The sequence below is a fragment of the Yoonia sp. 2307UL14-13 genome (genome assembly GCF_037572755.1).
GTDB lineage: Bacteria > Pseudomonadota > Alphaproteobacteria > Rhodobacterales > Rhodobacteraceae > Yoonia.
The window spans coordinates 169,004-367,167 of the sequence record NZ_JBBIFZ010000003.1; the positions used below are offsets into that span (position 1 = coordinate 169,004).

186 protein-coding genes and 1 pseudogene (1 of these 187 cut by a window edge) are annotated in these 198,164 nt (G+C 58.8%); 73 read left to right on the forward strand and 114 right to left on the reverse strand.

Annotated elements, in window-relative coordinates; translation table 11 throughout:
• The 4 genes in view from V8J85_RS10360 to hslO are tightly spaced (each overlapping or abutting the next) and all read right to left on the reverse strand, a layout consistent with a single transcriptional unit that may run on beyond the window.
• Positions 1-329, reverse strand: the 5' portion of a protein-coding gene (locus V8J85_RS10360; RefSeq protein ID WP_339953658.1) for a LysE family translocator. Its footprint begins 253 nt before the window's first position; 329 of the gene's 582 nt are visible here — the first part of the coding sequence; the start codon lies at positions 327-329; the stop codon falls past the left edge of the window.
• On the reverse strand, positions 322-1,449 hold the full coding sequence (locus tag V8J85_RS10365; protein WP_339953659.1) for a CCA tRNA nucleotidyltransferase: 1,128 nt from the start codon (positions 1,447-1,449) through the stop codon (positions 322-324). Before V8J85_RS10365 ends, V8J85_RS10360 begins: the two co-directional genes overlap by 8 nt.
• On the reverse strand, positions 1,446-2,030 hold the full coding sequence (locus tag V8J85_RS10370; protein ID WP_339953660.1) for a CoA pyrophosphatase: 585 nt from the start codon (positions 2,028-2,030) through the stop codon (positions 1,446-1,448). The genes V8J85_RS10365 and V8J85_RS10370 overlap by 4 nt, the downstream gene beginning before the upstream one ends.
• Positions 2,023-3,009 carry an Hsp33 family molecular chaperone HslO gene (gene hslO, locus V8J85_RS10375; RefSeq protein ID WP_339953661.1) on the reverse strand — a complete coding sequence of 329 codons (987 nt, stop codon included), beginning with the start codon at positions 3,007-3,009 and terminating at the stop codon, positions 2,023-2,025. Before hslO ends, V8J85_RS10370 begins: the two co-directional genes overlap by 8 nt.
• Positions 3,010-3,086: 77 nt before the next feature.
• Between hslO and V8J85_RS10380 the strand changes: the two genes are divergently transcribed.
• Complete coding sequence (locus V8J85_RS10380; RefSeq protein ID WP_339953662.1) at positions 3,087-3,524, forward strand: NUDIX hydrolase; 438 nt, start codon at positions 3,087-3,089, stop codon at positions 3,522-3,524.
• Here V8J85_RS10380 and V8J85_RS10385 read toward each other — a convergent pair.
• Positions 3,521-3,910: a hypothetical protein gene (locus tag V8J85_RS10385; RefSeq protein ID WP_339953663.1), complete on the reverse strand. Its 390-nt coding sequence runs from the start codon at positions 3,908-3,910 to the stop codon at positions 3,521-3,523. The genes V8J85_RS10380 and V8J85_RS10385 overlap by 4 nt on opposite strands.
• Before the next feature lie 122 nt (positions 3,911-4,032).
• Here V8J85_RS10385 and V8J85_RS10390 point away from each other — a divergent pair, with 122 nt between their 5' ends.
• The 3 genes from V8J85_RS10390 to V8J85_RS10400 all read left to right on the forward strand — a co-directional run bounded on the left by V8J85_RS10390 (position 4,033) and on the right by V8J85_RS10400 (position 6,080).
• Positions 4,033-5,253, forward strand: coding sequence for an argininosuccinate synthase (locus V8J85_RS10390; RefSeq protein ID WP_339953664.1), 1,221 nt, complete (start codon positions 4,033-4,035; stop codon positions 5,251-5,253).
• A gap of 2 nt (positions 5,254-5,255) precedes the next feature.
• The gene (locus tag V8J85_RS10395; RefSeq protein WP_339953665.1) at positions 5,256-5,717 is read left to right on the forward strand and encodes a GNAT family N-acetyltransferase; all 462 of its coding nucleotides are present in this window, start codon (positions 5,256-5,258) and stop codon (positions 5,715-5,717) included.
• Positions 5,718-5,819: 102 nt separating this feature from the next.
• Entirely contained in the window at positions 5,820-6,080 is a 261-nt protein-coding gene (locus tag V8J85_RS10400; RefSeq protein ID WP_445285896.1) for an SCP2 sterol-binding domain-containing protein, read from the forward strand.
• Here V8J85_RS10400 and V8J85_RS10405 read toward each other — a convergent pair.
• Together V8J85_RS10405 and V8J85_RS10410 are read right to left on the reverse strand one after the other, a co-directional pair.
• Positions 6,077-6,775, reverse strand: coding sequence for a sulfotransferase-like domain-containing protein (locus V8J85_RS10405; protein WP_339953667.1), 699 nt, complete (start codon positions 6,773-6,775; stop codon positions 6,077-6,079). The genes V8J85_RS10400 and V8J85_RS10405 overlap by 4 nt on opposite strands.
• A gap of 51 nt (positions 6,776-6,826) precedes the next feature.
• Positions 6,827-7,726, reverse strand: a complete 900-nt coding sequence (locus tag V8J85_RS10410) for a D-amino acid aminotransferase (RefSeq protein ID WP_339953668.1) — start codon at positions 7,724-7,726, stop codon at positions 6,827-6,829.
• Positions 7,727-7,885: 159 nt separating this feature from the next.
• Here V8J85_RS10410 and V8J85_RS10415 point away from each other — a divergent pair, with 159 nt between their 5' ends.
• The gene (locus V8J85_RS10415; protein ID WP_339953669.1) at positions 7,886-8,569 is read left to right on the forward strand and encodes a DUF6683 family protein; all 684 of its coding nucleotides are present in this window, start codon (positions 7,886-7,888) and stop codon (positions 8,567-8,569) included.
• 43 nt (positions 8,570-8,612) lie between these two features.
• Positions 8,613-9,245, forward strand: coding sequence for a peptide-methionine (S)-S-oxide reductase MsrA (msrA, locus tag V8J85_RS10420; RefSeq protein WP_339953670.1), 633 nt, complete (start codon positions 8,613-8,615; stop codon positions 9,243-9,245).
• On the opposite strand, the gene V8J85_RS10425 is transcribed toward msrA, so the two are convergent.
• Together V8J85_RS10425 and V8J85_RS10430 are read right to left on the reverse strand one after the other, a co-directional pair.
• Complete coding sequence (locus V8J85_RS10425; protein WP_339953671.1) at positions 9,236-10,102, reverse strand: ribokinase; 867 nt, start codon at positions 10,100-10,102, stop codon at positions 9,236-9,238. The genes msrA and V8J85_RS10425 overlap by 10 nt on opposite strands.
• Positions 10,102-12,357 (reverse strand): NADP-dependent malic enzyme, encoded by a 2,256-nt coding sequence (locus V8J85_RS10430; RefSeq protein WP_339953672.1) that lies wholly within the window; start codon positions 12,355-12,357, stop codon positions 10,102-10,104. The genes V8J85_RS10425 and V8J85_RS10430 overlap by 1 nt, the downstream gene beginning before the upstream one ends.
• Before the next feature lie 123 nt (positions 12,358-12,480).
• On the opposite strand from V8J85_RS10430, the gene mutS reads away from it, so the two are divergent.
• Positions 12,481-15,093: a DNA mismatch repair protein MutS gene (gene mutS, locus V8J85_RS10435; RefSeq protein WP_339953673.1), complete on the forward strand. Its 2,613-nt coding sequence runs from the start codon at positions 12,481-12,483 to the stop codon at positions 15,091-15,093.
• Between the two features lie 39 nt (positions 15,094-15,132).
• Here mutS and V8J85_RS10440 read toward each other — a convergent pair whose 3' ends face one another.
• From V8J85_RS10440 to hrcA, 4 genes are read right to left on the reverse strand one after another with little or no spacing between them, the layout of a single operon-like run.
• On the reverse strand, positions 15,133-15,639 hold the full coding sequence (locus tag V8J85_RS10440) for an endonuclease V (protein WP_339953674.1): 507 nt from the start codon (positions 15,637-15,639) through the stop codon (positions 15,133-15,135).
• Positions 15,614-16,195 (reverse strand): hypothetical protein, encoded by a 582-nt coding sequence (locus V8J85_RS10445; RefSeq protein WP_339953675.1) that lies wholly within the window; start codon positions 16,193-16,195, stop codon positions 15,614-15,616. The genes V8J85_RS10440 and V8J85_RS10445 overlap by 26 nt, the downstream gene beginning before the upstream one ends.
• A gap of 36 nt (positions 16,196-16,231) precedes the next feature.
• Positions 16,232-16,789: a nucleotide exchange factor GrpE gene (locus tag V8J85_RS10450; RefSeq protein WP_339953676.1), complete on the reverse strand. Its 558-nt coding sequence runs from the start codon at positions 16,787-16,789 to the stop codon at positions 16,232-16,234.
• Between the two features lie 12 nt (positions 16,790-16,801).
• Positions 16,802-17,866, reverse strand: a complete 1,065-nt coding sequence (gene hrcA / locus V8J85_RS10455; protein ID WP_339953677.1) for a heat-inducible transcriptional repressor HrcA — start codon at positions 17,864-17,866, stop codon at positions 16,802-16,804.
• A 117-nt stretch (positions 17,867-17,983) separates the two neighbouring features.
• On the opposite strand from hrcA, the gene rph reads away from it, so the two are divergent.
• From rph to hemW, 3 genes are read left to right on the forward strand one after another with little or no spacing between them, the layout of a single operon-like run.
• Positions 17,984-18,691 carry a ribonuclease PH gene (rph, locus tag V8J85_RS10460; RefSeq protein ID WP_339953678.1) on the forward strand — a complete coding sequence of 236 codons (708 nt, stop codon included), beginning with the start codon at positions 17,984-17,986 and terminating at the stop codon, positions 18,689-18,691.
• The gene (gene rdgB / locus V8J85_RS10465) at positions 18,691-19,296 is read left to right on the forward strand and encodes an RdgB/HAM1 family non-canonical purine NTP pyrophosphatase (RefSeq protein WP_339953679.1); all 606 of its coding nucleotides are present in this window, start codon (positions 18,691-18,693) and stop codon (positions 19,294-19,296) included. Before rph ends, rdgB begins: the two co-directional genes overlap by 1 nt.
• Positions 19,289-20,449: a radical SAM family heme chaperone HemW gene (gene hemW / locus V8J85_RS10470; protein WP_339953680.1), complete on the forward strand. Its 1,161-nt coding sequence runs from the start codon at positions 19,289-19,291 to the stop codon at positions 20,447-20,449. Before rdgB ends, hemW begins: the two co-directional genes overlap by 8 nt.
• Here hemW and V8J85_RS10475 read toward each other — a convergent pair.
• The 7 genes from V8J85_RS10475 to hemJ form a co-directional block, all read right to left on the reverse strand.
• Entirely contained in the window at positions 20,443-21,330 is an 888-nt protein-coding gene (locus V8J85_RS10475; protein ID WP_339953681.1) for a ParB/RepB/Spo0J family partition protein, read from the reverse strand. The genes hemW and V8J85_RS10475 overlap by 7 nt on opposite strands.
• Positions 21,320-22,156, reverse strand: a complete 837-nt coding sequence (locus V8J85_RS10480) for a ParA family protein (protein ID WP_339953682.1) — start codon at positions 22,154-22,156, stop codon at positions 21,320-21,322. Before V8J85_RS10480 ends, V8J85_RS10475 begins: the two co-directional genes overlap by 11 nt.
• Positions 22,134-22,751: a 16S rRNA (guanine(527)-N(7))-methyltransferase RsmG gene (gene rsmG, locus V8J85_RS10485; RefSeq protein WP_339953683.1), complete on the reverse strand. Its 618-nt coding sequence runs from the start codon at positions 22,749-22,751 to the stop codon at positions 22,134-22,136. The genes V8J85_RS10480 and rsmG overlap by 23 nt, the downstream gene beginning before the upstream one ends.
• A 1-nt stretch (position 22,752) precedes the next feature.
• A complete protein-coding gene (gene mnmG, locus V8J85_RS10490; RefSeq protein ID WP_339953684.1) occupies positions 22,753-24,624 on the reverse strand; it encodes a tRNA uridine-5-carboxymethylaminomethyl(34) synthesis enzyme MnmG in 1,872 nt (623 codons plus the stop codon).
• A gap of 11 nt (positions 24,625-24,635) precedes the next feature.
• Positions 24,636-25,913, reverse strand: a complete 1,278-nt coding sequence (mnmE, locus tag V8J85_RS10495) for a tRNA uridine-5-carboxymethylaminomethyl(34) synthesis GTPase MnmE (protein WP_339953685.1) — start codon at positions 25,911-25,913, stop codon at positions 24,636-24,638.
• Between the two features lie 30 nt (positions 25,914-25,943).
• On the reverse strand, positions 25,944-27,215 hold the full coding sequence (gene rho / locus V8J85_RS10500) for a transcription termination factor Rho (protein ID WP_339953686.1): 1,272 nt from the start codon (positions 27,213-27,215) through the stop codon (positions 25,944-25,946).
• A gap of 116 nt (positions 27,216-27,331) precedes the next feature.
• Entirely contained in the window at positions 27,332-27,781 is a 450-nt protein-coding gene (gene hemJ, locus V8J85_RS10505; RefSeq protein ID WP_339953687.1) for a protoporphyrinogen oxidase HemJ, read from the reverse strand.
• Between the two features lie 399 nt (positions 27,782-28,180).
• Between hemJ and V8J85_RS10510 the strand changes: the two genes are divergently transcribed.
• Genes V8J85_RS10510 through dnaQ form a run of 4 tightly spaced genes read left to right on the forward strand, consistent with a single transcriptional unit; the run spans position 28,181 to position 30,915 of the window.
• Complete coding sequence (locus V8J85_RS10510) at positions 28,181-28,780, forward strand: Maf family protein (protein WP_339953688.1); 600 nt, start codon at positions 28,181-28,183, stop codon at positions 28,778-28,780.
• The gene (locus tag V8J85_RS10515; RefSeq protein WP_339953689.1) at positions 28,777-29,604 is read left to right on the forward strand and encodes a shikimate dehydrogenase; all 828 of its coding nucleotides are present in this window, start codon (positions 28,777-28,779) and stop codon (positions 29,602-29,604) included. The genes V8J85_RS10510 and V8J85_RS10515 overlap by 4 nt, the downstream gene beginning before the upstream one ends.
• Positions 29,601-30,191 (forward strand): dephospho-CoA kinase, encoded by a 591-nt coding sequence (gene coaE / locus V8J85_RS10520; protein ID WP_339953690.1) that lies wholly within the window; start codon positions 29,601-29,603, stop codon positions 30,189-30,191. Before V8J85_RS10515 ends, coaE begins: the two co-directional genes overlap by 4 nt.
• Positions 30,184-30,915: a DNA polymerase III subunit epsilon gene (dnaQ, locus tag V8J85_RS10525; protein WP_339953691.1), complete on the forward strand. Its 732-nt coding sequence runs from the start codon at positions 30,184-30,186 to the stop codon at positions 30,913-30,915. Before coaE ends, dnaQ begins: the two co-directional genes overlap by 8 nt.
• Before the next feature lie 3 nt (positions 30,916-30,918).
• Here dnaQ and secB read toward each other — a convergent pair whose 3' ends face one another.
• Both secB and V8J85_RS10535 read right to left on the reverse strand, forming a co-directional pair.
• Positions 30,919-31,428 carry a protein-export chaperone SecB gene (gene secB, locus V8J85_RS10530; protein WP_339953692.1) on the reverse strand — a complete coding sequence of 170 codons (510 nt, stop codon included), beginning with the start codon at positions 31,426-31,428 and terminating at the stop codon, positions 30,919-30,921.
• A gap of 58 nt (positions 31,429-31,486) precedes the next feature.
• On the reverse strand, positions 31,487-31,969 hold the full coding sequence (locus tag V8J85_RS10535) for an FxsA family protein (RefSeq protein ID WP_339953693.1): 483 nt from the start codon (positions 31,967-31,969) through the stop codon (positions 31,487-31,489).
• Between the two features lie 110 nt (positions 31,970-32,079).
• Between V8J85_RS10535 and V8J85_RS10540 the strand changes: the two genes are divergently transcribed.
• Genes V8J85_RS10540 through V8J85_RS10550 form a run of 3 tightly spaced genes read left to right on the forward strand, consistent with a single transcriptional unit; the run spans position 32,080 to position 34,348 of the window.
• Positions 32,080-32,739: a Tim44/TimA family putative adaptor protein gene (locus V8J85_RS10540; protein ID WP_339953694.1), complete on the forward strand. Its 660-nt coding sequence runs from the start codon at positions 32,080-32,082 to the stop codon at positions 32,737-32,739.
• Positions 32,736-33,773, forward strand: a complete 1,038-nt coding sequence (gene mltA, locus V8J85_RS10545) for a murein transglycosylase A (RefSeq protein WP_445285893.1) — start codon at positions 32,736-32,738, stop codon at positions 33,771-33,773. Before V8J85_RS10540 ends, mltA begins: the two co-directional genes overlap by 4 nt.
• Positions 33,773-34,348, forward strand: a complete 576-nt coding sequence (locus tag V8J85_RS10550) for a Smr/MutS family protein (protein WP_339953695.1) — start codon at positions 33,773-33,775, stop codon at positions 34,346-34,348. The genes mltA and V8J85_RS10550 overlap by 1 nt, the downstream gene beginning before the upstream one ends.
• Here the strand turns inward: V8J85_RS10550 and V8J85_RS10555 are convergent.
• From V8J85_RS10555 to V8J85_RS10565, 3 genes are read right to left on the reverse strand one after another with little or no spacing between them, the layout of a single operon-like run.
• Positions 34,331-35,557, reverse strand: coding sequence for an MFS transporter (locus tag V8J85_RS10555; RefSeq protein ID WP_339953696.1), 1,227 nt, complete (start codon positions 35,555-35,557; stop codon positions 34,331-34,333). The two genes, V8J85_RS10550 and V8J85_RS10555, sit on opposite strands and share 18 nt — an antisense overlap.
• A 38-nt stretch (positions 35,558-35,595) precedes the next feature.
• Positions 35,596-36,903 (reverse strand): ATP-dependent protease ATPase subunit HslU, encoded by a 1,308-nt coding sequence (hslU, locus tag V8J85_RS10560; RefSeq protein ID WP_339953697.1) that lies wholly within the window; start codon positions 36,901-36,903, stop codon positions 35,596-35,598.
• An 8-nt stretch (positions 36,904-36,911) separates the two neighbouring features.
• Positions 36,912-37,970, reverse strand: coding sequence for a hypothetical protein (locus V8J85_RS10565; protein ID WP_339953698.1), 1,059 nt, complete (start codon positions 37,968-37,970; stop codon positions 36,912-36,914).
• A gap of 163 nt (positions 37,971-38,133) precedes the next feature.
• On the opposite strand from V8J85_RS10565, the gene V8J85_RS10570 reads away from it, so the two are divergent.
• On the forward strand, positions 38,134-38,499 hold the full coding sequence (locus tag V8J85_RS10570) for a DM13 domain-containing protein (protein WP_339953699.1): 366 nt from the start codon (positions 38,134-38,136) through the stop codon (positions 38,497-38,499).
• On the opposite strand, the gene hslV is transcribed toward V8J85_RS10570, so the two are convergent.
• Positions 38,496-39,050, reverse strand: coding sequence for an ATP-dependent protease subunit HslV (gene hslV, locus V8J85_RS10575; RefSeq protein ID WP_339953700.1), 555 nt, complete (start codon positions 39,048-39,050; stop codon positions 38,496-38,498). The genes V8J85_RS10570 and hslV overlap by 4 nt on opposite strands.
• Positions 39,051-39,133: 83 nt before the next feature.
• On the opposite strand from hslV, the gene V8J85_RS10580 reads away from it, so the two are divergent.
• Positions 39,134-40,066 carry a capsular polysaccharide export protein, LipB/KpsS family gene (locus V8J85_RS10580; RefSeq protein WP_339953701.1) on the forward strand — a complete coding sequence of 311 codons (933 nt, stop codon included), beginning with the start codon at positions 39,134-39,136 and terminating at the stop codon, positions 40,064-40,066.
• A 45-nt stretch (positions 40,067-40,111) separates the two neighbouring features.
• On the opposite strand, the gene trxA is transcribed toward V8J85_RS10580, so the two are convergent.
• The 8 genes from trxA to regB all read right to left on the reverse strand — a co-directional run bounded on the left by trxA (position 40,112) and on the right by regB (position 51,922).
• Positions 40,112-40,432, reverse strand: coding sequence for a thioredoxin (gene trxA / locus V8J85_RS10585; RefSeq protein WP_339953702.1), 321 nt, complete (start codon positions 40,430-40,432; stop codon positions 40,112-40,114).
• Between the two features lie 58 nt (positions 40,433-40,490).
• On the reverse strand, positions 40,491-43,826 hold the full coding sequence (gene addA / locus V8J85_RS10590; RefSeq protein WP_339953703.1) for a double-strand break repair helicase AddA: 3,336 nt from the start codon (positions 43,824-43,826) through the stop codon (positions 40,491-40,493).
• Positions 43,823-46,735, reverse strand: a complete 2,913-nt coding sequence (addB, locus tag V8J85_RS10595; RefSeq protein WP_339953704.1) for a double-strand break repair protein AddB — start codon at positions 46,733-46,735, stop codon at positions 43,823-43,825. The genes addA and addB overlap by 4 nt, the downstream gene beginning before the upstream one ends.
• On the reverse strand, positions 46,728-47,399 hold the full coding sequence (locus V8J85_RS10600; RefSeq protein ID WP_339953705.1) for a nucleotidyltransferase family protein: 672 nt from the start codon (positions 47,397-47,399) through the stop codon (positions 46,728-46,730). Before V8J85_RS10600 ends, addB begins: the two co-directional genes overlap by 8 nt.
• The gene (locus V8J85_RS10605; protein ID WP_339953706.1) at positions 47,396-48,361 is read right to left on the reverse strand and encodes an aminoglycoside phosphotransferase family protein; all 966 of its coding nucleotides are present in this window, start codon (positions 48,359-48,361) and stop codon (positions 47,396-47,398) included. Before V8J85_RS10605 ends, V8J85_RS10600 begins: the two co-directional genes overlap by 4 nt.
• The gene (tsaE, locus tag V8J85_RS10610; RefSeq protein WP_339953707.1) at positions 48,354-48,818 is read right to left on the reverse strand and encodes a tRNA (adenosine(37)-N6)-threonylcarbamoyltransferase complex ATPase subunit type 1 TsaE; all 465 of its coding nucleotides are present in this window, start codon (positions 48,816-48,818) and stop codon (positions 48,354-48,356) included. The genes V8J85_RS10605 and tsaE overlap by 8 nt, the downstream gene beginning before the upstream one ends.
• Positions 48,819-48,862: 44 nt before the next feature.
• On the reverse strand, positions 48,863-50,446 hold the full coding sequence (locus V8J85_RS10615) for a PAS-domain containing protein (protein ID WP_339953708.1): 1,584 nt from the start codon (positions 50,444-50,446) through the stop codon (positions 48,863-48,865).
• Between the two features lie 66 nt (positions 50,447-50,512).
• Positions 50,513-51,922: a sensor histidine kinase RegB gene (gene regB, locus V8J85_RS10620; protein WP_339953709.1), complete on the reverse strand. Its 1,410-nt coding sequence runs from the start codon at positions 51,920-51,922 to the stop codon at positions 50,513-50,515.
• Between the two features lie 158 nt (positions 51,923-52,080).
• Here regB and V8J85_RS10625 point away from each other — a divergent pair, with 158 nt between their 5' ends.
• The 6 genes from V8J85_RS10625 (at position 52,081) to V8J85_RS10650 (ending at position 55,938) form a co-directional block, all read left to right on the forward strand.
• A complete protein-coding gene (locus V8J85_RS10625; RefSeq protein ID WP_339953710.1) occupies positions 52,081-52,686 on the forward strand; it encodes an SCO family protein in 606 nt (201 codons plus the stop codon).
• A gap of 60 nt (positions 52,687-52,746) precedes the next feature.
• Complete coding sequence (locus V8J85_RS10630) at positions 52,747-53,298, forward strand: ActR/PrrA/RegA family redox response regulator transcription factor (RefSeq protein ID WP_339953711.1); 552 nt, start codon at positions 52,747-52,749, stop codon at positions 53,296-53,298.
• Positions 53,299-53,437: 139 nt separating this feature from the next.
• Positions 53,438-53,809, forward strand: coding sequence for a hypothetical protein (locus V8J85_RS10635; RefSeq protein WP_339953712.1), 372 nt, complete (start codon positions 53,438-53,440; stop codon positions 53,807-53,809).
• Positions 53,806-54,084: a hypothetical protein gene (locus V8J85_RS10640; RefSeq protein WP_339953713.1), complete on the forward strand. Its 279-nt coding sequence runs from the start codon at positions 53,806-53,808 to the stop codon at positions 54,082-54,084. Before V8J85_RS10635 ends, V8J85_RS10640 begins: the two co-directional genes overlap by 4 nt.
• On the forward strand, positions 54,081-55,166 hold the full coding sequence (locus V8J85_RS10645) for a hypothetical protein (RefSeq protein ID WP_339953714.1): 1,086 nt from the start codon (positions 54,081-54,083) through the stop codon (positions 55,164-55,166). The genes V8J85_RS10640 and V8J85_RS10645 overlap by 4 nt, the downstream gene beginning before the upstream one ends.
• Before the next feature lie 154 nt (positions 55,167-55,320).
• A complete protein-coding gene (locus tag V8J85_RS10650) occupies positions 55,321-55,938 on the forward strand; it encodes a hypothetical protein (protein ID WP_339953715.1) in 618 nt (205 codons plus the stop codon).
• Positions 55,939-55,954: 16 nt separating this feature from the next.
• Here V8J85_RS10650 and V8J85_RS10655 read toward each other — a convergent pair whose 3' ends face one another.
• Positions 55,955-58,060, reverse strand: a complete 2,106-nt coding sequence (locus V8J85_RS10655; protein ID WP_339953716.1) for a hypothetical protein — start codon at positions 58,058-58,060, stop codon at positions 55,955-55,957.
• A 186-nt stretch (positions 58,061-58,246) separates the two neighbouring features.
• Here V8J85_RS10655 and V8J85_RS10660 point away from each other — a divergent pair, with 186 nt between their 5' ends.
• From V8J85_RS10660 to V8J85_RS10670, 3 genes are read left to right on the forward strand one after another with little or no spacing between them, the layout of a single operon-like run.
• The gene (locus V8J85_RS10660; protein ID WP_339953717.1) at positions 58,247-58,696 is read left to right on the forward strand and encodes an ATP-dependent zinc protease family protein; all 450 of its coding nucleotides are present in this window, start codon (positions 58,247-58,249) and stop codon (positions 58,694-58,696) included.
• Entirely contained in the window at positions 58,693-59,598 is a 906-nt protein-coding gene (gene rimK / locus V8J85_RS10665) for a 30S ribosomal protein S6--L-glutamate ligase (RefSeq protein ID WP_339953718.1), read from the forward strand. Before V8J85_RS10660 ends, rimK begins: the two co-directional genes overlap by 4 nt.
• The gene (locus V8J85_RS10670) at positions 59,598-60,641 is read left to right on the forward strand and encodes a succinylglutamate desuccinylase/aspartoacylase family protein (protein WP_339953719.1); all 1,044 of its coding nucleotides are present in this window, start codon (positions 59,598-59,600) and stop codon (positions 60,639-60,641) included. Before rimK ends, V8J85_RS10670 begins: the two co-directional genes overlap by 1 nt.
• Positions 60,642-60,760: 119 nt before the next feature.
• On the opposite strand, the gene iolG is transcribed toward V8J85_RS10670, so the two are convergent.
• Genes iolG through iolD form a run of 6 tightly spaced genes read right to left on the reverse strand, consistent with a single transcriptional unit; the run spans position 60,761 to position 67,119 of the window.
• Complete coding sequence (gene iolG, locus V8J85_RS10675) at positions 60,761-61,750, reverse strand: inositol 2-dehydrogenase (protein WP_339953720.1); 990 nt, start codon at positions 61,748-61,750, stop codon at positions 60,761-60,763.
• Positions 61,751-61,754: 4 nt separating this feature from the next.
• Entirely contained in the window at positions 61,755-62,582 is an 828-nt protein-coding gene (locus tag V8J85_RS10680) for a class II fructose-bisphosphate aldolase (RefSeq protein WP_339953721.1), read from the reverse strand.
• Entirely contained in the window at positions 62,579-63,418 is an 840-nt protein-coding gene (locus V8J85_RS10685; RefSeq protein WP_339953722.1) for a 5-deoxy-glucuronate isomerase, read from the reverse strand. Before V8J85_RS10685 ends, V8J85_RS10680 begins: the two co-directional genes overlap by 4 nt.
• Positions 63,419-63,430: 12 nt before the next feature.
• Complete coding sequence (iolC, locus tag V8J85_RS10690) at positions 63,431-64,408, reverse strand: 5-dehydro-2-deoxygluconokinase (RefSeq protein WP_339953723.1); 978 nt, start codon at positions 64,406-64,408, stop codon at positions 63,431-63,433.
• Positions 64,405-65,250 (reverse strand): phytanoyl-CoA dioxygenase family protein, encoded by an 846-nt coding sequence (locus V8J85_RS10695; protein ID WP_339953724.1) that lies wholly within the window; start codon positions 65,248-65,250, stop codon positions 64,405-64,407. Before V8J85_RS10695 ends, iolC begins: the two co-directional genes overlap by 4 nt.
• Before the next feature lie 3 nt (positions 65,251-65,253).
• Positions 65,254-67,119, reverse strand: a complete 1,866-nt coding sequence (gene iolD, locus V8J85_RS10700) for a 3D-(3,5/4)-trihydroxycyclohexane-1,2-dione acylhydrolase (decyclizing) (protein WP_339953725.1) — start codon at positions 67,117-67,119, stop codon at positions 65,254-65,256.
• A gap of 118 nt (positions 67,120-67,237) precedes the next feature.
• Between iolD and V8J85_RS10705 the strand changes: the two genes are divergently transcribed.
• From V8J85_RS10705 to V8J85_RS10715, 3 genes are read left to right on the forward strand one after another with little or no spacing between them, the layout of a single operon-like run.
• Entirely contained in the window at positions 67,238-68,329 is a 1,092-nt protein-coding gene (locus tag V8J85_RS10705) for a Gfo/Idh/MocA family protein (protein WP_339953726.1), read from the forward strand.
• Between the two features lie 16 nt (positions 68,330-68,345).
• Entirely contained in the window at positions 68,346-69,233 is an 888-nt protein-coding gene (locus tag V8J85_RS10710; protein ID WP_339953727.1) for a TIM barrel protein, read from the forward strand.
• Between the two features lie 11 nt (positions 69,234-69,244).
• Positions 69,245-70,378, forward strand: coding sequence for a Gfo/Idh/MocA family protein (locus V8J85_RS10715; RefSeq protein WP_339953728.1), 1,134 nt, complete (start codon positions 69,245-69,247; stop codon positions 70,376-70,378).
• Here V8J85_RS10715 and V8J85_RS10720 read toward each other — a convergent pair.
• The 6 genes from V8J85_RS10720 to V8J85_RS10745 all read right to left on the reverse strand — a co-directional run bounded on the left by V8J85_RS10720 (position 70,375) and on the right by V8J85_RS10745 (position 76,797).
• Positions 70,375-71,364 (reverse strand): LacI family DNA-binding transcriptional regulator, encoded by a 990-nt coding sequence (locus V8J85_RS10720; protein WP_339953729.1) that lies wholly within the window; start codon positions 71,362-71,364, stop codon positions 70,375-70,377. The two genes, V8J85_RS10715 and V8J85_RS10720, sit on opposite strands and share 4 nt — an antisense overlap.
• A gap of 65 nt (positions 71,365-71,429) precedes the next feature.
• Positions 71,430-72,209, reverse strand: a complete 780-nt coding sequence (locus tag V8J85_RS10725; protein WP_339953730.1) for an ATP-binding cassette domain-containing protein — start codon at positions 72,207-72,209, stop codon at positions 71,430-71,432.
• Between the two features lie 9 nt (positions 72,210-72,218).
• Positions 72,219-73,304: an ABC transporter permease gene (locus V8J85_RS10730; RefSeq protein ID WP_339953731.1), complete on the reverse strand. Its 1,086-nt coding sequence runs from the start codon at positions 73,302-73,304 to the stop codon at positions 72,219-72,221.
• Positions 73,305-73,377: 73 nt separating this feature from the next.
• Positions 73,378-74,322, reverse strand: coding sequence for a sugar ABC transporter substrate-binding protein (locus tag V8J85_RS10735; RefSeq protein WP_339953732.1), 945 nt, complete (start codon positions 74,320-74,322; stop codon positions 73,378-73,380).
• Between the two features lie 316 nt (positions 74,323-74,638).
• Positions 74,639-75,151: a DUF3726 domain-containing protein gene (locus tag V8J85_RS10740; RefSeq protein WP_339953733.1), complete on the reverse strand. Its 513-nt coding sequence runs from the start codon at positions 75,149-75,151 to the stop codon at positions 74,639-74,641.
• Complete coding sequence (locus tag V8J85_RS10745) at positions 75,148-76,797, reverse strand: hypothetical protein (RefSeq protein ID WP_339953734.1); 1,650 nt, start codon at positions 76,795-76,797, stop codon at positions 75,148-75,150. The genes V8J85_RS10740 and V8J85_RS10745 overlap by 4 nt, the downstream gene beginning before the upstream one ends.
• Before the next feature lie 137 nt (positions 76,798-76,934).
• On the opposite strand from V8J85_RS10745, the gene V8J85_RS10750 reads away from it, so the two are divergent.
• The 3 genes from V8J85_RS10750 (at position 76,935) to V8J85_RS10760 (ending at position 86,445) form a co-directional block, all read left to right on the forward strand.
• Positions 76,935-78,701, forward strand: coding sequence for an autotransporter assembly complex protein TamA (locus V8J85_RS10750; RefSeq protein WP_339953735.1), 1,767 nt, complete (start codon positions 76,935-76,937; stop codon positions 78,699-78,701).
• Positions 78,698-83,470, forward strand: a complete 4,773-nt coding sequence (locus tag V8J85_RS10755; protein WP_339953736.1) for a translocation/assembly module TamB domain-containing protein — start codon at positions 78,698-78,700, stop codon at positions 83,468-83,470. The genes V8J85_RS10750 and V8J85_RS10755 overlap by 4 nt, the downstream gene beginning before the upstream one ends.
• Positions 83,471-83,643: 173 nt before the next feature.
• Positions 83,644-86,445 carry a Hint domain-containing protein gene (locus V8J85_RS10760; protein WP_339953737.1) on the forward strand — a complete coding sequence of 934 codons (2,802 nt, stop codon included), beginning with the start codon at positions 83,644-83,646 and terminating at the stop codon, positions 86,443-86,445.
• 12 nt (positions 86,446-86,457) lie between these two features.
• Here the strand turns inward: V8J85_RS10760 and V8J85_RS10765 are convergent, their stop codons facing one another.
• From V8J85_RS10765 to V8J85_RS10780, 4 genes are all read right to left on the reverse strand, one after another.
• The gene (locus tag V8J85_RS10765; protein ID WP_339953738.1) at positions 86,458-88,281 is read right to left on the reverse strand and encodes an ABC transporter ATP-binding protein; all 1,824 of its coding nucleotides are present in this window, start codon (positions 88,279-88,281) and stop codon (positions 86,458-86,460) included.
• Positions 88,282-88,283: 2 nt separating this feature from the next.
• Positions 88,284-89,210: an ABC transporter permease subunit gene (locus tag V8J85_RS10770; protein WP_339953739.1), complete on the reverse strand. Its 927-nt coding sequence runs from the start codon at positions 89,208-89,210 to the stop codon at positions 88,284-88,286.
• Between the two features lie 12 nt (positions 89,211-89,222).
• The gene (gene oppB / locus V8J85_RS10775; RefSeq protein WP_339953740.1) at positions 89,223-90,146 is read right to left on the reverse strand and encodes an oligopeptide ABC transporter permease OppB; all 924 of its coding nucleotides are present in this window, start codon (positions 90,144-90,146) and stop codon (positions 89,223-89,225) included.
• A 79-nt stretch (positions 90,147-90,225) separates the two neighbouring features.
• The gene (locus tag V8J85_RS10780) at positions 90,226-91,863 is read right to left on the reverse strand and encodes a peptide ABC transporter substrate-binding protein (RefSeq protein ID WP_339953741.1); all 1,638 of its coding nucleotides are present in this window, start codon (positions 91,861-91,863) and stop codon (positions 90,226-90,228) included.
• A 259-nt stretch (positions 91,864-92,122) separates the two neighbouring features.
• Between V8J85_RS10780 and V8J85_RS10785 the strand changes: the two genes are divergently transcribed.
• On the forward strand, positions 92,123-92,734 hold the full coding sequence (locus V8J85_RS10785; RefSeq protein WP_339953742.1) for a hemerythrin domain-containing protein: 612 nt from the start codon (positions 92,123-92,125) through the stop codon (positions 92,732-92,734).
• Here the strand turns inward: V8J85_RS10785 and V8J85_RS10790 are convergent.
• Positions 92,731-93,594, reverse strand: a complete 864-nt coding sequence (locus V8J85_RS10790; protein WP_339953743.1) for a DMT family transporter — start codon at positions 93,592-93,594, stop codon at positions 92,731-92,733. The genes V8J85_RS10785 and V8J85_RS10790 overlap by 4 nt on opposite strands.
• Positions 93,595-93,727: 133 nt before the next feature.
• Here V8J85_RS10790 and V8J85_RS10795 point away from each other — a divergent pair, with 133 nt between their 5' ends.
• A complete protein-coding gene (locus V8J85_RS10795) occupies positions 93,728-94,507 on the forward strand; it encodes a capsular polysaccharide synthesis protein (protein WP_339953744.1) in 780 nt (259 codons plus the stop codon).
• Positions 94,508-94,558: 51 nt separating this feature from the next.
• Here the strand turns inward: V8J85_RS10795 and V8J85_RS10800 are convergent, their stop codons facing one another.
• The 3 genes from V8J85_RS10800 to ade all read right to left on the reverse strand — a co-directional run bounded on the left by V8J85_RS10800 (position 94,559) and on the right by ade (position 98,255).
• Complete coding sequence (locus V8J85_RS10800; RefSeq protein ID WP_247228465.1) at positions 94,559-94,849, reverse strand: HU family DNA-binding protein; 291 nt, start codon at positions 94,847-94,849, stop codon at positions 94,559-94,561.
• A gap of 134 nt (positions 94,850-94,983) precedes the next feature.
• Positions 94,984-96,465: an AMP nucleosidase gene (locus tag V8J85_RS10805; protein ID WP_339953745.1), complete on the reverse strand. Its 1,482-nt coding sequence runs from the start codon at positions 96,463-96,465 to the stop codon at positions 94,984-94,986.
• Complete coding sequence (gene ade / locus V8J85_RS10810) at positions 96,462-98,255, reverse strand: adenine deaminase (RefSeq protein ID WP_339953746.1); 1,794 nt, start codon at positions 98,253-98,255, stop codon at positions 96,462-96,464. Before ade ends, V8J85_RS10805 begins: the two co-directional genes overlap by 4 nt.
• A 354-nt stretch (positions 98,256-98,609) precedes the next feature.
• Here ade and V8J85_RS10815 point away from each other — a divergent pair, with 354 nt between their 5' ends.
• Entirely contained in the window at positions 98,610-98,939 is a 330-nt protein-coding gene (locus V8J85_RS10815) for a hypothetical protein (RefSeq protein ID WP_339953747.1), read from the forward strand.
• Between the two features lie 10 nt (positions 98,940-98,949).
• Here V8J85_RS10815 and tspO read toward each other — a convergent pair whose 3' ends face one another.
• The 3 genes from tspO to V8J85_RS10830 are packed head-to-tail and all read right to left on the reverse strand — an operon-like array spanning position 98,950 to position 102,003.
• A complete protein-coding gene (tspO, locus tag V8J85_RS10820) occupies positions 98,950-99,429 on the reverse strand; it encodes a tryptophan-rich sensory protein TspO (protein ID WP_339953748.1) in 480 nt (159 codons plus the stop codon).
• Positions 99,430-99,454: 25 nt separating this feature from the next.
• Positions 99,455-100,477, reverse strand: a complete 1,023-nt coding sequence (gene crtB, locus V8J85_RS10825) for a 15-cis-phytoene synthase (protein WP_339953749.1) — start codon at positions 100,475-100,477, stop codon at positions 99,455-99,457.
• A complete protein-coding gene (locus tag V8J85_RS10830; RefSeq protein ID WP_339953750.1) occupies positions 100,474-102,003 on the reverse strand; it encodes a phytoene desaturase in 1,530 nt (509 codons plus the stop codon). The genes crtB and V8J85_RS10830 overlap by 4 nt, the downstream gene beginning before the upstream one ends.
• 110 nt (positions 102,004-102,113) lie before the next feature.
• Here V8J85_RS10830 and crtA point away from each other — a divergent pair, with 110 nt between their 5' ends.
• From crtA to bchO, 4 genes are read left to right on the forward strand one after another with little or no spacing between them, the layout of a single operon-like run.
• On the forward strand, positions 102,114-102,818 hold the full coding sequence (gene crtA / locus V8J85_RS10835) for a spheroidene monooxygenase (RefSeq protein ID WP_339953751.1): 705 nt from the start codon (positions 102,114-102,116) through the stop codon (positions 102,816-102,818).
• Positions 102,815-103,816 (forward strand): magnesium chelatase ATPase subunit I, encoded by a 1,002-nt coding sequence (gene bchI / locus V8J85_RS10840; protein WP_339953752.1) that lies wholly within the window; start codon positions 102,815-102,817, stop codon positions 103,814-103,816. Before crtA ends, bchI begins: the two co-directional genes overlap by 4 nt.
• A complete protein-coding gene (locus tag V8J85_RS10845) occupies positions 103,761-105,467 on the forward strand; it encodes a magnesium chelatase subunit D (protein WP_445285894.1) in 1,707 nt (568 codons plus the stop codon). The genes bchI and V8J85_RS10845 overlap by 56 nt, the downstream gene beginning before the upstream one ends.
• Positions 105,468-106,310: an alpha/beta fold hydrolase BchO gene (gene bchO, locus V8J85_RS10850; RefSeq protein ID WP_339953754.1), complete on the forward strand. Its 843-nt coding sequence runs from the start codon at positions 105,468-105,470 to the stop codon at positions 106,308-106,310.
• A 52-nt stretch (positions 106,311-106,362) separates the two neighbouring features.
• Here the strand turns inward: bchO and V8J85_RS10855 are convergent, their stop codons facing one another.
• The 15 genes from V8J85_RS10855 to bchF form a co-directional block, all read right to left on the reverse strand.
• Positions 106,363-106,806 carry a c-type cytochrome gene (locus V8J85_RS10855; RefSeq protein WP_339953755.1) on the reverse strand — a complete coding sequence of 148 codons (444 nt, stop codon included), beginning with the start codon at positions 106,804-106,806 and terminating at the stop codon, positions 106,363-106,365.
• A gap of 112 nt (positions 106,807-106,918) precedes the next feature.
• Positions 106,919-108,133 carry a 5-aminolevulinate synthase gene (hemA, locus tag V8J85_RS10860; protein WP_339953756.1) on the reverse strand — a complete coding sequence of 405 codons (1,215 nt, stop codon included), beginning with the start codon at positions 108,131-108,133 and terminating at the stop codon, positions 106,919-106,921.
• The gene (gene puhE / locus V8J85_RS10865; protein WP_339953757.1) at positions 108,123-108,920 is read right to left on the reverse strand and encodes a putative photosynthetic complex assembly protein PuhE; all 798 of its coding nucleotides are present in this window, start codon (positions 108,918-108,920) and stop codon (positions 108,123-108,125) included. The genes hemA and puhE overlap by 11 nt, the downstream gene beginning before the upstream one ends.
• 82 nt (positions 108,921-109,002) lie before the next feature.
• On the reverse strand, positions 109,003-110,133 hold the full coding sequence (gene acsF, locus V8J85_RS10870; protein ID WP_339953758.1) for a magnesium-protoporphyrin IX monomethyl ester (oxidative) cyclase: 1,131 nt from the start codon (positions 110,131-110,133) through the stop codon (positions 109,003-109,005).
• Positions 110,130-110,426 (reverse strand): hypothetical protein, encoded by a 297-nt coding sequence (locus V8J85_RS10875; RefSeq protein WP_339953759.1) that lies wholly within the window; start codon positions 110,424-110,426, stop codon positions 110,130-110,132. Before V8J85_RS10875 ends, acsF begins: the two co-directional genes overlap by 4 nt.
• Positions 110,427-110,476: 50 nt before the next feature.
• Positions 110,477-110,932 (reverse strand): photosynthetic complex assembly protein PuhC, encoded by a 456-nt coding sequence (gene puhC, locus V8J85_RS10880; protein WP_339953760.1) that lies wholly within the window; start codon positions 110,930-110,932, stop codon positions 110,477-110,479.
• A 4-nt stretch (positions 110,933-110,936) separates the two neighbouring features.
• A complete protein-coding gene (puhB, locus tag V8J85_RS10885; protein WP_339953761.1) occupies positions 110,937-111,575 on the reverse strand; it encodes a photosynthetic complex putative assembly protein PuhB in 639 nt (212 codons plus the stop codon).
• Positions 111,576-111,632: 57 nt separating this feature from the next.
• Positions 111,633-112,415 (reverse strand): photosynthetic reaction center subunit H, encoded by a 783-nt coding sequence (gene puhA, locus V8J85_RS10890; RefSeq protein WP_339953762.1) that lies wholly within the window; start codon positions 112,413-112,415, stop codon positions 111,633-111,635.
• Positions 112,416-112,434: 19 nt separating this feature from the next.
• The gene (locus V8J85_RS10895) at positions 112,435-113,865 is read right to left on the reverse strand and encodes a PucC family protein (RefSeq protein WP_339953763.1); all 1,431 of its coding nucleotides are present in this window, start codon (positions 113,863-113,865) and stop codon (positions 112,435-112,437) included.
• Positions 113,862-114,554, reverse strand: coding sequence for a magnesium protoporphyrin IX methyltransferase (gene bchM, locus V8J85_RS10900; RefSeq protein WP_339953764.1), 693 nt, complete (start codon positions 114,552-114,554; stop codon positions 113,862-113,864). Before bchM ends, V8J85_RS10895 begins: the two co-directional genes overlap by 4 nt.
• An 88-nt stretch (positions 114,555-114,642) precedes the next feature.
• On the reverse strand, positions 114,643-115,539 hold the full coding sequence (bchL, locus tag V8J85_RS10905; RefSeq protein ID WP_339953765.1) for a ferredoxin:protochlorophyllide reductase (ATP-dependent) iron-sulfur ATP-binding protein: 897 nt from the start codon (positions 115,537-115,539) through the stop codon (positions 114,643-114,645).
• Positions 115,540-115,648: 109 nt separating this feature from the next.
• Positions 115,649-119,167, reverse strand: a complete 3,519-nt coding sequence (locus tag V8J85_RS10910) for a magnesium chelatase subunit H (protein ID WP_339953846.1) — start codon at positions 119,165-119,167, stop codon at positions 115,649-115,651.
• Entirely contained in the window at positions 119,157-120,695 is a 1,539-nt protein-coding gene (bchB, locus tag V8J85_RS10915; RefSeq protein ID WP_339953766.1) for a ferredoxin:protochlorophyllide reductase (ATP-dependent) subunit B, read from the reverse strand. Before bchB ends, V8J85_RS10910 begins: the two co-directional genes overlap by 11 nt.
• Complete coding sequence (locus V8J85_RS10920) at positions 120,692-121,975, reverse strand: ferredoxin:protochlorophyllide reductase (ATP-dependent) subunit N (RefSeq protein WP_339953767.1); 1,284 nt, start codon at positions 121,973-121,975, stop codon at positions 120,692-120,694. Before V8J85_RS10920 ends, bchB begins: the two co-directional genes overlap by 4 nt.
• On the reverse strand, positions 121,972-122,478 hold the full coding sequence (gene bchF, locus V8J85_RS10925) for a 2-vinyl bacteriochlorophyllide hydratase (RefSeq protein ID WP_339953847.1): 507 nt from the start codon (positions 122,476-122,478) through the stop codon (positions 121,972-121,974). Before bchF ends, V8J85_RS10920 begins: the two co-directional genes overlap by 4 nt.
• 182 nt (positions 122,479-122,660) lie before the next feature.
• Between bchF and V8J85_RS10930 the strand changes: the two genes are divergently transcribed.
• Both V8J85_RS10930 and ppsR read left to right on the forward strand, forming a co-directional pair.
• Positions 122,661-123,548 carry a cobalamin B12-binding domain-containing protein gene (locus tag V8J85_RS10930; RefSeq protein ID WP_339953768.1) on the forward strand — a complete coding sequence of 296 codons (888 nt, stop codon included), beginning with the start codon at positions 122,661-122,663 and terminating at the stop codon, positions 123,546-123,548.
• Between the two features lie 35 nt (positions 123,549-123,583).
• The gene (gene ppsR, locus V8J85_RS10935; protein WP_339953848.1) at positions 123,584-125,020 is read left to right on the forward strand and encodes a transcriptional regulator PpsR; all 1,437 of its coding nucleotides are present in this window, start codon (positions 123,584-123,586) and stop codon (positions 125,018-125,020) included.
• Here the strand turns inward: ppsR and V8J85_RS10940 are convergent.
• The 3 genes from V8J85_RS10940 to V8J85_RS10950 form a co-directional block, all read right to left on the reverse strand.
• Positions 125,017-125,475: a copper chaperone PCu(A)C gene (locus V8J85_RS10940; RefSeq protein ID WP_339953769.1), complete on the reverse strand. Its 459-nt coding sequence runs from the start codon at positions 125,473-125,475 to the stop codon at positions 125,017-125,019. The genes ppsR and V8J85_RS10940 overlap by 4 nt on opposite strands.
• A 100-nt stretch (positions 125,476-125,575) precedes the next feature.
• A complete protein-coding gene (gene pbpC, locus V8J85_RS10945) occupies positions 125,576-127,597 on the reverse strand; it encodes a penicillin-binding protein 1C (RefSeq protein ID WP_339953770.1) in 2,022 nt (673 codons plus the stop codon).
• Entirely contained in the window at positions 127,594-132,930 is a 5,337-nt protein-coding gene (locus tag V8J85_RS10950; RefSeq protein ID WP_339953771.1) for an alpha-2-macroglobulin family protein, read from the reverse strand. The genes pbpC and V8J85_RS10950 overlap by 4 nt, the downstream gene beginning before the upstream one ends.
• Before the next feature lie 114 nt (positions 132,931-133,044).
• Between V8J85_RS10950 and pncB the strand changes: the two genes are divergently transcribed.
• Positions 133,045-134,337, forward strand: a complete 1,293-nt coding sequence (pncB, locus tag V8J85_RS10955) for a nicotinate phosphoribosyltransferase (RefSeq protein ID WP_339953772.1) — start codon at positions 133,045-133,047, stop codon at positions 134,335-134,337.
• Here the strand turns inward: pncB and V8J85_RS10960 are convergent.
• The 4 genes from V8J85_RS10960 to V8J85_RS10975 form a co-directional block, all read right to left on the reverse strand.
• Entirely contained in the window at positions 134,334-135,980 is a 1,647-nt protein-coding gene (locus tag V8J85_RS10960; RefSeq protein WP_339953773.1) for a TIGR04141 family sporadically distributed protein, read from the reverse strand. The two genes, pncB and V8J85_RS10960, sit on opposite strands and share 4 nt — an antisense overlap.
• 153 nt (positions 135,981-136,133) lie before the next feature.
• A complete protein-coding gene (locus tag V8J85_RS10965; RefSeq protein WP_339953774.1) occupies positions 136,134-136,397 on the reverse strand; it encodes a type II toxin-antitoxin system ParD family antitoxin in 264 nt (87 codons plus the stop codon).
• 176 nt (positions 136,398-136,573) lie between these two features.
• A complete protein-coding gene (gene dld, locus V8J85_RS10970; RefSeq protein WP_339953775.1) occupies positions 136,574-138,292 on the reverse strand; it encodes a D-lactate dehydrogenase in 1,719 nt (572 codons plus the stop codon).
• Between the two features lie 160 nt (positions 138,293-138,452).
• A complete protein-coding gene (locus tag V8J85_RS10975; RefSeq protein WP_339953776.1) occupies positions 138,453-140,249 on the reverse strand; it encodes an L-lactate permease in 1,797 nt (598 codons plus the stop codon).
• A 277-nt stretch (positions 140,250-140,526) separates the two neighbouring features.
• Between V8J85_RS10975 and V8J85_RS10980 the strand changes: the two genes are divergently transcribed.
• Positions 140,527-141,303, forward strand: coding sequence for an FCD domain-containing protein (locus V8J85_RS10980; RefSeq protein ID WP_339953777.1), 777 nt, complete (start codon positions 140,527-140,529; stop codon positions 141,301-141,303).
• Positions 141,304-141,530: 227 nt separating this feature from the next.
• Here V8J85_RS10980 and V8J85_RS10985 read toward each other — a convergent pair.
• From V8J85_RS10985 to sucC, 10 genes and pseudogenes are all read right to left on the reverse strand, one after another.
• A pseudogene (locus V8J85_RS10985) lies at positions 141,531-141,794 on the reverse strand (2-oxo acid dehydrogenase subunit E2); the annotation flags it as partial.
• Between the two features lie 318 nt (positions 141,795-142,112).
• Positions 142,113-142,697: a GIY-YIG nuclease family protein gene (locus V8J85_RS10990; protein WP_339953778.1), complete on the reverse strand. Its 585-nt coding sequence runs from the start codon at positions 142,695-142,697 to the stop codon at positions 142,113-142,115.
• A 43-nt stretch (positions 142,698-142,740) separates the two neighbouring features.
• On the reverse strand, positions 142,741-143,967 hold the full coding sequence (gene odhB / locus V8J85_RS10995) for a 2-oxoglutarate dehydrogenase complex dihydrolipoyllysine-residue succinyltransferase (RefSeq protein ID WP_339953779.1): 1,227 nt from the start codon (positions 143,965-143,967) through the stop codon (positions 142,741-142,743).
• Entirely contained in the window at positions 143,967-146,924 is a 2,958-nt protein-coding gene (locus V8J85_RS11000; RefSeq protein ID WP_339953780.1) for a 2-oxoglutarate dehydrogenase E1 component, read from the reverse strand. Before V8J85_RS11000 ends, odhB begins: the two co-directional genes overlap by 1 nt.
• Positions 146,921-147,556, reverse strand: a complete 636-nt coding sequence (locus tag V8J85_RS11005) for a DUF805 domain-containing protein (RefSeq protein WP_339953781.1) — start codon at positions 147,554-147,556, stop codon at positions 146,921-146,923. The genes V8J85_RS11000 and V8J85_RS11005 overlap by 4 nt, the downstream gene beginning before the upstream one ends.
• Complete coding sequence (locus V8J85_RS11010; RefSeq protein ID WP_339953782.1) at positions 147,553-148,806, reverse strand: glycosyltransferase; 1,254 nt, start codon at positions 148,804-148,806, stop codon at positions 147,553-147,555. Before V8J85_RS11010 ends, V8J85_RS11005 begins: the two co-directional genes overlap by 4 nt.
• Before the next feature lie 143 nt (positions 148,807-148,949).
• On the reverse strand, positions 148,950-149,831 hold the full coding sequence (gene sucD / locus V8J85_RS11015; protein ID WP_339953783.1) for a succinate--CoA ligase subunit alpha: 882 nt from the start codon (positions 149,829-149,831) through the stop codon (positions 148,950-148,952).
• Positions 149,832-149,844: 13 nt separating this feature from the next.
• The gene (locus tag V8J85_RS11020) at positions 149,845-150,438 is read right to left on the reverse strand and encodes a hypothetical protein (RefSeq protein WP_339953784.1); all 594 of its coding nucleotides are present in this window, start codon (positions 150,436-150,438) and stop codon (positions 149,845-149,847) included.
• Positions 150,439-150,519: 81 nt separating this feature from the next.
• Positions 150,520-150,936: a hypothetical protein gene (locus V8J85_RS11025; protein WP_339953785.1), complete on the reverse strand. Its 417-nt coding sequence runs from the start codon at positions 150,934-150,936 to the stop codon at positions 150,520-150,522.
• 209 nt (positions 150,937-151,145) lie between these two features.
• Positions 151,146-152,339 (reverse strand): ADP-forming succinate--CoA ligase subunit beta, encoded by a 1,194-nt coding sequence (gene sucC / locus V8J85_RS11030; RefSeq protein WP_339953786.1) that lies wholly within the window; start codon positions 152,337-152,339, stop codon positions 151,146-151,148.
• A gap of 186 nt (positions 152,340-152,525) precedes the next feature.
• Between sucC and V8J85_RS11035 the strand changes: the two genes are divergently transcribed.
• Complete coding sequence (locus V8J85_RS11035; RefSeq protein WP_339953787.1) at positions 152,526-153,548, forward strand: glycosyltransferase family 2 protein; 1,023 nt, start codon at positions 152,526-152,528, stop codon at positions 153,546-153,548.
• On the opposite strand, the gene V8J85_RS11040 is transcribed toward V8J85_RS11035, so the two are convergent.
• Both V8J85_RS11040 and mdh read right to left on the reverse strand, forming a co-directional pair.
• The gene (locus V8J85_RS11040; protein ID WP_339953788.1) at positions 153,525-154,751 is read right to left on the reverse strand and encodes a hypothetical protein; all 1,227 of its coding nucleotides are present in this window, start codon (positions 154,749-154,751) and stop codon (positions 153,525-153,527) included. The two genes, V8J85_RS11035 and V8J85_RS11040, sit on opposite strands and share 24 nt — an antisense overlap.
• A 123-nt stretch (positions 154,752-154,874) precedes the next feature.
• Positions 154,875-155,834, reverse strand: coding sequence for a malate dehydrogenase (gene mdh / locus V8J85_RS11045; protein ID WP_339953789.1), 960 nt, complete (start codon positions 155,832-155,834; stop codon positions 154,875-154,877).
• Positions 155,835-155,997: 163 nt separating this feature from the next.
• On the opposite strand from mdh, the gene V8J85_RS11050 reads away from it, so the two are divergent.
• A complete protein-coding gene (locus tag V8J85_RS11050; protein ID WP_339953790.1) occupies positions 155,998-156,753 on the forward strand; it encodes a sulfite exporter TauE/SafE family protein in 756 nt (251 codons plus the stop codon).
• Here the strand turns inward: V8J85_RS11050 and V8J85_RS11055 are convergent.
• Positions 156,750-157,064, reverse strand: a complete 315-nt coding sequence (locus tag V8J85_RS11055) for a hypothetical protein (protein ID WP_339953791.1) — start codon at positions 157,062-157,064, stop codon at positions 156,750-156,752. The two genes, V8J85_RS11050 and V8J85_RS11055, sit on opposite strands and share 4 nt — an antisense overlap.
• A 199-nt stretch (positions 157,065-157,263) precedes the next feature.
• Here V8J85_RS11055 and V8J85_RS11060 point away from each other — a divergent pair, with 199 nt between their 5' ends.
• From V8J85_RS11060 to V8J85_RS11080, 5 genes are all read left to right on the forward strand, one after another.
• Entirely contained in the window at positions 157,264-158,106 is an 843-nt protein-coding gene (locus tag V8J85_RS11060) for an HpcH/HpaI aldolase/citrate lyase family protein (RefSeq protein WP_339953849.1), read from the forward strand.
• Complete coding sequence (locus V8J85_RS11065) at positions 158,103-158,648, forward strand: NnrU family protein (protein ID WP_339953792.1); 546 nt, start codon at positions 158,103-158,105, stop codon at positions 158,646-158,648. The genes V8J85_RS11060 and V8J85_RS11065 overlap by 4 nt, the downstream gene beginning before the upstream one ends.
• 3 nt (positions 158,649-158,651) lie before the next feature.
• A complete protein-coding gene (locus V8J85_RS11070; protein WP_339953793.1) occupies positions 158,652-158,855 on the forward strand; it encodes a DUF1737 domain-containing protein in 204 nt (67 codons plus the stop codon).
• Complete coding sequence (locus tag V8J85_RS11075) at positions 158,852-159,877, forward strand: MaoC family dehydratase (protein WP_339953794.1); 1,026 nt, start codon at positions 158,852-158,854, stop codon at positions 159,875-159,877. Before V8J85_RS11070 ends, V8J85_RS11075 begins: the two co-directional genes overlap by 4 nt.
• Before the next feature lie 74 nt (positions 159,878-159,951).
• Positions 159,952-160,296 carry a hypothetical protein gene (locus V8J85_RS11080; RefSeq protein WP_339953795.1) on the forward strand — a complete coding sequence of 115 codons (345 nt, stop codon included), beginning with the start codon at positions 159,952-159,954 and terminating at the stop codon, positions 160,294-160,296.
• A 180-nt stretch (positions 160,297-160,476) separates the two neighbouring features.
• Here V8J85_RS11080 and V8J85_RS11085 read toward each other — a convergent pair whose 3' ends face one another.
• The 5 genes from V8J85_RS11085 to V8J85_RS11105 form a co-directional block, all read right to left on the reverse strand.
• Complete coding sequence (locus V8J85_RS11085; RefSeq protein ID WP_339953796.1) at positions 160,477-161,196, reverse strand: transporter substrate-binding domain-containing protein; 720 nt, start codon at positions 161,194-161,196, stop codon at positions 160,477-160,479.
• Positions 161,197-161,206: 10 nt separating this feature from the next.
• On the reverse strand, positions 161,207-161,806 hold the full coding sequence (locus V8J85_RS11090; RefSeq protein ID WP_339953797.1) for a short chain dehydrogenase: 600 nt from the start codon (positions 161,804-161,806) through the stop codon (positions 161,207-161,209).
• Positions 161,803-162,156, reverse strand: coding sequence for a MerR family transcriptional regulator (locus V8J85_RS11095; protein WP_339953798.1), 354 nt, complete (start codon positions 162,154-162,156; stop codon positions 161,803-161,805). The genes V8J85_RS11090 and V8J85_RS11095 overlap by 4 nt, the downstream gene beginning before the upstream one ends.
• Positions 162,157-162,512: 356 nt before the next feature.
• Complete coding sequence (locus V8J85_RS11100) at positions 162,513-163,442, reverse strand: jacalin-like lectin (RefSeq protein ID WP_339953799.1); 930 nt, start codon at positions 163,440-163,442, stop codon at positions 162,513-162,515.
• Positions 163,443-163,659: 217 nt separating this feature from the next.
• Positions 163,660-164,307 carry a glutathione S-transferase family protein gene (locus V8J85_RS11105; RefSeq protein ID WP_339953800.1) on the reverse strand — a complete coding sequence of 216 codons (648 nt, stop codon included), beginning with the start codon at positions 164,305-164,307 and terminating at the stop codon, positions 163,660-163,662.
• Between the two features lie 85 nt (positions 164,308-164,392).
• On the opposite strand from V8J85_RS11105, the gene V8J85_RS11110 reads away from it, so the two are divergent.
• From V8J85_RS11110 to V8J85_RS11180, 15 genes are all read left to right on the forward strand, one after another.
• Positions 164,393-165,109, forward strand: a complete 717-nt coding sequence (locus V8J85_RS11110) for a helix-turn-helix transcriptional regulator (protein ID WP_339953801.1) — start codon at positions 164,393-164,395, stop codon at positions 165,107-165,109.
• Between the two features lie 196 nt (positions 165,110-165,305).
• Positions 165,306-165,515, forward strand: coding sequence for a DUF6732 family protein (locus V8J85_RS11115; RefSeq protein WP_339953802.1), 210 nt, complete (start codon positions 165,306-165,308; stop codon positions 165,513-165,515).
• On the forward strand, positions 165,512-166,705 hold the full coding sequence (locus tag V8J85_RS11120) for a sirohydrochlorin chelatase (protein ID WP_339953803.1): 1,194 nt from the start codon (positions 165,512-165,514) through the stop codon (positions 166,703-166,705). The genes V8J85_RS11115 and V8J85_RS11120 overlap by 4 nt, the downstream gene beginning before the upstream one ends.
• On the forward strand, positions 166,702-167,337 hold the full coding sequence (locus tag V8J85_RS11125) for a precorrin-8X methylmutase (protein WP_339953804.1): 636 nt from the start codon (positions 166,702-166,704) through the stop codon (positions 167,335-167,337). Before V8J85_RS11120 ends, V8J85_RS11125 begins: the two co-directional genes overlap by 4 nt.
• Complete coding sequence (gene cbiE, locus V8J85_RS11130) at positions 167,330-168,532, forward strand: precorrin-6y C5,15-methyltransferase (decarboxylating) subunit CbiE (RefSeq protein ID WP_339953805.1); 1,203 nt, start codon at positions 167,330-167,332, stop codon at positions 168,530-168,532. The genes V8J85_RS11125 and cbiE overlap by 8 nt, the downstream gene beginning before the upstream one ends.
• Before the next feature lie 49 nt (positions 168,533-168,581).
• On the forward strand, positions 168,582-169,283 hold the full coding sequence (gene cobI / locus V8J85_RS11135; RefSeq protein WP_339953850.1) for a precorrin-2 C(20)-methyltransferase: 702 nt from the start codon (positions 168,582-168,584) through the stop codon (positions 169,281-169,283).
• Entirely contained in the window at positions 169,274-171,121 is a 1,848-nt protein-coding gene (gene cobJ / locus V8J85_RS11140; RefSeq protein ID WP_339953806.1) for a precorrin-3B C(17)-methyltransferase, read from the forward strand. Before cobI ends, cobJ begins: the two co-directional genes overlap by 10 nt.
• Positions 171,122-171,209: 88 nt before the next feature.
• Positions 171,210-171,977: a precorrin-4 C(11)-methyltransferase gene (gene cobM / locus V8J85_RS11145; RefSeq protein WP_339953807.1), complete on the forward strand. Its 768-nt coding sequence runs from the start codon at positions 171,210-171,212 to the stop codon at positions 171,975-171,977.
• Positions 171,978-172,055: 78 nt separating this feature from the next.
• Positions 172,056-172,403: a hypothetical protein gene (locus tag V8J85_RS11150; protein WP_339953808.1), complete on the forward strand. Its 348-nt coding sequence runs from the start codon at positions 172,056-172,058 to the stop codon at positions 172,401-172,403.
• 179 nt (positions 172,404-172,582) lie between these two features.
• Positions 172,583-172,966: a succinate dehydrogenase, cytochrome b556 subunit gene (gene sdhC / locus V8J85_RS11155; protein ID WP_339953809.1), complete on the forward strand. Its 384-nt coding sequence runs from the start codon at positions 172,583-172,585 to the stop codon at positions 172,964-172,966.
• A gap of 10 nt (positions 172,967-172,976) precedes the next feature.
• Positions 172,977-173,348, forward strand: coding sequence for a succinate dehydrogenase, hydrophobic membrane anchor protein (sdhD, locus tag V8J85_RS11160; protein ID WP_339953810.1), 372 nt, complete (start codon positions 172,977-172,979; stop codon positions 173,346-173,348).
• A 20-nt stretch (positions 173,349-173,368) separates the two neighbouring features.
• A complete protein-coding gene (gene sdhA / locus V8J85_RS11165) occupies positions 173,369-175,174 on the forward strand; it encodes a succinate dehydrogenase flavoprotein subunit (RefSeq protein ID WP_339953811.1) in 1,806 nt (601 codons plus the stop codon).
• Positions 175,174-175,497, forward strand: a complete 324-nt coding sequence (locus V8J85_RS11170) for a succinate dehydrogenase (protein WP_339953812.1) — start codon at positions 175,174-175,176, stop codon at positions 175,495-175,497. The genes sdhA and V8J85_RS11170 overlap by 1 nt, the downstream gene beginning before the upstream one ends.
• On the forward strand, positions 175,497-175,781 hold the full coding sequence (locus tag V8J85_RS11175) for a hypothetical protein (protein ID WP_339953813.1): 285 nt from the start codon (positions 175,497-175,499) through the stop codon (positions 175,779-175,781). Before V8J85_RS11170 ends, V8J85_RS11175 begins: the two co-directional genes overlap by 1 nt.
• 14 nt (positions 175,782-175,795) lie before the next feature.
• Complete coding sequence (locus tag V8J85_RS11180; RefSeq protein WP_339953814.1) at positions 175,796-176,575, forward strand: succinate dehydrogenase iron-sulfur subunit; 780 nt, start codon at positions 175,796-175,798, stop codon at positions 176,573-176,575.
• Here V8J85_RS11180 and V8J85_RS11185 read toward each other — a convergent pair.
• From V8J85_RS11185 to V8J85_RS11205, 5 genes are all read right to left on the reverse strand, one after another.
• On the reverse strand, positions 176,572-177,300 hold the full coding sequence (locus V8J85_RS11185) for a class I SAM-dependent DNA methyltransferase (protein WP_339953815.1): 729 nt from the start codon (positions 177,298-177,300) through the stop codon (positions 176,572-176,574). The genes V8J85_RS11180 and V8J85_RS11185 overlap by 4 nt on opposite strands.
• On the reverse strand, positions 177,301-178,284 hold the full coding sequence (locus tag V8J85_RS11190; RefSeq protein ID WP_339953816.1) for an aldo/keto reductase: 984 nt from the start codon (positions 178,282-178,284) through the stop codon (positions 177,301-177,303).
• Entirely contained in the window at positions 178,281-178,985 is a 705-nt protein-coding gene (deoD, locus tag V8J85_RS11195; RefSeq protein WP_339953817.1) for a purine-nucleoside phosphorylase, read from the reverse strand. The genes V8J85_RS11190 and deoD overlap by 4 nt, the downstream gene beginning before the upstream one ends.
• Before the next feature lie 64 nt (positions 178,986-179,049).
• Positions 179,050-179,397, reverse strand: a complete 348-nt coding sequence (locus V8J85_RS11200) for an H-NS histone family protein (protein WP_339953818.1) — start codon at positions 179,395-179,397, stop codon at positions 179,050-179,052.
• Between the two features lie 109 nt (positions 179,398-179,506).
• The gene (locus tag V8J85_RS11205; protein ID WP_339953819.1) at positions 179,507-181,474 is read right to left on the reverse strand and encodes a protein meaA; all 1,968 of its coding nucleotides are present in this window, start codon (positions 181,472-181,474) and stop codon (positions 179,507-179,509) included.
• Positions 181,475-181,610: 136 nt separating this feature from the next.
• On the opposite strand from V8J85_RS11205, the gene V8J85_RS11210 reads away from it, so the two are divergent.
• The 6 genes from V8J85_RS11210 (at position 181,611) to V8J85_RS11235 (ending at position 188,544) form a co-directional block, all read left to right on the forward strand.
• A complete protein-coding gene (locus V8J85_RS11210) occupies positions 181,611-182,981 on the forward strand; it encodes a 1-acyl-sn-glycerol-3-phosphate acyltransferase (RefSeq protein WP_339953820.1) in 1,371 nt (456 codons plus the stop codon).
• A 139-nt stretch (positions 182,982-183,120) separates the two neighbouring features.
• A complete protein-coding gene (gene ccrA, locus V8J85_RS11215) occupies positions 183,121-184,413 on the forward strand; it encodes a crotonyl-CoA carboxylase/reductase (protein ID WP_339953821.1) in 1,293 nt (430 codons plus the stop codon).
• A gap of 327 nt (positions 184,414-184,740) precedes the next feature.
• The gene (locus V8J85_RS11220; protein WP_339953822.1) at positions 184,741-185,529 is read left to right on the forward strand and encodes a helix-turn-helix transcriptional regulator; all 789 of its coding nucleotides are present in this window, start codon (positions 184,741-184,743) and stop codon (positions 185,527-185,529) included.
• Between the two features lie 104 nt (positions 185,530-185,633).
• Positions 185,634-186,269, forward strand: a complete 636-nt coding sequence (locus tag V8J85_RS11225; protein WP_339953823.1) for an acyl-homoserine-lactone synthase — start codon at positions 185,634-185,636, stop codon at positions 186,267-186,269.
• A 41-nt stretch (positions 186,270-186,310) separates the two neighbouring features.
• Complete coding sequence (locus tag V8J85_RS11230) at positions 186,311-187,837, forward strand: ATP-dependent DNA helicase (RefSeq protein WP_339953824.1); 1,527 nt, start codon at positions 186,311-186,313, stop codon at positions 187,835-187,837.
• Entirely contained in the window at positions 187,834-188,544 is a 711-nt protein-coding gene (locus V8J85_RS11235; RefSeq protein WP_339953825.1) for an SDR family oxidoreductase, read from the forward strand. The genes V8J85_RS11230 and V8J85_RS11235 overlap by 4 nt, the downstream gene beginning before the upstream one ends.
• On the opposite strand, the gene V8J85_RS11240 is transcribed toward V8J85_RS11235, so the two are convergent.
• The 11 genes from V8J85_RS11240 to V8J85_RS11290 form a co-directional block, all read right to left on the reverse strand.
• Positions 188,541-189,290: a TIGR02186 family protein gene (locus V8J85_RS11240; RefSeq protein WP_339953826.1), complete on the reverse strand. Its 750-nt coding sequence runs from the start codon at positions 189,288-189,290 to the stop codon at positions 188,541-188,543. The genes V8J85_RS11235 and V8J85_RS11240 overlap by 4 nt on opposite strands.
• Entirely contained in the window at positions 189,287-190,207 is a 921-nt protein-coding gene (locus V8J85_RS11245; protein WP_339953827.1) for a sulfite exporter TauE/SafE family protein, read from the reverse strand. The genes V8J85_RS11240 and V8J85_RS11245 overlap by 4 nt, the downstream gene beginning before the upstream one ends.
• Before the next feature lie 135 nt (positions 190,208-190,342).
• Positions 190,343-191,149 (reverse strand): purine-nucleoside phosphorylase, encoded by an 807-nt coding sequence (locus V8J85_RS11250; protein ID WP_339953828.1) that lies wholly within the window; start codon positions 191,147-191,149, stop codon positions 190,343-190,345.
• A complete protein-coding gene (locus tag V8J85_RS11255) occupies positions 191,133-192,101 on the reverse strand; it encodes an ABC transporter permease (RefSeq protein ID WP_339953829.1) in 969 nt (322 codons plus the stop codon). The genes V8J85_RS11250 and V8J85_RS11255 overlap by 17 nt, the downstream gene beginning before the upstream one ends.
• Positions 192,102-192,527 carry a hypothetical protein gene (locus V8J85_RS11260; protein WP_339953830.1) on the reverse strand — a complete coding sequence of 142 codons (426 nt, stop codon included), beginning with the start codon at positions 192,525-192,527 and terminating at the stop codon, positions 192,102-192,104.
• A 2-nt stretch (positions 192,528-192,529) separates the two neighbouring features.
• Positions 192,530-193,684 (reverse strand): ABC transporter permease, encoded by a 1,155-nt coding sequence (locus tag V8J85_RS11265; protein WP_339953831.1) that lies wholly within the window; start codon positions 193,682-193,684, stop codon positions 192,530-192,532.
• A 3-nt stretch (positions 193,685-193,687) separates the two neighbouring features.
• Positions 193,688-195,292, reverse strand: a complete 1,605-nt coding sequence (locus V8J85_RS11270; protein WP_339953832.1) for an ABC transporter ATP-binding protein — start codon at positions 195,290-195,292, stop codon at positions 193,688-193,690.
• Positions 195,293-195,371: 79 nt separating this feature from the next.
• Positions 195,372-196,367, reverse strand: a complete 996-nt coding sequence (locus V8J85_RS11275) for a BMP family lipoprotein (protein WP_339953833.1) — start codon at positions 196,365-196,367, stop codon at positions 195,372-195,374.
• A gap of 165 nt (positions 196,368-196,532) precedes the next feature.
• Complete coding sequence (locus V8J85_RS11280) at positions 196,533-196,955, reverse strand: GNAT family N-acetyltransferase (RefSeq protein WP_339953834.1); 423 nt, start codon at positions 196,953-196,955, stop codon at positions 196,533-196,535.
• Positions 196,952-197,533 (reverse strand): tRNA (adenosine(37)-N6)-threonylcarbamoyltransferase complex dimerization subunit type 1 TsaB, encoded by a 582-nt coding sequence (tsaB, locus tag V8J85_RS11285; protein ID WP_339953835.1) that lies wholly within the window; start codon positions 197,531-197,533, stop codon positions 196,952-196,954. Before tsaB ends, V8J85_RS11280 begins: the two co-directional genes overlap by 4 nt.
• Positions 197,523-198,086 carry a NifU family protein gene (locus tag V8J85_RS11290; RefSeq protein WP_339953836.1) on the reverse strand — a complete coding sequence of 188 codons (564 nt, stop codon included), beginning with the start codon at positions 198,084-198,086 and terminating at the stop codon, positions 197,523-197,525. Before V8J85_RS11290 ends, tsaB begins: the two co-directional genes overlap by 11 nt.
• Between the last annotated feature and the right edge of the window lie 78 nt (positions 198,087-198,164).

A 198,164-nucleotide genomic window follows, 5' to 3' on the forward strand; every position in this document is an offset into this window, starting at 1 on the left:
AGCACCGCCTCGATAAATGTGAAGGGTCGGTCCTTGGTGGATTGCTTGGCCGGGTTCGCCTGCCAGAGCATGTAGGCCATGTAGAGGATCCAGAGGCTGGCGATGATTTTCAGGACCAGCGTAAGGGCCGGTTGCGCGTTCAGGATCGCGCCGATGCCAAACCCAGTGATCCCCGCGGTGATCCCGACCCCGACGGCGACGCCTAGGATGTGGGGGATCGTAGGACTGAACCCGAAACGGGCACCGGACGTGGTGAGAAGGATCACGTTGGGGCCGGGTGAGAACAGCCCGAAAAAGACGAAACCAAAGAGCGGAAGCAGTTCAGCCAAGCAGGTCGTCCTTGGTGAGGGTGAAGGCTGAAGCGATCCATTTGGCCTCGGCCTCTTTCAGTGCTTGGCCCAGCGCTGGGCCCCTGAGTGCTGGCATCAGATCAGCGGCTTTGAGGGGAAAGACCTGTTGGGCGGCGTGTTGGATTTGTTTGAGCAACGTTTGGTCGATGTCTTGCGATAGTGCTGCGCTTCGGACGGCGAGCGCGTCGGTGCCAATGGCGGCGCCTTCGCGGTAAGCAAGTTCGGGGAGGGGTGTTTCGGACTGGATCAGCGCGAGCCTTTTGGCTTCTTCTTTCGACAGCCGTAGGTTTTCCACTGGCGTACCGCCCAAAGCTGCGAGGCGCCGGATCGGGTCCGGCGCGAGGTTGGCTTGGGATTCGAGGTGGATCAGGACAGGGAGCGTTTTGGCCGTGCTGCCCGGTAGGATTTGGCCGAGCGCACCGGTGGCGGCCATGGACGCGACTGCCGGGGCAGGATTGGGCGCGCTCAGCAGTTTGAGCAACTCGCTTGTGACCCGCTCCACCGATAGGGTTTGCAGCCCTTCCACATGGGCGGCGCAGGCGGCAAGCCCGTCGGGGTCGGGGCCGTCTTGGCCATACCATGCATGGAAGCGGAAGAAGCGGAGGATGCGCAGGTAGTCTTCCTTGATCCGCTGTTCCGGGTCTTCGATGAACCTGATCCGCCGGGCTTGGAGGTCGGGCAGACCGCCGAGCGGGTCGGCGATGTTGCCGTCTGCATCCGCATAGAGCGCGTTCATCGTGAAATCGCGCCTGCGGGCGTCGTCGGTCATGTTGTCCGCGAAAGCGACGGTGGCCCGTCTGCCGTCGGTGGCGACGTCGCGGCGGAAGGTCGTGATCTCGAACGGGATATCGTCTGCAACGACGGTGACAGTTCCATGTTCGATGCCGGTGGGGATGACTTTGAGGCCTGCCGCTTTGGCGAGCTCCATCACCGTTTCGGGATGTGCGTCTGTCGAAAGGTCGAGATCGGCGACGAGTTCACCGAGCAGCGCGTTGCGGACGCAGCCGCCGACGAACCACGCCTGATGCCCCGTATCGGTCAGCATCGCGCAGACTTGCTGGGACGGCTTTTGCGTCAGCCATGCATCCGTGATCTTCATGACATGCGTGCCGCGAGCGCGCGCAGGATACGCGCAGTCGCGCCCCAGATGTAATACGGGCCGTAGGGGACGGTGTAGTAGTAGCGTTTGCGGCCTTGCCAGCGGCGCCCTTCGATCAGGAAGTTGTCAGGGTTCATGACATGGGCGAGCGGGACCTCGAAAACCTCGCTGACTTCGCCCGCCTCGGGAACAAACTGCAGGTCGCCGCGCAGGATGGCGAGGACAGGTGTGACGCTGTAACCGGTCACTGTCTGGTGAGCCGGTAAGGTACCGAGGATTTGGGCACGGTCACGCGAAAGGCCAATCTCCTCTTCCGCCTCACGCAATGCCGCGGCCTCGGGTGTTGGATCACCCGGGTCCTGTTTCCCGCCTGGAAAGGCGATCTGGCCCGGGTGGTGTTTCAACCGGGCTGACCGTTTGGTGAGGATCAGCTTTTCCGTCTCTTCCCGCACAGCGACCAGCACCGACGCCTTGGTCAGCGGGATATCGGGCGCTTTCACGTCCTTGTTCAGGTCGAAATCGGATGAGGCGCTGCCCTCTGCAGACAGTGCCGCCATCAATCGCGTCTGAAGATCAGGCATCCTTGGCTTCGAAACCGAGCACGGACGGGTCAAAGCTATAATGTGCCCCGCAGAACTGACAATCGGCAGTGACGGTGCCTTCGGGCGTTGTCATCGTCGCGATGTCCTTGGCCGAATAGATCGACAGACTTTGCTTGACCTTGTCCGCAGAACAGCTGCAGCCGAATTTCACCGGTTGCGGATCAAAGACGCGCGGTTGCTCGTCATGGAACAGACGCACGAGCAGATCGGTCGGCGCGATACTTGGGCCGATCAGTTCGATATCCTCGACCGTATCCAGCAACGTATTGGCACGGGTCCAGTTTTCGCCTTCGTCGTCGTTCAGGATATCTTCGGCTTCGAGCAGGCCATCCTCGCCCGAGCCGCCTTCGCCGGTCACATGCGGCGAGGCTTCGGGCATGTGCTGCAACATCACGCCACCGGCGCGCCAATGCGTGTCCTGCCCCGGCAGCTGTGACTGGCCGTAGGTTAGCGCGAACCGGGTTGGCAACTGTTCGGACTGCGCGAAATAGGTCTGCGCACAGGCCGCGAGCGAGCCCCCGGCGATGGGCGTGATCCCCTGATAAGGGGTCATGCCCTTGCCTTGGTCGATCAGGATCGCGAAATACCCTTGGCCGATCTGGCTGAACGGGTCGGCGGTTTCATCCAGTTTCTCGGCATCATAAGACGCATAGGCGCGAATGCGCGCCGGCTGACCGTCTTTCGTCGGGCCATAGTAGTCGGTCGCAATCAGGCGCACGGCGCCAGAGCCACGCACTTGCAATGACAGCTTCCAGCGTAGTTTCACCGTTTGCCCGATGAGCGCGGTCAGCAAGGCCATCTCGGCCACGAGCCCCTCGATCAGGGGCGGATAATCGTGCTGCGACAACACCTGTTCCAGCACGCCATCCAAACGGGCCACCCGTCCGCGGATGTCGGAGGCGTCAAGTTGAAACGGCAGGACGGTATCGTCCCAGGCAATCTGCTGGCCGAGGCTCATAGGCTTTCCTAACATGTCAGGGGCTGGCATACCGCGCCGATATAGGCGGGGCAACCATCGCTGCAAGGGGTTAAGCTATGATCAGACGGTATGGAGATGCGCCGCAAAACGGGCACCGTTATGTGTTGCGACCCGGCGCCTATGCGATCCTGCCGCGGGATGGGCGGCTGTTGTTGACCTATCAAGCCGAACCGCATTGCGAGGTGCAACTGCCCGGCGGCGGGATTGATCCGGGCGAAAGCCCGGTGCAGGCGCTGCATCGAGAAGTGTTCGAGGAAACGGGCTGGCGGATAGCTGCGCCGCGCCGCGTGGGTGTGTTTCGGCGGTTTGTCTATATGCCGGAATACGGGATCAATGCGGAAAAGGTCTGCCACATCTATGCGGCGCACCCGGTGCGCGCGCATGGCGCGCCGACGGAAGAAGGGCATATGGCAATATGGCTGACCCCGCAGGATGCGATGGGGGAATTGTATAATGCGGGGGATGTGGATTTTGTGCGGCGGCTGTTTGGCTAGCCCGGTATTTCCATTCGGATGGACGTCAGGCGTTCGCCATTTGAATAGGTGTAAACCACAAGTAACGCCGCGCCATTCGCATTAATTACATCGGCGATATATTGCGGCACGCCACCACCATTCGCGATAAGTTGCGGGATTTGAGCACGATTGGCTGGATCGCCGTACAACGCATCAACATCATCCAACTCGTCGCGGCGATTGAAACGATGAAAATTTGCCCGGTCTTGTTGGATCATGGTCGACGGATTCGTCAGAATGGCGCCGCTTGAGGTTGCCATGTCCTTGGCGCTGATCAGGGTCAAATATGTGTCCGTCAGCTGTTGCTCCGCCAGAGCACCAACAGGAGTACAAAGCAGTCCGAGACAAAACACCTGTTTCAGCATGATAAGCGCACTCCCTTAAATTCTGACACTAGCCTGGCTTTCTGAATTTCGCCAATCCTTGCCCCTCACCCCGAAACCCTTTATCGCGCCGCGTTAGACATATCTGACGCAAAGGCACGCGCATGACGGCTCCGAAGAAAGTGGTTCTCGCCTATTCTGGCGGGCTGGATACCTCAATTATCCTCAAGTGGTTGCAGACCCAATATGGCTGTGAGGTGGTCACATTTACCGCCGATCTGGGTCAGGGCGAGGAGCTGGAACCAGCGCGCAAAAAGGCCGAGATGATGGGCGCCACGGGCATCTATATCGAGGACCTGCGCGAAGAATTCGTCCGCGATTTCGTGTTCCCGATGTTCCGGGCGAATGCGCTTTATGAGGGGCTGTACCTGCTGGGTACGTCCATTGCACGGCCCCTGATTTCGAAGCGTCTGGTTGAGATTGCCGCCGCTGAAGGCGCTGATGCCGTGTCCCACGGGGCCACCGGCAAAGGCAACGATCAGATCCGCTTTGAACTGGCCGCTTATGCGCTGAACCCTGAAATCAAGGTCGTCGCCCCGTGGCGTGAATGGGATCTGGGGAGCCGGACCAAGCTGATCGACTTTGCCGAGAAGCATCAGATCCCGATTGCCAAGGACAAGCGGGGCGAGGCACCATTTAGCGTCGATGCGAACCTGCTGCATACATCATCCGAGGGGAAGGTGCTGGAAGACCCCGCCAAGGAAGCACCGGACTATGTTTATCAGCGAACCGTGGCGCCAGAAGATGCCCCGGATACGCCCGAGATGGTCGAGATCACGTTTGAAAAAGGTGATGCGGTCGCGATCAACGGCGAGACGATGTCGCCTGCGACGATCCTGACCAAGCTGAACGAATTGGGTGGCAAGCATGGCGTGGGCCGCCTTGATCTGGTGGAAAACCGATTCATCGGGATGAAGTCGCGGGGGATTTATGAGACGCCGGGCGGGACCGTGTTACTCGAGGCGCATCGCGGGATCGAGCAGATCACGCTGGATGCGGGCGCGGGTCATCTGAAAGACAGCATCATGCCCCGCTACGCGGAATTGATCTATAACGGCTTCTGGTTCTCGCCCGAGCGGGAGATGCTGCAGGCGCTGATCGACAAGTCGCAAGAACATGTTTCCGGGACTGTGCGCGTGAAGCTCTACAAAGGGTCCTGCAACACGGTGGCCCGCTGGTCGGATCAGACGCTCTATTCCGAAGAACATGTGACGTTCGAGGATGATATGGGTGCCTATGATCAGTCAGACGCGCAGGGGTTCATCCAGTTGAATGCCTTGCGGCTGAAGCTGCTGGCGGCGCGCAACAGGCGTTCGAAAGGATAGAAATGGCATTCGAGGCGCGTCCGATCACTGGCGACGATGTTGTTCCTTTGGAAAACGTCACCGTGCGCCCGGATCAGGACCGCTTTATCGCTGCCAACATCGTGACCATCGCACAAGCGCGGTTCGAGACCGGGGCTTATGACTTCTGCCTATGGGACGGCGATACCCGCGTCGGCCTGATGGCGCTGATCGACATGGCCGAACACGACGACCGGAGCGAGATCGACGCGCCGGATGCAGTTTATGTCTGGCGTCTGCTGATTGGGACAGATTTTCAGCGGCAGGGTTATGGCAAGGCGGCGATGGCGTTCGCGGAGGATTGGGGCCGACAGCGCGGGCGCCGCTGTATACAGATTCAGGCCGTTGAGGAAAACACGCCCGCCATCGGGATGTATCAGTCGCTGGGATATGTGCTGACGGGCAAGAGAGCGGGTAGCGAGATGCAGTTGGAAAAGCTGCTTTAGGTCGTCACCCAGCGTCACTGTTGCCGGATATGCCTTGCCTCACTAACCATGGCGTTAGTCACGAGGGAGGTTGTTTTGGACATTTCAGAGATCGCAGGTCGCATGCAGCAGGGTCTGTCGAAACGTCAGTTTGACGGCAGCCTGAAGTTTGATTGCGGGCCGGATGGTGTGATCGTTCTGGCCGACAATGCGGTCAGCCGGGACGATCAGGAAACCGATTGCACGATCAAGATCACGGAATCCAATCTGGCCAAGCTGATCACCGGCAAGCTGAACCCGATGACGGGCGTAATGATGGGTAAGCTGAAAGTATCCGGTGATGCCAAGGTCGCCATGAAATTGGGTGAGTTGCTGAAAGCCTAGATCTTTCGCGCGACCATGGCCTCGTAGTGTGGCAGGGCGTGGTTCAAAAGGTCTTGGTCCGCTGAGCCGACTTCCGGCAACGGCCCCTCGACGCCGGCGAAGCCTGTGCTTTTGTGTACCTCATTATACCAGTGTTTAGCCCAGATACCGTCCTCTTTCCGTGGACCGGCGGGCCATGACAGCATCGCATTGTCGAATGGTAAGTCGATGACATCGCAGAGTTTTTGCAGTATGCCTTTTGGGTCCGCCCGAATATCCGCGCTGTCGACAACGATCCCGCCAAGTTGGTCGTAAATCCGCGTCTGAGCGGCAAAGCCGATATCGTCGGCGGTCATGGTGTTTCGTTTCGCACCATAACTGGCGATGACCCGGGCTGGATGTCGGATGAGATGGATGTTCACGCACTCTGTTGCCCAATCAAGGGGGAAGCCGTCGATCATGTGGTGCGGCATGTGCTTCATGTAGAAATGCGCTTTGCTGTCGGGGATCGGTCCGACACAGCGCTGGGCGACCGCGGCGGGATCGGTTTCGTGAGCCTCCAGAACCTGATCCCGCATCGGGTGATCAGCGCCAGTGGCGGCGAGGTAGGAGGCGTAAAATGGCTCATCCCAGATCGCGAAATCGGGGCGATTGCCGAAAGCGTACATCATCGCGGTGGACAGGTTCCGGGGGCCGGACCACATGGCGATTTTCATTGTGCACCGCCCGTACACACGGTGTACACACAGCGTGCGCACGGTGTGCAGCTACGCATTGGCGATAAGCTCTTTGTAGAGGCCACGTAGCCGCTCTGTCATTGGCCCGAGTTCGCCGGTTCCGATCACCCGCCCATCGATGTTGCCCACAGGTGTCTGTGCCCCGAACGTACCGGTCAGGAACGCCTCATCCGCCGAGTACGTATCGACGAGGCTGAAATTGCGTTCATGGATCGGGATGTCATTTGCCCGGCAAAGGTCGATGACCTTTTGCCGCGTGATACCATTCATGCAGTAGTCACCGGTACTGGTCCAAACCGCCCCTTTCTTCACGATGAAGAAGTTGCAAGCGTTCGTCGTGTTCACGAAGCCATGCACATCAAGCATCAGCGCCTCGTCCGCCCCAGCCTTTTGCGCCGCGATGCAAGCTAGGATGCAATTCAGCTTGGAATGGCTGTTCAGTTTCGGATCCTGCGTCATGGGCAGGCCCCGTTGATGCGGGACAGTGGCGAGGGTGATCGGGCGAGCAATGGACGGCGTGGAATGCTCCACGATGATCACGAATGTCGGCCCTTGTTGGGACAGGCTGGGGTGCTGGAAGGGGCGGGTTTTGACCCCGCGTGTGATCATGAGACGGGCATGAGCGTCGGTCGACATGCCGTTGGCGCGTTGGGTGTCGTGCAGCGCGGTGATCACCCCGGCCTGCTCCATTCCGATATCCAGGTCAATCGCCTTTGCTGCCTCGAACAAGCGGTCGAGATGTTCGTCGAGAAACGCCCATCTGCCATCGTAAAGCCGCAACCCCTCCCACACACCGTCGCCCAGCAGGAAGCCGCTGTCATAGACGCTCACCATTGCTTGCGCCTTGGGGACGATACGGCCATCGACATAGATCAGGATGTCTTCGTTACGGGCGTCCTCCTCGGCTTGATGGGTGGTGACCTTGGTCATGCGGGTCTTTCTGACTGATGCAGGTGACGGCGATATATCCGGATTTCTGCAATCCTATCCTCGATGTTGCCGGTCGCAAGACATTCCGCCCGCTATGGTCGCGAAAGCGGTTTCGGTGTTAAGCTGATGTAGTTGGTCATGTCCGGTAGGAGACGAAAGATGAAGAAGGCCCTTATCGCGGTTTGTGCATTCTGCATGTCGACCCTTGCATCGGCGCAGGATTTTTACATGCCTCCGTTGATGGGCGGTGATGTCGCGGTGGGTCTGGCAGCGCAAAGCCATATTCAACGATCCGAAGAAAACCGCGCGCAGGCCGACACCGCTGCGGTTGATTTGACCTTTTCGTCCAGCGCAGCGCGCACGCAACAGAACCTGCAGGACTTTATCGCGCGCACGCCAGACCCGGCGGCCAAGGCCGATTTGCAGCAGTTGGTCGCGGCACAACCCGACATCATCGATCTGATCGGCAATGCCATTCGGTCCTATGGGTTGGATCCGCATAACGTGGCGGACGCCTATTCGGTATGGTGGATCAATAGCTGGCTGGTTTCACAAATGCGTGGTGATGATGTAGGCCGGGCGACGGTGCAGGCTGTCCGCGACCAAGCCCGCGCAGCGTTGGCTGACATCCCGGGCTTTTCACAGACCAGCGATTCAGAGCGTCAAGCATTCGCCGAGGCGTTGTTGTTGAACGCCGCGATCCTTGACGGTGCATTCGAACAATCGAAGAATGATCCGGCCGCCCTACAACAGCTTGCGCAAGCAGCCAGTCGCGGCGCAATGAACACCGGCATCGATCTGTCGCTGATGACGCTGACGCAAGACGGATTTGTGATGCGGTGATGTATATTCAATGGGCCGCGTCCACGTATCTAAGGAGGTTGCCATGTTTCGGTTGATCAGGATCGCGCTTTTTGCTGCATTGCCCGGCGCCGGGATGGCCGAAGATGTTCAGACCGCCGTCGTCGCCGGTGGGTGTTTCTGGTGCGTCGAGAGCGATTTCGAATCTGTCGAAGGCGTGCAAGAAGTCATTTCTGGCTATACCGGCGGGACGACCGATGACCCGACCTATCGCACGCTGAAGGGATCAGGACACTACGAGGCTGCGCAGATCATCTATGACGCGGATGTGATCAGCTATGACCAGTTGCTCCATGCCTTTTTCCGGTCGATTGATCCCACCGACGATGGTGGGCAATTCTGTGATCGGGGTGATGTGTATCGCACGGCTGTGTTCGTAGCGAATGACGCGGAGCGTATTGCTGCAGAGGCGGCGAAAACGGAGGCTCGGGCGGAATTGGGTCAACCGATTGTTACGCCGGTCCTGGACGCTGCCGCGTTCTATGAAGCCGAAGCGTATCATCAGGATTACTATCTGGGCGACAGCATCATCCTGACCCGTGGCGGGCCAAAACGGCAGAGCGAAGCCTACAAGTTCTATCGCACAGGCTGCGGACGCGATGCGCGGGTACGGGAATTATGGGGCGATGCCGCGCCTTTTGTCGGTAGTCACGGCTGAAACGCCTGCACCTCTGATAGGTCGGGGATCACATCTGCGGTGCCGTGTCGCGTGACCATGAGCGCCGCTGCCTTCATCGCCTGCCCAACCGCTTGCGCCATGGGCATCCCGCGGTCCAAACCGGCCAGTACATAGCCCGTGAATGTATCCCCCGCGCCTGTGGTATCGACGGGATCGACCTTGATCGCCTCGAAATGTTGCTTGCCATCGCGGCTATGCCAGTCGGCACCATCGCCGCCAAGCGTGACGATCACGTCTTTGACGGGCAGGCCAGCGGCGGATTGGCCGGTGGCCTTTTCCAGTTGCTCAGCCTCCACCGCATTGAGGATCAGGACATCAAGATGGGGCAGGACGGCCTGCACCCGATCCGGATCGAACGGGGCGGCGGCGTAAGCGACCTTCAGCCCCATCTTCTTTCCCAAAGCCGCCGCTGTCCGCTGCAGATTGGTTTCGTTCTGGATGACCAGCCAATCGCCTGTTTCGGCCTCGGCCATGGCCGTCTGAAGCGTCGTTTGCGGGATTTCGCCGTTCGCACCGGGATGCAGGATGATGGCGTTTTCACCTTGAGGGTCGACCATGATGATCGCCTGCGCTGTCTCTGTGTCTATTTCGGTGATGTTGCGTGTATCGACGCCGTATTCCAGCAGACGCTCGACCGCCCAGCGCCCATCAGGCCCGACCGCCCCGATATGTTTGACTTGTGCGGCGGCGCGCGCCGCGGCGACGGACATATTGGTGCCCTTGCCGCCAAGGAAAGTTTGACGATTTGTCGATGACAACGTCTCACCAGGTGCCGGAATATGCGGGACGGCATAGACAACATCCGCATTGATCGAGCCGAGGTTCCAGATGGTCATCAGTCCACCCGGCAGGCTGCGATCACGGCCATGTTGAGGATATCGTTTACTGTGGACACGGTCGAGCAGATCTGGATCGGCTTGCCGATGCCGGACAGGATCGGGCCGATGACAGTGGCTCCGGCCATTTCCTGCATCAGTTTGACCGAGATCGAGGCAGAGTGGCGCGCCGGTACGACCAGCACATTGGCGGGGCCGGTGAGCCGTTGGAAGGGATAGTTTTCCTGTGCCTGCGGGTTGAGGGCCACGTCGACGGTCATTTCGCCCTCGTATTCAAAATCAACCTTGCGCTGATCAAGCACCAATGGGGCGCGGTGCATCTTTTCCGCTCGCTCTGACACTGGATAGCCGAAGGTTGAGAAAGACAGGAACGCGACCCGCGGGTCGAGTCCCAGTTCGCGCGCGACGGCAGCGCCCCGTTCCGCAATATCGGCGAGATCATTCTCGTCGGGCCATTCGTGGACCAGTGTGTCGGCGATCAGGACGATCCGGCCCTTGTTGAGCACCGCCGTCACGCCAACCGCCCCGTCGTGCGGCTGTGCATCGAAGACATAGTTGATCAATTCGAGGATATGCGCGGATTTACGGGTCGCCCCGGTGACCATTCCGTCGGCATGTCCATGGGCGAGCATCAGCGTTGCAAAGACGTGCCTATCGCGGGCGGCGAGCCGATGGACATCTTGCGCGTCGAAGCCTTTGCGCTGGAGCCGCTGGTAAAGGAAGTCTTTGTAGGTTTCCAAATGGTCAGTGTTGGCCGCATTGACGATTTCAAGTTCATCGACCGCTTCGGACAGGCCTTCGGCTGTCAGCTTTTCACCGACGTCATCTTCGCGCCCCACCACAAGTGCCTTACCCATGCCAGACCGCTGGTATTGCACGGCTGCGCGAAGGACGCGGGGATCGTCGCCCTCGGCGAAGACGACGGTCGATTGGTTCGCGCGCGCCCGCGTGTTGAGGTTACGCAGGATGGATTGGGTCGGGTCCATGCGGGATTGGAGCACCTGTTCGTAGGTGTCCATATCCACGATCGGTCGGCGGGCGACACCGGTTTTCATCCCCGCCTGCGCGACGGCCGTAGGTATGCGATGGATCAGGCGCGGGTCGAACGGCGTGGGAATGATGTAATCGCGCCCAAAGGTCAGTTTCTTGCCGTAGGCCATCGCGACCTCATCCGGGACGTCTTCGCGGGCGAGCGCGGCGAGCGCTTCGGCGCAAGCGATCTTCATCTCGTCGTTGATCGCGCGGGCGTGAATATCGAGCGCACCGCGGAAGAGGTAAGGAAATCCAAGGACGTTGTTCACCTGGTTGGGGTAGTCGCTGCGCCCGGTGGCGACGATCGCATCGGGTCGGACGGCGTGGGCGTCTTCGGGCGTAATCTCGGGGTCGGGGTTGGCCATGGCGAAGATGACCGGGTTATCAGCCATGCTTTCGACCATGGCTTGGGTCACCGCCCCTTTGACCGACACGCCAAGGAAAACGTCGCAGCCCTTCATCGCCTCTTCCAGACTGCGCAGATCGGTTTTGACGGCATGCGCCGACTTCCATTGGTTCATGCCCTCGGTGCGGCCTTGGTAAATGACGCCCTTCGTGTCGCAGACGATGCAGTTATCGTGCCGCGCGCCCATGAATTTCAGAAGTTCGATGCAAGCGATGCCCGCAGCCCCGGCCCCGTTCAGGACGATCTTTACATCTTCGATCTTCTTCCCCGACAGGTGCAGTGCATTAAGCAAGCCAGCGGCGCAGATCACCGCCGTCCCGTGCTGGTCGTCGTGGAACACGGGGATGTCCATCTGCTCTTTCAGCGTCTGTTCGATGATAAAGCATTCGGGCGCTTTGATATCTTCGAGGTTGATGCCGCCGAAGGTAGGCCCCAGCAGTTTGCAAGCCTCGATGAATTTGTCAGGGTCTTCGGTGTCGAGTTCGAGGTCGATGGAATTCACGTCCGCGAAACGTTTGAACAGGACAGATTTCCCCTCCATCACCGGTTTACTGCCCAGCGCACCAAGATTGCCCAAACCAAGAACCGCCGTCCCGTTCGAAATCACGGCGACAAGGTTCCCCTTGTTCGTATAATCATAAGCGGTGGCCGGATCGGCGGCGATTTCCTCGCAAGGGATCGCCACACCGGGGGAATAGGCGAGCGACAGATCCTGCTGCGTGGTCATCGGCACGGTCGCCTGAATTTCCCACTTGCCCGGTGTGGGCTGCATGTGGAATTGCAGCGCATCCTCGCGGGTCACTTTCGTCTTGGCCATGCTGTCCCCCCATTATCGTCCGCCAGACATAGCGGGTTCGGGATTGCCCCTGCAATGGGCTGATTTCGGGGTTTCGTCGCTAACATGCCGCCGATATTGTGCCCCGAACGATCCGGGGGACGCATGAGCAAAGCCACGACGACGCCGATGATGGCGCAGTATCTTGAGATCAAGGCCCAGCATCCCGACGCGCTGCTTTTCTACCGGATGGGCGATTTCTACGAGATGTTCTTTGACGATGCTGTCGCTGCGGCAGAGGCTTTGGACATCGCATTGACCAAGCGGGGGAAGCACGGCGACGAGGACATCCCGATGTGTGGCGTGCCGCACCATGCGGCGGAGGGGTATTTTCTGACGCTGATCCGCAAGGGTTTTCGCGTGGCGGTCTGCGAACAGATGGAAAGCCCGGCGGAGGCGAAAAAACGTGGCTACAAGGCGGTTGTGAAGCGTGAAGTGGTCCGGCTCGTCACACCCGGGACGCTGACCGAGGATTCACTGCTAGACGCGCGGCGCCATAACTTTCTGGCCGCCTATCATGTCGTGCGGGATGAGGGCGCGCTTGCCTGGGTCGATATCTCGACAGGGGCGTTTCATGTGATGCCTTGTGCGGGAGTAGCTTTGGGGCCGGAATTGGCGCGACTGACTCCCCGCGAAGTGATCGTTGTTGATGGGTCAGAGGCGGATTGGTCCGGCGTTGTGTCCGAGGCTAGCGCGACATTGACGACTCTGGGTGCGGCGGCTTTTGACTCGACCGCGGGTGAGAAGCGGCTGTGCGATCTTTACAAGGTCGGATCGCTCGATGCGTTTGGCGCGTTTTCACGGGCCGAGATTGCGGTGATGTCCGCAGTGGCGGAGTATCTGAACATCACCCAGCGTGGGAATTTGCCTCTCCTGCGCCCGCCATCGAAAGAGGTGCAAGCGGCGGCGATGCAGATCGATGCGGCGACGCGCCGATCGCTGGAATTGACCCATGCGATGGCGGGCGGGCGGCAGGGGTCGTTGCTGCATTGCATTGATCGGACCGTTACGGCTGGCGGGGCGCGGTTGCTGGAACGACGGTTGGCATCGCCCTCGTGCGACTTGACGACGATCAATGCACGGCTAGAGGCGGTGGCGTTTTTTGTGGAACAGTCGCGGCTCGCGGCGGATGTGCGCGAGGCCTTGCGCGGCGTGCATGATCTGGACCGGGCCTTGTCGCGGCTGGCGCTGGATCGTGGTGGCCCGCGAGATATGGCGGCGGTGCGGAATACGTTGGGGCAGGCTTTGGCGCTGGCTGAACTGTTGCCGCATGACATACCACTCGCGGACGCAACGCGGGACCTAACCGGGCATGATGAACTGCTGGCGATACTGCATGAAGCGCTGATTGCCGAGCCGCCTTTGTTGTCGCGCGACGGTGGCTTTATCGCACCAGACTATGATGCCGAACTGGACGAAGTGCGGACCCTACGGGATGAGGGCCGGTCGGTCATTGCTGGAATGCAGGCGCAGTATGTGGAACAGACCGGCGTTGGGTCGCTGAAGATCAAGCATAACAACGTGCTGGGGTACTTTATCGAGACGACCGCGACTCATGCCGACAAGATGATGGCCGATGACCGGTTCATCCATCGCCAGACGACCGCCAATCAGGTGCGATTTACGACGGTGGAGTTGTCTGAGACCGAAACCAAGATTTTGAACGCGGGTGGTCGCGCGCTGGAGATTGAGAAGCGGCTGTATCAGTCGCTCCGGCAGGCGATCATCGATCAGGCGGGGCCTTTGGGAGCATTGGCGCGCGCATTGGCCGAGATTGATCTGGCGGCGGGGCTTGCAAATCTCGCCGCGGATGGCTGGGTGCGGCCCAAGGTGGATGACAGCCGCGCGTTTGAGATCACGGGCGGGCGGCATCCGGTGGTCGAAGCCGCTTTGCAGAAGGACGGCGCGCCGTTTGTCGCCAATGATTGCACGCTAAGCGACGCGCATATCTGGCTGCTGACCGGGCCGAACATGGCGGGTAAGTCGACGTTCCTGCGGCAGAATGCACTTCTCGCGATCCTCGCACAGATGGGGAGTTTTGTGCCTGCGGCGGAGGCGCATATCGGGGTCGTCAGTCAGATTTTCAGCAGGGTTGGTGCATCGGACGACCTCGCCCGAGGGCGGTCGACCTTCATGGTCGAGATGGTTGAGACAGCGGCAATCCTCAACCAGGCGGATGACCGGGCGCTGGTGATCCTCGACGAAATCGGGCGCGGGACGGCGACCTATGATGGCCTCTCAATCGCCTGGGCGACGTTGGAGCATCTGCACGACGTGAACCGCTGCCGAGCCCTCTTCGCCACGCATTACCACGAGATGGCGGCGCTCGCGGGCAAGCTGGACGGGGTCGAAAACGCGACCGTCGCGGTGAAGGAGTGGGAAGGCGACGTGATCTTCCTACACGAGGTGCGGCGGGGTACGGCGGACCGGTCCTATGGCGTTCAGGTCGCGCGACTGGCCGGGCTGCCGCCGGTCGTGGTGGAGCGGGCGAAAGTGGTGCTGGAGGCGCTGGAAAAAGGCGAACGCGAGGGCGGCGGAGCGCAGAAGGCGATCATCGATGATCTGCCGTTGTTTTCGGCGGTGGCAGCGCCCGTGGTGGCCCCGCCAAAGGAGTCGGCGGTTGAGGGTCGGTTGAAGGATGTGTTGCCGGATGAGCTGACGCCGCGGGAGGCGCTGGAGTTGGTTTATGAGCTGCGGGGGTTGGTGGGGGATGGGTGAGACAAAACGACGACAAATAAGACAGGCGTCATTGTAGCATCACTCACGGCTTATACGGTCTATTTCTTGTAATAATTTCGGCATGCGATAATTACCACTCATCGAGGCAATAGCATTCATTGCAGTCGTTTGGCCAATTCCTTTAGCCGTGATGAATAATGGTCTTGAACTGTTGCCACGATATAGCTCGCGATCAGTTGGCGTATCTTTGTATTTTGTCTTTGCCACGCCAACAACGGGGATCAATCCATCAAGCGCGTCGAAGAGATGGCCGCCCATACCATTCGCGGCGTTTCTACCGAGAGTACAGTATCCATCTATCACGATAGCCCTAAGTTTTTCATCTAGCATTGAGACAAGACCCAATATCAACGGCATTTCGCGTTTATAGAAAGCGCCAGGTTCATATGGAAGGACTGCGCTAACTTTGTGGATCAGGCTCTTTTCAAAGGACAAAGATGACCAGTCTTTGAACAAACCACCCGCAACAATCGCCCCACCGGCCGACGGATAGGAAACATCAGTTGCGAGGATGAGCGAGGACATCAGGATACTTTTCGATCCATTCGGTAGCCAATGCTACTCGTCTTTCAGCAATTTCACCCTCGTCCAAGCTGTCAAAGTATTCAATTTCCGGTCTTTTCAAGAGGACCTTGGTGACAAGATACCACGGCATATAGTAATTATCATAGAGACGATCAAAGCGCTTATCGAGCTCTTCCATTCCTGATCTAAGAAATGCAGTTCTATCAAGACCATTATTCTCGTTTAAAATACGTTGGAAATCATGGACGAGCTGGGCGTATTCTTCGAGCCCAGCCACTTCAAAAAGATAAATCGCATCACAAAGAACCGCTCGAACATGCAGAGACTTCAGTTCTATTAATTCGAGAACATGATTGTGACCTGAGTCCACCATCCCGCGAGCGTAAACCGCGAAGTTCTTTGTCGCCATCAAGGCTGGCGGTATCACCCTGTCGTGTACCCCTCTTTCTTCAGTTAGGTAGGATACATTCTCCGCGATCTCCGCAAACAGATTTTGCTCGCTTTCGTGTTGGGTCGAAAACTCCAATGTGTAGCGAGACCTGACGATGTATTTCATCTCGGATACTTCGTGCGTGACGGCCTTATCAATCCCTCAACTTGCTGGCGTCGACGAAACCCCGACCTGCGCGGGCCGTAGTAGCCGGTCGTGCAGCATGAACCCGCTTGCCGACACCTGAATGATCTCGCCAGCCTTTGTTCCCGGCAACGGTGCCTCGAACATCGCTTCGTGCTGTTTGGGGTCGAATTTGTCGCCCACTTGCGGCTCAATCGGTTCGATCCCGTGTTTCTTGAACACGTTCAAGAGTTCCCGCATCGTCAGTTCAACACCTTCCAAGAGCGCCTCGGGCACCTTTTCCTCGCCTTCATTCGCCGCGTTCAAGGCGCGGCTCATGTTGTCGTAGACGGGCAGCAGGTCGCGGGCGAGTTTGGAGCCGCCATAGTTTTCCGCCTCGCGCCGGTCGCGGTCGGCCCGTTTGCGCGTGTTTTCCGCGTCGGCCAGCGCCCGCATGAACTTGTCCCGGAAATCATCGCGTTCGGCCCGCAGCGCCTCGATCTCGTCGAAACTCGCAGCGGCGGCTTCGAAATCGGCCTCGTTGCCTTCAGCGGCGAGTTCATCCAGGCTTTGCAGTTCTTCTTCTTTCTCGGACATGCGGTCTTCCTATCAAGAGCGGTCGGCGATCAGTTTGCCGACCAGCTGTGCAGTGTAATTCACGATGGGCACGATGCGCCCGTAATTGAGCCGCGTGGGCCCGATGACGCCAACGGCGCCGATGATCTTTCGGTCGGCGTTCATATAAGGGGAAACGACGAGAGAGGAACCCGAAAGTGAGAACAATTTGTTCTCGGACCCGATAAAAATGCGCACGCCGTCCGCGTCGTCGGTCAGATCAAGGAAACGGGCGATGTCGCGCTTGCGTTCGAGGTCATCGAAGAGGGTGCGGATCAGGTCGAGGTCGACCTCGGATTCGCTGTCTGAGAGGAGGTTGCCCCTGCCCCGCACGATCAGCCGTTCGGTCGGTTCACCTTCGTTTTCCCAAAGCGCCTGACCGCTTTCGACCAGTTCTGCGGCGAGTGCGTCGATTTCCTGCCGCCGTTGCGTGATTTCGCGGGTGATGACGTTGCTGAGGTCAGACAGCGTGTGACCCGCAGCAATAGCGTTAAGGAAATTGGCGGCCTCGCGCATGGAGGATGGCGTTTGACCCGGCGGCGGCGTGAATATGCGGTTTTCGACCTGCCCGTCGGCGAAGACCAGCACGACAAGCGCACGGTCCTGCGAGAGTGAGACGAATTCGATGTGTTTCACGGGCGCTTCGTGTTTCGGGGTCAGCACCAGGCTCGCGCCATGGGTCACACCGGAGAGGGCCTGGCCAACTTCGTTGAGCACCGTCGCGACATCCTGGTCATTGGTGCCAAGCGTGCGGTCGATCTTTTCACGGTCGTCGCCGTCGAGGTCGCCGACTTCGAGCAGGCCGTCAACGAACATGCGCAGGCCGAGTTGCGTGGGTACCCTGCCCGCACTGACATGGGGGCTGTCGAGGAGGCCGAGGTATTCGAGATCTTGCATCACGTTACGAATCGTGGCTGCGCTGACCTTTTCCGAGAAATCACGGGTGAGCGTCCGGGAACCGACAGGCAGCCCGGATTCAAGGTAGCCTTCGACCACGCGCCGGAAAACCTCGCGCGAGCGGTCGTTCATATCCTGCAGGTTGGGCGTCTGATCGTTCATTGCGGTTCCCTTGGGAGGCTGGGCAATTAAAACGAAGATGGTCGGGCCGTCAATCGGGGTTGGATTTCATTTGCGTGCGGCGTATGCCCGGGACGTCATCAACAAGGAGGTTTTCCCATGCGCCCATCTGGACGGCAGACGAATGAAATGCGCTCGATTGAGATCGAGACAGGGGTGACGATGCATGCGGAAGGGTCCTGCCTGATCAAGTGCGGGAACACGCATGTGCTATGTACGGCGACGGTTGATGAAAAGGTGCCGCCGTTTCTGAAAAACTCCGGCCTTGGATGGGTGACGGCCGAGTACGGCATGCTGCCGCGCGCGACGAATACGCGGATGCGGCGGGAGGCGAAGAATGGACAATCCGGGCGGACGCAGGAGATTCAGCGGCTGATTGGCCGGTCGCTGCGCGCAGGTGTGGATCGGGTTGCCTTGGGTGAGCGGCAGATTGTTGTGGATTGCGATGTAATCCAGGCGGATGGCGGGACGCGCTGCGCATCGATCACCGGCGGATGGGTGGCGTTGAAGCTGGCGGTGCAGAAGTTGATGAAGGCCGGGGATGTGATTTCTGATCCGTTGATGGAGCCAGTCGCCGCTGTGTCGTGTGGTATCTATGCGGGGCAGGAAGTGTTGGATCTTGATTATCCAGAGGATAGTGAGGCCGGAGTCGATGGTAATTTTGTCATGACGGGCGGTAAGCTGATCGAGGTGCAGATGTCCGCCGAGGGGTCAACCTATAGCCGTGCGCAGATGGATGGGCTGCTGGATCTGGCCGAGAAAGGGATTTCAGAGCTGACAGCGGCTCAGATGGCTGCGGTGGGCTAATGCGGAAATTTGACGGTGATCGGCTGGTCATTGCGACCCACAATCAGGGGAAGCTGGAGGAGATGCGGCATTTGTTGGAGCCGTATGGCATTACGCTGACCTCGAATGCTGATCATGATCTGCCGGAACCGGAAGAGACCGAGACGACCTTTGCCGGGAATGCCCGCATTAAAGCCCATGCTGCAGCCAAGGCGACGGGGTTGCCGGCCTTAGCGGATGATAGCGGGATTACGATTGATGCGTTGGATGGTGCGCCGGGGGTCTATACCGCTGATTGGGCGGAGACACCGAATGGCCGTGACTTTGTGATGGCGATGGAGCGGACACATCGGGAATTGGACGCTGTCGGTGCCCCCGCCCCGCGCAGAGCACAGTTTAACTGTACCTTGGTGCTTGCTTGGCCGGATGGGCATGATGAGGTGTTTCCCGGTGTCATGGAAGGTCAAGTCGTTTGGCCGATGCGAGGGGATCAAGGACATGGTTATGATCCGATTTTTCAACCGGATGGCTATGATCAGACCTTTGGTGAGATGGATCGTTGGGAAAAGAACAAGATCAGCCATCGCGCCGATGCTATCGCGAAGTTGAAGGCGTGCTTTGACTGAAGACTGGGAGCATGGCGGCTTTGGTCTGTATATCCATTGGCCGTTTTGTCAGGCGAAATGTCCTTACTGTGATTTCAACTCTCATGTTGTCGCCCAAATCGATCAAAAGGCGTGGGAGAAGGCTTATCTGAGTGAGATTGCGCGTATCGGTGAAGAGACCCGAGGCCGTGTATTGCGGTCGGTTTTTTTTGGAGGTGGCACGCCAAGCCTGATGGACCCGGATGTGGTTGCGTCCGTTTTGGAAGCCGTGCGGCGCACGTGGCCGATTGCAAATAATCTGGAAGTGACACTGGAGGCCAATCCGACATCGGTAGAGGCGGGCCGCTTTGCTGGGTATCGGGATGCGGGGGTGAACCGGGTATCGATGGGTATTCAGGCGTTGAACGACGCTGATTTGAAACGATTGGGCCGATTGCATTCCGTCGCCGAAGCGATGACCGCCTTTGATGTCGCGCGAGGCATTTTTGATCGGGTCAGTTTTGATCTGATCTATGCACGGCAGGGGCAGTCATTGGAGGATTGGCGGTCGGAGCTGCAACAGGCGTTGGACTTCGCCGTCGATCACCTGTCGCTTTATCAGCTCACGATCGAGGATGGGACAGCCTTTGGTGATCTATACGCGCGGGGGAGATTGCGGGATTTGCCGGAGGACGACCTGACCGCCGATATGTACCTGTTGACCCAGGACATGTGCACGGCGGCGGGAATGGCAGGATATGAAATTTCGAACCATGCCCGATGTGGTGCCGAGAGCGTACATAACATGATCTATTGGCGTTACGGCGATTATGCAGGAATCGGACCGGGAGCGCATGGACGGTTGACGCTGGCTGGACAGCGTTATGCGATCGAGACGCCTTTGGCACCAATGGAATGGCTCAGCCAGGTCCGTCGGACGGGACGTGGCGAGGGTGTGCGGGAAGCGCTGGATTTGGCAACGCAACGCAGCGAATTGTTGTTAATGGGGTTGCGGCTGTTTCGGGGTGTGGATTTGTCGCGGTTAGAATTGAAAGGAGATGAATCTTTATTCAATAAAATCAGTTATTTGACAGAAATCGATATGGTTTCTTTTGACCATGACAGGTTGACATTAACGCAGGCTGGTCGACCGATCTTGAACGCGATCTTACGTGAACTTTTGCCGGATCATTGACCAGACAAAACGCGCATCAGATCGTCGAGTTGTTCAAGCGTGCGGTAGCCGATGGTCAACTTACCGCCTTCCGCCTTTGGTTTGTGATCGATCGTGACTTTCATGCCAAGTGCCGCCGCCAGTTCATTTTCCAACTGCACGGTATCGGCATCTTTCGGCACAGGTGCCCCCGGTACGGCGCGTTTCTTGATAGCCGGACCCTTTTTCGCGAGCTTTTCAGTCTCGCGCACCGACAATTTCCGCTGAATGACTTCGCGGGCCAGTTCTGTCGCCAGATCGTGCCCAACCAGCGCCCGTGCATGACCGGCGGTCAGGGCGCCGCTGACGAGGTAACCGTGTAGTTCTTTTGGCAATGTCAAAAGACGGAGAAGATTGGCGATGTGGCTACGGCTTTTGCCAAGTGCGGTCGCCATCTGTTCCTGGGTGTGGCCGAAACGGTCCATCAGTTGGCGGTATCCCATAGCCTCATCAATCGGATTCAGATCAGCCCGCTGAATGTTCTCGATGATCGCGATTTCAAGGACTTCGGTATCATCATATTCGCGCAAAATGATGGGAACTTCATGAAGTTTGGCCATTTGCGCTGCACGCCAACGGCGTTCGCCCGCCACGATCTCGTAGTGGCCATCGTGATGCGGTGCCGGTCGAACGATCAAAGGCTGAATGATGCCTTTTTCAGCGATGGATGCCGACAATTCTTCCAATGCGTCGGGCGCGAAGGTGCGACGCGGCTGATCGGGGTTTGGGTGGACCCGTTCGACCGGCACATGCAGATCGGCGCGGGCTGACGTCGCTGTCGTTGTGTCATCCTGCGCGACATCCGACATCAAAGCAGACAAACCGCGGCCAAGACCGCGGGTTTTTTTCGTGTTACGCGCCATGAGCGATATTTCCTTTTGCTTTGGTGCGATTCAGGATTTCCTTTGCCAGCGATCGGTATGCTTCGCTACCCTTTGAATGAGTGTCGTAGGCCAGGACGGGAATCGCGAATGACGGTGCCTCGCTTAAACGGACGTTGCGGGGGATCACTGTTTTGAACACCATGTCACCCATATTTTCGCGGGCATCGTCTTCGACCTGAAGCGATAGATTGTTTCGTCGGTCATACATCGTCAAAGCAATACCTTCGATACGCAAATCCGGATTCGCACTACGCCGAATATCACGCACAGACAGGATGAGCTGCGACAATCCTTCCAGCGCGAAAAATTCACTTTGCAAGGGAACGACAAGTGAATGCGCAGCCACCATCGCATTCACTGTCAATATATTGAGAGATGGCGGGCAATCAATCAATATGTAGTCATAAACTGCAATGTCATTACTGCCATCCAGCAATGCCTTGCGTAATAGCGAGCTGCGCTCGGCTTTGTCGGTAAGCAGAATATCGGCCGACGCCAGATCAGTTGTCGCTGGAATGATCGACAGATTTTTGACGGATGTGGGCTGTATGGCCGATGCAAGATCGTTGTCGCCCAGAAGAATATCGAACGACGTAACTTTGCGCTGATCCTGGTTTACGCCAAGACCGGTCGATGCATTGCCCTGCGGGTCAAGATCAATCAGCAAGACTTTCTTACGCTTTTCAGCAAAAGCGGCACCCAGATTGATGGTTGTCGTCGTCTTACCAACGCCGCCTTTCTGGTTCGCGATCGCGATAATTTTCGGAGTTTTTTGCACGCCGTCACCCGATTGGAGATATGCCATGAATGGCCAGAAGTCGGGCGTCAGGATCGGTCAAACTGGGGTGGTCTTCAAGGTCAAAGGACCAGCTTTTTGATGCGACGGCGATTTCATCGCGGTAGCGCTTACCTTTGTGAAGAAGAGCGGTACCATCCGGCTCAAGATGTCGATGAAGCAGCGGCATGATCGTCAATAGTGATGTCAGCGCGCGGGCCGATACTATGTCTGCGTTAATGGCCGGAACCTTTTCGATGCGTTGCGCAATGACACTGCAAGGCAAGTCAAGATCGCGGGCGACAGATCGTAGGAAAACGGTCTTGCGCTGATCGCTCTCGATCAATGTGATCTTCATGCTTGGCATGTGTTGCTTGGCCAGAATGGCGATAACGAGTCCGGGGAAACCACCACCACTGCCAATGTCGAGCCACTGGCGTGGTTTATTGGGAATAATTGCAAATATCTGTGCAGAATCAATGACATGACGCTCCCAAAGCGTATGGATCGTACCCGGAGCAATTAGATTGATCTTTTTTGTCCACTTTTCGACAGCGTTTGAGAAATGTATCAACCGGTCAAGTGTTTCACGTGAAACATCGACACCACCGACCTCCTGCGGCATATCAGGTACCAGTCAACGGCGCCTGTTGCCGCTTCAACGCCGCTAAGATTAAAATCATTGCGGACGGTGTCATACCATCGATTTTATTCGCTTGCGCGACATTTGAGGGTCTGATTGCCTCTAATTTCGCCCGAAGCTCTGCCGAAAGTCCGTTGATTTCAGCGTAATTCAAGTATTCGGGTATCAGCGCTTTCTCATCTTTGGCCAGGTTTTCGATTTCCCGTTCCTGCCGCGCCACATAATGTGAATATAGCGCATCGCGCTTTAGCTGCTCCCGGATGTCATTTGGGATCGTGAATGCGCGATCCGTCAACTGATCCAGCTGATCAAAACCAAAATCAGCCAAAGACAAGGCGTCAAGTGCGGAGCGGCGAGCACCATCAGGATTCAGTTTGGTCCCCAGTGCAGCAATTTCGCGTGCTGAAAAGCTGACTGAGGATAATGATGTGGTCGCTTTTTCAAGCGCTTCCCGCTTTTCCAAGAACACACGCCATCGTTCATCGCCCACGACACCCACAGCGTGCCCCATTGCCGTGAGCCTTTGATCGGCATTGTCGGCACGCAGAGACAATCGAAACTCCGCCCGGGATGTAAACATCCGATATGGTTCGGAAACACCGCGTGTAATGAGATCATCAATCATGACCCCGATATAGGAATCTCGCCGACTGAAATGGATGGGATCACGATCAAGTGCTTTCGCCGCCGCATTCACACCGGCGACCAGACCCTGCGCCGCCGCTTCTTCGTATCCAGTTGTTCCGTTGATCTGCCCCGCAAGGAAAAGCCCCTGCACATCACGCAATTCTAGCGTCTGTCCAAGCGATCGCGGGTCAACATAGTCATATTCAATCGCATAACCCGGCTGCAAAATCTCTGCATTTTCAAGACCGTAGATGGATCTGACATAATCCTCTTGAACCTCGGCGGGTAAAGACGTCGAAATGCCGTTCGGGTAAATGGTATCATCGCTCAGGCTTTCGGGTTCCAAGAATATCTGATGCGATGTCTTCTCTGCAAACCTGACGATCTTATCTTCGATCGATGGGCAGTAACGGGGCCCGACGCCGGAAATGTGGCCACCATACATCGCCGAACGATCAAGGTTTGCCCGGATGATATCGTGGGTCCGCGCATTAGTATGTGTAATTCCACATTCGATCTGTGCTGCGGACGGGCTTTTCGACAAAAAGGAAAACATGGTCGGCGCGTCGTCGCTTGGCTGCATTTCCAGTGCGTCCCAGCGAATGGTTCGCCCATTTAACCGCGGCGGCGTTCCAGTCTTCAATCGGCCCAAAGGTAAACCAAAGCCATCCAACCTTTCCGCCATAGCGACAGATGGTGCATCTCCCATTCGTCCACCAGGGCGCGAGACGTCGCCGATATGTATGACGCCACGTAGAAAAGTACCTGTCGTCAAAACGACCTGTGATCCAGAAATCGCGCTTCCGTCCGCCAGAATGACACCAGCGACGGTTTCGTCGCTCATCATCAAATCAACAGCCTCACCTTCGATCACCTGTAGGTTCTGACACGCCGCCAGCTCCGTCTGCATTGCCGTGCGATAAATTTGCCGATCTGCCTGCGCACGGGGTCCTTGGACAGCCGGGCCCTTCTTGCGATTCAACAGTCGAAATTGAATACCGGCCCGATCTGCGACACGGCCCATCACACCATCCAGCGCATCGATTTCCCGGACCAGATGCCCCTTTCCCAACCCACCTATTGCCGGATTGCAGGACATGACCCCGATTGACCCCTTGGTCAGTGTGATTAAGGCCGTCCGCGCCCCAATTCGCGCTGCGGCATGAGCGGCCTCAGCCCCCGCATGGCCGCCACCGATAACCAAAACGTCAAAGTCCTGATGTTTCACGTGAAACACTCCTACTTGCCGATACAGAAGCTGGCGAAAATCTCTCCGAGAATATCTTCTACATCAACACGCCCCACAAGGCTATCCACCGCCCGAACCGCCGACCATAAGTGTTCGGCAGCAAACTCTGTTCCTTCACCGTCATCAAGCAAACGTCGCGCCATCTCTATCTCTTCAACAGCACGTGTCATCGCGTGCCTGTGCCGCGCCCGCATCGCGACCCCGACAGAGGCGACGCGGTCCTGCAAGCGAGTCGCAATCTCGCTCAATAACCAGTCCACACCCTTCCCGGTCAAACCGGAAACAGCACTTCCGGTCTCTGATCCAAGATCGGCTTTAGCCCACACAATAATGTCAAACTTTCCGATATCTGGTGTATCATCATCGCTTGATAACAACATATGTACTCTAATGTCTGCTTCACTGGCGCGGTGACGCGCCCGATCAACACCCAACCCTTCCACGATATCATCCGTCTCACGAATTCCGGCGGTATCCAACATGGTGACCGGAAAGCCCGCAATGTCCATCCGTACCTCGATGACATCACGGGTCGTGCCGGCGACCTCGGACGTAATCGCCACATCCCGTCCGGCCAAACGATTGAGCAAGGTCGACTTTCCGACATTCGGCGCCCCCACGATCGCCACCTCGAACCCGTCACGAATCCGTTCGGCCGCGACGACGCCCGCAGACTCACGCGCCATCGCGGCCATGACACCATCCATCAGTTCAATGACCTCCGGGTTGACATCAACCGGTACGTCTTCGTCAGCGAAATCGATGGTCGCTTCCAACAAGGCCACGGCACGTACGAGGTCAGCGCGCCACCCATCAACCAAATCCCCCAGCGCCCCGGAAAAAACCCTGATGGCTTGCTGACGCTGACGATCGGTTTCCGCGTCGATCAAATCGGCAAGGCCCTCGACCTGCGCCAAATCCAAGCGACCGTTTTCCAACGCTCGCCGCGTAAACGCACCAGGTTCTGCCGGTGACAGCTCCGGCTGTTTTCCCAGCTCATGCAAGACGGCCGATACGATCGCCGGACCGCCATGCAAATGCAGCTCGACAACCTCCTCTCCGGTAAAACTCCGACCTTCCGCAAACCGCAGAACCAGCGCCTCATCCAAAAGATCCCCATTGGTGTCCGTCAACCGACGGACACCGCGCATCGCAGGCACGTCCGTCATTAGCCTTCCGGCAGCTCGTGCAGCATCCGGGCCAGACAGTCGCACGATAGCGACGCCCGCACACCCTTGGGCCGTCGCGAGGGCAAAGATCGTTTTCATTTCACTAGCTTATTGTTTTAAAACAATAATTCAGGTATTCATTGAATCGAAGAAATCGGAATTGGTCTTCGTTTGCTTCAACTTCCCAAGCAGGAATTCGATCGCATCGGTTGTCCCCATCGGGTTCAGGATACGCCGCAAAACAAACGTCTTGGCCAGATCGGTCTTGTCCACCAAAAGGTCTTCCTTCCGCGTCCCGGATTTCAGAATATCCATCGCGGGGAAGACTCGCTTGTCCGCCACTTTCCGATCCAGCACGATCTCGCTGTTACCTGTCCCTTTGAATTCCTCAAAGATCACTTCATCCATCTTCGATCCGGTATCGATCAGTGCCGTCGCGATGATCGTCAGCGACCCGCCCTCCTCGATATTCCGGGCCGCACCAAAGAACCGCTTGGGCCTTTGCAACGCATTCGCGTCAACACCACCCGTCAACACTTTCCCAGACGACGGGACGGTCGTATTGAACGCACGTCCCAACCTGGTGATCGAATCCAGCAGGATCACGACATCCCGCTTATGCTCCACCAACCGCTTCGCCTTCTCGATGACCATTTCCGATACGGCCACGTGCCGTGCTGCAGGTTCGTCAAAGGTCGAGGACACAACCTCACCCTTAACGGACCGCTGCATATCCGTCACCTCTTCCGGCCGCTCATCGATCAGCAAAACGATCAGATAGCACTCGGGATGATTCTTCTCGATCGAATTGGCGATGTTCTGCAGCAGCACTGTCTTGCCGGTCCGCGGCGGCGCCACGATCAGTGATCGCTGCCCCTTCCCGATCGGTGCGACCAGATCGATCACCCGGGCCGAGCGATCCTTGATCGTCGGATCCTCGACTTCCATCGTCAGCCGTTCGTCCGGGTAAAGCGGCGTAAGGTTATCGAAAGCGACCTTGTGCTTCGCCTTGTGCGGTTCTTCGAAATTGATCGTTTCGACAGATGTCAGCGCAAAGTAACGCTCGTTGTCATTCGGCTCCTTGATCACGCCTTCAACTGTGTCACCTGTGCGAAGTGAATGGATCCGGATCATATCCGGCGACACATAGATATCATCGGGACCCGGCAGATAGTTCGCCTCGGGCGACCGCAGGAACCCAAACCCATCCTGCAAGACTTCCAGCACGCCATCACCACCGATGATCCATTCCTCATCGGCCCGTTCTTTTAGAATGGCGAACATCATATCGCCCTTCCGCATGGTCGAGGCGTTTTCGATCTCCAATTCTTCGGCCATCGACAAAAGGTCGGTGGGGCTTTGCGCCTTTAGATCGGCCAAATTCAAACGGTGTTGTGACATCACATATCCCTGATGCGGCATCGTGGCCGACATATCATCTATTCAAGGTGGAAGTGCTGGACCGGACGGTCCGCTGCGAAACAAATAAGGATCACGCCACGACGAGTCAATGGACCCTAAAACGGACGGACCACGACAGCGACGACGATGAACACCATCAACACGGTCGGCATCTCGTTGAACAGCCGGTAGGTACGACCAGACCGCGTGTTCGTTCCAGCCGCAAACTCCTTGCGGCGTGCCGCCATCCAACCATGCGCCCCCGACATCAAAAGTACCGATATGATCTTGATCCAGGCCCAACCGGCACCCCAATCGAAAGCACCCAACCCGATCATCATGAGCCCGGTAATCCACACGACGATCATTGCCGGGTTCATGATGATCTTCAGAAGCTTCATTTCCATGATCTGAAACGTCCGATCAAGCTCGGATCCGATACTGGCCCGCTCTGCATGATAGACGAACAATCTCGGAAGATAGAACATCCCGGCCATCCATGCGATCACTGCCATGACATGCAAGGCTTTGATCCAGGGATAAATGCCATTCAAGAGATCGATCATTGTTCTACGCTCCTGACGATCTTCCTGAATTAAATATAAAAGAAAGAAAAGATGATGTTGTTGTTTGTAAGCCTGAAATCTGTGGTTTCTTCGTTCATCCGCAGACTTATCCCCCGCACACGGGGATGATCCTACATCCCAAATCTACCCAAAGAAAGAATTAACATATTGATTTAATTTAATTATCTTGAGCATGTTTCTTTCCACGTTGCTCCTTCGACCTCTTGACATTTGACCGCATGGCGATTCCTCCACAACGTCACTTTATCCTTTTACCGTGTGGAAAACGATTTGATGCCTTCGGGACAAAACATGACTTGAATACTGAACGGTGGACAGGCAGGAAAAGCCCACGTTTTTCCTCCGTCCGACACATCGGTTCTCCCGCTCGTTATCCACATGTCTATCCAGATCATTCTTGCCTCCGGTTCTGAAATCCGCGCCACATTGCTGCGCAATGCGGGCCTGACATTTGATGTGCGGGCCGCGAAGATCGATGAGAATGCCGTCAAACGATCTCTGGTAGCTGAGGATGCGTCACCCCGCGACATTGCCGACACACTTGCCGAGCTCAAGGCACAAAAGGTCGCTGCGAACAATCCCGGTGCACTCGTCATCGGGTGTGACCAGGTCCTTGCGCATGGTGGTGACCTTTTTACGAAACCGACCACGCCAGATGATGCATTGGCACAACTGAAATCGCTTCGTGGCGGCAAGCATCAATTACTTTCTGCGGCGGTCATCTACGAAAATGACCGACCAGTCTGGCGGCATGTCGGCACGGTGCGTTTGCATATGCGTGACGCCACCGACACGTACCTCGCCGATTATGTCGCCCGAAATTGGCACAGCATCCAACACGCTGTCGGCGCCTATAAGCTGGAGGAAGAAGGTGTGCGTCTTTTCAGTCGCATCGACGGAGATTACTTCAACGTTCTGGGTCTTCCGCTTCTGGAGCTCTTGTCTTACCTGACGCTTCGCGGAACACTTCCCGCATGACCCAGATACCGCGCGCCGGCGTCATCGGACATCCTATCGATCATTCTCTATCTCCCAGGCTGCATGGGCACTGGCTGCAGCGCTATGGTCTTACAGGCAGTTATGACGCAATCGACGTCCCGGAAAGCGGGATCGAAGCCATTCTGAAAAACCTGCCAGCCAAAGGTTATGTCGGGGTCAACGTTACCTTGCCGCACAAAGTCGCCGTGTTGAAATTCGCGGATCATATCAGCGATCGCGCAACCCTGATCGGCGCAGCCAATACGCTGACATTCAAAGACGACGGCCGAATCCTGGCCGACAATACAGACGGCTATGGTTTCATGGCCAATCTGCGACAGGGTGCGCCGGACTGGGATGCGAAATCGGGGCCAGCGGCGATATTCGGTGCTGGCGGCGCGTCCCGCGCGATCATTGTCGCGCTTGCCGATGCGGGCGTCCCCGAAATCCTGTTATCCAATCGCACCCGCCCCAAGGCAGAGGCGTTGCGTGATGAATTCGGTACGCGTATCCGCGTCGTCGACTGGGTGCAGGCCGATACGATGCTGGACGATGCGACGACAGTGATCAACACGACATCTCTTGGCATGAAGGGCGCACAACCGTTCAAGGTTCCCCTCGACAACCTCAATCCTGCAGCCGTCGTGACGGACATCGTTTACACGCCCCTAGATACGGCCTTCCTCGAATCAGCTCGGACGATAGGATGCACGGTCGTCGACGGCCTTGGCATGCTGCTTCATCAGGGCGTTCCCGGATTCGAACGATGGTTCGGCGTCCGCCCTGCCGTCGATGATGACACCCGGAAAGCAGTCCTTGGATGAGCTTTTTTCTGGGTCTCACCGGGTCGATCGGCATGGGCAAGTCGACGACGGCGCAGATGTTTCGCGACGAAGGGATCCCGGTTTGGGATGCTGACGCCGCCGTACACCAGCTTTACCGCGCGGGTGGTGATGCGGTAGAACCGATTCAGAATCTTTTTCCGGCGGTGATTCAGGATGGGCAGGTTAGTCGTGCGGCTGTGAAAGGCATTATCGCCGAAGATTCCGAAGCACTGAATAAAATTGAAAGCGTCGTACATCCTCTTGTTGCGGAGCATCGACAAAATTTCATCGATTCTCATGACGACCAGTTACTGGTTTTCGATATTCCACTTTTGTTCGAAACCGATGCCAACCATTGGCTGGATGCGATCCTTGTGGTCACTGCGCCGCCGGACGTGCAAAGGGACCGCGTGATGCAACGTCCCGGCATGACCAAAGCGCAGTTCAACGCGCTTCTCGAACGGCAGGTTCCGGATGTCGAAAAACGCGCTCGGGCGGACTATATCATCGAGACGCTGACGCTGGACGATACCCACGCGGCCGTGCGAAAATTGATCAGTGAACTTAAGGGTGTATCCGATGCGTGAAATCGTCCTCGATACCGAAACCACCGGCTTTGAACCGGATGAAGGTGATCGCATCGTTGAAATCGGCGCCGTCGAACTGATCGGTCATGTCCCGACGGGCCGCACATATCATCAATACATCAATCCCCAACGGTCGATGCCTGCCGATGCTTTCGCAGTGCATGGGATCGGCCCGGACTTGCTCGACCCGCCGGAAAATCCAAAGCCCGGCCAGGAAACGCTGCGCGACAAGCCTGTTTTCAAAGACATCGCACAGGATTTCGTCGATTTCGTGGGTGACGCTAAACTGGTCATCCATAACGCGGCATTCGATATGAAGTTTCTGAATGCCGAACTAGGCTGGGTCAACCGTCCGCTTTTGCCTATGGATCAGGCGATCGACACGCTCGCCATCGCGCGGCGAAAATTTCCCGGCTCTCCGGCATCGCTCGACGCGCTGTGCCGTCGGTTCGGGATCGACAATTCGTCACGAACACTGCACGGCGCTTTGCTCGACAGCGAGATACTCGCTGATGTCTATCTGGAACTGATTGGCGGGCGGCAGCCGGATTTTGCGCTTTCCGCAGATGCGCGCCAAACAGGCGATTCCAAAGGTCAGGAAGATTGGCGTCCGATGCCTCGCCCGACAGCACTGAACCCGCGGCTCACAAACGAAGAAGCCGCCGCCCATGCCGCCTTTGTCGACGGTCTAGGCGATGGCGCTGTCTGGAAAAAACTTGGCTAACGTCTATTGCTCGGGCGCTTTGGCTTTTTCGGACTCGGCCCGGCGGGCCAGTTCAGTGCGATAAAGCGCAAGGAAATCAATCGTTTCCAGATTCAGTGGTGGGAAACCACCGTCACGTGTCACGTCGCTGACGATTCGACGCAGGAATGGGAACGTGATGCGCGGGCATTCGATCAACAGATAAGGATGCATCTGCTCATCCGGTACGCCCTCGACCTGAAACACGCCCGCATATTCGATCTCCAGCACGAATAGAGGTTCGCCCTTCTCCTTGGTCTTGCTGGTGATGTTCAGCTTGGTGATGATCTCAAACTGGTTTTCCGCTGTCCGCTTGCGTGCGTCCAGGTTCACCTGCACCTGGATTTCCGGCTGTGCATCGCCCTGCACGCCCTTCTGAGCCAGGATATTCTCGAAAGACATATCTCGGATATATTGCGCAAGAACGCGGCTTTTGACTTGTTGTGCTTGTGCGGCTTGCGCCGGTGCGGCCCCGTTTTCGGGTGTATCGGACATTGGAATTCGCTCCAGTTGAAATTGGTTCGCGCGTTCCTAACAGCCCGTGTCTAAAGGCTCAATGCCGTGTCCATCCGGATGTCGGATGGGTCGGCTTTTTCCCCGGCGTTACATCCTCGAATTCCGCATCGATCACGCGGTCGCGGGGGCCGCCCGGATCATGCGTCGGCTGCGGCCCCATCTGGAACCGCTTCACCTTGATCTTCGAACGTGCCCATACAAATGCGGCACGCCGGACAGAAGGCACAAGAAGCGAGAGGCCGACGATATCGGTGAAAAAGCCCGGCGTCAGCAAAAGCGCACCCGCGAACAGGATCATTGCCCCATTGGCCAATGGTTCGGTTGGATCTTTCAGATCCGAAAACGATTTCTGCAGATTGCCGAGTTCGCGCAACCCTTGGGCACGCACCAGATATGATCCGGCGACGGCGGTCACCAAAACGATGAGCAACGTCCACCACACGCCGATCAGTCCGCCGACCTGAATGAACAGCGCGATTTCGATCATTGGAACGGCGATAAACGCCAGTAACAACCACATGATTGGCACCTTTCGTCTCAATAGCAGTGGCAAGGTGGACTCGCCCCACCCCCTGACCTACATAAGGTGCGACTGGTGAAATACCATGCCACCCCCTTGATGAGGTCCTGATGAACTCTCCGATTATCCAGCTTTTGGTTCTTGCTGGCATCGCCGTCTTCCTGATTTTGCGCCTTCGCGGCGTATTGGGAACGCGCGAAGGATATGAAAAACCCGCCGTCACGCGGCCCGATCCCGCACGGCGGGCCAAGCCGGAATTCGATGTGATCGAAGGTGGGCCGGATCTCGACATCACCGATCACGTGGCCGAAGACTCACCGGCTGCCAAGGCCTTTGCAGAGATGAAGCGCATTGATCCGTCGTTCAGCGTCGGCGAATTTCTTGGTGGTGCACGGGGCGCGTATGAGATGATCCTGATGGCCTTTGAAAAAGGCGAGCTGGACGAAATCGTGCCTTTTATCTCGGAAGATGTGTACGAAGCCTTTGCAACCGTCGTTGATGAACGCCAGCGCAATGGCCTGACGATCGAGGCGAACTTTATCGGCATCAGCGACATCAATATCGTCACGGCCGAATTTGACGATCAGACCAAAGACGCCGACATCACCGTCCGTTTTAAAAGCGAGATGACATCGATTGTTCGCGACAATGCGGGTGATGTGATTGAAGGCAGCGATACCGAGATCAAGCGCCAGAAAGATGTATGGACTTTCTCGCGCAAGATGGACTCGGACGATCCGAACTGGCGGCTTGTTGCCACGGGCGAATGATCCAGGCGTGGGTTGCGGGCTTTGGCCTGTCTTTGATGATTGCAGGCAGTGTGATGGCCGAAGAGAACCCTACGACCTACACCAGATTGTCTTTCGATGATCTACAGGGTTGGGCGGCTGATGATCATCAGACCGCCCTCGAGGTTTTTCAGAACACATGCCGAGACTTGCGAGATATTCGGTGGGAAGTTACGTGCGACTACCTGCGAACTGACCCGGACCCACGCGATTTCTTTGAAAAGTTCTTCACTCCGGTTTTGATCGAAGACGGCGAACCGATGCTGTTCACCGGTTATTTCGAACCGGAATTGCCGGGATCCCGTGTGCGTGGCGATGACTACCAGCATCCCATCTATGCGGTGCCTGACGATCTGGTGCGCGGCGAACCCTACTTTACCCGCCGCGAGATCGACGAGGATCGACCGCTTGCCAACCGCGACCTCGAACTGGCGTGGCTGACCGATCCGGTCGATCTGTTTTTCCTGCAGGTCCAGGGGTCTGGCCGCATCCGTCTGCCTGATGGTTCCATGATGCGGGTCGGATACGGTGGGAAAAACGGTCGCGAATATTCGTCCATTGGCATGGCACTGGTCGATCGGGGTGAGTTTGAACCACATCAGGTCTCTGCCCCCGTCATCCGCAACTGGGTGCGTCAAAACCGAAAGGAAGGCCGCGCCCTGCTTTGGGAAAATGAAAGCTATGTTTTCTTTCGCGAAGTCAGCGAGGTACCCGCCGACCGCGGCCCGCTTGGGGCAATGAACCGGTCGATCACCGAAGGCCGCACAATCGCTGTCGACCCCGCATTCGTGACGCTTGGCGCTCCTGTCTGGATTGAGAAAGAGGGGGCTGAACCGATGAACCGCCTGATGATCGCGCAGGATACCGGATCGGCGATCAAGGGTGCGCAGCGGGCCGACATCTTCTTTGGCACCGGTGCCGAAGCAGGGCGCGAGGCCGGGAAAATAAAAGATTCCGGTCGCATGGTCGTGCTGCTGCCCAAGACGATCGCGCATACCTTGGTGACGGGCAGGTAATGCGGAAACCGCGTCATTTATCGGCGGAAGAACGGGCGTTGTGGGACAAAGTGGCGGAACGCACCATACCCATGGAGCCGGCGAAGGTGAACACACCACTACCGCAACCGCAGCAAAAGAGACCGTCCAAGGAGCCGATACCAACCTTCAAGGTTGGCCAGACGGTCGATCATCGCAAACCCCATGACATCCTGCCCGGTATCTCGGACCGCTTATCGCGCGCACCGGTGAATATGGATCGCAAATTCTATGGCAAGATGACCCGCGGCAAACTGAAGCCCGAGGCACGTCTGGATCTGCACGGCATGACACTGGCCGAGGCGCACCCGGAATTGGTGGCGTTTATCCTTGGGTCACAATCGGTGGGGCGGCGGCTGGTCTTGGTGATTACCGGTAAAGGAAAAGACCGCGATGACGGCGGTCCGATCCCCACGCGGCACGGCGTTCTAAGGCATCAGGTGCCGCAATGGCTCGCCCTGCCGCCGTTATCTCAGGCCATTTTGCAGGTCACACCCGCCCATCTGAAACACGGCGGGCATGGGGCTTACTACGTCTATCTACGCCGTAGCCGCTAACCGGGCGTCAGCACGGCGCAGGGGAACGATCATCCCAGCCGTCGCGATCACAAAGGTCGCCGCATAGATCAACATCTGCGTTTCCCAGCCCACGCCCACATCGATCAGCCAGCCGGACAAACCCGGCCCGATGGCAGAGCCTAAAACCATCACCGCTGTCGCGACCGCTTTGATCGACCCGATATGCGCCGTCCCGAAATAAGTGGACCACGTCGTGACCGGCAAGGTCGATTGCCCACCACCAGCAAGCCCCATCAGGATCACGCCCAAAGCCGCCCACGCAATCGTCGGCGCATAAGCGTGGATGATGAACGCGATGCTGTAGGGCAGCAGGTAAATCAGCAACAACCGACTGACCCCAAACCGGTCAATCGCCCAGCCAAAGACAAACGTCGAAGCCATGAAGGTGAAAGTCCCCAGCGGGAAGACAGCGACCAAAGCCACATGGCTCCACCCCTTGATCTCTGCAAAGTGGACCTGATGAAACCAAAACGCCGTCGCGAACATCGGGAAGAGGGTCATCGCAGGCAGAACCGTCCAGAACAGCGGATGTCGGATCGCTTGTGACCTTGTCCAATGCCGCCCATCCATCCCCGGACTGCTATCGGTTTTCGCGACCGATTGGGGCGTGCGTTCAAGGCGGAGGAGCCGCCACAACAAGGGCAGCATCAGCAGGATAAAGCAGGCAAACCCGACCCAAACATGCCGCCACGGAACAAAGGTCTTGATCCAGGCACTCAATATCGGCAGCCCAGCCTCGGCAATCACAAACCCGACGGTCACGATCGCCAGCGCCCGCCCGCGTGTGGCGATGAACCATCGGGCGATGGCGGTCGCGGCGGTGTGGCTGGTCATTCCCTGCCCGAAAAGGCGCAGGCAAAAGATGATGATGACAAGACCAACGACACTGTGATTGAATGCCATCCCCAGACAAGACAGGGCGAGCAGCAACAGAACGACGATCCCCAACGACCGGACGCGAAACCTGTCCGTCAGCCCGCCCGCAAAGACCATCACAGCGGCAGAGGCCATCGTGGCCACCATGTAAAGCAGCCCCCAATCGCCATTGCTGAGGTTGAACTCTGCGCGAATTTCACCCGCGAAGACGGCGATCAGGAAGGTTTGGCCGAAACTGGACAGAAAAAGCAGCAGACCACCGACGGCGAGGAAGGGGGCGTTGTCCCGGATGAATGATAGGTAGGCGTTCATCCGCCCTTGATGATCTGGGCGGAAGAAATGGAAAACCCCTAAAGCACGTACCGGCTCACATCCGTTGACCGCGCCAGCTCACCCAGATGTTCCTCGACGAAATCCGCGTTGATGGTGATTTCGTCACCAACCCGATCCGGTGCGTTGAAAGACAGATCCTCGAACACCCGTTCGATCACGGTGTAAAGCCGCCTTGCGCCGATATTCTCGACACTTTCGTTGACCTCCGCCGCGATCTTGGCGAGCGACTTGATCCCGTCCTCGGCGAAGGTCACCGTCACCTCTTCGGTCTTCATCAGCGCGGAATATTGCAAGGTCAGCGCATTATCCGTCTCGGTCAGGATGCGTACGAAATCGTCCTCGGTCAGTGCCCGCAATTCGACGCGGATCGGCAAACGCCCCTGCAATTCGGGCAGCAGATCCGACGGTTTCGCCACATGAAACGCGCCCGACGCAATGAACAGGATATGGTCCGTCTTGATCGGCCCATGCTTCGTGGACACGGTCGTGCCCTCGATCAATGGCAGCAAATCGCGCTGTACCCCCTCGCGTGATACATCCGCACCGCGCCGGTCGGCGCTGGCGCAGACCTTGTCGATCTCATCCAGAAAGACGATGCCGTTCTGTTCGACCGCTTCCATTGCCGCCTTCGTCACCGTCTCATCATCCAGCAGCTTGTCCGCCTCATCCGCGATCAGCGCATCATAACTGTCGGCAACAGTCATTTTCTTCTTGGTCTTCCTGCCGCCCATCGCTTTCCCAAACAGATCGCCCAGGTTCATCATCCCGCCCATACCGCCGGGCTGACCGGGGATTTCAAAGGCGCTCATCGGATTGGAATGGTCGGCAAGTTCCAGTTCGATCACCGTGTCATCCAGCTCCCCCGCTTTCAGTTTCTTGCGAAACATCTCGCGGGTGGCATCGCGGGCATCGGTCCCCGCAACGGCGGTGATCACGCGGTCCTCAGCGGCCTCGCGCGCCTTGGCCTTTACGTCTTCGCGCATGTGTTCGCGTGTATCGATAATCGCGGTATCGACCAGATCGCGGATGATCTGTTCCACGTCACGTCCGACATAACCGACCTCTGTAAACTTCGTCGCCTCGACCTTGATGAAAGGTGCGCGCGCCAGCTTGGCCAGGCGCCGCGAAATCTCGGTCTTGCCCACACCGGTGGGCCCGATCATCAGGATGTTCTTCGGATACACCTCGTCCCGCAGATCATCACCCAGTTGCTTGCGCCGCCAGCGGTTGCGGAGGGCGACGGCGACAGCGCGTTTCGCATCCTTCTGGCCAATGATGAACCGATCGAGTTCCGAGACGATTTCACGAGGGGTGAGGTCAGTCATATTCTTCCCTAAGCATGAGACGGTGGCAGACGGTTCAGCGGAAGAACACCACCGAACAGCCGCAGGATAAAGGCGCGGATGCGTTCCCAGAACGCACCAAGCAAAAGCAGGACGATTCCAAGGATCAGCACGGTCATCGCAGTGCTGTCATTGTCGAACACCGTATTCGTCAGCGCGACAAGATAACCGATGGCGGTGATCAGGAAAGACCGGCGGTCGATGATGATCGCCACAATGGCGAATACGGTAAGAACAGCGAGCAACAGCGCATTCGCCTCGGATTCCATCAGCGAAAGCGCAATCGTATTCATCAGCGCAGGCGCCGCTACGATATGCAGCCAAAACCCGTTGGCCGACCTACGGGTCACGCGATGCGGGTCGCTCATGTCAAACGCCATCGCCACGGCGAAGACCAGCACGCCCAGCGCGAGGGTGATCCACGCAAAGGGGCCATCGGCTGACAACAGAAAGAATTCGCTGATACTTTCTATCCGTCCGCCGCGTGTGGCGGTAAAGACCGTGGCCGTCACGAATAGCCCGATCGCGATCATCGCCATGGCGAACGGCACCCGGAAGCGCCACCAATAAACCAGCAATGCGATCGTGGCGAGCATAAGCGGCAACGGGATGCTGCTGTAATCGTCCTGCGCAATCATGAACGGTTCCAACATGTAGGCGATGAACCCGAACCCGGCATTGGCCGCGAACATGATCGACAAAGCGATCGCAGGGGCGACCATGCGACGGTGGCGGATGAAATATTCGGACAACAACCAAAGCACGACGGCGCTGATCACGGACACGGTCGTCGCATATTGCTGGATGTTGATGATCTCGGTCCCGACGGCCAGACCGGTGACGCCATACCAACCCGATGCCAAGATTATCAGGCCAACGACAATGAAAATTTCGTTGAAGCCTTTGAACAACTCAAACGGCTCATCCCCGGCGGCCAGATTTTCGCGCGCACCCCGGCGGCTATCGGCAAAGCTGATCAGCGTCGCTGCCTGCTTTTCCGTCAAAAGGCCGCTGCTGACGGCGGCGCGCAGATCGTCACGTTCGATCATGATGTTCCTCTGGTTTCGCCAGTACCTATGGTCGGCGTGTCGGCGCGCCAAGGGGCGCATCCGCCTTTTGCCCCAAATCGCACAGGTTCACAAATGCGTGCAGCCGATTGCCAGAATGTCGCACCGGCGTAGTGTATCGCCAGCAACCATAGGAGGTCCGATCATGGACAGACGCACATTCCTGGCCGCTGCCGCCGCTATCACCGCAACTCCGGTTTTCGCGGGTGGCCATGGCCGTCTAGGGACGTTCACCGGGGTGAATAACCACGTGGTCACCGGCACAGCGGAAATCGCGGGCAACCAGATCAACCTGCTGGACGATTTCACCTTCGACGGTGCACCTGACCCCAAGGTCGCGCTGGGCAAAGATGGTACTTATGATCCAGCGACATTGTCCGGCCTGTTGGAAAACTACAACGGCGCGTCCAGTTTTACCGTGCCCGATGGCATCGACACCGACGACTACAACGAAGTCTGGATCTGGTGCGAACGGTTCAACGTCGGTCTTGGGGTCGCCCCGATCGGTTAACCCAAAGATTCAACCGTCAGATTGCCGTTGGTGTACACACAGATATCGGCGGCGATCGCCATGGCCTCGCGGGCAACAGCCTCGGCATCACGGTCGCTGTCCATCATTGCGCGCCCGGCAGCCAGTGCATAATTCCCGCCCGAACCGATCGCCGTCACATCATGCTCGGGCTCCAGCACATCCCCCGCACCGGTGATAACCAGCAGGTCTTTCCCGTCACTGACGATCAACATCGCCTCCAGCTTTTGCAGGTACTTATCCGTGCGCCAGTCTTTCGCCAGTTCGACCGATGCACGTGCCAGCTGGCCGGGCGTTGCCTCCAGCTTTTTCTCCAGCCGCTCCAACAGCGTAAACGCATCGGCGGTCGAGCCGGCAAACCCGGCGATCACGTCTTGCCCACCCGGTGACAAACGCCGCACCTTGCGCGCGGTCCCCTTGATCACGGTCTGGCCCAGGCTTACCTGTCCATCCCCGGCGATGACGACCTTGCCACCCTTGCGCACACCGATGATCGTCGTGCCGTGCCAACCGGGAAAGTCTTCGTTTGCCATGATCCGCTCCTGCTTTGTTCCCGCCTATATGGCGGGGGCCGCAACGGCAAACAACCCCACTCGGCTTGCTGCATCGCGGTGCCATGGCTAGCGTCGCCCGTATGCGCGACGACCAAACCGTCACATTCTATCTTCATTCCAAACTGCGCAAGCAGGCCGAAGCGGGAAACCACAATTTCATCAGCAAGATCAGCGACGTCGTGCATAACGCCGATCTGCACATCGCCTTCGACGATGATGACACGGCGGCCCGGCTGCGGGCCATGGCACGCCCAGGATACGGCCTGTTCCTGATGCAAGAACCGGTCAACGACCGCTGCCTGACTTTTCGCAAGACCTATATCTATCCGTTCTGGCGGATCGAAAAACAAGGCAAGCGCTGGGAATGGCCAGTTGCGAAAGCGACCTTTGACCCGACCGAACAAAACCTGCGTAAATCGGCGAATTTTCAGCGATTCTGGCGGAATCGATTGTTCAGAGGACCGGTCAACACCCACGAAGGCGGATTTATCCATGTGCCGTTACAGGGGCGATTGCTGACGCATCGGTCCTTCCAAATCTGTAGCCCGATCAAGATGATCGAAACTGTCCTGCGCTGTGATCCGACCCGCCGGGTGATTGCCACCCTGCACCCGTCCGAAACTTACAGCGCGACCGAACAGCAGGCGCTGCAGGACCTGCTTGATCAACATCCGCGCCTGCGGCTGGAAAGCAGCGGGTCGGAATACTTGCTTGCCCATTGCGACTACATCGTGACGCAGAATTCCAGCGTCGGGTTCATGGGGTTTTTTCTGGATAAACCGCTGATCCTGTTTGGGAAAACGGACTTTCACCACATCGCGTTGAGCGTGGAAACGGTCGGCGCGCAACGGGCCTTCGACATGATTGCGGATCACCAGCCGGACTACGCGGCCTACCTGTTCTGGTTCCTGCAGATGCAGGCCATCAATGCGGGGCGTCCCGAAGCAACGGACAGGATCGCCACGACGTTGCGCAGCCACGGCTGGCCCATATGAAAAGGGCGTCCGTCTGGACGCCCTTGTTCGGAAGTTTCGCCTTGATCAGACGGCTTCTTCGATCCAACCCTGCAATGCAGCCTTGGGTGCAGCACCGGTCTTGTTCGACACGACCTGACCGTCCTTGAACATGAACAGCGCCGGAATGCCGCGCACACCCATCTGCGCGGGTGAATTCGGGTTCTCGTCAACGTTGACTTTGACGATCTTCACCTTGCCCGCCATTTCTTCCGACAGTTCTTCCAATGCCGGGCCGATCTGTTTGCAGGGGCCACACCACTCGGCCCAGAAGTCAACGACGACGGGGATGTCGGATTGGCGCACTTCGGCGTCAAAGGTTTCATCGGTAACGGCGACGGTGGCCATATGGCAGCTCCTTGGCAAATCGGTTGGATGCCGAAAGTATGTGCGGCAAGCGCCCGGGTCAAGGATGCGTAACAGAGTTCAGTGCTTCGTGAAGCACCTCCCGCGGGATCGGCATCAGCGTCCCGTCATGGGTCCACAAGATCGCGATCTCGACTTCACGATCGGGGTAAATATCGGCCAACGCAGCCTGATAGACGGCCATCTGGCGTAAAACGCCAAGAGGGGTCGCATTGGCGTTGGGGGGCACAAGACGGTTTGATTTGTAGTCGATGGCCAGAACCCGATCATCGGTAATGATCAGACGATCGATCGCACCATGAATGCGACCCAAACCCATGATATCCGCTGTAATATCCACCTCGGTCAAGGCGGCGTTGTCCCATAGCGCTGCCAATGCCCGTGTATCGATCAGAGCCATAACCTCGGCCACCAATTCTTCATCCGCCTCCAGCCGGCGCCCCAGTTCGGCGCGACGGTCAAAGGGCACGCCGGGCAAATGCTCTAACAGCCGATGGATCAACGCCCCCCGCGTCAGCGCGGCCTCTAAATCCTCGCCCGCCGGATCGCCCGGCAGAACCTTGGGCCCGGGTAACTCTGATGGCGCGATGGTGCCGGTCCTGGTCACTGCGGGCAACGGGCCAAAGTCAGGGGAAGGCGCAACCGGCACAGACGTGTCCACCGTTTCCAGAACCGGCAAATCATCCCATCCCAGATGTGCCACACGCCGCATTGGCAGATCACCCACCTTTGCATCGAAATCCCCGCGCTGCCGCATCCCGTCAGCGATGATATTGTACCAACTATCGTTACCGTCCCCCACATCACCCGCTGCGCCCACGATAAGCCATTTCTCGGCGCGGGTCATGGCAACATATAACAAGCGCATCCGTTCACGCGCCTCAGCGGCGATCACCTGATCACGCAAGGCCGATACCGCCGGGGCCGACTCCTTCGCCGGGGTTTTCCAGATCACATGCTTCCCGGCAGGCAGCAATTCCTGCCGGACCCGGATATCGCGCTTGGCCGCGTCCGGTAGAATGACGATCGGCGCTTCCAGACCCTTGGCCCCGTGTACGGTCATCACCCGGATCCGGTCGCCCTGATTGTCCATCTGGCGCTTGATTTCCAGATCATCGGTTTCCATCCATGTCAGAAAGCCGGTCAGGCTGGGTACATCACTGCTTTCATACGCCAGCGCCTGCGTCAGCAATGCATCGATGCCATCCTCTGCCTCGGGTCCAAGTCGGGCCAATAACTTACGGCGTCCATCATGGCGGGTCAGGATACGCTCGATCAGGTCATAGGGGCGCAGAAAGTCCGCCTGGCGCCGCAGATCATCAAGGACAGCGCGGGTGTCGGGATAGTCGCCATCGCGCAAGGCGGGCCAGAGATAACCCTTCTCGGGCCGGTGATGGGCCAAAGTGAACAGGTCCTGCTGTGACCATCCGAACAACGGCGACCGCAACACGGCGGCAAGCGACAGATCATCTTCGGGCAAAGCCAGAAACCGCAGCAGCGCGGCGAGGTCTTTCACCGCCAGTTCCGCTCCGACGCGCAGCCGGTCGGCCCCAGCGATGTTCAGCCCTGCCGCCTTGCATGCGCGAATGATTTCAGCGAACAATTCCGACCGGCGCTGGACAAGAATCAGAATGTCACCTTCGGTAGTCGGACGCCCGACCCATGCACCGTCCTTTTCGACCGGTAGCTTTTCATGCGTGATGATATGTCCGATCTGCGCCGCGACCCGTTCCGCCATCAGCACGTTGTGATTGGTCGGGCTTGGGGTATCGACCGGCGCATACCACGGTGGTTTTTCCTCTGCCGCGGGTTTTTCGATCACAGGCCACAAATCGACTCGCCCGGGCATCGTGTCGTAAAAGGCGATATGGGTCAGGTCATCATCCATCCCTGCGCCGCGGTCGCCCACAAAGGTCGCATCGACGACCGACAGGATCGCCTGCGACGACCGAAAAGAGTAATCCAGCGATGTCGTCTCGAACGCCTTGCCAATGGCCTTGTGCGAATCTTTGAAGTGTTCATGCATGTCATCGAACGCAGCGGGGTCCGCGCCCTGAAACGAATAAATCGACTGCTTCTTGTCACCGACCACAAAAATCGTGCGGTCCTTATCGGCCCGCGCCCCTTCCCCAGCCGCGAATTCCGCCGCCAGCTGCCGGATTACTGCCCACTGCGTCGGACTGGTGTCCTGCGCCTCGTCCACCAGCATATGGTCGATCCCGCCATCGAGGCGGAACAGCACCCAAGCAGCAACCGCCCGATCGGTCAAAAGGGCCTTGGTCTTGAGGATCAGGTCATCGTAATCCAGCAATCCTCGCGCCAGCTTGGCCGCCTCATAGGCCCGGTTGAATGCTCGACCAAAATGGTAAATGGCCATCGTCCGATCAACCGCCTCCAACGCCAGCCTGTCATCGCGCGCCTCCTGCACCTTCATCATCAGCGGTGCGATGGCCTCTATCAGATCAGGGTGCTTTTCGCGGGTGGATTTGGTCGGGAACGTCCCGATTTTCGCCGTGAACGGTTCTTTCGCGCCCTCGCCCGTCAAAAAGACATTTTCCAGAATGATGAGGTCGTCGGCGCTGGGCGGTCGGTCTGAAATGATTTGCAGCAACGTTGCGGCGGCTTTGGCATCGTTTTTGCTACCCGCTGCACATGCGTGGCGCAGCGCGACGATCTGCGTCATCGCATCCGCATCAAAGACATCAGCCACCAACCCCGCCATTGTCAGCGCCGGGTCCACATCGACCAATGCACATACCGCAGCGCGGTCCACGTCCTGCGACAGCGCCGCCCGCTTCTGCGCCACCTCAGCCGTCAGAGTGCCAAAATCTGCCCCGGTAAACCGCGCCATGACCTCATGAACGGCCTCCGTATCTGCCCCCTCCACCAACGCATCCATCACGTCGGCCCGCAAGAATTCCGCTTCGCGATCTTCCATCTCGCGGAATTGCGGGCTGACCCCGGCCTCTAGCGGAAAGCGACGCAGGACCGCCGCGCAAAACGAATGGATGGTCTGGATCTTCAACCCACCCGGCGTCTCGATCGCGCGGGCAAACAACGTCCGGGCCTCGCGCAGTTGCACCGCATCAATCGCCCGATCAACGCCCAGCTTGCGCAGGTCCTCGCGCAGCGGCGCATCTTCCATCATCGCCCACGCACCCAACCGCTTGAACAAACGGTTCTGCATCTCTGCCGCCGCGGCCTTGGTATAGGTCAGGCACAGGATATTCTGCGGTGACACGCCTTCCAACAATAACCGCGCCACCCGATCGGTCAAAACCCGAGTCTTACCCGACCCGGCATTCGCCGACAGCCACGTGGACGTACCCGGATCAGCAGCATCGACCTGCCGCTGCGAGGCCGCATCGCGGATCACCGCAGCACCTGGGGCACCGCCCGATCGCTCGTCTCCCACTCACCATAGCGGGACAGATGGTCATACGGGCTGGCATAATCGGTCATGAATGGGGCCAACCGCGCCGTGTATCCCCGATCGACCCGTTGCCAGATCCGGAACAGTTCGATCAATCGTGCCCAAACCTCATCCGGCGGCTGCTTTTGCAGCGGCGCCTCTGACACCTTCATTTCCTTGTTGATCCCCAGAAACGCCGCCCCATCCACGGAACGCGGGCCCAGATCGGGAAAGCCGCCGCGTACGACCATCGCCGCCTCGAGCAGGAGCTGCTTATCGAAATTCTCCTGCTGTGGTCCGCTTGGTACGCCGCCCGACTTGTAATCATAGATCAGCGCCGTATCTCCGGGCGTCAGATCGATCCGGTCCGCCTTGCAGGTCAACGTCACCCCTGTCGGCACCACGTCGATCTCACCCTTCAGCTCCACGCGACGCACCGGGGCCTTCGCCTGCCGCGCTGCCTCTGCCGTCAGGAACGGATCGGCGATCGCCTCCATCCGCGCGATCCATTGCGCCCGGATCGCGGGCCATGGGCAATCCGCCGTGAACCGTTCCCGCACGATCCGCATGAACGCGGCGCGATCTGTCGGATCGTGACCTTCTTTGATGAACTGCTCCAACACGGCATGCACGATGATTCCGCGCAGCGGTGCATCGGCGTGGGGCACCAGCGGATCAAGCGGATCGAGACGCAGCACCTTTCGGGCATAGATCGCGAACGGATCGCGGATCAATGTCTTGATTTGCGTGACGGACAGCTGCGTTGGTCGGGCCCCAGTCGGCGGACAGGGTGACGGGCGCTGTGCCGACGATACCGGGGCTACGGGTCGCGCCAATCCTGCCGCCATCGCTTCCCACCGCGCGCCTCTTTCGCGCATCGCCGCCAAAGCCTCTGGCCCGCGCTGGGCAGGCAGCCCGCTCAGCAGATTGGTCAGCCGGTTCACCCAACGGGATGGTACCGTTTCCGCATCGGCCGAGCGTTTCGACCGTGTGATCCACACTTTCTGGCCAGCGATAGCCTGCTGATAATCATGCGCCGACAGTCCGATCCGTCGCTCGGGCAGGAGCAGCCCGGCCTCCGCCCGCATCTTACGGTTCAGCCAGGGATCAGGCGGGGCGGCCTCGGGCCAGACACCGTCATTCATACCGCCAAGAATGGTCAGGTCGGCACCCTGCACCCGCGCCTCGAGCGTCCCCCAGATCAGGACTTGTGGATGGCCCTTGTCGCGGTCGCGCACTGTCCCGTCCGCCAAAACGGCGCCGAACAAGGCTGCATAATCATGGGGCGACAGCACACCGCCAGCATCCGCGTGTTCGGTCAAGCCGTCGCAAATCCGGCGTGCCTCACGACCGGCAGCGGCGTCCCAAAGGCCGCCCGACTCGTGTCCACCAGGCCTTGCACCTATCCTTTCTGCAAGGGCCAGATGCGCTTGCAAATGTTCCGCCAAAGACCGATCACCGGATTGCTCATTCCCAAAAAAGGTCGCCACCACCCAATTAACCCAACGCTCACGGCCCTCCTCCTTCTCAGCCCATACCCGCAGCAGATCGGCATCCGGAAATGCAGCCCCCTTGCGGCGCAGATACAACTCCAATTCTCGCGTATGGCGCAGATGCGGCCCGCGATCCTCACCACCCGAATGACACAGCGGATGCTTCAACACGGTCAACAGCGCCTCACCCGTCAAAGGCGCATCTATCAGACTCGCCACATGGCGCAGCAAGCGACCCGGCGGAGACAAGGCCAGCGGCACGCCTGCGCTGTCATCCGGAGTGATCCCCCACCGGTCCAGCGCCGCCGTCACCTGCCGGGTTAGCATCCGATCGGGCGAAATCAGCGCCACCGTGATCCCGTCATCGACCGCTTGCCGCATGCGCAACGCGATCGTTTCCGCCTCGGCCCGGGGCGACGCCGCTTCGACCAGCGTCATATCCGCGGTCGCGTCCACCAGATCGCCCAGATCGGGCCCTTCATCCAGCCATTGGCTGGTCACCGGCGCGGGGCGCAGCGAAAGCGAGATCAAACGATTGCGGGCCGGGGCCACAGGCGCCGCATCGGCCCACGGCATCACGTCGCCACTGTCAAATCCCATCAATGCCATCAGCCGCCGGAACCGGAATTGCGGATGATCCTCATCCTCCATCGCATGCCAAACCGCGCTTGGCAGGTCGAAATCGAAACCCGGCAAAACCACGGCACCTTGCGGCAACCCTGCGACAGCCTGCATGAACAATGCCGTCGCGCCCCGTGATCCGGTGGAGCCCGCGACAATCACCGGATGTCTCGGGGGGTTCTCGGCCCATGCGTTAGCCTTAGCTAAGACAACGGCCCGTTGCCGCGCCTCCTGATCGGGTTCGACATCATCGCCGAAATAGCGCGCGATGATATTGAGGAACCTCAATGCCCGATCCCAATGCCCCGACTGATCGGTCACATCCAATCCGGCAATCACATCGGGCGATACGCCTTCGCCCTGCATCTCGTCCATCAGGGTTGCCAGACTGTCCGACAGATCATAAAGCGCTGCACGTGGGGCCAGATCGGGCTCTCGCTCAAGCAGCTTTGCCACGAATTGCGAGATCTCCAATCGGCGTCGCAAAGGGGAAACGGGCGGCGGAATATGCGTGGCGACCGGATCACGGGCCAGATCGGTGACAAGTCGCACACGTGGTAGCAACCGGGCCGGACCGGCATCGAACACCGCACGCACGCGGCGCTGCATCCGGGCTGTGTTCACGTAAATTTCAGTCCGCGCCAATATCTCGGGGGGCTGTCCGGCAATCCGTGTGATGATCCCATCGACCAGCGCCGGAGCATAGTCCGCCCCCGGCGGCAAGCCAAAGACGCGGGGCCCGTCCTTGGGCTCAAACATCCAACATCGCCTCGGCGAGCGGAATGCTCGATGGTTGCCCGACATCGCACCACTCGCCCGTGTAACGGACACCATAAAGGCGACCGCGGGCGGCGATTTGATCCCAGATCACATTCATTGAAAACTTTTCATCGGGCACAGCGACCAAAGCATCGGTCCGGATCATCTGCACACCGGAATAGATGTCACCCGGCGCGCGTTCCAGCCGCCCATCCGGTCCGACCTGAAAATCGCCCTTGCCCGGATGGCCGCGCACGCGGGTTTGCGGCACGACCAACAGCAGCGCCTCCATGTCGTCCCGCCAATGTGCGACCAGCATCGAAATGGGGTTCGGCCCACGCCAGACCGCATCGGTATTCATCGTGATCACCGGGCTGCCGCCCAGCAAAGGCATCGCTTTGCGCAGCCCACCGCCGGTTTCCAGCAACAAGTCGGTTTCGTCCGAGATCAGAGCATCGGTGCCCGCAAGATGATCCCGGATCATCTGCGCCTTGGCATGCACATTGACCACGCGCGGTCCAATATCAGGCAGATCGGTCAAAGCCAGCGCGTGATCGATCAATGGCTGTCCAGCGGCCTGTATCAGCGGCTTTGGTCGATCCGCAGTCAGCGCACCCATCCGCGTGCCCAGACCCGCGGCAAATAGCAGGATCGGGACGGTCATGCGCGCAGCGTGTCCAGAAACGAAGGTTCGGGTGCGGGTAAAACCCGGTCCACCTGCGCCTTGACACCCCCCAGCGCCGGATGGGCAAGATCGGCCAGCAGATTGCGCCAAACGCGCGGGATCAGTTCGATATAACGGCGTTTGCCATCCACGCGCGCCAGCCGGGCGAAAACACCGAGGATACGCAAATTACGTTGCACGCCCAGACAGGCCAGTTGCGGGCCGATCTCGTGTCCGATACCCGCGCGATCCGCAAAATATTGTGTCATCCTGTCAACCAAATCCACCGAAACATCCCGCCGCACATCGCGCAAAAGCGATACCAGATCATAACCCGGCGGCGTGATGAAAGCATCCTGAAAATCCAGCAGGCCCACACGATCCGTCCCCACGTGATCGGGCCGCCAGATCAGGTTCTCCGCGTGAAAATCGCGCAGGGCGATGGTGTCGGGCGGCGGTAGCAGGGCTACCATCGCCGCGGTGACCGCCGCAGCCAGATCGTCGATCGACCCATCCGCATAATGCGACAAAGGTGCCATCATCGCGCCGCCCTGTGCGGGCGTCAGGCACGGCAGATCCATATCCGGCACTTTGCCTGACAGGTGCAGCAACACATCGATTGCTGCCCGATAAAGCATTTCGGCGTCGTCGGGCGACCGCCGGAGCCAACGTGCGAAATCCCAATCGCCGAGGTCCGAAATCACCATCAGCCCGGCATCCGGATCATGCGCCAGAATATGTGGCGGGCAAAGGCCCTCACGCTGCAGATACCGGGCTACGTTAACAAAAGGCACAGTCGACTGCGGCGCCGACGGATCATCCATCAGGATGACGCTTTGGCCCGCGTGGCAAAGTCGCCCGTACCGGCGGGCCGAGGCATCGCCTGCAATCGGCACGTTCTCCCACTCTGCCCAGACAGTCGGGGCCAGAAACCGTCCGATCTCGGCTGCACGGTCAGACACGAACAGACTCCAGTCTCGCATCCCAGACGTCATCCATCACTATGGTCATTTCATGTGCAGTTTCGTCAGCCCGGAATTTCAGCATCAGCGCGCCGTCCGGTACGGCATCATCCAACCGGTCCGGCCACTCGATCAGGCAGATCGCAGTCTCGAATGCCTCATCCAACCCCAGTTCCAACGCCTCATCAGGATGCGTCAGACGATAAAGGTCACAATGCCAGATATCGCCATCCGGCGCCTCATAAGTCTGCACAATCGTGAACGTGGGCGACGGAACATCCTCCACCCGGCCCAAACGGGCACGGATCAATGCGCGGGCAAAGGCGGATTTCCCCGCCCCGATATCGCCCTCCAACAACAGTGTGTCGCCCGGTGCCAACAGGGGTGCAATCCGTGCGGCGAGTTCCTGGGTATCCGCTTCGGTCTGCAGGTGAAAATGATGCGTGCGGGTCGGCATGGTCAAAGACTATCACCCGGCCCTTGGCCCACTTGCAAGGGCAATCAGCGCTTGGCGATGGCCATGCTTTGATCGGGGCGCGTCAGTTTGCGGATGACTGGGCTGGACTGCGCCGCCAAGGTGAATTTCACCATCGTCATACCGCCCGTGATCGGATGAGCGGCACAATCGATCCGGCGACCGTTATCCATGATCGCGCTGTCCGACCAGGGCTTGCGCGGACCGACCATATGCACGAACGCCCGCAGATCGGCCCACATCGGCGTCGGCGTGCAACGATCCTGCCAAATGTGAATGGCGCTTTGCAATTCGTGCGGCGCAATGCTGTCCTCGGCCACTGGACCCCATGTATCGGCATAGGCCTTGTTCGACATCACCATGGTGCCGGCGCTTGAAAAGACGGCAATCGGTTCGGGCAGCGTGTCGAAGACCGCCTGCGCCGTTTCGATATCGGATCGAAAGCGGCGGGTCAGCGACATCTCGGCGCTGATATCCTCGAACAGGAACGCGATGGCACCGTCTGGATGGGGGCGACCGGTGACGCGATAGGTCTGTCCATCCGGTAAATTCCAGGTCTCGGAATAATTGCCGTTTTTCGCCGCGCGCTCCAGCGCCGTGAACTGTTCGCGCCAGGTCGTATAATTCTTGGGTTCGGGCAGCATCCGGGATTCGCGCAAGCGATCCAGAACCGCATCCACCGTCGGCCGCGCGCTTAGAAAGTCGATGGGCAGGTTCGTCATGTCCAGCAGGGCCGGATTGAACGTCGTCAGCTGCCGCCGCCTGTCAAAGATGGCCAGGCCGATCGATAGCTGCGCAAATGTCATCGTCATCGTCTGGACGAATTTGTGCCGTTCCTGATCCGCACGCACGATCGTATTGGCGTCGTTGGCGAAATGCAGCAGGTGATCACCCCGGCGCATGCTGGTCACGTCGAACCATTGTTCGGCCTGTTTGTCAGGCAGGGGGACCGAAACGCGCCGTGTCGTCGGTTTCGCCCCGAACGAGGCCTCGTGCAGGTCAGGCAAAATCGGCCGATTGGGCCAGGTCGCGGCCTGATCGGGCCTTTCCTCGCGCAGGGTGTCGCAAAACGCCAGATAGGCATGATTGGCCCAGATCAGACGCCCGCTCAGATCCTCTTGCCAGATCAGTTGTGGCGTATGCTGCGTCAGATCACGCAGCATCGTCAGTTCCGACAGGCGCAGATCGTGCGCGGCCAAATCGGCGGGATGGGTGACGTCTGGCGATTGCGCACCGTGGATCACGATGCGCAGTTGATCCTTGTCGCGGTTGATCTCCATCGACAGCCCGTCAGGACCCGTCAATCGCCGGGTACCATCGAATGGATGATCCAGAACATCGTGCAGGTCCACGAAGTAGCGGCCAAAGACATGTATCATCGCCTCATAGGCACCCATGTGATCTATATGCGGCGCGATCAGGGTCATGGCATCTTGCGTCGCATCACGCAGGGTCTTTCCAGCGAACAGGAAAACCGGGTCAGTATGTTCGCCATCCACGGAAACAGATGTGTCGACCCCAAAACGGCGGCGCGTTTTCATCGATATCAGACATGCAGCAAGGGCCGCGACCACGGCGAACAGCGCATAATCAATCCAATCGGTGCCCATCTTGTTGCCCCATACGACTCGGGGGTCACCATCGCCTAGCTAGGTTAATCTCGGGTTAAGCCGCGATCAGGCCCTCGGCCATGGATCGTGCGGGACATTGTCGCCCAGTGCGCCCGTCTGCGTTTCCCTTGGAATAGGAAAGGCCGATTTCGGCCACCGCACGGTGACGATGGCACCGCCCGTCGCCTGGCCGGACCAGCTGGCATGGCCATGGCGGCGGCTATTGCCAAAGGTCAATTTCGCCCCCGACCGCTCCAGCAATGTCTTGGCGATGAACAGGCCCAACCCCATCCCCTGATATCCCGGCCGCCTGACGCCGTCCTCGTTCAGCCGCCGCCTGCGCACATAAGGATCACCGATCCGGCCGATGACCGATGGGGGAAAGCCTGGTCCATCATCGGCGATGCGGACGGTGATGGCGTCCGACGACCAACGCACATCGATCTGCACCCGGCTGACCGAGAAATCGACGGCGTTTTGGATCAGGTTCCGCAAGCCATGAATGATCTCCGGACGCCTGGCGATGGTCGGCTGTGCCATATCGGTGCCCTCTTCAGGGGCGATGTCGAAAATAACAACCTTGCCACGATCCATATGTGGTTCGGCCGCTTCTTTCACCACGGTCTCGAACGGTGCGTGGCGCAGATGCACATCGTCCTTGCCGACCCGGCCCATCGAATGCAGGATATCGCGGCAGCGATCTGCCTGGTCGCGGATCAGGGCTGCATCTTCGCGCAGTTCAGGGTGGTTCTCCAATTCCTCCATCAATTCGCTGCCGACCAGCTTGATCGTGGCCAGGGGCGTGCCCAGCTCATGCGCGGTCGCCGCCACGACACCCCCCAGATCGGTCAGCTTCTGTTCGCGGGCCAGGGCCAACTGGGTAGCCAGCAACGCTTCACCCATCGCATGCATCTCGGTGGTGACCTGGCGGGCATAGATGGCCAGAAAGACGACGCCGATCAACAGGGCGACCCAGAACCCGAACTGAAACAGAAGAGGGAGCGACAACACAGCGCCCTGTGACGTTTCGATAGGCAGGCTATAGCGACTGATCGCCGTAATCAGGATAATTGCGGTCAGGCCCAGAAAAACGGTGCTGCGCAAATGCAGAACGGTCGCGGCGATGGTGACGGGCGCCAGCACCAGCATCGCGAAAGGGTTGTTCAGACCACCGGTCAGGAACAACAAAAGGCTCAACTGCACGATATCAAAAACCAGCCACAACGACGCGGCACGTTCGGACAGGCGCTTGTTTTCGGGATAGACGAAACTCGACACAACGTTGGCGACGATCGACGCGCCGATGACCATCGCGGCCAATCCGACCTGCAACTGCAAACCATAGACCTGCACGGCCACAAAAATCGCGACCGCCTGCCCGACCGCCGCAAACCAGCGCAGCGTGACAAGGGTCCGTAGACGCACCCAGTTGCTGCGCTGCTGGTCCCGGAACATATCGAATTCGGACACAGACATGTGATTTCGCCCGCCCTTTTTGGCCCTTTGTGCGTCAAAACCTATCGCATATGACCCGAAAGCAAAGCGGCATCGGCAAGGCTGCGAACATGCGGCAAGTTGGATGATTGCAGTTACCGGCTGAATCGCTGATGTAGAGGATCGAAAAGGGGACCGATATGTCGAAATACATCGCCATCGCCGCGACAGTCGCCGTTGTCGGCGGATTGGGCGCCACTTACGCCATGACGCAACTGGGCGGCGGGGATCACCCTTGCGGCGCGACGGCAATCGCCGGTGGCGATATCGGTGGACCGTTCGAGCTGGTCAGCGAAACCGGCGAAACCGTCACGGACCAAGATGTTATCACCGAACCTACGCTGGTCTATTTCGGCTACACCTTCTGCCCGGATGTGTGCCCGCTCGATTCCGCACGAAATGCCGCCGCTGTCGATATCCTTGCCGAACAGGGGATGAGCGTCACACCGGTCTTTATCTCGATCGACCCGGCGCGCGATACGGTCGATGTGGTGCGCGACTATGCGGACAACTTCCACCCTAAAATGATCGGGCTCACCGGGTCCGAAGAACAGGTCGCCGCAGCGTCCAAGGCATACAAGACATATTACAACAAGGCTGACGACGATCCTGAATTCTACCTCGTCGCGCACTCGACCTTTACCTATCTGGTAATGCCCGACCAGGGTTTCGTGGAATTCTTCAAACAGCCCACTTCTGCCGAGGAAATGGCCGAGAAAACGGCCTGCTACATCGCGGCATCCTGATCATATTGACCCCTCAACTGACAGACCTACCTGTCTTGGGACAATATCGAAGGACCGAAGATGAATATCGAATCGCTGGAGCTGGGCGAAGACAAAAGCCTTCTACTGGTTGACGACGACGAAGCGTTCTTGCGGCGCCTGGCCAAGGCGATGGAAAAACGGGGCTTTGCGGTCGAGACTGCGGGGTCGGTCGCGGCGGGCCAGGCGATCGCAACGGCGCGGCCTCCGGCCTATGCGGTGGTCGATCTGCGGCTCGAAGACGGTAACGGGCTCGACGTGGTTGAAACGCTGCGCACGCGCCGCCCGGAAAGCCGGATTGTGGTTCTGACCGGTTACGGTGCCATCGCAACCGCCGTCGCGGCCGTCAAGATCGGGGCGACCGATTACCTGTCCAAACCTGCTGACGCGACCGACGTGACAAACGCGCTGCTGGCGCGCAAAGACGAATTGCCCCCACCACCCGAAAATCCAATGAGCGCGGACCGCGTGCGCTGGGAACATATCCAGCGGGTCTATGAACTGTGCGACCGCAACGTGTCCGAGACAGCGCGGCGGCTGTCGATGCACCGGCGGACATTGCAGCGGATCTTGGCCAAACGCAGCCCGCGGTAGAATGAGCGAAGTGATTGCGCCACTGCTATAAACGTCAGGATTGATGTAGCGTCTTTATAAAGTCTTGTTAGCTGGTTTAACTGGGCACAGCTTGTTGCCAAAAAGGTTGAAATTGGTGGTCCGGTTTTCTCGAAAACAGATGCTCGATATGGAAAACGCATATCGAAACAACTGGTTTGAAGATCTTGCGCGCTACATAGAGGGAAGTCATTCTGGCCACATTGGGTTTCTTGGTACGACAAGCTCGGATGTCCGTGAGTTGATCAAACAAACTTGGCGATACTTCTCACAACGCGGAATAAAGCGTCGTTCTGATATGATGCAGCTTTGCGTGATAGGACTCGCAGTTGGTGGGCGGTTTTACGAGGACCCCAGGTTTCCGGTTTTGGTCGATTTTTCGACCCGGGAGATGCCGCCGGAGCGCGTATCGCATATCTTCGCTTTGAGGTTGGAAAAGTCTCGGAAAGCCTATGGCCTTCAGGCCGGATCGCCTCGCGCCTGGAAGAAATGATAGCCGCACTTCAGCAAGAAGATGAGACCCTCATCACTAATCTTGCCTTTCTTGGAAAGGAACCGTGGAATTATGATACGGAGAACCTGCCGGCGAATGGTTACAGCCGTGTAGTAGTGCTTCAGCCACTCATCAAGATGCTTGGCCCGACGGCCATGGCTGATCCGACACATGCCGAGTTCCAGCGAATTGTTCAAAACGCTGGTTCCACAGCGGACGTTCGAAAAGCAGCAATCAAGGAAATACGGCGCAGGATGGATGTTTTAAAAGGATGACCGAAGAAACCATTCTATCTGGTTCTGCGCTTGATGACGCCTTGGATCAAGCCGCCGATGGCGGTCAGGCTGGGCCAGACGACTACTGCGAACGCTGTCGCGGCCCATGTCCGCCCCGCTACCAAGAAATACTGGACTGGTCCGATTATCTTGAACGGCTTGCTGTTCAACTTGAGACAGACGATTTGGCATGGGCGGACGCCGTAGCCGATATCATTATGGAAGGATACAACTCTGAAATAGCAAGGGTTGGTATTCACGATTATCGCGATCCTGGTCGGCCTTCTGCAAATGCGGCAGCGATGCAGCAGCATCTCGAGGGAGAGCTGCCCGAAAACTTCTTCGCGGACGATCTGTCTCGTTATTTTCTCGATTTTGGGATTGCAGAGACACGGTCGGTTATTGTCGAAACTATTCGAAACAAGGCGCATAACTCCCGCTTGGTTGCGGCGCAAGCCATCGAATACGCCGAAGGTCGACCCGACTTTTATGGGACCGAAGGCGGATCAGGCTCCGTTCAGCTTTTTGCTTACTTGTGCAGTAAGGACCCCGAACTTATTACCCAAGGTGTTTGGAACGCCTTGTACCACATGGGCCTGATCGACTACGCCACATGGGAAGAAGCGTCTTTCGAAGCCCTTGCCGATTTTGAGTTTCGCGCAGCGTTGGCGATGGCGGTGGCCACCGGTGGTGTGTCACTGGTTCGTGGTGCAAGTTCGATTGCGCGGCGCCTTTTTCGCAGCGGTGTACCTGGTGCACTTCGCTTTGGTCGAAATCAGCTCAGGCGTCTGCAAATGTTGGCCCAGCGCCAACTGGCCCTTTTGCCTTTCCGCCGGACGATCCGGGTTTATCGGGTAGAAGGCGGCGGCAATGCGTTTTTTCGTGTGACCGCTGACGGGCGTGTGGCCGTAATGGAATACTGTTCCTCAACGGTGGTATGCGGGACCGGGCCCTCTCTTATCTTGCGCGCCGCCAAGGCGATGTGCGCTTTGCGGACAGCCGTCTTGTCAGCTTTGAAATTCCGCGCAGTTTCTTACGTGAATTGGATAGAACCGCTATCACCGAAGAAGCACTGGCATTGATTAGGCGGCAGGGAACGCCATCTCAAATCGCCGCCGCGATGAACCTGCCTTTGCGGGTTGATCGAACGCGGGCCGCGCTGCAATTCGGGTTACGTCCTGCACAAGTCGAAGCGCTGTGAAGGCTTATCGTTCAGGGCACAGGGCGCTTAGAGTAATGTCGTTCGACAGACATCAGCGTACCTTTCTTGATCGTGAAAACGAGAGGCTCCGCGAGGGTTGGATAGAGCCGTCCGCCGCGGCAGACATCGTTTCATTTTCACCCTCCAGCGGTGATGTTTCCCTTCTTGTGGCACGGTTTCTCGAGGTTATGTATGAGATTAACAAAGCCGTTGACCTAATTCCTCTCACGGAAAATAGATTTCCGGACGAAGCGCAAATCGCAAAAATTGACGAGCTTTTGCGAATACACTTACCGAAATGGTTCACCCAGCAGTTCGAGGTCGATAAACAGCCTCCCGGCCTGGGTTTCGAGCTTGAAGGTCTCTCCGGGAAAGAAATCGAACGGCGCCTGAAGCGTCTCGAAAAGGCGGGCGGGGTCGCTAAAGATACGCTGGCAATGTTCATGTCCGACTTCGCGCTGACCGAGCGCTGCTGGTTCTATGCGGGCCACCGGGTCGAAGACAATCGACTCGACATCGCTATCGAGCAAAGTGAATTTCCTTGCCGAATGTATTCCCTGACGGAGCTTGTAGGTTACTGTGGAGGCATGCCTTCCGAGCGGTTTAAGAAACGCGGCCTTTTTGGTCGGTTTTTGGGCGATCGCGGCAAATGATCATCTACTTGTAACCCTACTTTTTCTCACGCTCTGCGATATACTCCAAACCAAACTCGATGCTCCAGGTCACGTCCTCGCGGACATCTCCAAAGTGACCAGGAACACGCGCCGGAAAGGTATTTAGCCATTTCCTGTTGTTGTAATGGCGCTCTAACCAATCCTTGGCTTTCGGGTTTTCGATGGAAAACGTCCTGATCGCTTCATCGATGAACCCGTACTGATACAATTCCGGGCGGCGTACCAGATCGGTCACCGTCTCGAATAGGGTCTCAAGCTGCACCCGGCTCATCTGGTCCGTCGGATTGATTTCCGTATCGTATTCCCGTGACATGAGGGTCGCGAAGATATCGTATTTCAGGTCCTCGACATCGTTGAACTGGTCATCACGCAAAACGTCGATGAAGAACGCGAAATTCTCATCCCAATGGACGGATTTCAGGAAAAACATCATGGCCGCCTCACGACTGCTCTCGGCGGCATATGTGTTTCTGAAGGTCCTGTCGGGGTGCAAAATCATCTGGCGCGCCCATTCCACATTCGGATCATCCGGGCCGTCGAACATATCAGGAAATCGATCGGCGAAGATGTCCGGGATATCGTGCGGGCTTGGTTCCAGACGGGCGAACAAGGCAGTCAGCGTATCCGCTTTGCCCGGAATGTCCTGCGTGTAAAGAAAATACAGGGCGCGTTCCTGCAGGACCTGCTGATTCAGATTGGCCACGACGTTAAACAACAGATCAGGCGACACATCCCGCGCATCCGATAACGCATCATCGATGGTTTCAAACAGCGCCGCACGTTCATCATCCGTCGCTTCCCAGCGATCGTAATCTTTGATCGCCTCCGCCAATCGCTCAACGACCTCGCGCACGGCGTCTAAACCGGCATTGGCCTCGGGACCATTCAAAATCGCATTGATATCCTGAAATTTCTCGCCGATTGTGTCGTCCGCGAAATAGATATCGGTCACTTCCTGAAACAATGCTCTGTCGGTGATCTGGTCACGCAATGCATATATCATCGCCTGCCCGAACAGACGATCGGTCGGGTCTTTCCAAATCTGCTCGCCATTCACCAGCTCGGCGATGAATCGGTTGGCATGACGTTGACGGTCCCCATCGCCAAGTGTGGGGTTTTGCGCCTGAACGTATGACAGCAGACTCACTTCACCCGGTTTGTCGTAATCGTCAAGAATACCCGAAAACACCGACCACTGATCGAACTTTTCGAGGTTATTTCCCAGCCACCGCATCCGCCTAATCATATACGGCTCCGCATGCGGATAAATCGCGATCGAATGCCACCATGCCGCGACACCATCGGCGCCGGCCGCATAATCATAGCTGCGGGTCAACCAAACCAGATAAGCACGGCGCTTAAGAAAGATATCGGTGAACTCTTCCGGCGGATCATAGGAATTCTCGATCGGAACATTCGTGTCGATCGTTTGATGATCGAAAAACGCCATTGCATCATCAATGAATTCAAAGCGACCCGACAGCTGATTTTGCGCGATGATCTTCTTCACGTCATCGTACCGGACATCCATGGTAAAGCCGAAATGCATCAACCAGTACAGCGCCAGATAGGGGTCGTCGCTTAGCGCGGCGATTTCTTTTTCATAATCGGCATCGATATCGCCGGGCGTCTCCCAACCCTCGATACCAAGGGGGCTTGGCGTCAGCACATGTGACCAATTTATGAAAAGGCTGCTGAACCACTGGTAACGACGCATGAGCGTCAGGGTACTCACATCGGACATGATCGCGGGCTCAAGGCATGTCGTGTCGTACTTTGTCGGATTTACCAGTTCGATCGGCCAGATCTCTCCGCTTTCGTGGCTGACACCATACGCGCCGCTGCACATGCGCCGATCGAAAACTGCCCAATCACCCCCATAAACCAGCAGACCGCCACCGATGACCTCTTCATCACCTTCCAGCCAGAGATTCCCGGCACCTGCCATTTCCTCGTAATAGGTACCCCAGTCTTTCATCCGCCGTTCAAAGTTCTCAATTCGCTGCTGCGTTATGTCAGTTAACACCTCGACTTCCTGCGCCGTGGCGCCGACAGGCCATGCCAGCAGCCAGGATATGAGAAAACTGAGCAGGCGTTTCACGGCAATTCCTTTCGTATTCGGCGCATGACATGTGCCAAGTGCCCGCCTGACAGGTTATTGTATTTTGGAACACATGCCAGTGGCGGACGCGGTTTTGGCCCGCTTCGGCTTAACCCAAGAATGCGTTGAAGACCCCCCGACATAATGCGCATAGTCGTGGTAGACACACCACGGGGGACATCCACTATGCTCGTGATCGGCTGGCAGGAACGGGTCGATTTGCCACTTTTGGGCCTGACGAACCTGATGGCCAAGATCGATACTGGCGCACGCACATCCGCGCTTCATGCGACCGATATCGTCGAATTCGAACGGGACGGCATTCCGTGGGTGCGCTTCCATTCACGCTTTGACGACGATACGCATGACAAGGATGTCGAAACCCCGATCCATGATCGCCGAGACATCACAAATACCAGCGGGGTGCCCGAAAGCCGGATCATCATCCGAACGCGGTTCCGTATCGCTGCGCGGCAGTGGCAGATCGATCTGTCCCTGACCGAACGGACCGAAATGCAGTTTCGGATGATCGTCGGGCGCACCGCATTGCGCGGCCACAAGATCGTCGTCGATCCGGGTAAGCGGCATCTGACGTCGAACCAACGCCCGAAAGTTTCACAAAAGGAAGCACCATGAAAATCGCCCTGATGGCCCGGAATGCCAATCTTTATTCCCACAAGCGCCTTGTCGAAGCAGCCGAAGAACGCGGGCACGAGATCAGGGTGATCAATACGCTGCGCTGTTACATGAACATCGCCTCGCGACGGCCGGAAATCTACTATAATGGCGAAAAACTGGAAGGGTTCGACGCGGTGATCCCGCGCATCGGTGCCTCGGTCACGTTTTACGGCACTGCCGTGCTGCGCCAGTTTGAAATGATGGGTGTCTATCCCCTGAACGAAAGCGTGGCGATCGGACGGTCGCGGGACAAACTACGCTCGATGCAGCTCTTGGCGCGCGATGGGGTTGGGCTACCGGTGACGACATTTGCGCATGATCCGAAACAGACGGAAGAGGTGCTGCAGTTGGCAGGCAACGCGCCGCTGGTCATCAAGCTGCTCGAGGGCACGCAGGGCCTTGGCGTGGTGCTCGCCGATACCGACCGATCTGCCAAATCCGTGGTCGAGGCATTTCGCGCCACCGGCACCAACATCCTGATCCAGGAATTCATCAAAGAGGCCGGCGGCACCGATATCCGTGCCATCGTCGTCGGTGGCAAGGTCATCGCCGCGATGAAACGCAGCGGGGCCGAGGGCGAATTTCGGTCGAACCTGCACCGCGGCGGCTCGGCGAAGGTGATTAAATTGTCGCCCGAAGAACGCGCCACCGCCGTGCGTGCCGCCAAATCCATGGGCCTCAATGCCTGCGGCGTCGACATGCTGCGCGCCAATCACGGTGCGGTCGTGATGGAGGTCAATTCCTCCCCCGGGCTCGAAGGCGTCGAAAAGGCAACAGGTCTCGATATCGCGGGCAAGATGATCGAATTCATCGAAAAGAACGCTGAGAAAGGGTCGACACGGACCAAGGGCAAGGGCTGATGCTGGATCGCACGGGCTTTGCCATCGGTGAACAGGTCGTTCCGCCCGGCAAGCGGCAGACGATCGATATCCCGGTCAGCATCCTGTCCGACCATACGCCGGTAACCATGTCCGCGCATGTGATCCATGGTAAAGTCACCGGGCCGACGGTCTTTGTCAGCGCTGGCATTCATGGCGACGAAGTCATCGGGATCGAGATTATCCGCCGTCTTCTGAAATCGCATGCGCTGAACAAGATGAAGGGCACGCTGATTGTCGTTCCGATCGTGAATTCCTTCGGGTTCATCAACAAATCACGCTATCTGCCCGATCGGCGCGATCTCAACCGCTCTTTCCCGGGCAGCGAAGGCGGTTCATTGGCCGCGCGTCTGGCCAACATGTTCCTGACCGAAATCGTGGCGCGCGCAGATATCGGGATCGACCTGCACTCTGCGGCCATACACCGCGAGAACTATCCGCAAACCCGGGTGTCACCCGACGACCCGGAAACGCGACGCTTGGCCGAAACCTTTGGTGCGCCCATCATGATGCAATCGCCCATCCGCGAAGGATCGTTGCGTCAGGCGGCGGCTGATCTTGGAAAACGGGTCCTCCTCTACGAAGCCGGTGAAGGGCTGCGGTTTGACGAAGTCTCGGTGCGGGCGGGCCTGGCCGGAATCCTTAGGGTTCTGCATTCACTCGACATGGTGGCAGGTCGCGGCATTGCCGCCGCGAAGTCGCCGCCGCAATTCTGTTCCTCCAGCAAATGGCTGCGCGCCCCGATTGGTGGCCTGTTCCGCAGCTTCCGATCCGGCGGCGACGCCGTCCGCAAAGGCGAGGTTCTGGGCACGGTCTCTGACCCGTTCGGCGAAGACGAGGTCGAGGTCGCAGCCCCTTTCGACGGCATCATCGTCGGACGCGCCGTCATGCCCGTCGTCAACGAAGGGGATGCGGTTTTCCATCTTGGCCGGATTGGGTCGTTCAAAAAGGCAGAAGACGCGCTGGATGATCACTCAGCCCAACTGACCGACGATCCCATGTTTGACGAGGACGAGATTATCTGACGGTTAAAACACCCTCACCGCCCGTTGCGTTAACCAACCCACCGTGCGCAGGGGTCCGATGGAATTCCGATAAAATTCCGATGATTTTCTGACACCGATTTCGGCCATTCCCGCCGCCGTTAACCAATCTCCACCGGCCGTCCAGCGGCAAGGCTCTTCGCCGCCGCATCCGCGATCAGCTGGGCCCTGTAGCCATCTTCAATCCCCGGACTTGGCGGCGTGCCCGTCGTCACCGCCTCAACGAAATGCGCCATCTCCAGCGCATAGGCGCGTTCATATCGCTCAAGGAAAAAATTCATCGTCGGTGCCGTCTGAAATCCTGCATTTCCTGCAAATTCTACGTTATTTTCCAACATGTTATCAGCGAGTAACATCCCCTTTGACCCATGCACCTCAACCCGCTGATCATAGCCGTACGTGGCCCTGCGCGAATTCGAAATCTGGCAAATCGCGCCGCTTTTCGTCGTCAGGATGACAGCCGCCGTATCCACATCCCCCGCATCCCCGATCGCCGGATCGACCATGACCGAACCGGTCGCAAAGACCCGCACTGGCTCTTCCCCCAGCAAAAACCGGGCCATGTCAAAGTCATGGATCATCATATCCCGAAACAACCCACCCGACGTTTTCACATACCCAATCGGCGGCGGCGAAGGGTCGCGGGACAGGATGGTGATCAGCTCGACCTGCCCGATATCGCCACCCCTGATCCGCCTTTCGACGGTGGCAAAGTTCGGATCGAAACGACGGTTGAAGGCAACGAAAAAAGGCACTTGGTGCTGTTCAACCACATCTATGCAATCGCGGATGCGGGCCGAGGACAGATCGACGGGTTTCTCACAGAAGATCGCCTTGCCCGCCTTCGCGGTCTGATGAATCAGGTCGTAATGCGTCGTGGTCGGCGTGCCGATGACGACCGCATCGATGGCCGGATCAGCGATGATCGCATCCGTTTCGGCGGTACGCCCGCCCGTCTGTTCGGCCAGCGCCGCAGCCGCCTCAGGGATCGCATCTGCCACAGCGACAACGGTGGCATCTGACCGCCCATTGATCGCCTTTGCATGTACCTGTCCAATCCGGCCGCAGCCCAGTAATCCTATCCTCAGCAAAACCCTATCCCCTCATCGTGCGCAGCACATTGCGCGCGGCCTTAACCATTGGTTCATGTGTATCCTGCAGGATCTGCACCCGATCGAAACGCGCCGGGTCAGACGTGACTGCATCGCGTAATGCTTTACCAAACGCCATCCGCAATTCGGTGCCGATGTTGAATTTGCAGATGTTGGTCGTCCGGGCCAGCCGCTGCCGCTGCGCCGCTGGCACGCCAGAGCCACCATGGATCACAAGGGGAACATCCGTCACCGCCTGAATCGCCGCAATCCGGTCCTCATGCAGACCGCCGCTCTGATCCTGTTGCAGATGAACATTGCCGACTGAGACGGCCATCGCATCAACGCCGGTCTGGGTCGCGAACGCCGCCGCCTCAGCAGGGTCCGTCCCTGCAGAACGCTCACCATCGGCATAACCGACAAAGCCAATCTCACCTTCGCAAGAGATACCGGCCCCATGCGCCATCTCGGCGATTTTCGCGGTTTCATCAATGTTCTGCGCCAGCGGTTTGCGCGAACCGTCAAACATCAGCGAGGTGAAACCGGCATCCAGCGCCGCCTGACATTCCCCGAACGTATACGCATGATCCAGATGCGCGACGACAGGCACCGCTGCCCCTTCCGCCAGATGCCGAAGCATCTTGCCCAGCACCGGCAACGGCGTATGCGCCCGGCAACTTGGCCCTGCTTGCAGGATCACCGGGCATTCCTCAGCCTCGGCTGCGGCGACAAAGGCGCGCATATCTTCCCACCCCAGCGTCACCAGACCCGCCACCGCATACCCGCCCTTCAGCGCGGGTTGCAGCACATCTGACAGCGTGGCGAGGGTCATTTGAATTTGGCGATCATGTCCTTGATGCCGGGAATCGTTTCGATCTGGTAGGCATGCGTGGGTTGGAAATACTGGACCAGCGACCGCTGCGACAGGCCGCCAAGGATCGTGAAATAATACATCTCGTACCCCGGCAGCACGGCGCAGGGGTGATACCCGCGATCCAGGCAAATCGTCGAACCATCAACGATATGATAGGCATCGCCCGGTTTCCCATCCTCGCGCTGCAGCATCTGCACACCTGACCCATGATTGGGCCGGAAGCGGAAATTATAGGTCTCATCATGCCGGGTTTCATCCGGCAGGCGGTCGGTGTCGTGCTTGTGGCTGGGAAAGCCCGACCAGCCGCCCTGACCGACGGTGAACAGCTCCGACACCAGTAAACGCCCCACCTTTCCATGCTGCTTTTGGCCAAGGATGTGTTTGATTTTACGATGCGTTTTTGTGTCGTCCGATCCGTATTGCACAAGGTCCAGCTCATCGGACCGCACGGCGAAGGGTTCGAACTCCTGATCGAATTTCGCACCGGCGACAAAGACCTCGCAACTGTCCTTGGCGACCATCGTCGCCTTGGCGCCGACGGGGACGTAAACCCCTTCCGGCTCTCCATCCCAAACGTCTTCACCCCGACCGCCAAGGTCATCCGCCTTGAACCCTTCAACCTCAACATCCACCATGCCTGTCGCCGGAACGATGCAGGTCTCATATCCCGGCACCTGATAGTCGAACGCCTGCCCGGCCTTCAGCTTAACGATGTTGAAATAGTTCAGCGGCACGGTGGCGTCATCCGCATCCACGATCGGTTTGTTCTGGTTGTCATAAGGGGCAATATGCATCGCAGGCTCCTTCTACGCGGATGTCGGTCCGGGGTGGTGTTTCAGAAAATCGTCGAGTGTGGCGATGTTGGCCATGGCAGGCGCACAGCCGGGTTTGGACACAGTAATCGACGCGCAGGCAGAGCCGCGCAAAAGCGATTGTTTGAGGTCATACCCATTGGCGAGCGAGGTCATCAGACCGGCCATGAAACTGTCGCCCGCCCCCGTCGGTTTCAGGGCATCGACAGGGTAGATACCTGTTCTGATTTCGGTGTCATCGGCGAATGTGATCGCGCCTTTTTCACCCATTTTGTAAACAACAACAGCGGCTTGGCTGGCCAGTGCGCGGGCCTTATCAAGGCCCTTGTCGATGCCGCCCGCCATGAACCCGAACTCTTCGTCGTTGCCGACAATCACGTCACACATGTCAGCCGCCTTCGATAGAACCTCTTCGGCGACCTGTGGCGAAGGCCATGAATAGGGGCGGTAATCCACGTCGAAGATGATCGGTAGGCCCGCCGCCTTGGCCAACTCGAACGCCTTGAAAGTCGCGCTGCGCGAAGGCTCTGCCGCGAAGACCGTGCCTGCAGTGATCAGTGCGCCGAATTTGGCATAGTTCACAGCAGCGACATCCGCCTCATCCATCTGAAAATCCGCCGCGCCGTTGCGGTAAATGACATTGCGATGGCCTTCGACGCGGCTTTCGTAGAACGCCAAGGAATTGCGGTATTCTCCGCCAATGGGCGTGACATATTCCGTGTCGACGCCATATCGGCGCAACTGACCGATACAATAACTGCCCACGGAATCATCCGACACTCGCGTCACCAATGCCGCGCGCCCGCCCAGCTTGCAGATGCCTGCCGCAATATTGGCGGACGACCCGCCAAGCCCGACGGACACACGTTCGGCATCCTCAGCCGCGACGCCGGCGTCAGTGAAAAAATCGATGCCCGCCCGCCCGATCACCAGAAAATTGTTCTGCGCGATGCCTGCAAAAACGTTGGTCATTTGCGGCCCGCTGCGTTGACGGCCGCGGCCTGATCCAGCACCTCGGGGTACGGATAGTTCAGACCCAACAACTGTTTGATGTCGTCGCTTGCCGCATCGATGAAATCGGGGGGCATGGCACCCGGCATATCCTCAAGCGGTTTCACCCATTTCGGCAGATAGTTGATCAGCACCGCGTTCCGGTCGTGATCTGATTTATTGGGCATCGCGCAATGCCATGCGGCCCCGAAGAAAACGACAGTATCACCCGGATCGGCCAGCATGCGTGCACAGCCATCGTAGAACGCCTTTTGCTCGGCCTCATCGGGGTAGCGCAGTTCCTTTTGGGTACCGGGCATATAGGCCGTTGCGCCGGATTCCTCGGTGAAAGGATCCAGCACAATCGTGACCTGCGCGTTCATCGGAAAACTGGCATTCAGCCCCATTGGATGTGTATCCGCCGCGTGGAAATCCCAATAGGGATAATCGATATGCGGTTCCTGCCCCGGCCCGCCGGGTAGAAGGCGGTTGGCAGCGATTGAGCCCATGATGAATTCAGACCCCAGCCATTGTCGCATGATCCCCATGATGACGGGATGCGCCGCCATCTTGGAAAAGACGGCCCCTTTGGCGAGCAGGTTCCAGACGCGGCGCTGCAGGTTGGCGCGCCCCTCTTCCACGGCAGTGCCTTGGAAATGCGTGACCTTTTCAGCGGCGGCATCGCTTTCCGTCATGATGATATCGCGGGCTGTGGCGATCTGATCGGGGCTGAACAGGCCCGTCAGTTTCACGGCACCGCCGCCGGACATCATCTCATGACAGATGATTTCGGGATTGGCGTTTTCGGCGGCTAGTGTCAGCATCGCTTACACCCCACGCCGTTGTTTGGGCCGGGTGCTTTCCTGATCAACATGGGCCGCGCGCACTTTGTCGCTGTCGGTGATATGCGGCGTGCCGACCTCCCACCAGGCGTGACCCTCGGTTGTCCAGCCTTCATAGGCATCGACCTTCATCACGATGACATAGGTTTTGTCCGCCGCCTTGGCACGTTTGAAGGCCTCACCCAGTTCTGAAGGGTTGGCGACGGTTTCCGCGGTGGCCCCCATCGCGGCGGCATGCGCTTCGAAATCGACGGTGAATTGATGCGTTGCCGTAGGTGTATCGGCGATCAGGTTGTTGTAGCTTTCATTGCCGGTGTTGTTCTGCAGCTTGTTGATGACGGCGAAACCGCCGTTGTCGAGGACGAGGATGATCAGCTTTTTCGTTGTCAGGACAGAGGAGTAGATGTCCGAATTCAGCATCAGATAGGACCCATCCCCGCAAAAGCTGATCGTGTCCTGATCCGGTTCCCGCTCAGACTGGGCGATGCGCGCGCCCCATGCACCTGCGATTTCGTACCCCATGCAGGAAAAGCCGAATTCGACATCCACGGTGCTGGCATCAAGGGTTCGCCAATTTGCCGTGACCTCTGCCGGTAGACCCCCGGCGGCGGCGACCACCCGATCGCGTTTGTCGCATAGGTCATTCACAACGCCAATGGCCTGCGCGTAGGAATTAGGGCGGTTGCCGTGTGCGACGTTGTCGGCAACGTAGGCGTCCCACTTGGCCCGCTCTGCCTGTGCCTTGGCCGTCCAATCGGACGGCGCGCGATAGTCGCCCATCTCGGAGGCCAGCGCATTCAACCCCAGCTTGGCGTCACCGACGACCGGCAAAGATCGATGCTTGCCCGCGTCATGCCGCCCGGCATTCAGGCCGATGATCTGGGCATCCTTGGCGAAGGCGGTCCATGACCCCGTGGTGAAGTCTTGCAGGCGGCAGCCGACTGATAGGATCACATCAGCCTGTTCTGCAATGGCATTGGCGCTGTCCGAGCCAGTCACGCCGATGGGGCCGATATTCAGGTCGTGGGTTGCGACCATGTTGGCCCGGCCTGCGATGGTTTCGACGACGGGGATTTGGCGCTGTTCGGCGAAGTTGGTGAGTTCAGCGACAGCGCGAGAATACTGCACCCCACCGCCCGCAATGATCATCGGACGCTTGGCGGATTTCAGGGCTGCCGCTGCAGCCGAGACCTCATCCGCGTCGGGCGTAACGCGCCGGATGCGGTGCACTTTCTTCTCGAACATTTCGACCGGGTAATCATAGGTCCACCCCTGCACGTCTTGCGGCAGGCCGATAAAGGCAGGTCCGCAATCTGCCGGGTCCAGCATTGTCGCCAAGGCGGTCGGCAGCGATTGAATGATCTGCGCCGGATGCGTGATCCGATCCCAGTAGCTGGTGACGGCCTTGAAGGCATCGTTCACGCCGAATGTCGGATCGCCGAAATGCTCCAACTGTTGCAGCACCGGGTCTGGCAGCCGGGTGATGAACGTGTCGCCACATAGCATCAGCATCGGCAATCTGTTCGCATGGGCGAGGGCCGAGGCTGTCAGAAGGTTGGTCGTGCCCGGCCCGGCAGAGGCGGTGCAGAACATGAAGCGCTGCCGCAGCCATTGCTTCGCATAACCCGCAGCGGCGAAACCCATGCTTTGTTCATTCTGACCACGGTATAGCGGCAGCTCGGCCCGTGCCGGATACAGCGCCTCGCCCAGGCAGGTCACGTTGCCATGGCCGAAAATCCCGAAACCACCGCCGCACACCCGCCATTCCTGCCCGTCGATCAGGATAAACTGGTTGGTGAGATATCGAATGATGGCCTGCGCCGTCGTCAGGCGCACGGTCTTGTCGCTCATGTGATCCTCCCCGGACGCGCGATTTTGGGCCGCTGTCAGATTGCAGCTTGTGCGCCGTCGAATCTGACGGTACTAGTTTTGCAACCGGTTGCAAGTTTTTTCTTGGGAGGGGCGTCTGGTGACAGAAATCGGGATAGGGATCGTCGGTGGCGGCTATATGGGAAAGGCGCATTCGGTGGCCATGGCCGCCGTCGGTGCGGTGTTCGATACCGCCCTGCGTCCCCGGCTTGAGATGATCTGCGCGTCCTCTGATGCCTCCGCCGAACGCTATCGCCAGAGTTTCGGTTTCGCCCGCGCGACGTCGGATTGGCGGGCGTTGGTCGCGGATGATCGGGTCGGGGCCGTGATCATCGCCACCCCGCAAAAGCTGCACCGCGAGATTGCCGAGGCTGCGTTTGCGCTGGGCAAACCCGTCATGTGTGAAAAGCCGATGGGCGCGTCTCTCGCTGATGCAGAGGCGATGGTGAAGGCGGCGGAAGGCCACGTGAACATGGTCGGCTATAACTACGTCCGCACCCCTGCCACCCAATTCGCCCGTCAACTGCTGGCGGAAGGGGCCATTGGCGACATTACATGGTTTCGCGCCGAGAATACCGAGGATTTTCTGGCCGACCCCGATGCCCCCGCCACATGGCGGACGGAAGGTATGGCCAATGGCTGCATCGGAGATCTGGCCCCGCATATCTTTAACGCCGCGCTCGCCCTGATGGGCCCGATCAGCAAGGTCATGGCCGAGGTCGAAACGGTGCATCACGACCGCCCCGGCGGGAAGGTGACCAACGACGACCACGTCCAGATGATGTGTCGCTTTGAAAGCGGTGTGATGGGCCACATCTATTCGTCGCGCGTCTGCACCGGGCGCAAGATGGGCTATGCCTATGAAATCGCGGGGACCAAGGGCGCGATCCGGTTTGATCAGGAAGATCAGAATGCGATCTGGCTGTATCGGCGCGAGGGGCCGGAGGCGACGCAAGGCTTTACCAAAATCCTGACCGGCCCGGCCCACCCTGATTTTGAACCGTTCTGCCAGGGTCCTGGCCATGGCACGGGCTATCAGGACCAGATCATCATCGAGGCCAAGGATTTCCTGACCGCTATCGAAACCGGCCAACCTGTCTGGCCCACCTTTGCCGATGGTCTGGCCGTGGCGCGGGTGGTCGATGCCGCCCTGCGGTCGTCGCAATCCGGCACGTGGCAAGACGTGAATTGAACCAAAGGATCAGTCCATGAGTATTCAGATCGGCAATGCCCCCTGTTCCTGGGGTGTGGAATTCGCGGATGATGCGCGTAACCCGACATGGCGCGAGGTTTTGCGCCAATGCGCACAGGCCGGATACAAGGGGATCGAACTGGGGCCGGTGGGCTTTATGCCCGAGGATCCGGTGGTCTTGGCCGAGGCATTGTCGGAATTCGATCTGACACTGATCGGCGGCGTGGTTTTTCGGGCCTTCCATGACCCCGCGCAGTGGGATGACGTGCTGGACGGGACCAGGCGCACATGCGCCGCCCTGACGGCGCATGGGGCGAAGCATCTGGTGCTGATCGATTCAATCTCACCCCGCCGTGCGCCTTCAGCCGGGCGTGTGGACGAGGCCGCGCAGATGGATAAGGCCGAATGGACCGCCTTTCGCGACCGCATCGCCGAGGCTGCGCGGATCGGTGTTGATCACGGCCTGACAGTGGGCATTCACGCCCATGCAGCAGGGTTTATGGATTACGAGCCGGAGCTGGAGCGCCTGCTGGACGAGGTGGATGAGGATCTGTTGAAAATCTGTTTTGACACCGGCCATCATTCCTATGCCGGTTTTGATCCGGTCGCCTTTATGCAGCGGCATATCGGGCGGATCAGCTATATGCATTTCAAGGATATCGACCCGGCGGTAAAGGCGCAGGTCGTGGCGAACCGGACGGATTTTTACGACGCTTGCGGGCAGGGTATTTTCTGCAAATTGGGCGAGGGTGATGTGGATTTTCCAGCCGTGCGTCAGGTTCTGCTGGATGCCGGTTTCGACGGTTGGTGCACGGTCGAACAGGATTGTGACCCGACCTTGCCGGGGACGCCGATGGAAGATGCGCGCGCGAACCGTGCTTATCTGCAGTCTATCGGTTTTTGAGGGGACCCGGCATGAAAAGACTGAACTGGGGCATGATCGGTGGCGGCAAGGGCAGCCAGATCGGGCCAGCCCACCGGATGGGCGCGCAGGCGGACGGGAACTTTGCGCTGGCGGCTGGCGCCTTGGATCACGATGCGGAACGGGGGAAGGCCTATGCGGCTGAGCTGGGCGTCGCGCCCGACCGGGCCTATGGCGACTGGCGGGAAATGCTTGAGAAAGAGCAGGCGCGCGAGAATCGCGTCGATCTGGTGACTGTCGCCACACCCAATTCGACCCATTTCGAGATCACGAAGGCCTTTCTGCAAGCCGGGTTCAACGTCTTGTGCGAAAAGCCGATGACCATGCAGGTTGATGAGGCGGAAGAGATTGTCGCTATTGCCAGCAGCACGGGCAAGATCTGTGCGGTGAACTATTGCTATTCCGCCTACCCGATGGTGCGCGAGATGCGGCAGATGGTGGCGCGGGGGGATATCGGTAAGGTCCGCGTGATCGTCGTGAATTTCAGTCATGGGCACCATGGGGACGCGGCGGATGCTGATAATCCGCGTGTCCGGTGGCGGTATGATCCACAGATCGCTGGCGTGTCGGGCCAATTCGCGGATTGCGGTATCCACGCCATGCATTTGGCGAGTTTTGTCAGCGGCGATCAGGTGCGCGAATTGTCCGCCGATTTCGCGTCAGCCATCCCAAGCCGGGCGTTGGAGGATGACGCGATGGTCAATTTCCGGATGGAGGGTGGCACGGTTGGGCGCTTGTGGACTTCATCCGTGGCTATTGGGCGTCAGCATGGGTTTGATATTCAGGTCTTTGGTGAAACCGGCGGGCTGAAATGGTGGGCAGAGCAGCCGAACCAAGTCTACTACACCCCTGTCGGGGGCCGGACGCAGATCATCGAAAAGGGTGAGGGTGGGCTGTCGGGTGAAGCCGCACGGCTGAGCCGCGTCGCCATCGCCCATCCCGAAGGTTTTCCGATGGCGGTGGCCAACATCTATGTCGACCTTGCCGCCGCGATCCGGGGTGAGCCGCATGGCGCGTTTCCGACGGCAGAGGATGGGCTGCGATCGATGGCGGCGGTCCATCAGGCGGTCGCCTCTGCCCGGCAAGCCGGGGCTTGGGTCGATGCGCGGCCGCCATCACTGCGTTAGAGGGGGCGCAGCGTTCCGCGTTCGATAATCTCGCACCGTAGCAGGTGCGCGTCCGGGCTGGCGTGGCTGTCATCCAGCATGTCGCAGATCATGCTGACCGACAGGCGCACCACATCGTGGATCGGCTGTCGGATCGTCGTTAGATCAATGTTGTTCCAGCGGGCCATTTCCATGTCATTCAACCCGATCAACCCGATATCGTCGGGCACCCGATAGCCTGCCGCCTGTAGCCCGGATAGTGCGCCGATGGACAGCACGTCGTCGCCGCAGAAATACGCCTCGGCCAGATTACCGGCGGCGATAAGGCGGTTCATCTCGTCCCAGCCGGCGTCGAAGGAGTAGCTGGCGGCGAAGGACGTGGAAACCTCGACACCCTGCGCGGCCTCAAGAAACCCGGCCAGACGATCCTCGGTCGAGGTGGCGGTTTCCGGTCCGGCGAGCATCGCGATCCGATTGTAGCCGCGATCGATCAGCGCCTTCGCGGCCATGCGCCCGGCCTCTTTGTTGTCGATCCCCACCACGTTGACCCGTGGTTTTTCGGCATATCGACCAAAGGAATGCACCACCGGTACGCCCGCCGCGTGGAAACTTTCGGCAAAGCTGACCGGCAGGGTCGAGGATGCGACGATAACCCCGTCCACGGAATATTGCCGCAACATGCGGACAGAGTTTTCGGGATCGGTTTCGTCGCTGAGGTTGACCAGCAATGGCCGCAAACCGCGTTCCTGCAGGCTGCGGGTGAATAGGTCGAACACCTCAAGGAAAATCGGGTTGTGAAAGTTGTTGCTGACCAGCCCGATCAGCTTGGTCCGCCCCGTCGTCAGGGACGAGGCCAAGGCGTTCGGGTGATAGCCCAGTTCATTCGCCGCGCGTTCGATCTTGGCCCGGGTCTTGGGGCTGACCGAGGCCCCTTCGGTAAAGCAGCGCGACACAGCCGAGCGCGAAACACCGGCCAATGCGGCAACTTCTTTCAGCGTGACGGCCATTTACGTGTCATGCACCTTTGGTTGGGTTTCGCCCTCACTATCGCGCGGCTGTCGCAAAGAAAACCTTAGGCCTCTTCCACATCATATTCCGGTTGCGTTTTCGCGCCAGTGATGTAGGCGACGACGTCCTGCCCGTCGGTTTCCTCTTTCCGCAAGTTGGCCACAATGCGCCCGCGGCGGAACACGACGATCCGGTCCACAAGATCCATCACCTGCCGCATGTTGTGGCTGATCAGTATCAGCGGTTCGCCCGCCTCTTTCAACGTGCGGATGATGTTTTCGACCTGCGCGGTTTCTTGCACCCCAAGCGCCGCTGTGGGTTCGTCCATGATGGTCAGCTTTGAATGAAAGGTCGCCGTCCGGGCGATCGCGACACATTGCCGTTGCCCGCCCGACATGTTGCGGATCGTATTGCGGATATTGGGGATTTTGACGGCGGTTTTTTCAAGACCGGCGAGTGTATCGGCGCGCATGCCCTTGTAGTCGAGAATACGAAACGGGCCGAGCCAGTTCAGCTTGGTCTTTTCCCGCCCGAGGAACAGGTTGTCGGGTACGTCCAGATCATCGGCAAGGGCGAGTGTTTGAAACACGGTTTCGATCCCGGCCTCACGCGCGTCCAAGGGTCCGGCGAAATGCACCTCTTTCCCGTCAAAAATGATGGTGCCGCTTGTCCGCTGTTCGACCCCTGTGATCTGACGGACAAAGGTCGATTTGCCCGCACCGTTATCCCCCATGATCGCGACATGTTCACCCTTGTGCAGAGTGAAATCCGCGTCGTTCAGTGCATGGACCCCACCGTAATGTTTGGTCAGCCCTCGCGTCTCCAGAATGATATCGTCGTGCATGGTGACCTCCTACGCCCGCGACGCGCCGCGTTGCTGGCGCCATTGGTCCAACACAACCGCGCAGATGATGATCGAGCCCATGGCCATCAGCTGATAGAACGCATCAAGCTTGATGTAGATGAACCCCGATTGGATCACCCCGAACACGCAGGCCCCCAGCACCGTGCCGATGATAGACCCGCGCCCGCCCCGCAGGCTGACGCCGCCGATGACAGCCATCGCGATGGCGAACAATTCATAGAACAGGCCCATGCCGGTTTGGGCAGTCAGGTTTTTCGAACTCAGGATGATCGCGGCAAAGGCGGCCAGCATACCTGCGATCATGTAGACCATGATCTTGTGCCGCCGTACGTTGATGCCGGACATCCGCGCGGCCTCTTCGTTCGATCCGATGGCGTAGGTGTGTTTGCCGTAGACGGTGTATTTCAGGATCAGGTGAAACAGGAGCGCGAGCAGGACGAACCAGACAACCGGCATCATGCCTGATCCGATGAATGCATAGCTTTCGGTGGGGAATGACACGGGTTGGCCGCGTGTCCACCACTGCGCGATACCACGGCAGATCAGGAACATGCCCAGCGTTGCGATAAAAGGCGGGATGCCGGTAAAGGCGATCAACGATCCATTGATAAAGCCGATAAACGCCCCGAACATCAGTCCGACGACAATAGGGACAAGAAGGGGCAGATCGAACGCCCAGTCGCCGAACACCGCCTTGGGATTTAGCTGGCCGTTGACCAATTCCGTCTGCGCGAAGGACATGACGATCATCGCAGCCGCCCCGACCAGCGGCCCGGAACTGAGATCGATCCCGCCCGAGATGATCACCTGCGTCACACCCAGTGAGATGATCCCGATAATCGCCACCTGAAGGATCATGATCTTGATCCGCGCCATGTTCAGGATGGTGCCGTCGCGATTGGTGTTGAAGTCAAAGAGCATGCTTTGACCGTTCATGTAAGGCAGCAACTGCCCCAGCGCTTCGAAGATCAGGATGATGATGATCAGCGCGATGAAGACGTTGAATTCACTGGGCCAGGCGCGCTTGGACTTGTCGTATTTCAGCCCGCCGATACCTGCGGTTTGATCCGCCATGATTGCCCCCTTGGATCGCGTGATCTTTTGTGATTGGCGGGCCAATCCACGTCAGCCCGCCAATGATGTGCGCCTAGTTCCGTTCGAGGAATTCAGCGACGTTGTCAGGCGTCACGAGCTTGAACGGGATATAGACCTTTTGATCCACCTCTTCGCCACGGGCGAGTTTCAGCGCGGTTTCCACCGATCCGGCACCTTGGCCGTTTGCATCCTGAAACACCGTCACGTCCAGATCACCGGCCTGCATCGCAACCAAGGCATCTTGCGTGGCATCGACACCACCGACCTGGACCTCGGCCATGTCGATCCCCGAGGCCTTCATCGCCTGAATCGCACCGATCGCCATTTCGTCGTTATTGGCGATCACGAAATCAAAATCCTCACCCGACGATAGCCAGTTGGTCATCAAATCCTGCGCCTTGTCGCGTGACCATTCTGCCGTTTGCCGGTCGATGATGTTCATGAAGTTGCACATATCCATGCCGATCACGTCATCGACGTCCTTGGTGCGCTGCACGGCGGCCTGGTTGGACAGTTGTCCCATCAGGATATAGCCATTGGCACCGCCTGCCTTGCCCTCGGCGCGCAGATTGCGACAAATCTGAAATGCTTCCAGCGTACCGGATTCAATTTCGTTCGACGCCACAAAGGCCTGCCCTTCAGGCAATTCATTCACGTTGACCGGCTCGCGGTTTACATAGACCAGCGGCACGCCTGCCTCGTTTGCGGCATTGGTCATGGCTTGTGTGGCCGATGTATCGACCGCGTTTACGATGATCGCATCCACGCCCGAGGCGATGAAGTTGTTGATCTGGTCCAACTGCTTGGCCACGTCGTCGGTCGCATCTTCGACCTGCAGGTCGACACCGTCCAGTGTTGCCGCATAGTCGGTCATGCCGTTGCGCATCACTGTCAGAAAGTTGTCATCGAACCGCGCGATCGACGCGCCGATCGTTTCGGCCATCGCGGTTGTGGCCAGCCCGCACGTCAAGGCGGCAGTCATCATTAGCTTTTTCATGGTTCCTCCCAAAGTGCGTGCCCGGGTCACGCGAATTATGGACCGGGGAAACGGACGACACCGCTGCGGCTTTGCCCGTCCTTGTTTTCTCCACATGCAAAGTCTAGGCGTTCCGGATTATTTTGCAACCGGTTGCATAAAAAAATCGATATTGCCATTAAGGGCTTGAAATCAAATAATGAAATTATTTCGTGAGTGCGCTCTTCGGGGTGTCACATATTAGTTCTTTACGAACAGCGACAGTACCACGGGTGGCTTCGGGCCCGATTCCGCAATGGTCATTCCCTTTGGCAAGCAACGACGTTTCGCGCGGTGCCTAGCCATCGCCAGTCGGTCCGGCGCCGGCGCGTGATACCGCGCTGTCGGGCACCAGAATTCTGGCCGCCAAACCAGACAAGGCCAACCAGACATCATCGGGAACATCCACCGGCCCGGTGCGCGCGGCGGTCGTGACGCGCCCGGTTCGATGGACAATGGCACCGTCGATACGGCATGCCATCCCACCTTGGGCCAACATGGCGGCCACCAGGGGACTATGGCTCGCTTTGGCCAGACGCGCCGTGCAGGTGCCGCTGCAAAAGCAATCTTGCACCATCGGCGCGGTCATCGCGGCAGTACCGGACTTGATCACCAGTTGATCGCCACCCATTGCGACATCGATGGGTTCGGATGGTTCGCGCAACGCATCAAGGATCGGGCTCAACGATGTGTCTTGGCTTGCGAGGTACAGTGCCGTCCGTGACAAATCCTCAGCCTGACCAACCGGGATACCAACGCCAAGCGCGGCCTTATAGACAAGCGCCCCGATCTCGTTCAGGGACCGTTTCATTGCGGACCGACCGGCAGCCACCAATCATCGGCCTCGTCCAGTTCGTCAAAAAGCGGCGCACCTTGCGCCAATGCGATCCGTGTCCAGCGATCCGATTTCGGGTCGAATCTGGTCGCGCCGAAAAAGGCCAGCTTGCAACGCAAAAGGTCGATCGGCAGACAATCGGCGCTGATCAAGTTGTCCCGTATTTCGGCGTAGGGATATAGATCAAGCATTTGTATCCTGCGTACCGCGCCCCGGTGATGGGGGAAGTCACTTAGAAATTCTGCGGTCGTGCCGTCATGATTTTTCAGATCAGATGCAGCACGTTTCACCTGCCGCCCGATATCCAGCGGCGTCTCTTGTTCCGCCCCCTTTTCGCTGTGCCGCAGTCCTAACCGCGGCTCCATCTTGGCGGCGGAGACGTACCAGAATTGCGCGCAAGCGCTGGGATCGGTGTAGTCGACCTCTAGGGTCCAGGCCCAATCACGCCCGATCAAATCACACAGTTGCTCGCAAGGCATACCGGGATCGATACAGGGTGTTTGTGTTGTCGTCATCTTGTCGGCAAGATCGTCGATCAGGGTGCCGAAAGGTTCCAGAACCAACGCAACGATCAGCTCTTGGGTGTCGATCGAAAATTGCGTGCTGCTTTGGAGGATGCGATCGATCGGGTATGCGCCGGTCATCAGATCCGGTGTCAGCGTGTCTGCGAAGGCCAGCCATTCCTGCCGCAGCACCGATAGCCTTTCCTCTGCGACCCGATCCGCGACCTGCCATTGCCCAACATGCGCGGCAGCCCGGCCGACAAGGTCATAAAGCCGGGTGATTTGGTCCTCGTCCAGTTCGGCCACGCATCGCACCCGTGCCAGCGCAGTCTCGCGGGCATTCATCCATGCGTTCAAAAGCAGGGGATGATTGACCAGGAACGGTGCCATACCCAACCCGGTTGCATTGCCGATGCCCAGATGACGTTTGAGGTCGCGGCTTAGCGGATTGCCACCCAAATGCTCGACCAGATCATGGGTAAAACCACGGATCAGCCAGACGGTCAGCATCTCGGCCACAAAGGGCCCGTTCAACCCGGACCTGTCGGCAATATGCGCGCGATCGGCGATGCCGAATTTGCCGTTTCCATAGACGGCAGTCGTGCGCATCAGATAGCCCGTTTGCCGGATCAAGGCGGCATCGGGCTGCTGTCCAGCCCGTAACCGTGCCACGACATGATTGAATAGGCGCACCGACTTGTTCGCGCGGCTCAGCACCAGATCACGATGTGTGAACCGCGCCGCTTCTTGCAAGGGGGCGGTCGCGACGATCCGCGCAATCTCATCCGCATCGGGGATGCCGTCGTAAAGGACAAACGACGCATCCCAGGCCGTGGCGATCACCCGGTCGGTGCGCATGTCGTCCTGCAGCGGATTGGCGACGGCGATCAATGCGTAGTCAAAGCCATCCAGGTGCAACGTATAAACTGCGTGGCCGAAACCATCGCGGTCGATCTGCCACGCATGTCTTTTCACGATCGACCCGTCGCGGGACAGGCGCCGCAAAAGCGTGCGCATGAACGACAACCGCGTCGGAAAAGCTGCGCCCATGCGTCGTAGACGCATGACTGTTTCCGGTGGGCGCAGATGGGTCCCGATAGACGAAAGCTGATCTTTCATGGACAGCAGACTAACGTCAGTGTGAACGAGCACCTACACAAAAACGACCACCGTGACATGAGATCGTTGAACCATTTGCATTTCAGGTCGTTATCGTAGGATGTAAGCGTGGGTGCATCAGGCAGAGGGGCCAAGTTTTGTTCAGAAAAGTGCTGTTGGTAACCTGCGCGATGGTCGGAGCCAGCTTTGCCGAGGCGCAAGACGTGCGGCTGGTTTCCGACAGGGCAGTGGAGTCGCTGAATGAGGCATCTTTGTTGCGCCAAATTGACGACGACGCCGTACCACAGGATTATGTCGCTGCGGCCCGTGCCGATTACCGTCGGCTGCTGACGGCGCTTTACGGGCGTGGCTACTATGGCGGGACGGTCTCGATCACGATCAACGGGATCGAGGCGGCAGATATTTCACCTTTGGCGGCACCGTCGGTCATCGAAGATGTCGTGATCACAGTCGACGCCGGGCCGCAGTTTCGCTTTGGTCAAACCCGCATCGCGCCTCTACCACCGGCAACTGCGTCGCCCGAGGATTTCCAAAGCGGTGAAAGGGCGCGGGCCGATCAAATCGAACGTGCCGTATCTGCTGGCCTGAATGCCTGGCGGGATATCGGTCATCCGCGCGTGCGCGTCGCCGATCAGGCGGTGATCGCACGACATCAGGAAAACCGACTGGATGTCGAGGTCGCGCTGGCCCCTGGTCCCCAACTGACGTTCGGCGCGCTGAATGTCAGCGGGAATGAAGACGTTCGCACCGAGCGTATCAGGGCGATCGCCGGTCTGCCGACGGGTGAAGTCTATTCACCTGATGCGCTGGACAAGGCCGAAAGCAGGCTGCGCCGTACAGGGGCGTTCGACAGTGTGGCGTTCACGATTGCGGATCGAAACGGCCCGAATAACACGCTGCCCATCAACGCGCAGATACTGGAAAGCAAACCACGCCGGATCGGCGTCGGTCTGGAACTATCGTCGGTCGACGGCATTACCACATCCGCTTTTTGGTTGCATCGCAACCTGCTTGGCGGGGCGGAGCGTTTGCGTGTGGATGGTGAAGTTTCCGGCATCGGGGGCGAAACCGGCGGTATCGACTATGCGCTGCGCGGCAAATTTAGCCGTCCTGCAACATTCGGTCCGGACACGGATTACTTTCTGCGCGGTGAGATTTCGCGCGAAGATGAGCCTGACTATCTGCTCGACAAGATTGCGGTCGAAACCGGGTTCACCCGGATCGTCACGGATGATCTGACCGTCGAATACGGTGTCGGCCTGCTGCGGGCGAAGGAAGAAAGTGAAGTCGGTGATCGTCAATACACGCTGCTGACGCTGCCCTTGAAAGCGACGCTTGATCGTCGTGATGCACCGAGCAACGCGACAGACGGTTACTATATCGACCTTTCGACAACGCCCTTCGTCAGCACCGACGGTGACCTGACCGGCGCCCGGCTGTTCGCCGACGGGCGCGGATACTATACCATTGCGGATCGCTTTACCTTTGCTGCCCGCACGCAGGTCGGCAGCGTTTTGGGCGCCGGATTGGAAGAAGCACCGGCGGACTTCCTATTCTATTCCGGTGGTGGCGGCACGGTACGGGGGCAGCCCTATCAGTCCTTGGGCATAGATCGGGCGGTCGACGGTCAGATCGTCTCGACCGGCGGTGCGTCGTTCGCTGGCGCGCAGGTCGAACTGCGGACCGAAATCACCGATAGCCTGTCGCTCGTCGGGTTCTACGACATCGGCTATGTTGGTGAAACATCGGTGCCGCTGGAAGATGCGGAATGGCATGCCGGTGCTGGCATCGGCATTCGTTACGAGACCGGGATCGGCCCTATCCGCCTTGATCTCGGCACCGAGGCCAGCGGCGAAACGGCACAAAACCTGCAAGTCTATATCGGGATTGGACAGGCGTTTTGAAACATCTCATCTGCACTATCATCTTCCTTTGCGCCCCGCTCTGGGCCACCGCGCAGAGTCAGGAGGACGAAGACAAGGGTTACATCACCTCCCTGATCGAAGAGAACCTCTCGGGCGTCAGCCGCGAGGTGAATATCCTCGGTTTTCAAGGTGCGCTAAGCTCCGAAGCGACGATCGAGGTGCTCACCATCGCCGATGAAGAGGGCGTTTGGCTATCGCTTGAGAATATCACCCTTAGCTGGACCCGATCGGCCCTGTTGCGCGGTGCAATCGATATTCAGGAAATCAGCGCTGAGAAAATTGTCGTCTCACGCCCGCCGATTTCCGAAGAGACGGGCCCATCGCCCGAAGCGCAGCCATTTTCGCTGCCAGAGCTTCCGGTGAGCATCGATCTGGAACAGCTGGCCATCGGGCGCCTCGAACTGGGCGAGGTATTTTTGGGCGAACCGATCGCGATCAGCCTGCAGGGATCGGCGTCACTGAGCGGCGGCGAAGGTGTGGCGAACGTCGTCGCCGAACGGCTGGGTGACAAGCGCGGGATATTCGAAATCGACGGCAGCTACGCCAACGAAACCGGCGTGCTTGGCCTGCTGTTGAACCTTGAGGAAGGGGAAGACGGGATCGCTGCGCGCATCCTTGATCTGCCCGGACGGCCCGCAATCGGATTGCGGGTCGAGGGCGAGGCGCCCGTCAACGATTACGAAGCGACACTTGCCATCGCAACCGATGGTGAGGACCGCCTGAACGGCACATTTCGCCTGACCGAGGACCCGGCGGGGCGTTTGGTACGTCTCGATGTCGGCGGCGACGTCTCACCCCTGTTCGACCCGGCCTATCGCAGCTTTTTCGGCACGGATTCGCAGTTATTCGTCGATGCACGCCAGACCAATGATGGGCGTATCGAGGTGTCGTCACTCAATCTCGAATCACAACGACTGAACCTTGCCGGGGCTCTGCTGATCGGCGCGCAGGGCTGGCCCGAACGGATCCGTCTTTCCGGTGGTATCGTGCGGGGCAGCCAACCCGTGCTGTTGCCGGTCGCCGGACCTGAAACATACGTTGCCGGTGCCCGTATCGCGATCAATTATGACAATCAGCTGTCCGACGATTGGACCGCTGAAATCACCATTGACGACTTTGACCGCCCCGGCTTGTTCATCGATGAACTGGGCCTGACGGGCGGCGGCATTTTGCGAAACGGCGAAGGGGCCGAGACGGGCCTGATCACCGCCAATCTGAACTATGGTGCCGAAGGTCTGCGCCTTGACGACGCCGGTGCCGCACAAGCGCTGGGCGACGCGGTGACAGGTCGTTTTTCGGCCAGCCGGACCGAGGGTGAGCCGACGGAAATCTCTCAATTAACGCTCAGCGGTGCCGGCATCAATGTAGAGGCTGAGGCAACGGTTCTTGGCGTGGAAGAAGGCCTGGAAACCGACGCGACCGCAAATCTGAGCGTGGCCGGGCTTGGCCGTTTTTCAAGCCTCGTCGGGCGTGACCTTGGTGGTGCCGCCGAGGTCGCGGTCGAGGCCGTGCTGACACCTCTTGATGGGCTGTTCGACGTAACACTGAACGGCACGACCGACGATCTTGCAGTGGGCATCCCCGAGGCCGATGCGGTTCTGGCGGGCGCCGGTACACTGACTGCACAGGCCGTACGCGACACGACGGGCACGCGCCTGGAAAGCCTGCGCGTGACCACATCAGCGGCAGAGGTCACGGCACAGGCCGATCTGACCAGCGATGGTAGTGATGCCAGTTTTACCGCGCGCCTGAACGAAGTGAGCCTCGTTCTGCCCGACCTGAACGGCGCGGCGTTTCTACGGGGTAACGCCCGTCTGGCCGCCGATGGCGTCATCGATTTCTCGGTCGCAGGGACTGGCCCCTCGGCACAGCTGTCAGCGAACGGCACGGTGAACCCAGCCGAAAACGGTCAGACCATCAACGCCGCGGTCACAGCTGATATTGCCGACCTGACAACCTATGCCGCGTTGGCGGATCGCCCGCTCAGCGGTGCGGCGAACCTTGCGATCGACGGTGTGCTGCTTAGCGATGGTCTGCGCTTTGATGTCGACGTGCAGGCCGAAACGCAGGATGTGACGACAGGGATCGCACGTCTTGACCCGTTTCTTGACGGCGCGGGCACATTGTCCGCCGCCATTGCCCGCCCGACGCAAGAGACCTTCCTTTTATCCGATCTGGATGTTTCCACCCCCATTCTGCGGGCAACGGGCAATGTCGGGATTGATGCACAGGGTCCGCTTGAAAGTGATCTGAACCTGCGGATCACCGACGCCAGCGCGATCGATCCGAACCTGAGCGGCCCGGTCACCGCTGCATTCACGGCAACGCCGGAAGGTGATGAAAGCCTGCGTATGCGCCTGCGCGCGAACGGCCCTGATGTGACGATTGCCGCTGATACGGTTCTGAATAAAGCTACCAACGAAATCAGTGGCGATGTTTCGGCTGACCTCGCCGAGCTTGCTGCATATCAGTCATTGGTCGGTCAACCAATCAGCGGGCAGGTCAGTCTGAATGTCAGCGGCGCTGGCACGATACCGCAGGATGGTGAAATTCCGCGCTTTGATTTCGATCTGCAGGCGGAAACACAGGACGTAACAACTGGAATCGCTCGTGTCGATCCGTTCCTCGTGGGCACAGGCACGCTGTCCGGCAATGTGGCCAGCCCATCTGACGGTACATTTACCCTGTCGGACCTTACCATCGCGACACCTTTGCTACGCGCCACGGGTAACGCGGGCTTTGGCCCTGATGGGCCGCTTGAAAGCGATTTGAACCTGCGCATCACAGATGCAAGCGCCATTGACCCAAACCTTAGCGGGCCCGTTTCGGCAGACTTTACGGCAGCCCCGGCGGGCGGTGACGATCTACGGATCAGACTTAACGCGAACGGGATCGGTGCGGTGATTGCTGCCGACACCCTGCTGGATCGCCCCAGCAACGAAATCAGCGGCGATGTCTCGGCGAATATCGCTGATCTCGCCACGTTCCGTCCCATTGTCGGTCAGCCACTCGGGGGGCGGGTCGATCTGACGGCCAGCGGATCGATTCTTCCTGATCTGAGCCGCTTTGACGCCCAGATCAATCTGCAAACCCGGGACCTGCGCATTGGCAATCCGACGGTCGATGTGCTTCTACGCGGTGCCGGTCAAGTGGACATCGCCGCAAATCAGAGCGATGGCACGCTGACGGTCAGTAATTTTGAGGCTACAACGCCGCAATTCTCGGTCACAGGCGCGCTGAACGGAGCTGAAGGTACCGGTGAAGGCTGGTTCGACGCGACACTTCGCGATGTCGGTATCCTGACGGATCAGGTCAGCGGACCCGCCCGCGCCTCGGGCACGGCGCAGCTGGATGCGACGGGCAACTGGCGCATCGATGCCAGCGGCACAGGTCCCGGCGGACTGAACGCACAGGTGAACGGGCAGGTCGGCAGCGGCGGACAGCTTGACTTGGATGTCACCGGCAGCGCGCCTCTTGCATTGGCGAACACGGCTATCGAACCGCGCCGTCTGAGCGGCACGGCCAATTTCGATATGTCGGTTAACGGTCTACCGGGCCTCGACGCCCTTGGCGGCCGGATTACGATCGCCAATGGGCGCCTCGCCGCGCCGACATTGGCACAGGCGCTGACGGATATCGGCGGACAGATCGGTTTCAGCAACGGGCGCGCCCGGCTTGACCTGCGCGCCAATGTCGAAGCTGGTGGTGGGCTGACGATCATAGGCCCGGTCGATCTTGAAGGGCCGAACAACGCCGACATTACGGCCAATGTCCGTGACGTCAGATTGCGCGACCCCGAGCTTTATTCGTCGTCTATCGCAGGCACGGTCAGCGTGACCGGCCCGTTGCAGAACGGTGCGCGGATCGTCGGGCGGCTGGAACTTGGTCGGACCGATATTCGGGTGCCATCGTCCAGCGTCAGTACCCTGGGCGACCTGCCCGAGGTGCGCCATATCGGCGCCGGTTCCGACGTTACACGGACGCTGCAAAGGGCCGGGCTTTCGGCGACGCCGGAAAGCGGCGATGGTGATAGCGCGGGCCCGGCAACACCCGGCTTTCCGCTGGATGTGGTCATCAACGCGCCGTCCCGCATCTTTGTCCGGGGGCGGGGTCTGGATGCAGAACTTGGCGGGCGATTAAGCATCGGTGGCACGACGAACGATGTCGTACCGGTCGGTCGTTTCGAATTGATACGCGGCCGCATCGACATATTGCAGCAGCGGTTCGACCTGACCGAAGGCAGCGCGACCCTTCAGGGCGACTTTGATCCCTATATCCGCCTTGTGGCGACGACCCAGACGGATAACGGAACGACCGTCAACATCATCGTCGAAGGACCAGCGGGTGAACCCGAAGTACGGTTCGAGTCCGTTCCAGAATTGCCGCAGGATGAGGTCCTGTCGCAGCTAATTTTCGGGCGTGATCTGGAAAGCATCAGCCCCTTGCAAGCCGTCCAACTTGCCTCGGCCATCAGCACACTTGCCGGGCAAGGTGGTGGGGCAGTTGATCGTTTGCGGCGTAACATCGGCCTTGATGACTTCGACATCACAACCGACGAAGAGGGTCAGACAGCCGTGCGTGCAGGTCGTTACTTGTCTGAAAACGTCTATACGGACGTGGTCGTGAACAGCGAAGGTGATACGGAAATCAACCTGAACCTCGATGTCACGAATGAGATTACGGCGAAGGGCAGTGTCGATCAGGATGGTGAAACCAGCATCGGGATCTTCTTTGAACGCGATTATTGATTCGGTAATCCAAGGATCAATCTAAGCGTGAGTCTTGGAAAAAACTTCACGTTTTTCTAATTTTTGCCTGTCTAAAAGTAAGGTGACGCCGCGGTAAGGCCAAGATTTCGCCCAGTTTTTTTGGTCTTACGTGTCATTGAAAAAGACGAGCAGTAATTCCAGGACGCCTCCCAATGCCGATCAGATCCTATACGGGGTATCTCAACTCCGAACTCTTGGGCACGGAAAACCCAACGGTTGACGGTACCTTCAACATCAGTGGTGTCGATCAGCTCGATATTCTGATGCAGGATGGTGCCGGCGACCTTGTGGTCGAGGGTGACAGCCGGACCGGCAATAACGCTTCGAACAGCACTGAAGACTCGGAAGACCCACAAGGCGATCAGTTCATCTTTGCGCAAGAGGCCGACGGGACCGTCCTGTTCGACGGCGAAACCTTCTACCTGGAGTCCACCTTCGTTTTCGAAATCGACGGCCAGCGCTTTACCGGCTACTCGTTTGAGGAAGACAGCGGCGGCGGCAGCGTCGATTTCACCATCCTGCCGCCCAATCTGCCCGCCGGAGAGGCGACGATCATCTCGGTCAATTTCAGACCGAACCCCGATTCCGTGCCTTACGCGGCGCTCAGTTCCGGGGACGAAGTGATCGACGACGCACCTTACGCGAATCTGGATTTCAGCGGCGCGGATGACATCATTGCTGGTGACGGCGACGACACGATCACGTCGCGCGGCGGCGCTGATACGATTGATGCGGGCCGCGGCAATGACACCGTTAATTCTGGTGGTGGTGCAGATGTTGTTGATGGCGGCGGTGGTGACGACACCATCAATGCCGGTGGCGGCAACAATACCGTCGATGGTGGAGCCGGCGATGACGACATTACGTCCTTTGGCGGTGCCGACACGATCGATGGCGGTTCGGGTGACGATGAAATTTCGTCCGGCGGCGGAAATGATACGATCACCGGCGGTGCGGGGCAGGACACGATCGACGGTGGGTCGGGCAACGATACGATCAGCGGCGACAGTGGCGTAGCACCCGGCGTTCAGAGCTTTCAGGGGATTGATTACAGCACTATCCCCGATCCAGACGGATCAGGCACGTCGATCGATGACGGGGATGATCTTGGCCAATCCGTTTCGGTAAACAGTGGGACGACCCGGGTCGACATCACTTCTTTCAGTGATGGTGACAACAACCCGACAATGTCGTTCAACAACAGTGAGACGCAGGTTACGACCGGGCTGAATAACGGCCCGGGCGGTACGTCTAACGATACCTTGTTGCTGACAGGTGCCGGGACGGATGGTGATACGTCCACAACCTTGATCGAGTTCACATCCACCGATCCGGCCATCAATGACGAGGTGATCAACGTCAATTTCCGCATCAACGATATCGATGATGCAACCTGGCGCGATGTCGTCACCGTTCGCGCATTCGACGCGGATGGCAATGCGATCACGGTCAACCTGACCGGTGGCGCCAATATGGTGCTTAGCGATACCGATGGCGTGGCTGGCAACGATACGGCGACCGCGATTGATGGCACCGGAAATGCCAGCCCCGGCACGCCCGCCTCGTCCTTGTTGGTCGAGATTCCAGGTCCTGTCGCCCGGATCGAGATCGACTACGGCAACCTCGAAACAGGCGGTCAGCGGATCGACCTGACCGAGATTTTCTTTGAATCGACCCCCATCGTCGTCGATCCCAGCGGGAATAGCGACATTATCGATGGTGGCGCGGGCGATGATACGATCCTTGGTCAGGAAGGTGATGACCAGATCGAAGGTGGCACCGGTGACGATACGATTGACGGCGGCATAGGTGACGATGACATTCAGGCCGGCGATGACGACGATGAAATCAGGATCAGTGCAGGCACCGATACCATCGACGGCGGTGCCGGCAACGATACATTCACCGCCATCGGTGGTGAATCACTCTCGGATGAGACGATCACCGTTACCGTTGACGACAATGGTGACGGCACAATCGCCAAGTCTGGTGATGGCACAACCGATAACGCCACCAGCATCGAAACATTCATCGCGGATGAGGCCGCGGCCGAAGACGACAGCATCAGCCTGACAGAGGCTGGCCTGACTCCGGCTGAGGTCTCTGGTCTCGATGACATGGCGACGGGTATTTTCACGCCCGGCGACGGCAGTGCGCCGGTGTCTTTTGGCGGCCCCGGGCAGCCTTCAATCAGCGTGCTTCTAGCCGGAACCTATGTCAGACCTGACGGATCCGAGGTGCCAGTCAAAGGTGATTATCAGATCACCGGCGGGGATGAGAGCGGGCAGGTCGGCGACATTGCCTTTGAGAACTTTGAAAACATCGATTTCTCGGTCGTTTGCTTTGCCGATGGCACGTTGATCAAGACTGCCCAAGACATGCGCCCGGTTGAAGACCTGAAAGTCGGCGATGTGCTCGACACACTGGACAATGGGCAGCAAACGATCCGTTGGGTTGGTCACCAAACCCTGACAGATACCGACTTCGCCCTGAAACCCAAGTTGCGGCCAATCCGGATAAAGGCCGGTGCGCTTGGGGCCAACACGCCGTCACGCGACCTGATCGTTTCACCCCAGCACCGGATGTTGCTGAAATCGAAAATCGCGATCCGCATGTTCGATACGGCCGAAATTCTGGTGCCTGCAAAACACCTGGTTGGTTTGAAAGGTGTCGAAATCGCCACCGATATCAGCCGGATCAGCTATCATCACGTCATGTGCGACGATCATGAAATTATCGAAGCCGAAGGCGCATTGGCCGAAACGCTTTACACCGGTACCGAAGCGATGAAGGCAATGAATCCCGAAGCCATCGAGGAGATCGAGGCGGTGTTCGGCGAAGTCCCTTACATCAACCGTCCGCTGGCCCGGCTCACACCCAAAGGCAAACGGGTTAGGCATCTGGTGAACCGGCACGTCAAGAACGACAAACCCGTCTATTCAAGGGCCGTATGATCGAGCGGCGGGCTATCCCGCCAACCGCATCCGTTCGGCCTGCATGATCTCTTCCATGCTGTCATGCTCGGCCACCCAATGACCTGGCGATACCTCGGTCACGTTGGGACGATAGCTTGGGTCGCTGTCGCGGCGTGACGGCAGAAAACGCAGACCAGCCCCGGGATCCAGCGGTGAGGGAAGTTCACCCGGCAGCCGCACCCGTTCGCGCGTGCGCTCGACCCGCGGATCGGGGATCGGCACTGCGGAGATCAGTGATTTCGTGTAAGGATGGATCGGGTCCTCATAGATCGCATCACGGTCTGCCAATTCTACGACGCGGCCCAGATACAGTACCATGATCCGGTGCGAGATATCGCGTACAACCGACAAATCGTGCGATATGAAGATCATCGAAAGGCCCATATCCGCCTGCAGCTCTTTGAGCAGCGCGATGATCTGGGCCTGAATCGACACATCCAGCGCGCTGACGGCCTCGTCACAGATCACCAGCTCGGGGCGGTTGATCATCGCCCGCGCGATCCCGACCCGCTGGTTCTGGCCACCAGACAGTTCATGCGGGTAGCGGTTGATCATGCGGCGATCCAAACCTACCCGCTCCATCATTTCTGCCACTTTCGCACGGCGTTCTTTGGACGTCAGCTTGGGCTGAAATGTCAGCAGTGGCTCTGCAATCGAAGCCGAGATCGTCATGCGCGGATCAAGGCTGGCGAGTGGATCCTGAAACACGATCTGCAGGTTCTTGCGATGCGGAACCAGTTCCTTGCGGCTAAGCCCACGCAATTCCTGCCCCATCCACGTCACTGACCCGGCGCTGGGCGGGATCAGTTGCAGTACGGCGCGTGCCAGCGTGGATTTCCCGCAACCGGACTCGCCCACGATACCCAGTGTTTCCTTGCGGGCCAGATCAAAGCTGATCCCATCGACAGCGCGCAGGGGGATGGTTTTTCCGAACAGGCCTTTGTTCACGCGGATGTCAAAGTTCACGGCGATATCCTTGACCTTCAACAGATCCTCGCCCTTCGCGACCTCGACATGCGCCGTTTCGGTCGGTTGGTCGATCCGCGGCATCGCATCCAGCAGCATCCGCGTATAATCGTGTTGCGGATTGTGGAAAATCTCCTCCACACTCCCTTCCTCGACATATTCGCCGTGGCGCATCACCGCGACCCGGTCGCACATGCGGGCAACGACGCCCATGTCATGGGTAATCAGCGCAATCGCCGTCTGCTCTTCTTTTTGCAGCTTTGCCATCAGATCAAGGATTTCCGCCTGCACGGTCACATCCAGTGCGGTCGTCGGCTCATCCGCGATCAGCAGCTTGGGTTGGCACAGCATTGCCATCGCGATCATCACACGCTGGCGCATGCCGCCGGACAGTTGGTGCGGATATTGATTGATCCGATGCTTTGCTTCGGGGATCCGCACCCGTTCCAGCCAATCCAGACACAGGGCCTTGGCTGCCGATCCGCGCATATCTGTGTGTGCGTCCAGAACCTCCATCATCTGTTGGCCAACTGTCAGATGCGGTGTCAGGGCAGTCAGCGGGTCCTGGAAAATCATTGATACATTGGCGCCCCTGATCTTGTTCGCCTTGCTGGCCGGGATATTCAGCATTTCCTGCCCGTTGAATTTTGCGGATCCGGTCGCATGCCCATTCCGGGTCAACAGCCCCATCATCGCCATGAACGTCTGGCTTTTGCCCGACCCGCTTTCGCCCACGATACCCAGGCATTCACCCGTCTTGATCGACAGATTGATGCCTTTCACCGCCTCGACCAAGCCATCGCCGGTTTCGAAATTCACGCGCAGGTTATCGACTTGCAGCAAGCTCATGATCAGCGGTCCTTGGGATCGAGTGCGTCACGCAAACCGTCGCCCACAAAGAAAAAGGCGAAGATGGTGATGACAAAGAAGAAAAGAGGATAGGCAATCTGCCAGTAATAGCCGAACTGCATCGTGCGCGAGCCTTCGTTGATCAGCGCACCGAGCGACGTGTTGGGTTCCTGCACGCCAAGGCCGAGGAAGCTGATGAAGCTCTCGAAGATGATCATGCCCGGCACAAGAAGCGTCGCGTAGACGATCACGATGCCCAGCAGGTTCGGCACGATGTGGCGCAGGATGATCTTCAAAGGATGCACGCCGATCGCATGGGCGACCTCGACGAATTCCTTGTTCTTGATCGTCAGGGTTTGTCCTCGCGCGATCCGGGCCATGTCGAGCCACGAGATCAAGCCAATCCCCAGAAACAGCATGAAGATCGAGCGCCCAAAGATGACGAGCAGCAGGATCAGAACAAACATGAACGGGATCGACATCAGGACATCCACGATCCGCATCATGATCCCATCGATACGACCGCCAAAGTAACCGGCGGTCGCGCCATAAAGGGTGCCGACCGTGACCGCGACAAGGGCGCCCACGACCCCGACCATCAACGAAATCCCGGTGCCCTGCACCGTCCGCGCATAAAGATCGCGCCCGTTACTGTCGGTCCCGAAATAGTGTCCCGTCTCAAACGAAGGCACACCTTTGCTGGCATTGTTACCGATCAGCGAGAAATCGACAAAGTCCCGCTCCCATTGGGCGAAATACTGACCGAACAGCGCGAACGCAGCCACCAAACCCAGCAGAATCAAAGAGACGACAGCGGCCTTGTTTCGAAAGAACCGGGCACGTGCATCAGCCCAAAGCGATCGGCCCTGTACTTCGGCCATGTCCATCGCATCGCCCACACCTTCGACGGCAGCTTTGTTGGGAAACATCGGATAGCCCCCTTAATAGCGGATTTTCGGGTCGAGCCATGCGTAAAGCACGTCGACCACAAGATTGAACGTGATGGTCAGCGCGCCCACCAGGATGGTGATGCCCATAATCACGGCATAGTCCCGGTTGAAGGCAGAGTTTACAAAGAACTGCCCAATGCCACCGGTGGAAAAGAACTGATCAATTATGACGGACCCTGTAATCATCCCAACGAAAGCAGGTCCGAGATAGGATAACACCGGTAGCATCGTCGGCTTCATCGCATGCCGCCAGATGACCGTCCGGTTCGGCAGCCCCTTCGCGCGCGCCGTTCGGACAAAATTGGTGTTTAAGACTTCCAACATCGAAGATCGTGTGATCCGTGCGATGGATGCCATGTAAGATGTAGACAACGCAATGACCGGCATCACCATGTTTTCCCACTGTCCGCCATTCCAGCCGCCACCCGGCAGCCAGCCAAGCCAAAGCGTGAAGGTCAGCACAAGGATCGGCGCCATGACGAAATTCGGCAACACCTGCGCGCCGACCGAGATACCGACGGCCAGATAATCCAACCACGAATTCTGCTTGATCGCCGCAGCGATCCCCAGCGACACGCCAACACTGACGGCGACGACAAATGACCAGAACCCGTAGGTCAGCGTGACCGGAAAGCCTTGCGCGATGATGTCGTTCACGCTGCGGTCCTTATACTGAAAGGACGGGCCGAAATCGAATTGGGTCACGACGCCCCAGACGTAATTGACGATCTGTGCCCAAAACGGCTGATCCAGCCCGTACTTCGCCTCGATATTCCGCAGAACCTCGGGCGGCAGCGGTCGTTCTGAATTGAACGGCCCACCCGGGGCCGCGTACATCAGAATGAACGAAATGACGACCAGCACCAACAATGTCGGGATGGCCACGGCAAGGCGGCGGATCAGGAAATTCAGCATATGTCAGGGGTCCACAAATTCAGAGCTTGTGAAGAAAAGTTGCCGCGCCCCAGCGGGGGCGCGGCCAAACCAAATCGCGTTATTCAGCGATTTTGTACAGGTCTTTGGAATACCAGTTCTGCTGGAAGTTTTCGAAGGGCCAGCCTTCCAGATTTTCAGCGAACATTTTCACAGATGCGTAGTGATAGATCGGAATGATCGGCACTTCCTGACTGACGATCTGCTCTACCTGCTCGTAAAGTGGCTGCGGATTGTCAGATGTCTTGGCTTCGGCCAACAGCGCATCAACTTCTTCGTTGGTGTACTTGGCATCGTTATAGCCGGACTCGGACTGCATAAGGTCAAGAAATGTGGACGCCTCATTGTAGTCGGCACACCAACCGGCACGTGCAACTTCATAGTCCTGATTGCCGCGCGTTTCGAGGAATGTCTGCCATTCCTGGTTGGCCAATTCGGTTTCGACACCCAGCGTCTGCTTCCACATCTGGCTAATGGCGATAGCAACCGACTTGTGCGAATCCGACGTATTATAGATCAGGTTCAGGGTGATCGGATTGTCAGGACCATACCCAGCCTCGGCCATCAACTCCTTCGCCTTTTCGTCACGAGCTGCCTGATCCATCGTGGCGATGGGTGTATCGGGTGTTTCGAACCCGGCTGTCGCCCAGTGCGTGAACGTGTAGGCAGGCTTTTGACCACCGGCCAGCACGTTTTTTACAATGACGTCACGGTTGACTGCCAGCGACAGCGCCTGACGGACCTTGTCATCCAGAAGAGCAGGGTTCGAATTTTCATCTGTCAGGTTGATAGTGTAATAGTACGAACAGGCCATCGGCACTGAAACGGCCTGATCTGGGTATTCTTCGGAAAGCGCCGGGAATTGACCTGCCGGTACATCGGTTCGGTCCAATTCACCAGCCAGATAACGGGTCAGCGCTACGTTTTCATCGGGAATGACCAGCGAAGTCACCGTTTCGATGATTGTGTTGTCATTGTCCCAGTACATTTCGTTGCGCGAACGGACCAGTTTTTCCTGCGGAACGTGCTCGGTCAGCTTGTAGGCGCCGTTTGACACCATGTTACCGGGCTTGGTCCAGTCATCGCCATGCTCTTCGATCGTCGCCTGATGGACAGGGAAAGTGGTAAAATGGGTCAGCATCTGCGGGAAGTAAGGCAGCGGCTGCGTCAGGCGGACCTCAAGGGTCGTGTCATCAATGGCAGTCACACCAAGTTCGGATGGCTCGACATCGCCGGCGATCACTTCAGACGCATTTTCTAGCGACATCAGTTCGATGAACCATGAATATGGCGAGGCAAGTTCGGGCGAGGCCGCACGCTTCCACGCATACTCAAAATCACCGGCGACAACGGGATCGCCGTTCGACCACTTGGCGTTGTCACGGAGGGTGAAGGTATAAACAAGGTTATCGTCGCTGACATCATGGCTCAGCGCTACGCCGGGAACCAGAGCGCCGGTTGCATCTTGGTTATACAGCCCCTCGAACAGGTCCCGCAGAATATCCCCACCCGCGCTGTCTTCGGCCACACCCGGATCGATCGACGGACTTTCGTCGAGATCGCGATAGGTGAATGTCTGGTCAGAGGCGAGCGGTTCGCCCGTTTCGGGATGTGTCGCGTGACCGTCGGCATAGACCGCACCAGTGGTGGCGATCAGAAATGCGGCGGTGGTCGCCATCAGTTTTGTCTTCAATGTCATGAAAAACTCCCTTGTTGTTGTATCGTTGGCCGACACAATCTTGCGTTTGTCGCGCGCTGGTTGCGCGGATGCCGTATTTTTTGAGTTGTTAACAGAAATGGCAAGGGCAATCGGTGCGGAATGTCGGGACATTTCTACGTTGCGGGGGTGAACCCGGAACATGCGCAAGATGTGGATAGTTTTTGGCGGGGCTGCAACATTTTCTGACTGCGCGCGAATTTGCACAGCACCTGTTGATTCGCCGGGTGGTGACAGCCTGATGATTTTCCGCCTATCTGATCGGAACATGGCCAATGACGACATTCCAGATCTGACGCTTGAAACCCGCCAAGGCCTGCCCGACGCGCTGCGCGTTTTGCTGGCCGAGTATCCGCGGATCGGTTGGGAACGCGACCCGGGATTCGACGGTCTGATCCGTTTCTGGCTGGATCGCCATGTCATGTTTCGACGGATTCTGGATACCTTACGGCAAGGGACCGAGGCACTGATAGATAAAGACGATAGCCCTGAAAGGTATCGTATTTTGGTCTCGCGCTATGGCGGTATGTTCGTCAACGGCCTGCACGAACATCATACGATCGAAGACACGCACTACTTTCCCAGGCTCGCCCAACGCGACACGCGGGTCGCACGCGGCTTTGACATCCTCGACCGTGATCATCACGCGATTGACGCTGATCTGAATGCGTTTGTGGCCGGCGCCAATGCAGTCATGATGCAAGCGGAAGATCGCGATGCGCTGCAGAATGCGGCGGGGGCATTTCGCGATCAACTCATCAGCCTCGAACGCAACCTCAACCGGCACCTGCTGGACGAGGAAGACCTGATCGTACCGATCATCCTGAAATATGGCACCAAGGGACTTGGCTAAGTCTGTTTTGACAGTTGCACTGCCAGAATCCCACCTGCGATGATCGCAACGCCAAGGATGTCCAGAAACCCGACCCGCTCACCCAGCAAAGCAGCCGCAATGGCGACGCCCAGAAACGGGTTGAGAAAGTGGAATGTCGATGCCCGCACCGTTCCGATCCGCCGCACCAGCAGGAACCAGACCAGCGTCGCGGCCAATCCCGGCACCAGCGTAGTGTAGATGAAGGCAACGATCAGCTGCCACGTCCACGTCACGACAAAACTCTCCAACGCCAGCGCGGGCACCCATAACACAAGGCTACCCACAAGCATCTGAAGACCAACGATCATCAGCACATTGCCCCCCGATGAGGCACCCAGTACCGCCATGGTCGCCACGGTCAGCGAGATCACCCCGATGACGCACAACGCGAGGCCGTAAAGATCGACGCCGCCTTCGATCCGCGCGCCCATGATCAGCGCCACCCCCGCAAAGCCCGCGACCAAACCAGCAACGCCCAACGGCCGGACCCGTGTCCCGAAAACCAACCACCCGGCCAAAGCGACCAACAGGGGCATGGTCGACGCGATGATGGCGGCCAGCGATGCGGCAACCGTCTGCATCGCCACGAAGTTCAGGCCCAGATACAGTGCGTTCTGGCAAATACCAAAGACCAGCACACCAAGCCACTGCCCCCGGCTTAGCCGCGCGGATTGGCCTAGCGCCGCCGCAATTCCGATGCCTATCAGACCAGAGATCAGAAACCGCAGCGCCAGCGCCGTCAGCGGTGGCGCATAGGTCACGATCACGCTCGCCGACGTAAATGCCGATGACCACATACACGCAAAGGCGAGGCCCATGATGATCGCTTTGATATCCATCTGACCGGGCCTAGCCTGTTTCGATCGGTGTCGAAAGCGCAGAGTGGTATCGCCCGATCACCCCACGTACAACAACGGCACCGCCATCATCATAAGGACATTGCTTTGCCGGAACATACGCTGACAGCCTTCCTTGAGCAGGGTTACGTCCCTCGCCCATCGGCCCAAACTGGCAAGGCGCTCAAACGACGACACAGTGCCGCCGACCTGCCGCGCCGTATCCACATTTTTTTGGGATACGGGATTTGAAACGGCACCAGATATTGTCAAGCTATGTGCCCAAAGCTGGCTGCGTTTTCATCCGGATTGGGATGTTGTTCTGCTCGACCAAACGCAGGCCGACGAAATCCTGCCACGCGACGGTTTCCCGGCGGAAATGATCATTTCGCACTACGCCGACATGCTGCGTACGGCGCTTTTGCTGAAACATGGTGGTGTATGGGCCGATGCCACTTGCCTGTGCCTCAAGCCGCTTGATGGCTGGCTTCCCAACATCTTCAACCAGTGCGGCTTTTTCGCGTTCCACAAGCCGGGACCGGACCGGCTGATCTCAAGCTGGTTCCTCGCCGCCGCCAAGAACAGCGTTGTCGTGGAAGAGATGCACGCGATCTTCGGCGCGTACTGGAAATGGGGACCGCATCACGCGGGTAAGCCACCCTATTTCTGGTTCCACTACCTGTTCGAACATCTGGTTCAGGACAACCGCGACGTCCGTGCGCGCTGGTCACATGCACCCAAGATCAGCGCGGTGCCGGTACATCAGCTGAAACGACTTCTCAGTGGAACGATTGACGATACCGCGCGCATCCGCGCTATGATCGGCGCAACGCCAGTTCAAAAGCTGACGCACAAGCAAGACATCAAAGTCGACGACATCCTTGAGATCTTGGATCAGGTCGGCATCACGCTCTAACGAAAAAGGGCCGCCCGAAGGCAGCCCTGCATCCGCATATGCGATCTGATATTAGCCGTTCACGCTGTCCTTCAGCGCCTTTGCGATCGTCATCTTCACAACCTTGTCCGCGTCTTTCTTGATCTGCTCACCCGTGGCCGGGTTGCGGACCATACGCTCGGGGCGCTCGCGGCAGTAGATCTTGCCGACACCGGGTAGTGTGACGGCGCCACCACCGGATACTTCTTTGGTGATGATGCCGGTCACAGCGTCCAAAGCAGACCCTGCTGCTTTCTTGTCCATGCCTGTTTCGTCGGCCAATGCAGCCACCAGCTGCGCTTTTGTCATTGGTTTTGTCGCCATTTTACTGGTCTCCCTCGTTCGCCCAACCTGTAGGGCCAATTACCCCGCTATATAACGGTATGTTGTGGCACCCCACAATGGTTAGTGCAAGTTTACAAGGGAAAATCGTGCCTTTTGGGGTGTTTTCCGCCACGTTAGAGGAAAGCTGTTTCCTCAAAGCTACGCAATTTGCGGCTGTGGATGCGTTCCAGCGGCATTTCGCGCAGCCGTTCCATGGCCCGGATCCCGATCATCAGATGCGCAGCCACCTGTGTTTTATAGAATTCGGAGGCCATGCCGGGCAGTTTCAACTCCCCGTGAAGCGGCTTATCAGACACGCAAAGAAGCGTCCCGTAAGGCACCCGGAACCGGAACCCGTTGGCCGCGATCGTGGCGCTTTCCATGTCCAGCGCAATCGCCCGTGATTGCGATAGCCGCTGCACCGGCCCCGCCTGCTCGCGCAGTTCCCAGTTGCGGTTGTCGATGGTGGCCACCGTACCGGTGCGCATGATGCGCTTCAACTCGTAACCTTCCAACTCGGTCACATCCGCAACCGCCCCTTCCAGTGCGATCTGGATTTCCGCCAACGCCGGGATCGGCACCCAAACGGGCAGATCATCATCAAGCACGTGATCTTCGCGCAGATAGGCATGGGCCAAAACAAAATCGCCAAGGCGCTGCGAATTTCGCAGGCCGGCACAGTGCCCAACCATCAGCCAGGCATGCGGACGCAGCACCGCGATATGGTCCGTCGCCGTCTTCGCATTCGATGGCCCCACCCCGATATTCACCAACGTGATGCCACTGCCATTGGCACGCTTCAGATGGTATGTCGGCATCTGCGGCATCTTCGCTGGCTGCGGCAGGGGCGCATCCGCTTCCGTGATCTCGACATTCCCGGTGCTGACGAAACTGGTGTAGCCGCTGTCGGGGTCGGCGATCATGTGGCGGGCATAGGCCTCAAACTCGTCCACATAAAACTGATAGTTGGTGAACAGCACGTGGTTCTGAAAATGCTCTGCCGCCGTGGCCGTGTAGTGCTGTAGACGGGCCAATGAATAGTCCACCCGCTGCGCCGTGAACGGCGCCAATGGCCGCGCACCGTCGGGATACGTGAAACCTTCGCCATTCACGATTGCATCGTGTGTCGTGCTCAGATCCGGCACGTCAAACGCATCGCGCAGGTTGAACTCCATCGATCCGTCCTGCGGGACCGTCAGCGCCGGATCGTGCGCAGCCGCGAAATGGACTGGCATCACGGTGTCGGATACGCCGATAATAACCGGCATGCCATGGCTTTTGATCAGCAGCCCAATCTGCTGGCGCAGATATTCGGCGAACAGGTCGGGGCGGGTCACGGTCGTGGCATATGTCCCAGGCTCGGCCACGTGTCCAAAAGATAGACGGGTATCGGTCTTGGCATAGGTCGTCGTGGTCAGCCGGATTTCCGGATAGTAGGCGCGCACCCGCGTCTCGGGCTGACCCTCTCGCAGGGCCGCAGCAAAGTTTTCGGACAAAAACTTTACCGCCGCGTCATAAAGCGCGATCAACCGCTCCACCGCCTTGCCCGCATCGGTAAAGGCCTCTGCCTTGGGGACATCGGGTGTGCGGATCGCGATCTTATGCGCAAGGTTCATGCGTTTTCCTCAAACAGTTCCGTAATCTCGAATTTATCCACGTCCACCAGACCCAAATCAGAAATGCGCAACGACGGAATGACAACCAATGCCAGCAGCGAATGCTGCATATAGGCGTTGTTCAGCGTGCAGCCGCATGTCGCCATCGCCCGCACCATCTGGTCGGCCTTCGCCGCGACCTCTGCCGCTGGGCTGTCAGACATCAGGCCCGCGATGGGGAGTTCCACCAGCGCCAGTTCCTGACCGTCCTTCCAGACCGTCACACCGCCACCAACCTCGCCCAGCCGATTGGCCGCAGCGGCCATCATATCACGATCTGTGCCCACAACGATCATATGATGACTGTCATGCGCCACGGTCGAGGCCATTGCCATGCGGCCCTTGTATCCAAACCCCGACACGAAGCCGTTCGTGACCTGACCCGTGGCACGGTGCCGCTCGACAAGGGCGATCTGATAGGTGTCGCCCTCACCCTCCACGCGGCCATCAACGACCGGCAATTCCGCAGTCAAAGCCTGCGTCGGCGCCTGGTTTTCAACCACACCAATGACCTTGGCCCTTACCTTGTTCGCGCCGTCGGGTGCCAGGATGTCAAAGCGCGACGCATCAAGCGACTTCATCCGCACGGTCTGCCGCGCATCCGCGGGCCAGTCGTAATGCGGGCAATCAACGGTGATCTTCCCATCCCGCGCGACGGTCTGCCCCCGCGCGATCACTTCCTCGATCGGCAAAGTTGTCAGATCAGACGTCAGGATCACATCCGCCCGCCGCCCCGGCGCGATTGAGCCCAGTTCGCGCTCTAACCCGAAATGCGTCGCCGTGTTGATCGTCGCCATCTGCAACGCGATCAGCGGATCACATCCACACGCAATCGCATGGCGCACCACCCGGTTCATATGCCCGTCATTCACCAGTGTGCCCGCCATGCAATCATCCGTACACAGAATGAAATTCCGCGGATCGAGCCCCTTTTCCGTCACCGCCGTGATTTGGCTTTCCACATCATACCAGGCCGAGCCCAGCCGCATCATCGACCGCATCCCATTGCGCACACGCGCAATCGCGTCGGCTTCCGCCGTGCCTTCATGATCGTCCGATGCACCACCTGCGACATAAGCCGAAAACGCAACGCCCTTATCGGGCGAGGCATAATGCCCACCCACCGTCTTACCCGCATGCATCGTCGCCGCCATCTCGGCCAGCATCTGCGGATCACCATTGATGACACCGGGAAAGTTCATCATCTCGCCCAGCCCGATGATGCCCGGCCAGGCCATCGCCTCGGCCACATCCTCGGCGCTGATCTCAAACCCGGTCGTCTCCAATCCCGGCGCCGAGGGCGCGCAAGAGGGCATCTGCGTATAGATGTTGATCGGCTGCATCAGCGCCTCATCATGCATCATCCGCACGCCTTTGAGGCCCAGCACATTTGCAATCTCATGCGGGTCGGTAAACATGGTCGTCGTGCCATGCGGGATGACAGCGGCGGCAAATTCGGCGGGCGTCAGCATCCCGCTTTCGATATGCATATGGCCGTCGCACAAACCGGGGATCAGATAGCGACCCTCCGCTTCAGTCACCCGCGTCTCAGGGCCAATGCAATGGCTCGCATCCGGACCAACATAAGCAAAACGGCCATCCGCCACAGCCACCTGCCACTCCAGCACCTCACGGGTCTGCACATTCACGAGCTTCCCACCGCGAATACCCAGATCAGCCGGTTCCCGCCCCGCGGCGACCGAGACCAAGCGGGAGGCCGACTCAGCCCATGATTTGAAGTGAAGTTCCATCCCCAATGGTTTCACCGTTTGGGGAGAGGTGCAAGAGGCACAGTTTCGGCGCGCGCATGGTTACGAATTGATGCGCAAACACCGGCAAATGTCCCGCCCGGTGGGCACCACCGGGCATCGCCCGACCTCCCCCCGGAGAGCGATTTTGCAGCGTTTCAAGAAGCATAAGGTCAGGTCGTTTGGCTATGTCGTATAGTGCAGAAGTGTTGCAACGCCCTCCAGGTCGGGCAATGCCCTCGACGCTATGGATTAGACCTTTGGATGCAAATGGCTAAACACTGGGCCATAATGTTCATACGGTTTGTCATCAACACAAGATTGCCTGACATGGCAGCGCGAAGCGGGATTTTCGGGATGGCATACAGCCTTCTCAAAAGTCCCGAGACTGATCAATACATTGCCCAGCAGATAAAATCGGAATTGGATTGGTTCGAAGAACACCTGCGCATTCCCAATCGCTTCAACAAAACAAAATCAAAGGGCGCCTATAGAAGGAACACCAAAGGCATCGCATGGTTTCGCAACAATGACAGCGAAGCGTTAGAACGGGCATACGCGCTTTCAGAACTCATCAGATGCTGCGGCATCGATGTGCAGGAGATCATCAGCGACCGAATAGGCTACTTCGTCTACGAAGACGATGTTCAGATCATTGCCGAACCGTTCGCGGACACGCCGACATAGCGGCAACCCCCTATACCTTCCCCACCTCCAAAGCCTCCACATCCGGGTTCAGCCGCACCATCGCCACGTTCAGCGCCCCAGCCACCGTCACCCACACCAGATACGGCACAAACGCCAGCCCGGCCCACATGTCCAGCTGCCAATGCGTCACCGTGCAGCCCAGCACGGACAGCCACAGCACCGCCATCACCGGCAACGCGCCTTTCAGCCGCCGCAGCCCGAAAAACACCGGCGTCCATAACGCATTAAACGCGATCTGCATCGCCCAGAAAGCCATCGCATAGGCGCTCCCCTCCAGCACGGCGACCCGCGCCCCGGCAAAGGACATCAGCAGATAAATCGTCGTCCACGCCACCGGAAACAGCCAGTTCGGAGGCACCCACGACGGCTTGTTCAGCTTCTCATACCACTCCCCCGGCGGAAAGGCCGCGCCGGTGGCGCCCGCCCCGAAACAGGCGGTCAGAAACATCAGGAATAGCCAGATATCCATGGACAGGCTCCTTTCCGTCCATCAACTAGGCCATCGGACGGTCGGTTCCAATCCCGCTTTCGCGCGCCTTCAACTCGGCCAGCACCTGCAGGACAGAGGCTGACCGCCCCGGATCCTGCCGCGCACGGCTGGCGGCATCGACCAGAAAGGCGACTTCGTCCAATGGTCGCGCATAAACCACCGCGGATTGCGGCATCAGCACCGATCCGGCACAACGTAACCCCGATTGCATCAGCCATCCCAGCTTTTGCGGACCCGAGGTACGCGCCCGCATCGAAATACTGTCATAACCATGTCGCCTGACCTGCCGCCCGATCCCCGCATAAATCAGCCGAGCCGCCCAAATCCCTGTCCGCGCCTGCATAGGCAGCACATTGATTCCGGCCTCTGACCGGCGATAAAGCCTGTCCGCCTCGGCCAGTAACCGCTTGACCATCCGACGTACGGCATCCGTCGGCAGCGGCTCGCGAACGAAATTCACCGGATCAACTCTGGCCTCTGCCAACCAATCAAGCGGCAGGTAAATCCGCCCCATCCGCGCATCCTCGCCCACATCACGGGCGATATTCGTCAACTGCATCGCAACACCCAGATCACAGGCACGGGCCAGCGCATCAGGATCACGCACACGCATCAGCACGCACATCATCGCGCCAACGGCGGCGGCGACACGGGCGGAATAGTCACGCACGCCGCTTAACGTCTCATACCGATGCTCTGCCGCATCCCATGCCAAGCCCTCCAACAGGGCTTCCGGCAAGGCGCGCGGCATCTCGAAATCCTCGACTATCGCGGCAAAGGCGCGATCTTCGGGTGCGTTCTTCGGCCGACCCGCATAAGCAGCATCCAAACGCTCTTGCAGGCGCAAGACAGCGCCAGTCTGATATTCGCCCTCGTCCACCTCATCATCCGCCAGCCTGCAAAACGCATACAGCGCCAGCGCCGGATCACGCACCTTGGCAGGCAGCAGCTTTGAGGCCGCATGAAACGACAACGACCCATGGCGGATCGCGTTGCGACAATGGTTAAGGTCTCCCGGTTGGATCATTCAGCGGCCATCTTCAATTCAGGTTGCGCCGGGGCGTCCGGCACCAGTTTGCCAAGCACTTCCGCGCTGGAAATCACCCCCGGCACGCCCGCACCGGGATGGGTACCTGCACCGACCAGATAAAGACCCTTGGCCTCTTCACTGACATTATGCGGGCGGAACCAGGCCGATTGCAGAATGCGCGGCTCGATCGAAAACCCAGAGCCGTTGGGCGACAGATACCGGTCACGGAAATCCTCTGGGGTCAGGGTCATCTCGGTGACGATCCGCTCCGCAAAACCGGGCAGATATTTTTCGACCTCGGCCTGCACCTTGGCCTTGTAGACATCCCGTTCGACCGCCCAGTCCACCGGCTTGTCAAAGCCCAGATGCGGAACGGGCGACAGAACATAGAACGTATCATCCCCCTGCGGCGCGACCGACGGGTCGGTCTTGGAGGGCCGGTGTATATACAGACTCATGTCATCGGCCAGCTTGCCCTTCATGAAGATATCCTTCAGCAGGCCCTCATAACGCGGCGCATTGGTGATCGTGTGGTGGCCGACATCAGACCACATCTCCGCTGTGCCCTTGGTCCCGAAATACCAGACAAACAGCCCCATCGACCACCGGCGCGACTTTAGCTTGCGATCCGTCCAGCGTTTCCGTTGTTTCCAGCGCAACAGCCGCTGATACGTATGTCCCGCGTCCGCATTGCTGACGACCAGCGGCGCATCCAGCACCTGCCCATCGCTCAGCCGGACACCCTTGGCAGTATCACTATCGACAACGATCTCATCCACCTCGACGCCCAGCCGCACCTGCCCGCCCTGAGACCGGATCACGTTCACCATCGCGTCGGCAATCGCCTGCACACCGCCCATCGCGTAATGGACGCCGAACTGCTTCTCAAGATAAGCGACAAGCGCGTACATCGATGTCACATGGCGCGGATCACCCCCGATAAACAGCGGGTGAAACGACAGCGCCATGCGTAAACGCGGGTCTTTCACACGGGCCTTCGCCAGCCCAAGAATAGACCGATCCGCCCGCAGCATCGCAAATTCCGGCAGTACCTTGATCGTCTCCCATAACCGGTGCATCGGCTTGGCGACCATGCCCTCGAAACCAAGGACATAACGGCGCTCACTATCTTTCAGAAAGCACTGATAACCCTTCACATCACCCGGCGACAACCGCGCAACCTCGGCCAGCATCGCATCGGTATCCTGACGCGCCACAAACTTCGATCCATCCGGCCAACGCACCTCGTAAAACGGGTCCATCGGCCGCAAGTCCACATCACGGTGAAAATCGCGCCCGCAGGCGGCCCACAAATCCTCATAAACCTGCGGTACGGTGATAATCGTCGGCCCCAGATCAAAGCGATGGCCGTCCTGCATGACAGACGACCCGCGTCCGCCCGGCCGATCAAGGCGATCCAGAACGGTGACGGCATAACCCTTCGCGCCCAACCGCATCGCGGCGGCAAGCCCGCCAAGACCGGCGCCAATCACGATGGCCGTATTCGAGTCGTTTGATGTCATCCTAAGACAACACTAGTAGTGTCAGCTAAAGTTGACAAATGTTATCGCATGATCTTCCAAAGTGATGGGACCTGTGTCAGGATTAGTTGACACCACGTGAGGTTCACGCCGTGACTCAAACCGTCACTCTTTCATTTTTCCGCTTTTCCGGCCTGCGCGCACGGGCTTGGGCGTTGATGATGATGGGGGCGGCACGGCCTAGCCTGGCCAAAACACCCGACATCGGCTTTTGGAAACTGTGCGGCGCGGGCAAGGGCGAAGGTTTCAATCCCACCGTCACCCCATTCACCATCGCGATCCTCGCCACGTGGAACGATGCTGACATCGCACAGGATCGAACCGCCAACGCTCCGATATTCCGGCGCTACGCCAAACGCAGCGCGGAAAACTGGACCGTTTTCCTGCAAGCGCGATCCGTCCGCGGCGCATGGGACGGCAAAACACCCTTCACAACGGGTGAGACGCAAGATGACGGCCCCATGGCCGCCTTGACCCGCGCATCGATCCGCAAGTCGGCGATCCTGCAATTCTGGAAACAGGTCCCCGATATCTCGGCCAATATCGGCGCGGACCCGAACGTGATGTTCAAGGCGGGAATTGGCGAATTACCGATGCTGGATCAGATCACGTTTTCCATCTGGCCGGACAAGGCAACGATGGACGGTTTTGCCAGAACCGGCCCCCATGGCGCGGCCATCAAGGCGGTGCGCGCCGGCAACTGGTTCTCCGAGGAACTCTTCGCCCGCTTCGCCGTCCATTCGGACCGCGGCACATGGAACGGCATCTCGCCCCTCAAACGATTGGAGGCCGCATGACCCCTTTCCCCTTCTCCGCCATCGTCGGACAGGACGAGATGAAGCGCGCGATGATCCTGACGGCCATCGATGCCAGCATCGGTGGCGTGCTGGTGTTCGGCGACCGGGGCACCGGCAAATCGACCGCCGTCCGTGCGTTGGCCGCGCTGCTGCCGCCCATCAAAGCCATCAAGAACTGCCCCGTGAACAGCGCGAAAGCCGCGCAGGTTCCGTCATGGGCCAACCTCAAAACCAAGCGCGCGCATGAAATGCCTACCCCCGTGGTCGACCTACCCTTGGGCGCGACCGAAGACCGCGTGACCGGCGCGCTCGACATCGAAAAGGCGCTGACCAAAGGCGAAAAGGCGTTCCAGCCGGGTCTTCTGGCCAAGGCCAACCGGGGCTACCTCTACATCGACGAGGTCAACCTGCTCGAAGACCACATCGTCGACCTCCTCCTTGATGTTGCCCAATCCGGCGAGAACGTCGTGGAACGCGAAGGGCTATCCATCCGTCACCCCGCCCGCTTCGTGCTCGTCGGCTCCGGCAACCCGGAAGAGGGCGAATTGCGCCCCCAACTGCTCGACCGGTTCGGGCTGTCGGTCGAGGTCACGTCGCCCACCGACATTGACGAACGGGTCGAGGTCATCAAACGCCGCGATGCGTTCGAGAACGACAACACCGCCTTCATGCTGCGCTGGCAGGCCGAAGACGCGGCGATCCGCGACCGTATCCTGACCGCGCGCAAGGCGCTGGGCAAGCTGAAGACCTCTGACAAGGTCCTCAAGGATGTTGCCGAACTGTGCCTCGCACTTGGCTCCGACGGGCTGCGCGGCGAACTGACCCTGCTCAAAGCCGCCCGCGCCTATGCCGCGTGGCGGGACGACACTGCGCTTACACGCGCCCATCTCCGGGACGTGGCGCCGATGGCATTGCGGCATCGACTGCGACGTGATCCACTGGATGAGGCGGGCAGTGGCACACGTGTCGCACGGACCGTGGACGAAGTTCTTGGATAACTGGCAGCGGGCCACCTTGGCCTTGCAACTCTTGGCCATTGATCCCGGCTTGGGTGGGATCATGATCCGCGCGCGATCAGGCCCGGTGCGGGATCAGCTGTTAAAGCGCATTGATCCCTATGCCCGAAAAATTCATCCGGCGATCAGCGACGAAGCGCTTTTTGGTGGATTAGACCTGGCCGCAACACTCAGCGCCGGACACGTCGTCAAGAAAGCAGGCCTTCTCTCCAAACCGGGGCCACTAGTTCTAACCATGGCCGAACGCGCGCCCGTCCGGTTCGCCGCGCACTTGGCAATGGCACTGGACCGGGGCGAAGGACTCACGCTCATCGCATTGGACGAAGGGGCGGAACCAGACGAGGCGGTTGATCCCAAACTCTCCGAACGTCTCGCGTTCCACATAGACCTATCTGACGTGTCGTTGCGCGACATCGCCACCATACCGCCCGGCATCGCCGGGCAGCCCCCGACCGCCCCCTCGGGCGGGGGCTTCACCCCCACCCGCGGTCGGGAACTACCCTCTGTTCCGCAAAAGGCCCTAGAACAAATCACCCAAATCGCCGCCCAACTCGGCATCGATAGCCTTCGCGCACCCCTCTTCGCCCTCCGCGCCGCAAAGGCGCATGCAGCCCTTCACAACCGCGATGAAATCACTGCAAAGGACATCGAAACCGCCTGCGCCCTGACGCTCGCCCATCGCGCGACACGCATTCCCGAGCCGGAACCAAAAGAACCCGAGGCACCGCCGCCCGACCAATCCACCGACACTCAGGAAAACCCCCTCGATATCCCCAACGAACTGATCCTCGACGCCGTCCGCGCGCTCCTCCCCGACAACCTGCTCGACCGGCTCGCCGCGCAAAAGGCACGACAAGGCCGTGGCAACGGTTCGGGCGCGGCGCGCAAAGGCAACCGGCGCGGCAGACCACTGCCATCGCGCCCCGGTCGCCTGACCGACGGCGCGCGGCTCGACCTGATCGGCACCCTCCGCGCCGCCGCCCCCTGGCAAACCATCCGGTGCAATGCAACCGGTCGCGAAGGCCTGCACATCCGACCCAGCGATTTCCGTATCAAACGGTACGAGGAAAAGTCCGACCGGCTGCTCATCTTTACCGTCGATGCGTCGGGCTCCGCCGCGCTCACCCGCCTCGCCGAGGCAAAAGGCGCTGTCGAACTCCTCCTGTCGCAAGCCTATGCAAGGCGCGATCATGTGGCGCTGGTGGCGTTCCGCGGCAGCGACGCCGAACTCCTCTTGCCGCCTACCCGCTCACTCGTACAAACCAAACGTCGGCTTGCTGGATTGCCGGGGGGTGGAGGTACACCGCTCGCCGCCGGAATGCGCACCGCGTTTGATCAAGCCTTGCAAGCCACACGCAAAGGGCTGACGCCGACGGTCGCAATTCTGACCGACGGTCGCGCCAATATCGCACTCGATGGCAGCGCCGACCGGAAAAAGGCCGCGTCGGATGCACAACAGATGGCCAAAGTGCTACGCAGCAATGGCGTGGGTGCGCTGGTTATCGATACCGGCAATCGACCCGAACTCGCCTTGCGCAATCTCGCGCAAACGCTTGATGCAGCATATCTGCCACTCCCCCGCGCGGATGCCCAACGTCTGTCGCAATCCGTCGCCACTGCGCTCGGCGACTAGATGCGGTGGCCACCCGACCCCGCGACATGGCCGATGGCCGCCCATTCGCGGCAGGTTCTGCACCGGCCCCACCGCTGGCATATCCAGGAAGACGGCAGCGGCGATACGATCATCCTGATCCACGGCGCAGGCGGCGCAACCCAGAGTTTTCGGCACCTCTTTCCAATCCTGACCAAGACTCACCACGTGGTCACCTTCGACCTCCCCGGTCAGGGCTTTACCCAGCTTGGCGCCCAACAGCGGTGCGGGCTCGACCACATGGCCGAAGACATCCTCAGCCTGATCCGGCACGAGGGCTGGAAACCTACGCAACTCATCTGCCACTCTGCCGGAACAGCCATTGCATTGCGGCTTTGGGAACTCGGGCTGCGGCCCGCCAAAGGGGTCTTTGGCGTCAACGCCGCCCTCGGCAATTTCAAAGGTGTCGCAGGCTGGCTTTTCCCCATGATGGCCAAGGCGCTTGCGGTCACACCCTTCAGTGCCACGATGTTCGCCGCAACCACGACACGCAGCAGCGTGCGCACACTGATCCAAGGCACCGGATCGACGCTGGATCGCGCCGGGTTAGAGCTTTACTACCAACTGGCTACTGACAAGGGCCACGTGGACGCAACATTGTCGATGATGGCGCAATGGTCACTTGATGGGCTGTTGACGCGACTGCCTGAAATCGACGCCCCGACACATTTGATCACCGGCGCGAATGACATGGCCGTGCCGCCGCAGGTCAGTCGGGATGCGGCGCAAAAACTGCCGAATGCACGGTTGACGGAATTGGCCAACCTCGGCCATCTCGCACACGAGGAAGACGCGGCCACCATCGCCGACCTGATCGCCACATGAAAAAGGCCGCCGGTGTCATCACCCGCGGCCTTTCATCAAAATCGATGCAAAACTATTCTTCGGCAAACGTCGAAAGATAGGCGTACAGATCATAGGCTTGCGCCTCTTCACGTACCTGATAGGCCATCTTGCCACGGGCGCGGCGATCATCCAGCGTCTCACGCAACCAACCGGTCGGGTCCTGTACGTAGCCCACGAACGCTTCCTCGGTCCAAGGCGTCTCGGCCTCACCAAGCGCCGTCAGAGAGTCGCTATAGCGGAACCCTTCCACAGATCCGATCGTACGACCGGCTATCCCATAAAGGTTGGGTCCGGTCTTTGCATTACGGCCGGCCAGGACCTCACCAGAGGCGTCGGCCACCACGTGACACGCCACGCATTGACGGTTGAATTGTTCTTCGCCAGCTGCAGCATCACCCTGGCTCGAGACATGTCCATCTGCAAAAGCCGGTGCGGCAAGCACGGCGAAGGCCGCTGCGATATTAAACTTTTTCATGATCGTGTTCCTTTTCGATCCTTTTCCGGTGACCGTTTGCCCCAGTCGATGCTCAACATAATGCACCCACAGGCCGGGTCCACCCCTCGATTCAAAATCATCATGATCGGCATTATGCAACTGCATGCGCCAGCGCGCATTGACGCCACAACACGCTTAAGGCACTGACAAGATGGTCAATATCCGCATCCGTATGTAACGGCGACGGGGTAAACCGCAGTCGCTCCGTCCCCTTCGGCACGGTCGGGTAATTGATCGGCTGCACATAGATGTCCCATTCGCGCATCAGATAATCGGCTAGCATGCGGGTCTTGACGGGGTCCTTGATCAGAACAGGCACGATATGGCTGTCATTGCGCATATGCGGAATGCCTTCGCGGTCCAGCGCGTCGCGCAGGCGGGCAACCTGCCGCCGCTGGCGCGCACGCTCCATCTCGGATTCCTTGAGATAAGCGATGGATGTCCGCGCCGCCGCAGCCACTGCCGGGGGCAACGCCGTCGTAAAGATGAACCCGGAAGCAAAGCTGCGGATGAAATCGCACAAGGCGACCGATCCGGTAATGTATCCGCCAACGACGCCAAAGGCCTTGCCCAAGGTGCCCTCGATCAGCGTGATCCGGTCCGCCAGCCCTTCGCGCTCGCTCACGCCTCCGCCACGCGGGCCGTACATGCCGACAGCATGGACCTCATCCAGATAGGTCATTGCACCATATTTCTCGGCCACCTCGACGATCTCGCGCATGGGACAGATATCGCCATCCATGGAATAGACGCTCTCAAACGCGACGATCTTGGGCACATCGGCAGGCAAGGCGCGCAGCTTCATTTCCAGATCATGCACATCATTGTGCTTCCAGATCACCTTCTGCGCCTTGGAATGGCGAATGCCCTCGATCATGCTGGCATGATTGCCTGCGTCCGACAGGATCACGCAATCTTTCAGGCGTGACCCCAGCGTCGACAACGCGGCCCAGTTGGAAACGTAACCGGAGGTGAACAAGAGAGCGGCCTCCTTGCCGTGCAAATCCGCCAATTCCCGTTCCAGCAGCAAATGATCGTGGTTCGTTCCCGAGATATTCCGGGTCCCGCCTGCACCTGTCCCCGTCCGCTCGACCGCCTCGCACATGGCTTCGATCACCTTCGGATGCTGCCCCATCCCCAGATAATCGTTCGAACACCATACGGTGACATCGCGCACCCCATGTTCATCATGATTGGCCGCCCGCGGAAACTTTCCGCATTTACGCTCCAGCTCGGCAAAATATCGGTAATTGCCTTCGCTCTTGAGGGTCTCAAGCTGATCATTGAAGAGGATGTCAAAGTCCATGTCGTCCGTCCTTGTTGGGCAGTGTATTGGGCGCAGGAAGCATCCAGCGCCAGAGTTTCGCATCAGGCAGTGGCACCACCATCAGCCAGTGTTCAAGCAGGGCCAGCGCGGCCAGTGCAGTCAGCAAGGCAAAGCCGACGGATGTCGCTGCAGCCTCAGCCGACCACAAACGTTCGGCGCAAACGGCCAGCATCGCGGTCAGCAACGTAATCGCGATCGGAAAGGCCAGCGTGACCGGACCACGACGAAAATACGATTTCAGATGGGTGAGCGGTGCGGGGACAAATTCGGTATTGATACGCGGCACGCCGAAATAAAGGTTCAGCTTTGCAAAGATACGGGCCAGGAACAGAACCAGATAGGTGGACACCGCCATGCGGTTCGGCATCCCCTGCGAGGCCAGAACCAGACCCAACAGCCCAAGCGTGAGGAACAGCTCATGATAGGCGACCGTCGCAAAGGCGCGGAAAAACCGCGCGTGGCCTGCCAGACCGGGCGGGCAATCCTCGCGCATCGGCCCGGTCACAATCCCTGCCAGAAATGCCAGTTCGACCCAGCCCCAAATGGCCAAAGCACCAAGAAAGCCCAGATAGACGCCCAGCACTGATGTATCGGCCAGCGACACGGCAACAGCCCATACCCCCAGAACCAGCATCGGCACACCTGCAAACAAGGTCGTCCCATGCGCCCCGCGCCTGTCCGCCCGTCGTACGGCCAGCATGATCATCCCGGTGGAAAACCACCAGACGAACAGGGCGAACAAGGCTGCGATCCAGGGTGACGTCATGCTTCCTCTTTTGGCCAAAAATATCCCGGAGGTGTGGAGGCAGCGCCTCCACCGGTTTTCGCTATGAAAACCGACACCCCCATCAGTAAGCGGGCTCCAGCCGCGGGCTGTCAGGCACTTCGTTGCCCTTCACCGGAATGGTCATCAGCGAGATAAACGCAAACCCGGCCTTGGCCGACCCCGCCATCCGCTTGAAGAAACCACCAACACCGCCCTGCTTCTTGCCCTCGGCAATCTGCACATTGGCGGCACCCATCCGGTTCAGCGTCGACTCCCACCTTGGGTGATCGATATCCAGCACCATCGGAAAGACCTGACGCGAAATGTCCGACGTCTTGCGGAACACTTCCTGGCCATACCATGCCGGATCAACGCCCAGCGCCTCGTGGAAGGCAGGGCGCTGATGATCCCGCACCCACATGGTCGAAAACACCGCTGTCAGGAAGAACTTGATCCACATCTTGTTCACCCGCGTTTCGGTCAGTTTCGGATCGGTCTTCATCAACAGGGCAAAGGCCTCGCCATGCGAAAACTCGTCATTGCACCATTCGCAGAACCACTTGAAAATCGGGTGGAACCGCTTCTCCGGGTGCTTCTCCAGGTGGCGATAGATCGTGATGTAACGCGCATATCCGATCTTTTCCGACAGGTAGGTGGCGTAATAGATGAACTTTGGTCGGAAATAGGTATACTTTTTGGCTTGCGTCAAAAAGCCAAGGTTCACCGCAATCCCCGCCTCACGCAGCGCATCATTGATGAACCCGGCATGCCGCGCCTCATCCCGCGCCATCAACTGAAACAGGGTCGTGATGTCTGCATTGGACCCACGGCGCTTCATTTCCTTATACAGAACGCAACCCGAAAACTCGGCGGTACAGCTTGAGATCAGAAAGTCGATGAACTCCGCCTTCAGCTTCGGCTCCATCCCGTCCCAGTCGATGTGGTCCCAGTCCTCGTTCTTCTTGAAATGGCCCTTGTTCGGGTCGGCCTTCATCGCCGCGATCAGCTTGTCCCATTCCTCTCTGACGGGGGTCACGTCGATCGCATCCATCTCGTCAAAGTCAGTGGTGTAGAACCGCGGCGTCAGCAGCGTGTTCTGCAAGGCGACATCAGTGGCCATCTTGCTGTCGATCACCGGATCATAATTGCCAGCGGTAAGCGCCTCTTCGACCGTGCTGGCATCGGCGGAATGTGTGGGGTTCTGAACGTTCATGACATCACCTCTTCGCTGAATGAGAATTCACACAATTCCATGAATTCCAGATCACCCGTCGCACGGGTCCACATCTGTTCCAGCTTGCTTGCGCGCGTGATCACAGCGGTACGCTTTTCTTCGACAAGCTCACCGAACGCCGCCATGATCTCTGGCCCCTGCACCTGCACGGTGTCTCCTGGGTAGATGACGGCGCCATTGTCCAACCGGACATGCGCCGACAATTCTTCGAACCTGTGGGAAATCGTCACCGTACACGGCGCGGTTTCCTTTTCTCGAAACAATAAACCCATGTGCGTTCCCTCTCACATTTCAGGCGCAAGGTGGCTAACCCTGCGCGGTTTCAGTCCAAAAGCCGCGCGAATGCGGCCACGTTGTCTTTTCCGTAACCAATCAACTCGAATACCTTTTCGGTACTTGGATCGATGACCGCGACATGATCGTTGTCGCGGCGCACCACCTGCAGCGGCGCATCCAGCGGCAGGCCGCGCATATCGCGTTGCCGCGCGATGGACCGGCCCAACACCCCGATAAACCCGTTCAAAGCGTCCGAGGATGACGCGATCAGCGTGCCATCCGTATCGAACACCTGGTAGGTCCCTTCACGATTGCCGGTCATCACGATGTCACGCGATTGCACGATAGGCGCCTCGACCAGTACACCCCGGTTCGGCACGTCGAACCACTGTGCATAGGCGACGATACCCAGTGTCGAAAGCATCAGCGCAAACATCGCCTGCACCAATATCCGTGGAACCATCTCCTTGTCCCGATGCCGCATCTGTTTTGCGAGTGACATGGGCTTACTCCGCTGCGACGGCACCGCCGTCATGATGATCGACGCGCGTGACCTGGGGCTGGGAAATTCGGGTTTCGGCGGCCTCTGCGAAAATCTGCGCGACGGTCTGGGCGTCCGGGATGCAGCGCAGGGCGGGCTGGGTCCGCGCCATGCGCCAGGGCCGCACATGCGGCCAGGACATCAGATAGGACAGGCGGGTTTCGCCGATCAGCTCAAACGCCAGCGTGCCGTGACCCGAAGGTTTCAGGTCCAGCTTGGCCGTCCCGATGCAGACATAAGGCAGGTTCAACGTCATGGTCAGCGCCGCCCCAATCCGCATCGCGACACGCTTATTGGTCAGTGTGTAAACGGTCGATCGGGCCTGCACATAGGCAATCCCATACAGGATCCCGCAGGCCAAAAGCCCCGATACCACAAACGGCAAGCCATGCAGCAGTGCCTCACCGAACGGATAATCCGCCGCCGACGCACCGACGCGCCACATGAACAACAAGGCAAAGTAACCGGCGACCCACCGCAGCCCCAACGCGTCGCGCGCCAGACGGCGCGGATCGGGCGAACCCTGCCACAGAATATGCTCATCCTTGGGCAAGGCCTCGGGCAATCCCCGGACCGGTTCGAACTTGAAATCATCGTGGCTCATGGCAGCTTCCCTCTGCTGATGTTGCAGCCCCGGTGGCGAGCCGGGACCGCGGCGATATCAAAGAACGGTGCCTTCCCGCTCGGGTGTGGCGTACATGGTGCCGCCGGCGTAGTAGGCCATGATCTTCTCTTCCTCGAGAAGCGTGACCTCATCCGTTTTCTTGATCGTCGGCACACCGTCCCAATTATGGGCGTAAAGCGACCTGACGGTCACACGGTCCGTGCCGATCTTGGCCATGTTCATGGGGATCAGGCGGGTCTTGCCGGTCCCTTCCGGGTTCAGATCGACCGTCAGAAACCGCACCAGCTGTTCCGGCACATCGACCCACATATCGGTGCAACGGCCCACAACCTCACCATCACCGCCGACAACGGCCTTGCCGCGCGGATCACGGCCCGCCGACACCTTGAAATCCTCCAAGGACGACATCGGTTTGATTTTGGCATGACCATGCGCATCCAGTTCAGGATGATCCTTGCGCGGCGCCCATGACGCGGGGCCAACACCATCCTTCATCGGATCACCCGTCGGCACCCAGGGCGAACCGGTCGCGGCACCCGACGGCGCCAGCGCCAGATCCTTGCGCATCTTGCTGTCTTCATAGTCTTTGGACGGAACGGTCAACTCACCGCGTCCATCGCGCAGCTTGAACGTCTTTTCCTTCGGCAATGGCCACAGGCTTTCATTCGCGGGAACATCATCCTTGTCATCGCGCAGGGGATAGCCCTCGCGCATATTCTCGGTCTGCAGGTAGTAGACGAGGCCTGCGAAAAAGATCCAGAAAAGCCAGATCGCCGCGCTCGCCAGATCGAAGTTTCCAAAAAATTCTACACCAACCATTGTGTTGTCCTTTCAGTGGTTAGGTCGGGAAGTCCGGCAATCCCAGCCTGCCGGCATTCCTGTCTGGCACGGCCATGGCCCGCACAAGCGGACCAAGGACAACCAGCGTGATGAAAAGAAGGCCAATTTCGGTGTGATAAACAACCGAATAGCCGGTGGCAGGCGTGGCGAGCGCCTCTCCCAAAGTGCCGTTCCCAGCGGCATGGTTCACAAGGTCACGGATCGTGCCCCCGATAAAGATAGACAGGCCCGCGCCCGTCGCTTGGGCCGCACCCCACGCGCCCAGCGCAAGGCCGCGACCGGCTGCACCCAGCGTCGGCATGGTCATGGCCGCCGTCAGGGTCCCCACCCCGAACAGACCACCGCCAAAGCCGATCAGTGCGGCACCGATATAGAACAAGACAGGCGACGCCATCGGCGCGGAAAAGATCACGGCGCAAAATGCCGCAACCCCGGCCAGAATACCCCGGGCGCACATGCGGTAAGGGTCGATCCCCTTCGCCAGCCAGCGCGCGGCCATGGCAAAGCCTACCAGTGCACCGACCGCCCACATGGCCGTCAGCAGGGTTGTGGCCGACACGGAAAGGCCTAGGATTTCGCCGCCATAAGGCTCCAGCAACACGTCCTGCATGTTGAACGCCATGGTCCCGATAAAGACTACCGCAAGCAAACGGCCCGCATCGCCGCCGCTCGCCAGATCGTTCCAGGCGTCGCGGAAGGTGGGGCTCGCCGCTGCGCGCTCCGCCCTCGACATCGGACGGACCTTTTCCTGTTTCCACAGCGCGATCAGGTTCAGCAGCAGCGTCACAACAGCCGTGCCCTGCACCACCTGCACCAACCGCAGCGCCGAGTAGTCGCGCAATAGCGCGCCAATGATCAACGCCGCAACCGCCATCCCGACCAGATGCATCACATACAGAAGGGCCACGACCTTCGGCCGTGTCTCATCGGTTGCGCGATCAGCAGCCAGCGCCAGACCGGCTGTCTGGGTCATATGCATCCCGATCCCGGTCATCAGAAACGCCAGCCCGGCGCCCAGATACCCTGCCCAAGGCGCATCGATCGTCCGGTCACCGGACAACACGAGCAAAGCCATCGGCATGATCGCCAAGCCACCAAACTGCCACATCGTCCCGAACCACAGATACGGAATGCGTTTCCAGCCAATCGCCGATTTGTAATTGTCCGATTTGAAGCCGACCAAGGCCCGGAACGGCGCCACCAACACCGGAATGGCGATCATCGCCGCGACCAGCATCGCGCCGATATTCAGTTCCACGATCATCACGCGGTTGAGCGTCCCCAGCAGCATCACCGCCGCCATACCGACCGAGACCTGAAACAGCGACAGGCGCAAAAGCTGCCCCAATGGCAGCTGATCACTCACCGCATCGCCAAAGGGCAGCAGCCGAACCGAAACGCTTTTCAAGGACGAGGCGCGGAAGATCATGCCACCCCTCCTTCGAACACCATCGCGGTCGAGATATAGAAACCCGACTTCACCCGCTCGATCTCGGACAACGCACCCGGGATATTCGCCGCCCGCAAGGAATGGGCCACATCCAGCGCGTTCTGCGGCACCATGATCGGGCTGCGATCGCTGCGCGGGAACATCTTGCCCATCCGCCACATCGCCATCAGCGCCGGTGTGCGCGGGGGCAAGGTAAAGACAAACTTGCCGTTCACCCGTTCAGCCGCACGACCAAGCAACGCGGCGACATCCGGCGCGCTGTAATAAATCAATGAATCCATCGCGACCGCATGGTCAAACCCGCCCGACGTGGCGTCGAGCATATCGCCCGCAACCCAGTCGATCCGACCGGCCAGGTCCGTTGGCATCCGTTCCCGCGCAATCCCGATCAAGGCAGGCGAGATATCGACAGCGACGACATCCGCCCCGCGTATGGCCAGTTCCACCGCCATCGCTCCGGTGCCGCAACCCGCATCCAACACCCGCGCCCCGCGCAGATCAGACGGCAGTTGCGCCAGCATCAAATCACGCATCCGATCCCGACCCGCACGCACCGTTGCACGGATGCCCGAAACGGGCGCATCCGACGTCAGGCGCTCCCAAACTCTGGTCGCAGAGCGGTCGAAATATTCCTCGACCCGGTCACGTGTGGCGGCGTAGCTGCTCATCACGAACCACCGCAGTCCCGGACCTGATCCGGGACCTCCTGCACAAACGTGCGCACAGTGTGTGTACGCTGTGTGTACACCTGGTGCATCAGTCAAACCCCAACAATTCAAAGATCTCACGATCCGGCAGCGGCGCAGGCGCCAACGGTTCCGTCCCGTTCCAAAGTGTCTCGGCCAGCCGGATATATTCCTTGCGGACCTGAACGATGTCCTCTTCATCATCCATCTCGAAAAGAGTCTTCTTTTTCAAACGACTACGGCGGATCGCATCCAGATCAGGCATATGCGCAATGCGGTTGAACCCGACCGTCTTGCAATACCGATCCACTTCATCCGTCTCGCGGCTGCGGTTCGCCACACAACCCGCCAAGCGCACCTTATAGTTGTTCGATTTCGCCTGAACCGCCGCAATAATCCGGTTCATCGCATAGATGCTGTCAAAGTCATTTGCAGTGACGATCAACGCCCGATCCGCATGTTGCAAAGGGGCCGCAAACCCACCGCAAACGACATCGCCCAGCACATCAAAAATCACCACATCCGTGTCTTCCAGCAGGTGATGCTGCTTGAGCAATTTGACTGTCTGGCCAACGACATAACCACCACAACCGGTGCCGGCAGGCGGTCCACCCGCCTCCACACATTTCACGCCATTGAAGCCTTCAAATATAAAGTCCTCAGGCCGCAACTCTTCAGCGTGAAAATCAACCTCCTTCAAGATATCAATCACGGTCGGCACAAGGCTCCCAGTCAGCGTAAACGTCGAGTCATGCTTAGGGTCACACCCGATCTGCAACACACGTTTTCCGAGCATCGAAAACGCCGCCGACAGGTTGGAAGAGGTCGTCGATTTCCCGATCCCACCCTTGCCATAAACGGAAAAAACCTTCGCCCCTTCAATCTTGGCATCATCTGGCTGATGGACCTGAACCGATCCTTCACCATCCAACCCTTTGAGATCAGGCACATTATCCTTGGGGCTCATACCGAGCCTCCTTCCTGCTTTATCTTCTTTTGTTCAAAAATACCGCGGGGGTTTGGGGGCTGGCCCCCAAGCCGACGCCCACCGCAGGCGCAAGTGTTTGCAAAACACGTCATTCCGCAGCCACTCCTTCCATCCGATCTTCGAGCGCATCCGCCGCATCCTGCAGCGCCGCCAACGTCGCCTCATCCGGCGCCCAATAGTCACGATCCGACGCTTCCAGCAGACGGTTCGCCATCCGCATCGACGCCTTCGGGTTCAACGCTGCCAACCGCTCGCGCATCGCATCATCCAGCACGAACGTTTCGGACAGGCGTTGATACACCCACGGCTCCACCTCACCAGTCGTCGCCGACCAGCCCATCGTATTGGTCACATGCGCCTCAATCTGGCGCACGCCCTCATGGCCGTGGTTCAGCAACGCCTCGTAAAACTTGGGGTTCAAACTCCGCGACCGGGTCTCCAACGCCACCTGATCCTGCAAGGTCCGCACCTTCGCCGACCCCCGTGTCTGATCCCCGATATAGACCGGCGCCGCCGATCCCTTGGCCCGTTTCACCGCCCGCGAAATCCCGCCCAGCGTGTCAAAATAGTGGTCCACCGTCGTGACCCCCAATTCGACAGATTCCAAATTCTGATAGGCCAGATCGACATCCTTCAGCGCCTTCTGCAGCAATGCCGGGTTCTGCGCTGCTTTGCCGTTTACCCCATAAGCAAACGACTTCCGTGCCTCATAGGCATCGGCCAGTTCATCCTCGTCACCAAAGGCCGAGCTATCGACCAGCTGGTTCACGTTCGACCCATAGGCACCTTCGGCATTCGAAAACACCCGCAAGGCCGCCGTCTCCAGATCACAGCCCATGTCATCGGCATAGGCCAACGCATGCGCGCGAACGAAATTCTGCTCCAGCGGCTCATCAGCCTGCGCACATTTCAATGCGGCCTCGGCCAGCATGCGAGTCTGCAGGGGCAATAAATCGCGGAAAATGCCGGACAAGGTCATCACCACATCAATCCGGGGCCGTCCCAGCCGCGACAGCGGGATCAGATCAGCCCCTGACAACCGCCCAAAACTGTCAAAGCGCGGCACGGCGCCCATCAGCGCCAAAGCCTGCCCAATGGGTCCACCATCCGATTTGATGTTGTCCGATCCCCACAACACCAAAGCCACGGTGCGCGGCAGCGCCTTGTGCGTTTCCAGCAGCAAATCGGCCTGCTTCGCCCCCTCTGCCATCGCAAAGGCTGTCGGCATCCGGAATGGATCAAAGGCATGGATATTACGGCCCGTCGGCACAATCTCGGGCGATCGGATCAGATCGCCGCCGGGGACTGGTGCGATATAATGCCCCGAAAGCGCCCGCATCAGCGCAGGCAATTCGTGATCCTTGCACAGTAGTTTCGCCGCGCGATCCCGCGCCTCACCTTCCGGCATCAACCGCAGCATATCCGCCCGCGCCGCCGCCGATAGCGGTTGTCCAACCACGTGAAGCCCTTCGGTAATCAGCGCGCCTTCGGTCTCGGCCAGCTTCAGCCATAGCGCATCGATATCGCGGGCGTTCATATCAACCGCGTTCGCCTGATCGCGGATCAACTGTTCCAGATCAGCCCGCTGATCGTCACCCTCCGGTGTCTCTCTCCAGCGGGTCAGACTGTCCTTCAACTCGGCCAGCCCCTTATACAAACCGGCCGTCGTCAACGGCGGCGTCAGATGCGTCACGGTCACAGCGTTCGCACGACGCTTCGCCAATGTCGCTTCGGACGGGTTATTGGCGGCATACAGATACACGTTGGGCATCTCGCCAATCAGCCGATCGGGCCAATCCTTTGCCCCCAACCCGGCCTGTTTCCCGGGCATGAATTCCAGCGCGCCATGCATCCCGAAATGCAGCAGCACATCAGCCTGATAGGTATCGCGCAGCCAATCATAGAAGGTGACAAAAGCATGGGTCGGCGCAAAGCCACGCTCGAACAGCAACCGCATAGGATCGCCTTCATAGCCAAAGGCCGGTTGGACCCCAACGAACACATTCCCGAACTGGTGCCCCAGCACATAAACACCGCGCCCGTCCGTCTGGTGCTTACCGGGTGCAGGCCCCCAAACGGCCTCAACCTCCGCCAGATGCTTGGAAGTGCGTACAATCGTATCGGCATCCACATGTGCGGCGACATTGGCTTGCTGACCATATTGCGCGGCATTGCCCTGCAGGATCATCGCGCGCAAATCATCGACCGTCTCGGGCACATCCAGCGTATAGCCATCCGCCTTCATGCGCGTCAGCGTGTTATGCAAGCTCTCGAAGACACTCAGATAAGCTGCAGTGCCCACTGCCCCCGCATTTGGGGGAAAGCCAAATAGAACGATCCCCACCTTCTTCTCGATATTCCGCTTCCGACGCAGCGTGGCGAGGCGCAGCGTCTTCTCCGCCAGCACCGCCACCCGTTCCTCACAAGGCGCCATCGCCTTGCAGTTCGACGCCATGGCCGAGTCCTGCCCATGCCGCCCGGCAAACACAGTCGGGTTCGTCGCGCCATCCAACTCAGGCAAAGCGACCAGCATCGTCGTCTCGATCGGACCAAGCCCCTGCGCGCTGGCCTCCCATTGTTCAATCGTCTGAAATTCCAGTGGCTGCGCGGCGATGTAAGGCACATCCAACCGCTCCAGCAGCGCAATCGCTTTGTCGCTGTCATTATAGGCCGGGCCGCCGATCAGCGAAAACCCGGTCAGCGACACCATCGCATCGACCTGATCCTGGAAATAGGCCTCAACCGCAGGCTGGCCATCAAGACCACCCGCAAAGGCCGGGATGACGCGCATACCCTTCGCCTCGAACGCGCGGATGACTGCATCGTAATGGGCGCAATCCGACGCGAGAACGTAAGACCGCAGCATCAGCACGCCCACCGTCGCCACCGGTGCGTCAGGCGCAGGCAAATCCGCCAGATCCGTCGTGATACGGTGTCCGGGTAAATCAGGATGATAAAGTCCCACATCCGGATATTCGATCGGCGCGTCTGCCTTTGCCCCGCGCCAATCAGGGCGGTTGGCATAGCGCCCGATCAGGAACCGGATCATCTGTTCGACATTGTCGTCCGACCCGCCCAGCCAATATTGCATCGACAGGAACCAGGCGCGCAGATCCTGCGCCTTGCCGGGGATCAGCTTGAGGATCTTCGGCAACCGACGCAGCATGCGCATCTTCTTCGCACCGTTCTCGGTCGACGGCTTGGACGACCCGCGCAGCTTTTTCAGCAAGGCCATGGCGCCGCTGGCGGGCTTGCCCATGTCCAGATCGCCCATACGGGTCAGCTTGACGACAGCGGCATCGGCGATGATCCCGATCATCGCATCGCAGTGATCGCGGCGGGCCTCAAGCGCGGGCATGATCGCGCGGATATGCTCCTCGAGGAACAACAGGTTCGCGATGACGATATCGCCCTCGGAAATCGCATCCTTCGCCGCGGCCAAGGCATCCGGGCACTCGCCCCATTCGGCGGAGGAGAGCACCTGCACCTCCAACCCCGGAAAGTCAGCGGTCAGCCGATCCGTCACCCGCATGCACGGTCCTGCCGCATGGGCATCCAGCGTGACGATTACCACGCGGTAAGGTCTATGGATCACCTCATCGCGCATAATGGGCCTTTGCCTCATAGAGGGTGTCCAGGCTGATCTCGTGCAGCCCGCGTTCGACCGCAAACGTCTCGGTATTCCGCCGCGCCTTGCCGCGCACGAAGAACGGAATCTTTTTCAACTCCCGCTCCGCATCCGACAGCCAGATCACATTGTCCGGCACCGGCTCTATCATCTTGCCAGAAATACTCCCGCCGGAGGCATCCTCGGCCGGCAACGGGCTATGCCCGCCGTGATGGCTTGGACCAGCTGCATCATGAAACTCAAAATCATCGCGGAACATCGTCAGCAGATGTTCTTCCAACCCCATGACAAGCGGATGGATCAGCGTGTCAAAGATGACATTCGCACCCTCAAACCCGACCTGCGGCGAATAGCGTGCTGGATAATCCTGCACATGCACCGGCGCCGAGATCACGGCGCAAGGAATGCCCAACCGCTTGCCGATATGGCGCTCCATCTGCGTGCCGAGGATCATCTCGGGCGACAGCCGCTCAATCGCCGCCTCGACCTCGAGGTAATCGTCCGTGATCAGCGCCTCGACGCCGTATTCCTTGGCCAGCGCCCTGATAGGCCGCGCCATCTCGCGGTTGTAGCAGCCGAGGCCCACCACCTCGAACCCCATCTCGTCCCGCGCGATGCGGGCATGGGCAGCGACATGGGTGCCGTCGCCAAAGATGAACACACGCTTGCCCGTCAGGTAGGTACTGTCGACCGACCGCGACCACCACGGAAGGCGCAACCGGCTTTCGTCCGGACGGCCCGCCAGACCGGTGATCTTGGCGACCTCGGCAATGAAATCGCGGGTCGCGCCAACACCAATCGGGACCACCTTGGTGAACGGCTGGTCATATGTCCGCTCCAGCCAACGCGCGGCGGTCTCGCCCGTCTCGGGCGACAAAAGCACGTTGAAATGCGCAGCGGGCAGGCGGGCAATGTCGGCGGGCGTGGCGTTCAGGGGCGCCACGACATTCACGTCGATCCCCATCTCGGACAACAACCCGGTGATCTCTTCCACATCATCGCGCGCACGAAAGCCCAAAGCTGTCGGCCCGAGAATATTACAGGTCACCCGCGCCGTCCGTTCCTGCGGCCGGGCGAGATGCTTCACGATCTGGTAAAACGTCTCGTCGGCGCCGAAATTCTCTTTGCGCTGATAGCTGGGCAATTCCAGCGGGATGACGGGGATATCAAGGCCCATCGTTTCGGCCAGACCTGCCGGATCATCCTGGATCAACTCTGCGGTACAGGACGCGCCGACGATGATCGCCTGCGGGTCGAACCGCTCCACCGCATCGCGGCAGGCATCCTTGAACAACGTTGCTGTATCCGACCCCAGATCGCGTGCCTGAAACGTCGTGTAGGTGACGGGCGGGCGATGATCGCGGCGTTCGATCATCGTGAACAGAAGGTCCGCGTAAGTGTCGCCTTGCGGCGCGTGCAGCACGTAATGCAAACCCTTCATGGCCGTCGCAACGCGCATAGCGCCGACATGCGGTGGGCCTTCATATGTCCACACCGTCAGCTTCATTCAGCGGCCTCCATCTGCAGCACCGCCTTCCGCCGCAACGGACGCGAGAACAGCCCGGCCAAGTCACCCGCCTGTTCGTAGAAATGCACAGGTGTGAAAACCAACTCGATGGCCCACTTGGTCGACAGACCCTCAGCCTCTAAAGGATTGGCCAGACCAAGACCGCAAACCGTCAGGTCAGCGCGCGCAGCCCGGGCGCGGGCAAGCTGTTTGTCTACATCCTGCCCTTCGGAAATCTGCGGTCCGGCGGGCAGCAGGTCCAGATCAGGGCCGTGCAAGGCGTCATGTATATAGGGGCTACCCACCTCCACTGCGCTCATCCCACATTCCCGCGTCAGGAACCGGGCCAGCGGAATCTCCAACTGGCTATCGGGGAAAAAGAATACCGACTTGCCGTTCAGCGCCTCAGCCGCCTGCGCGATCGCCTTTCGCGCACGGGCACGGGGCGCGGCGGTTACAGCTTCGAACCGCTCTTCGCTCACGCCAAATTCAGCTGCAATCGCCCGCAACCACGCCGTCGTCCCCTCGTCGCCAAACGGGAATGGTGCTGGCAGGTGTCGGGCACCGCGCCGTTCCAGCGCCGCATGGGTATCGCCCAGAAATGGCTGGGTCAGCGCAAACACCGTGTTCGGCCCAACGGCGGTCGTCTCATCGATACGCCGGGCGGGCAGCAGGCGCACGGGACCGACGCCAAGCTCTTCCAACAGCCCAAGCATCTGATCCTCGACCACATCCGGCAGGGCACCGACGACCAGCAATTCGCGCGCGGTCGTGTCCTTCAATACCGGCACCATCGACGCGAGGCAGGCATCCTCGCCTTGGGTAAAGGTCGTTTCGATCCCGGAACCGGAATAATTCAGGACGCGCACATGCGGGGCGTGGACCTGTGACAAACGCTTCGCCGCGCGCGCCAGATCGATCTTGATCACCTCGGAAGGACACGACCCCACAAGGAATAGCTGCCGAATGTCTGGGCGTCGCTCCAACAGCCGGGCAACCTCACGGTCCAATTCTTCATGGGCATCAGCCAAACCGGCCAAATCTGATTCTTCCAGAATCGCAGTCCCGAATCGCGGTTCGGCAAAGATCATGACGCCAGCTGCCGATTGCAGCAGATGGGCACATGTGCGGGACCCGACGACAAGGAAAAATGCGTCCTGCATTTTGCGGTGCAACCAGATGATCCCGGTCAGGCCACAAAACACCTCGCGCTGGCCCCGTTCTTTCAGAACCGGCGCACTGCGGCAGCCGCCATTTGTGGGGGGTAGCGGGGCGTTCATGTGCGACCCTCCGCATCCAGTCGGGCCATGCGTAATTTCCACACGAATTGGGCGGCGTTGACGACGTAGGCGGCGTAGGCGGCCAGCGCCAAATACATTAGCCCGGCTGGCTGTAACGCATCTGTCAGTAGGGCGAAAACATACAATAAATGCAATGCGATAACCGCAAAGCTGAACACGTCTTCCCAAAAGAAGGCCGGTGCAAAAAGATATTGTCCAAAGACCACTTTTTCCCAGATCGCCCCGGTGACCATGATGACCAGCAGAATGGCCGTTTTCACCACGATCGACGCCGTTGCAGCGTCGTACCCAAGGCCGGTCCAAAGATAACGCAAGACCAGCGCCAAAGAGATCAGGAAAACAGCGAATTGAAGAGGGGCAAGGATGCCCTGTACGACGGTCCATTTGGTGGCGTCACGCCGGGCACGCTCGGCATCGGAATACAGCCGTCTTACGGTCGGTCGATTGACCACCGTTGCGGTGGCCGACTCCGTCTGCATCATCGACATGTAAATGACCCCTGACAGTCCCACATGTCCAGACTAGGTGTCATTTAGGGGGTGTGTCAACTTTAACTTACACTTTGATATCTCGTGGATGCGCAAGGCATGCCCTGGGTCAATCTTGATATAAATACATAAAAAACAGATATTTAATCAATTTGAACTTGATGTATCGGGTCAATATGTCAATTTACTTTGACATTCAGGGCCTCGCAGCAGACAATGTGTTATCAGGCTGTATTCTCTGGTGTTCACGCGCGAATTCAGCGAAGGGATACGAGATGCCGGACCGGCGGATCATAGATGCCCAAGCGCCGCAAGGCGCGCTACGGGAAAAAGCGGTGCAATCTGCGACCAGGATCGTGGATGACCCTGATCGTGATCGCGTGGACCCGACCCTGTTCGAGGAATTGCACCGAGCCGCGCTAAGCGCCGACCGGGAGGAGTGTATCGCATACTTGATCAACGCTCTGAACGGTGGTCTGTCGCGCGAAGATATGGCCGACTACTATATCCCGGCATTGGCGCGGCGTATGGGTGATCAGTGGTGCGCCGATGAATTGGGCTTTGCGCAGGTGACGATCGGCGTCTCACGCCTGCAGGCCATGTTGCGCCAGCTTGGGCCGGAATGGGCCAGTGATCGCTCTGCCGACCCGTGCGCTGCATCTATTCTTTTGGTGGTACCTCGCGACGTGCATCATACGCTTGGCGCGGTTGTCCTTGCAGGGCAGTTGCGCCGCCGTGGCTTGTCGGTACGTTTGATGCTGAATGCGCACCCGAAAGAGGTCGCCGATCGTGTCCATCGAACCCGTTACGATGCCGTATTTGTGTCTGCCTCACGGGGCGAGGCCCTTGAATCGCTGCGACTGATCGCAGATGCTGTAAAGACTGTAATGGATCGGCCACCACCTGTTGTTATCGGCGGAACTGTGTTGGATGTTCATGCGGTTAATGATGTGATGCGATTGACAGGCGCTGACTATGCGACAGGACATTTGGACGAGGCGATCGAGTTTTGCGATCTGACGACAAAGCCTCGCAACAGCGCCACCGCCCTGAACAGGACTTGACCGATGGAATCGGTCCCAGCACAGGCAGTTTGGCCGTGACTTCCCGTGGGACAAAATACTGGAACAGCGGGGCCATCCCGCTGATCGCCCCGGAGATCCTTGGCGATATCATCGCCGAAGTCGCCGATCTGGCCATCGTCATCGACGAGACGGGCAAAATCTTGTCCATTCTCGTCAGCCCGACCAACAGCGCCTTTCAAAAGCTGGAACATTGGGAAAAGCGTGATATCCGCCATGTGCTGACGATCGAAAGCGTTTCAAAATTCGACAGTCGGCTCGAAACTTTCCTGGACACGCCAAGCGCCGCACGCCCGGTCGAGCTCAACCACACCGATGACAGCAAAAACTGGGAATTTCCGGTGCGCTACAGCTTTCACCGGATCGGCCCGGACGGTGCCATCCTCATGCTTGGTCGCGATCTGCGCCCGGTGGCCGAGATGCAGCAACAGCTGGTCAAGGCGCAAATGGCACTGGAACGCGATTACGAGGTCCAGCGCGAATACGATACGCGCTTTCGGGTATTGATGGACAGCATGTCGGAGGCGGTGGTTTTCGTCTCTGTGCAAACCGGTCAGATGACCGAGGTGAACCCGGCCGCTGCCGCCCTGCTCGATCAACCGCGCGAACGACTGATCGGCGAACAGTTTTCCGGCTGTTTCGAGACCCGCAAGCGTGGCGATCTGATCGATGCGCTGGCCAGCCAGGCCATGTCGCACCATGACAGCGTCGAAACCGTGCGCCAACGTGGCTCCGGTCGGCAGGTGACGGTCTCACCCACGCTATTCCGTGCCGCGGGTGAACGTGTGATTCTTTGCCGTATCGCTGCCAGTGACGACACTGATAGCCAGCAGGATGATCTGTCTCGAAACCTGCGTGCGCTCTACCTGGGCGGACCCGAGGCAATCGTGTTTACCTCTGATGCAGGTGACGTGCTGTCGACCAATGATGCCTTCCTTGGCCTTGTCGACATCGCCCACGACGCCAATGTGCGTGGCCGCAGCCTATCCGACTACCTGCAGCGCGGCAGCGTGGACCTGAAAGTGATGATGGAGAACGCAAGCCGTGCGGGCCGCATGCGTATCTACGCCACCAAGATCGCCGGTGAATACGGCAGCCCCCGCCCGGTCGAAGTTTCCGTCACGCGGCTGCATGCCGGAACCAAGACCGTCTTTGCATTCGTCATTCGCAACACCAATCACGCTGACACCAGCCGCAACCTCGCACGGCCAACGTCCGATGAAAGCATGCGTTCGGTAGTCGAGCTTGTCGGCAGTGCGACACTCAAGGATATTGTGGCCGAAACCACCAACGTGGTCGAAAAGATGTGCATCGAAACGGCGGTCGAATTGACGATGAACAACCGCGTCGCCGCCGCCGAAATGCTGGGCCTGTCGCGGCAATCGCTTTATGTCAAACTGCGTAAATTCGACCTTCTCAGCCGCGACAATGAAGAGGATCGCGGCGGGTCTTAGTGACCGCTGTGATCCACCTTTTCGCCGTCGCGGGCCTCGACGTTGAAGATTACGTCGACCTCACCCGCATTCTCGAACACCAGCTTCACGTTGATCTCTTGGCCCGCTTCGAACGGATCGCTGAGCCCCATGAACATCACGTGTTTTCCGCCTGGTTCAAAACGCACGCTTTCGCCGGCCGGCAGCACGACGTTTTCCTGCTTCTGCATCGTTGCGACACCGTCTTCGGTCACTGTTTCATGCAGCTCCACGCGCGGAAAGTCGGCCTCGGCCCGCAATAAGACATCGTCAGCGTCACCGTTATTGGTGATGGTCATGTAACCTGCACCGGCGCGTGCCGTCGCGGCTGTTTCAAATGATACCGGATGATCGATCATCAGATCACCGGCCTTGTATTCATGCGCAAACGTCAGCGTCGGCAACGCGAGCATCGCCGCAAAGATCAGCTTTTTCATGTCATTCTCCATACTCACGGCTTTGGCCGCCTGTTGCCTTCGTTGTCCCGATTTTCGGGTAAATGACAAGGCCGCGCGACAAAACGGGCGCGTTTCCGCTTCACTGGATTTCGATCCGCGCCTGGTCTGAACGTCCATCTGCGTCGATGACCGTCAGCTGCGAAAATCCTGGGCCAAGGTCACCGATATCAACCTGCGGCCTATGGGTGCGCGCGACAGGCTGTCCATTGGCTAGCCAGACATAAGGTGCACGCCCATCGCGCACTTTGACGACCATAGGTCCCGGTGTCATGATCGCACCGTCGGGTGGAAAGGCGATTTCAGGACGGTGCGCCTGCAACGCAGGGTCTGACCCAAACCGCTGCAGATGCTGCGGCAGCTGTGCATTTGGCAAAAGCAGGGTTTCGGGCGGTGGCGATGCAATGGGTGTGACCTCTGACGCGGCGCGCGCGAAAGCGGCGAACATGACCGGCGCCGAAAGATCGCCACCAAAGGCGCCGGGTACAGGGGTCCCGTCCGGTCGCCCCATCCAAACGCCGACGACATGCCGGCCGTCGAACCCGATAGCCCATGCATCGCGATGTCCGTAAGACGTTCCGGTCTTGAACGCGATGCCCGTCCCCTGAACCCCTGTCGGCCGTGGCACATCGCGCAGGATGTCCGCGATATGCCAGGCCGCGGCCGGTTGGATCACGCGACGCGGCTGAAAATCATCCGTTGGCGCGTCCCGCCATCGCAGATCGATCGCCATCCCGCCATTGCCGATCGCTCCGTACAAACGCACCAGATCTTCCAACCGCAAACCAACGCCACCCAAGGCAACCGCCAGACCCGGCGCGCCTCCGGGCAATGTCGGTTCGGCCCCGGCCCGTCGCAAACCGGCAAGCAAATGGTGCGGACCCAGCGCCTTTGTCACAGCAACGGCGGGGATATTCAACGAATGTTGCAAGGCCAGCCGCACACGCAGCTCACCACGATACAAGCCGTCAAAGTTCTGGGGCGCATAACCTTCGAAATCTGTCGGACGGTCAGCGATCATCGTTTCGGGATGGATCAGACCTTGATCGAACCCAAGCCCATAGACCAACGGCTTCAACGTCGATCCCGGCGACCGCACGGCCTGCGTCAGGTCAATGAACCCCCCGCGCATATCTGCGCGATACCGGGCTGATCCGACATGACCAAGGACATGCCCGGTCTGGTGATCCGCCACCATGATCGCGACTTGCATGCCATCGCTCCGGCCGCGCACAGCGTCTGCGGCCAACCGCTCCAACCCGATTTGTAGCGGGCGGTCAATCGTCAGGTCATGGCGATTCTGGTCAGGTGCAGCATTGATGGCCCGATCCGCCAGATGCGGTGCAAAGGCAGGCAAGACATGCCGCATCGCTGTCACGGGGTGGCGAACGGCAGCCTCTTGCGCCGCTGCATCGATCACATCAGCGTCGGTCAGCCGCCTGAGAACCATATCCCGCGCCGCTGCGGCTTGCGAAGCTGCCCGATCCGGCCTGCGCGTCTCTGGCGATTGCGGCAAGGCGACCAGCAAAGCCGCCTGCGCAGGTGTCAACCGGCGTGGCGGGCGGTCAAAATAGGCATAAGACGCCGCCCTGACCCCTTCGATATTTCCACCAAACGGCGCATGGTTCAGATACAGCGTCAGGATCTCATCCTTCGTCAACCGCCGCTCCAAAGCCAGCGCAACGCGGATCTGCCGCAACTTCCCGGCCCATCGCCCGGTGCTTCCATCCTCGAGCAATCGGGAGACCTGCATCGTCAGCGTCGACCCGCCCGACACGACCCCACCATGCCAGGCCGCCTGCCATGCAGCCCTGACCATCGCCAAAGGATCGACCCCGTGATGATCGGCAAAGCGTTTGTCCTCGTACCGGATCAGCATCCGCAGATAAGTCGGGTCAACTTCCCCTAGCGTGACAGGCAATCGCCAACGTCCATCGGCCACCGTATAGGCGCGCAGCAGATGACCATGACGGTCGCGCACCTCTGTACTGACCTCGGACACCAAGGTTGGCAGCACCGTTGCATCGATCCAATCATTCGCTGCATCGCGTGCGATAGCACCGGCCCAAAGGGCGAGTGCAAGGGTGAAAATCCACCGTGTCATTCGGTAATCGTGACACGACCCGCCGTCGTATTCGCCCGCATCTGCGGGCGATACATATCCTCGAGCGACGCAGCCGGATGATGGAACTGCCCGGGCGACACCGCACGGACGATGTAGGCGAGCTGGAACGGATCGTCAGACCGCCAATCGACGGCAGCAAGGAACCGATCCGACCGGAACTCTGCATTCTCGGTGCTAACCGATTCCACCCAGTTCAACTCGCGAATGTCGCCACCTTTGAGCAGGTTCGGGTTGTCGATCTCGAACCCCGCTGGCAGCGGATCATCGACCATCAACCGGGCCTCCTGCCGCCCAAACGGACGGACCGTCAGCACCGCTACCAACCGCATACCCACCGGCACATTCCCCAGATCAACCTGTCGGCCATCCAGCGTCGCATAGGTTCGTTCAATCGCGTAACCATTGCCACCCGCAGGCGGCGGTGTGTCAGGCACGCCAAAGGTCGTCACCGTGATCTCGGTCGGGCTGCTGCCGGTATTCACGATCTCCACTGGCGCCTCGGCGGCCTGCGCATCCCGCAACTGCACCACAGGCCCGTCGGGCAGCAAGCCATCAATCTTCAGTCCTGTACTGCGCAGATCATTCACCAGCGCATTCGCCGCCAGCAACGTCCATGCCGCTTCCTGAGTCGAGGCGCGCGACGTATTCCCGCCAATCCGCGCCAGCAACGCATCGCGGTCCAGCACATCGCTGCCGGACTCAACGGCCAAGGCCAGCACCGCCGCCGTATCCCGCCGATGGGTGCCATAGTCGCTGCGCCAATACAGCCGCTCTGACCGCGCGATCTGATCCCGCAAAACCTGCCCCGACCGGGCAAACAACGCATCCGCACGCGGCTGATCCCCATATTGCGCCAAGGCGGCCCCTAGCTGCGCCAAGGCCATCGGCGCCTTGAACGCACCGGTCTTCTGATCCGCGTAATACCGCAGATCACCCACCGCCGCCTCGCCCTCGCGCGCAAGCACGAACAGCGCATAAGCCAGATCGCGACCACCCTCATCGAAGTCGGGATAGTAATTGACCGCATTGCGCAGGTTCAGCACTGCATTGTCATAGGCCACATCTGGCACGTCATAGCCCGCGGCCCGCGCACGGGTCAGGAAATCGGTCACATAGGCATCCAGCCACAAATCACCCGAACTCGGACGCCACAACCCGAATGACCCGTTCGCCGCCTGGTTCGACGTGATCTCGGCAATCGCCTGGGTGATCCGCTCACCAATCTGGTCACGGGTCGCCAGACCCATCGCCGTCGCCACACCATCCAGATACAACAGCGGCATAGCGCGCGACGTCAGCTGCTCCGTACAGCCATATGGATACCGATCGAGCGCGTTCAGCAGGCCCGGCGCATCGAACCGGGCCAGTGGCCCGGCTGACAAGGTCGCCTTGCCCGTCCCCGTCTGGAACCCGGCAAAGACATTATCGTCAAATGTGAACGTCGCCCCCGGATCAAGGCTGAACCGACTGATGCGGCTGACCTCAGGGTCGTTCACCACCACCGGGATGGTCAGCGACTTGTCCAGCACCCGCCCATCCGGTGTGGTCAGCGCCACATCAATGCTATGCGTGCCTACATCAAAGGCCGCAAACGGCACTTCGAACACCTGCTTGCCGCCCTCCGCCAAATCAAAGCTGTTCGGCACCTGCGACACCAGACCCAAGCCCTGTGCGCTGACATTCAGCCCCATCTGCCCAGCCGGGCCATCGGCATGGACAATCTCCAACAGTAACCGGCTCTGATCCCCGGGGGCGAGGAAACGCGGCACGCTCGCCGTCACAACCACCGGGTCGCGCACGATCACATCGTGATCGGCCTGCCCAACGCCGGTCTCTGACCAAGCAATCGCCATCAGGCGCAGCGTGCCGTTGAACCCCGGCAGGTCAAACTGCACCTGCGCGCGGCCATCGGAACCGACCTGCACCGGGCCGGTGAAGAACGTCACCAGTTCCTCGGTCGGCGGCGGGCTTTGTACGCCTGCATTCGCCGTCGCATCACCGCCCGAGCGGACCGTGCCCATCGCACCGTTCAACCCATCAATCAATCGGCCATAGACATCGCGGACTTCCACACCCAGCTTGCGCTGGCCAAAGTAATGACCCTGCGGATCAGGCGGTTCAAAACCGGTCAGATTGAGAATGCCCAGATCAACCGCCGCCAGCGTGACATACGCCGTCTCACCTGGCTGCACGCCATCCACCTGAATACCGATATCCAACGCCCCGCGCGGTTCCATGATCTCAGGCGCATCCAGCGTGACCGTCAAGGCCTTCTCACCTGGATCGACCTGCGCATAGCCCAGACCCAAGGCGCGGGCCGGGTTCTGGCCCGCATCGACATCCATCGGACGGATCACCGACGCGCTGACATAGGCACCTGCCCCCCATTCTTCGGTCACGGTCAGGTCGATCAGGTTCTCGCCCTCGCTCACCGGAACCGACGTCATGGAGATCAGGCCATCCGACATCACCGTCACCACGGCGGTCCCCGCATGACGCGGCACGATGCGGAAGGTCGCCGTATCACCCACGGCATAGCTGTCGGCATTCAGCGACGCCTCAAGCAAATCCGGTGTGTCATCCACGCTCGCAGGCGCATACCAACCGGCATAGAAATCGGTCGAGGCAGCAAAGTAATCTGCGCCCGTCGCCTCAACGATAATCTCATGCTGACCCCAGCTGACAATCCCGTCCACCCGCGTCGGCACATCCCCCAGCGTCGTCTTGCCCGATGCGACACGGGTCCGCGTCGTAATTGGCTCCCAGTCCCAGCGATTATTCAGGCGATACCATTTATAACGGGTCGTCACCTTGTTGATCGTCCACTGGACCGGCAAGTCAGCAGCGCCCAGATCGGGGGTCAAAGCAATCAATTCGAACGGTGCGTTGCTGTCTTCCGAAATCACACCGTCGAACAGCGGCTTGATCCCGATCATCGGACCATTCGGCAAAACCGGCGCGGTCAACTGACGCTCCACCGGTCGGCCGGAGCCTTCTTTCACACGCGCGGTCACCCGCAACTCCAGCGGTTGCGATGCTTCTTGCACCGGCAGATCGATGAACAGGTTTGCGATCCCGTCATCCCCGGTCACGTCGCCCTCCAGGAAACGCTGCCGCGCATCGAACTGCGCGTCATATTGGCCAAAGCGATAGCCGGGAAAGCCGTCGAGTTCATTGGCCGCGCGCAACAGCGCCTCGCCTTCGACATCCAGGCCGACACCAACCGCCCCAAACAGATAGCGCGCATCGACATTCAGTTGCGGCACATCACCCAGCGCGATGCGGTCGGGCAAGGACAGATCAAAATCAATCCGCTCCGGCAGGAAATCCTCGACCAACACAGTCGTACTGGCCAAGGCTGGTGCATCCACATCGGCCTTCAGATCAACACGCCATGTCCCGCGCGGCGCGGTCGACGCAACAGGCATCGCAAACACATGCCCACCCGCCTGACCGCTGGCCGAGGTCTCGCGACTATATTCAACACCATCAGGCCGGGTCAGGATCGCCGTCAGCGGTACATCCGGCAGACCCAACGCGGCCGCATCCCGCATCAGTGCGGTCAAATGGATCGTCTCGCCCGCGCGATAGGCCCCGCGATCGGTTGCGACAAACACATCCATCGGCGGGCTCGGCTCGCGCCCCTCCACACCACGGTCGGATAGATCAAAGGCCGGATCGGTGAGCGACAGAAACGTCATGTCATCACCAACGGCAACCGTCACCAGCGCCGGGCGGTTGCCACCGACACCGCGGGTCAGGCCGCTATCGAAGCGGGCGACACCATCGACATCAGCCTCAACTTCACCCAGTACAGCATTGGCCTGCGAAATCAGCGTCACCTCAGCGTCGGCGAGGGGCGTTGCATCCGCCAAAGACCGCACCGCGACCGTCAACCCATCATTGCCCAGATAGGTGGCCACACCGATGTCGGACAAGACAAACCATTGGGTCGCCGACGGGATATCGCGGTTGCCATCTGTACTGGCAGCGGTCAGGGCATAAAGGCCCGCAGGTTCGTCCCGCAACACATCGCCCAGGGGAATACGGGTCAGACTGTCCTGATTGAGGTCATAAACGACTTCTGCTGTACCTTCCCAGACATCTACCCCGATCTCGTCTGACACAAACCCGCTCGTATAACGCGAAATCGCCCGGTCCATCAGCCCCGACTGCATCGTGCGCGTCAGGTTGCGGTCGTCAATGCGGCTCAGCTTCAGATCGACCTCATTCATATTGACCGTTTCCAGCGGAACACCCACGTCGCCCAAGCGGGGCAGCACATAAGCGCGGCTGACAAAGCGAACAGCCGGGGACCGATCGCGCACATACAGCGTCAATTCGACAGGGCGCACCAGTTCCTCGCCCGACGCAGCAGGCAGACCCTCGCGCAGAACAATGCGATGACGCTCACCATGCTGTACGCCCTCGATGCACAGCTGTGCACCATCCGCCGCGACCACCAGCTGCGTGTCGGACAGCTGCACGAACGGCGTATAGTCCGTGCCTGCCTTGATCAGGTCCTCATTGAATGTTGCACAGATACGGGGTGTGGCCGTATCGGCTTCGACCAGCGTATCGACAACGCGGAACCCATACTTGCCGATGGCTTCGTTCAACGCCGCCTCGGTCTCGCGGTCAAACCGGATGTCCTGGGCTAGCCGCAATGCCGGGATCATATCGCGACCACGGCCATCAGCCTCGAGCGCCTCGGCAAGGAACACGGCAGCGGCACGGCGGGTCTCATCGTCCTTACTGCGCAGATAGGCCATGACCGACGCCGTGACAGCGCGCGTATGAAAACCGGTCGCGTTGTTGGTTCGTACCCTGGCATATGCCAACCAATCAGCCGCCAAATCCGTCTCAAGCGCCCGGATCGACGCATTCCGCAAGGATGGGGTGATCCGATATTCCGGCCAGCTATCCAACTCCATAAATGTCGCGGCATTGATGAAATCGTAGCTGTTCAAGAAAGAAAGCTCTGCCGCACGATCCTCTGCCGCCGCCAGAACAGCCTGATCCGTCGGATAAATCCGCCCAGAAATCGCGCCCTCAAAGACCGAGATATTGGTCACATCCCGCTTCGGAAAACACGCATTCGACACTTGGTTGAACGTAAACGCCTGGCATCCGGCGGTGTTCTGACACGCCGCCTCACAGGCCTGCAGCGTCGTATCAAAAATCTGCGCCAGATCGGTCCCCACCAGATCGATCCCGCGCTCATAAATCGTGCGACTTTCGGGAACGGGGCTATCAGCACGGGCGGCACCTGCCATAATCACCAAAACAAACGGGATCAGAAAACGAAGCATCCTAAGACTCCTGCATCAAATATGCGCATAGGCTGGCACGACCCCGACCCCCAAACAAGAGCCTTGCACGCCCCCGCGCCCCTTGCTCTAACGCATGCAATCGGAGGAGCCACCATGGTCGACATCGCCACCCGCGTCTGGAACCACAAATGGAAGATCGACCCGATCATCCGGTCGCTGATCGACACCGATTTCTACAAACTGCTCATGTGCCAGTCGATCTTCCGCAACCGGCAGGACGCGCAGGTCACCTTCTCGCTCATCAACCGGACCAAATCCATCCGGCTCGCCGAATTGGTGGACGAAGGCGAGTTGCGCGAACAGCTTGACCACATCCGCTCCCTCCGCTTGACGCGCGGCGAAAGCACATGGCTCCGCGGTAACACCTTCTACGGCAAACGGCAGATGTTCACGCCCGCCTTCATGGAATGGTTCGAGAACCTGAAACTGCCCCCCTACCACCTCGAAAAACGCGACGGACAATACGAACTGACCTTCGAAGGCACTTGGCCCGAGGTCATGCTGTGGGAAATCCCCGCCCTCGCCGTGATCATGGAACTGCGCAGCCGCGCCGTCCTGCGCGACATGGGCAAATTCGAACTGCAGGTGCTCTATGCTCGCGCCATGACGAAACTCTGGGAAAAGGTCGAAAAGCTGCGGCCCATCGACAACCTGCGGCTCGCCGATTTCGGGACACGGCGGCGGCATTCATTCCTCTGGCAGGATTGGTGCGTGCAGGCGATGACCGAGGGGCTGGGCAGCCGCTTCACCGGCACCTCCAACTGCCTGATCGCCAAAAACCGGGACCTCGAGGCGATCGGCACCAACGCCCACGAACTCCCCATGGTCTATGCGGCCTTGGCCGACAGCGACGACGCGCTGCGGCAGGCGCCTTACGATGTGCTGGCCGACTGGCACGAGGAACATGACGGCAACCTGCGGATCATCCTGCCCGACACCTACGGGACCGAAGGGTTCCTGAAAGGTGCGCCCGAATGGCTGGCGGGCTGGACCGGGATCAGGGTCGACAGCGGCGACCCGGCAGAGGGGGCAGAGCGGGCAATCAAGTGGTGGAAAGCGCAGGGCGAAGACCCCCGCGAGAAACTGGTGATCTTTTCCGACGGGCTGGACGTGGACAAGATCGGCGAGCTGCACAAACAATTCGCCGGACGGTGCCGGGTATCCTTCGGCTGGGGGACAATGCTGACGAACGACTTCAAAGGATTGGTCGCAGACGACGCCCTGGCGCCCTTCTCACTGGTCTGCAAAGCGGTCGCAGCCAACGGACGCCCCACCGTCAAACTGAGCGACAACCCGAACAAGGCGATGGGACCCGAGGACGAGATCGCACGGTATAAGAGGGTGTTTGGGGTGGGTGAGCAGGTCGGGATGGAGGTTGTGGTTTAGAGATTGATTTCTGCTCTTGGTAAGAAACGTAAAACAACTCGAAAACTTCTAGACTCAATGTCTTGTGCCTCATCATGCAATGAGATTTTGCTGAAGAATGGAATGTTGAATTCACCTGTTTGCCGAGGCGTATCAATTATCCAGTATTCGACCGTCCACTGGTCTCTCCGTCTTTCTTCTTCATTATCGATCAAATCCGCATCAACCGATCTACCTTTTGACCTCAATACCTCCGCAAGCTGCGTCCAGCACGATGGAACACCAGCAAACTGACGAGCCGAATTTGACCCCTGTTTGAAGAAATGGCTCAGTATTGGAGAACGGCGAGACGACTTCTTTACATGTATGAAGCGTTTACCCAAAGCATCAAGCATATCGCAGGCTTCAAACCCTGATCGTGGCACATTCGGTATCCTGATCTCTGTTTGATCTAGCAGAGCGAAGTTGAAATACTCGGCAAGTCTTTGATTGTAATGTTCTTCACGTTCAAGCCTACCATTACCATCAACATCATATTGATAACGTATCCTTGGTGCTTCAGCTTCTGTCCATTCATTCGTAAGTTGCTGGAAACGTTGCTCAATCGACTGACGAAAAATATCATCTATTTTGAACCAGTTACCTTCGTTGGCAGCATAACGCTGATCTCTAAGTTGGACTGAACCGACAAGCGACTTCTTTATTGAAGTATCGATTGGTGGTCGACCATCATCAAAACTCGCTATGATTTTATGGGACTTCAAACTCCTTGAAGTAACTTCGCCCAACTTGCTGCCCAAGCTATTTTGATAGTGCCTTAACATCAAATCGGGATATGTTCGTCTCATACCCGTACCTTTAAAGACAAATGCACAAGCATCTGACGTCACATCTAGTGGTAATGCTAATTCGAAATTCTGTTCAGCAGCGGCAATATTGGAGGCCGCAATTGCATCTAACTCAGAAATGACTTCCCGGTCCAACTCAGGTCTGACGAAATCGATTATTGAGAAGTCAGTTTCACGATATCTTTCTGACGAATAAAGTTCCACAAGTTCCGTTGAGAGGTCTGGAAGGTCTGCAATCTCATACTCACCAGTTATCTTTAGAGACTTCGAACCTGTCATCGAGTCTGATTGTACTTCCTCTCTTGTAGTCCCGCTTAACCTAGAGACTACGTCCAAAGCGTCCGATGTCCAAAGCGACCTAAACTCTCTTTGAAAAGGTGATTGTGACACCCCTTGTAAAGCATCACCAAGGTTCGACTTTTCAAGCCTTCTCAGCTTTCCAACGTCGAGTGCGTTGACTGCTACCTTTAGTCCAAAATCCGCTTCAAATCTGTCTTGATTTAAGTACATCCAACCATGTGCGAACGTAACGGCCAAGACTCTTTCATGTGACTCGAATAACATTACACCTGCGCCTGAAAAAGTCGAAAATAACTCGACGCCGTTAATTGCAGAAGATACCTGCCGAAGCCACTTAGGGGGGTTTGGGGGTCCGCGAAAAATGTAAAGAGCCGCCCGGTCGCCGAAATCACTTATACCTAAACTTTGTGTCGTTGGGTTAGCTAAATTGGCACGCGCATTCTCGGACAGGTAATCCCGAAAACCCAAATTATGCTCTTTGGCGATATAGAACGTGTAACTTTTTTTAACTGGCAATTAGCTGATCCAACACACAACCTTGACGAAGTGTACCCGATAGACACAACCATGGGAAGATTTTCCCATAAATTGTTTTCAATCGGTGTATTGGTCTAGCCGGTTAAGTCTGCGTTGCCGCATCGGGACAACGCCCAACGTACCTAATCCGCTTCACCAAACGGTCTTTGTTCCAGTTTCATGTGCCGCGTATCGTTCGGCCCGGAGCCCGTACCAGTCGAACTCTTCCGCAATGCCAGACGCCAACCCCTTACCAATCTCCGCCCGCAATCGCTCCAGCTTGGCCTCTTTCTCTTCCAAGAGCCGCAACCCCGCCCGCACCACGTCGCTGGCCGCGCTATAGCGCCCCTCCTTCACCTTCGCGTCGATGAACCCGGTAAAGTGCTCCCCCAGAGAGACAGACGTGTTGCGTGCCATCGCCGATATATTGCTGCGCGAACCGTTGATCCGCCATCTTGATTTGCCTGACGGCGCCTGTTTGAGGTCGGAAACAACCCCGCATGGGCAAACGTCGCCGGATGTGATGGCTAGCACCCGGATTTTGCCCACCTCCCAACACCCTAACCCGTCATGGCCGCTAAAGATAAAACCTCTTATTCAGCGGCGGTTTTGTGGGCGGCGCATCCGCAAGGGGCACCGTAATGTTTGTCGCGGGATGTCTTGCCGATCCCGGGATTGAAGGAATTGGTCGGGTCAAGCGCATGGTAATGCGCGGCAAGGGCCGGTTTGGCCTCGTACAGATGGCCCACATTGTGTTCGGCCGGATACTCCGCGCCGCGCTTGTTCAGCAGCTCCAGCATCTGTGCCTTCAGCGCCTTGACATCGACACCTTTCTTGACCGCGTAATCCTGATGGAAAATGTGGCACAGGAAGTGCCCGTAATAGAGCTTTGCCACCAGTTTGTCCGCAATATCGGCAGGCAGGGTTTCCAGCCAATCGCGATCATTGCGTTTCAGCGCGATATCAAGGGCGATGATATCCTCGATCTCATTCGCGCGCACCGCCTGCATCCGAATGGCGGCCCCTGCGGCGGCGAAACGGTGCAGCATGGCCTTCTTGGTCTCGGACGGATCACAAAGGAACCAGCCTTCGGGACCGACAATATCGTTCAGGATGGCCTCGGTCGCAGGCGCGGTCGCACCCGACACTTTCAGGATCAGGTGATGTTCGAACCGGTCGCGAAAGGCCAGCATCCGCCTGGGCAGCGCTTCCGGCACCAGCCGCGACAGGCCCTGCATGACCCGGTCGACCATATTCTTGGGCAGGAATGGTAGCTTGTTCAGCCGGGCATCCATGGCCCCTTTCAGCGCAAAAAACAGCGGCAGCCTGTCGGTGCCGAACCAGTGGATCATCAGCAAGGTGTCTTTGCCATATCGGCGCGCAATGTCGAAACATTCGCGGTGCAGGTATTCGCCGCTGATGGGAAGATCATCCAACTCGGTCAGCAACCGGCGGCGCAGCGTCGTCAGCGCGGCGGGATCATTGGTGCCGATGTAATACACCTTCTCACCGGCCTCGACCGGGAACGTATCGACACGCACCGCAAACACCGCGAGCTTGCCCGCACAACCCGACGCCTCATAAAGGCCCGCAGGGTCGGCGTTATAGCGCGCTGGGCTGTCGGCATCGACGTCTGACACCTTCTTGGCATAGCCGGTGGCACTGGCCGCACCGGCATCTGCATGCACCGTGGCTGGATCGATTTCACCCCGGTCCAGACGGCCCAATATCTCTTCCGGGTCGGTCCCCAGATCAATCCCAAGATGGTTGACCAGCCGCAATGCGCCATCGGCGGTGACCTCGGCATAGCAGGACAGTTCGGTATAGGACGGCCCGCGTTTGACCAGCGAACCACCGGAATTGTTGCACACACCCCCCAGGATCGACGCCCCGATACAGGACGACCCGATCACCGAATGTGGCTGACGGCCAAACGGTGCCAGCAGTTTTTCCAGTTGGAACAATGTACCACCGGGATGGCTGACAACCTGCCGCCCCTCATCCAGCACATCGATACGGTTCATCCGCTTGGTCGACAGGATCACGACATCACGGTCATACGTCCCTTTTGGGGTGGACCCTTCGGTCAATCCAGTATTGGCGGCCTGCATGATGACGATCTTGTCGGCGGCAACACATGCCCGCAGAACACGCCACATCTCAACCAAAGAACCGGGGACGACGACGGCGATCGCGTCACCGCTCCCCGACCGGAAACCTTTGCGATACCGCTCGGTTCGTGCTGCACCTGTCAGGACATATTTGGGTCCGACGGCGCTTTGCAGCGTTTGGATCAGGTTCGCATTGTCCATTTTGTCATCTCCTCTAGGGTGTGTCTGATCGTGGTCAAAGGAAGCAAGGATTGACATAATCCAAGGATTTAAGCCGACCGATGCGATTCCGACTTCAAACAATTTCAAATCGACAACAAACCGAGGGGCCCACCCCGGTGATCCGAGATGGGCCATTTTGTCATTTGGCGGGAACAGCCCCCGGTGGCTGTGATGTGTCGGCAACCTTTCCGCGCTTGAGCGACATGACCGTCAGCACCGCAACCGGCCAGATCACGGCTGCCAACCACCACAGGTTCAGGCCACCGGCCAGCAGGGCCGTCCCGATCAACCCAGCCTGCACCACATAATAGCCGAGTGGCACAAGCACCTTGCGGATGATCTCACCCTCGCGGTTGATCAGACCCACAGTGGCAGAAGCAGCGACCACGTTGTGCACGCAGATCATGTTGCCTGCCGCGCCGCCGACCGCCTGCAAGGCGACCACGATGGCGGCACCTCCGGCGCCAAGGCCGATCTGTTCAGCCGTCGAAAACTGGAAGAGAGAGAACATCATGTTGCTGATCGTGTTCGATCCGGCGACAAAGGCCCCCATCGCCCCGATGGATGGGGCGACCATCGCCCAGGCATCACCGGCGACCGTGGCCATGTGCTCGGCCAGTACGATCGGCATGGACGCCATACTGTCAGAGGCCGAATTCAGGAACACCTTGACCATCGGCACGGCCAGCAACAGCGCAGGTGCAGCCTTGACCATCGTCCGGACCGAGGCGCCGAAGGCATGGCCATAGGTCTTGACCGGCATCCGGTGGATCACGATCGTCAGCAGCGATACCGCAATCAGGATCGCGCCCGGCAGGTATAGCGGTTGGACCGCCACCCCGATGCCCGATCCGAACATATCCTCTGCGCCAAGCGTCACGGCTGGTGATGTGATCAGCGCCTTCACCTCTGGGATCGTGCGTGTGACGACCAACAGGGCAACGACAATACCGTAAGGCAACCATGCGCGCATGGTGTGCATGACCTTGCCGTGAACCGGCGGGTCTTCGTGGATTTCACGATGATGATCGCCTTTCCAGCTTTCTTCCCAGGCCGCGCGCGGCGGAAAGTCGAACGTGTCTTTGGGCAGGAACCAACCGCGACGGGCGGCAGGCACGACGATCAGCAACGCAACGATACCACCCAGCAGCGATGGGAATTCAGGCCCGAGTAGCGACGCGATCAGGTAGTAAGGCACCGTAAAGGCCACACCGGCGAACAGCGCGAATTTCCAGGCCTTCAGACCCTCGGTGAATGACCTGTTGGCCCCGAAAAAACGGGTCAGCATCCCCACCATCAACAGCGGGATCAGCACACCCACAAGGGCATGGATCATCGCGACATTCGTGGCGATGTCGAACAGGTATTCGGTAAAACCCATCGGCGCGATGGTGCTGTCGACGATGGCCTGATCTGACAGGCCCGTCTTGACCCCCACAAGGATCGGCGTTCCGACGGCCCCGAAAGATACCGGCGTGGACTGGATGATCAAGGTTATGATCACAGCCGCCATGGCCGGAAAACCAATCGCGACAAGCAATGGTGCCGCAATCGCCGCAGGCGTGCCAAAGCCGGACGCCCCTTCGATCAAGGCGCCGAAAAGCCAGGCAATGATAATCGCCTGCACGCGGCGGTCCGGTGAAATCCGGGAAAAGCCCAATCGGATCGACCGAATGCCGCCGCTTTCCTCAAGCGTATAAAGCAGCAGGATCGCACCGAACACGATGAACAGAAGGCTGATTGCGGTGACAAGGCCATTCACCGTCGCGCCTGCGACGACCTCTGGCGCGGTGCCCCAAAAGACGAGGGCGGTCAAAGCGGTGACGCCATAGGCCACCGCCATTGAAAACTTGGCGGATCGCGCAAGCACGACAAGCAACAGGAAAACCGTTGCAATCGGCAAAAGCGCGAGAATGAAACTAAAGGCTGGTGACATCTGTTTCCTCCTCGGTGCAGGCAACAGGTCACTTGCGGCCAAACGCCGTTCAGCAAGCATGCTGTTGCGGGTTGTGAGCCTAGATCCTCCCAAGCCCCTTCCGTCCGGTAAGTTTTCACAAGTTATTTACCAGTGACGTAGCGTTGGTATACTTTTTTTACCATTGTATTTCAAGATGGATTAATCTTTACCAAAAAGCTGTTTTCTGTTAGGTCTAATCCCGCAACCCGGCCAGATTGTAACAATCTGAATTTCAACGATTAAGTGTGAGCGACCAGTGACCAGAAAAATCAAAGGCGCATCCGCCGCCGACGCGACGGCCCGTCATTTGGAAGACCTCATTCTGGAAGGTTCGCTTCGCTCGGGCGACTCACTTTTGTCAGAGCGTGATATGGCCGCACATCTGGACGTGTCGCGGCCGGTCCTGCGCGAAGCGCTCAAGACGCTCGAACAAAAGGGGTTATTGAAACCCGCGGCTGGCGGCCGTGTCGTCGCGGAACTCGCGACAAGCGTCACAGACCCGTTGATGGACTTGCTGGAAGAACGCAAAGACATGGCCAAGGACTATCTCGAACTGCGTGGCGTACTTGAACAAATGGCGGCAAGCCTCGCCGCCAAACGTGCGACCGACGTCGATCGTCGAGCACTCGAGGATTGCGCCAGGGAAATCGACGCAGCCCACGCGACAGGGGATGCCACACAAGAGGCCGAGGCCGATCTGAACCTGCACATGATCGTTTACGAGGCGAGCCACAATATCGTGCTGCTGCATATGATGCGCGCCTTGTCTAAGATGCTGCGCAAAGGTGTCTTCCTCAATCGGCTACAGCTTTATGCCCTGCCCGAAGTGCGGGCGATATTGCGTGATCAGCACCTCAAAATCATAGAAACCATTCTCTCGCGGGATCCAGCAAAGGCTGGTGAGGCGGCAGCGGCCCACATGACTTATACCAAATCGGCCCTCGCCGAAATTGCAGCCGCCGAGGAGCGCCTGCAGATGTCGCTCAGGCGCATCGACAGCGGCGGCCTGGGGGCCGGAACTGGCGGGGGTTGATAGGCGATCAGCCAGGGCATGGGTCCTCGCTATATCTACGCTACGTCCATCTATCTCCCGCAGTTCAGGCCGGTCGGAATTCGTGACCAGCTGACGCCAGGCAATCCTTCTTTGTGGCAACCTCAGGACCTTAACATCGCCTTACCCGCCCGACCGCAGAGTGTGTGTACGGCGTGTGTACGCTGTGTGCACAGCTTCTGCACACCATGTGCCAGCCAGATCGGTGGTTACAAATCCATCAACAATCGCCGCGGATCCTCCAGAGCCTCTTTCACCCTTACAAGGAATGTCACCGCCCCTTTCCCGTCCACGATTCGATGATCGTAGGACAAAGCCAAATACATCATAGGACGGATCACGACCTCTCCTCCAATCGCCATTGGCCGGTCCTGGATTTTTATGCATCCCCAAAATCCCCGATTGCGGCGGGTTCAGAATGGGGGAGGACATCAGACTGCCGTAGACGCCCCGTTCGAAATCGTGAAGGTGCCGTCGGTATATAAGTCCCAGGTTTGATTCGGGACCTCTTGCCGGTGGCGAGGTCTCGGATCAAGTCCGGAGCGGGTTACTCGGATATCGATGAAGCATACTCGGCCAGATATGGCGCCGTATCTCCGACCTTCCGCCCGGCATCGCCGGGCAGCGCCCGGACCTCCCCCACGGGGAGGGCGCTTTTGCGGCGTTTCGATTGGCGCTGGCGTTTAGTTCGTGGCGCTGATGCGCAATACAGAACCGTAGCTGCGCCCACCCCGAGGTCCGGGGTGGGCGCTATGTTGAGTCGTCAAATGAGGTGGGTGCGAGCACCCATTCTATTCATTCTTGCGTAATTTCTTTAGTTGTCTTTTTAACTTCCGAGTTTCTTCGAAGACCTCACGTAAGTACATAAACTCATATTCAACGCTCTGCGCATAAAGTGGAACATTTCCCCATCTGCCACCTTGAAGATTTAGCTTAGGTTCGATTGCGGTTCTCAAAACAGCTTCGAGCATGTCGAGCGATAGTTCTCCCGGAACATGTTGATCTTCATTATCGTCGACATCGTTCTTTGATACTGTTTTCATGGTTTTTGGATTGGTAGGCTCTGTCGTCGCGAACCAAGAATAAGACACCCATCTTCCACGAAGATGATCCCCAGTATGAGCGACTAGTCTTGCCGCAAAAGACTTTGCTTGCCCGACATATACAATTTCACGGTTTTCGTCGTGAAGAAGATAAACACCCGAGCAGGTCGTAAACTCATCCTCCGGTTCGGTTTCCGGATCTTTGTACCCAAGCCTTTGAGGCATTTTGTGACCGAGAATTCGGATGTATTTTTGTTCTGCATCCTTTTTCCAGTCTGGGAAATAGATTGAATCTTCCCAAGAAAAGAACCGCCCGTATGCGGTAATTGACATGTGTGACCTATTCGTTGCTTGGCTAAACTTACGGCTGAAAGTGTTACAAATCCATCAACAACCGCCGCGGATCCTCCAGCGCTTCCTTCACCCGCACGAGGAACGTGACCGCCCCTTTGCCATCTACAATCCGGTGGTCATAGGACAGGGCCAGATACATCATTGGCCTGATCACAACCTCTCCCCCAATCGCCATGGGCCGGTCCTGGATTTTGTGCATCCCCAAAATCCCCGATTGCGGCGGGTTCAGGATGGGGGAGGACATGAGCGACCCGTAGACCCCGCCGTTGGAGATCGTGAAGGTGCCGCCTTGCATTTCGGCCATGCTCAGCTTGCCGTCGCGGGCTTTGGCGCCCTTTTCGGCGATGGCTTTTTCGATGTCAGCGAAGGACATGGCGTCGGCGTCGTTGATCACCGGCACCACAAGGCCAGTGGGCGTGCCTGCGGCGATGCCCATGTTGACATAGCTCTTGTAAACAATATCGGTGCCGTCGATTTCGGCGTTGACCTCGGGGACTTCTTTCAGCGCGTGGCAGCAGGCCTTGGTGAAGAAGGACATGAAGCCGAGTTTCACGCCGTGTTTCTTCAGGAACAGGTCCTTGTATTCGTTGCGCAAAGCCATGACCTCGGTCATGTCGACCTCGTTATAGGTGGTCAGCATGGCGGCCGTGTTCTGGCTGTCTTTCAGGCGTTTGGCGATGGTCTGGCGCAGGCGCGTCATCTTGACCCGCTCTTCCCGGTCGGCCTGTTCGGCTGGCACGGGTGCGCGGGGGGCAGGCGCCGATGCGGGGGCTTCGGTCTTACCGGCCAGCGCGTTCAATACATCCTCTTTCATCACGCGGCCATCCTTGCCGGTGCCTTCCACGTCCGTCAGGTTGTTCTCGGCCATCAGTTTCTTGGCTGATGGGGCATCTTCGACATCCTTTGCGGGCGCGTCCCCTGCGCTGGGAGCGGCGGTGCTTTCGCCTTCTTCGGTGGCCGGTTCTGGCTTGGCATCTGCCTTCGGAGCTTCCGCACCCTTTGCGGGCGCATCACCTTCGGCGATTTGCGCGAGCAGCGCGTCAACGCCCACCGTCTCGCCCTCGGGGGCGACGATTTCGGACAATGTGCCTGCAACCGGGCTGGGCACCTCGACCGTGACCTTGTCGGTTTCCAGCTCGCAAAGCATTTCATCCACGGCGACCGCATCGCCGGGCTGTTTGAACCAGGTGGCGACCGTGGCCTCGGTCACGGATTCGCCCAGAGTGGGGACGCGAACTTCGGTGCTCATTACTTTGATCCTTCGATGGTCAGCGCGTCGTCGATCAGCGCCTCTTGTTGTGCTTTGTGCTGGCTGGCAAGGCCGGTCGCGGGTGATGCCGCAGCTGCCCGCCCGGCATAGACGGGCCGTGTGTGTTTGGCATTGATGCGGGTCAGGACCCATTCGATATTCGGCTCCATGAACGCCCAGGGTCCCTGGTTCTTGGGTTCTTCCTGGCACCAGACCATCTGGGCATTCTTGAACCGTTCCAGTTCGTTGACCGCCGATTGCGCCGGGAATGGATAGAATTGTTCGAACCGCAGGATGTAGATGTCTGTAATCCCGCGCTTGTCGCGTTCTTCCAGCAGGTCGAAATAGACCTTGCCGGAACACATCACGACGCGCTTGATCTTGCTATCGGACACTAGCTTGGTATCGGAATTACCGTGTTGCGCATCGTCCCACAGAACGCGGTGAAAGCTGGAGCCTGTGGTGAATTCATCCTTTTTCGATACCGCCATTTTATGCCGTAGTAGCGATTTCGGCGTCATCAGGATCAACGGCTTGCGGAAGGTCCGGTGCAGCTGGCGCCGCAGCAGGTGAAAATAGTTTGCCGGTGTCGTGCAATTCGCCACGATCCAGTTATCGCCGCCGCACATGGTCAAGAAACGTTCCAGACGGGCCGAGGAGTGTTCGGGCCCTTGCCCTTCATAGCCGTGCGGTAGCAGGCAGACGAGGCCGGACATGCGGAGCCATTTGGATTCGCCCGAGCTGATGAACTGGTCGAACATGATCTGCGCACCATTTGCGAAATCGCCGAACTGGGCTTCCCACAGCGTCAGCGCGTTGGGTTCTGCCAGTGAGTATCCATATTCGAACCCCAGCACCGCGTATTCCGACAGCATCGAATCGATGACTTCGTAATGCGCCTGACCTTCGCGGATGTTGTTGAGAGGATAATACCGTTCTTCGGTGTCCTGATCGATCAGGGCCGAATGCCGTTGGCTGAACGTGCCGCGGGTGGAATCCTGCCCGGCGAGCCGGACCCGGTAGCCTTCGGTCAGCAGCGAACCAAAGGCCAGTGCCTCACCGGTCGCCCAGTCGATCCCTTCGCCGGTGTCGAACATCTTGGTTTTCGCATCCAGCAGGCGTTTGACCGTGCGATGCAGCGGAAAGCCGTCGGGCGCTGTGGTGAGCGCCTCGCCGACGGCGTTGAACGTCGCCTCTTCGATGGCGGTCACGCCGCGCTGGTAATCCTCTTCCTTGCGATCCAGATGCGACCACTTGCCGTCCAGCCAATCGGCCTTGTTCGGTTTGTAGGATTTGCCGGCCTCGAATTCCTCGTTCAGGTGCGCCTGGAAGGCGGCCTTCATATCCTCGATCTCGCCTTCCGGGATCAACCCGTCCTTGACCAGTCGTTCGGTATACAAGGTCAGCGTGGTCTTCTGCGTCTTGATCTTCTTGTACATGATCGGGTTGGTGAACATCGGCTCGTCGCCTTCGTTGTGCCCGAACCGGCGATAGCAGATGATATCCAGCACCACGTCCTTGTGGAATTTCTGACGGAATTCGGTGGCCACGCGGGCGGCATGCACCACGGCCTCTGGATCGTCGCCGTTCACGTGGAAGATCGGGGCTTCGACCATCAGGGCAATATCGGTCGGGTAGGGGCTGGAGCGGCTGAAATGCGGGGCCGTGGTAAACCCGATCTGGTTGTTCACGACGATATGCATCGTCCCGCCCGTCTTGTGCCCGCGCAGGCCGGACAGGCCGAAACCCTCGGCCACAACGCCTTGGCCCGCAAAGGCCGCGTCACCGTGCAGCAGGATGCCCATGACCTTGATCCGGTCGGTGTCGTTGAGCTGGTCCTGCTTGGCACGGACTTTCCCGAGGACAACGGGGTTCACAGCCTCGAGGTGCGATGGGTTCGCCGTCAGCGACAGGTGAACGGTGTTGTCGTCGAATGTCCGATCGGAAGACGCGCCAAGGTGGTATTTCACATCGCCCGAACCGTCCACGTCTTCGGGTTTGAAGCTGCCGCCCTGAAATTCGTTGAAGATCGCGCGATAAGGCTTCTCCATCACGTTAGCAAGCACGGATAGGCGCCCCCGGTGGGGCATGCCGATGACGATGTCCTCAAGCCCAAGCTGCCCGCCGCGCTTGATGATCTGCTCCATCGCGGGGATCAGGCTTTCGCCGCCGTCGAGGCCGAAACGTTTGGTGCCGGTGTATTTGACGTGCAGGAACTTTTCGAAACCCTCGGCCTCGACCAAGCTGTTCAGGATCGCCTTGCGCCCGTTCTGGGTAAAGGTGATTTCCTTGCCGTAGCCCTCAATCCGTTCCTTCAGCCAACCAGCCTCTTCGGGGTTCGAGATATGCATGTATTGCAGGGCGAATGTGCCGCAATATGTGCGTTTCACGATGGCGATGATCTCGTTCATCGTCGCCATTTCAAGGCCAAGCACCTGGTCGATGAAGATCGGCCTATCCATGTCCGCCGCGGTAAAGCCGTAAGAGGCGGGGTCGAGCTCTGGATGCGGCGTGCCGTCGCGCATGCCCAGCGGATCCAGATCGGCAATCAGGTGCCCCCGGATCCGGTAGGCGCGGATGATCATCAGCGCGCGGATCGAGTCGAGCACGGCTGCGCGCACCTGTTCTTCGGAGAGGGTGACGCCCTTTTCGGCGGCCTTGTCCTTGATCTTTTTGCCTGCGGCTTCGGGTTCCGCAGGCCATTGGCCATCAAGAGCAGCAGTCAGATCATCCGCAGGCTGGGGTGGCCAATCCATCCGCGCCCATGACGGCCCCGCCGCCTCGGCCTTGGCATCATTCGGTGTGTCGCCGAGCGAGCGGAAGAAGGCCTGCCATTGTTCATCCACCGCTCCGGGATTGTCGGCATAGCGGGCGTAAAGCTGTTCGACATATTCAGCATTGTGCCCCTGCAGGAAGGAAGAGGCATGGAAGACGTCATTAGGGGATTGTTCGGTCATTGGGGGACCTCGTTGGGGTTGGGGTCGGCCTGAGGCCTGGTGTGTCGGGGTTTCAGGAAGCAAGCGATCAAGACGAAGGGTGCGGTCACCAAAAAGCCAACATAGCCAATGATGGCTCCGACAATGCCAGAATACTCTCTGAGTGGATTTGCGATGAAGGTGTCGTAGAAGCTGAGGCTCATTCCGATTGCCAAAATGATCATAGGCACAAGGAACAAAACACTGCTTACGCCAGCATCGCGAAATCGGCGCATTCCGACAGCCAGAAATGGGGATAGGGTTATTGCCAGAAACGTAAGCATGACAGCAAGGGCGGGGTTTTGGAGCATGCCAATTTCGAGAGGAAGAAACACTTCGATTGCCCAAAAACTGATAAATCCGCCGCCGATGAACATTAGCGCAAACCACCAAAACTCAGACCGCGAGGCGCGGCCTTTGAACTGAAACGACTTGGCGAGGCAAGTCTTGATGGCGTCAAGCGGTGCCATTGTGGGGTCCTGTTTCAGGTCCCGGGTCAGGCCCGGGACGGGTTGATCTTGGTTCTGCGCACCCGACACGATTTGGGGCTTCGTGGTGAATATCCGGTTCGGCGCTGTGGCACCGGGATGCGCAGTATCATCTGATTTCATCATGATAAGCTCACCACCTCGGGCCTCAACGGTGCAAGGTATTTGAGAAGATCGTCGCGCAGCCGTGATTTGAAAATCGCGGGTGTAAAGTGCTTTTGCTGCAACTGCCGCAGCTCATGGCCCATTTCATGTGATCGCTTGGTGTCTTCCAAAAGCGCGAGGCATTTGGCGATAAATTCCCCGCTGTCCTGCGCCACCATCAACTTTGAGTCGATCTCAGACGTGAACCCCACGGCGGAAAAGCGGCTGCACACGACCACACGGCCGAATGCGCAGCTTTCGATCACTTTGATCTGCGATCCCGCCCCTTCGAATATCGGGCTGATCGTCGCCGTCGCCTGCCCGTATTCCGCCGCAATATCCGGCGCCGATCCGATGAATGCGACCCGATCGAGGTGTCGATACTTTTCGGCGAACTTGTTCCAATTACCCGAACCAACGATGCGCAATTCGGCCGTCGGTGCCGCCTTGCTGATCTCGGGCCAGCAATGGGTCAGGAACCACGCGACACCGCGCGTATTGGGTGCATAGTTCTGGCTACCCACGAAAAGAAGGGTCGGCGTCGACGTGTTTTCGACCGGTTCTGCCGGGAAGTAAGGAACATTCGGTTGCACTTTTGTCACTGCGGATGACACCGGCAATATGTCGGGCTGTTTGCTGAAATAGACCAGCTGTGCCTTTGTCAGGTACCGTCTTACATGCCGCATCACGGATCTGTCGACATACCGTTTCAGAAGCGATCCGGTGATCCACGATCCAAAAATGCGTTGGTATCCGCTGAGAATGCGCAGATCGGGCCGGTCGTCGATATCGACAACGGTCAGATGGTCGCCCGACGCGCGATAGTCGCATCGCAGCATGCCATCGACATACCGAAACAGAACGACGTCTGGATTGTTCTCTGAAATCAGATGGTTGAGCGTCTCATCGCTCACTTTGTCATAGCGATACCGCCACCAGGGCAAAAGCCAATCCAGCGCCCGATTGATCGAGATCATCGTCCGCCGAAGCGCTTTGGGCTTTATCTGGTAAAGTGATCGCGAATCCGGCGAAAGATAGACGATTTCCACATTCGCATCCCCGGGCAACAGGTCCGTCGGTGGCGCCTGCGAGGCGCGGTCAGAAAGCACAAGCGTCACGGGCCCAAGCGCACACAGCGCGTGAATAAACAGCAAACTGCGCTGGCGACCTCCGGCGCGATCATCGGGGATACTGTGAGGCACCACTATGATCGATTTGAGCGGCCGGGTCATGGTCAGCTCTTGTCTGCCATTTGCGCCATCCGGAAAGGCCCCATCCTGCATCAGTCCGATCCCATCGATTGTCGCGTCGAACGGGCCGCTCGACCGAAATGGTCGATGTCGACAATACCGAGGATGGGTAGTGATACGCGCATTTACCCGATCGCTTCCAGCACGGCCTCGCCCAGTGTTGCGGGGCTGTCGGCCACCACGATCCCGGCGGATTTCATAGCTTCGATCTTGCTTTCGGCGTCGCCCTTGCCGCCTGCCACGATGGCACCGGCATGCCCCATACGGCGACCGGGAGGGGCGGTGCGGCCCGCGATGAAACCGGCTGTGGGTTTCCAGCGGCCTTTCTTTTTCTGTTCGGTCAGGAATTCGGCGGCTTCTTCCTCCGCCGTCCCGCCGATTTCGCCGATCATGATCATCGAATGCGTCTCGTCATCATCAAGGAACATGTCGAGCACGTCGATATGTTCGGTCCCCTTGATCGGGTCGCCGCCGATGCCCACGGCGGTGGATTGGCCAAGACCGCTGTCAGAGGTCTGTTTGACCGCCTCATAGGTCAGTGTGCCAGAGCGGGACACGACGCCGACCGAACCGCGTTTGTGGATATGGCCGGGCATGATGCCGATCTTGCAGGCGTCGGGGGTGATGATGCCGGGGCAGTTGGGGCCGATCAGGCGGGAGGCGGAGCCTTCCAGCGCCCGTTTGACCCGCATCATGTCGAGGACCGGGATGCCTTCGGTGATGCAGATGATCAGCTCCATCTCGGCGTCGATGGCCTCAAGGATACTGTCTGCCGCGAAGGGAGGGGGGACGTAGATGACAGATGCGTTCGCCTCGGTCTTGGCTTTCGCCTCGTGCACAGAGTTGTAGACGGGCAAGTCCAGGTGGGTCGTGCCGCCCTTGCCGGGGGTCACGCCGCCGACCATCTTGGTGCCATAGGCGATAGCCTGTTCAGAGTGGAACGTGCCCTGCGAGCCGGTGAGGCCCTGGCAGATGACTTTGGTGTTTTCGTTTACGAGAATGGCCATGCGCTGCTACTTTCTATGTTTCGGATTCGTCATATTCCTGCAGGATGAACAGTGATCCGCGGAAGATGCTTGAGATATTGAGTTGGCGTGTGACGGTCAGGGTAAACTGTTCGCCTGCGTCGGTTTCGATCAACCAGCCCGCAAGAAAGCGGGGCTCGTCGGAGAAGTCGGCCACCAGTGGCGTGTCGCCGAATTTGGCGGCCACCAGAGCGCTGGCCAGCAAAACGGCTTCATCGTCCCGCACGGTGTTACGACCGAAGCCGCAGGTTGGTTTTTCGGTCCCGGTGCTAGCGAGCACGACGATGTTGCGATTGAACGCAGAAAAGAACTCATTGCCGCCAAAACGACCTTCAGTCGCAAAGTTAGAACGCCGCATTTCTGTGCGGACAGCCAGCATATCAGGATAATTTTCGATACATATATCCATCGCTTGCAGCAGCTTGCGATTGCCGCTTCGATCAAGCGGGTTTTGAATACTTGTTGCCGATGTGCTGCTGGTCCCGACGTTTGTTTCGGCAATACCTGAACTCGTCGTCTCATCACAGGCCGAAATGAGGCCGACGCAGGCGAGAACGAGAAAGACAGATCGTGGGTAGGTAAATTTCATTTTTTGAAGAGACTTTCAGGATTGTCTGCCGAGGCGCGGGCAGATGACTTTGGTGTTTTAGTTTAAGAGGATTGCCATTAGTTAGCTCTCTTCATCACTTAAGAAATGGTAGGACTGTGCTTCTAGCGTGAGGAGGTTCGGCGGGAGCCGCGAGTCAGTTGCGCTAACCACAAAATCCTCGCCAAAGGGTATTCCAAAACCGACTTGAGCCGGTTCCACGGGGTTGCTTGTCAAATCGAGATAAAATCTCTGTTCGAAAGCGGCTGCGATCTTATCCTTTTGTGCATCCGGTGCCGCAAAAGTTACTTTGCAGACTTGCAGTCGGCTTTCCACTCGCTGGCGGTATAGCTCCAACGCCACGATCTCTGTGGGAGACACGTAGCGCTCAATTCCATCTAATCCGTTGTTTGAGGCTAGGTCCGATATACCTTGGTTTGCTGCGACGCGTTCGGCTGCAGCATATCGAGGACCGGTTTGAAGGCAGATCGACTCAAACATATCGAATGCGCGAGACGGGCTAACCGCGCTTCGCGTGTTTGATGAAGCGCTTGGCAATGCGGTTGGGTCGGATCGGGTTACGGTGCAAGACGATAAAAGAACGGAACCGATCAATGCCGCACAAGCAAAGTTAAGCACTCTCCGGGGCCCCGCCCGTTCGGACCTTGAACGCTCCCCCGGAGCGTTCATTCGCTGCGCGAAACCGGTCCTCACCCCTTCACCGCCTTCACGATCTTCTGCGCCCCATCCTTCAAATCATCTGCGGCAATCACGTCCACGTCGGAATTGTTGATGATGTCCTTACCCTGCTGGACGTTCGTCCCTTCCAGACGCACGACGAGGGGGACTTGCAGGCCGACCTCTTTCACCGCGGCCACCACGCCTTCGGCGATGACGTCGCAGCGCATGATGCCGCCGAAAATGTTGACCAGGATGCCTTTGACATTGTGGTCTGACGTGATGATCTTGAACGCCTCGGTTACCTTTTCCTTGGTGGCACCCCCGCCCACGTCGAGGAAGTTGGCAGGCTCGGCCCCGTAGAGTTTGATGATGTCCATCGTCGCCATCGCTAGCCCTGCGCCGTTGACCATGCAGCCGATTTCACCGTCAAGCGCGATGTAGTTGAGGTCGTATTTCGATGCGGCGAGTTCCTTGGGGTCTTCCTCCGTCTCGTCCCGCAGGGCGGCCACATCGGCGTGGCGGTAGACTGCGTTGCCGTCGAAGGCGACCTTGGCGTCCAGCACTTTCAGATCGCCGCCATCGGTGATGATCAGCGGGTTGATTTCCAGCATCTCCATGTCCTTCTCAACGAAGGCTTTGTAAAGCTGGCCCATCAGTTTGACGCATTGCTTGACCTGATTGCCGGTCAGACCCAGCGCAAAGGCCACGCGGCGCCCGTGATAGGGCTGGTAGCCGGTGGCGGGGTCGACGGTGAAGTTCAGGATTTTCTCGGGCGTTTCGGCAGCGACTTCCTCAATATCCATCCCGCCTTCGGTGGAGCAGACAAAGCCGATGCGGCTGGTCTGGCGGTCGACGAGGAGGGCGAGATACATCTCGGTCTCGATCCCCGAGCCATCTTCGATGTAGATGCGGTTGACTTGCTTGCCTGCAGGGCCGGTCTGATGGGTGACGAGGGTACGGCCCAGCATCTTTTTCGCTTCCTCGGCGGCCTCGGTTGCCGATTTTGCAAGGCGCACGCCGCCTGCCTCACCGGCATCAGCCTCTTTGAATTTACCCTTGCCGCGTCCACCGGCGTGGATCTGCGCCTTGACCACCCAAAGCGGGCCATCAAGCTCACCCGCCGCGGTTTTGGCTTCTTCGGCGCGCATTACGGCGCGTCCATCGGAAACGGGCGCCCCAAAACTGGCAAGGAGCGCTTTGGCCTGGTACTCGTGGATGTTCATGGCTGGGTCCAATATAGCTTCGGTTACGGGACGTTAGACCATAAGGCATGAAGAGTTTCTAACTGAAAATCGGACCTTTGGCTGAATATCCGACATTTGTGATCACAGTCGAAAATCGTGTGATCACAAATTACATCTCTGCCTGCGTCTTCCAAAGGAATCGCCGATCATGATAGCTCGTAACGGATGAATGACACCGCCCCAAGTTGGGCCGTCGTGGCGACGGTCGACGAACCGCCGGTTCTGGTTCAATCCTTTGTGGCGTGGCACCTGTCACTTGGGGCGGCCGAGATATTCCTCTATTTTGACCGCCCTGACGACCCTGCGGCTGACATGTTTACCAGGCTGCCGCAGGTCCATGTCATCCGCTGCGATGAGGCCCATTGGCAGGCATTGGGTCGTCGCCCGGGGCGGCATCAGGTCAGACAAACGCAGAATGCCACCCAAGCCTATGGTCGGACGCAATGCGATTGGTTGCTGCATATCGATGCTGACGAGTTCTTGTGGCCGACCAGCGCCGTCGGCGACGACCTGGCCGCAGCCCCGCCTGTCGATGCGCTGACTGTCCCCGTGGCCGAGCGGATTTATGACTGCACTGCGGATAACGAAACGATCTTTGCCGGCGTCTTCCGCCGTCCCTTCACCTCGGACATCAGGGATAACCACCCGATCTTCGATACCGGTCACGGTGTACTGTCCCGGGGATTGACCGGTCATACGATCGGCAAGTCGTTCGTACGGGCCGGGCGCGATCTGCGGGTCGCGATCCATCGGCCGAAACTGCCGCACGGTGTCGCAGGTCCGCTGCAAATCGGGCGAATGAAAGGCGCGGTGTTGTTGCATTTCGAAGGGCTGACACCGTTGCACTGGATGGCCAAGCTGATGCGCGCCGGGGCCACCCACCCGCCGAACCCAAAGCATACAAGACGCCACCGCCAAAAGCTGAGGGCGGCGGCGCAAGAGGCGCCGGACGAGGCGCGCGATCTACATGACTTGTTGAAGGTGGCCGACATGACCAAGCAGCGGGCGCTGTCACGGTATGGGCTATTGTTGACCGCGCAGTTTGACCCTGTGCCCGCTTTGCGGCGGTTCTTTCCGACCCAAAGCCATGATCTTTCGCCTGTTGCTTTCGATGCATGGCTTTGGGCCGAACGAGGTGATCTTTTGCGTCAGTGGGCGCCGCGCCTAGTTGAGCGTAAAGGCGAATAAGGCAAAGTTTCCGCCCGTGGCCGCATCGAACTGATCGATCGTATCACCGGTCGCGACCCGCCCACGCTCCATATAAGGGGCGAGGTCGGATCCGGCGAGAACCCCGATCACATCCAGCGGTGCGGGGTCGTTGAGCCATTTGTTAAGATTGATCCCCACCTGATCGCCCGTCCGCCAATGCGGGATCAGCAGGTCGCCTTCAAGCACCATGGCCGCCTCTTGCAGGACGGCTTGCCATGCCGTGTCGATATTGTCGGGGAAAAGCAGGCCCAAAGCGCTGTCTTGCGCAGCATTGGGGATGAATTCGTTTTCATTGTCGGTCTCTGCCCGGACCCGATCCCAGAAAACCAGGTTATGCGCGATGACTGCCTGGAAATCGGCGAGAGCGGCTTGGGTGCGCGCTGGGTCGGGTTGCTGTTCAAGGACACCGAGAACGATAGTGACCAGATCGGCAAGTTTCTCATCCTCGGGTGACATGAACATCATTGGCGCTGGGCCGTTGCGCAGCTCGGCAATGGTTGTGGCGTTGCCCTGGACCTTGGCGATGATCTCGGTCGGATCGAACGCCATCATCATTTCCGCCGTCCCGGCGAAGATATGCGTATAGGCCTGTAGCCACGCCACGTCAGAGGTGTCGAAGGTGATCGTTGGGGCACCGCCTGCTGTCTCAAGCTGTTCGAGCGTTTCTTGCACCTGCCAACGGTTGACGAAAAGCGGGACCATGATCGGTAAAAGGTCTTCGTCCGCATCGCGCGCGCCATTGGCGTTGATGTCGAACCAGACCTGATTGAGATCGAGCGTGACGGACACGTCATCCGTATCGGTGACTGGCGCCATTGCCTCTTGCGCCAGGTCCATGTGGGTGCCGATTTCGGTGAAAAGGTTGGCGATGACGTCTGGGATGAACGGGTCTGGCGTCGGGTTGGCATTCAGGTCGGTGACAAGCCCCGGAATACCCAGATCAAGATCGTTCAGGCCAGTGCGATAACGTTCCTGAAACGTCGCTTCGATCCCGCGCAGGAATAGCGCGCCACCAAGGGCGAAGCGGTCGGAGGGCGTAGGATTTTCCAAGGTAGAGAGGGCATCAACAGTGCCGGAAATGCCAAGATCGGCGAATTGGCTACTGTAGTCCTGCGCGCTTGCGGAATGGGCTGACAGCGCCAAAGTGGCGGTCAAAGTGAGGGTTGGGGCGAGGCGGAGCATGTTTGAGTCCTTTTCTAAATCACAAACGTGAACATAGTTCATGAATTTGAGTTTGTGAAGAGGGTAGGCAAAAGAAAAGGGCGCCCATGAGGGACGCCCTTTGAAAATCAATGGGTTACAGCTCTAGAGGCTACTGTCGATCCCTTTGCAGGCCTCGACCAGACCTTTAACCGCATCGACGGATTTATCGAACATGGCCTGTTCGGATTTGTTCATCTTGATTTCGACCACGCGCTCGATCCCGCCCGCGCCGATGATGGTCGGTACACCGACATAGAATCCGTCGAGGCCATAGGCGCCGTCCACATGTGCGGCACACGGCAACAGGCGTTTCTGGTCTTTCAGATAGGATTCGGCCATTTCAATGGCTGATGTCGCGGGGGCATAGAATGCAGAGCCAGTCTTGAGGAGGCCGACGATTTCAGCGCCACCGTCACGGGTCCGCTGGACGATCGCGTCAAGTTTTTCCTGTGTCGTCCAGCCCATGTCGACCAGATCGGGAAGCGGGATGCCTGCGACGGTGGAGTACCGCGTCAATGGCACCATCGTGTCCCCGTGGCCGCCCAGAACAAATGCCGTGACGTCGCGCATGGAAACGTCGAATTCTTCGGCCAGAAAGTGACGGAAGCGGGCGCTGTCGAGCACACCGGCCATGCCGCAGACTTTTTCATGTGGCAGGCCACTGAATTCGCGCAGGGCCCAGACCATCGCATCAAGCGGGTTGGTAATGCAGATGACGAATGCGTCAGGCGCATGGGCGGCGATCCCTTCGCCGACGGATTTCATGACCTTGAGGTTGATGCCCAAAAGATCGTCGCGCGACATGCCCGGCTTGCGGGGTACACCGGCTGTAACGATGCAGACATCCGCGCCCGCGATATCGGCGTAGTCGTTGGTGCCCTTAAAGCTGCCGTCAAATTTCGCGGCTGGCCCGGATTCGGCAATATCCAATGCTTTGCCCTGCGGGATGCCTTCGGCGATGTCGAACAGAATCACGTCGCCAAGCTCTTTCACAGCGGCAAGATGGGCGAGCGTGCCGCCGATCTGTCCTGCGCCGATAAGGGCGATCTTGGGTCTGGCCATGTGCATAAATCCTTCGATGAGGGTTTGAATTTGGCGCATTGGGTAAGGGTTTGATTGGCGGCGCGCAAGGGCGCGGCGGCGCAGCATCACGCAGGCTTGTGATAGCCAAGCGGCTAACGCCGCGTTAATCAAGGCGCGTTTGGTGGTGTATCCGAGGGCAAGGATGACGGAATTTGGCTGGGAATTCTTTGCCTTGGGCATACCCGCGATCATTTTCGGCGGCATATCAAAGGGCGGTTTCGGGTCCGGTGCCGCCTTTGTTGCAGGTGCGATTCTTGCCTTGGTCGTCCCGCCCGGGGTGGCGCTGGGGATCGTCTTGCCGCTTTTTATGCTTGTGGATGCGGCAACGTTGAAACCTTATTGGGGTAAATGGCATTGGCCATCGGCCAAGGGGATCATGCAGGGTGCGGTGCCCGGCTGTATCATCGCGGCGTGGCTATACACTGTCGTCGACGCCGATGTATTTCGGCTGCTGATCGGTGTCATCTGCTTGGTTTTCGTTGCTTTTCAGGTCGGGCGCGGACGTCGCTGGATCAACGTTCCGCATCTGGCGTTTTCGCGGCCCTTGGCATGGATCGCCGGACTCGTCGGCGGTTTCACCAGCTTTGTCAGCCATGCAGGCGGGCCACCGACAGCTGTTTTCCTGCTGTCACAAGGGTTGAGCAAGACGGCGTATCAGGCGACGACCGTCATCGCATTCTGGGCGATCAACTGGATGAAGGCGGTGCCCTATGTCTTTCTTGGGATATTCTCCTACCAGACGCTGCTGGGCAGCCTGATGCTTGCTCCTTTCGCGCTGCTGGGCGCGTGGATCGGGGTCAAGGCGCATCACCTTGTCCCCGAGCGTGCGTTCTTTGCGCTGACCTATGTGTTGCTGGTGGCCACAGGTATTCGGTTGATCTGGGTCGCTGTCGCTTAGGCGCCCTGGTCGGTGTTTTGCAAGTCCTCATCGAGCGATTGGAAAGACTGGCCCGCCGCGATGAGGCATGCAGGTCCACCGGGGCGTGTCACGACGATCGTCCAGCTACCCGTCTGATCCGAGGCGAACACCTCGACCACCGAGTTGTCACTGCCCAGCCCGATCGATTGACGACTTTCGCCATACCGCTCTGCCAGCCGCTCCACGATGGCCGCATGTGGCGCGCAGGCCCGACCCTGTGCGGTCGCATGGTTCGCCGCCAGCATCATTGCCCCGATCCCAAAGGACATCAGAAATAAGTTACGCTTCATCAATTTCGCCTTTCTGCAAAAGATGACCGCGGCTGATCTTTTGTCGCAGTCGGTTCATGCGGGCAGTCTGGGAACAACCTGACGCAAATTGGTTAATGCACCGTGACGCGGGGATATTGCTGCGCCGCGGCATGTTTGGGCTTGAATGAACTGGCAAGTTCTGACCATGTTCGCGCAAGATTATTGCGAGAAAGATTCGATGCAGACCCGCCCCTACCGCTCCGCCCTCTACATTCCTGGCTCAAAGGACCGCGCCTTGGACAAGGCGCGCGGCCTGCCCGTGGATGCGATCCTGTTCGATCTCGAGGATGCGGTGGCGCCGGACGCGAAGGTCGCGGCGCGCGATACGCTGAACGCGGCGCTGACGACGGGCGGCTATGGTCAACGCCAGCGGATCGTGCGGATCAATGGTCTGGATACCGAATGGGGCAAGGCGGATACAGCAGCCGTCGCCGCAATGGATTGCGACGCGGTCCTATTGCCCAAGGTGAACAGCACCGATGATGTCGATGCGCTTGCCGCGTTGATCCCTGATCTGCCGATCTGGGCGATGATGGAAACGCCGCAGGGCGTGCTGAACGCCGCCGACATCGCGGCCCATCCGCGGATGGCCGGGTTTGTGCTCGGGACCAATGATCTGGCGAAGGATTTGAATTCGCGCGGGCGACCGGCTTTGGCGACGTCACTGCAACTGTGCCTGCTGGCCGCGAAAGCTGCGGGCATCGTCGCGCTGGATGGGGTCTATAACGCTTTCAAGGATGAGGACGGATTGCGCGCGGAATGCGTTGAGGGCCGCGATATGGGCTTTGATGGCAAGACGCTGATCCACCCTGCGCAAGTGGCGATCACCAATGAGGTGTTCGGCCCCACGGCTGATGAAATCGACCTCGCCCAACGTCAGATCGCCGCCTTTGAGGCAGCAGAGGCCGACGGTCAGGGCGTTGCCGTCGTGGATGGCCGCATCGTGGAAAACTTGCATATCGTGACCGCCCGCGCGACCTTGGCCAAAGCTGACGCCATCGCCGCATTGGAGAGTACATGATTCTTCTGATTCTCGGGCTGATCCTGTGGTCCGCCGCGCATTTCTGGAAACGGGCCGCACCAAATCATCGGGCCGGATTTGGCGAGGCCGGGAAGGGTATCGTCACTGCGGTTTTAGTCGCTGCGATCGTGCTGATGATCTTTGGCTATCGCATGGCCGATGGCGCCGTCTACTGGGGCCGCAACTCGGCCATGGTAGTGATCAACAACCTGCTGATGCTGTTCGCCTTTTACCTGTTTGCGTCCAGCGGCGCCAAAACACGCATCACCCGGTTCATCCGGCACCCGCAACTAACCGCCGTCATCGTCTGGTCGGTTGCCCACTTGTTGGTCAATGGCGATACGGAGTCGTTCGTGCTGTTTGGCGGGCTCTTGGCGTGGGCGATTGCCGAGATCGTCATCATCAACCGTGCTGTTCCGGATTGGACACCTGCGCATGATGTACCGATCAGGAAGGAATTCACCGCCATCATCGCGACACTTGTCGTTTTCTCTGTCGTGGCCGGTATCCATTATTGGCTGGGCTATAACCCGTTTGGATAGAAGATGAAGATTTACAGATTACTGACCGAGGATGACACCGCCACGTTCTGCCACAAAGTATCCGACGCGCTGTCGAAGGGGTGGGAACTGTACGGTGATCCGACCTATGCGTTCGACCACGCCAATGGCGTCATGCGCTGCGGGCAGGCTGTGACGAAAGAGATTGACGGCGCCTACCATCCCGACATGAAATTGGGCAAACAATGACCAAGACCAATCCGGGCCGCTTTTTTGAGGACTACGCGGTGGGTGACCTGATCACCCATGCCGTTCCGCGCACGTTGTCGGGGGGTGAAAGGGCGCTGTACCACGCGCTTTATCCTGCCAGATCAGCGCTTTATTCGTCGGATGCTTTCGCACAGGCCTGCGGCTTGCCCGCATCGCCGCTGGACGACCTGATCGCGTTTCACACCGTCTTTGGAAAGACTGTCCCTGATGTGTCGCTGAATGCGGTGGCCAATCTGGGATATGCGGATGGCCGTTTTCTGGCGCCGGTCTATGCGGGGGATACACTGACCTCGGTTTCGGAAGTCATTGGAATCAAACAAAATTCTAATGGAACATCTGGCGTCGTCTGGGTCCGCACAACGGGCCGAAACCAGCGCGAAGAGGACGTGCTGACCTATGTGCGTTGGGTCATGGTCCGCAAGCGCGGTGCCGGGCCCGCGCCCAAGACGGTGATCCCTGACTTGCCCGATGCTGTTGCGGCGAAAAATCTGGTGGTGCCCGGGGGGCTGAGCTTTGCCGAATACAACTTTGCCTTGGCTGGAGAGCCGCATCGTTTGAGTGACTATGATATCGGTGAAGTCATTGATCACGTTGATGGAATCACGATCGAAGAAGCCGAGCACATGATGGCCACGCGCCTGTGGCAGAACACCGCCAAGGTGCATTTCGATGCCACCAATCGACCCGATGGAAGACAGTTGATTTATGGTGGGCATGTGATCTCTCTCGCGCGGGCCTTGTCGTTCAATGGATTGGCCAATGCGCAAATGATCGTCGCGCTAAATGGGGGTGCGCATGCGAACCCTTGCTTTGCGGGCGATACGGTACGTGCATGGTCGGAAGTGCTTGATAAGACGGGGGAATTAGCGCCCGGTGTCGGGGCCGCGCGGCTGCGGCTCGTGGCGACGAAAGGGTTTGCCGGACAGCTGAGGGGTGAGGATGGCAAGTACCTGCCTGAGGTGCTGCTCGATCTCGACTATTGGGCGTTGATGCCGCTATGAAGAGAATTGCGCTAACCCTTTTGTTTCTAATGCCTTTTTCGGCACATGCCCAAACGTGTCCGCCGTCGACGGGGGTGGATGTTTCTGTTTTCGAGGATGCGAAGACGGCGTTTTTTCGTACTGATTACAGGGCCTTCGCCAATTTGGTGGGTGATTACATTCCGGATATGGACGCGCGGTTCGAAGCGTTGTTCGGGCCGCTGGATATGTTCGAGCCCCGGGGGTACGAAAGCTGCCAGACGATCCTGCAGCGGCGTGAAAATCCTTCTTTTTATCAAGAAGTTATCCTGTTCTTTCCGCGTGGGGTCGATGGGCCGATCGCCCTGCATCTGGTCGGGGCCGAGATCGGTGGGACGGTGCGGGTTTTGGAGTTCACGTACAACTCATCCGTGGGTGCGGTGCTTGAGGGGCTGCGTTAGTTAACGCCGAAAATCGCTATCGGAATTCCATATGAATTGCATATGATTTCCATATGACTCTCGCGCGCAGTGCCGGGCGGGTGAACGCAACGGCCGGTGGTTGGCCTATGACGGCTCCAATTTACCGTTGATAGACAAGCATCGCAAATGCGGTACGGCCCGTCAAAAGAGACATTTGCTTCAACGGCCAAAAGTCCCGAGAAGATCGACCTCTTCTTCTTCAAACCCGAACCTCTTCATTAACTGTCGATGCTGTGATCCGCCGATAAACTGGTCAAGGGCCCGATCGACCCGGTCTCTGAGTTTGGTCGCAGGGTGTGCGAAACCAAAGCAGCCAAATGCTGCGGGCTTCTCATCGGGCGGGATTTCAACGATGGCAAAGTCGTGGGCATCGCTTTGCTGAAGAAAGCCCAAGTGGGCCCGCGCCACGCTGGCAAAGGCGTGGGCCTTACCAATTTGAACAGCGTGAGCAGCATTTGCATAGGTATCAAATACAAGAAACCGATCCGGTGGAACGCCGAGTGCGAGGGCCGTGGGATGCTGAAGCTGGTCCCGAATGACGGCGACCTGCAGATCGGCGCTGGTGCCAAGGCTTCGATACCCCATTATCCGATCCCCATCTGCCGTCCGGATAAGCAAACCATCAGGCAAGGCCCAGATCGGTCTGCTGAACAAAGCATGTTGCTGCCGTTCGGGAGAAGCGAAAAGACCAGTAGTCATTTGCCAGTCATCGCATGCGAGGCCGGGCATAAGTTGAGCGAATTCAGTCTCGACAAACGTAACGTCTTCTATGCCAAGTTGATTGAATACATACCGCGCAAGCTCGATATCGCATCCGGTGACCGCACCGGATGCATCCAGAAAATTGAATGGTGGTTCGATGAGATAAGCGACTTTCACTTTGCAGCCCTCATTTGACGATTACCACCTGGCCCGAGATCGTGCCCTCGACGCATTTGGCAAATGCACGTCCGACGCTCTTGGAACACACGCGGTCATGGCCGGGAAACAAGGCACCATAGCGGTGTTCCGAAACATCGAGCAATCCGGGGCTGACCACGTTGATCCGCTGACCGCGCGGCATCTCCATGGCGGCACCTGTGACGAAACCGGCTAAGGCACCGTTTGCCAGGGCGGCACCCATGCCTGAGATAACCGGGTCTCGATCCAGTACACCACTGGTCAACGTGAACGACCCGTTGCGGGAAATCTTTGCCATGCCAGATAGGACAAGATTGATCTGGCCCATCACCTTGTTCTCGAGCCCGATCTTGAGTGTCTTGTCGGTCTGGTCTGCGAGAGGCGCAAAGTGCACGCTGCCCGCGGTAGAGATCAACGCATCGAATACGCCCACCTTGTCATACATCGCGTCAACCGATCCGCGGTCAGCAATATCGATCATGATGTCGCCCGTGGTGCGACCTGCGCGGACGACATCATGGTGCTGCGACAGCTCTGCATATGCCGCCTGCCCTACATCACCGGACGCGCCAACAAGAATGATCCTCATCGCAGATACTTTTCGTAAATTTTGAGCTTTCTGGCGAGAATTTCCTCACATCGATCGAGAGCTTCCCGACGCTTGGCCAGCAGTCGGGAGTGGTCGAGCAATATGTCCTTTCGATCCGGGATCGTCTCATCCCCTTGTGCATAAAGCGCCGCGAACCGCTGCATCACTTTCATCGGCATGCCTGTTTTGCGCAGCCAGTACAGCAGCGTCAGCCAATCGACATTCTCCGAAGAAAAGCGCCTCTGCCCATCCGGGCCACGTGTGACATTGGGAATGAGACCCTCGGCCTCGTAGAAGCGGATTGTATCAACTTTGAGCCCCGACCGGGACGCAGCCTCAGATATGCGCATGAAAAAATACTCCAGTGACCTTGGAGGTACCCGCCTAGAGTTACTCAAGGTCAAGAAGAAAACCGAGAAGAGAATGTCTGCCGTAGCAAAGCCTGATCAGACTTTGACATCATTGTCCTGTCGCCACTACCGTCGCATCGTGCGGAACGTGGGCGGCCAAGATCTGGTCTGTCGGCGCATGTGCTGACCCCAAAGTATGCTGGTGACCTTCGTGTCATTGAAGGGCAGATCATTGTTGTATTTGGACAAAGCGAGGCTTCCGCAGCGGGTTCCTTTTGTTGGGAGCCTGTCTGCGGAAGCTGTTGTTAGTTCAGGGGCTGACGGGACATCTGCCCCCTCGGCGAGGTTGGGTTCGATCAGGCCGCAGCGCTCACCGTGCGTAGCACGTAATAGTCCTGACCGTTCTTTTCGACGCGATCCTGGGCCAAAGCCGGGAAGTTCAGGCTGAGCGTTCCGGTCATGTCGTAGATGTTGGCAAACAGGGCCGGCGTGCTGGCCACCGGTGTCGAGACGATCGACGGTTCCGACACGGGGAACTGCCAGATTGTGCCATCGCTTGCCTTGAAGACGTCGATCTGAACAACCTCGAGCCCGACATGGCCTGCCGGCGGTGCGTAAGTGATTTTTTCGCTTTCAAAGGTTTCAGTCTCGATCTCTTCGCGGAACTCGCTTGATGTGGTGACCGACAACCCGAAGGTTGTGCTGGCCTTGGCGGTGAATTCGCCAACGGCACCGCCGGTTTCAGTTGTCGTTTCAACGCTCGAGACAATCTCGAGGAACAGGCTTGATGCCGATAGTTTGGCCACCCGGCTGGAGACGAAGGTTTCCGTCGTCTGACCTTGGGGGATCACGCCGATGACGGCCAACGCGCCTTGTTCGAGCACGTCGGACGGTGTGTAGTTTTCGATGTAGCGCACACGCAGTTTGTCGAGCTCTGAACCGCTCTTGCCGCCAAGTCCAAGAACCCGCACGCCGGACAGCGTCGTCTTTCTGCCGGACGCCTTGCCAACCGACAGCGTGCGGCCGCGGCTGGTGCGCAAGAAGATCTTGTGGATGCGCGTGGACTTGTTCCGGTGTTTGTTGGACCAGATTTCCATATGCTCGATATATTCATCGCCTTGAAGCTCGAGGACCTGGCTCTCCCGTCCGCCGCCGCCGCCTTTGCGCGACCCGTTCAAAAGGATCGCATCTACCCGGTTGCCCGAGCGGAAGCCGATCGTACGCACGGCTTCGATCTCAAAAGATTTTCCGCCGTCGCCACCGATTGGTTTGGTTACAATAGACATTACTTTAACTCCATTTATCTATGCGTTGAATTTAACCAAGGCATCATTGTCTCGCCTTGTGGTGGAGTTACGCAGCAGCGGTGGCGTTTATTCTCGCTAAGGTGGAAAAATTCTTGGGCATACAGTTAAAGGGCGTGAATCCCACGGCTTAAAGTCCGCTTTGGTCATATTCTTGATACGTCGAAGGGCCCGCCGTCGGTGACGACCGTTGCCGAATTCATGCGCCCTCATAAATTTCCGCGAGACTTGGCAGCCCCAGCCGTTTCATCGCGCCTGCATCGTAGGCTTCGATGAATGCGGTATCCTGGGCGGCCATGCAGCGTTCGAACCATTCACGGACCGGACCATTTTCCGGGATGAGATCGGGAAACCATTGGAATGGTGCGCTGACCAACAGGTCCGCTGCCGAGAAGGTGTCATCGACCAGAAACGCATATTCGGAAAGTGCGGATTCGATCGCACTGAACATCGTTGCCTGATCACGGCACCAATCATGGATCATCGCGTTGTCTGCGATGTCCAGATAGGTCAGGTAGAGGATCGGTTCCACGACGTTGCCGTAGTAGAACAACCAGCTGAGGTATGCGCCCCGTGCGGGGTCATCGGGACCGCGCCCCAAGGGGCTGTCGAAATGATCGGTCAGCCAAAGCATGATCGCGCCGCGTTCCCGGATGAGGCGGCCATCGACCTTTAATGTTGGCACTTTCCCTTCGGGATGCGGGTTTTTCGGGTCGGCCTGCCCCAAACCGCCCTGACGTTTGATGTGTACCGTTTCGATATCCACCTCGGTTTCCTTGCCCATGAGGCGCAAAAGGCTCAGGATTCCAGTCGCGCGGGAATTTGGGGAATAGTAGAGCGTTATCATCGGTTTGTCCTTTCATTGCGATTGCCGACATCATCGCCGACCCCTGTTGCCATTTCCTGTCAGTAGTCTTCTGCTAACGTGACTTATGGCCAAATCGGATCGCCTTTTCAGCCTCATGCAGCTTTTCCGAACCATGCCGCAGCCGGTGAAGGCGGCCGATTTGGCGGAGCGATTGGAGGTCTCTTGTCGGACGCTCTATCGGGATATCGACTCGCTTAGGGTTGTGGGAGCCCGGATCGAGGGGGAGCCAGGGGTTGGTTATACGTTGGTCGAAGACATCGCGTTGCCCCCGCAGACCCTCACCCGGCTTGAAACTGAAGCGTTGTCGATCGGTTTGGCCGACGTGCAGTATCGCGGTGACGCGCAGCTGGCCGGTGCCGCCCGCGATGCGATGGCGAAAATCACCGCGACATTGCGGGAAAACCAACAGCGCGACGTGCTACACGCCGTGAGCCAGGTTTACCGATTCACGATACATGAAGCCTCTACCGTCGATATGTCCGTCATTCGTGCCGCGTGTTGGGAGGAAAGGGCGCTGCGCATCACTTATGAGGATCGCAAAGGGGTGGTGACGAGGCGCCGGATATTTCCTCTGGCTGTTTTGTACTTTGAACATTCGGTGATGCTGTTGGCGCATTGCCGGTTGAGGGATGATTATCGGTCTTTTCATGTGACGCATATCCACGACGTGCGTTCGTTGAACGAGAGCTTTCGCCCCCGGCGCGTGCGTCTTTTGAACGATTATGTCGCGGCTTTGCGTCGTCGCTTGGGTGATCGTTCAGAGAGTTTGACTGTGTTGTAGCGGATTGCGATCCGTGCCTTCACGTCATATCCGATTGCCCCCCATCCCGTTGCCGCCTATACCCCATCGGGACGAAGCCCATGTGGCCAGAGCGGTTGGTGGTGCGGCGGTCGACCCAAGCAGGGGGCCTGAGCATCATGTCGTCGTGACCCCGGATCACCCGGGCCTCTGGTCGTGTTTTGAAACGGAGGACCCGATGCGTGTTTTGCTTTCCTTGATGATGGTTTTTGCGGGCTCGGCTGCTGTGGCGCATCCGGGCCATTGGGGTGAGCTGGCCGGACATGACCATTGGGTCGCGGGAGCCGCGATCGGCCTTGCCGGGCTGGCCGCGATCTGGGGTGCCTTGAAGGGCAAGCAGAGGGATCCCGAGCTGGAAGAGGAAGAGCTTGAGGAGGAGGCTGCATGAAAACGGGTGTGATGATCTGCGGCCACGGTTCGCGCAGTCAGTCGGCGGTGGATGAGTTTGCCGTGCTGGCCGAGAAGCTGCCCGAGTATTTGCCGCCTGATTGGGTGACGGATTATGGCTATCTGGAATTCGCCAACCCGGTGATCCGGGATGGCTTGGACCGGCTGAGGGACGCCGGGTGTGACAGGATTTTTGCGGTACCGGGGATGTTGTTCGCGGCCATGCACGCGAAGAACGACATTCCGACGGTGCTGAACAGCTATGCGGCGAAACATGGGATGCAGGTGTCTTATGGCCGGGAATTAGGGGTCGATCCCAAGATGATCGCCGCTGCCGCGGGCCGTATTCAGGGAGCCGTGGATCAGGCCAATGCTGAGTTGGGTGAGATGCCGTTGGTTGAGACTTGTCTGGTGGTCATCGGGCGCGGTGCCTCTGACCCGGATGCGAATGGCAATGTGTCCAAGATTGCCCGGATGCTGCAGGAAGGCATGGGCTTTGGCTGGTGCGAGGTAGGTTATTCCGGCGTGACCTTCCCGCTTGTCGAGCCTTGTCTGCAGCACGTGGCGCGGTTGCCTTACAAGCGCGTCATCGTGTTCCCGTATTTCCTGTTTTCGGGTATTCTGATCGACCGGATTTATGGGTTTACCGATCAGGTTGCGGCTGAATATCCTGGTATTCAGTTCGTGAAGGCGGGGTATCTGGGGGACCATCCCAAGGTGCTGGAAACCTTTGCCGAGCGGATCATGGAGCAGGATAGCGACAGCCCGCCGCCGAATTGCGGGATTTGCGGCTATCGTGAGCAGGTTCTCGCGTTGGAGGATGGTGGTCATCACCATATCAGCGTGGAGGATCGCAAGCATCCGGCCTTTGGTGCGGTCCCGCCGCCGACCTGTGTGCTGTGCAAGTATCGCGTGCAGGTGCTGGGGTTCGAGGCCGAGGTTGGGGCGGTGCAGGAAAGCCATCATCACCATGTCGAAGGCCAAGGCGCCCATGCGCCGGGATCGAATGTGGCGGATTGTGCGTTATGCGATACGTTCTGTACCGGGATGTGCCGGTTGGAGGCGCAGCATGATCACCATCATCATCACCATGGGCATGACCACGACCATGATCACCACCACCATCACGCGGTCTACCCTCATGCCGATCATCCCAATGGTCCCGAAAGCGCGCGGAAGACGAAGGCGTGAGACCTTACGAGACCGACCCTGCAGCCATTTATGCGCAGAGCTTTGCCACCGTCCGGGCCGAGGCGCGGTTGGAGCGGTTTCCGTCTGTGATGCATCCGGTGATGACCCGGTTGATCCATGCCTGTGGTATGGTCGAGATCGCGGATCGGCTGGCGTTTTCGGAAAGCGCGGCAATGGTCGGCCATGCTGCGTTGAAAGCTGGCGCACCGGTTCTGTGTGATTGCGAAATGGTCGGGGCGGGGATTGTCCGACGGTATCTGCCTGCGCAGAATGAGGTTGTTGTGACCTTGAATGATGAAGGCGTGCCGGAACGCGCGAAAGACATTGCAAACACGCGGTCAGCGGCGGCTGTAGAGTTGTGGCGCGACCGGATCGACGGTGCTGTCGTCGCGATTGGGAATGCGCCGACAGCCCTGTTTCATCTGTTGGAATTGCTGGATCAGGGTTGGCCGCGCCCAGCCGTTATTCTGGGGTTTCCGGTGGGTTTCGTCGGTGCGGCGGAAAGCAAGGCCGAATTGGCGCGCGATTCGAGAGGGTGCGCGTTTGTCGCGCTGCGCGGTCGACGTGGTGGATCGGCGATGGCCTCGGCCGCAGTGAATGCCTTGGCGGCAGGATTGCCCGAAGATGTCTGAACCCTGGCTGCATATCGTCGGCATCGGTGAGGATGGGATGGCGGGCCTGTTGCCTGCGACCCGTGCTGTTGTTGAGGCTGCAGACGTCATTATCGGCGGTGATCGTCATCACGTGTTGACCGATGATCTGGCGGCTGAGCGGTTGGCCTGGCCGCATCCGTTTGATGCGTTGATTGATACGATTGACGGGATGCGCGGGCGGCGGGTTGTCGTGCTCGCTACTGGCGATCCACTTTGGTACTCGGTCGGGGCGCGGATCGGGCGGGCCATTGATCCGGGCGAGATTGTCTATCATCCGCAATTAAGTGCGTTTCAGTTGGCGGCGGCGCGCATGGGCTGGTCACTGCCGGATGTCGAGACGCTTACTGTGCATGGTCGTCCGGTTCAACAGATGATCGCCTTTATCCAACCCGATGCAAGGCTGCTGGTGTTGACGACCGGGGAAGAGACACCTGCGCAGATCGCGCGGTTCCTGACGGAACGCGGTTTTGGCGGGTCGCACATGACGGTGCTTGCCGCGATGGGCGGCAAGGATGAGGCCCGGTTTGATGGGGTGGCTGAAAGCTGGGACCATGTGGTGCCTGCGTTCAATACGCTGGCGGTGGAATGCATCGCCGCCCCCGATGCCGCCCTTTTGCCGCGCGTGCCGGGGCTGGCGGACAATCTGTTTCAATCCGATGGCACGATGACCAAGCAAGAAGTGCGCGCTGCAACGGTCGCCAAGCTGATGCCGATGCGCGGCGCGCTTTTGTGGGATATCGGCTGTGGCTGTGGTTCGGTCGCGATCGAGTGGATGCGCGCGGCGCGCTATGCCCGTGCCGTGGGGATCGAGCCGCGGGCGGACAGGCGCGCGATGGCGGCGGCGAATGCCTTGGCGCTGGGCGTGCCGAAGCTGGAATTGGTGGATGGTGAGGTGCCTGTCGCGCTGGACGGTCTGGATGCGCCGGATGCGATTTTCATCGGCGGTGGGCTAAGCCGTGAGACGTTTGAGGCGGCATGGGATGCGTTGCGCCCTTTGGGTCGGATGGTGGCCAACGCGGTAACGTTGGAAAGCGAGGCGGAGCTGATCGCCCTGTATAAGGAATATGGTGGTGATCTGGTGAAATTGTCCGTTCATCGCGCGGAACCCGTTGGTCGGTTGACGGGGTGGCGACCGTTGATGCCAGTGACCCAATGGAGCCTCGTGAAGCGATGATTGGATGCCTCCGGCGGGGATATTTTTGGCCAAAAGAGGTTTGGGCGCGGTGACGGGTGTGTTGTACGGCGTCGGTGTCGGCCCGGGCGCGCCGGATTTGATCACGTTGAGGGCGGCGCGGTTGATCGAGGGGGCCTCGGTCGTGGCCTATCCGACCTTGGCGGGGGCCGAGAGTTTTGCGCGCGGGATCGCGGCTGATTTGATCGCACCGGATGCGGAAGAGATCGTCATGGCTGTGCCGATGAGCGTTGAACGCGCTCCAGCGCAGGTAGCCTATGATGCGGGTGCTGCGCGGATTGCAGAGGCGTTGGACGCAGGGCGCGATGTTGTTTGTCTGTGCGAGGGGGATCCGTTTTTCTACGGTTCGTTCATGTATTTGTTTGCCCGTTTGTCGGATCGGTATCGGGTTGAGGTTGTGCCCGGTGTGAGCTCGGTCACGGCCTGTGCGGCGCGGGCGGGGATGCCACTGGCGGCGCGGAACGAACGGCTGACGGTGTTGCCGGGGCCGCTGCCAGAGGGTGAGTTGCGCGCCCGGATCGATGGGGCAGAGAGCGTGGCCATCATGAAGGTGGGGCGCCATTTGCCGAAGATCAGGGCGGTGATCGACGCGCTCGGGCTGACAGAAAGGGCCGTTTACGTGGAACGGGCGAGCCTGCCGGAAGAGGTGGTTTTGCCTTTGGCAAAGGCGCCGCAGACGGCCCCGTATTTTTCGATGATTTTGTTGACGAAGGGGGCCGATCCGTGGCTGTGAAACCTGTTGTTTTGGCCTTGTCCCGTTCGGGTGAGCCTGTAGCGCATCGGGTGGCTGCGGTTTTGACTGCCGCTGTCCATGGCCGCGAAGGCCGGGTCGATCAGGCGGATGCGTTCTTTCCCAATGCGTTGGATCATGCGCGGGATTTGTTCGCCGCGGGTGTACCGATTGTGGGGGTGTGTGCCTCGGGGATTTTGATCCGGGCTGTTGCGCCGCTTTTGTCGGATAAGACCGTTGAACCGCCTGTGGTGTCGGTGTCGGATGATGGTGCGGTTGTCGTGCCATTGCTGGGTGGACATCGCGGGGCGAATCGGTTGGCGGCGCAGATATCCGAGGCGTTAGGGGCTGTCGCTGCGGTGACGACGGCGGGCGATGTGGCGCAGGGTGTGGCGCTGGATGCGCCACCGCCGGGATACAGGGTGCGCAATCCTGAGAACGCGAAGGCGGTCATGGCTGGTCTGCTGAGTGGCGCGCCGTATCAGATCAGCGGGGAATTCGATTTCTTGTCCGGTGTGATGGCGCTGGACAATGTCGAGCAAGCGCCGCCGACGCGCTTGCGTCGTTTGCCGCATACACATTTGGGTGTTTCGCTAGCTCCGGTCGGCGATGAAGCCTCTGGGATTAGTTACCATCGTCAGGAGGTTGCGGTGGGCGTGGGGTGTGCCCGCGATACGGACCCGGAGGAGCTTTGGAACCTTGTGCTGACGACCCTGCGCAAAGCTGATGCTGCAAGGGAGTCGGTGGCTTGCGTCGTCACACTGGATCTGAAGGCGGATGAGCCTGCGATGCAGGTCGTGGCCCGCCGGTTGGGCGTGCCTTTGCGGGTGTTTTCTGCCGAGGAATTGGAGGCGCAGACGTCCCGTTTGGCCAATCCGTCGGATGTCGTTTTTGCCGAGGTTGGGTGCCACGGGGTGTCGGAGGGTGCGGCTTTGGCTGCTTTCGGTGATGCTGGGCGCTTGATTGTCGAGAAACGGAAAACTGCGAATGCCACATGCGCGTTGGCGATGTCGCCGGACCTGATTACCGAGATGCCCGGACGGGCGCGGGGGCGTTTGTCGGTTGTTGGGATTGGTCCGGGGCAGGCTGCGTGGCGGACGCCGGAGGTGTCCCGGCTGATTGCCGAGGCGGATGAGCTGGTGGGCTATGGGCTTTACATAGATTTGCTGGGCCCTTTGGCTGCGGGGAAGGCGCGTGCCGATTTTCCGCTGGGTGGGGAGGAGGATCGCTGTCGCTATGCGCTGGAGCGTGCGGGTGAGGGCAAGAACGTTGCGCTGGTTTGTTCGGGTGATGCCGGGATTTATGCGATGGGGGCGCTGGTGTTCGAGTTGCTTGATCGTCGGCCGGATGAGATGGGCGTGTCGGATGCGGCCCGCCGGGTGGAGGTGGTGTGCTCACCGGGGGTGAGTGCCTTGCAGGGGGCCGCGGCACGGGCTGGGGCGCCGTTGGGGCATGATTTTTGTGCCATATCGCTGTCGGATTTGCTCACGCCGCGGGAGGATATCTTGAAGCGGTTGCGGGCGGCTGCGGAAGGGGATTTCGTGATTGCGTTCTATAATCCGGTTTCGATGCGCCGCCGGACATTGTTGGCGGAGGCGCGCGAGATTTTGTTGAAGCATCGTCCGGAGGCGACGCCGGTGTTGTTGGCCTCGTCATTGGGTCGGCCGGAGGAGCAGGTCCGGTATCGCCGGTTGGATGAGCTGGAGGTGGATGAGGTGGATATGCTGACCGTCGTGCTGGTCGGGTCGTCCCATTCGCGGTTGGCGCGTTTGGGCGATGGGCCGCGGATGTATACGCCGCGTGGTTATGCGCGGAAGATTGATGGGGATTTGGCGGGATGACGTCTGTCGGCGCTCGCCTGCGGCATCGCCCCGCCCGCCGTCCCGGTGCCTCCGGCGGGAGTATTTTTGGCAAGATGATGATGGACGTATGACGGTTTATTTTATTGGTGCGGGGCCGGGCGATCCGGAGCTTTTGACGCTGAAGGCGGCACGGGTGATTGGCGCCTGCCCGGTGTGTTTGTATGCTGGATCGTTGGTGCCAGTGGACGTCGTAGGCTGCGCACCGGATGGGGCGCTCGTGATGGATACCGCGCCGATGACCTTGGATGAGACCCATGCCGTGATCACTGATGCCCATGCGAAAGGGCAGGATATCGCGCGGGTGCATTCGGGCGATCCGTCGCTTTATGGCGCGATTGCCGAGCAGATCCGGCGGCTGAAGGCGGATGAGATTGGTTACGAGATCATTCCGGGTGTGCCAGCCTATGCTGCTGCTGCGGCGGCTTTGGGCACCGAGCTGACCGTGCCAGAGGTGGCGCAGTCGATTGTGCTGACGCGGATGTCGATGAAATCGACCGGAATGCCTGCCGGGGAGACGCTGGAGAATTTTGCCCGGTCAGGTGCGACGCTGGCCATTCATCTGGGTATACGGGCCTTGCGCGAGATTGAACGGCAGTTGGTGCCGTACTACGGGGCCGATTGCCCGGTTGCGGTGATTTATCGCGTCGGCTGGCCGGATCAGATGATCATTCGCGGGACGTTGACCGATGTACGCGAGAAGGTACGGGCGGCCAAGATCACGCGGACAGCACTGATTCTCGTGGGACCTGCTTTGGCTGATCAGCATGGTTTCCCTGACTCGGCCTTGTATGATGCCGCAAAGCCGCATGTTTTGCGACCTCGTATCAAAGCTTAACGCCGCGCTGCGGCGGATTTTGTCACTTGATATTTACACTTTTCGAGTCATCCTTCGATTCATCTGGAGGGGTTAACGATGTATACTTTTTTGCCTGAAGCCGTGCGTCAGGGTCTGGAAGAAGCGCGGAAAGCCGCATTGAAACGCAAGGACCGACTGGTCGTTCACGATGGGGATGATACCTATCGCATTCGCAGGTTCTGGGATGGGGGATTCGCCCTTGATCTGGAGGGATCGGACCGTTTGCGCGGGCATGTGGACATCTATGATGGGCCAAAACAACTGTATCAGTGCCTTGTCGTGTCATCGGTCGCTGACGGGGATGAGCGGGTGTTCGAGTTCAAATGGCTGACCCCCGTGGCCAAGGGCCCGGCGGCTGATTTCGAGCGGCCGGATTTCGTGCCAGCGGGATTGATCGGAAGCTGACGCCTTTTTGTGATCACAAGAAAAATTCCTGTGATCACAACCGTTCGAAAACCTTAAGATCGCGGCATTTTTTCACATCACAACCGCGTCCCGTTACGTGACTCTGCCATCTGAATGGTGCACAACACGTCAAAAGACGTCGCTGAGCCGCGCGACGGATGCCAGTGAAGGGAATGTGTATGGCCGATGTGAACCGGGGCGATCGCCCGCTGTCTCCGCATTTGACGATCTATCGTCCGCAACTCACCTCGATGACCTCGATTTTCGTCCGTATCACGGGCAACGCGCTGATCGTCGCGGCGCTGATGATCGTCTGGTGGTTCATTGCTGCCGCGACCGGGCCAGAGGCGTTTGCTCGCGCGAACGGTTTTGTGACCAGTTGGTTCGGTGATCTGGTCTTGTTTCTATCGGTCTGGGCCGCCTGGTATCATATGTTCGGTGGTATCCGTCACCTGATCTGGGACAGCGGCCATATGCTGGAAGTGGAACAATCCGAGACGGCGGGGCTGGTGATGATCATCGCGTCGGTTCTGTTTACGATATTCACCGCGATCGTGTTGTAGGGGTTGGATCATGAGATTTCTGACAGATCGCAAGCGTGCAGACGGGTTGGGCTCCGCCAAGACGGGGACGGATCATCACTGGCATATGATGGTGACATCGGTGGCGTTGGTGGGTCTTGTGCCGCTGTTCATCTTTACCTTCGGCGCAATTCTGGGATCGCCTTATGAAGACGTGATTGCCTATTACCGGCGCCCCCTTCCGGCAATTATCGCCGCCTTGACCCTTCTGGTCGGCTTTCTTCATTTCCGCAAAGGCGTGCAGACCCTTATCGAGGATTATGTGCACGGCTTTGCCCGCAAGGCCCTGATCATCGGGATGATCTGCCTGTCCTACGCCGCGGCGGCGATCGCGGTGTTCGCGATCATCCGCATCGCCCTTTAATTCGTCGGAGCAACCTGAATATGGCAGCATACGAATATGAAACGCATACCTATGACGCGATTGTCGTGGGGGCGGGTGGTGCAGGCCTGCGCGCAACGCTGGGTCTGGCCGAGCAGGGATTGCGCACGGCCTGCATTTCCAAGGTTTTTCCAACCCGGTCGCATACGGTGGCGGCGCAGGGGGGGATTGCGGCGTCCTTGTCCAATATGGGTCCGGATCACTGGCAGTGGCATATGTATGACACGGTGAAGGGCTCGGATTGGTTGGGCGATACGGATGCGATGGAGTATCTGGCGCGCGAGGCGCCCAAGGCGGTTTATGAGCTTGAGCATTATGGGGTGCCGTTTTCGCGGACTGAAGAAGGCAAGATTTACCAGCGCCCGTTTGGTGGCCATACGACCGAGTTTGGTGAGGGCCCGCCGGTGCAGCGCACCTGTGCGGCGGCCGACCGGACCGGGCATGCGATCTTGCATACGCTTTACGGCCAGTCGCTGAAACAGCAGGCGGAGTTCTATATCGAGTATTTAGCGCTCGACCTGATCATGTCGGATGACGGCATCTGTCAGGGCGTGATCGCGTGGAAGCTGGATGATGGCACGATGCATGTCTTCAATGCGAAGATGGTGGTGCTGGCCACGGGTGGCTATGGCCGTGCCTATTTCTCGGCCACGTCGGCCCATACATGCACCGGTGACGGCGGTGGTATGGTCGCCCGGCAAGGGTTGCCGCTGCAGGATATGGAGTTCGTGCAGTTTCACCCGACGGGAATTTACGGTGCGGGCTGTCTGATCACCGAAGGTGCTCGGGGTGAGGGTGGCTATCTGACCAATGCCGAAGGCGAGCGGTTCATGGAGCGTTATGCGCCCAACTATAAGGACCTTGCCCCGCGCGATTATGTCAGCCGCTGTATGACGATGGAAATCCGCGAAGGGCGCGGTGTGGGGTCGAACAGTGATCACATTCACCTGAACCTGAACCACCTGCCGAAAGAGGCCCTCGCCGAGCGTCTGCCGGGGATTTCGGAAAGCGCGCGTATCTTTGCTGGTGTTGATGTCACCAAAGAGCCGATTCCCGTGTTGCCAACGGTGCATTACAACATGGGTGGCATCCCGACGAATTACATGGGTGAGGTGCTGAACCCAACCAAGAAGGACCCGAATGCTGTTGTGCCGGGTCTGATGGCTGTGGGTGAGGCCGGCTGTGCCTCGGTTCATGGGGCGAACCGGCTTGGGTCGAATTCGCTGATTGACCTTGTGGTGTTTGGACGGGCTGCGGCCATTCGGGCCGGTGAGGTTGTGGATCGGGACGGTGCGAACCCGACGCTCAATCAGGCGTCCGTTGATGCGTGTTTTGATCGCTTTGACGGGTTGCGCCATGCCGATGGCACGACTGGCACGGCTGAGCTGCGGTTGGAGATGCAGAAGGCGATGCAGGAAGATGCGGCGGTGTTCCGCACCGACAAGACGCTGGGTGAGGGTGTCAAGAAGATGACCGCCATCGCCGATAAGATGGACGATCTGAAGGTTACCGATCGCAGCCTTGTCTGGAACAGCGACCTGATGGAGACGCTGGAACTGACGAACCTGATGCCCAACGCGCTGTCGACGATCGTTAGTGCCGAGGCCCGCAAGGAAAGCCGCGGTGCCCATGCGCATGAGGATTACGCCGAACGCGACGATGACAAGTGGCGGGTTCATACCATCGCGCATGTGGATGGTGGCAAGGTCAAGCTGACCTATCGCCCGGTCATCACGGCGCCGCTGACGGGCGAGGCGGATGGTGGTATCAGTGAAGCCAAGATCGCACCGAAAGAAAGGACCTTCTGATGCGTTTCGTGGCCTTGGTGGTTGGATTGATGACGCTGGTTGGATGCGCGGATGGCGGGAGCGCTGACCAGATCGCGCGCGAGACGGCGAAAGGCGTCGTGAATACGGTGGTATCCAGCCGGTTTCCGGGCATGAATGCCGCACCGATCACCGATTGCATCATCGACAATGCCGAGATCACCGAAGTGTACAAGATTGCCGAGGCGGCTGTTGTCGGGCCCGGCCCGGAGACGACCCGCCTGATCCTGGATATCGCCCGCCGCCCCGCGACCGTGCAATGCGCAGCGGATGAAACGCTGAACGGGTTGGTGTTGGGGATTTGATGATGCGTTATCTGGCGCTGCCTTTTATGCTGTTGTTGGCCAGTTGCGGTCCGCCGACGCCTGAACAGGCCGCGCAACGTTGCGAGGAGCGCGCGCAGGCTGCGCAGGCCCCGAATGTCGGGATCACCCTTGGGGCCAGCAGCGATGGCGGCCCTTTCGCCAGCGCCAGCATTGGTGTCAGCGGCGACTTTCTGCGCGGTCGTGACCCATTGGAAGTTTACGAAAGCTGTGTATTTGAATTGACGGGGCAGCCGCCGATCCGGCCGGCGCGGCTCCGCAGTTAATCGAGGAAGCGAAGATGGTACAACTCACCCTCCCCAAAAATTCCCGCATGACGGTGGGCAAGACCTGGCCCAAGCCGGAGGGTGCCACAAACCTGCGCAAGGTGCAGATCTATCGGTGGAACCCGGATGATGGAAAGAACCCGTCGCTGGATACTTATTTCGTCGATATGGATACCTGCGGCCCGATGGTTCTGGATGCGCTGATCAAGATCAAGAACGAGATCGACCCGACCCTCACCTTCCGCCGATCGTGCCGTGAGGGGATTTGCGGATCGTGCGCGATGAATATCGACGGGATCAATACGCTGGCCTGCATTTATGGGCTGGACGAGATCAAGGGCGATATCAAAATCTATCCCTTGCCGCATATGCCGGTGGTCAAGGACCTCATCCCGGACCTGACCCATTTCTATGCCCAGCATGCCAGCATCATGCCGTGGCTTGAAACCAAGACGAACCGCCCGGCGAAAGAGTGGAAGCAGTCGATCGAGGATCGTAAGAAGCTGGATGGTCTGTACGAATGCGTGATGTGCGCGTCCTGTTCGACGTCGTGTCCGTCTTACTGGTGGAATGGTGATCGCTATTTGGGGCCTGCCGCGCTGCTGCATGCCTATCGCTGGATCATCGACTCGCGTGATGAGGCGACCGGGGAGCGGTTGGATGATCTGGAAGATCCGTTCAAACTGTATCGCTGCCACACGATCATGAACTGCGCGAAGACTTGCCCGAAGGGGCTTAACCCGGCCAAAGCGATTGCGCATATCAAGAAGATGATGGTCGAGCGGGTCGTCTAAGGCTTGCGCCAGACTGAGATGTGAGAGGTGCTGCGCCGGGTGAAGGGCGTTTTGTCCCAGTCGCCCCATCGGTTTTCAAACTCTATGCCTGCGATGCGCGCCATCAGGTCCATTTCAGACGGCCAAGCGTAGCGAAGCGGTAGGCTGAAATATGTGTGCGTGTCCCCATCCATCCAGACGTGGTTGGACGTGTAGTTTTGTGTGACGATGTCGATGTCATCCACGCCGAAATGGTCTGCGTCGCACGCAAAGGCGTGTCTGGTTTGACCAAAAGGGACCTTTTGGATCAACGGAACCTGCGTTTCGATCAGGAACCGCCCGCCCGGAGTGAGATGCCGGGCGGCGTTTTCGAAGCATGCGATCTGCGCCTCTTGCATGGTCAGATTATCGATTGTGTTGAAGATCAAGTAGACCAGCGCAAAAGTGCCATCGACTCGCGTGGTCGTCATGTCACCGATTGCGATATCAAGCGGCAGACCAGTTTCCTTTTTCCGCAACTCACTCACCATCGCGTTTGACATTTCGATCCCCTTGACGAGATGACCGCGCGCGGCGAGAGGAAGGGCAATGCGGCCTGTGCCGATCGCGAATTCGAGGATGGGGCCATCACCTGCGAGCTCGCTTAGCAGATCAACCGTTTTTGCGATTTGCTCGGGCGGCTGATCGCCATGGTCGCGGTCGTAGGTCTTGGAGACATCTGCGTCGAAAAAGCCGTCACCCTGCATCTAGCAATAACGCTCGGGCGCTTGCGACTGCGCCTCGCTATAGCGATCGCCCCACGCCCAGCCGACGGGGAGGATTGCATCGATGGCTGCCTTTAGCTCATCGGTCATCGCGATGCTGTCGGCCTGCGCCCAATCGCGGACGTGATCGGCCGTGCGGCTGCCGGGGATGGGGATGATGTGGTCGCCTTGGGCGAGCACCCATGCGAGCGCGAGCGCCGGGGTGCTGACGTTGTGCGCCTGGGCCAGTGATTGGAATTGGGTGGCTGTCTGGCGGTTATGGGTCCAGTTGTCTCCTTGGAACCGAGGCATCTGTTCGCGGAAGCCGCCGAAATCAGGGCTGGCTGGGTCGATGATGTATCGGCCAAAGACCCCGCGTGCGAGGGGGGAGAAGGCGACGAAGGTGCTGCCGAGCCGTTTGCATTCTTGCAAAAGCCCAAGTTCGGGTTGCCGGGTCCAGAGCGAGTATTCGTTTTGGACGGCGCGGACCGGGGTTTCCGCATGGGCTTTGCGGAGGGTAGTTGGTGAGACCTCGGACAGGCCCCAGCCGCCGATTTTGCCTTTGGCGATCAGGTCACCCATGCGTCCGGCGACGTCGGCGATCGGGACGGCCTGTTCGCGGCGATGGATATAGAACAGGTCAACATGGTCCACACCAAGCCGTTTGAAGGAGCCGTCGAGTTCGGCCTCAAGATAATCAGGATCGTTGTTCACGGGGTGGTCGGGATTGCGCTGGATGCCGGCCTTGGTGGCGATGCTTGGCGTCAGCTTGCGGTCGGTGATCCAGCGGCCCAGCACCTGTTCGGCGATGTGGGGGCCATAGACATTGGCGGCGTCCATGTGGGTGATGCCTTGATCCCATGCCTGATCGAGGGCGGCGAAACTTTCCGCTTCGGTCGTGGCGCCGGAAAAACCGCTGAGCGACATGCAGCCGAAACCGATGGCCCCAACCTGTGGGCCACCGGCACCGAGTTGCCGTTGTTTCATGCGAAAGCCGCCTGCAGGGCGATTTCGACCATGTCTCCGAAGGACCGTTCCCGGTCTTCGGATGGCAGCGCCTCGTGCGTTAACAGGTGGTCGCTGACCGTCAGCACCGCCAGGGCGCGTCGCTTGTGCCGGGCGGCGAGGTTGTAGAGTTCTGCCGCCTCCATCTCGACCCCCAGAATGCCGTGCCGGACCATCTGTTCGTTCAGGTCGGGCCGTTCGTCATAGAAGACGTCCGATGAATAGATGCCGCCGACATGGGTGGGCACGTTCTTTGCTTCGGCTGCTGCATGGGCGGCTGAGAGCAGACCGTAATCGGCGCAGGGGGCGAAGTTGAGTTCCTTGAAAATGCCGCGTGATGGGGTCGAGAGGGTCGAGGCGGTCATGGCTAGGATCACATCGCGGATTTTGACATGGTCTTGCATGCCGCCGCAGGACCCGATGCGGATGAGGGTCTGTGCGTTGTAGTCCTTGATCAATTCATTGGCGTAGATCGACAGGGACGGCATCCCCATGCCGGAGCCCTGGATCGTGACCGGATGGCCGTTCCAGGTGCCGGTAAAGCCGAGCATGCCGCGCACCTCGTTGATGCAGTGTGTGTCGGTTAGGAACGTCTCGGCGGCCCATTTGGCGCGATAGGGATCGCCCGGCATCAGGACGGTCGGGGCGATATCACCTTTTTTGGCGCCGATGTGGATTGTCATAAGAGGCCCTTTCGATTTGTCCGCAGTTTAGCGTTGCGGCCACAAACCGAAAGGGGGCTTAACCTTAGCTTGGGATTTCCATCGCTTCGGGCGTTTTGCCTGCTGCCAGCGCTTTTTTGAACCAGTCTGGCTGGCGGCCCTTGCCGGTCCACGTTTGGTCATTGTCATCGGGGTTACGGTATTTCGGCACGCCGGGCTTTTTGGGTCCGACACTTTTCTTGCGGGTTTTCTTCGGAGCGCTGTCTTCGCCCAGGATTTCAGTCAGATCGAAACCATGCGCTGCAGCGGCCTTTTGCGCTGCGGCGAGTGCTGCTTTCTTTTCCTTATTGGCCACTTTTGACAGGGCCTTGTCCACATCCGCGCGCAGCTTTTCCAGCTCTTTGCGCGTCATGGATTTGAGGTCGGGTTTCATTTGTATCTCCGTTTCAAAAGGTGGGGGCGAAATAGCAGTAATCGCAAGGATGCGCAGTCAAAAAGCCTGCTAAGCTGCCTTAAAGTACAAGAAACGGGGGAATGTACAACTATTCCGCTGCGACAGAACGCGGATCGACCAAAGTAATGATATCGCCCATGATTTTATTCAGCTCGAAATCCTTGGGCGTATAGACCTTGGCAACGCCTATTGCGCGTAATTCCGCCGCATCATCTTCGGGGATGATACCGCCGGCAATTACCGGAATATGATCGAGGCCCGCCGCTTTCAATTTGGTCATGACGTCGCGCAATAGCGGGATATGTGAACCCGAAAGAATGGAAAGCCCGATCACATGAGCTTGGTCATTTCGCGCTGCTTCGACGATTTCGTCGGGAGTAAGACGAATTCCTTCGTATGAGATATCGATGCCGCAATCGCGCGCGCGCGCCGCGATCTGTTCGGCACCGTTGGAATGTCCGTCGAGTCCGGGTTTGCCGACAAGGAATTTGAGACGGCGGCCAAGTGCGGTACTGACAAGATCGACCTGTTCGCGCAGATCATCGAGACCTTCGGTCCGGTTCGACGGGTTGCTGCTGACCCCTGTCGGTGCGCGATATTGGCCGAAGACGGCACGGATCACGTCGGCCCATTCGCCTGTCGTCACACCCGCGCGGGCACAAGCGATCGAGGCGGGCATGATGTTTGTTCCGTCTTTGGCGGCGGTGCGTAAATCGGCGAGTGCTTGTTTGACGGCTGCATCATCGCGTCCGGCCTTCCATTCGTGCAGGCGGCGGAGTTGATCGGCCTCGGCCTTGGGGTCCGCGACCATGATCGCGTCGTCACCTGAGGTGAGCGGTGATGCCTCGCCCGCTTGCCATTTGTTCACGCCGACGACCGTCGTATCGCCGCTTTCGATATTGCGGATACGATCTGCGTTGCTTTCGACCAATCGCGATTTCATGTAGGCGATCGCGCCGACAGCCCCACCCATATCGTCGATTTGTGCCAATTCGGCACGCGCGCCTTCTTTCAGCGCGCTGACTTTTCGTTCGACGGCAGGATTTCCGTCAAACAGGTCTTCGTATTCGAGAAGGTCGGTTTCGTAAGCCAGTATTTGTTGCATCCGAAGCGACCATTGCTGATCCCACGGGCGCGGCAATCCTAGTGCTTCGTTCCAGGCCGGTAATTGCACGGCGCGCGCGCGGGCCTTTTTGGAAAGCGTTACTGCAAGTGTTTCCAGAAGAATGCGATAGACGTTGTTTTCGGGTTGTTGTTCGGTCAATCCCAGCGAATTGACCTGCACGCCGTACCTAAAACGGCGGTATTTGGGGTCTTGGACGCCGTAGCGTTTTTCGCAAATCTCGTCCCATAATTCGACGAATGCCCGCATTTTGCAAAGCTCGGTGACAAAGCGAATACCGGCATTTACGAAGAAAGAGATGCGCCCGACCATCGCGGGGAAATTGTCGGCTGGGACTTTGTTTTTGAGGTCGTCCAGCACTGCGGTTGCTGTCGCCAATGCGAATGCCAATTCCTCCTCGGGTGTCGCCCCGGCCTCTTGCAGGTGATAGGAACACACATTCATCGGGTTCCATTTAGGGAGATGTTCGCGGGTATAGGCCGCGACATCGGTGATCATCCGCAGGGACGGTTCAGGCGGGCAAATATAGGTGCCGCGCGACAGGTATTCCTTGATGATGTCGTTTTGCACTGTCCCTTGCAGGGCGCTGATATCGGCGCCCTGCTCCTCGGCCACTGCGATATAGAGCGATAGGAGCCATGGGGCTGTCGCGTTGATCGTCATCGACGTGTTCATCTGGTCGAGCGGGATATCGTCGAACAGCGTCCGCATGTCACCCAGATGGCTGACGGGTACGCCGACCTTGCCGACCTCACCCTTGGCCAGCACATGGTCGCTGTCATATCCGGTTTGCGTCGGCAGGTCGAAGGCGACGGAGAGCCCGGTCTGCCCTTTGGCGAGGTTGCCCCGATAAAGCGCGTTGGACGCCGCCGCGGTCGAATGGCCCGCGTAGGTGCGGAACAGCCAAGGGCGATCTTTCTGCGGGTGCGACATGTCGGGCCTCCGGAATCACGATGCGAAATTAAATTTCGTTTGTTGGTTTCTATCGGACACTTTGTGGCGCTGTCAATTCGCTGCGTTGCGGCATGACGGGATTTACCATTTTGCGGTTCCCTGTCACGGTTCATGCATGACGCAGACTGTTTCCATGCCGCTTTGGGCATTTGTTTTGATTGTCCTGTTCGCTGCCGTGACCTTTGCGTCGCATTTCTTGTTCCCGTCGGTCCGCTGGTTTTTTCGCAAACGGGCCGAGCGGGTGATCGCGCAGATGAACGAACGCCTGCAGCGCCCGGTCGAGCCGTTCAAGCTGGCGCGTCGTTACGACATGATTCAGCGGCTGATCTATGATCCCGAGGTGACGCAGGCGATCGTAGATCATGCGAAGAAGGAGGGCGTGCCCGAAAACGTAGCATTCGAGATGGCGCAGCGTTATGCCCGTGAAATCGTGCCTTCGTTTTCGGCGACGGCCTATTTCAGCGTCGGCATTCGGTTTGCCCGGTGGCTTTCGAAATCATTGTACCGGGTCCGGGTCGGCACGTTCGATCGGGGGCGATTGGCCGAGATCGACCCGGATGCGACGGTCGTGTTCGTAATGAACCATCGCAGCAATATGGATTATGTGCTGGTCACCTATCTGGCCGCGAATGCGAGTACCTTGTCCTATGCCGTGGGTGAATGGGCGCGGGTTTGGCCGCTGTCGAGCATTATTCGGGCGATGGGCGCGTACTTTATACGGCGACGGTCGCGGGGCGCGCTGTATCGCAAGGTATTGGCCCGTTATGTACAGATGGCCACGCGCGGTGGCGTGACACAGGCGATGTTCCCCGAGGGCGGGCTGAGCCTGACCGGGGCGACCGCGCCGCCCAAGCTGGGTTTGCTGAGTTATATCATCGACGATTACGACCCGGAAAAGCGCGAGGTGATCTTTGTCCCTGTCGCGTTGAATTACGATCGTGTGCTGGAGGATCGGTTTCTCATCGCGGCAGATAAATCGGGCCGACGTCGGTTCCGCCCGCCGCTTTGGACGGTATTGCGCGGTCTTGGGGGGCATCTTTGGGACCGGATTACGCGGCGGTTCAAGGGGTTCGGGACGGCCTCGGTCAGTTTTGGGTCGCCGGTGGAGTTATCCTGGTTCGCTCCGGGTGAGGACATGACCGATCGTGTGGCTGCGGTGCTGATGGAGCGTATTCGTGGGGTCGTTCCGGTTCTGGGTGTGCCGCTGGTGGCGAAACATGTGCTGGAGAATGGCCCTGTTTCGTTTGATGATTTGAATGCGGCGGTGGCAGAGGACATCGCCGACCTGCGCGCACGGGGCCTACCTGTCCCGCGTCGTGATGCGAAGGATGTGGTGAACGAAGCAGTGGCCGACCTGACGGTGCGCGGACTGATCACCGATGATCACGGCCTTTGCCCCGGTTCGGGCGGTGAGGACGTTTTACGCTATTATGCGAACTCGATCGTGCATCATTTCGATGCAGTTGCAGCAAAAACCGGCACCTGACGCTGCGCTTGCGAGGTAATTTAATTACAAAAAAGGTATCAGTTGGGTTGCATAATTACCTTGCCGTCTTGTATCCATTTGCCAATCGCCCGATTCTGCGGTGCGGCAAATGATGGGAACTCAAGCGATGGAGACTGCAATGGCCCTTGACCAATCCTCCCCCGCGGCAAGCTATAACGCCCCGCAAAAAGACCTGTATGATGTGGGCGAAATGCCGCCCTTGGGCCATGTGCCTGCGCAAATGCACGCCTGGACGATCCGGCGCGAGCGTCACGGTGAGCCTGATCAGGCATTCGCGCAAGAGGTCGTGGATTGCCCCAAGCCCGACAGCAATGAAGTGCTGGTTTTGGTCATGGCCGCCGGTGTGAATTACAACGGCGTCTGGGCGGGCCTTGGCGTGCCGATCAGCCCGTTTGACGTGCATGGCGCCGACTATCATATTGCTGGTTCCGATGCGTCCGGCATCGTCTGGGCCGTGGGCGACAAGGTCAAGCGCTGGAAGGTCGGCGATGAGGTTGTCATTCACTGCAACCAGGATGACGGCGATGATGAGCACTGCAATGGCGGTGATCCGATGTATTCGCCAAGCCAGCGGATCTGGGGGTATGAAACGCCCGATGGTTCCTTCGCGCAGTTCACTTGCGTGCAGTCCCAGCAGCTGATGCCGCGCCCGCAGCACCTAGCGTGGGAAGAGGCGGCATGCTATACGCTGACGCTTGCCACGGCCTACCGGATGCTGTTTGGCCATCACCCGCATGAATTGAAGCCGGGCCAGAATGTGCTGGTCTGGGGCGCTTCGGGCGGTCTGGGGTCCTATGCGATCCAGTTGATCAATACGGCAGGTGCCAATGCCATTGGCGTGATCTCGGACGAGGACAAGCGCGAGTTTGTCATGAGCCTGGGTGCCAAGGGCGTGCTGAACCGGAAGGATTTCAACTGCTGGGGACAGATGCCAACGGTAAACACGCCCGAATACAAGGAATGGTTCGGCGAGGTCCGCAAGTTCGGCAAGGCGATCTGGGATATCACCGGCAAGGGCAACAATGTCGATATGGTGTTCGAACATCCTGGTGAGGCGACGTTCCCGGTGTCGACCTTTGTGGTGAAGCGTGGCGGGATGGTCGTAATCTGTGCGGGTACGACCGGTTATAATCTGACCATGGACGCTCGTTACATGTGGATGCACCAAAAGCGTTTGCAGGGCAGCCATTTCGCCAACCTGCGTCAGGCGAGTGCTGCCAATGACCTGATGTTGGAGCAGCGGCTGGACCCTTGCATGTCGGAATGCCTGACCTGGGCCGAGATTCCGGATGCCCACACCAAGATGCGTAAGAACGAGCACAAGCCGGGGAACATGTCGGTTTTGGTGCAGGCGCCCAAACTTGGGCTGCGCACGTTCGAGGATACTTTGGAGGCGTCGCTGTCACGGTGAGCCTGATTAATCCATGACATACAAGGGGCCTGGCATGCGCCGGGCCTTTTGTTTTTGCCTCCCCAGAATTGGGGAGTTTGCGCACCTTGCGAAGTATTTCATCATCGAAATGCCACTATGGGTTGTTAACACTTCGTTAATCGTAAATAGAGAGACTAGTAATGGGACATGAATGGATCATCGACGTTCTTGCCGATCTGAAATCCTTTGCGAAACAGAATGATCTGCCACTTTTGGCAGCTCAGCTGGACGATGCGGCACTTGTCGCGTCGGCAGAGGTTAGGGCCGTGGGTGATAGTCCGTGTCAAATGACCCGGAGTACGCATATTGGAGCTCGACCAATTCTTACAAGCGCTGGAGCAAGCAGACGCGCTTGAACAAATCCAAGGCCTGATCGTCGGGCTGCGTGATCATTATGAGATCGACCATGTGGTCTATCACTGGATCAGCGCCGACGGGGAGCAATATGGATTTGGCACCTATGATCCGGCTTGGGCGCAGCACTATAGCGACAAGGATTATCTGCGTGTCGATCCGGTGATCACCGGATGTTTCCAACGATTCCACCCCACCGATTGGCGGAGGCTGGATTGGTCATCGAAAGCGGCTGCGCTGTTTCGTGAGGATGCGATTGCCTATGGGGTCGGAAATCAGGGGTATTCAATCCCGATCCGGGGGCCGAACGGTCAGTTGGCGCTGTTCACCGCATCGCATTCCACTGATGACGACACCTGGACCAAGATCACGACAGAGCATCAACGAGACTGGATCCTGATCGCCCATTATCTGAACCAGAAGGCGCTGGATATCGAGAACGATCGCAGACCCGAACCGCTGGTTCGGTCACTTTCCCCGCGTGAGGTGGATGCGTTGACATATCTCGCCATGGGTTATGGCCGTGGACAGGTCGCCGATCTGCTGAGCATTTCGGAACATACCCTGCGCGCCTACATCGAAAGCGCCCGGTTCAAACTGGGCGCAATGAATACAACACACGCCGTCGCGCGGGCCGTCAGTGAGGGGTTGATCGTTGTCGGTGGCGCAGCCCGGGCCGCCGCGGGTGGCTGGCCAGGCCGTGATACGGGCGATATCATCACCAAATCAGCCGCGCGTTAAGAACCTTAAGATTTGGCTAACACCCCGAGCGCTGTATTAACCAATGAAGCGTCCGCCCGCCGTAGTTTTCCTTTCGTCGGTAATCGGTACGAAAGGGTGCAACCATGCTGCGATATATCTATGCCAATCAACTGTCTGACTATCCTGTCCTGCAGGACAGCATGCATCGCGATCGTGCGGTGCAGTTTTCCGAACGTTTGAAGTGGGCCGTGACGGTCGACGAAAACGGCTGGGAAAAGGATGAATATGACGCGATGAACCCGCTTTATGTCATTTGGGGAAATGCCGACGGCACCCATGGCGGGTCGATGCGGTTCCTGCCCACGACCGAGCGGACGATGGTCAATGATCATTTCTCGGAATTGCTAAATGGGCAGGATATTCGCAGCCCGTTCATCTGGGAATGTACACGGTTCTGTCTGGGCCAGAAGTCCAGCCCGCGCGTTGCCGCGGCGATGATGCTGGCGGGGGGTGAGTTGATGCGCGCCTTTTCGTTGACCCATTTGCTGGGTGTGTTCGACCCGCGCATGGTGCGCATTTATTCCATGATCGGCGCGTCGCCCGAGGTGTTGGGCAGCGCGGGTGAGGGGCGTGACAAGATCAGCGTGGGTTTGTGGCCGTACCGCCCGGAGGATCGTATTCGGGTGCTGCGCAAGGCCGGTTTGTCGTCCGAGATTTCGGAGCACTGGTTCAATCGGTCTTTCGGTCAGACCGTACAAGAACTACAGCAAGTGGCCTAAACCCGCTGGTCGTGCCGGGGCGGTGCGGATAGTGTCGCCCCATGAACGCGCCCACCATTACATTTTCCGAAGATCAGGCGGCGGCATGGGATAATGTCGCCGTTGCTTTGCGCCAATCCGGCGTTGATCTGGATGATAGCCTGCTGCAACCGCCGCAGAGCGAGGCGACATCGGTCATGGCCGTGATCGGCAAGGCAGGATCGGGCAAGACGATGCTGCTGGCCAAACTGTACGAAGCGCTGGATGAGGCTGGTGTCGACGTGATTTCGGGCGATTGGGAGGGGCGCAAACGGAAGGATCGCCGGACATTGGCTATTCTGGCCCCGACGAATAAGGCGGCCAGTGTTTTGCGAAATCGGGGCGTGCCCGCCACGACGATCCATCGCATTCTTTACACGCCGGTTTATGACCCCGAATACGAAAAGGTCGCCGAATGGCTCGCCGGACAAGGCGACCGGCCCGAGATTGAAGGGCTGACCGATCTGGCGCTGGATCGCGCGCATGCGTCGTATCAGGCGAACAAGTCGGTTCCCGCGGCTTTGGCGGCGGCTGGTCTGCGCGGTAGTGATTTCATCACCGGTTGGAAACGACGGGAAGAGCCGTTGGATATCGGCTTTGTCGATGAAAGCTCCATGCTGGATGAGAAGCAGTTCGAGGACCTGCAAGAGATTTTTCCGACGCTTTTGCTGTTCGGCGACCCGGCCCAGTTGCCGCCGGTGCAATCGACCGGCGGGATGGTGTTCGAAAGCCTGCCCGCCCCACGCGTGTTGGAGTTACAGCGCATCCACCGGCAGGATGCCGACAACCCGATCCTTGATCTGGCCCATGCGCTGGCTGATCCACAGTTGGATTTCTACGGGTTCGAACGGATGGTCGAGGATGCGGCCCGCAACGATGATCGTGTTGTTATGGCGCAGCGGGTCGAGGCGGATTTGATGGCCCGCTCCCCCTGTCTCGTCTGGCGCAACGCGACGCGCATCCGTCTGATTCATGCCTTTCGTGCCGCCTTTGGCGCGCCGCCGGACGAATTGTTGTCGGGTGAGCCGCTGATTTGCGACGGGATCGAATTGCCACTAAAGCATCGCAAGCGGCGGCTTGATCTTGAGGCGAAGGGCCTGATCAAGGGCGCGCAGGTGATCTATTTGGGGCCGGGCAAGCGCCCCGGATTCTCTAAGCTACATGTCATGGGCGCAGAGGACCCGCGCGTCGGTGTGGCGAGCATCGTCAAGATCGAACAGGAGGGCGAGGCAGAGCCTTTCATCCCCTTCGCCGCCCGCATGGGCGCGACCTTTCTGCATGGGGCGGCTGTGACGATCCACAAGGCGCAGGGATCGCAATGGGATACGGTGCAGGTCTTTGCGCCCGATATCTACGCAGCCTCGCGCATGGGGCGGGTCGAGGCAGGTCAGCCGCTGTGGAAGCGGCTGGCGTATGTTGCCATCACACGGGCGGAAACGCAGCTGCGTTGGGTCGTGCGGAACCGGTTGGCCAAGCCACAGACGGCGTTGCGGGTGGATGATCTGGATGTACCTGCCGCACCGCTGACGTTGGAAAGCGAAGAGATATGAAAAGCATCATGATCACTGGCGCCAGCAGCGGGATCGGGCGGATTACGGTAGAGCATTTTCTGGCACAGGGTTGGCGTGTGGGTCTGATCGCACGACGGGCGGATGATTTGGCGAAGATCGAACACGAAAATGCGCAGGCCCTTCCCTGCGACGTGACCGATGAAGCGGCTGTTGGCGCGGCCTTTGATGCCTTTGGCCATCTGGATGTGCTGTTCAACAATGCGGGGATGTTCGGTCCGCAGACGACGATCGACCAAATCGCTTTGGGCGATTGGCAGCAAGTCGTCGACGTGAATCTGACCGGTATGTTCCTATGTGCCCGCGCCGCGTTCCGCCAGATGCGCGCGCAGGATCCGCAAGGTGGACGGATCATCAACAATGGTTCGATTTCCGCGCATACCCCGCGCGAAGGATCGACCTGCTATACGACGACCAAACATGCGGTTTCGGGGCTGACCAAGACGTTGTCACTGGATGGCCGTGCCTTCAATATCGCCTGTGGTCAGATCGATATCGGGAATGCACGGACGGATATGGTGGTTGATCTTGAGAAAGCGCGGGCGGCACATGGACTTGAACCGTTGCCGACGATGGCGGTCGAAGATGTGGCGCAGTCCGTCTATCACATGGCATCATTGCCGGCCGAGGCGAATGTACAGTCGATGATGGTGATGGCGACGACGATGCCGCATATCGGACGAGGCTAGCGGCGCAATAAGCTGAATGCGGCAGAGGCGATCCAACCGGCGCTGATCGCGATCGCGATCGACATAAGCCCATACAGAAATGCGCTTTCGTGGGCCAGATTATACAGCCACCGCTCTAGCCCGACTTTCTGCACGGGGATCGTGGTGAGGTATTCGTCGATGACCCGTCCGTTACGGGTCAAAAAAATACGCGCCTTGTATTCGCCTTCGGTCAGGTTGGCCGGAAGCGTGATGGCGGTACGAAAAAGAGTCTCTTCTTCCAGATCAACGGCGCCTTCCAGCACTTGGTAAAGGTCCTGCCCTGCCCGGATGCGGATCAGGGCGCGGGTAAAGACCAGACTGTCATTGACGCCGGTGCCGACAGCCCGGATGGCGCGGCGGGTCGTGATACGATAGCGCAAATCTTCGACATCGCGCAGCACGTCTTCTATCTGCGCCGTTGTCGCGACCGCATAGAACGATGGGGCCGCATCGACCTCGATGCTGTCTGTATTGACCCAGATGCCGGCGCGTCGATCCTTGCGTCGCACTGTGACCGGTGTGTCGGGTCCGGCGACGGTGACGATCACGCCCAGTTCGCTATTGTCGGGGATCGGTTCTTCGCGTCGGATCGCGCCGAAGATCAGGATTTCGGAGCCTTCGAATGTCGCTGTGATGGCCACGCGATCGCGACTAAGGCCCAGAACAATTTCTTCGGCGTTCGCCGGGACTGCGAGTAGCAGGAACAGGACAAGAAGGCGGATCATGTATGGCCACCAGTGCCGAGTGTGTAAAGTTCGGAGGGTTCGACCAGCAGGTCGAAGGCCAGCTTGCCACAGACCGCGAGAACCATGAGCGCAAGTAGAATCCGGAGTTGCTCGGCCTTCATCTTGACGCCGATGCGCGTCCCGATCTGTGCGCCGATGACGCCGCCGACAAGGAGAAGAACGGCGAGGACGACATCCACGGTGTAATTGGTTGTCGCGTGCAGCATCGTCGTGAACGCGGTCACGAAAATGATCTGGAACAGCGATGTGCCGACGACAACCTTGGTCGGCATGCCCAGAAGATAGATCATCGCGGGCACCATGATGAAACCACCGCCGACCCCCATGATCGCGGCGAGGACACCGACGAGAACGCCGACGAGCAGCGGTGGGATGACCGAGATGTAAAGGCCCGAGACCCGGAATTTCACTTTGAACGGCAGGTTGTGGACCCAATTATGCTTGCGCCGTGTGGGCACCTTACCGCCATTTTTCCTTGAATTGCGGATCGCCCTGAGGCTTTCGAGGAACATCAGACCACCAATGATCCCAAGGAAGACCACATAGCAAAGCTGCACCAGCAATTCGACCTGGCCCAGCGATTTGAGGTAGTTGAAAAGTATGATGCCAAGCGCAGAGCCGATCAGGCCGCCAATCAACAGGACCGTCCCCATCTTGAGGTCGACGGTCTTTCGTTTGAGGTGCGCGAGCACGCCGGAAAAAGACGAGGCGACGATCTGGTTCGCTTCGGTCGCCACGGCCACTGCTGGTGGGATGCCGATAAAGAACAGAAGCGGCGTCATCAAGAAACCACCACCCACGCCGAACATGCCCGAAAGAACACCCACGATTCCGCCAAGTCCGAGTAACAGGAAAGCATTCACCGAAACTTCGGCGATGGGGAGGTAAATCTGCATGAACTGATCCGTGGCGCTTGTGCCAGTGGCGGCACAAAAAACCTTTCGGGTGGTTCTGTCAAATGATCGCTGCCGATTCATGCTGCATACGCAGCATTTCAGCCCGTTGGTCTTATCGGTGTCGTAAAATTGGCCTTATGTCTGCGCCTTCAAAAAGCCCCGCAATACCTTTTCCAGCTTGGCCGCGCCAATCGGTGCCATAGCTTTGGTATGGCTGTGGCTGATCGACTCATCGCTCATCCCCGCGGCCATGTTGGTGATCGTCGAAATTGCGGCGGCTTTCAGCCCCAAGAACCGGGCCAGAATGACCTCGGGAACGGTGGACATGCCGACCGCATCCGCACCCAGCGTCGCGATGGCTTTGATTTCCGCAGGGGTTTCGAACGAGGGGCCAGAGTACCAAGCGTAGACACCGTCGGCCATGTTGGTGTCGGTCGCTTTGGCGGCCTTGTGAAGTGCCGCGCGCAGGTCAGTGTCGTAGGCATCAGTCATTGGGACAAACCTTGCGTCGGTCGGTTCGCCGATCAATGGGTTGAGACCGGAAAAGTTGATATGGTCCGACAGGCACATGATCGACCCGGTTGGCATATCGGGGCGTAGCGAACCGGCGGCATTGGTGGCGATCATGGTGTCGGCGCCAAGTTCCTTTAGCACTTCCAGCGGCAGCCGCATCGCCTCGGCCTTGCCATTCTCGTAGTAGTGTGAACGTCCGCCAAAGACCGCCACGCGGACGCCTTCGAGATCACCGACGACGAGTTTCGGATTATGCCCCGAGACCCCCGCATGCGGGAAACCGGGGAGGTCGTCGTAGGGGATCGCGACCCCATCCACCGTATCGGCGATGTGGCCAAGGCCAGAGCCGAGGATCAGCCCGACCTTGACCGGGTCCTTGCCCGCGGCGCCCTGGATCTGGGCGGCAAGCGTTTCAGCGTTCTTTGACATATGGTTCGCCACCCGCCCTTGGGGGGATCGCCTTGCCCACGAAACCGGCGAGGATCACGACGGTCAGGATGTACGGCAATACGTCCAGTAACTGACCGTTGACCCGGAAATTGAGCACGCCCTCGATCACGTCGGGGCGGAGTGACATCGCCTGCAGGAAGCCGAACAGCAGGCAGGCGTAAAGTGCATACCAAGGCCGCCACTTGGCGAAGATCAGGGCCGCCAGTGCGATAAAGCCGCGCCCGGCACTCATGTCCTTGACGAAGCCCGCTTGTAATGCGGTGGACAGATACGCGCCTGCGATACCGCACAGCACACCACAGATGGCGACGGCGGTATAACGCAGAAAGACGACCGACACGCCCGCCGTGTCCACCGCCGCCGGGTTTTCGCCGACGGCACGTAGCCGGAGGCCAAAACGTGTGCGGAACAGTACCCACCATGTCAGTGGGACCATGAGCAGGGCCACGTAGACCAATGGTGTGTGACCGGAAATCAGTTCGTAGTAGATGGGGCCGATGAACGGCACATCGCGCAGGGTTTCCGCGAACGGCAGGGTAATCGGATTGAACCGTCCACCTCCCGATAGCTGCGGGGTCCGCCCACCTTGGCGGAACCAGCTTTGGGCAATGACGACCGTCAGCCCCGCAGCGAGAAAGTTGATCGCCACGCCGGATATCAGTTGATTGCCCCGGAACGTGATCGACGCCAGCCCATGTACGATGGATAGGAGCATTGACGCGCCGATCCCCGCCATTAGGCCCAGCCATACGCTGCCCGAAACGGCAGCGATTGCTGCCGACAGGAACGCCGCCGCCAGCATCTTCCCCTCCAGCCCGATATCAAAGATACCGGCCCGCTCGGAATACAGACCTGCAAGGCAAGCCAGCAAAAGCGGGGTCGCCAGACGCACTGTGGCGTCCAGCATTTGCAGAAGGGTGGCGAAATCCATCTAGGCGACTTTCTCCATCAAGAACGGGAACAAGTTGAAAAACCGGTCGGCCACTTCGGGGTGACGCCGCAGGGCGTTTTCCGCCTCGGCCTGCGAAATCTCGACTGCTTGCGTCCGGTCTTTGCGCAGGAAGAATTGCAAGCCCAGCATCGCATCAAACCGGTCATCGGTGATAAACGGATCATGTGGGATGCGCTTCATCACGGCCTGATTGGGCCTGAACACGCTGGCCGGTTTCTGCAGCGCCAACAGCGCAACCAGATGTGGCGGCACGTCGCCGCCCGGGGTCTGGTCGATCACATGGTGGATCCACTGGTGAAACTCTTCCATCGAGATCATGCCCAGTGCCAAACAACTGAGCACAAAGCCCAGATCGGCACCGGTGTCATCCTCGACACCGATTTTGTATTGTCCTGCCATTTTCATTATTATGCTCTCCTCATTTTCAGGAAAAGCCGCTCGAGCGGCATGCGCACCATGTTATCCAGTGCGCCCGTGAACAGGATCACCAATGCCTGTATTACGATGATCAGTTCCCGGGGGATCGACGTCCATAGGGCGAGTTCTGCGCCGCCTTGATATAGAAAGCCGAAAAGAAGGGCCGCGAGAAACACCCCAAAGGGATGGCTGCGCCCCATCAGTGCGACGGCGATGCCGATAAAGCCCGCCCCCTCCACTGCGTTCAGGACCAGCCGTTCGGCCTCGCCCTGGACGTTATTGATGGCCATCATGCCGGCCAACGCACCCGAGATCAGCATGGCAATCATGATGATCTTGGTGCTGTTGATGCCAGCATATTTGGCCGCCGATTCCGACTGGCCGAATGACCGAATTTCAAAACCCAGCCGCGTGCGCCAGATCAATGCCCAAAGGGCAAGGCAGGCGGCGACGGCCACGAAAAAGGTGATGTTGGCGGGTGCGCCGCGGAACAGCGCGGCTTCGCCAAAGCTGAACATGTCCTGAAACGACGGCAGATGCGTCGCTTCGGGGAACTTGGCTGAGGCAGGCTCCATCGAGCCGGGGACCTTCAGCGCCCCGATCAGAAAGTAGTTGAGAAGTGCGGCAGCGATGAAGTTGAACATGATCGTGGTGATCACGATGTGGCTGCCCCGCTTGGCCTGAAGGTATGCGGGGATCGCCGCCCATGCAGCGCCAAACAATGCGGCACCCAGCGTTGCTGCGACCAAAGCAATGGTCCAGTGTGGCCATGCAATAGAGAAACCGTAGCAAACACCAGTGTCTGACACTCTGGGAAGCCAGTCCAAACAAAAATAGAAATTGCCCAAACAAATAAACGCCACGCCCAAGCCACCTAGTAGAGCTTGACCTTCGCCGCCGATATTGAACAACCGCGCGTGAAAGGCGATGGACACGGCCAGGCCGGTAAAGATGAAGTTGGTGGCATAGTAAAGCGTGTAGCCCCAGCCATAGGTCGACCCCAGTGCGCCCGATACCATCAGTTTCAGCGCTTCCCATGGATTTTCACCAATGGCCAGGATCACAAGTGCGGACAGGATCGCGGCCAACAGGATCGAAATCAGGGGTATCAGGACGACATCGGCCCATTTTGGCATCACATCCATGCCTCAGACCTCCTTGCTCGCGTCGCCGTGAGCATGGGCCAGATTGGCCTCCACCGCTTCGTGCAGTGGACCTTTCGGCTCGGTTGTCATGCCTGCCATCAGCAACCCAAGCTCTTTTTCGTCCGTTTGTTCAGGCATTCGTTCGCCCATCATTTTTCCGTCGAACATAACGGCGATGCGGTCCGAGAGCGACAAAATTTCCTCTAACTCCACAGAAACTAACAAGATTGCCTTGCCCTGATCCCTAAGTGCAACAATCTGCTGGTGGATAAATTCGATGGCGCCGATGTCCACACCGCGTGTTGGTTGACCGATAAGAAGCAGGTCAGGGTTCCGCTCAATCTCGCGCGCGAGCACGATTTTCTGCTGGTTTCCGCCCGAGAAATTCTTGGCCGCGAGTTTCGGATCAGGCGGGCGCACGTCGAAGCGCGCCATCTTTTCTTCGGTGTCCTTACGGATCGCCGCATTGTCCATGAAGAGACTTGAGCGCTGGTACTCGTCGGCATGGTGGTAGCCAAAGGCCGTGTTTTCCCATGCGTGGAAGTCCATGATCAGCCCTTCGCGCTGCCGGTCCTCGGGCACGTGGGCGATGCCGCGCAGGCGGCGGGATTGGCCATCCGATTTGGCGCCGGTCAGGTCGATATCTTCACCGTTCACCTTCACTGATCCCGTGGCGGTCTGATACCCGCCAAGCACCTCTAGCAATTCCGATTGCCCGTTACCCGCTACGCCTGCGATCCCGAGGATTTCGCCGGCATGGACGTCGAAACTGATACCTTTCAGCCGATGCACGCCCTTGCTGTCCGTTACGTTGAGGTCGCGGACTTCAAGGATTTTGCGGCCCGGTTGCGCGGGGGCTTTATCAACCCGTAGCAAGACTTTGCGGCCAACCATCAGTTCGGCGAGTTCCGCTGGGCTGGTGTCGGACGTCTTCACCGTCGCGGTCATCTCACCGCGTCGCATGACGCTGACGGTGTCCGTAATCTCCATGATTTCGCGCAGTTTGTGCGTGATCAGGATGATCGTTTTGCCTTCGCGCCGCAGGTTTTCAAGAATGCGGAAGAGGTGATCGGCCTCTGCCGGGGTCAGCACGCCGGTGGGTTCGTCCAGGATCAGGATATCGGCCTTGCGATAGAGCGCCTTGAGGATTTCGACGCGCTGCTGCATCCCAACGCCGACCTCTTCGATGAGGGCGTCGGGATCGACGTTCAGTTCATATTCTTCGGCAAGGCTTTTGAGTTCGCGTCGCGCACGGGCGAGCGACGGGCGCAATAGACCGCTGTCCTCGGCCCCGAGAACGACATTCTCGAGCACCGTGAAATTCTCGACCAGTTTGAAGTGCTGGAATACCATTCCGATGCCAGCCGCGATGGCAGCTTGGCTATCGGGGATTGCAGTTTTGCGACCTTGGATAAAGATTTCACCCTTATCCGCCTTATAAAACCCGTACAAAATCGACATCAGCGTCGATTTGCCCGCCCCGTTCTCGCCGATGATCCCGTGGATCGTGCCGGGCATGACACGGATCGAGATATCCTTGTTGGCTTGCACCGGGCCGAACGCTTTGGAAATCCCTTTGAGTTCGATGGCGGGGGCTTGATCGGTCATGGCGGAACCCTGTCAGATGTGCAAAAGGCCGCGCGGATTGCTCTGCGCGGCCTTGGATCGTTTTGGCCGTTGGGCTGATTTAGAAGCTCAGCGCCGGGCAGCTTTCGTCGCTGGTATAGTCGTGGACCGCGAGCGTGCCATCGGCCATCTCAGCGGCGGCTGCATCAACAGCTGCCTTCATTTCTTCGCTGACCAATTCTGCGTTGTGTTCATCAAGCGCGTAACCCACGCCTTCATTCGCCACACCCATGACGTTGAAGCCGACCTCAAGATCCTCGCCCTGCGACATCGCCTCGTAAACGGCATTGTCGACGCGCTTCAGCATGGATGTCAGCACCTCACCCGGATGCAGGTAGTTCTGGTTGGCGTCCACACCGATGGACAGGATGTCTTCGTCCGCAGCTGTCTGCAGCACACCAACACCAGTCCCACCAGCCGCGGCAAAGACAACGTCAGAGCCTTGGCTGATTTGCGCCAGCGTCAACTCGGAACCCTTCACAGGGTCGTTCCAAGCGGCAGGCGTCGTTCCGGTCATGTTGGCAATGACGGTCGCATCAGGGTTCACCGCCTTCGCACCCTGCGCATAGCCGCAGGCGAATTTGCGGATGAGGGGAATGTCCATCCCACCGATAAAGGATACGGTCCCGGACTCGGATGCCATCGCAGCCATCATGCCGACAAGGTACGATCCTTCGTGTTCGTTGAACACGACAGACCGCACGTTGGGGGCCTCGACCACCATATCGATGATCGTAAACTTCGTATCAGGATAGTCAGCCGCGACTTCGGCCAGCGGTGTTGCCCATGAAAAACCTGCCATCACGATGGGATTCGCGCCGGATTCGGCAAAACGGCGGATCGCTTGTTCGCGCTGCGCATCAGACTGGATTTCCACCTCGGCATACGATCCACCGGTCTCTTCGGCCCAGCGTTCAGCCCCGTTATAGGCGCTTTCGTTGAAGGATTTGTCGAATTTCCCGCCCAGATCGAACAGAATGGCAGGGTCGGCAGCAGCGGCACCGGCAGTCAGTGCCAGCGCGGCGGAAGCGCCGAGGAATTTGTGCATGAGGGTCATTGTCGTCTCCCAGGTCGTTGAACTCGGGGTGATCTGTGACCTATCTGACCACCCCCTTGATACCCAAACCGGTCGTTGCCGGTTCATCACAAGATAAGGCCCGTCAATGGGGTGAAGATCAACCGGTTTTTACGTGTTGTGACGTGAAGACGCCGGGATTGCCGCCTAAATTGACGTCGAAAGCGCTTTACGCAAGATAATCGCGGCGACTGCCTTTTCAGGACTGCGGCGATAGTAACCTGGGCGACGGCCCACCTGAGCATAACCCGTGCGGTGATAGAGGGCGCGGGCTGGCGTGTTATCCTCGGCGACCTCGAGAAACATATTCAGCGCGCCAAGTCGCCTTGCAGCCTGTTCTGCCGCAGCAAGGGTCTTTGCCCCACGCCCGGCGCGCTGGTAATCTGGCGATGTGGTAATGGTCAACAACTCGGCTTCATCAAGCGTGACCCGGATGAGCGCGAAGCTGCGCGTGTTGCCGATCAAATTAACACCCGGTTGGTCCAAAAGGCTGGCAAAGGCAGCCTCGTCCCAGGCACCATGCTTGGCAAAGGCCGCCTTGTGAACCCGTGCCAACCCGGCCGGTGTCATGGCACGATGATCGGCGCGGGGTCGCGCGGCGGGGCAGCATCAGCGCTGCGGATGTAAAGGGGTGCAGGGCGCGGATTGTCTTTACCAATGCGCGATGCGGCGATGCGGGCCACCGCGGTGATCAAGGTTGCTGCAGGAATGGGCGCCGGCAAAGTCGCTTGCGGAACGATTTTGGGCGCTGCCGCACCGCCATCCGCGTGCAGCGATTGAACGTAAGCCTGCCCGCGCGGCGCGGGGATTGTCACTGTGGTCGGCCGCTGTAGGCCATGGGCGCGGGCTGCAAAGCCATCCACACCAATCGCCTGTTTTCCCAGCCCAAGCGCTAGCCCCCGCGCAGCGGATACGGCGATGCGGATCCCCGTAAAGTTACCCGGTCCCGTGCCGACACCAATACCATACAGATCATGCCAACCGATCCCCGCATCGCGCAACATCTCTTCCAGCATGGGCATCAGATGTTCGGCTTGACCTTTCGCCATCTCATCCACGCGGGTCGTGATCTGATCCCCCAACAGCAAAGCGGCGGCGCAATGCGCCGCCGATGTGTCGAATGCAATGAGTTTCTGGTCAGGCTGCAACGGGCCGGACCTCGACCACCTCGGGAATGTAGTGGCGCAGCAGGTTTTCGATCCCCATCTTCAGGGTCAATGTTGACGACGGACAGCCGGCGCAGGCGCCCTGCATGTGGAGGTAGACGATGCCGCGATCGAAGCCGTGGAATGTGATATCGCCGCCATCCTGTGCGACAGCGGGGCGCACCCGCGTATCAAGCAATTCCTTGATTTGATTGACGATTTCGCCATCCTCACCAGTATGTTCGGCATGGCCGCTGGCGGGTTGGGCGTCACCGGTCATTACCGGTTGGCCTGATTGATAATGCTCCATGATCGCGCCAAGGATGCCGGGTTTGATATGATCCCACTCGACGTCATCCGCCTTGGTCACGGTGACGAAATCGATCCCGAAAAATACGCCGGTCACACCGCCCGCCGCAAAGATGCGCTGGGCAAGGGGCGAGGTGCTTGCTGCTTCGGCATTCGGAAAATCTGCCGTGCCCGCATCAAGCACGCTTTGACCGGGCAGGAATTTCAGGGTGGCCGGGTTTGGTGTCGATTCCGTCTGAATGAACATGGTGAGGCCCCTTTTTCGTTAGGCTTCTGATATGCGCCTCGGCCTGCGCCAAGTCAAGGTTTAGAACGGTTCTAATGT

Coding starts and splice junctions, on each gene's coding strand:
- V8J85_RS10365 (WP_339953659.1), bottom strand. CDS start 1,449: ATGAAGATCACGGATGCATGGCTGACGCAAAAGCCGTCCCAGCAAGTC.
- V8J85_RS10370 (WP_339953660.1), bottom strand. CDS start 2,030: ATGCCTGATCTTCAGACGCGATTGATGGCGGCACTGTCTGCAGAGGGC.
- hslO (WP_339953661.1), bottom strand. CDS start 3,009: ATGAGCCTCGGCCAGCAGATTGCCTGGGACGATACCGTCCTGCCGTTT.
- V8J85_RS10380 (WP_339953662.1), top strand. CDS start 3,087: ATGATCAGACGGTATGGAGATGCGCCGCAAAACGGGCACCGTTATGTG.
- V8J85_RS10385 (WP_339953663.1), bottom strand. CDS start 3,910: ATGCTGAAACAGGTGTTTTGTCTCGGACTGCTTTGTACTCCTGTTGGT.
- V8J85_RS10390 (WP_339953664.1), top strand. CDS start 4,033: ATGACGGCTCCGAAGAAAGTGGTTCTCGCCTATTCTGGCGGGCTGGAT.
- V8J85_RS10395 (WP_339953665.1), top strand. CDS start 5,256: ATGGCATTCGAGGCGCGTCCGATCACTGGCGACGATGTTGTTCCTTTG.
- V8J85_RS10400 (WP_445285896.1), top strand. CDS start 5,820: ATGCAGCAGGGTCTGTCGAAACGTCAGTTTGACGGCAGCCTGAAGTTT.
- V8J85_RS10405 (WP_339953667.1), bottom strand. CDS start 6,775: ATGAAAATCGCCATGTGGTCCGGCCCCCGGAACCTGTCCACCGCGATG.
- V8J85_RS10410 (WP_339953668.1), bottom strand. CDS start 7,726: ATGACCAAGGTCACCACCCATCAAGCCGAGGAGGACGCCCGTAACGAA.
- V8J85_RS10415 (WP_339953669.1), top strand. CDS start 7,886: ATGAAGAAGGCCCTTATCGCGGTTTGTGCATTCTGCATGTCGACCCTT.
- msrA (WP_339953670.1), top strand. CDS start 8,613: ATGTTTCGGTTGATCAGGATCGCGCTTTTTGCTGCATTGCCCGGCGCC.
- V8J85_RS10425 (WP_339953671.1), bottom strand. CDS start 10,102: ATGACCATCTGGAACCTCGGCTCGATCAATGCGGATGTTGTCTATGCC.
- V8J85_RS10430 (WP_339953672.1), bottom strand. CDS start 12,357: ATGGCCAAGACGAAAGTGACCCGCGAGGATGCGCTGCAATTCCACATG.
- mutS (WP_339953673.1), top strand. CDS start 12,481: ATGAGCAAAGCCACGACGACGCCGATGATGGCGCAGTATCTTGAGATC.
- V8J85_RS10440 (WP_339953674.1), bottom strand. CDS start 15,639: ATGTCCTCGCTCATCCTCGCAACTGATGTTTCCTATCCGTCGGCCGGT.
- V8J85_RS10445 (WP_339953675.1), bottom strand. CDS start 16,195: ATGAAATACATCGTCAGGTCTCGCTACACATTGGAGTTTTCGACCCAA.
- V8J85_RS10450 (WP_339953676.1), bottom strand. CDS start 16,789: ATGTCCGAGAAAGAAGAAGAACTGCAAAGCCTGGATGAACTCGCCGCT.
- hrcA (WP_339953677.1), bottom strand. CDS start 17,866: ATGAACGATCAGACGCCCAACCTGCAGGATATGAACGACCGCTCGCGC.
- rph (WP_339953678.1), top strand. CDS start 17,984: ATGCGCCCATCTGGACGGCAGACGAATGAAATGCGCTCGATTGAGATC.
- rdgB (WP_339953679.1), top strand. CDS start 18,691: ATGCGGAAATTTGACGGTGATCGGCTGGTCATTGCGACCCACAATCAG.
- V8J85_RS10475 (WP_339953681.1), bottom strand. CDS start 21,330: ATGGCGCGTAACACGAAAAAAACCCGCGGTCTTGGCCGCGGTTTGTCT.
- V8J85_RS10480 (WP_339953682.1), bottom strand. CDS start 22,156: ATGGCATATCTCCAATCGGGTGACGGCGTGCAAAAAACTCCGAAAATT.
- rsmG (WP_339953683.1), bottom strand. CDS start 22,751: ATGCCGCAGGAGGTCGGTGGTGTCGATGTTTCACGTGAAACACTTGAC.
- mnmE (WP_339953685.1), bottom strand. CDS start 25,913: ATGAAAACGATCTTTGCCCTCGCGACGGCCCAAGGGTGTGCGGGCGTC.
- rho (WP_339953686.1), bottom strand. CDS start 27,215: ATGTCACAACACCGTTTGAATTTGGCCGATCTAAAGGCGCAAAGCCCC.
- hemJ (WP_339953687.1), bottom strand. CDS start 27,781: ATGATCGATCTCTTGAATGGCATTTATCCCTGGATCAAAGCCTTGCAT.
- V8J85_RS10510 (WP_339953688.1), top strand. CDS start 28,181: ATGTCTATCCAGATCATTCTTGCCTCCGGTTCTGAAATCCGCGCCACA.
- V8J85_RS10515 (WP_339953689.1), top strand. CDS start 28,777: ATGACCCAGATACCGCGCGCCGGCGTCATCGGACATCCTATCGATCAT.
- coaE (WP_339953690.1), top strand. CDS start 29,601: ATGAGCTTTTTTCTGGGTCTCACCGGGTCGATCGGCATGGGCAAGTCG.
- dnaQ (WP_339953691.1), top strand. CDS start 30,184: ATGCGTGAAATCGTCCTCGATACCGAAACCACCGGCTTTGAACCGGAT.
- secB (WP_339953692.1), bottom strand. CDS start 31,428: ATGTCCGATACACCCGAAAACGGGGCCGCACCGGCGCAAGCCGCACAA.
- V8J85_RS10535 (WP_339953693.1), bottom strand. CDS start 31,969: ATGTGGTTGTTACTGGCGTTTATCGCCGTTCCAATGATCGAAATCGCG.
- V8J85_RS10540 (WP_339953694.1), top strand. CDS start 32,080: ATGAACTCTCCGATTATCCAGCTTTTGGTTCTTGCTGGCATCGCCGTC.
- mltA (WP_445285893.1), top strand. CDS start 32,736: ATGATCCAGGCGTGGGTTGCGGGCTTTGGCCTGTCTTTGATGATTGCA.
- V8J85_RS10550 (WP_339953695.1), top strand. CDS start 33,773: ATGCGGAAACCGCGTCATTTATCGGCGGAAGAACGGGCGTTGTGGGAC.
- V8J85_RS10555 (WP_339953696.1), bottom strand. CDS start 35,557: ATGAACGCCTACCTATCATTCATCCGGGACAACGCCCCCTTCCTCGCC.
- hslU (WP_339953697.1), bottom strand. CDS start 36,903: ATGACTGACCTCACCCCTCGTGAAATCGTCTCGGAACTCGATCGGTTC.
- V8J85_RS10565 (WP_339953698.1), bottom strand. CDS start 37,970: ATGATCGAACGTGACGATCTGCGCGCCGCCGTCAGCAGCGGCCTTTTG.
- V8J85_RS10570 (WP_339953699.1), top strand. CDS start 38,134: ATGGACAGACGCACATTCCTGGCCGCTGCCGCCGCTATCACCGCAACT.
- hslV (WP_339953700.1), bottom strand. CDS start 39,050: ATGGCAAACGAAGACTTTCCCGGTTGGCACGGCACGACGATCATCGGT.
- V8J85_RS10580 (WP_339953701.1), top strand. CDS start 39,134: ATGGCTAGCGTCGCCCGTATGCGCGACGACCAAACCGTCACATTCTAT.
- trxA (WP_339953702.1), bottom strand. CDS start 40,432: ATGGCCACCGTCGCCGTTACCGATGAAACCTTTGACGCCGAAGTGCGC.
- addB (WP_339953704.1), bottom strand. CDS start 46,735: ATGTTTGAGCCCAAGGACGGGCCCCGCGTCTTTGGCTTGCCGCCGGGG.
- V8J85_RS10600 (WP_339953705.1), bottom strand. CDS start 47,399: ATGACCGTCCCGATCCTGCTATTTGCCGCGGGTCTGGGCACGCGGATG.
- tsaE (WP_339953707.1), bottom strand. CDS start 48,818: ATGCCGACCCGCACGCATCATTTTCACCTGCAGACCGAAGCGGATACC.
- V8J85_RS10615 (WP_339953708.1), bottom strand. CDS start 50,446: ATGGGCACCGATTGGATTGATTATGCGCTGTTCGCCGTGGTCGCGGCC.
- regB (WP_339953709.1), bottom strand. CDS start 51,922: ATGTCTGTGTCCGAATTCGATATGTTCCGGGACCAGCAGCGCAGCAAC.
- V8J85_RS10625 (WP_339953710.1), top strand. CDS start 52,081: ATGTCGAAATACATCGCCATCGCCGCGACAGTCGCCGTTGTCGGCGGA.
- V8J85_RS10630 (WP_339953711.1), top strand. CDS start 52,747: ATGAATATCGAATCGCTGGAGCTGGGCGAAGACAAAAGCCTTCTACTG.
- V8J85_RS10635 (WP_339953712.1), top strand. CDS start 53,438: ATGCTCGATATGGAAAACGCATATCGAAACAACTGGTTTGAAGATCTT.
- V8J85_RS10640 (WP_339953713.1), top strand. CDS start 53,806: ATGATAGCCGCACTTCAGCAAGAAGATGAGACCCTCATCACTAATCTT.
- V8J85_RS10645 (WP_339953714.1), top strand. CDS start 54,081: ATGACCGAAGAAACCATTCTATCTGGTTCTGCGCTTGATGACGCCTTG.
- V8J85_RS10650 (WP_339953715.1), top strand. CDS start 55,321: ATGTCGTTCGACAGACATCAGCGTACCTTTCTTGATCGTGAAAACGAG.
- V8J85_RS10660 (WP_339953717.1), top strand. CDS start 58,247: ATGCTCGTGATCGGCTGGCAGGAACGGGTCGATTTGCCACTTTTGGGC.
- rimK (WP_339953718.1), top strand. CDS start 58,693: ATGAAAATCGCCCTGATGGCCCGGAATGCCAATCTTTATTCCCACAAG.
- V8J85_RS10670 (WP_339953719.1), top strand. CDS start 59,598: ATGCTGGATCGCACGGGCTTTGCCATCGGTGAACAGGTCGTTCCGCCC.
- V8J85_RS10680 (WP_339953721.1), bottom strand. CDS start 62,582: ATGACCCTCGCCACGCTGTCAGATGTGCTGCAACCCGCGCTGAAGGGC.
- V8J85_RS10685 (WP_339953722.1), bottom strand. CDS start 63,418: ATGCATATTGCCCCTTATGACAACCAGAACAAACCGATCGTGGATGCG.
- iolC (WP_339953723.1), bottom strand. CDS start 64,408: ATGACCAACGTTTTTGCAGGCATCGCGCAGAACAATTTTCTGGTGATC.
- V8J85_RS10695 (WP_339953724.1), bottom strand. CDS start 65,250: ATGCTGACACTAGCCGCCGAAAACGCCAATCCCGAAATCATCTGTCAT.
- iolD (WP_339953725.1), bottom strand. CDS start 67,119: ATGAGCGACAAGACCGTGCGCCTGACGACGGCGCAGGCCATCATTCGA.
- V8J85_RS10710 (WP_339953727.1), top strand. CDS start 68,346: ATGAGTATTCAGATCGGCAATGCCCCCTGTTCCTGGGGTGTGGAATTC.
- V8J85_RS10715 (WP_339953728.1), top strand. CDS start 69,245: ATGAAAAGACTGAACTGGGGCATGATCGGTGGCGGCAAGGGCAGCCAG.
- V8J85_RS10720 (WP_339953729.1), bottom strand. CDS start 71,364: ATGGCCGTCACGCTGAAAGAAGTTGCCGCATTGGCCGGTGTTTCGCGC.
- V8J85_RS10725 (WP_339953730.1), bottom strand. CDS start 72,209: ATGCACGACGATATCATTCTGGAGACGCGAGGGCTGACCAAACATTAC.
- V8J85_RS10730 (WP_339953731.1), bottom strand. CDS start 73,304: ATGGCGGATCAAACCGCAGGTATCGGCGGGCTGAAATACGACAAGTCC.
- V8J85_RS10735 (WP_339953732.1), bottom strand. CDS start 74,322: ATGAAAAAGCTAATGATGACTGCCGCCTTGACGTGCGGGCTGGCCACA.
- V8J85_RS10740 (WP_339953733.1), bottom strand. CDS start 75,151: ATGAAACGGTCCCTGAACGAGATCGGGGCGCTTGTCTATAAGGCCGCG.
- V8J85_RS10745 (WP_339953734.1), bottom strand. CDS start 76,797: ATGAAAGATCAGCTTTCGTCTATCGGGACCCATCTGCGCCCACCGGAA.
- V8J85_RS10760 (WP_339953737.1), top strand. CDS start 83,644: ATGCCGATCAGATCCTATACGGGGTATCTCAACTCCGAACTCTTGGGC.
- V8J85_RS10765 (WP_339953738.1), bottom strand. CDS start 88,281: ATGAGCTTGCTGCAAGTCGATAACCTGCGCGTGAATTTCGAAACCGGC.
- V8J85_RS10770 (WP_339953739.1), bottom strand. CDS start 89,210: ATGTTTCCCAACAAAGCTGCCGTCGAAGGTGTGGGCGATGCGATGGAC.
- oppB (WP_339953740.1), bottom strand. CDS start 90,146: ATGCTGAATTTCCTGATCCGCCGCCTTGCCGTGGCCATCCCGACATTG.
- V8J85_RS10780 (WP_339953741.1), bottom strand. CDS start 91,863: ATGACATTGAAGACAAAACTGATGGCGACCACCGCCGCATTTCTGATC.
- V8J85_RS10785 (WP_339953742.1), top strand. CDS start 92,123: ATGATTTTCCGCCTATCTGATCGGAACATGGCCAATGACGACATTCCA.
- V8J85_RS10790 (WP_339953743.1), bottom strand. CDS start 93,594: ATGGATATCAAAGCGATCATCATGGGCCTCGCCTTTGCGTGTATGTGG.
- V8J85_RS10800 (WP_247228465.1), bottom strand. CDS start 94,849: ATGGCGACAAAACCAATGACAAAAGCGCAGCTGGTGGCTGCATTGGCC.
- V8J85_RS10805 (WP_339953745.1), bottom strand. CDS start 96,465: ATGAACCTTGCGCATAAGATCGCGATCCGCACACCCGATGTCCCCAAG.
- ade (WP_339953746.1), bottom strand. CDS start 98,255: ATGGAACTTCACTTCAAATCATGGGCTGAGTCGGCCTCCCGCTTGGTC.
- V8J85_RS10815 (WP_339953747.1), top strand. CDS start 98,610: ATGGCATACAGCCTTCTCAAAAGTCCCGAGACTGATCAATACATTGCC.
- tspO (WP_339953748.1), bottom strand. CDS start 99,429: ATGGATATCTGGCTATTCCTGATGTTTCTGACCGCCTGTTTCGGGGCG.
- crtB (WP_339953749.1), bottom strand. CDS start 100,477: ATGATCCAACCGGGAGACCTTAACCATTGTCGCAACGCGATCCGCCAT.
- V8J85_RS10830 (WP_339953750.1), bottom strand. CDS start 102,003: ATGACATCAAACGACTCGAATACGGCCATCGTGATTGGCGCCGGTCTT.
- bchI (WP_339953752.1), top strand. CDS start 102,815: ATGACCCCTTTCCCCTTCTCCGCCATCGTCGGACAGGACGAGATGAAG.
- V8J85_RS10845 (WP_445285894.1), top strand. CDS start 103,761: ATGAGGCGGGCAGTGGCACACGTGTCGCACGGACCGTGGACGAAGTTC.
- bchO (WP_339953754.1), top strand. CDS start 105,468: ATGCGGTGGCCACCCGACCCCGCGACATGGCCGATGGCCGCCCATTCG.
- V8J85_RS10855 (WP_339953755.1), bottom strand. CDS start 106,806: ATGAAAAAGTTTAATATCGCAGCGGCCTTCGCCGTGCTTGCCGCACCG.
- hemA (WP_339953756.1), bottom strand. CDS start 108,133: ATGGACTTTGACATCCTCTTCAATGATCAGCTTGAGACCCTCAAGAGC.
- puhE (WP_339953757.1), bottom strand. CDS start 108,920: ATGACGTCACCCTGGATCGCAGCCTTGTTCGCCCTGTTCGTCTGGTGG.
- acsF (WP_339953758.1), bottom strand. CDS start 110,133: ATGAACGTTCAGAACCCCACACATTCCGCCGATGCCAGCACGGTCGAA.
- V8J85_RS10875 (WP_339953759.1), bottom strand. CDS start 110,426: ATGGGTTTATTGTTTCGAGAAAAGGAAACCGCGCCGTGTACGGTGACG.
- puhC (WP_339953760.1), bottom strand. CDS start 110,932: ATGTCACTCGCAAAACAGATGCGGCATCGGGACAAGGAGATGGTTCCA.
- puhB (WP_339953761.1), bottom strand. CDS start 111,575: ATGAGCCACGATGATTTCAAGTTCGAACCGGTCCGGGGATTGCCCGAG.
- puhA (WP_339953762.1), bottom strand. CDS start 112,415: ATGGTTGGTGTAGAATTTTTTGGAAACTTCGATCTGGCGAGCGCGGCG.
- V8J85_RS10895 (WP_339953763.1), bottom strand. CDS start 113,865: ATGATCTTCCGCGCCTCGTCCTTGAAAAGCGTTTCGGTTCGGCTGCTG.
- bchM (WP_339953764.1), bottom strand. CDS start 114,554: ATGAGCAGCTACGCCGCCACACGTGACCGGGTCGAGGAATATTTCGAC.
- bchL (WP_339953765.1), bottom strand. CDS start 115,539: ATGAGCCCCAAGGATAATGTGCCTGATCTCAAAGGGTTGGATGGTGAA.
- V8J85_RS10910 (WP_339953846.1), bottom strand. CDS start 119,167: ATGCGCGATGAGGTGATCCATAGACCTTACCGCGTGGTAATCGTCACG.
- bchB (WP_339953766.1), bottom strand. CDS start 120,695: ATGAAGCTGACGGTGTGGACATATGAAGGCCCACCGCATGTCGGCGCT.
- V8J85_RS10920 (WP_339953767.1), bottom strand. CDS start 121,975: ATGAACGCCCCGCTACCCCCCACAAATGGCGGCTGCCGCAGTGCGCCG.
- bchF (WP_339953847.1), bottom strand. CDS start 122,478: ATGATGCAGACGGAGTCGGCCACCGCAACGGTGGTCAATCGACCGACC.
- V8J85_RS10930 (WP_339953768.1), top strand. CDS start 122,661: ATGTCAATTTACTTTGACATTCAGGGCCTCGCAGCAGACAATGTGTTA.
- V8J85_RS10940 (WP_339953769.1), bottom strand. CDS start 125,475: ATGAAAAAGCTGATCTTTGCGGCGATGCTCGCGTTGCCGACGCTGACG.
- pbpC (WP_339953770.1), bottom strand. CDS start 127,597: ATGACACGGTGGATTTTCACCCTTGCACTCGCCCTTTGGGCCGGTGCT.
- V8J85_RS10950 (WP_339953771.1), bottom strand. CDS start 132,930: ATGCTTCGTTTTCTGATCCCGTTTGTTTTGGTGATTATGGCAGGTGCC.
- pncB (WP_339953772.1), top strand. CDS start 133,045: ATGGTCGACATCGCCACCCGCGTCTGGAACCACAAATGGAAGATCGAC.
- V8J85_RS10965 (WP_339953774.1), bottom strand. CDS start 136,397: ATGGCACGCAACACGTCTGTCTCTCTGGGGGAGCACTTTACCGGGTTC.
- dld (WP_339953775.1), bottom strand. CDS start 138,292: ATGGACAATGCGAACCTGATCCAAACGCTGCAAAGCGCCGTCGGACCC.
- V8J85_RS10975 (WP_339953776.1), bottom strand. CDS start 140,249: ATGTCACCAGCCTTTAGTTTCATTCTCGCGCTTTTGCCGATTGCAACG.
- V8J85_RS10990 (WP_339953778.1), bottom strand. CDS start 142,697: ATGTCAATTACCGCATACGGGCGGTTCTTTTCTTGGGAAGATTCAATC.
- odhB (WP_339953779.1), bottom strand. CDS start 143,967: ATGAGCACCGAAGTTCGCGTCCCCACTCTGGGCGAATCCGTGACCGAG.
- V8J85_RS11000 (WP_339953780.1), bottom strand. CDS start 146,924: ATGACCGAACAATCCCCTAATGACGTCTTCCATGCCTCTTCCTTCCTG.
- V8J85_RS11005 (WP_339953781.1), bottom strand. CDS start 147,556: ATGATGAAATCAGATGATACTGCGCATCCCGGTGCCACAGCGCCGAAC.
- V8J85_RS11010 (WP_339953782.1), bottom strand. CDS start 148,806: ATGACCCGGCCGCTCAAATCGATCATAGTGGTGCCTCACAGTATCCCC.
- sucD (WP_339953783.1), bottom strand. CDS start 149,831: ATGGCCATTCTCGTAAACGAAAACACCAAAGTCATCTGCCAGGGCCTC.
- V8J85_RS11020 (WP_339953784.1), bottom strand. CDS start 150,438: ATGAAATTTACCTACCCACGATCTGTCTTTCTCGTTCTCGCCTGCGTC.
- V8J85_RS11025 (WP_339953785.1), bottom strand. CDS start 150,936: ATGTTTGAGTCGATCTGCCTTCAAACCGGTCCTCGATATGCTGCAGCC.
- sucC (WP_339953786.1), bottom strand. CDS start 152,339: ATGAACATCCACGAGTACCAGGCCAAAGCGCTCCTTGCCAGTTTTGGG.
- V8J85_RS11035 (WP_339953787.1), top strand. CDS start 152,526: ATGAATGACACCGCCCCAAGTTGGGCCGTCGTGGCGACGGTCGACGAA.
- V8J85_RS11040 (WP_339953788.1), bottom strand. CDS start 154,751: ATGCTCCGCCTCGCCCCAACCCTCACTTTGACCGCCACTTTGGCGCTG.
- mdh (WP_339953789.1), bottom strand. CDS start 155,834: ATGGCCAGACCCAAGATCGCCCTTATCGGCGCAGGACAGATCGGCGGC.
- V8J85_RS11050 (WP_339953790.1), top strand. CDS start 155,998: ATGACGGAATTTGGCTGGGAATTCTTTGCCTTGGGCATACCCGCGATC.
- V8J85_RS11055 (WP_339953791.1), bottom strand. CDS start 157,064: ATGAAGCGTAACTTATTTCTGATGTCCTTTGGGATCGGGGCAATGATG.
- V8J85_RS11060 (WP_339953849.1), top strand. CDS start 157,264: ATGCAGACCCGCCCCTACCGCTCCGCCCTCTACATTCCTGGCTCAAAG.
- V8J85_RS11065 (WP_339953792.1), top strand. CDS start 158,103: ATGATTCTTCTGATTCTCGGGCTGATCCTGTGGTCCGCCGCGCATTTC.
- V8J85_RS11070 (WP_339953793.1), top strand. CDS start 158,652: ATGAAGATTTACAGATTACTGACCGAGGATGACACCGCCACGTTCTGC.
- V8J85_RS11075 (WP_339953794.1), top strand. CDS start 158,852: ATGACCAAGACCAATCCGGGCCGCTTTTTTGAGGACTACGCGGTGGGT.
- V8J85_RS11090 (WP_339953797.1), bottom strand. CDS start 161,806: ATGAGGATCATTCTTGTTGGCGCGTCCGGTGATGTAGGGCAGGCGGCA.
- V8J85_RS11095 (WP_339953798.1), bottom strand. CDS start 162,156: ATGCGCATATCTGAGGCTGCGTCCCGGTCGGGGCTCAAAGTTGATACA.
- V8J85_RS11100 (WP_339953799.1), bottom strand. CDS start 163,442: ATGTCTATTGTAACCAAACCAATCGGTGGCGACGGCGGAAAATCTTTT.
- V8J85_RS11105 (WP_339953800.1), bottom strand. CDS start 164,307: ATGATAACGCTCTACTATTCCCCAAATTCCCGCGCGACTGGAATCCTG.
- V8J85_RS11110 (WP_339953801.1), top strand. CDS start 164,393: ATGGCCAAATCGGATCGCCTTTTCAGCCTCATGCAGCTTTTCCGAACC.
- V8J85_RS11115 (WP_339953802.1), top strand. CDS start 165,306: ATGCGTGTTTTGCTTTCCTTGATGATGGTTTTTGCGGGCTCGGCTGCT.
- V8J85_RS11120 (WP_339953803.1), top strand. CDS start 165,512: ATGAAAACGGGTGTGATGATCTGCGGCCACGGTTCGCGCAGTCAGTCG.
- cbiE (WP_339953805.1), top strand. CDS start 167,330: ATGTCTGAACCCTGGCTGCATATCGTCGGCATCGGTGAGGATGGGATG.
- cobM (WP_339953807.1), top strand. CDS start 171,210: ATGACGGTTTATTTTATTGGTGCGGGGCCGGGCGATCCGGAGCTTTTG.
- V8J85_RS11150 (WP_339953808.1), top strand. CDS start 172,056: ATGTATACTTTTTTGCCTGAAGCCGTGCGTCAGGGTCTGGAAGAAGCG.
- sdhC (WP_339953809.1), top strand. CDS start 172,583: ATGGCCGATGTGAACCGGGGCGATCGCCCGCTGTCTCCGCATTTGACG.
- sdhD (WP_339953810.1), top strand. CDS start 172,977: ATGAGATTTCTGACAGATCGCAAGCGTGCAGACGGGTTGGGCTCCGCC.
- sdhA (WP_339953811.1), top strand. CDS start 173,369: ATGGCAGCATACGAATATGAAACGCATACCTATGACGCGATTGTCGTG.
- V8J85_RS11170 (WP_339953812.1), top strand. CDS start 175,174: ATGCGTTTCGTGGCCTTGGTGGTTGGATTGATGACGCTGGTTGGATGC.
- V8J85_RS11175 (WP_339953813.1), top strand. CDS start 175,497: ATGATGCGTTATCTGGCGCTGCCTTTTATGCTGTTGTTGGCCAGTTGC.
- V8J85_RS11180 (WP_339953814.1), top strand. CDS start 175,796: ATGGTACAACTCACCCTCCCCAAAAATTCCCGCATGACGGTGGGCAAG.
- V8J85_RS11185 (WP_339953815.1), bottom strand. CDS start 177,300: ATGCAGGGTGACGGCTTTTTCGACGCAGATGTCTCCAAGACCTACGAC.
- V8J85_RS11190 (WP_339953816.1), bottom strand. CDS start 178,284: ATGAAACAACGGCAACTCGGTGCCGGTGGCCCACAGGTTGGGGCCATC.
- deoD (WP_339953817.1), bottom strand. CDS start 178,985: ATGACAATCCACATCGGCGCCAAAAAAGGTGATATCGCCCCGACCGTC.
- V8J85_RS11200 (WP_339953818.1), bottom strand. CDS start 179,397: ATGAAACCCGACCTCAAATCCATGACGCGCAAAGAGCTGGAAAAGCTG.
- V8J85_RS11205 (WP_339953819.1), bottom strand. CDS start 181,474: ATGTCGCACCCGCAGAAAGATCGCCCTTGGCTGTTCCGCACCTACGCG.
- V8J85_RS11210 (WP_339953820.1), top strand. CDS start 181,611: ATGACGCAGACTGTTTCCATGCCGCTTTGGGCATTTGTTTTGATTGTC.
- ccrA (WP_339953821.1), top strand. CDS start 183,121: ATGGCCCTTGACCAATCCTCCCCCGCGGCAAGCTATAACGCCCCGCAA.
- V8J85_RS11225 (WP_339953823.1), top strand. CDS start 185,634: ATGCTGCGATATATCTATGCCAATCAACTGTCTGACTATCCTGTCCTG.
- V8J85_RS11230 (WP_339953824.1), top strand. CDS start 186,311: ATGAACGCGCCCACCATTACATTTTCCGAAGATCAGGCGGCGGCATGG.
- V8J85_RS11235 (WP_339953825.1), top strand. CDS start 187,834: ATGAAAAGCATCATGATCACTGGCGCCAGCAGCGGGATCGGGCGGATT.
- V8J85_RS11240 (WP_339953826.1), bottom strand. CDS start 189,290: ATGATCCGCCTTCTTGTCCTGTTCCTGCTACTCGCAGTCCCGGCGAAC.
- V8J85_RS11245 (WP_339953827.1), bottom strand. CDS start 190,207: ATGCAGATTTACCTCCCCATCGCCGAAGTTTCGGTGAATGCTTTCCTG.
- V8J85_RS11250 (WP_339953828.1), bottom strand. CDS start 191,149: ATGTCAAAGAACGCTGAAACGCTTGCCGCCCAGATCCAGGGCGCCGCG.
- V8J85_RS11255 (WP_339953829.1), bottom strand. CDS start 192,101: ATGGATTTCGCCACCCTTCTGCAAATGCTGGACGCCACAGTGCGTCTG.
- V8J85_RS11260 (WP_339953830.1), bottom strand. CDS start 192,527: ATGAAAATGGCAGGACAATACAAAATCGGTGTCGAGGATGACACCGGT.
- V8J85_RS11265 (WP_339953831.1), bottom strand. CDS start 193,684: ATGGATGTGATGCCAAAATGGGCCGATGTCGTCCTGATACCCCTGATT.
- V8J85_RS11270 (WP_339953832.1), bottom strand. CDS start 195,292: ATGACCGATCAAGCCCCCGCCATCGAACTCAAAGGGATTTCCAAAGCG.
- V8J85_RS11275 (WP_339953833.1), bottom strand. CDS start 196,367: ATGACCCTCATGCACAAATTCCTCGGCGCTTCCGCCGCGCTGGCACTG.
- V8J85_RS11280 (WP_339953834.1), bottom strand. CDS start 196,955: ATGACACCGGCCGGGTTGGCACGGGTTCACAAGGCGGCCTTTGCCAAG.
- V8J85_RS11290 (WP_339953836.1), bottom strand. CDS start 198,086: ATGTTCATTCAGACGGAATCGACACCAAACCCGGCCACCCTGAAATTC.